Annotated in this window: 203 protein-coding genes, 1 tRNA gene and 6 pseudogenes (2 of these 210 cut by a window edge); 92 read left to right on the top strand and 118 right to left on the bottom strand. The window is 46.3% G+C overall.

The genetic code is table 11. The features are described from left to right. Both AC3FZD_RS19580 and AC3FZD_RS19575 read right to left on the bottom strand, forming a co-directional pair. Positions 1-160, bottom strand: the start of a protein-coding gene (locus AC3FZD_RS19580; protein WP_488737624.1) for a hypothetical protein. 803 nt of this gene lie to the left of the window's left edge; 160 of the gene's 963 nt are visible here — the first part of the coding sequence; it begins with the start codon at positions 158-160; its stop codon lies off the left edge, out of view. 38 nt (positions 161-198) lie between these two features. Next, positions 199-2,925: a DUF3536 domain-containing protein gene (locus AC3FZD_RS19575; RefSeq protein WP_488737623.1), complete on the bottom strand. Its 2,727-nt coding sequence runs from the start codon at positions 2,923-2,925 to the stop codon at positions 199-201. A 285-nt stretch (positions 2,926-3,210) separates the two neighbouring features. On the opposite strand from AC3FZD_RS19575, the gene AC3FZD_RS19570 reads away from it, so the two are divergent. After that, on the top strand, positions 3,211-4,584 hold the full coding sequence (locus tag AC3FZD_RS19570; RefSeq protein WP_488737622.1) for a dolichyl-phosphate-mannose--protein mannosyltransferase: 1,374 nt from the start codon (positions 3,211-3,213) through the stop codon (positions 4,582-4,584). A gap of 68 nt (positions 4,585-4,652) precedes the next feature. Further along, entirely contained in the window at positions 4,653-5,885 is a 1,233-nt protein-coding gene (gene trpB, locus AC3FZD_RS19565; RefSeq protein ID WP_488737621.1) for a tryptophan synthase subunit beta, read from the top strand. 204 nt (positions 5,886-6,089) lie between these two features. Here trpB and AC3FZD_RS19560 read toward each other — a convergent pair whose 3' ends face one another. Together AC3FZD_RS19560 and AC3FZD_RS19555 are read right to left on the bottom strand one after the other, a co-directional pair. Next, entirely contained in the window at positions 6,090-7,175 is a 1,086-nt protein-coding gene (locus AC3FZD_RS19560) for an ATP-binding protein (protein WP_488737620.1), read from the bottom strand. Between the two features lie 319 nt (positions 7,176-7,494). Next, positions 7,495-7,689 carry a hypothetical protein gene (locus tag AC3FZD_RS19555; RefSeq protein ID WP_488737619.1) on the bottom strand — a complete coding sequence of 65 codons (195 nt, stop codon included), beginning with the start codon at positions 7,687-7,689 and terminating at the stop codon, positions 7,495-7,497. Between the two features lie 358 nt (positions 7,690-8,047). Here AC3FZD_RS19555 and AC3FZD_RS19550 point away from each other — a divergent pair, with 358 nt between their 5' ends. From AC3FZD_RS19550 to AC3FZD_RS19490, 13 genes and pseudogenes are all read left to right on the top strand, one after another. Beyond that, the gene (locus tag AC3FZD_RS19550; protein WP_488737618.1) at positions 8,048-8,851 is read left to right on the top strand and encodes a VMAP-C domain-containing protein; all 804 of its coding nucleotides are present in this window, start codon (positions 8,048-8,050) and stop codon (positions 8,849-8,851) included. Between the two features lie 95 nt (positions 8,852-8,946). Next, a complete protein-coding gene (locus AC3FZD_RS19545; RefSeq protein WP_488737617.1) occupies positions 8,947-10,068 on the top strand; it encodes an AAA family ATPase in 1,122 nt (373 codons plus the stop codon). Next, positions 10,065-12,656 (top strand): SAV_2336 N-terminal domain-related protein, encoded by a 2,592-nt coding sequence (locus tag AC3FZD_RS19540; RefSeq protein WP_488737616.1) that lies wholly within the window; start codon positions 10,065-10,067, stop codon positions 12,654-12,656. The genes AC3FZD_RS19545 and AC3FZD_RS19540 overlap by 4 nt, the downstream gene beginning before the upstream one ends. 183 nt (positions 12,657-12,839) lie before the next feature. Then, a complete protein-coding gene (avd, locus tag AC3FZD_RS19535) occupies positions 12,840-13,190 on the top strand; it encodes a diversity-generating retroelement protein Avd (protein ID WP_488737615.1) in 351 nt (116 codons plus the stop codon). Between the two features lie 7 nt (positions 13,191-13,197). Beyond that, positions 13,198-14,283 carry an RNA-directed DNA polymerase gene (locus AC3FZD_RS19530; RefSeq protein ID WP_488737614.1) on the top strand — a complete coding sequence of 362 codons (1,086 nt, stop codon included), beginning with the start codon at positions 13,198-13,200 and terminating at the stop codon, positions 14,281-14,283. Positions 14,284-14,451: 168 nt separating this feature from the next. Then, positions 14,452-14,628: pseudogene (locus AC3FZD_RS19525) on the top strand (hypothetical protein); the annotation flags it as partial. Between the two features lie 267 nt (positions 14,629-14,895). Beyond that, entirely contained in the window at positions 14,896-15,141 is a 246-nt protein-coding gene (locus AC3FZD_RS19520) for a UPF0175 family protein (RefSeq protein ID WP_488737613.1), read from the top strand. Continuing rightward, on the top strand, positions 15,138-15,638 hold the full coding sequence (locus AC3FZD_RS19515) for a PIN domain-containing protein (protein WP_488737612.1): 501 nt from the start codon (positions 15,138-15,140) through the stop codon (positions 15,636-15,638). Before AC3FZD_RS19520 ends, AC3FZD_RS19515 begins: the two co-directional genes overlap by 4 nt. Positions 15,639-15,657: 19 nt before the next feature. Beyond that, positions 15,658-16,524, top strand: a complete 867-nt coding sequence (locus tag AC3FZD_RS19510) for a formylglycine-generating enzyme family protein (RefSeq protein ID WP_488737611.1) — start codon at positions 15,658-15,660, stop codon at positions 16,522-16,524. Between the two features lie 199 nt (positions 16,525-16,723). Next, entirely contained in the window at positions 16,724-17,065 is a 342-nt protein-coding gene (locus tag AC3FZD_RS19505; protein WP_488737610.1) for a hypothetical protein, read from the top strand. Between the two features lie 206 nt (positions 17,066-17,271). Further along, positions 17,272-17,589: a nucleotidyltransferase family protein gene (locus tag AC3FZD_RS19500; RefSeq protein WP_488737609.1), complete on the top strand. Its 318-nt coding sequence runs from the start codon at positions 17,272-17,274 to the stop codon at positions 17,587-17,589. Beyond that, complete coding sequence (locus AC3FZD_RS19495) at positions 17,576-17,818, top strand: HepT-like ribonuclease domain-containing protein (protein WP_488737608.1); 243 nt, start codon at positions 17,576-17,578, stop codon at positions 17,816-17,818. The genes AC3FZD_RS19500 and AC3FZD_RS19495 overlap by 14 nt, the downstream gene beginning before the upstream one ends. Positions 17,819-17,840: 22 nt before the next feature. Then, complete coding sequence (locus AC3FZD_RS19490) at positions 17,841-18,059, top strand: HepT-like ribonuclease domain-containing protein (RefSeq protein ID WP_488737607.1); 219 nt, start codon at positions 17,841-17,843, stop codon at positions 18,057-18,059. Positions 18,060-18,105: 46 nt separating this feature from the next. Here the strand turns inward: AC3FZD_RS19490 and AC3FZD_RS19485 are convergent, their stop codons facing one another. Both AC3FZD_RS19485 and AC3FZD_RS19480 read right to left on the bottom strand, forming a co-directional pair. Continuing rightward, positions 18,106-19,320 carry an alginate O-acetyltransferase AlgX-related protein gene (locus AC3FZD_RS19485; RefSeq protein ID WP_488737606.1) on the bottom strand — a complete coding sequence of 405 codons (1,215 nt, stop codon included), beginning with the start codon at positions 19,318-19,320 and terminating at the stop codon, positions 18,106-18,108. Beyond that, entirely contained in the window at positions 19,304-20,446 is a 1,143-nt protein-coding gene (locus AC3FZD_RS19480; RefSeq protein WP_488737605.1) for an alginate O-acetyltransferase AlgX-related protein, read from the bottom strand. The genes AC3FZD_RS19485 and AC3FZD_RS19480 overlap by 17 nt, the downstream gene beginning before the upstream one ends. Positions 20,447-20,656: 210 nt before the next feature. On the opposite strand from AC3FZD_RS19480, the gene AC3FZD_RS19475 reads away from it, so the two are divergent. The 3 genes from AC3FZD_RS19475 to AC3FZD_RS19465 all read left to right on the top strand — a co-directional run bounded on the left by AC3FZD_RS19475 (position 20,657) and on the right by AC3FZD_RS19465 (position 23,385). Continuing rightward, positions 20,657-22,585, top strand: a complete 1,929-nt coding sequence (locus AC3FZD_RS19475) for a carbamoyltransferase family protein (RefSeq protein ID WP_488737604.1) — start codon at positions 20,657-20,659, stop codon at positions 22,583-22,585. 210 nt (positions 22,586-22,795) lie between these two features. After that, on the top strand, positions 22,796-23,200 hold the full coding sequence (locus AC3FZD_RS19470; protein WP_488737603.1) for an SxtJ family membrane protein: 405 nt from the start codon (positions 22,796-22,798) through the stop codon (positions 23,198-23,200). A 35-nt stretch (positions 23,201-23,235) separates the two neighbouring features. Beyond that, positions 23,236-23,385 (top strand): DUF5989 family protein, encoded by a 150-nt coding sequence (locus tag AC3FZD_RS19465; RefSeq protein ID WP_271942356.1) that lies wholly within the window; start codon positions 23,236-23,238, stop codon positions 23,383-23,385. A 153-nt stretch (positions 23,386-23,538) separates the two neighbouring features. Here AC3FZD_RS19465 and proC read toward each other — a convergent pair whose 3' ends face one another. The 14 genes from proC to AC3FZD_RS19395 form a co-directional block, all read right to left on the bottom strand. Beyond that, positions 23,539-24,342: a pyrroline-5-carboxylate reductase gene (proC, locus tag AC3FZD_RS19460; protein WP_488740395.1), complete on the bottom strand. Its 804-nt coding sequence runs from the start codon at positions 24,340-24,342 to the stop codon at positions 23,539-23,541. A 119-nt stretch (positions 24,343-24,461) separates the two neighbouring features. Beyond that, positions 24,462-25,049, bottom strand: coding sequence for a cell division protein SepF (locus AC3FZD_RS19455; RefSeq protein WP_488737602.1), 588 nt, complete (start codon positions 25,047-25,049; stop codon positions 24,462-24,464). A gap of 40 nt (positions 25,050-25,089) precedes the next feature. Continuing rightward, complete coding sequence (locus tag AC3FZD_RS19450; protein ID WP_488737601.1) at positions 25,090-25,320, bottom strand: hypothetical protein; 231 nt, start codon at positions 25,318-25,320, stop codon at positions 25,090-25,092. Between the two features lie 68 nt (positions 25,321-25,388). Continuing rightward, entirely contained in the window at positions 25,389-26,069 is a 681-nt protein-coding gene (locus AC3FZD_RS19445) for a YggS family pyridoxal phosphate-dependent enzyme (RefSeq protein ID WP_488737600.1), read from the bottom strand. Further along, entirely contained in the window at positions 26,066-26,335 is a 270-nt protein-coding gene (gene pipX, locus AC3FZD_RS19440; protein ID WP_488737599.1) for a transcriptional coactivator PipX, read from the bottom strand. The genes AC3FZD_RS19445 and pipX overlap by 4 nt, the downstream gene beginning before the upstream one ends. Positions 26,336-26,692: 357 nt before the next feature. Continuing rightward, positions 26,693-27,583, bottom strand: coding sequence for an energy-coupling factor transporter transmembrane component T family protein (locus AC3FZD_RS19435; protein WP_488737598.1), 891 nt, complete (start codon positions 27,581-27,583; stop codon positions 26,693-26,695). Between the two features lie 50 nt (positions 27,584-27,633). After that, complete coding sequence (locus AC3FZD_RS19430) at positions 27,634-28,365, bottom strand: GNAT family N-acetyltransferase (RefSeq protein WP_488737597.1); 732 nt, start codon at positions 28,363-28,365, stop codon at positions 27,634-27,636. Between the two features lie 92 nt (positions 28,366-28,457). After that, on the bottom strand, positions 28,458-29,276 hold the full coding sequence (locus AC3FZD_RS19425) for a sulfotransferase (protein WP_488737596.1): 819 nt from the start codon (positions 29,274-29,276) through the stop codon (positions 28,458-28,460). An 18-nt stretch (positions 29,277-29,294) separates the two neighbouring features. Continuing rightward, positions 29,295-29,732, bottom strand: coding sequence for a DUF29 domain-containing protein (locus AC3FZD_RS19420; protein ID WP_488737595.1), 438 nt, complete (start codon positions 29,730-29,732; stop codon positions 29,295-29,297). Positions 29,733-29,750: 18 nt separating this feature from the next. Then, a complete protein-coding gene (locus tag AC3FZD_RS19415; RefSeq protein WP_488737594.1) occupies positions 29,751-30,071 on the bottom strand; it encodes a hypothetical protein in 321 nt (106 codons plus the stop codon). After that, a complete protein-coding gene (locus tag AC3FZD_RS19410; protein WP_488737593.1) occupies positions 30,064-30,291 on the bottom strand; it encodes a papain fold toxin domain-containing protein in 228 nt (75 codons plus the stop codon). The genes AC3FZD_RS19415 and AC3FZD_RS19410 overlap by 8 nt, the downstream gene beginning before the upstream one ends. A gap of 46 nt (positions 30,292-30,337) precedes the next feature. Next, on the bottom strand, positions 30,338-31,699 hold the full coding sequence (gene der, locus AC3FZD_RS19405) for a ribosome biogenesis GTPase Der (RefSeq protein ID WP_488737592.1): 1,362 nt from the start codon (positions 31,697-31,699) through the stop codon (positions 30,338-30,340). Positions 31,700-32,027: 328 nt separating this feature from the next. Next, positions 32,028-32,225, bottom strand: a complete 198-nt coding sequence (locus AC3FZD_RS19400; RefSeq protein WP_488737591.1) for a DUF2283 domain-containing protein — start codon at positions 32,223-32,225, stop codon at positions 32,028-32,030. Then, positions 32,222-32,458, bottom strand: coding sequence for a hypothetical protein (locus AC3FZD_RS19395; protein ID WP_488737590.1), 237 nt, complete (start codon positions 32,456-32,458; stop codon positions 32,222-32,224). Before AC3FZD_RS19395 ends, AC3FZD_RS19400 begins: the two co-directional genes overlap by 4 nt. Positions 32,459-32,533: 75 nt before the next feature. On the opposite strand from AC3FZD_RS19395, the gene AC3FZD_RS19390 reads away from it, so the two are divergent. Next, a complete protein-coding gene (locus AC3FZD_RS19390) occupies positions 32,534-33,751 on the top strand; it encodes a NupC/NupG family nucleoside CNT transporter (protein WP_488737589.1) in 1,218 nt (405 codons plus the stop codon). A gap of 468 nt (positions 33,752-34,219) precedes the next feature. Next, on the top strand, positions 34,220-35,257 hold the full coding sequence (gene phnD, locus AC3FZD_RS19385) for a phosphate/phosphite/phosphonate ABC transporter substrate-binding protein (protein WP_488737588.1): 1,038 nt from the start codon (positions 34,220-34,222) through the stop codon (positions 35,255-35,257). 272 nt (positions 35,258-35,529) lie between these two features. Here the strand turns inward: phnD and AC3FZD_RS19380 are convergent, their stop codons facing one another. Both AC3FZD_RS19380 and AC3FZD_RS19375 read right to left on the bottom strand, forming a co-directional pair. Then, complete coding sequence (locus tag AC3FZD_RS19380) at positions 35,530-39,213, bottom strand: Calx-beta domain-containing protein (RefSeq protein WP_488737587.1); 3,684 nt, start codon at positions 39,211-39,213, stop codon at positions 35,530-35,532. Between the two features lie 189 nt (positions 39,214-39,402). Further along, entirely contained in the window at positions 39,403-40,518 is a 1,116-nt protein-coding gene (locus AC3FZD_RS19375) for a TIGR03032 family protein (RefSeq protein WP_488737586.1), read from the bottom strand. Positions 40,519-40,622: 104 nt separating this feature from the next. Between AC3FZD_RS19375 and AC3FZD_RS19370 the strand changes: the two genes are divergently transcribed. Then, positions 40,623-42,188 carry a B12-binding domain-containing radical SAM protein gene (locus tag AC3FZD_RS19370; RefSeq protein WP_488737585.1) on the top strand — a complete coding sequence of 522 codons (1,566 nt, stop codon included), beginning with the start codon at positions 40,623-40,625 and terminating at the stop codon, positions 42,186-42,188. 571 nt (positions 42,189-42,759) lie between these two features. On the opposite strand, the pseudogene AC3FZD_RS19365 reads toward AC3FZD_RS19370, so the two are convergent. The 3 genes and pseudogenes from AC3FZD_RS19365 to AC3FZD_RS19355 form a co-directional block, all read right to left on the bottom strand. After that, a pseudogene (locus AC3FZD_RS19365) lies at positions 42,760-43,650 on the bottom strand (glycosyltransferase family 2 protein); the annotation flags it as partial. A 54-nt stretch (positions 43,651-43,704) separates the two neighbouring features. Further along, entirely contained in the window at positions 43,705-45,177 is a 1,473-nt protein-coding gene (locus AC3FZD_RS19360) for a carotenoid oxygenase family protein (protein ID WP_488737584.1), read from the bottom strand. A gap of 117 nt (positions 45,178-45,294) precedes the next feature. After that, complete coding sequence (locus AC3FZD_RS19355; protein WP_488737583.1) at positions 45,295-45,582, bottom strand: DUF2470 domain-containing protein; 288 nt, start codon at positions 45,580-45,582, stop codon at positions 45,295-45,297. 126 nt (positions 45,583-45,708) lie between these two features. On the opposite strand from AC3FZD_RS19355, the gene AC3FZD_RS19350 reads away from it, so the two are divergent. Beyond that, positions 45,709-47,631 (top strand): S9 family peptidase, encoded by a 1,923-nt coding sequence (locus AC3FZD_RS19350; RefSeq protein WP_488737582.1) that lies wholly within the window; start codon positions 45,709-45,711, stop codon positions 47,629-47,631. Positions 47,632-48,012: 381 nt separating this feature from the next. Here the strand turns inward: AC3FZD_RS19350 and AC3FZD_RS19345 are convergent, their stop codons facing one another. Further along, entirely contained in the window at positions 48,013-48,258 is a 246-nt protein-coding gene (locus tag AC3FZD_RS19345) for a type II toxin-antitoxin system Phd/YefM family antitoxin (RefSeq protein WP_488737581.1), read from the bottom strand. Between the two features lie 135 nt (positions 48,259-48,393). Here AC3FZD_RS19345 and AC3FZD_RS19340 point away from each other — a divergent pair, with 135 nt between their 5' ends. Both AC3FZD_RS19340 and AC3FZD_RS19335 read left to right on the top strand, forming a co-directional pair. Further along, on the top strand, positions 48,394-48,642 hold the full coding sequence (locus AC3FZD_RS19340; protein ID WP_488737580.1) for a hypothetical protein: 249 nt from the start codon (positions 48,394-48,396) through the stop codon (positions 48,640-48,642). Positions 48,643-48,646: 4 nt separating this feature from the next. Further along, complete coding sequence (locus AC3FZD_RS19335) at positions 48,647-48,832, top strand: hypothetical protein (protein ID WP_488737579.1); 186 nt, start codon at positions 48,647-48,649, stop codon at positions 48,830-48,832. A 32-nt stretch (positions 48,833-48,864) separates the two neighbouring features. Here the strand turns inward: AC3FZD_RS19335 and AC3FZD_RS19330 are convergent, their stop codons facing one another. From AC3FZD_RS19330 to AC3FZD_RS19300, 7 genes are all read right to left on the bottom strand, one after another. Continuing rightward, positions 48,865-49,344, bottom strand: coding sequence for a T9SS type A sorting domain-containing protein (locus tag AC3FZD_RS19330; protein WP_488737578.1), 480 nt, complete (start codon positions 49,342-49,344; stop codon positions 48,865-48,867). Between the two features lie 115 nt (positions 49,345-49,459). Further along, positions 49,460-50,017 carry an IS630 family transposase gene (locus AC3FZD_RS19325; protein ID WP_488737262.1) on the bottom strand — a complete coding sequence of 186 codons (558 nt, stop codon included), beginning with the start codon at positions 50,015-50,017 and terminating at the stop codon, positions 49,460-49,462. Then, complete coding sequence (locus tag AC3FZD_RS19320) at positions 49,902-50,327, bottom strand: IS630 transposase-related protein (protein ID WP_488740298.1); 426 nt, start codon at positions 50,325-50,327, stop codon at positions 49,902-49,904. The genes AC3FZD_RS19325 and AC3FZD_RS19320 overlap by 116 nt, the downstream gene beginning before the upstream one ends. Positions 50,328-50,364: 37 nt before the next feature. Continuing rightward, positions 50,365-51,177, bottom strand: a complete 813-nt coding sequence (locus AC3FZD_RS19315) for a ubiquitin-conjugating enzyme family protein (protein WP_488737577.1) — start codon at positions 51,175-51,177, stop codon at positions 50,365-50,367. Positions 51,178-51,259: 82 nt separating this feature from the next. Further along, entirely contained in the window at positions 51,260-51,796 is a 537-nt protein-coding gene (locus tag AC3FZD_RS19310) for a ubiquitin-conjugating enzyme E2 (RefSeq protein ID WP_488737576.1), read from the bottom strand. A 14-nt stretch (positions 51,797-51,810) separates the two neighbouring features. Next, positions 51,811-52,071 (bottom strand): hypothetical protein, encoded by a 261-nt coding sequence (locus AC3FZD_RS19305; protein WP_488737575.1) that lies wholly within the window; start codon positions 52,069-52,071, stop codon positions 51,811-51,813. A gap of 10 nt (positions 52,072-52,081) precedes the next feature. Next, positions 52,082-53,332 (bottom strand): HesA/MoeB/ThiF family protein, encoded by a 1,251-nt coding sequence (locus AC3FZD_RS19300; RefSeq protein WP_488737574.1) that lies wholly within the window; start codon positions 53,330-53,332, stop codon positions 52,082-52,084. Positions 53,333-53,850: 518 nt separating this feature from the next. On the opposite strand from AC3FZD_RS19300, the gene AC3FZD_RS19295 reads away from it, so the two are divergent. After that, positions 53,851-54,342: a DNA-binding response regulator gene (locus tag AC3FZD_RS19295; RefSeq protein WP_488737573.1), complete on the top strand. Its 492-nt coding sequence runs from the start codon at positions 53,851-53,853 to the stop codon at positions 54,340-54,342. Between the two features lie 52 nt (positions 54,343-54,394). Here the strand turns inward: AC3FZD_RS19295 and AC3FZD_RS19290 are convergent, their stop codons facing one another. Both AC3FZD_RS19290 and AC3FZD_RS19285 read right to left on the bottom strand, forming a co-directional pair. Next, a complete protein-coding gene (locus tag AC3FZD_RS19290; protein WP_488737572.1) occupies positions 54,395-54,775 on the bottom strand; it encodes a HepT-like ribonuclease domain-containing protein in 381 nt (126 codons plus the stop codon). After that, positions 54,772-55,059, bottom strand: coding sequence for a nucleotidyltransferase family protein (locus AC3FZD_RS19285; RefSeq protein ID WP_488737571.1), 288 nt, complete (start codon positions 55,057-55,059; stop codon positions 54,772-54,774). The genes AC3FZD_RS19290 and AC3FZD_RS19285 overlap by 4 nt, the downstream gene beginning before the upstream one ends. A 119-nt stretch (positions 55,060-55,178) precedes the next feature. On the opposite strand from AC3FZD_RS19285, the gene AC3FZD_RS19280 reads away from it, so the two are divergent. Next, positions 55,179-55,442, top strand: coding sequence for a hypothetical protein (locus AC3FZD_RS19280; RefSeq protein ID WP_488737570.1), 264 nt, complete (start codon positions 55,179-55,181; stop codon positions 55,440-55,442). A 183-nt stretch (positions 55,443-55,625) separates the two neighbouring features. On the opposite strand, the gene AC3FZD_RS19275 is transcribed toward AC3FZD_RS19280, so the two are convergent. After that, complete coding sequence (locus tag AC3FZD_RS19275) at positions 55,626-56,078, bottom strand: hypothetical protein (RefSeq protein ID WP_488737569.1); 453 nt, start codon at positions 56,076-56,078, stop codon at positions 55,626-55,628. Then, a complete protein-coding gene (locus tag AC3FZD_RS19270) occupies positions 56,071-57,537 on the bottom strand; it encodes a site-2 protease family protein (protein WP_488737568.1) in 1,467 nt (488 codons plus the stop codon). The genes AC3FZD_RS19275 and AC3FZD_RS19270 overlap by 8 nt, the downstream gene beginning before the upstream one ends. Between AC3FZD_RS19270 and AC3FZD_RS19265 the strand changes: the two genes are divergently transcribed. Together AC3FZD_RS19265 and ftsH are read left to right on the top strand one after the other, a co-directional pair. Then, positions 57,536-58,231, top strand: coding sequence for an MBL fold metallo-hydrolase (locus tag AC3FZD_RS19265; RefSeq protein WP_488737567.1), 696 nt, complete (start codon positions 57,536-57,538; stop codon positions 58,229-58,231). The two genes, AC3FZD_RS19270 and AC3FZD_RS19265, sit on opposite strands and share 2 nt — an antisense overlap. 73 nt (positions 58,232-58,304) lie before the next feature. Then, positions 58,305-60,182 carry an ATP-dependent zinc metalloprotease FtsH gene (gene ftsH / locus AC3FZD_RS19260; RefSeq protein WP_488737566.1) on the top strand — a complete coding sequence of 626 codons (1,878 nt, stop codon included), beginning with the start codon at positions 58,305-58,307 and terminating at the stop codon, positions 60,180-60,182. Positions 60,183-60,373: 191 nt separating this feature from the next. Here ftsH and gifA read toward each other — a convergent pair whose 3' ends face one another. Next, the gene (gene gifA, locus AC3FZD_RS19255; RefSeq protein ID WP_488737565.1) at positions 60,374-60,574 is read right to left on the bottom strand and encodes a glutamine synthetase inactivation factor IF7A; all 201 of its coding nucleotides are present in this window, start codon (positions 60,572-60,574) and stop codon (positions 60,374-60,376) included. Between the two features lie 178 nt (positions 60,575-60,752). Here gifA and AC3FZD_RS19250 point away from each other — a divergent pair, with 178 nt between their 5' ends. After that, on the top strand, positions 60,753-61,625 hold the full coding sequence (locus AC3FZD_RS19250; protein ID WP_488737564.1) for an alpha/beta fold hydrolase: 873 nt from the start codon (positions 60,753-60,755) through the stop codon (positions 61,623-61,625). Between the two features lie 136 nt (positions 61,626-61,761). Continuing rightward, a complete protein-coding gene (locus tag AC3FZD_RS19245; protein ID WP_488737563.1) occupies positions 61,762-62,169 on the top strand; it encodes an acyl-CoA thioesterase in 408 nt (135 codons plus the stop codon). A 69-nt stretch (positions 62,170-62,238) separates the two neighbouring features. Here the strand turns inward: AC3FZD_RS19245 and opcA are convergent, their stop codons facing one another. From opcA to fbp, 3 genes are all read right to left on the bottom strand, one after another. Continuing rightward, positions 62,239-63,573, bottom strand: a complete 1,335-nt coding sequence (opcA, locus tag AC3FZD_RS19240; protein WP_488737562.1) for a glucose-6-phosphate dehydrogenase assembly protein OpcA — start codon at positions 63,571-63,573, stop codon at positions 62,239-62,241. 149 nt (positions 63,574-63,722) lie between these two features. Further along, positions 63,723-65,252 carry a glucose-6-phosphate dehydrogenase gene (zwf, locus tag AC3FZD_RS19235; protein WP_488737561.1) on the bottom strand — a complete coding sequence of 510 codons (1,530 nt, stop codon included), beginning with the start codon at positions 65,250-65,252 and terminating at the stop codon, positions 63,723-63,725. Positions 65,253-65,324: 72 nt separating this feature from the next. Further along, entirely contained in the window at positions 65,325-66,353 is a 1,029-nt protein-coding gene (gene fbp / locus AC3FZD_RS19230) for a class 1 fructose-bisphosphatase (RefSeq protein ID WP_488737560.1), read from the bottom strand. A 235-nt stretch (positions 66,354-66,588) separates the two neighbouring features. Here fbp and AC3FZD_RS19225 point away from each other — a divergent pair, with 235 nt between their 5' ends. Both AC3FZD_RS19225 and hisA read left to right on the top strand, forming a co-directional pair. Further along, entirely contained in the window at positions 66,589-67,440 is an 852-nt protein-coding gene (locus tag AC3FZD_RS19225; protein WP_488737559.1) for an Npun_R2479 family HD domain-containing metalloprotein, read from the top strand. Between the two features lie 64 nt (positions 67,441-67,504). Then, a complete protein-coding gene (gene hisA / locus AC3FZD_RS19220) occupies positions 67,505-68,278 on the top strand; it encodes a 1-(5-phosphoribosyl)-5-[(5-phosphoribosylamino)methylideneamino]imidazole-4-carboxamide isomerase (protein WP_488737558.1) in 774 nt (257 codons plus the stop codon). Between the two features lie 192 nt (positions 68,279-68,470). Here the strand turns inward: hisA and AC3FZD_RS19215 are convergent, their stop codons facing one another. Both AC3FZD_RS19215 and gnd read right to left on the bottom strand, forming a co-directional pair. Continuing rightward, positions 68,471-73,939, bottom strand: a complete 5,469-nt coding sequence (locus AC3FZD_RS19215) for a trifunctional serine/threonine-protein kinase/ATP-binding protein/sensor histidine kinase (RefSeq protein WP_488737557.1) — start codon at positions 73,937-73,939, stop codon at positions 68,471-68,473. A 127-nt stretch (positions 73,940-74,066) separates the two neighbouring features. Further along, complete coding sequence (gnd, locus tag AC3FZD_RS19210; protein ID WP_488737556.1) at positions 74,067-75,485, bottom strand: decarboxylating NADP(+)-dependent phosphogluconate dehydrogenase; 1,419 nt, start codon at positions 75,483-75,485, stop codon at positions 74,067-74,069. A gap of 171 nt (positions 75,486-75,656) precedes the next feature. Here gnd and AC3FZD_RS19205 point away from each other — a divergent pair, with 171 nt between their 5' ends. After that, entirely contained in the window at positions 75,657-77,081 is a 1,425-nt protein-coding gene (locus tag AC3FZD_RS19205) for a Ycf66 family protein (RefSeq protein WP_488737555.1), read from the top strand. 112 nt (positions 77,082-77,193) lie between these two features. Next, the gene (gene ileS, locus AC3FZD_RS19200; protein ID WP_488740394.1) at positions 77,194-80,697 is read left to right on the top strand and encodes an isoleucine--tRNA ligase; all 3,504 of its coding nucleotides are present in this window, start codon (positions 77,194-77,196) and stop codon (positions 80,695-80,697) included. Between the two features lie 168 nt (positions 80,698-80,865). Here the strand turns inward: ileS and AC3FZD_RS19195 are convergent, their stop codons facing one another. Continuing rightward, positions 80,866-81,039, bottom strand: a complete 174-nt coding sequence (locus tag AC3FZD_RS19195) for a hypothetical protein (protein WP_488737554.1) — start codon at positions 81,037-81,039, stop codon at positions 80,866-80,868. Continuing rightward, on the bottom strand, positions 81,036-81,383 hold the full coding sequence (locus AC3FZD_RS19190) for a restriction endonuclease subunit S (protein WP_488737553.1): 348 nt from the start codon (positions 81,381-81,383) through the stop codon (positions 81,036-81,038). The genes AC3FZD_RS19195 and AC3FZD_RS19190 overlap by 4 nt, the downstream gene beginning before the upstream one ends. A 508-nt stretch (positions 81,384-81,891) precedes the next feature. On the opposite strand from AC3FZD_RS19190, the gene AC3FZD_RS19185 reads away from it, so the two are divergent. Beyond that, positions 81,892-82,143 carry a hypothetical protein gene (locus AC3FZD_RS19185; protein ID WP_488737552.1) on the top strand — a complete coding sequence of 84 codons (252 nt, stop codon included), beginning with the start codon at positions 81,892-81,894 and terminating at the stop codon, positions 82,141-82,143. Between the two features lie 64 nt (positions 82,144-82,207). After that, positions 82,208-83,737, top strand: a complete 1,530-nt coding sequence (locus AC3FZD_RS19180) for a YifB family Mg chelatase-like AAA ATPase (RefSeq protein ID WP_488737551.1) — start codon at positions 82,208-82,210, stop codon at positions 83,735-83,737. A gap of 104 nt (positions 83,738-83,841) precedes the next feature. On the opposite strand, the gene AC3FZD_RS19175 is transcribed toward AC3FZD_RS19180, so the two are convergent. Next, positions 83,842-84,537 (bottom strand): hypothetical protein, encoded by a 696-nt coding sequence (locus AC3FZD_RS19175; protein ID WP_488737550.1) that lies wholly within the window; start codon positions 84,535-84,537, stop codon positions 83,842-83,844. On the opposite strand from AC3FZD_RS19175, the gene AC3FZD_RS19170 reads away from it, so the two are divergent. Then, positions 84,536-84,922 (top strand): hypothetical protein, encoded by a 387-nt coding sequence (locus AC3FZD_RS19170; protein ID WP_488737549.1) that lies wholly within the window; start codon positions 84,536-84,538, stop codon positions 84,920-84,922. The two genes, AC3FZD_RS19175 and AC3FZD_RS19170, sit on opposite strands and share 2 nt — an antisense overlap. Before the next feature lie 7 nt (positions 84,923-84,929). Then, positions 84,930-85,724, top strand: a complete 795-nt coding sequence (locus tag AC3FZD_RS19165; protein WP_488737548.1) for an OmpA family protein — start codon at positions 84,930-84,932, stop codon at positions 85,722-85,724. A gap of 97 nt (positions 85,725-85,821) precedes the next feature. Here AC3FZD_RS19165 and AC3FZD_RS19160 read toward each other — a convergent pair whose 3' ends face one another. From AC3FZD_RS19160 to ebsA, 5 genes are all read right to left on the bottom strand, one after another. Then, the gene (locus tag AC3FZD_RS19160) at positions 85,822-86,313 is read right to left on the bottom strand and encodes a YajQ family cyclic di-GMP-binding protein (RefSeq protein WP_488737547.1); all 492 of its coding nucleotides are present in this window, start codon (positions 86,311-86,313) and stop codon (positions 85,822-85,824) included. 65 nt (positions 86,314-86,378) lie between these two features. Beyond that, positions 86,379-86,792, bottom strand: a complete 414-nt coding sequence (locus AC3FZD_RS19155) for an MAPEG family protein (RefSeq protein WP_488737546.1) — start codon at positions 86,790-86,792, stop codon at positions 86,379-86,381. 19 nt (positions 86,793-86,811) lie between these two features. Further along, positions 86,812-87,315, bottom strand: a complete 504-nt coding sequence (locus AC3FZD_RS19150; RefSeq protein ID WP_488737545.1) for a DNA-processing protein DprA — start codon at positions 87,313-87,315, stop codon at positions 86,812-86,814. Positions 87,316-87,453: 138 nt separating this feature from the next. Then, on the bottom strand, positions 87,454-88,554 hold the full coding sequence (locus AC3FZD_RS19145; protein WP_488737544.1) for a phosphotransacetylase family protein: 1,101 nt from the start codon (positions 88,552-88,554) through the stop codon (positions 87,454-87,456). A gap of 3 nt (positions 88,555-88,557) precedes the next feature. Then, the gene (ebsA, locus tag AC3FZD_RS19140; RefSeq protein WP_488737543.1) at positions 88,558-88,941 is read right to left on the bottom strand and encodes a type IV pilus biogenesis protein EbsA; all 384 of its coding nucleotides are present in this window, start codon (positions 88,939-88,941) and stop codon (positions 88,558-88,560) included. 207 nt (positions 88,942-89,148) lie between these two features. Between ebsA and AC3FZD_RS19135 the strand changes: the two genes are divergently transcribed. Next, positions 89,149-90,573 (top strand): glycosyltransferase family 2 protein, encoded by a 1,425-nt coding sequence (locus AC3FZD_RS19135; RefSeq protein WP_488737542.1) that lies wholly within the window; start codon positions 89,149-89,151, stop codon positions 90,571-90,573. Between the two features lie 27 nt (positions 90,574-90,600). On the opposite strand, the gene AC3FZD_RS19130 is transcribed toward AC3FZD_RS19135, so the two are convergent. Continuing rightward, positions 90,601-91,380, bottom strand: a complete 780-nt coding sequence (locus AC3FZD_RS19130) for an HAD family hydrolase (protein ID WP_488737541.1) — start codon at positions 91,378-91,380, stop codon at positions 90,601-90,603. Positions 91,381-91,681: 301 nt separating this feature from the next. Between AC3FZD_RS19130 and AC3FZD_RS19125 the strand changes: the two genes are divergently transcribed. Continuing rightward, a complete protein-coding gene (locus tag AC3FZD_RS19125; protein ID WP_488740393.1) occupies positions 91,682-92,683 on the top strand; it encodes a potassium channel family protein in 1,002 nt (333 codons plus the stop codon). A gap of 40 nt (positions 92,684-92,723) precedes the next feature. Here AC3FZD_RS19125 and ald read toward each other — a convergent pair whose 3' ends face one another. Further along, the gene (gene ald, locus AC3FZD_RS19120; RefSeq protein ID WP_488737540.1) at positions 92,724-93,812 is read right to left on the bottom strand and encodes an alanine dehydrogenase; all 1,089 of its coding nucleotides are present in this window, start codon (positions 93,810-93,812) and stop codon (positions 92,724-92,726) included. Positions 93,813-93,957: 145 nt separating this feature from the next. Between ald and AC3FZD_RS19115 the strand changes: the two genes are divergently transcribed. Continuing rightward, positions 93,958-94,128, top strand: coding sequence for a hypothetical protein (locus tag AC3FZD_RS19115; protein ID WP_488737539.1), 171 nt, complete (start codon positions 93,958-93,960; stop codon positions 94,126-94,128). A 133-nt stretch (positions 94,129-94,261) separates the two neighbouring features. On the opposite strand, the gene AC3FZD_RS19110 is transcribed toward AC3FZD_RS19115, so the two are convergent. The 5 genes from AC3FZD_RS19110 to rpsT form a co-directional block, all read right to left on the bottom strand. Continuing rightward, positions 94,262-98,470: a DNA-directed RNA polymerase subunit beta' gene (locus AC3FZD_RS19110; protein ID WP_488740392.1), complete on the bottom strand. Its 4,209-nt coding sequence runs from the start codon at positions 98,468-98,470 to the stop codon at positions 94,262-94,264. Positions 98,471-98,549: 79 nt separating this feature from the next. After that, positions 98,550-101,876 carry a DNA-directed RNA polymerase subunit beta gene (gene rpoB, locus AC3FZD_RS19105; RefSeq protein ID WP_488737538.1) on the bottom strand — a complete coding sequence of 1,109 codons (3,327 nt, stop codon included), beginning with the start codon at positions 101,874-101,876 and terminating at the stop codon, positions 98,550-98,552. Positions 101,877-101,977: 101 nt separating this feature from the next. Further along, positions 101,978-102,778: a TatD family hydrolase gene (locus AC3FZD_RS19100; protein WP_488737537.1), complete on the bottom strand. Its 801-nt coding sequence runs from the start codon at positions 102,776-102,778 to the stop codon at positions 101,978-101,980. Positions 102,779-102,792: 14 nt separating this feature from the next. Further along, entirely contained in the window at positions 102,793-103,014 is a 222-nt protein-coding gene (locus AC3FZD_RS19095) for a hypothetical protein (RefSeq protein ID WP_488737536.1), read from the bottom strand. Continuing rightward, entirely contained in the window at positions 103,011-103,310 is a 300-nt protein-coding gene (gene rpsT, locus AC3FZD_RS19090) for a 30S ribosomal protein S20 (RefSeq protein ID WP_488737535.1), read from the bottom strand. Before rpsT ends, AC3FZD_RS19095 begins: the two co-directional genes overlap by 4 nt. Before the next feature lie 237 nt (positions 103,311-103,547). Between rpsT and hisD the strand changes: the two genes are divergently transcribed. Beyond that, positions 103,548-104,855 carry a histidinol dehydrogenase gene (gene hisD, locus AC3FZD_RS19085; protein ID WP_488737534.1) on the top strand — a complete coding sequence of 436 codons (1,308 nt, stop codon included), beginning with the start codon at positions 103,548-103,550 and terminating at the stop codon, positions 104,853-104,855. Between the two features lie 14 nt (positions 104,856-104,869). After that, complete coding sequence (locus AC3FZD_RS19080; RefSeq protein ID WP_488737533.1) at positions 104,870-106,045, top strand: class I SAM-dependent methyltransferase; 1,176 nt, start codon at positions 104,870-104,872, stop codon at positions 106,043-106,045. 29 nt (positions 106,046-106,074) lie between these two features. Here the strand turns inward: AC3FZD_RS19080 and AC3FZD_RS19075 are convergent, their stop codons facing one another. The 6 genes from AC3FZD_RS19075 to AC3FZD_RS19050 all read right to left on the bottom strand — a co-directional run bounded on the left by AC3FZD_RS19075 (position 106,075) and on the right by AC3FZD_RS19050 (position 112,067). Further along, a complete protein-coding gene (locus AC3FZD_RS19075; RefSeq protein WP_488737532.1) occupies positions 106,075-106,629 on the bottom strand; it encodes a DUF924 family protein in 555 nt (184 codons plus the stop codon). Between the two features lie 134 nt (positions 106,630-106,763). Further along, positions 106,764-108,299 carry a PAS domain S-box protein gene (locus tag AC3FZD_RS19070; protein WP_488737531.1) on the bottom strand — a complete coding sequence of 512 codons (1,536 nt, stop codon included), beginning with the start codon at positions 108,297-108,299 and terminating at the stop codon, positions 106,764-106,766. Between the two features lie 82 nt (positions 108,300-108,381). Beyond that, positions 108,382-109,413 (bottom strand): glutaminase A, encoded by a 1,032-nt coding sequence (gene glsA, locus AC3FZD_RS19065; RefSeq protein ID WP_488740391.1) that lies wholly within the window; start codon positions 109,411-109,413, stop codon positions 108,382-108,384. A 37-nt stretch (positions 109,414-109,450) separates the two neighbouring features. After that, positions 109,451-110,248, bottom strand: coding sequence for a MinD/ParA family ATP-binding protein (locus tag AC3FZD_RS19060; protein ID WP_488737530.1), 798 nt, complete (start codon positions 110,246-110,248; stop codon positions 109,451-109,453). 104 nt (positions 110,249-110,352) lie between these two features. Further along, positions 110,353-111,249 carry a 2-carboxy-1,4-naphthoquinone phytyltransferase gene (menA, locus tag AC3FZD_RS19055; RefSeq protein ID WP_488737529.1) on the bottom strand — a complete coding sequence of 299 codons (897 nt, stop codon included), beginning with the start codon at positions 111,247-111,249 and terminating at the stop codon, positions 110,353-110,355. A 116-nt stretch (positions 111,250-111,365) separates the two neighbouring features. Then, complete coding sequence (locus tag AC3FZD_RS19050; protein WP_488737528.1) at positions 111,366-112,067, bottom strand: exonuclease; 702 nt, start codon at positions 112,065-112,067, stop codon at positions 111,366-111,368. 169 nt (positions 112,068-112,236) lie between these two features. On the opposite strand from AC3FZD_RS19050, the gene AC3FZD_RS19045 reads away from it, so the two are divergent. Further along, positions 112,237-113,256: a helix-turn-helix domain-containing protein gene (locus tag AC3FZD_RS19045; RefSeq protein ID WP_488737527.1), complete on the top strand. Its 1,020-nt coding sequence runs from the start codon at positions 112,237-112,239 to the stop codon at positions 113,254-113,256. 27 nt (positions 113,257-113,283) lie between these two features. Then, positions 113,284-116,010 carry an ATP-binding protein gene (locus AC3FZD_RS19040; protein WP_488737526.1) on the top strand — a complete coding sequence of 909 codons (2,727 nt, stop codon included), beginning with the start codon at positions 113,284-113,286 and terminating at the stop codon, positions 116,008-116,010. Between the two features lie 6 nt (positions 116,011-116,016). On the opposite strand, the gene AC3FZD_RS19035 is transcribed toward AC3FZD_RS19040, so the two are convergent. Together AC3FZD_RS19035 and AC3FZD_RS19030 are read right to left on the bottom strand one after the other, a co-directional pair. After that, positions 116,017-116,415, bottom strand: a complete 399-nt coding sequence (locus tag AC3FZD_RS19035) for a type II toxin-antitoxin system VapC family toxin (RefSeq protein WP_488737525.1) — start codon at positions 116,413-116,415, stop codon at positions 116,017-116,019. Between the two features lie 33 nt (positions 116,416-116,448). After that, positions 116,449-116,748 (bottom strand): hypothetical protein, encoded by a 300-nt coding sequence (locus AC3FZD_RS19030; protein ID WP_488737524.1) that lies wholly within the window; start codon positions 116,746-116,748, stop codon positions 116,449-116,451. 152 nt (positions 116,749-116,900) lie between these two features. Here AC3FZD_RS19030 and AC3FZD_RS19025 point away from each other — a divergent pair, with 152 nt between their 5' ends. From AC3FZD_RS19025 to menD, 4 genes are all read left to right on the top strand, one after another. Then, positions 116,901-117,719, top strand: a complete 819-nt coding sequence (locus AC3FZD_RS19025) for a DNA-methyltransferase (protein ID WP_488737523.1) — start codon at positions 116,901-116,903, stop codon at positions 117,717-117,719. Between the two features lie 474 nt (positions 117,720-118,193). Beyond that, positions 118,194-118,481 (top strand): type II toxin-antitoxin system TacA family antitoxin, encoded by a 288-nt coding sequence (locus AC3FZD_RS19020; RefSeq protein WP_488737522.1) that lies wholly within the window; start codon positions 118,194-118,196, stop codon positions 118,479-118,481. Continuing rightward, positions 118,481-118,999, top strand: a complete 519-nt coding sequence (locus AC3FZD_RS19015; protein ID WP_488737521.1) for a GNAT family N-acetyltransferase — start codon at positions 118,481-118,483, stop codon at positions 118,997-118,999. Before AC3FZD_RS19020 ends, AC3FZD_RS19015 begins: the two co-directional genes overlap by 1 nt. Before the next feature lie 35 nt (positions 119,000-119,034). Then, positions 119,035-120,780 (top strand): 2-succinyl-5-enolpyruvyl-6-hydroxy-3-cyclohexene-1-carboxylic-acid synthase, encoded by a 1,746-nt coding sequence (gene menD, locus AC3FZD_RS19010; protein WP_488737520.1) that lies wholly within the window; start codon positions 119,035-119,037, stop codon positions 120,778-120,780. A gap of 26 nt (positions 120,781-120,806) precedes the next feature. On the opposite strand, the gene AC3FZD_RS19005 is transcribed toward menD, so the two are convergent. The 3 genes from AC3FZD_RS19005 to AC3FZD_RS18995 all read right to left on the bottom strand — a co-directional run bounded on the left by AC3FZD_RS19005 (position 120,807) and on the right by AC3FZD_RS18995 (position 124,535). Continuing rightward, positions 120,807-122,795 carry an amylo-alpha-1,6-glucosidase gene (locus tag AC3FZD_RS19005; protein WP_488737519.1) on the bottom strand — a complete coding sequence of 663 codons (1,989 nt, stop codon included), beginning with the start codon at positions 122,793-122,795 and terminating at the stop codon, positions 120,807-120,809. Positions 122,796-122,859: 64 nt separating this feature from the next. Further along, positions 122,860-123,864 (bottom strand): pentapeptide repeat-containing protein, encoded by a 1,005-nt coding sequence (locus tag AC3FZD_RS19000; protein ID WP_488737518.1) that lies wholly within the window; start codon positions 123,862-123,864, stop codon positions 122,860-122,862. Positions 123,865-124,304: 440 nt separating this feature from the next. After that, entirely contained in the window at positions 124,305-124,535 is a 231-nt protein-coding gene (locus AC3FZD_RS18995) for a hypothetical protein (RefSeq protein WP_488740428.1), read from the bottom strand. A gap of 250 nt (positions 124,536-124,785) precedes the next feature. Here AC3FZD_RS18995 and AC3FZD_RS18990 point away from each other — a divergent pair, with 250 nt between their 5' ends. From AC3FZD_RS18990 to AC3FZD_RS18975, 4 genes are all read left to right on the top strand, one after another. Next, a complete protein-coding gene (locus AC3FZD_RS18990) occupies positions 124,786-125,508 on the top strand; it encodes a biliverdin-producing heme oxygenase (protein WP_488737517.1) in 723 nt (240 codons plus the stop codon). A 147-nt stretch (positions 125,509-125,655) separates the two neighbouring features. Then, positions 125,656-125,910, top strand: a complete 255-nt coding sequence (locus tag AC3FZD_RS18985) for a DUF4212 domain-containing protein (RefSeq protein WP_488740390.1) — start codon at positions 125,656-125,658, stop codon at positions 125,908-125,910. A gap of 45 nt (positions 125,911-125,955) precedes the next feature. Beyond that, complete coding sequence (locus AC3FZD_RS18980) at positions 125,956-127,647, top strand: sodium:solute symporter family protein (protein ID WP_488737516.1); 1,692 nt, start codon at positions 125,956-125,958, stop codon at positions 127,645-127,647. Between the two features lie 92 nt (positions 127,648-127,739). After that, positions 127,740-129,224, top strand: coding sequence for a UDP-N-acetylmuramoyl-L-alanyl-D-glutamate--2,6-diaminopimelate ligase (locus AC3FZD_RS18975; protein WP_488737515.1), 1,485 nt, complete (start codon positions 127,740-127,742; stop codon positions 129,222-129,224). A 12-nt stretch (positions 129,225-129,236) separates the two neighbouring features. Here the strand turns inward: AC3FZD_RS18975 and AC3FZD_RS18970 are convergent, their stop codons facing one another. Next, entirely contained in the window at positions 129,237-129,551 is a 315-nt protein-coding gene (locus AC3FZD_RS18970; RefSeq protein WP_488737514.1) for a hypothetical protein, read from the bottom strand. Positions 129,552-129,732: 181 nt separating this feature from the next. Here AC3FZD_RS18970 and trpS point away from each other — a divergent pair, with 181 nt between their 5' ends. Both trpS and AC3FZD_RS18960 read left to right on the top strand, forming a co-directional pair. After that, positions 129,733-130,740 (top strand): tryptophan--tRNA ligase, encoded by a 1,008-nt coding sequence (gene trpS, locus AC3FZD_RS18965; protein WP_488737513.1) that lies wholly within the window; start codon positions 129,733-129,735, stop codon positions 130,738-130,740. Between the two features lie 21 nt (positions 130,741-130,761). Further along, positions 130,762-131,652, top strand: a complete 891-nt coding sequence (locus tag AC3FZD_RS18960; RefSeq protein WP_488737512.1) for a methylenetetrahydrofolate reductase — start codon at positions 130,762-130,764, stop codon at positions 131,650-131,652. 77 nt (positions 131,653-131,729) lie between these two features. On the opposite strand, the gene moeB is transcribed toward AC3FZD_RS18960, so the two are convergent. From moeB to AC3FZD_RS18940, 4 genes are all read right to left on the bottom strand, one after another. After that, complete coding sequence (gene moeB / locus AC3FZD_RS18955) at positions 131,730-132,902, bottom strand: molybdopterin-synthase adenylyltransferase MoeB (protein ID WP_488737511.1); 1,173 nt, start codon at positions 132,900-132,902, stop codon at positions 131,730-131,732. Between the two features lie 45 nt (positions 132,903-132,947). Then, entirely contained in the window at positions 132,948-133,433 is a 486-nt protein-coding gene (locus tag AC3FZD_RS18950; protein ID WP_488737510.1) for a M67 family metallopeptidase, read from the bottom strand. A gap of 121 nt (positions 133,434-133,554) precedes the next feature. Continuing rightward, positions 133,555-133,815 carry a hypothetical protein gene (locus AC3FZD_RS18945; RefSeq protein WP_488737509.1) on the bottom strand — a complete coding sequence of 87 codons (261 nt, stop codon included), beginning with the start codon at positions 133,813-133,815 and terminating at the stop codon, positions 133,555-133,557. A gap of 216 nt (positions 133,816-134,031) precedes the next feature. Next, positions 134,032-134,460: a tetratricopeptide repeat protein gene (locus AC3FZD_RS18940; RefSeq protein ID WP_488737508.1), complete on the bottom strand. Its 429-nt coding sequence runs from the start codon at positions 134,458-134,460 to the stop codon at positions 134,032-134,034. 339 nt (positions 134,461-134,799) lie between these two features. On the opposite strand from AC3FZD_RS18940, the gene AC3FZD_RS18935 reads away from it, so the two are divergent. Next, positions 134,800-134,946, top strand: a complete 147-nt coding sequence (locus AC3FZD_RS18935; protein WP_488737507.1) for a hypothetical protein — start codon at positions 134,800-134,802, stop codon at positions 134,944-134,946. Positions 134,947-135,058: 112 nt separating this feature from the next. Here AC3FZD_RS18935 and AC3FZD_RS18930 read toward each other — a convergent pair whose 3' ends face one another. Then, the gene (locus AC3FZD_RS18930) at positions 135,059-135,541 is read right to left on the bottom strand and encodes a DUF1824 family protein (protein ID WP_488737506.1); all 483 of its coding nucleotides are present in this window, start codon (positions 135,539-135,541) and stop codon (positions 135,059-135,061) included. Between the two features lie 110 nt (positions 135,542-135,651). On the opposite strand from AC3FZD_RS18930, the gene AC3FZD_RS18925 reads away from it, so the two are divergent. Together AC3FZD_RS18925 and AC3FZD_RS18920 are read left to right on the top strand one after the other, a co-directional pair. Next, positions 135,652-136,731: a glycosyltransferase family 4 protein gene (locus AC3FZD_RS18925; RefSeq protein WP_488737505.1), complete on the top strand. Its 1,080-nt coding sequence runs from the start codon at positions 135,652-135,654 to the stop codon at positions 136,729-136,731. A gap of 105 nt (positions 136,732-136,836) precedes the next feature. Beyond that, positions 136,837-139,086, top strand: coding sequence for an amylo-alpha-1,6-glucosidase (locus AC3FZD_RS18920; protein ID WP_488737504.1), 2,250 nt, complete (start codon positions 136,837-136,839; stop codon positions 139,084-139,086). A 41-nt stretch (positions 139,087-139,127) separates the two neighbouring features. Here AC3FZD_RS18920 and AC3FZD_RS18915 read toward each other — a convergent pair whose 3' ends face one another. Then, positions 139,128-140,015: a 4-hydroxybenzoate solanesyltransferase gene (locus tag AC3FZD_RS18915; protein ID WP_488737503.1), complete on the bottom strand. Its 888-nt coding sequence runs from the start codon at positions 140,013-140,015 to the stop codon at positions 139,128-139,130. Between the two features lie 140 nt (positions 140,016-140,155). Between AC3FZD_RS18915 and AC3FZD_RS18910 the strand changes: the two genes are divergently transcribed. The 3 genes from AC3FZD_RS18910 to AC3FZD_RS18900 all read left to right on the top strand — a co-directional run bounded on the left by AC3FZD_RS18910 (position 140,156) and on the right by AC3FZD_RS18900 (position 142,871). Next, positions 140,156-141,472, top strand: coding sequence for a cytosine deaminase (locus AC3FZD_RS18910; protein ID WP_488737502.1), 1,317 nt, complete (start codon positions 140,156-140,158; stop codon positions 141,470-141,472). A gap of 113 nt (positions 141,473-141,585) precedes the next feature. Beyond that, positions 141,586-142,719 (top strand): patatin-like phospholipase family protein, encoded by a 1,134-nt coding sequence (locus tag AC3FZD_RS18905; RefSeq protein WP_488737501.1) that lies wholly within the window; start codon positions 141,586-141,588, stop codon positions 142,717-142,719. Positions 142,720-142,782: 63 nt separating this feature from the next. Further along, positions 142,783-142,871 (top strand) — tRNA-Ser (locus AC3FZD_RS18900). A gap of 197 nt (positions 142,872-143,068) precedes the next feature. Here the strand turns inward: AC3FZD_RS18900 and AC3FZD_RS18895 are convergent. Both AC3FZD_RS18895 and AC3FZD_RS18890 read right to left on the bottom strand, forming a co-directional pair. Continuing rightward, a complete protein-coding gene (locus tag AC3FZD_RS18895; protein ID WP_488737500.1) occupies positions 143,069-144,382 on the bottom strand; it encodes a Tudor-knot domain-containing protein in 1,314 nt (437 codons plus the stop codon). Positions 144,383-144,459: 77 nt separating this feature from the next. After that, positions 144,460-145,743, bottom strand: coding sequence for an ATP-binding protein (locus tag AC3FZD_RS18890; protein ID WP_488737499.1), 1,284 nt, complete (start codon positions 145,741-145,743; stop codon positions 144,460-144,462). Between the two features lie 383 nt (positions 145,744-146,126). On the opposite strand from AC3FZD_RS18890, the gene AC3FZD_RS18885 reads away from it, so the two are divergent. Beyond that, positions 146,127-147,164, top strand: a complete 1,038-nt coding sequence (locus AC3FZD_RS18885; RefSeq protein ID WP_488737498.1) for a hypothetical protein — start codon at positions 146,127-146,129, stop codon at positions 147,162-147,164. A gap of 88 nt (positions 147,165-147,252) precedes the next feature. Here AC3FZD_RS18885 and AC3FZD_RS18880 read toward each other — a convergent pair whose 3' ends face one another. Further along, positions 147,253-147,582 carry an FmdB family zinc ribbon protein gene (locus AC3FZD_RS18880; protein ID WP_488737497.1) on the bottom strand — a complete coding sequence of 110 codons (330 nt, stop codon included), beginning with the start codon at positions 147,580-147,582 and terminating at the stop codon, positions 147,253-147,255. 177 nt (positions 147,583-147,759) lie between these two features. Between AC3FZD_RS18880 and AC3FZD_RS18875 the strand changes: the two genes are divergently transcribed. After that, positions 147,760-148,824, top strand: coding sequence for a CHAD domain-containing protein (locus tag AC3FZD_RS18875; RefSeq protein WP_488737496.1), 1,065 nt, complete (start codon positions 147,760-147,762; stop codon positions 148,822-148,824). Here AC3FZD_RS18875 and AC3FZD_RS18870 read toward each other — a convergent pair. Next, entirely contained in the window at positions 148,815-149,543 is a 729-nt protein-coding gene (locus AC3FZD_RS18870; RefSeq protein WP_488737495.1) for a 16S rRNA (uracil(1498)-N(3))-methyltransferase, read from the bottom strand. The two genes, AC3FZD_RS18875 and AC3FZD_RS18870, sit on opposite strands and share 10 nt — an antisense overlap. A gap of 152 nt (positions 149,544-149,695) precedes the next feature. Here AC3FZD_RS18870 and AC3FZD_RS18865 point away from each other — a divergent pair, with 152 nt between their 5' ends. Together AC3FZD_RS18865 and AC3FZD_RS18860 are read left to right on the top strand one after the other, a co-directional pair. Further along, complete coding sequence (locus AC3FZD_RS18865; protein ID WP_488737494.1) at positions 149,696-151,030, top strand: histidine phosphatase family protein; 1,335 nt, start codon at positions 149,696-149,698, stop codon at positions 151,028-151,030. Between the two features lie 97 nt (positions 151,031-151,127). Next, entirely contained in the window at positions 151,128-152,066 is a 939-nt protein-coding gene (locus AC3FZD_RS18860; protein WP_488737493.1) for a D-hexose-6-phosphate mutarotase, read from the top strand. Between the two features lie 5 nt (positions 152,067-152,071). Here AC3FZD_RS18860 and AC3FZD_RS18855 read toward each other — a convergent pair whose 3' ends face one another. From AC3FZD_RS18855 to AC3FZD_RS18845, 3 genes and pseudogenes are all read right to left on the bottom strand, one after another. Then, positions 152,072-154,078 (bottom strand): response regulator, encoded by a 2,007-nt coding sequence (locus AC3FZD_RS18855; protein ID WP_488737492.1) that lies wholly within the window; start codon positions 154,076-154,078, stop codon positions 152,072-152,074. A gap of 11 nt (positions 154,079-154,089) precedes the next feature. Then, entirely contained in the window at positions 154,090-156,834 is a 2,745-nt protein-coding gene (locus AC3FZD_RS18850; protein ID WP_488737491.1) for an ATP-binding protein, read from the bottom strand. 489 nt (positions 156,835-157,323) lie between these two features. Beyond that, positions 157,324-157,422: pseudogene (locus tag AC3FZD_RS18845) on the bottom strand (Uma2 family endonuclease); the annotation flags it as partial. A 69-nt stretch (positions 157,423-157,491) separates the two neighbouring features. Between AC3FZD_RS18845 and AC3FZD_RS18840 the strand changes: the two are divergent. Continuing rightward, positions 157,492-158,070, top strand: a complete 579-nt coding sequence (locus tag AC3FZD_RS18840; protein ID WP_488737490.1) for a Uma2 family endonuclease — start codon at positions 157,492-157,494, stop codon at positions 158,068-158,070. 89 nt (positions 158,071-158,159) lie between these two features. On the opposite strand, the gene AC3FZD_RS18835 is transcribed toward AC3FZD_RS18840, so the two are convergent. The 3 genes from AC3FZD_RS18835 to ndhC are packed head-to-tail and all read right to left on the bottom strand — an operon-like array spanning position 158,160 to position 159,743. Next, entirely contained in the window at positions 158,160-158,669 is a 510-nt protein-coding gene (locus AC3FZD_RS18835; protein ID WP_488737489.1) for an NAD(P)H-quinone oxidoreductase subunit J, read from the bottom strand. Between the two features lies 1 nt (position 158,670). After that, positions 158,671-159,390: a photosynthetic/respiratory NAD(P)H-quinone oxidoreductase subunit K gene (ndhK, locus tag AC3FZD_RS18830; RefSeq protein ID WP_488737488.1), complete on the bottom strand. Its 720-nt coding sequence runs from the start codon at positions 159,388-159,390 to the stop codon at positions 158,671-158,673. Further along, entirely contained in the window at positions 159,381-159,743 is a 363-nt protein-coding gene (gene ndhC, locus AC3FZD_RS18825; protein ID WP_271938464.1) for a photosynthetic/respiratory NAD(P)H-quinone oxidoreductase subunit C, read from the bottom strand. The genes ndhK and ndhC overlap by 10 nt, the downstream gene beginning before the upstream one ends. Positions 159,744-160,011: 268 nt before the next feature. Here ndhC and AC3FZD_RS18820 point away from each other — a divergent pair, with 268 nt between their 5' ends. Then, on the top strand, positions 160,012-160,272 hold the full coding sequence (locus AC3FZD_RS18820; RefSeq protein WP_488737487.1) for an AAA family ATPase: 261 nt from the start codon (positions 160,012-160,014) through the stop codon (positions 160,270-160,272). 60 nt (positions 160,273-160,332) lie between these two features. Here the strand turns inward: AC3FZD_RS18820 and AC3FZD_RS18815 are convergent, their stop codons facing one another. The 12 genes from AC3FZD_RS18815 to proX form a co-directional block, all read right to left on the bottom strand. Next, entirely contained in the window at positions 160,333-161,637 is a 1,305-nt protein-coding gene (locus AC3FZD_RS18815) for an SLC5/6 family protein (protein ID WP_488737486.1), read from the bottom strand. A 62-nt stretch (positions 161,638-161,699) separates the two neighbouring features. Continuing rightward, complete coding sequence (locus tag AC3FZD_RS18810) at positions 161,700-162,395, bottom strand: hypothetical protein (RefSeq protein WP_488737485.1); 696 nt, start codon at positions 162,393-162,395, stop codon at positions 161,700-161,702. Between the two features lie 160 nt (positions 162,396-162,555). Beyond that, positions 162,556-165,723 (bottom strand): type I restriction endonuclease subunit R, encoded by a 3,168-nt coding sequence (locus AC3FZD_RS18805; protein ID WP_488740389.1) that lies wholly within the window; start codon positions 165,721-165,723, stop codon positions 162,556-162,558. Positions 165,724-165,733: 10 nt separating this feature from the next. Continuing rightward, positions 165,734-166,366, bottom strand: coding sequence for a DUF4276 family protein (locus tag AC3FZD_RS18800; RefSeq protein WP_488737484.1), 633 nt, complete (start codon positions 166,364-166,366; stop codon positions 165,734-165,736). Next, on the bottom strand, positions 166,366-167,580 hold the full coding sequence (locus tag AC3FZD_RS18795) for an AAA family ATPase (protein ID WP_488737483.1): 1,215 nt from the start codon (positions 167,578-167,580) through the stop codon (positions 166,366-166,368). Before AC3FZD_RS18795 ends, AC3FZD_RS18800 begins: the two co-directional genes overlap by 1 nt. After that, on the bottom strand, positions 167,577-167,816 hold the full coding sequence (locus AC3FZD_RS18790) for a hypothetical protein (protein ID WP_488737482.1): 240 nt from the start codon (positions 167,814-167,816) through the stop codon (positions 167,577-167,579). The genes AC3FZD_RS18795 and AC3FZD_RS18790 overlap by 4 nt, the downstream gene beginning before the upstream one ends. Next, positions 167,806-168,285 carry a type II toxin-antitoxin system VapC family toxin gene (locus AC3FZD_RS18785; protein ID WP_488737481.1) on the bottom strand — a complete coding sequence of 160 codons (480 nt, stop codon included), beginning with the start codon at positions 168,283-168,285 and terminating at the stop codon, positions 167,806-167,808. The genes AC3FZD_RS18790 and AC3FZD_RS18785 overlap by 11 nt, the downstream gene beginning before the upstream one ends. Next, on the bottom strand, positions 168,285-169,529 hold the full coding sequence (locus AC3FZD_RS18780) for a restriction endonuclease subunit S (protein WP_488737480.1): 1,245 nt from the start codon (positions 169,527-169,529) through the stop codon (positions 168,285-168,287). The genes AC3FZD_RS18785 and AC3FZD_RS18780 overlap by 1 nt, the downstream gene beginning before the upstream one ends. Positions 169,530-169,645: 116 nt before the next feature. Further along, a complete protein-coding gene (locus tag AC3FZD_RS18775) occupies positions 169,646-170,713 on the bottom strand; it encodes a PDDEXK nuclease domain-containing protein (RefSeq protein ID WP_488737479.1) in 1,068 nt (355 codons plus the stop codon). Next, positions 170,703-172,262, bottom strand: a complete 1,560-nt coding sequence (locus AC3FZD_RS18770) for a class I SAM-dependent DNA methyltransferase (protein ID WP_488740388.1) — start codon at positions 172,260-172,262, stop codon at positions 170,703-170,705. Before AC3FZD_RS18770 ends, AC3FZD_RS18775 begins: the two co-directional genes overlap by 11 nt. A gap of 114 nt (positions 172,263-172,376) precedes the next feature. After that, complete coding sequence (locus AC3FZD_RS18765) at positions 172,377-173,348, bottom strand: Npun_F2552 family protein (protein WP_488737478.1); 972 nt, start codon at positions 173,346-173,348, stop codon at positions 172,377-172,379. 127 nt (positions 173,349-173,475) lie between these two features. After that, positions 173,476-174,504 carry a glycine betaine/L-proline ABC transporter substrate-binding protein ProX gene (proX, locus tag AC3FZD_RS18760; protein ID WP_488737477.1) on the bottom strand — a complete coding sequence of 343 codons (1,029 nt, stop codon included), beginning with the start codon at positions 174,502-174,504 and terminating at the stop codon, positions 173,476-173,478. Positions 174,505-174,745: 241 nt separating this feature from the next. Here proX and AC3FZD_RS18755 point away from each other — a divergent pair, with 241 nt between their 5' ends. Then, positions 174,746-178,060 (top strand): AMIN domain-containing protein, encoded by a 3,315-nt coding sequence (locus AC3FZD_RS18755; RefSeq protein WP_488737476.1) that lies wholly within the window; start codon positions 174,746-174,748, stop codon positions 178,058-178,060. A 156-nt stretch (positions 178,061-178,216) separates the two neighbouring features. Next, the gene (locus AC3FZD_RS18750) at positions 178,217-179,113 is read left to right on the top strand and encodes an ROK family protein (protein ID WP_488737475.1); all 897 of its coding nucleotides are present in this window, start codon (positions 178,217-178,219) and stop codon (positions 179,111-179,113) included. Between the two features lie 117 nt (positions 179,114-179,230). On the opposite strand, the gene AC3FZD_RS18745 is transcribed toward AC3FZD_RS18750, so the two are convergent. Beyond that, on the bottom strand, positions 179,231-180,313 hold the full coding sequence (locus AC3FZD_RS18745) for a tetratricopeptide repeat protein (protein WP_488737474.1): 1,083 nt from the start codon (positions 180,311-180,313) through the stop codon (positions 179,231-179,233). A gap of 339 nt (positions 180,314-180,652) precedes the next feature. On the opposite strand from AC3FZD_RS18745, the gene AC3FZD_RS18740 reads away from it, so the two are divergent. From AC3FZD_RS18740 to AC3FZD_RS18730, 3 genes are all read left to right on the top strand, one after another. Next, positions 180,653-182,257 (top strand): B12-binding domain-containing radical SAM protein, encoded by a 1,605-nt coding sequence (locus AC3FZD_RS18740; protein ID WP_488737473.1) that lies wholly within the window; start codon positions 180,653-180,655, stop codon positions 182,255-182,257. A 250-nt stretch (positions 182,258-182,507) separates the two neighbouring features. Beyond that, positions 182,508-182,918 carry a hypothetical protein gene (locus AC3FZD_RS18735; protein WP_488737472.1) on the top strand — a complete coding sequence of 137 codons (411 nt, stop codon included), beginning with the start codon at positions 182,508-182,510 and terminating at the stop codon, positions 182,916-182,918. A 72-nt stretch (positions 182,919-182,990) separates the two neighbouring features. Next, a complete protein-coding gene (locus AC3FZD_RS18730) occupies positions 182,991-183,443 on the top strand; it encodes an SRPBCC family protein (protein ID WP_488737471.1) in 453 nt (150 codons plus the stop codon). An 11-nt stretch (positions 183,444-183,454) separates the two neighbouring features. Here AC3FZD_RS18730 and scpB read toward each other — a convergent pair whose 3' ends face one another. The 5 genes from scpB to AC3FZD_RS18705 form a co-directional block, all read right to left on the bottom strand. Further along, positions 183,455-184,003 (bottom strand): SMC-Scp complex subunit ScpB, encoded by a 549-nt coding sequence (gene scpB / locus AC3FZD_RS18725; protein WP_488737470.1) that lies wholly within the window; start codon positions 184,001-184,003, stop codon positions 183,455-183,457. Between the two features lie 29 nt (positions 184,004-184,032). Then, positions 184,033-184,884 (bottom strand): ABC transporter ATP-binding protein, encoded by an 852-nt coding sequence (locus AC3FZD_RS18720; RefSeq protein WP_488737469.1) that lies wholly within the window; start codon positions 184,882-184,884, stop codon positions 184,033-184,035. A 228-nt stretch (positions 184,885-185,112) separates the two neighbouring features. Then, positions 185,113-185,697, bottom strand: coding sequence for a thioredoxin family protein (locus AC3FZD_RS18715; RefSeq protein WP_488737468.1), 585 nt, complete (start codon positions 185,695-185,697; stop codon positions 185,113-185,115). A 47-nt stretch (positions 185,698-185,744) separates the two neighbouring features. Next, complete coding sequence (locus tag AC3FZD_RS18710) at positions 185,745-185,927, bottom strand: hypothetical protein (protein WP_488737467.1); 183 nt, start codon at positions 185,925-185,927, stop codon at positions 185,745-185,747. A gap of 220 nt (positions 185,928-186,147) precedes the next feature. Next, a complete protein-coding gene (locus tag AC3FZD_RS18705) occupies positions 186,148-186,363 on the bottom strand; it encodes a hypothetical protein (RefSeq protein WP_488737466.1) in 216 nt (71 codons plus the stop codon). A 51-nt stretch (positions 186,364-186,414) separates the two neighbouring features. On the opposite strand from AC3FZD_RS18705, the gene recF reads away from it, so the two are divergent. The 9 genes and pseudogenes from recF to AC3FZD_RS18660 all read left to right on the top strand — a co-directional run bounded on the left by recF (position 186,415) and on the right by AC3FZD_RS18660 (position 196,302). Further along, a complete protein-coding gene (recF, locus tag AC3FZD_RS18700; RefSeq protein ID WP_488737465.1) occupies positions 186,415-187,560 on the top strand; it encodes a DNA replication/repair protein RecF in 1,146 nt (381 codons plus the stop codon). 126 nt (positions 187,561-187,686) lie between these two features. After that, positions 187,687-188,286: a hypothetical protein gene (locus AC3FZD_RS18695; RefSeq protein ID WP_488737464.1), complete on the top strand. Its 600-nt coding sequence runs from the start codon at positions 187,687-187,689 to the stop codon at positions 188,284-188,286. 39 nt (positions 188,287-188,325) lie between these two features. Then, positions 188,326-190,710: an OmpA family protein gene (locus tag AC3FZD_RS18690; RefSeq protein ID WP_488737463.1), complete on the top strand. Its 2,385-nt coding sequence runs from the start codon at positions 188,326-188,328 to the stop codon at positions 190,708-190,710. Position 190,711: 1 nt separating this feature from the next. Beyond that, positions 190,712-191,227 carry a Rab family GTPase gene (locus AC3FZD_RS18685; protein ID WP_488737462.1) on the top strand — a complete coding sequence of 172 codons (516 nt, stop codon included), beginning with the start codon at positions 190,712-190,714 and terminating at the stop codon, positions 191,225-191,227. A gap of 405 nt (positions 191,228-191,632) precedes the next feature. Continuing rightward, a pseudogene (locus AC3FZD_RS18680) lies at positions 191,633-192,466 on the top strand (PP2C family protein-serine/threonine phosphatase); the annotation flags it as partial. Positions 192,467-192,549: 83 nt separating this feature from the next. Then, positions 192,550-193,131 (top strand): slr1658 family protein, encoded by a 582-nt coding sequence (locus tag AC3FZD_RS18675; protein WP_488737461.1) that lies wholly within the window; start codon positions 192,550-192,552, stop codon positions 193,129-193,131. A gap of 38 nt (positions 193,132-193,169) precedes the next feature. Further along, a complete protein-coding gene (locus AC3FZD_RS18670) occupies positions 193,170-193,523 on the top strand; it encodes a slr1659 superfamily regulator (RefSeq protein ID WP_488737460.1) in 354 nt (117 codons plus the stop codon). A gap of 31 nt (positions 193,524-193,554) precedes the next feature. Further along, positions 193,555-195,507, top strand: coding sequence for an adenylate/guanylate cyclase domain-containing protein (locus tag AC3FZD_RS18665; protein WP_488737459.1), 1,953 nt, complete (start codon positions 193,555-193,557; stop codon positions 195,505-195,507). A gap of 120 nt (positions 195,508-195,627) precedes the next feature. Further along, on the top strand, positions 195,628-196,302 hold the full coding sequence (locus tag AC3FZD_RS18660; protein WP_488737458.1) for a Uma2 family endonuclease: 675 nt from the start codon (positions 195,628-195,630) through the stop codon (positions 196,300-196,302). 151 nt (positions 196,303-196,453) lie between these two features. On the opposite strand, the gene AC3FZD_RS18655 is transcribed toward AC3FZD_RS18660, so the two are convergent. Further along, positions 196,454-197,452, bottom strand: a complete 999-nt coding sequence (locus AC3FZD_RS18655; protein WP_488737457.1) for a PEP-CTERM sorting domain-containing protein — start codon at positions 197,450-197,452, stop codon at positions 196,454-196,456. Positions 197,453-197,698: 246 nt separating this feature from the next. Between AC3FZD_RS18655 and AC3FZD_RS18650 the strand changes: the two are divergent. Further along, a pseudogene (locus AC3FZD_RS18650) lies at positions 197,699-197,800 on the top strand (Uma2 family endonuclease); the annotation flags it as partial. A 220-nt stretch (positions 197,801-198,020) separates the two neighbouring features. Here the strand turns inward: AC3FZD_RS18650 and AC3FZD_RS18645 are convergent. Continuing rightward, complete coding sequence (locus AC3FZD_RS18645; protein WP_488737456.1) at positions 198,021-198,992, bottom strand: integron integrase; 972 nt, start codon at positions 198,990-198,992, stop codon at positions 198,021-198,023. A gap of 58 nt (positions 198,993-199,050) precedes the next feature. On the opposite strand from AC3FZD_RS18645, the gene AC3FZD_RS18640 reads away from it, so the two are divergent. Beyond that, positions 199,051-199,224, top strand: a complete 174-nt coding sequence (locus tag AC3FZD_RS18640) for a hypothetical protein (RefSeq protein WP_488737455.1) — start codon at positions 199,051-199,053, stop codon at positions 199,222-199,224. A gap of 458 nt (positions 199,225-199,682) precedes the next feature. On the opposite strand, the gene AC3FZD_RS18635 is transcribed toward AC3FZD_RS18640, so the two are convergent. Further along, entirely contained in the window at positions 199,683-200,003 is a 321-nt protein-coding gene (locus tag AC3FZD_RS18635) for a DUF5615 family PIN-like protein (protein WP_488737454.1), read from the bottom strand. A gap of 1 nt (position 200,004) precedes the next feature. Further along, complete coding sequence (locus AC3FZD_RS18630; RefSeq protein ID WP_488737453.1) at positions 200,005-200,223, bottom strand: DUF433 domain-containing protein; 219 nt, start codon at positions 200,221-200,223, stop codon at positions 200,005-200,007. Positions 200,224-200,456: 233 nt separating this feature from the next. Between AC3FZD_RS18630 and AC3FZD_RS18625 the strand changes: the two genes are divergently transcribed. From AC3FZD_RS18625 to AC3FZD_RS18610, 4 genes are all read left to right on the top strand, one after another. Beyond that, a complete protein-coding gene (locus AC3FZD_RS18625; RefSeq protein ID WP_488737452.1) occupies positions 200,457-201,023 on the top strand; it encodes a hypothetical protein in 567 nt (188 codons plus the stop codon). Between the two features lie 91 nt (positions 201,024-201,114). After that, positions 201,115-201,405: a hypothetical protein gene (locus AC3FZD_RS18620; RefSeq protein WP_488737451.1), complete on the top strand. Its 291-nt coding sequence runs from the start codon at positions 201,115-201,117 to the stop codon at positions 201,403-201,405. Continuing rightward, positions 201,383-201,748: a clan AA aspartic protease gene (locus AC3FZD_RS18615; protein ID WP_488737450.1), complete on the top strand. Its 366-nt coding sequence runs from the start codon at positions 201,383-201,385 to the stop codon at positions 201,746-201,748. Before AC3FZD_RS18620 ends, AC3FZD_RS18615 begins: the two co-directional genes overlap by 23 nt. A 248-nt stretch (positions 201,749-201,996) precedes the next feature. After that, positions 201,997-203,646 carry a tachylectin-related carbohydrate-binding protein gene (locus AC3FZD_RS18610; RefSeq protein ID WP_488737449.1) on the top strand — a complete coding sequence of 550 codons (1,650 nt, stop codon included), beginning with the start codon at positions 201,997-201,999 and terminating at the stop codon, positions 203,644-203,646. A 96-nt stretch (positions 203,647-203,742) separates the two neighbouring features. Here AC3FZD_RS18610 and ltrA read toward each other — a convergent pair. The 3 genes and pseudogenes from ltrA to AC3FZD_RS18595 form a co-directional block, all read right to left on the bottom strand. After that, positions 203,743-204,902, bottom strand: a pseudogene (gene ltrA / locus AC3FZD_RS18605) (group II intron reverse transcriptase/maturase); the annotation flags it as partial. A 739-nt stretch (positions 204,903-205,641) separates the two neighbouring features. Beyond that, entirely contained in the window at positions 205,642-206,034 is a 393-nt protein-coding gene (locus AC3FZD_RS18600) for a DUF5615 family PIN-like protein (RefSeq protein WP_488737448.1), read from the bottom strand. Next, the gene (locus tag AC3FZD_RS18595; RefSeq protein ID WP_488737447.1) at positions 206,031-206,405 is read right to left on the bottom strand and encodes a DUF433 domain-containing protein; all 375 of its coding nucleotides are present in this window, start codon (positions 206,403-206,405) and stop codon (positions 206,031-206,033) included. Before AC3FZD_RS18595 ends, AC3FZD_RS18600 begins: the two co-directional genes overlap by 4 nt. Positions 206,406-206,925: 520 nt before the next feature. On the opposite strand from AC3FZD_RS18595, the gene dnaK reads away from it, so the two are divergent. Then, positions 206,926-209,160, top strand: a complete 2,235-nt coding sequence (gene dnaK / locus AC3FZD_RS18590) for a molecular chaperone DnaK (RefSeq protein ID WP_488737446.1) — start codon at positions 206,926-206,928, stop codon at positions 209,158-209,160. A 117-nt stretch (positions 209,161-209,277) separates the two neighbouring features. Further along, on the top strand, positions 209,278-210,273 hold the full coding sequence (locus tag AC3FZD_RS18585; protein WP_488737445.1) for a DnaJ C-terminal domain-containing protein: 996 nt from the start codon (positions 209,278-209,280) through the stop codon (positions 210,271-210,273). A gap of 95 nt (positions 210,274-210,368) precedes the next feature. Here the strand turns inward: AC3FZD_RS18585 and asnS are convergent, their stop codons facing one another. Then, positions 210,369-211,757, bottom strand: coding sequence for an asparagine--tRNA ligase (gene asnS / locus AC3FZD_RS18580; RefSeq protein WP_488737444.1), 1,389 nt, complete (start codon positions 211,755-211,757; stop codon positions 210,369-210,371). Between the two features lie 38 nt (positions 211,758-211,795). Then, positions 211,796-212,611 carry a 3D domain-containing protein gene (locus AC3FZD_RS18575; RefSeq protein ID WP_488737443.1) on the bottom strand — a complete coding sequence of 272 codons (816 nt, stop codon included), beginning with the start codon at positions 212,609-212,611 and terminating at the stop codon, positions 211,796-211,798. Positions 212,612-212,862: 251 nt separating this feature from the next. Here AC3FZD_RS18575 and AC3FZD_RS18570 point away from each other — a divergent pair, with 251 nt between their 5' ends. Continuing rightward, positions 212,863-214,287 carry a B12-binding domain-containing radical SAM protein gene (locus AC3FZD_RS18570; protein WP_488737442.1) on the top strand — a complete coding sequence of 475 codons (1,425 nt, stop codon included), beginning with the start codon at positions 212,863-212,865 and terminating at the stop codon, positions 214,285-214,287. On the opposite strand, the gene AC3FZD_RS18565 is transcribed toward AC3FZD_RS18570, so the two are convergent. The 4 genes from AC3FZD_RS18565 to AC3FZD_RS18550 form a co-directional block, all read right to left on the bottom strand. Continuing rightward, on the bottom strand, positions 214,276-215,205 hold the full coding sequence (locus AC3FZD_RS18565; protein WP_488737441.1) for a bifunctional riboflavin kinase/FAD synthetase: 930 nt from the start codon (positions 215,203-215,205) through the stop codon (positions 214,276-214,278). The genes AC3FZD_RS18570 and AC3FZD_RS18565 overlap by 12 nt on opposite strands. Positions 215,206-215,275: 70 nt before the next feature. Further along, positions 215,276-216,151: an MBL fold metallo-hydrolase gene (locus AC3FZD_RS18560; RefSeq protein ID WP_488737440.1), complete on the bottom strand. Its 876-nt coding sequence runs from the start codon at positions 216,149-216,151 to the stop codon at positions 215,276-215,278. Positions 216,152-216,284: 133 nt separating this feature from the next. Continuing rightward, positions 216,285-217,094: a 5'/3'-nucleotidase SurE gene (gene surE, locus AC3FZD_RS18555; protein WP_488737439.1), complete on the bottom strand. Its 810-nt coding sequence runs from the start codon at positions 217,092-217,094 to the stop codon at positions 216,285-216,287. After that, complete coding sequence (locus AC3FZD_RS18550) at positions 217,091-217,909, bottom strand: dienelactone hydrolase family protein (RefSeq protein ID WP_488737438.1); 819 nt, start codon at positions 217,907-217,909, stop codon at positions 217,091-217,093. Before AC3FZD_RS18550 ends, surE begins: the two co-directional genes overlap by 4 nt. 339 nt (positions 217,910-218,248) lie before the next feature. Between AC3FZD_RS18550 and AC3FZD_RS18545 the strand changes: the two genes are divergently transcribed. Continuing rightward, complete coding sequence (locus AC3FZD_RS18545; protein ID WP_488737437.1) at positions 218,249-219,289, top strand: hypothetical protein; 1,041 nt, start codon at positions 218,249-218,251, stop codon at positions 219,287-219,289. Between the two features lie 224 nt (positions 219,290-219,513). Here the strand turns inward: AC3FZD_RS18545 and AC3FZD_RS18540 are convergent, their stop codons facing one another. Further along, positions 219,514-219,735, bottom strand: a complete 222-nt coding sequence (locus tag AC3FZD_RS18540) for a hypothetical protein (RefSeq protein ID WP_488737436.1) — start codon at positions 219,733-219,735, stop codon at positions 219,514-219,516. A 36-nt stretch (positions 219,736-219,771) separates the two neighbouring features. Here AC3FZD_RS18540 and AC3FZD_RS18535 point away from each other — a divergent pair, with 36 nt between their 5' ends. Continuing rightward, positions 219,772-230,686: the 5' portion of a S8 family serine peptidase gene (locus tag AC3FZD_RS18535; RefSeq protein ID WP_488737435.1), read on the top strand. 1,037 nt of this gene lie beyond the right edge of the window; only the first 10,915 of its 11,952 coding nucleotides appear in the window; it begins with the start codon at positions 219,772-219,774; its stop codon lies beyond the right edge, outside the window.

Below are 230,686 nucleotides of genomic sequence, written 5' to 3'. Positions count from 1 at the left end.
TGAGGGTATCTGGATTCGCCATCGGTTTCCAGAAAATGGCGATCGCCCCCGATAGGGGAATAAATACCCACCATAACCCCCCACGTCTCCAGTTTATATTCGATAACAGGGCCAATTTGGGGGTAAATAAGTTCCGAGTTTGGTGATGGGAACGTTTCATGATCGACTCTCCTTTGAGTTCCTCAAGGGGTTAGGACATTACTCTAGGCGTTCTAACCATACGCTAACATCAATGGCCAGGGTTTGGCCCAGACGCAGCAGGCGACGGCTTTGAGGCAAGTCTAAAGTCATCTGAGCTAGAGTATCCTCACTCTCTAGGGTATCTGTGCCCTCTGAGTCATTTAAGGCCGAGGTTGAGATACCAAAACAGCGAGGAATAATCTTATGGTGCAGATAACTAAAGTATAGCTCTTGACAGCGAGTTAAGCATAATCCCACCTGCAAAGTACAGGCCAGATCGATCAATCGTTCTAAGCGCTCCAGATGGCAGTTTAAGCTGTTTGGGTCATTATTTTCCAGCACTTCCCAAAATCCCAGTAAGGTTAAGCGCTCTAGGAGGTCTTGGCCATCGGGAATCGTGAGACGGCAATGGAGGGATTCGGCTTCTTTAGCGATCGCCTCTAACTCTAGCAGCAAACTCAACCCTTCTTGTGAAGCAAAATTATCCGGTTTTAAAGCTTTCAACAGACTAAAACAGCGCTGGGAAAGAGCCATACTCGCCGCCACCTGTAACTCTGCTGGTGGCGGCAGATTGTCCCGGTGAAATGCCCTTAACACCCCATAATTATCCCGATAAACTTGGGTATACAACTGATCCACCCGGCTTAAAGTTTCCTGGGTCAAAAGGGTCATGATTCGCAAGCGGTCTTCGGCAAATAGATGATCCAAACTAAAGGTTCGATCGCCAAACCACTCCGCCATGTTTAAAATAACACTGGCTGCGCTGGCTTGTTGCAGAGCATTAAACAGACTTTCTTTGATCGATAAATAGGATCGGCGGTTCGAGAACGGTTGCACGCAGCAATGGAAATCCCATCCTCCTAAATGCAAGACGGCGAAGACAAAATGACCCCCTTCCCTAGTGACTTCCGAGGTCAGGTTAATTTCTCCCACAGCTAACATCAGGGAACCCATGCGCTGGAGTTGATAATCCTGTTGTTCGACTAAATAACAGTAGAGGGAAAACTCCTTGTCCGAGGGACTGGATTTTTCCTGGGTAATCGATAACCCTTTGTGAGTGGTGGGATAGCTATTAAACAGGGAACTAATGGCAAAATGGGCCACCACTTGCTCTAGATTCACTTGGGAGGTAATCACATTTTTGTCATAGACTCCTGCCCCTGTTTCAAAGATATCGACATTACTCGGAGCCTGCCTTAATCGATCCACAAACTCAGTTTCTAAATCTTTACCCGTGACTTCCCTTGCTAACTCGATCGCCCGGCTGGCATATCGGAGTATTTGCGTTCCTTCCGGGCGGGAAATTTCCTCAAAGAACCAACCGCAACTGGTGAACATCAACAGAGCATGGCGTTGCATTTCCAACAAGCGCAAAGCCTTGATCTGTTCGCTTGGTTCTAGGGGATGGGTTTGATGGCGGCTCAAAAAGCGATCGACATTATCCCAATGGCGGTTATTGATCACCGCCACATACTCATCCCTCGCCTTCCAGGGGTCTTGGAAGATCTCATAGCCCTGAGCTTCGTAAATGTTCACCAATTCATCCCGCAGATGGTTGAGAGCATCTCGCAGAGGTCTGCGCCATTTTTGATGCCATCCCCCCCCACTGCCACAACCACAGTCTTCTTGCCATCGTCCCACCCCATGGGAGCAACTCCAAGCAGTAAGGGGTTTAAGTTGCACTTCCCAGGTGGGGGGATGTTGGCTGAGATAGTGGCTAAAGTTAGTAATTTGCCAGCCTCGGTCAGGAAACTCCCGCAGGAAGGCATAGGCGAGGGTTTTTTCCGTTCCCCCTTTGTGGTGGCCGAAGGTTTCGCCATCGGTGGCCACAGAAATGATTTGGCTGGGGCGTTCATCTGTGTGGATGGCATGGGCTAGGCGTTCGCTCAGGTCATAAGAACTACTGAGGGCATCGCTAAAGCCCATATCGCTAGAGATGGGGCCATCGTAGAAGAAGATATCTAAGTAACGACCATCGGGGATAAAGCAGCGATAGGGCCGGGTGGGATCGATGCTGGAGTCGGCTACATCATACCATTGGGGATCGGGGTTGTCTTCTGTGGGAAGGGGGCGACAATTTTGGGCTTGGGAGGGGGCGAGAATGGTAAATTTAATGTTCTCGTTGATGAGGGCTTTAACGGTGGCATAATCGATCGCCGTTTCTGCTAACCACATGCCTTCAGGATCGCGTCCAAACCGGGATTTGAAGTCGGCTTTTCCCCAGCGAATTTGGGTGTATTTATCGCGCTCATTCGCCAGGGGCATGATGATATGATTGTAAACTTGGGCGATCGCATTGCCATGGCCCCCTAATCGCTTACAACTTTTGCGATCGGCTTCAATGATCCGTTGATACACTTGGCGATCGTAGCGCTCTAACCAAGCCATTAAGGTCGGGCCAATATTGAAGCTCAGATACTCAAAATTATTAATGATCCCAACGATCTCTCCTCGGTCATTCAGCACTCTGGCAAAGGCATTGGGACGATAGCATTCATGATAGATTCGTTCATTCCAATTGTGGCAAGGGGCAGCACTCGGTTGGCGCTCAATCTCGTTTAGATAGGGATTTTCGCGGGGCGGTTGGTAGAAATGTCCGTGAATGGTGACACAGACTCCTAAATTAACTTGATCCCCTAATTCTTTGCCTCGATCCCCACCTTTTTCTAGTAAAGAAACTTCGGGAATGGGTTGTGAATCAGGAAACACTGTTCCATCGGTTAGGACTTGAGAAATAGACACCATAGTTAATCAGACCTCCAGTTAGGCAATTCAGAAATATAAGCGCTAATTAAAAACTTATTTATGGCTCATTTGTTTATAAAACTTAACATTGAGTTGCCAAAACATTGATTTTTGTATGATCGTCAATGAGCCATCTATAGTGTATCTCAGAGGGACAAATTTCTGGATGAATAAATATAAAGATATGCTTAATTAATCGAGGAGCGCTAAAGGATACAGTAGGGGCGGGTTTGAAACCCGCCCCTACAATAGACTATATACTCATACTTTCTATGCCTATTCGCCATGTCCCAATCTAAGCCTACTACCCTGTGGTCAAGTCTTCCCTGGTTTAGCTGCGGTTTATTGCTGCTTTGGATCGTTGCTTTAGGACTAAGATTTTGGGGGTTAAACCGGTTTAATACCCTGGTTTTTGATGAGGTCTATTTTGCCAAATTTGCCCAAAATTATTTAGATCGAAACCCCTTATTTGATGCCCATCCTCCCCTAGGAAAATACCTGATTGCCGTGGGAATGGCCCTGGCGGATTACTTTTCTTGGGGCGATGCATCAGTGACCAATGATTTAACCGGTTCCCTGCGCTCTCCCTGGAGCTATCGCTGGTTAAATGCTTTTACCGGATCGTTGGTTCCTTTGCTGGTTGCGGCTCTCAGTTATCAGTTAACTCACCGCAAAAGTTATGCCCTGTTATCGGCGGGATTAATGACGATAGAAGGCTTGTTTTTAGTCGAATCTCGCTATGCTTTGATCAATATTTATTTAGTGTTATTTGGATTGCTCGGCCAGGTATTCGGATTATGGGCCTTGCAAACCCGACCTCAATGGCGCACTCTAGGGCTGATTTTATCTGGGATAAGCTTTGGATTATCGGCTGCGGTGAAGTGGAATGGGTTGGGGTTTTGGCTCGGATTTTGGGGGGTTATGATCGCGATTAAGGTTTGGGAAGGTTGGGGTAAGGGCGATCGCCAATTTCCCAATCTATCCTGGTATGATCGCGCCGCCGAGTTCAAGCTGTGGACAATTCTCCTCTATGGCTTGATTGTACCTTATTTAACCTACGCCCTAGTTTGGATTCCCCATCTTCAACTCAATCCTGAGTATAGCTTCTGGCAGATGCAAGGGGAAATTATCGGCTATCATCAGCGCATTGGTGGCGGTGAGGAAGTCCACGCTTATTGCTCCTCTTGGTTCAGTTGGCCGTTTTTAATCCGTCCCGTTGCCTATTATTATCAAACGGTGAATGATGGGCAAGTCATTTTTGATGTTCATGCCTTCGGAAATCCCCTATTATGGTGGGGCGCAACAATGGCGATCGCCACCTTATCCTTGTGTCTTTTACAGCGTCATCAAGCCCCAACCCTCTTCAATCTCTCCCTCTATCTCAACATCAACTATCTCGCCAACTGGCTCCCCTGGAGCTTAGTTAGTCGCTGTATATTTCTCTATCATTACATGGGCGCTCTCCTATTCTCCATTTTAGCCCTCAGTGTTATTTTGGAGAGCTGGATGTATCATGAGCAGCCAAAATTTCGGCAGTTAGCAATAATTGCTTTAGGAATAATGGCGATCGCCTTCCTCTTTTGGCTCCCCATCTACCTCGGTCTCCCCCTCTCCCCCCAAGCCTTCCGTCTACGCATGTGGTTCAACACCTGGATTTAGCCATTGATGGGACGCTCACAGGTGCTTAAAATGGGATGGTATCCCATTCGTATCATCATAGAGCCACTGTGACTACCACTCCAATCAATCCTCCTCAAACCATCACCTCCGTACCCGATCTCCTCGGCCGGTTTGGTCAATTTGGCGGCAAATATGTCCCCGAAACCCTCATGCCTGCCCTAGCCGAACTAGAGCAAGCCTATGATCGTTATCGCCACGACCCCGAATTCCAAGCCGAACTACAAGGCCTACTCCGAGATTATGTCGGTCGTCCCAGTCCCCTCTACTTCGCCGAACGACTCACCGCACACTACCGTAAACCCGATGGCACGGGGCCCCAAATCTATCTCAAACGGGAAGACCTCAACCATACCGGCGCACATAAAATCAATAATGCCCTGGCTCAAGTTCTCCTAGCCAAGCGCATGAAGAAACAGCGCATTATCGCCGAAACCGGAGCCGGACAACATGGGGTTGCGACTGCCACGGTTTGTGCCCGGTTTGGTCTGAGCTGTGTGATTTATATGGGCGTTCAGGATATGGAGCGCCAAAAGCTCAATGTATTTCGGATGCGACTGATGGGGGCTGAAGTGCGTCCCGTGGAAGCGGGAACCGGAACCCTTAAAGATGCCACCTCGGAAGCCATCCGCGACTGGGTAACGAATGTGGAAAGCACCCACTATATCCTAGGCTCCGTGGCTGGCCCCCATCCTTACCCAATGATGGTGCGGGACTTTCATACCATTATTGGTGAAGAAACTCGCGGCCAAGCTTGGGAAAAATGGGGCGGACTGCCGGATATTCTCTTGGCTTGTGTGGGCGGTGGCTCAAATGCCATGGGACTTTTCTATGAGTTTGTGAAAGAGCGTTCGGTACGCCTGATTGGTGTGGAAGCAGCCGGAGAAGGGATTGATACCCATAAGCACGCGGCTACCCTCACCCAAGGCCAGGTAGGGGTTTTGCATGGAGCCATGAGCTATCTGTTGCAAGATGATGATGGTCAGGTGATTGAAGCCCATTCCATTAGTGCTGGCTTGGATTATCCGGGAGTTGGCCCGGAACATAGCTATTTGAAGGAAACGGAACGGGCTGAATATTACAGTGTGACCGATCGCGAGGCCGTGGCGGCTTTTCAGCGCTTATCGCAATTAGAGGGCATTATTCCTGCTCTGGAAACTTCCCATGCGATCGCCTATTTAGAAACCCTCTGCCCCCAACTTGAAGGTAATCCCCGCATTATCATCAACTGTTCCGGACGGGGCGATAAAGATGTGCAAACCGTGGCGCAATACTTGGGTTAAGTCCGGGAATGGGGGACGGGGAGACACAGAAACTCCCTACTCCCTACTCTTTAAAATAAAAAAACGCCCCACGAGTGGGCGTCCATCAGGGTGCATCAAATTCAATATAGCATAGAAATGAGGGGTGTCACCCCCCACCCCTATATTTTTTCATCAGAAGTTTTTATGGAAGCAACCAGAAGCATTGTTATAAGCTGATTTGAGTTAACGAGGCAGACGAATCGTAAAGGTTGTCCCTTCGTGTTCTTGGGATTCAAAGCTAATTTCCCCTTGGTGAGCATCAACAATGGATTTGGCGATCGCCGTTCCCAACCCTGTCCCCCCCCGTTTCCCATGGGTGACAAATGCCTCAAAGAAGTGTTCTTGAATGGCTTTGGGAATTCCATGGCCATTATCCCGAATCTGGATCACCACCCATTCCGCCTGGGTTTTCGCCGTCACCTCAATGCGTCCACCCTTACCTTCAAAGGCTTCTACTGCATTAGTAATAATATTTTGTAAAACCCGCAACAGCTTATTCAAATCGGCATAAATTTCTACTGGTTCAATATCCACAATCCACTCCACATTAGCCGACTCTAAGTACACTCGATTAAGCTTTTCAAATTGCTTAAATAACTCCGACAGTTGCATCGGTTGCCGATAGAGCGTAGCATGGCCCTTAGAAAATTCTAAAACTTCTTCCGCCATGCCCAACATGCGAGTAATTTGTGCTTGAATCAGATCGCACCATTCTTGGGTCTCTTCATCGGAGTGCATCTCCTTGAGCATAGAGCTAGAGAGCTGAATGCCATTAAAAGGGCTTTTGAAATCATGGATAATGGTATTCACCATTTCCCCCACCAACACCATTTTTTGTTTATGTACAATCTGATTCACATATTGGGTGGTTGTCATGCGAATATGGTGGATAATATGCCGAAAGAGGGCTAAGACGACTTCTCCCTTGCTGCTTTGTAAAATGTCCATCAGCTTATCCTGGGGAATTTTCGCTAAGACCGTTTCTTCAGCAGCCGTTGCTCTGGCGCTCCTGGGTTTGCCATCCAAGACCCCAAACTCCCCAAAAAAGTCATTTTCCTTAGCTAAGGCGATCGTTTGATATTTTTCGGTATCGATCATCTTGCTAAATTCCACTTGACCGGCTAAAACGAGATAGAGTCCATCAGGAACTTCACCTTCCTCAAAGATCACAGTCGGCTGCTCAAACTCAGTAATAGTCGCAAGATCGCACAATTGAGCGACTTGAGCGGGTTCAAAATAGCTAATAAACGGGTGGGATTCCAAGTTCATGGCTCACCTTGAATCTTAGATGGTAATAATGTTGATGCAATCCTAATGGACTGATTTTAGTTTACCGGACTTCAGCCCTGAGCTAAATGAATAATTGTTACTGAAGTGATATCAATTAACAATTTTCAGGTCGGACGTAATCCGAAATTAAAAGTTTAGGGAGCAAGATGCTCCCACTCCAGTAAGATCGGGGGATTTGATATCAATTAAAGCTAATTTCCCTGATGACGTTTGCGAGAGCGAATTGCAGTGCATACAATCATGAGCTGTACAACAATAACCGTCCCAATCCCCAGATATAATGCTGACCACCCATCAGCTACACCTTCTTAAGATTTGTAGGCACAATGGGATCTTGTGAATCAGGCGATGTTGAAGTCGTTTCAGCCGCAAGGGATGGGGATAGGCTGGACAGGAGTAGAATTACTACACTGATCGCAGCAAGTAATAATTGTTGACGGCGACCATGACGGTGGCCATCAGCAGTGGTAGACTGAGAGTGAAGTAAAAACATGAGTTCGATCTCAATAGTTAACTTTGGCTAGGGATCGGGCTTTTCTTTTCCCTAGAGAGGCTGAAACTCTTGATTTGTCAAGGTTTTACAGACCCATGCTCTTAGTAAAGCATTCACCCTATGGTTCTCCTGTCGAGAGTCGCCAGCAAGCTAAAAGTTTTTTTGATACTGGCTGTAATGCAGATCTGGTATAGTGTTTTCAGCGATCGCCAGCAAACTCTCCCGACTTGTTGTCGATCGACAGCAACTCATTAGCGATCGACAGCAAATTGGCGAATGTCAAAGGAAACGCAAAATTCAAAGAAGGAATATGGTTGGTTGAGCGATCGCGGCCGCGAAAAGCTCAATCGTGTTCTAGATGCCTACTTTCAGGTCAAGTGCAAAGAAAATAAAGCAAAACCTGCGGGCGATCGAACAAAGCTTAGGCGAATTCTTCGACATCAACTCGCTTCTCTTCTGGCAGCAGAGTTTTGACGAAGTACCAGAGCATTTGCCAGCACGTTTGAAAGCGCTTATTGGGCTTGCAGAACAAAAATTATTGAATCGCAAAGTGTATGAAAAACTTACTCTAGAAGTGTTTTTGCCCTACAACTATCTTGATTATCGTGTTGATGAATTGCAAATTCAAGACGAATTTGGCGAAGCCACTACATTAGGACGACAGTACGCTGTTGCCGTTCGTTCTCTGGATCGCAGCCAGAATACGACGCTATCCCTCCAACTAGGAAATCGCTACAATTTTCTGCAAACAGTGATTCGTAATCAAAACATTCGAGAATATTTTTACCCAGCAGAGAACAGCAAATCGGATAGCAATATCGACTACAAAAACTTTAACCTAGAACTCGAAAAATACATTGGATTGAAATGGCCGCATCAGTTACCAGAAGATAAAAACGATCGCCTCAAGTTATTTCAGTGTATCTTAAAATCAGGGATTCCAGTGGTGACGTGGGTGTTTGTGCCCAAGGAAGAACCTCAAGAAACGCTCCAAGCCTTCGATCGCCTGCTAACCGCCGAAAATTTAAGCAATTTCTATAAGTTCGGTCTAGAAATTAGAACGGTTCGCTGTACACAGCAGCATCCTCTGGAACATATTGGTTTATTGTGGGATTGTCCCCATCGAGTCCCACCCTTACCCCCTCCTTTGAGCATTCCTTAGTAGTAACGTCTAAACTCAACCACCCATGCCCATTATTAATTGTTAATTGTTCATTATTAATTGTTAATTGTTCATTATTAATTGTTAATTGAATTATGTCTAACTGGAAACACTTTATTGGCAACAGCGACCCGCACGACATTGGGAAAATGCCCGCTCCTCCCCCTTGGCGGAAGTTTCTGCCTCAAGAGCAATTTAATTCTAAGAAAAGTAACACGCGCTGGAGAGCCTTACAAACCTTAGCCCAAAAGAACAAACGATCGCTTGAACGGGGGCGTAGTTTTCGCATACCAGAAGGGGATACCACGATCGCCAATGCAGTCAATGCGGCTTTATACTTGCGTCGTCCCCTACTGCTGACGGGAAGGCCGGGGTCAGGCAAGACTTCATTGGCGTATGCGATCGCCTACGAGTTAAACTTGGGGCCGGTGCTGTTGTGGCCCATTACTGCCCGTTCCAGCTTAACCGATGCCTTGTATCGTTATGATGCCATAGGTCGCTTGCAAGACGCGCAGTTCAAAAAAGCAGAATTGGAACTACAAATTTTGGCGGCTAAAGCTAAACAGACAGAGGTTGACTCCGAACAGATAACTGCCCTCAAAACTGAAGAAAACTTAGGGGATTATATTAGTCTTGGCTCAGTAGGAACAGCATTCCTACCGTCGCATCAACCGCGAGTCTTGCTGATTGATGAAATAGATAAAAGCGACCTCAACTTACCCAATGATTTGCTTAACCTGTTTGAAGAAGGGGAATTTGAAATTCCCGAACTGGTGAGGCAAAAAGGAGAAGGTTCTGTATCTGTGCGAACAGAAGATGAGGGCATTAAGGCAGACATTATCAATGGTAAAGTTCAATGCTATGAATTTCCCTTAGTCGTGATGACCAGTAATGGCGAGCGCGATTTTCCTCCAGCCTTTTTGCGACGATGTTTGCGCTTGCGAATGCCCGATCCGACCCAAGAATCGCTTAAGCCGATTGTTGAGGCTCATTTTCAGCAAGATCGCCCAAACAATTGGGAGGCAGCGCAAGCAGAAGTTACCGAGAGTATCCAAGAGTTTGTTAAGAAGGTTCGGGATAAGAAGGATAATCTAGCTACTGACCAACTGCTGAATGTGATTTACCTGATGACTCAAGAAGCGACGGTGGAAGAGGGCGATCGCCAAAAACTCAAAGAACTGTTATTCAAAAAACTATCGAGTGATGCGGATCGATGAGTGTTGAGCGATTAATTGCCACATTAGGACAGGAGTTTGCACTGGGCGGTAGAGACATCGCTGAGGTGTTCTGGTTGCTAACCCAGTGGCAAACAGAGGAAGAAAAAACGGGAACTCCTCAACCTGAAGTGAGAGAACTGGTATTATCAACAGTGGGAGCAGGATCGGAAACTGAAGTTAAGCCGTATCAACCCCATGAGCCGGAGATACCAACGGTACAGATCTATCCTGAGACTTCTCCAGAAATAGAACGGGGAACCCTACCGATTGAAGCCCTACCGATCGCCGTTCCTGACCCATCGACCATTGATAATACCCTGGAATTCGTGCGATCGCTGCGTCCCCTATGCAAAAAAGTCCCTGTGCGTACTGGGGGTAAACTGAAGGTCAACGAAGCAGCAACAGTAGAGAGCATTGCCCGAACCGATATCTGGCTTCCCGTCTTAGAACCAGAAGTCGAGCCTTGGTTTGAAGTCGCCCTCATCTTTGACACCAGTCCATCCATGACGTTGTGGCAGCGCACCTTAGAAGAACTAGAATTGTGTCTCAAGCGCTACGGAGCATTTCGCGACCTGAGAACCTGGCAATTAGAGGTAAACCAGTGCCAAGAAGTTCATCTAAAAGCCAACGCCACCAGTCCCCCGCGCAGCCCCAAAGAAATCCTACCTCCAGATGGTCGCTGCCTTACTCTGATTTTCAGTGATTGCGTTGCCCCTTATTGGTGGGATGATACCTTATTCACCCCATTGACTCAATGGGCAACAGTCATGCCAACCGCCATCTGGCAAATGTTCCCGGAATGGATGTGGGAGCGCACCGCTTTGGGTAAGGGATATATGGTTTCTTTGCGGGGAACCCTATCAGGAGCGACGAGCCAACAACTACAAGCAAAGGCCTTATCTTTGTGGGATGACGAGTATTTGGACGGGGGAACCCAACTGCCGATTCTTACTACCGATCCAGAAGCAGTCAGTGCTTGGAGTCGCATGGTAGCCGGGAAACGGAATATTTCTATGGCTGGTGTGGTGTTACCACCGAAAACAGATCCCCCTGAATCCCCCTTAGAAAGCAAGGGGGGTTGGGGGGATCGAGAGAGCAGCGACAACTCCTCTATCGTCCAGAGATTTCGGTTATTCTCCTCTCCACAAGCGCGACGGTTAGCGGGATTGCTCTCTGCTGCTCCAGTCATTACCTTACCGGTGATACGCTTAATTCGCGCTGCCATGATGCCAGGAACTTCAGTGTTACCGGTTGCTGAAGTGTTTTTAGGTGGCTTGCTCAAACCGTTAGGCGACAGTCAAAGTACGGTTACTGAGCGAAGTCGAAGTATCGATCTCGTTCAATATGACTTTGCACCAGGGGTACGGACTGAACTGCTTGATAGTTTACCTAAAGTAGATGCGCTAGAAGTCCTCAATGAAGTATCGGGTTATGTGGCCGAAAGATTAGGCCTATCCCAGCGCGAATTTAGGGCATTAGTTCTCGATAGTCAGTCGGCTGAAAAAGAAGGATTACAAGCCTTTGCTCAAATAACCGCAGAAATATTGGGGCGCTTGGGTCAGGAATATGCCGAAGAAGCTGCTAAGTTTGCCAGAGCGGGAGGAATACCAGACCCTGGTTCAGAACCAACGCTACAAGAAGGTTCTTTTGACATAGCAACCATTGAGGTAGAAGAAGAAGAAACAGTTATTTTTACCTCAGATGTAGGGACTTTGGAGCGAAAAAGAAATTGGGTAATTCGCAAGCGAAAACAAGAATTTCCGGGAGTGATTGAAGAACTACCAGAGGGAGTGAAACTAGAGTTAGTGGAAATTCCCCCAGGAGACTTTATCATGGGTTCGCCGAAGGGTGAACGAGAGCATCGAGACGATGAAGGGCCACAATACAAAGTGAATGTCCCTGGTTTTTTGATGGGTCGCTATCCCATCACGCAAGCGCAGTGGAAAGCAGTGGTCAACAACGTACCAACCATTCAGCGAGAACTCGATCCTGATCCTTCACGGTTCAAAGGAGATAATCGACCGGTAGAAAGGATTTCTTGGCGAGATGCTGTAGAGTTTTGCGCTCGCTTATCTCAATACACTAAGAAACAGTATGTCCTCCCCTCAGAAGCTCAATGGGAATATGCTTGTCGCGCAGGAACCATCACCCCATTCCATTTTGGAAAAACCCTGACGACAGATATCGCCAACTATAATGGCAACTTTACTTATGGTGAAGGGCCAAAAGGAAAATATCGAAAGCAAACGACTACTGTCAGTCATTTTGGGGTAACTAACGCCTTTGGTTTATACGATATGCATGGAAATGTCTGGGAATGGTGTGCAGACCCCTGGCATAGTAATTATAAAGGAGCGCCAGAAGATGGGTCTGTATGGGATGAAAAGCATAATGATAATCGTTATCATGCCTATAATGATTTTTTAGTCAACCTTTTGGGGAGCGATCACCGCAGAATCCTACGCGGTGGTTCTTGGTACCTCAATCCTAGGTACTGTCGCTCTGCGATTCGGCTCTTCAACAATCCCGTCAATCAGCTCAACGACGTTGGTCTGCGGGTTGTCCGTCTCCCCCCCAGGACAATTTAGCCCTCTGCTCTTTTGCCCTTTTGCCCTTTGCATGTTTCTCGCCAGAGGCGAGTCGAAATTTTTGGCAAATATTGACTTAAAGATCAACCTTATGGTTTTCCTTGAGGGTCGTTTATAAAATTCAGTTGTAGCCTGTATTCTACCATGGAAGATCAACCCATAGTTAGCTCCATGTAAAAATATATGAACAAATTGCCTATTATCCAGAAAACCTATGATTTGATTAAATGGTATGTTCCTATCCTGAATCGCTTACCTCGCGACCATAGGTTTACATTGGGAGAGCGATTAATCCATAACTTGTACAGTTTCTTAGAAGATTTAATTCGAGCCAGATTCACTAAAAAAGAGCGGTTGAGTCGTTTGCAAGAAATCAACATACAACTCGACATTATTCGATATCAAACTCGTTTGCTCTATGACTTTGACCTCATGGGAGAGAGTCGCTACGAATACGTCAGTCAGAAAATTAATGAGATTGGACAGGACTTAGGAGCATGGATCAAACAAAATCAGAAGTCTTTACCCTCCTAAATTCCTGATGAAACGCTATAATCACCTCTGGGCAAAAATCCTAGCCTGGGAAAACTTACTATTTGCTGCTCGCCGCGCCCAGAGAAGTAAACGATTTCGGGATAACGTATTAGAGTTCAATTATAATTTAGAACCCAACTTATTGCAACTCCAAGCCAAATTAAAAGACAAGACTTATCAATCTGGAGCCTATAGAACCTTCAACATATACGATCCCAAGCCTCGGTTAATTTCTGCTGCTCCGTATCGAGACCGAGTGGTACATCATGCCCTCTGTAATATTATTGTTCCCTTAATCGAACGCTCTTTTATCACGGATACCTATGCCAACCGTTGGGGATATGGAAGCCATCGTGCCCTGCCACGTTTTACAGACTTTGCGCGTTCAAGTCGTTATATTTTGCAATGCGATATTCGCCGATATTTTCCCAGCATTGACCACGAAATTCTCAAGACCAAGATTCGCCGAAAAATTAAATGTGAAGACACCTTGTGGTTGATTGATACGATTATTGATGGCAGCAATCCCCAAGAGTCTGTCATTGACTATTTTCCTGGAGATACATTGCTAACTCCTCTGTGCCGACGGAAAGGATTACCCATTGGCAACTTAACCAGTCAGTTTCTGGCTAACTTCTATCTCGATAGCTTTGACCACTTTGTGAAAGAAAACCTAAGATGCCACCAATACTTGCGTTACGTTGATGATTTCGCTTTGTTCAGTAATGACCGCGAGTTTTTAGTGGCAGCCAGACCCGCAATAGAAGAGTATCTAACCACCATGCGGCTCAAAATTCATCCCATTAAAAGCCAACTGTTTGAAACGCAATATGGTGCTAACTTTGTAGGATTCCGAGTCTTCCCAGATCGAATTCGGGTTCGTAGTGATAACTTGAGACGAGCAAGAACAAGACTCAAGCAAATGCAAGAAGATTACCATCAAGGAAATCTTTCATCAGAAAAACTAGAACAACGACTGCAAAGCTGGAAAGCTCATCTAGATCATGGGGACACTTATCGATTGAAAGAATCGATTTTCCAAACTTATCAATTTTTCCCTCCTGATTCTCAAGAACTGCCGATTGAACTATAGTAAGTCTAATTAAGAATGGGACATGCTTGTAGGGGCGAACGGCCGTTTCGCTTCGCGACATGAACGCCCCTACAGATACGGTCGTTGTAGATATATCGTGTTGTTCTATTCTTATTTAGATCTACTATATTGTACAGATGGGACAGGCATTGAAGCGGTGGTTCTTGGAACAACAATCCTAGGAACTGTCGCTCTGCGATTCGGAACAACAACAATCCCGACAATCAGAACAACAACATTGGTCTGCGGGTTGTCCGTCTCCCCCCCAGCACTCTTTGCGTGCCAGAGCTGGCAGATGGGAATCTGTCGGGCGTGCCGAAGAAGAGTCCAGACCTGTTCCAGTGATGTTGCCTGGCAGCATCCGAAAATCAACTGGAGTCGGGTAGCCTAGTAAGCGTTGCTGAACCGTTACTTGACTCCGCCCCAACCCAACTATAACAAGGGACAAAGGATGGTGGATAATGGGTGATGAGTACAACTGTTCGTTGGTTTCCTCTGTTATACAGTCGAGTATAATGCTCAACCCCCTCCACCACAACATTCTTCTATTCGTTGTTTCGGCTGTCGCCGACATGAAAATTGTTCATTGTTAATTGTTAATTGTTCATTGCCATGAGCGTTGTTGTCCCTGATGAAATCTTAACAGTAACCCGCATGACTGAGGCTGAAATGCGTCAAGAAATTGCGGTTATGCTTTTTGAGCGTGAGAAGCTTACACTTGCCCAAGCTAGTCGATTTGCCCGAATACACCGGGTTGCATTTCAGCACCTACTTGCTAGTCGTCGTATCCCCGTGCATTATGGGGTCGAAGATTTTGAACAGGATATTCAAAACCTACGGGAGATGGGTAGATTGTGATTATCGTTAGTGACACATCACCCATTAACAATCTCGCTGCGATCAATCAGATCAGTCTTCTTCATCAACTATACGGAATGGTTCTGATTCCTGAAGCTGTTTATCGAGAACTCACTGATCCTAATTTTCCTGTGGCAGGTGCGACCGAAGTACAAACCCTTGACTGGATTCAAACTCGTGCTGTTAGCGATTGCACACTCGTCGAAGCTCTGAGTAACGAACTTGATATCGGAGAAGCAGAGGCGATCGCCCTAGCAGTCGAAATTCAAGCCGAGCAAGTTTTGATTGATGAACGCCGAGGCCGGCTCATCGCAAGTAGGCTGAATCTCCATTACACAGGTATCCTGGGAATCTTGGTCGAAGGGAAAAATCAAGGCTTGATCGCGGAGGTCAGACCTTTATTGGATGCGTTGATCGGTGAAGCTGGATTTTGGGTTGCAGAACCTTTGTATAACAGTGTTTTGCAACTTGTTAACGAAATTGAAAAACGTTGTTAATTGTTAATTGTTAATTGTTATGGTTAGACTCACAATCCGGAAGTCAAGGGGAACAGCCCAATACTACATAGAAAACCTAGGAAATAATATCGAGCTAGAAATGGTGAAAATCCCCCCAGGAACATTTGTCATGGGGTCACCTGAAGATGAACTAGAGCGTGACAATGATGAAGGGCCACAGCATGAGGTGAGTGTAGGAGAGTTTTTTTGCGGTCGCTACCCCATTACTCAAGGTCAATGGAAACAAGTGGTAGAGAGTACGGAAAAGATTGACCGAGAGCTTAATCCAGACCCTTCAAATTTTAAGGAAGATTATGAAAACTATGACTGTTGGAGCCGTCCAGTAGAGCAAATATCCTGGCATGATGCCCAAGAGTTTTGTAGGAGGCTGAGGCAAAAGACCGGAAGAGATTACAGACTGCCGAGTGAAGCGCAATGGGAATATGCCTGTCGAGCGAATACAACAACTCCATTTCACTTTGGAGAAACGATAACAACGGATTTAGCTAATTACTGTGGAGAAGATCGAGAGATATATGGAAAGCATTACAGTGGTTCCTATGGGAGAGGGCCAAAAGGAGAATATCGTCGACAAACGACTCCCGTAGGGTATTTTCAAGTGGCAAATAGCTTTGGTTTGTACGATATGCATGGGAATATGTGGGAATGGTGTGAAGATGATTGGCACTCAAATTATGAAGGCGCACCAGGAGATGGGAGTGCGTGGCGATCGCAGGAATCATATACTACAAAAGTAGTACGCGGTGGTTCTTGGGGCAGCAATCCTAGGGACTGTCGCTCTGCGATTCGGCTCAACCTCGATCCCGACGCTCAGTTCTACAGCAGCATTGGTCTGCGGGTTGTCCGTCTCCCCCCCAGGACTTAATTGCCCTCTGCTCTTTTGCCCTTTTGCCCTTTGCATGTTTCTCGCCAGAGGCGAGTCGATTTTTTTGAGCGATTTTTAACTAGAGTAACCAACCTTACTTTTATCTAAATTGAGATCGCCCAAGATAATCTTGAATCATTGATTCTCTTCGCCGTCTGAGTATAATGGTATTTTCGATCTATGTATAGAGGCGATGGCCATGAAAGTCCAATTGAAACAGCATTTTCCTTTGTTCGTCTTTGGTTTGGTCACCTTTGCTCTGCTCTATGGTTGTGCATCATTATCCCAGCCTCAACCCTCTCAAGGAATGTTAATGGATGTTGCTACTAATCTAGTTACCCAAAAGTTCGTCAATTCCTCTTGCGAAGAGTTATCACAGATAAAGTCTGCTGATCCAAATGAGGCTTCCGGCCCAGAAGCAGCATTGCAAAAGAAAGCCATAGAAATGCTGCGGAATAATCCGCAAGTGCGCGAAGAATTTATTAATCGTGTTGCGCCACAAATTGCTAACCGGATGTTTGAATGCGAGCTGATTCCCTAGTTGGGGTAAAGCGGTTAAACTATAGTCATATCAAGGAATTGCAGGAGTGCGAGCATCTTGCCCGCTACATTAACCAAACACGCTCCCACTCCTTTGTCAAGCACATTCCCAGAAAAATTATTCATTGTTCATTGTTAATTGAAAAACATTGATCATTGGTAACATTCATGTTACCGTAACTAAGTGTTAATCCCACTCCCAAGTCTATGCCGATTCAAATTCCGATTGACGATCGCCAAATTGCCCAGTTCTGCGATCGCTGGAAGATTACGGAACTCGCATTATTTGGTTCGGTCTTGCGAGAAGATTTCGATCGCGATCGCAGTGATGTTGATGTTTTGGTTTCCTTTGCCGAAGATGCCCGTTGGACTCTGCTGCATTTGGTAGACATGGAAGATGAATTACGGGAAATATTTGCCAGAGATGTCGATTTAGTCGAACGTCAAGGTATTGAACAAAGCCGAAATTATCTGCGGCGCAAAGCAATTTTAAGTTCCATCAAAACGATTTATGCAATCTCGTGAGATCCACTACTTACTGGATATGCTAAATGCAGCCAAGTTAGCTCGGGATTTTGCTTCCGGGATCGAGTGGGAAGATTTTGAAGCGGATCTCATGCGCCAAGCAGCCATTACTCGCGAAATTGAAATTATTGGAGAAGCTGCTCGGAGAATTTCTGAAGAGTCTCAAGCGGAAGTTCCCGATACAGCGCTTCGCGCGGTAATGAGGTACAGTCGAAAAAGATCTCCCTAAATCCCCCTTAAAAAGGGGGACTTTGACTGCCCCCTTTTTTAAGGGGGGTTGGGGGGATCGAAATGTACCGCATAGCAGCGAAAACTGCTGTATTCCTTGGCATCAAATTATTGGAATGCGAAATCGGATTGTTCATGAATACGATCGCTTAAATTTAGCGACAATATGGCAAACGGTTCAGAATGCATTACCAGAATTAATTATGATTTTAGAAACTCTGATCCCTCCTGAAGAAGTGTAGGAGTTTGATGTCACTCTTTTGTCAAGCACCGTCCCAGAAAAACTGTTCATTGTTCATTATTCATTGTTAACGGTTGTAACCGGTTAAATAACAAATTCGCCGCCAATTGATTACCCTTTAAATTCCAATGGGTATCCCGCAACAGATAAAGGACTTCCTCTTTCCCCGCTTCTTGAAACGGCTCTAACATATCCAAATAGTCAATACCATGAGCTTTCAGAGTTTCAATCACCACTTTTTGAGGCAGTTCTAGATCGTAGTCTTCCGGATTGAGTTGATAAGCAGTAAAAATTTTTTCGGCTAAAGTGGAATTAACTTGATATTCTGAAGGATAAATCGCCACCAGAAAGGGTATATTTTCTGCTTTCAAAATTTCTGCCATTTCTACTACTGCTTGCAGAGAATATTCAAACTGAGGTGTAAATTTTCCCCCTTGATAGTCAGCAATATGATTGATTTCCAATTTCCAGCGTTCAATCTCTAAAAAAGTTTCTTCTGAATACATCGGTGGGGGTTCTGGACTGGGGCTAGGAGTAGGCGTTTCTTGGGCAACTGCTCCTTCTATGAGTTCAAGCTTTCCTTGATTTTGCTGTTGAGCTTCTTGCAATTTCAGTTGCTCTTGAAACACTCGATAGCGCTGTTGCAAAAACAACCAAACCCTAGATTGGCCGATCAAGGGATATCCAAAGAGTTTCACTTCCTTAGTGCGATCGACATCAATAAACGTATCGTTGAGAACAATCCGTTTTTGATTCACCGGGGTATGTAAATCATTGCCCACAAAAAAGCCCAAAACCACTAAATCGGGATTGAATTTTAGCCCATATTTTTTGAGCATCCCTAAATACATGGGTGGATCAGCCATGGGAAAACCCACATTAATTACATCCACTTTAGGCGATCCATAATGGGCTTCAAACTGTTTTTCCAGAATTGCCGTATAGTTACCGTCTAAATTTCCTGCCCAGCTATAGGAATCTCCAATCACAACAATGCGGTAGTTCCCCGGTGTTTTCTCTAAGGGATAATCGCGATCGTTAAATCCATATGCATTGGTTCCAGGAGCATCAGGATTCACTCGAAATCCCAGATCTGGATCGTACTGAAAAAAGCCCTTAAATAGATAAGGTTCCGTCACAATCATAAACAATTCTGCCGTCAACCAAGGAACCCCAATCCACAAGAAACCTAAAAGTCCCCAATGGATGAACTTACGCCCATTCAGTTTTTGCCTCTCTTTGGTTTTATTTGCTTTCAACATAATCTAACAAATTCCGATATAAAATATCTGAGGCTAATTGATTACCCGCCGGATTCCAATGGGTATCTCTGAGTAAGTATAAGGTTTCGGTTTGACCTGCTTGACGGAACCGATCGAGCATATCAATATAGGGGATTCCCTCTCGATCGAGAAACTCAATCAGCAACTTTTGCATCAATTCTAGGTCGTAGTCTTCCCGATTCAGCTTATAGGTTTCAAACAGTTGATCGACTAAGGCTTGATTCACTTGAAATTCATCGGGATAAATCGCTACCTTAAAGTCGATTTGGCGCTCCGCCAAAAATTGCTTCATTTGGGCAATACTGTCAAACAGATACTTGATTCTATCATCATATTTCCCCTCAGCGTGCGCTCTGAGGTTACAAAATTCTAATCTAGCGCGTTGGATTTTTAAAAATGTATCTTCTGTAAATGTCCCCTGCTCCTCCTCTGGAGTTAGGTTAGCCCATGCCGGTTGTTCAATAACCGCCGTTTCTCGAAATACTTTGTATTTTTGCTCGATAAACATCCAGAGGCGAGACTTGAAAATAATGGGATAGCCTAAAATCTGAATTTCCTTGCGCTTATCAATGTCAATTTGCGTATCATTGACCACAATCCGTTTGCGGTAGGGGTCAGCATCAATGAAATCATTACCTACAAAGACACCCAAAACCACTAAATCGGGCTGATATTGCAAGCCGAACTTTTGCAACATAATTAACTGTTCGCCCGCATGAGTCATGGGATAACCCGCATTAATGACTTCTACAGGAGGTAAATCTGGGGTTTGAGCGAATTGGTTCTCTAGAAGGGTTGTGTAGTTGCCCTCTAGACCCCCCGCCCAGTTGAAGGAATCCCCCACAATCATCATTCTCACCGTTCCAGGAGTGCGTTCGAGGGAATAGTCTTGGTCGTTAAACCCAAACTGGTTCGAGCCTAAAGTATTCGGTCTCACCCGAAATCCCATATCGGGATCATACTGGTAGAAACCCTTGAAGAGTAGGGGATCGAGTAGGATCATGGCCAATTCAACTGTAATCCAAGGAATGCCGATCCAGCAGAGCAAGAGGAGGGCAATTTGAGAGATTTTATTGACTTTGAGAGGTTTTGTCGGTTTAATCATTAAGAAAGTTTACAAGGTGAACTCACCTGAAGGGCCTGCCAGGCGATCGTAATCATTAAGGTAGTCCAAAATGAGAGCGAACCCAAGGTTCGTCTTTCCTAAAAACAGCGAACATAGTGTCTATAGAGTAAACCCTAAGTTACAATCTCTATTCATGATCCCAAAAAAATCCCAAAATTGGCTTAAATTAACTGGCGTAGGGGTGAACTAATGAAGATCCTAGGAATTTCAGCGTTTTATCATGATAGCGCGGCGGCGATTATCTGCGATGGCGAGATCGTTGCCGCAGCGCAGGAAGAGCGATTTTCACGCAAGAAGCACGATCCCAGGTTTCCGAAACATGCGATCGCCTATTGCCTGGAAACCGCCCAAACCACGATCCCTGACCTAGATCATATCGTCTTCTACGACAAACCCCTACTCAAATTTGAGCGGCTCCTAGAAACCTACCTCAGCTATGCCCCCAGAGGGTTTCGCTCATTCCTAGCCGCCATGCCCGTCTGGTTAAAAGAAAAGCTCTATCTGAAAACCCTACTCAGAACCGAACTCTCAGAACTGGGACAATGCAAGAAAACCGAGCTGCCCAAACTGATGTTCACCGAGCATCACCAGTCCCATGCTGCCTCTGCCTTCTTCCCCAGTCCCTTTGAACGAGCTGCCGTCCTCTGTCTGGATGGAGTCGGCGAATGGGCCACCACCACCGCTTGGCTCGGCGAAGGAAATCAGCTCATTCCCCAATGGCAAATCGACTTTCCCCACTCCTTGGGCTTACTCTATTCTGCCTTCACCTACTACACCGGCTTCAAGGTCAACTCTGGGGAATACAAACTCATGGGACTCGCCCCCTATGGGGAACCCAAATATATTGACACCATCCTCAGCAACCTGATTGATGTCAAAGAGGATGGTACATTTCGGTTAAACATGGATTACTTCAACTATGCCACCGGTCTAACCATGACCAATAGCAAGTTTGATGACCTGTTTGGCGGCCCTCCCCGGAAACCGGAAACCCCCATCAGTCAGCGCGAAATGGATATCGCCAGTTCCATTCAGTGGGTGACCGAAGATGTGGTTCTCCGTCTGGCAAATACGGTGAAAACAGAACTGCAAGTTGAAAACCTCTGTTTAGCGGGTGGGGTTGCCCTCAACTGCGTGGCCAATGGTCGGATTTTACGCGAATCTGGCTTTAAGGAAGTTTGGGTACAACCGGCTGCGGGCGATGCCGGTGGAGCATTAGGCGCTGCCCTCTCTGCTTGGTACGAGTATCACAGTATGCCCCGCACCGTGAAACCGGAGAAAGCACCGGTGATGGTCAGCAGTGCCAAGGAAACAGCCACGGCAACCGTGGGAACTCTGAGCCAAGAAAAAATAGCCACGACTGCACAAGACCAAATGCGCGGGTCATACTTGGGGCCAAAATTCTCTGATGCTGAAATTCTCGACTATCTGGACTTGGTGAAAGCCTCCTATGTGCGCCTTGATGATGCTGAACTGATGCCCCGGTTGGCCCAAATTTTGGCCGATGAGCATGTGGTGGGATGGTTCCAAGGGCGGATGGAATTCGGCCCCCGTGCATTGGGCGGACGCTCCATTATTGGCGATCCCAGGTCGCCGAAAATGCAGTCAGTAATGAACCTGAAAATTAAGTATCGGGAGTCTTTCCGTCCCTTTGCCCCTTCAGTTTTGGCCGAGCGCGTATCGGACTATTTCGAGCAATACAGCCCCAGTCCCTATATGCTGATGGTGGCTCCGGTGAAGGAATCGTTGCGTATTCCCATGACCGAGGAGCAAAAACAACTGTTTGGGATTGAGAAGCTGAATATTCCCCGCTCTGAAATTCCAGCCATTACCCATGTAGACTATTCGGCCCGTATTCAAACGGTTCACCGGGAAACGAACCCCCGCTATCACAGCTTAATCAGTCATTTTGATAAACTCACGGGTTGCGGTCTGATTGTGAATACCTCGTTTAATGTGCGCGGAGAACCGATTGTTTGTACTCCGGAAGATGCGTATCGCTGCTTCATGCGGACTGAAATGGATTATCTGGTTCTGGAAAACTTCTTGCTGGCTAAGACTGACCAACCTGCTTGGGAAAAAGATGAGTCTTGGAAGACGGAGTTTGAGTTGGATTAGGTTTTTGATTCCCCCAAGCTCCCTGAAAAATGGGGGAATGGAGGAATGGGGGAATGGGGAGAATTTGACACCACTTTCCTCGCTATCGAGGTACATTTCGATCGCCCCAACCCCCCTGAAAAATGGGGGCAGAGACAAAAGTCCCCCTTTTTAAGGGGGATTTAGGGGGATCAAAACCCCTGAGAAAATCAACCATAAATATTAATGACTATGCATCCAATCAAAAAACTCAATACAAAAGAACTGCGCCAATTTGGTCTCCTGTTTGGAGTCATGGTGGGTTTGGTTTTCGGGATTATTTGGCCGTTTCTCCTGGGTCATAATAGCGGAATTTGGCCTTGGATTGTGTTGGCGGTGTTCTGGGTTTGGGCGTTAGTTGCGCCGACAACTCTCGACCCGTTTTATCAAGGTTTTGCTCGCTTTGGGTTGGTGATGGGTTGGATTAATACCCGCTTGATTTTGGGGATTATTTTTTATGTCATCATCACGCCGATGGGTTTTTTCCGGACAAAGTTTGGAGGTGACCCCATGCGTCGTGAATGGCGCAAACCGGTTGATACCTATCGGATTCCGTCCCATCCTAGACCGGCGAAGAGTCTAGAATATCCCTTTTAGTTAAGTTTTAAGTTAAACCAATTGGAGTTTTGTATATGGAATTTTTTGAAGATCTTTGGGCTTTCTTAGGGGAGCGGAAAAAGTATTGGTTGTTGCCGTTGATTATTAGTTTGGTGATGGTGGGTGCTTTGATTATCCTTAGCCAAGCTTCTGTAATTGCGCCGTTTATTTATACTTTGTTCTAGGGGCTTGGTAAGCTTAAGGCGTTCCAATTAATGGGTTAAGAGAGGCGGGCAAGATGCTCGCACTCTTTACTCTTGATCCTGAGATTTCAGGCAGCGAGCAAGATGCTCGCACTCCTGGAATCTCTTGTGGGAGCGTCCCGCTCCCTATGATGATTAATTCCCTCGTCCTAACTCTTGGGATCGCTCGTAGGCGGCTAAAACTGCCTCGATTAAGGCCGATCGCAGGCCGCCTAATTCGAGTTGCCGGACTCCGGCGATCGTGGTTCCTCCGGGACTGGTGACCCGATCTTTGAGTTCTCCGGGATGTAAGCCGGTTTCTTGGATCATCTGGGCTGTCCCCAGAACGGTTTGCAGTGCGAGTTGGGTGGCGATCACCCTCGGTAGTCCGGCAGCCACTCCACCATCCGATAATGCCTCAATGGTCAAAGCCACAAAGGCTGGCCCGGAACCGGAAAGCCCAGTTACAGCATCCATGAGGCTTTCGGGCACTTCTACCACTTCTCCCACGGCGGATAATAGGGTCTTCGCTTGGGCTAACCGATCGGCAGTGGTATGGGAACCGGAGGCGATCGCGCTCATTCCCGCACCTACAGTAGCCGGAGCATTGGGCATGACGCGAATGATACTGCTATTCGGAAAGGCTGCTTCTAGCTTACTAATGGGCACTCCCGCTAAGATCGACACCAGTAAGGGCAATTTTACCCCAGATAACTCCGTAGCAATTTTGGCAAACACTTGGGGTTTAATCGCCAACAGCACCATCTCCGTTGCTTCTGCCACCTCCCGGTTATTGTCCGTCACTTGGACACCATAGCGATCGACCAACTCCTGACGGCGTTCTGACCGGGGTTCACTCACCCGTACCTGATTTCCGCTATACATTTTTTGGGCCAAAATGCGGGATAAAATCGCCTCTGCCATTACCCCGCCGCCAATTATACCCAGTTGCACCATAATTTTTATTCCCTGCTCCCTATTCCCTGTTCCCTTTTAAAAAAGAAAAAGAGTAGGTTTAGGTATGTTGCACGAATGCTTGCCCCCAACCTAACTCATTCATTTCTCTTTGCCTCCAACTCCTAAGCCATTTGAGCCGGGTTATCCGTCCAATTGGGAGAAGGGGAGGATGGAGAACGCACGGGACGGACTTGAGACTGGGAATTTTGACTGCCACCGATTTGAGTTTTCACACTCACACAGCTTGGTGTGAATAAGAAAATACTTTCACCAATTCGTTCTTGGTGACCATCAATGGCGTAGGTTCCTCCAGCGACAAAATCTACCGCCCGTTGGGCTTGATCGGGGTCCATCATCGTTAAATTCAAGACCACTGATTTTCTTTCCCGCAAAGCTTGGATTGCTTGGGGCATTTCTTCAAATGAGCGGGGTTCCATAACCACCACTTCGGACATAGCATTGGCTGCTCCAGGCATCCCAATTACATTGTTCATTGGCGCTGCTGCTCCTGGTGTTTGTGGATCGATACCCATTTCTGGGCGTTCCCGCAACCGTCTTCTGGGTTGAGGTACTTCCTCTATCTCCGGTTGGGGATTGTCTTCTTTGTAGATGTTCTGATACTCTTGAGCATCTAATTCATCATCATACCCGTAATCATATACAGGCTCATTCAGACCTACAAAGTCTCTGAGTTTGGAAAATAAATTCATCGTTGATAGAACCTCCTTAGCCTGGTACTGAGATCTTCAATTACCCACCATGCAGTCTAGCAAGAAAGCTTCCATTTTCTTGCATCAATTGTAAATTGATGACTCCAGGGAGCTGTTTTACACAGCATTCGGGGACTTTTCCGCCGCCTTGGCGATCGCAGGGGGAGCGCTCTCCAGAGTCGAGGGGATTGCCCATTTTAGCCAATCTCAGGCTCCTTACGTCTGGAGTCTGAGCAACTATAGGGCGCTCAAGTTTTAAGGGGCTGTTCATGAAGATGAGGGAATACTGACAATGGGTTTTAAACCGGCGAATCACTATTTTGCCGATCTTGATATCTTTTAGGGATGTCGTTGCCCAAAGAGGGTAGTTCCCAGACGGATCAGGGTTGCTCCTGCTTGGATCGCCAGGGGATAATCTGCTGACATGCCCATGGATAGGTGGCGCATTTGAAGATTTGACCAATCTTGTTGTTTAATTTTATCAGCTAATTTTGCGGTTTGTCGGAAAATCTCCAAAGTCTCCTCTGGATTTAATCCCAAGGGCGGAATACACATTAGGCCTTGAATATCCAAGCGATCGCAGCGATCCAGAATGGGTAAGTCATTGAGCAATTCGGGGACATCCCAGCCAAATTTTTGCGGATCGGGGGCTATTTTAACTTGCAGACAGATTTTCGGTTTCGTTTCTAAGCCTTGGGCTAACTCATTGAGCTGTTCGGCTAATTTTAGGGAATCCACCGAATGAATCCAGGCAAAACTGGCGATCGCCTTTTTGGCCTTGTTACTTTGTAAATGGCCGATGAAGTGCCAGGTAATATCCGTTAAGTCCTTGAGTTCTTCTTGCTTGTCGAGACTCTCTGGGATTCGACTTTCTGCAAAATCCCGAATTCCTGCGCTGTAAGCTTCCCGAATCTTTTCACTCTCGACTGTTTTACTCACAGCGATCAAACGCACCCGATCTGGAATCCTTGAGCGAATGCGATCGATCCGATCAGCTATGGAGTTCTGTAAATCACTCATTGGAACGTTCGCTTATGAACCACCATTAATTCATCATAAAGGGAAAGTTTACCTTCGCGCCGCAGCGATCGCAGACGATTTTCTAACATAATCCGAGCTTCCCCTCTTGTTACGGACTCAAATTTGAGTCCCTCTGGGCTGATAATCACAACAAAAAACAATCGTTGGGCATATAACGTAGTGAAGAGTTCTTTACGATCTTCAAGCACACAAACCCTAAACAACAAACCAAATGTAGGATGACTCAGATAAGTTTCGCCAGACATTCACATTAACACTGGGGTGAAAAAATTGGGGATAACTGCTCAAACTGTTCGCCTTGAACAAAAGGGTAGGAATTTTCTGGCATCGTGGGGACAGGATTAAGATTGAGAACCCAGACTTGACTAAGTTTATGACCCTCTAAACCTGTTCCACTTCAGCCAATCCTGCCCTTGCGAACCATTCAAGATTCCCTGGGCTAGTAAATACCTATAGAGTTTGATGGATCTTCAAATTCTATAGTCTATTCTCATGAGCAAGTCTACCTTACTCTACCAAAAGATGGTCACTTGTGTAGATGTTTTTCGCAACTCAATCTCAAAGCCATCAATTAAGCTTTTATTGAGATTTCTACCGCCACCTTAGCTCATTTGCCCCCAGATCAGACGAGCTAACCATAGCGCCCCTAAACTGAACAGAGCGACTCCATCACAGAGCTGCCACTGAAACTGATACCATTCTACCTTATGCTCATTGGGTTGGGTAAACCCTCGCACATCCATGGCGCTAGAAATTTGAGCGGCTCTCAGCAGCAAGTTTTCTAGCAGTCGCTCCACCACCAGTAACCAAACTTGTGACGATCGCTTTAAGCCCAACTTCTTCCAATTAATGGCGCGGGTATTAATGGAGCGAATTAAATTTTGCACCTCTTCCAGCACTAAGGCAATAAACCGCAAGGAGAGGGTCAAAGTGAGAGTGATTTCTGTTACTGGAACTCCCCACCGTTTCAGGGGAGACATCCAGTTATCTAGAGCTGCTGTCACCTCTTCGGGGGCAGTCGTGAGCAGGAAAAGACCCGTACTATAAATAACGGTAAAAATCAAACTGCCTAAGCGTAATCCCAGATCTAGGGATAACCGAGTGATGGTTAATTGGCTAAATCCGAGGTTCAGGGTAAGTAGGGTATAGCGATAGGATGTCGGTTGTAATAAGGAGTCTTCTACAGCAGGTAACCGGGGTTGATGGACAACGGTTAACCCATCGGGTGCAACAATGGTAATGAGGACGATCAGACTTCCGAGCATCAATAACCATCCCAGTTGTTGTTTCAGCACCCGCAAGGGGATAGATGTGGTGAGGGTAATCAAGATCAGGCAACCCACCAGGATCAGACGAAAGGGGGTATTAGCCAGGACTGGGATCGCCAGAAAACTGAGTAACCCGATCAGTTTGACTCTGGGATCGAGTTGATGTAACCAGGTTGTAGGATTTTCGAGATAGAGACCAATGGGGAGCGATCGCAGTAAATCCATGTTGACATAGAGTAGGGAGTAGGGTGCATAACCTAACTTATCCTACAACTTTATACTTTCAATGTTCCTGATTTAACGAAAAAAGAGGAATTTTGTTTAGAAGCAGCGCTTGAAAGTTCGGGGATTTTGGATAAATCCGGTGGAGGAAGAGGAGCAGTTATAGGTTGAGTAATATCGCGGCCGATTAAGCGTTTGGATAGGCAAGCTATTCGAGGATTTGCACGCATTTGAGCTTCAACTATCCCAAAAATATGCATATCCACATACTCTTGACTGACGGGATCATATAAGTGTTCTTTCATGATTCCTTCGAGGACAAATCCTCCAGAAACTAAGCAGGTATGAGCAACCTGATTATATCCATAGCTATAAGCATAAAATCGATGTAAATGGTAGGCATTAAAAATCAAATCTCCCATTAATAAACAGGCTTCTACACCATGACTAACAGAGCGATGTTGCTGGTCAAAGATCCCGATTAATAATTCTGCTTTTCGATGTAAAGGGGTATAGTCAGCCGCCGCAATAATGCCGATCGCCCCATAGGTCTTGTGAATGAGCAAACATTCCAGATAACCGGTTTGGGCAGGACTACCATGAGATCGCCGAATCAGCTTTTCTCGCACCTGCTCCACCGTTTCTGCGCGATCGTTCAGGCGAAATAAGCGCATAAAATCATAGCGCGAGTACATTTTTTCAAACAGCAAAGGCGCATCATCGGGTATCGTTCTTCTCAAGGTTAGAGACCGGCCTTGGTGTATAATCAGAGAATTAAGATCCATAATCATTTTTCTGGGTAGGGGCGGGTTCACCAAGAACTTCGATGCATAACGACAATTTAGGTAAACCCGCCCTCCATAATATTAATAAACTGTTATAACAAACCCGGATAAAATAAACGATAAAACCAACTGAAATTTTGTTGAATCGTCACTTCAAACCGGTTGGGCAGAGGATAGCGAACCAGAGGGCGATCGCCATCATAAGCTTCTTCACCATACTGACTGAATGAAGCGGGAGACCTCGGTAACAGAGCAGAACTGCTTAAATCAGCCGTAATAGGGGTAAGATCTAGCCATTTGAGTAACTCCGTCAACACCTCTTGAGGATCGCTCATTAAATGCTCGTACACCACATAAAAGAGCCGTTGTTGCAACGTTTCTTCTAAGTCTTGCACTTGCTCCAAGGTATTCAGGAAAGAACCCATCCGACTCGAAGCAGAAAAAAGTTCTTTGGCTCGTTCAGTCCGTGAGAGATCGGCGATTTTTTCTGGAAAATCTAACAACAGAGTCTTCTGATGCTGGCGTTCAATGGTGGCATACACTTGTCCTAATTCCCGCACACAGACCACCATTTTACAATTAGGATCGAGTAAATAGATTAAGTCTAAATGTTGCAGCCATTGGGGATGAAAATCAACGATCCAAGGCTCAGACACCTGGGAGTACCAACCCTGGATAAAGCCTTGGATACCGTGGTGCGATCGCCCCATTGTCCCCTGAAAATCCTGGCTTAACAAGTCCTTAACATGGGAATGAGTAGAAATAAATGACCGGAAATTCACCAGCAAATCGCACAGGGGAGAAGCGCTCAAGTCGCTATACACCTCTGGATGCTGATTCAACAGTTGGCTCAAAAACCCACCTCCAGAGCAAGGGAGTCCAGTCAGATAGAGAAAACGGAGGTTAGTCATAATCCAAGAACAATTGTTTTAGGGTAGCCAATTTTCATCCAAAGCCTCCTCTAACGTAAACTCAGGAGAATCGGGAATCAGTCCTTCATCCAACTCGCTCGCTGTCAGAAAGAGCTTTCTTCCATTTCGATACTGCTTAACAAAATTCTCCTCTAAAAATAGTTTCAGACTTGGACTACTGTCCAATTCTTCTGCAATTTCAATCCGAAAATTGGTGAGTTCCGTATTCCAGCCTCGTAAGCATCGTTCTCGCTTTGCATCCCAATACTGAATCTTGAGCAGATGTTCGCACAGTCGCATTAAATAGCTAGAAATGGCTCGTTTCTCCCGTTTCCCCAAACTTTCTAACTCCTCAATCAAATGTTCGAGATCGACGGCTTCCATATCATTACATTGCAACTGAGCCACCGTTGTCTCTAGCCAAAGGTAATAATCTTTTTCATATAAAAATGACATATGATTATTAATGCCTAACTAAGCAGCTTGTTGATTGTCTTGGGCAATGAATTCATCCAGCAGTGCAAAGAATTTATGAAATCCAGCCTTTTCATCATGGCAAGATAACATAATTAGCTTCGCCCAACTGGCAGTGCTGCGAACTCCAAATTTTTCCTGAAGCCAAGGTTGAAAATTTTGATAAAAATACTCTTCTGAGGGTTCTAATTCTATTCCCATTTGCGATCGCGCAAATTCATAACCCACTAAAAACATAAAGAGATCGCTGACTGAAGGCCGACCGAGATACATCCCTGGAGCCTCTTTTATTTTGGTTAATGTATGAAATAAATTAGCCATCGTCATCTCCTAAACGTTCTAATTCATCGATCGAGAATTGGCCACTCGGACACATAAAATCGGCAATCCACTCTTGTCTTGGCAAGCCATATTCAGACAAGTTATCAAAAACCAATCCTAACACCTCTACTCCATAGTGCGTACCATTCTCAGTAATGGACTCATTCATACTGTAGCGACGACTAATAATAAACATTTCACTTCGGCGTTTGGTTTGCAATCTACTGTATCGAGAAACCGGGTTTCTTCAAGAAACCCGGTTTCTATTAAACCCGAATAGCGCGGTTGGCTCCTGTTGCTTCGAGTTCGCGAGCTTTTTTCCCTCGCCAAAAGAGGCGAATGGGTGTACCCGTAAACCCTAATTGTTGGCGGATTTGTTTCTCAATATAGCGACGGTAATTTTCTCCTAACCGTTTGGGGTCATTAACAAAAATACTAAAACTTGGGGGTTGGGTGCTAACTTGCGTACCATAGTAAATTTTGCCCTGTTTCCCTTGGCGGCTGGTGGGGGGAGTGTGCCAACTGATGGCTTCTTGTAGCACTTCGTTAACGACCGCAGTGGAGACGCGACGCTGATGTTCGCTGACAGCATTATCGACTAACTGGAGAATTTTGGGAACCCGTTGACCGGTGAGAGCGCTTACGAAGATCATTTCTGACCAGTCGATGAAGTAGAGGCGATCGCGTACTTGTTGTTCGTAGTCTAAAATGGTATAGCTGTCTTTTTCTACCTGATCCCATTTATTGACCACAATTACGCAAGCGCGGCCCTCTTCAGCAATGCGATCGGCTAATTTTTGGTCTTGTTCGGTGACTCCATCGATCGCATCAATCACCAACAACACCACATCCGATCGCCGAATGGCTTTAAAAGCGCGATTAATGCCGAAAAATTCGGGCCCGTATTCCACATTTTTCTTCTTACGAATTCCGGCAGTATCGATCAACCGGTAGGTTTTACCCTCCTGTTCAACTACGGTATCAATCGCATCCCTAGTCGTTCCGGAAATGGGGCTAACAATCGCCCTTTTTTCCCCTAGAAAAGCATTAAGTAAACTGGATTTGCCCACATTAGGACGACCTACAATAGCGATTTTAGTTTCTGTAGATTCTTCCCAGTTTTCAACCACGGGTAAGTGAGGAATGAGCGCATCAAGTAAATCCCCCGTTCCATTGCCATGAATGCCGGAAATGGCATAGGGTTCGCCTAAGCCTAATTCCCAAAATTGGGCGGCTTGAATCAGTCCCTGGTCTGGAGATTCGCATTTATTCACCGCTAAAACTACGGGAATAGATTGTTGATGTAACCATTGGGCAATTTCCACATCTCCTGGAGTGGGGCCCATTTGACCATCGACGAGGAAAATGGCAGCGTTTGATTCAGCTAATGCGAGTAGGGCTTGTTCCCGAATTAGGGGCAAAAATTCGGTATCATCATGGAAGAGCAGGCCACCGGTATCGACGACTTGAAATTCGCGATCGCGCCAATAGCAGTGACGATAGGTGCGATCGCGGGTAATTCCCGGTTCATCAAACACAATCGATTCTTGCTTTTTGGCTAACCGATTGACTAGAGTAGATTTACCGACATTGGGACGGCCAATAATGGCAACGATAGGCAATTTCATAGGGACGTTCTTAGGGTTTAGAAATATGTTTATAGATTTCAGCCAAGCATTCTATTATAGATCATTTAGATTAATTAATTCGTAGGGGCGGGTTATACCCATATCTAGGACACGAACAAATCAATCCGGTAAACCCGCCCTCGCCAACGGTAAAATCTAAACTAATTGCGATCCCATCAATGATACGCAGGTGAGCCAGAATACCGTGAATGCGGCGATCGATGAGTAGTAAAGCGTAAATTGTAACTAAACAACGCAATGGATGGGGAGAGGATAACCAATTTTAATTTTTTTATTTTAGTCTTGCAGTGCGATCGCCTCCCTAATTCTAAGCCGCAATTCCTTCCGCAACCAGATGGGTAATATCTGTTCTTTCGCTGGCATGTTCTAAGGTGATCGCGCAAATATTGCCCTGCTCATCAAATTCCAACAAAGTTGCCTCATCAAGCTCTTGAGTATCGACAATTTTAGAGGTTTTGAATTCTAGATATAGGGTATCTGTATCTTTGAAGTATTGAATTTTCACGGCTTGAACCTCCGATCGAAAAATGCATTATGAACTGTTTCTTCATCAGCTAATAAAACGACGCGCAGGTATCTGTCTCCCGCTTCTGTAATTTTTGCCCATCGCCTAACTCTACCATCGGATTGAACCTGAGTCCGTTCAGGGTTCTCCATAACATAGAGAATCCACTCATCCTTGATGAATGAACGGTCTGGACGCTGCCTCACCGAGTCAAAGTATTGAGTGGTTTTCATGGAATGAGACTTTACCCTTCGGAATGACTTATCATAACTGATTATTCGGATTTGATATAAATAGGCTCTTCCATAATGGAACGTATTATTTCTCTACTGGGACTCGGTTTTTTCGTCGCCTTTGCCTATGGCATCTCCGTTAACCGTGGGGCGGTGCGTTGGCGAGTAGTAGCTATGGGACTGGGTTTACAGTTTATTTTGGCTCTGTTGATCTTAAAGGTTCCGTTTGGCTTGGCTCTGTTTCGCTTTTTAGGCGATCGCATCCAGACCTTTTTAGAATTCTCGGATGTGGGATCTGAGTTTGTGTTTTCATCCCAATTGGTGAACAACGAGACCTATATTTTTGCCTTTCGGGTGTTGCCAACGGTGATTTTCTTTTCGGCGTTTATTAGTGTGCTTTACTACTATGGAATTTTACCGCGCATGGTACAGGCGATCGCTCTTTTCATGCAATATACCCTGAAAACGTCGGGTTCAGAAACCCTGACGGCAGCCGCGAATATTTTTGTCGGTTCGACAGAAGCACCGTTGCTGATTAAACCCTATGTCTCGACTACTACGATGTCTGAACTTCATGCCATCATGACCAGTGGATTTGCTACGGTGGCAGGAGGGGTTTTAGTTGCCTATATTTCTTTTGGCATTGCTCCAGAACATCTGATTACTGCATCGGTGATGTCTGCTCCCGCAGCACTGGTCATCTCGAAGCTGATGTATCCAGAAACAGAGCATTCCCCAACGATGGGAACGGTGTCTATTGAGATCGAGAAAACCTCTGTTAATGCCATTGATGCTCTCTCTACTGGTGCTTCGGAGGGAATGAAATTGGCACTCAATATTGCGGCGATGCTGATTGCCTTTTTGGGTGTGTTGGCGTTTATTAATGCTCTCTTGGCTTGGATGGGGGGATTTGTGGGCTTGCCGACGTTATCCCTAGAGGGGATTTTTGGCGTAATCTTTGCTCCTGTGGCTTGGTTGATGGGCGTTCCTTGGGCTGATTGTTTGGTGGTGGGGGAACTGCTGGGGAAAAAGACGATCCTGACTGAATTTATCGCTTATGTGGATTTGAGTGAGTTGATTCGCAATCAAGAGGTTTCGGAGCGCACTGCGGCGATCGCCACTTATGCTCTCTGTGGGTTTTCTAATCTGGGGGCGATCGGTATTCAGTTGGGAGGCATTGGGGCGATCGCACCCTCTCGACAATCCGATCTCGCCCAGTTGGGCTTGCGAGCTATGATTGGGGGATTTCTCGCCTGTTGTATGACCGCTTGTATTGCCGGTGTTTTACTCTAAGTTATTATCCATTCTTTCTTTAAAATAGTCTAAGGTCTAACCGGAGGCGGCTAGACCTTGACTAAACATTCTTGAGAAACTCTAATTTTCAGGGTTTTACGAGTTAAGAAAATGGACAAGTGAGATAAACTTACTAAGGTTTTCATACTTCGCAGCTACACCTTTTCGGCTTTCCCATAACCCTGTCTTTCCGGACTTGAGGTTTGGCTTAACCGCTGACTTTGCAGGGGGTTTGCCACTGGTTTGAGGGCTATGTTCAACTGCGACCGGACTCTAGAGGGGAGACACCGGTTCTAGAACCCAAATTTAATGGTTTAATTGCTTGCTTTGGTGTCTATATTGTTTACAATAGCATAGTTTTTTCAGAGTGCCAGCATTGTTTACACAAATTTAGGACTCTTTACACAGTGCAATATTCATCGACGAGAGCTTAAGTATAATGGCTGATTTTTCCAGGATGTTTTAACTATGAACGCAAGTCAAAGAATCGGGATTAACCCAGTTTCTCTCATGCTGATCCGTGGCGCAGTTCTCCTGAGTTTGGCAGGGTGTAGCCCCTCTCAAAATCCCCCAAAGGAGACCGTACAAACCCCTCAAGGGGAATGCGATCGCCCCGAAGCAATGGATCGAAGATATTGCGATCGCAACCAAGATCTCCTTGCCGATCTCCCAGAAAATCCCGAATCCTGGGTCAATCCAGATACCCTCATCTTTGCCTATCTACCCATTCCTGATGCCGCCAAATACGAATCCGTTTGGGCAGAATTCATCACCCATTTATCGGAAACTACCGGCAAACCCGTGCAATTCCTCACCCTAGACTCAAAAGCCGATCAACTGAAAGCCTTAAAAGAAGGTCAACTTCACATTGCTGGATTTAGCACCAGCACCGTTCCCCTTGCCGTCAATCAAGCCGGTTTTATCCCCTTTGCCATGATGGCCTCCTCCGATGGCACATTTGGCTATGAAATGGAAATCATCACCCATATTTCCAGCCCTCTCGATAACCTAGAAAGCTTATCTGGCCGTCAGTTAGCCTTCACGGATGCTAACTCCTATTCAGGATATATTTTACCCCGCGCCCTCCTAGAAGCAGGCTATAACCTCAAAGCCGATCAAGACTATAAAGCTATATTTTCTGGCTCCCAGGAACAGTCTATCCTCGGCATTCAAAACCAAACCTATGAAGCAGCAGCCATTGCCAACGATGTCCTGCAACTGATGTGCAATCGTCAGGAAGTCGATTGTAGTCAATTCCGCTCCCTCTATCAGTCCCAAACCTTCCCCAATGCGGCCTATGGCTATGCCTACAATCTTGACCCAGAACTGGTGAAGGCGATCGAAAAGGCTTTTTTAACCTTTAACTGGTCGGGAACAGGCTTAGAGCGCGAATTTGCTGGCACAGGAGAGGATAAATTTATCCCCATCGACTATCAAATCGATTGGAGTCAGATCCGCACTATTCAGGAAGCGCAAGGAGTCGATTACCAATTGCCTCAAGATTAAATACTCTATGGGATAACCGAAATCGAGTTATCCCTGGATATATAGCAAACCTAAATGAGTTACAGCAGTTTCCTCTGCTATGAGGTACATTAAATAGCGGTTTTTATAGATCGCTAGAATACCTCACTCGCGCTTATTGAGTCTGTTGTTTACTCCCCCATTCCCCCATTCCCCCACAGAGGGCGCAAAGCGCTGTAATTAGACCTTGATTGCGTTGAATAGTGATTCTGTAGGGGTGCAAAAAGGTTTCAGCCCTACAGAATCTATAGGGATTAAACCACGCCAATATTAACTGCAACAAAGCTATTCGCAGAGAGAGCAGCCGGTGGAGTATTAGCAACAATGCCCAAAATTTGACCCGATGGATTCACACGAATCACCGTATTCCCAGCGACATTTTCTAGGACTAAATTCTGAGCCGTCAAACCACCGGTTAAGCCAATGCGATCAATCCCAACTTGGAAATCGGCGATAAAATCAGCTTGCTGAATTTGATTAACTGCTGTACTGGTACGCAGAACCAAGATATCTGCACCCAAACCCCCAAAAAGGATATCTGCCCCAAAATCACCGCTCAGGGTATCATTACTATCCCCACCATTGAGGGTATCATTATCCTGGCCACCAAAGAGCAGGTCGTTGCCCAAGTCTCCAAAGAGTTGATCGGCTCCCTGGTTACCATAAAGGGTATCCTCATTCTGGCCGCCCCGGACGACATCATTGCCTTGCCCCCCATAGAGCAAGTCATTGCCCGCATTACCGTTAATGGCATCGTTGCCTTCATTGCCATTAATGCCATCATTTCCCAATCCACCAGAGATAATATCATTACCCTGTAAGCCGGAAACTTGATCATTTCCAGCTCCTGCATTAATCACATCATTGCCTGCTGTACCAAAGATGCTGTTATTGCCTGAATCTCCAGGGGTGGGAGCTGGAGTTGGGGTTGGCGTAGGTGTCGGAGTCGTCGGATTGGAGGGGGGGGCAACCGGATCGGAAGGAGTGGGAGTCGGAGTTGGGGTGGGAGTCGGGGTTGGGGTGGGAGTCGGGGTGGGAGTTGGGGTGGGAGTTGGGGTGGGAGTGGTGTCGTTATCGGCGATCGCCGCCGTCACACTCGCCAGAGTAATATTATTAAAACTCGCATCCGTGCTAATGCTCGTATGACGAATTACACTACTATGATTCCCTTCCACAACCGTATCATCAACTGCTCGTACCATTGCCGTTTGTGGCGTATTCCAATTGGTCGGAGTAAAGGTAAAGCTAGAAGGAGTGATCAATGCCTGACCATCAGGAACAACAGAAATCACCACATTTGCTGAAGGTTGACGAGTCAAAACCACTGTGTAATCGTCCGTTGCTCCTCCTTCAACTAAACTGGTGCTACCCCCAGATTCTACAAAGCTAACTGAACTATTCGGAGTCGGCGTTGGAGGAGAGCCATCATCATCGGTAATCGTAGCGGTTACCGTTGGCACAGGAGAGTTGTTATAACCCGGATCGCTCGGAGCGTTAACGGTATGGCGAATGGTGCTGCTGTGGGTTCCCTCTGCCACATTATCATCTACTGCTGTGACGGTAACGGTTTGGGCAACATTCCAACTATTGGGAGTAAACACAATCGTTGAGGGTACGGCTGTAGATTGAGTATCGGCAGCAACGGAAACAATCACATTACCCGTGGTGGGACGACTCAGGCGTAGGGTATAGGTATCGGTAGCACCTCCTTCTGTAATAGCTGTAGTCCCCCCAGACTCCTCTAAAATAACCCGTCCAACTTCCGCATTGATGACGGAGACATCGCTAGGATTAATACCGTTATAGCTAGTATCAGTACTGGTAGCCGCCGCCAGCAGCACCTGATAAGCAACATCGCCATCATCAAGATTATCGGGAACTCCAGTGATAGTAACGGTCTGTACTGTATTCCAATTGCTGGGGGTAAACACCAAGCTCTGGGGCGCAACTGTGCCTTCTGTGGTATCACTACTACTGACGGGAATGGTGACATTGGCTGTTGGCTGGGTATTCAGGACGACTGAAAATTGAGCGGTTGCTCCCGCTTCCGTCGTCCTCAATCCTGATGTGGGATTAACGGTAATGCCAACGGTGTCATTATCTACATTGGTGACAGTCACTTGGCCGGGGGTGAGAGTATTATAATTCGTATCGCTACTGCTGACGCTGGCGGTAACCGTATACTCGATATTACCATCCGCAATTTGATCGTCAACCCCAGTAATGGTGACCGCTTGGGTAACATTCCAGTTTTGGGGAGTAAAGGTTAATGTGGCGGGAGAAACTGTTCCTTCACTGGTGTCATTACTGGTTAGATTTACGGTCACGTTAGCCGTAGGTTGGGTATTTAAGGAGACATCAAACGTCCTTGTTCCCCCTCCTTCACTGGTGGTTAATCCGGTTTGAGGCTCCAGTTTCAAACCGGGGATATCATCATCTAGGATTTCTAGAACTGTGGTACTTTGCTGACCGAGTTCGGCATTACTGAGGTTATCCAGGTTGAAATTAATGGTTTCTGTCGATTCTGTGGCTTGATCTTGGCGAATGGTAACGGGAACAGTTTTAGTGGTTTCATTAGGATTAAAGGTGACGGTGAGGGGGAAGTTCGTATTTTCATAATCTCCAGTGGCTCCCCCGGTGGCGGTTCCTCCGGTAATATTGACCCGTACTTGGGAGGTGACATCTAAATTACCACTGCGGTTGAGGGTAATTGCGCCATTGACAAGAGTGCCATTTTCGTTAACTTGATACTTGGCTTGTGAGAAGCTAATCAGGGTATTGGAGACGTAGCGCTGGGCGTAGATTCCGGTGGCATCGCCATCTTGCCCTTGACTTTGCCAGGCGATCGCCAATTGCCCATTATCGGAGATGGCAATTACGGGATTGTCCTGATCGTTCGTTGTAAATGTATTAACCTTAAGTTCCGCCCCTTGCGGCTGTCCTTGGGAATTATACTGCCGAACATAAACCCCGTCTCCACTCCCATCTTGACCCGCACTTTCCCAAGTAATATAAAAGCCCCCATTATTATCCATGGTGACTTCCGGTGATTTTTGCTGCCCTGTAGTAAAAGTATTTACCTGAAACTCCGCGCCTACAGCCGCCCCATTACTGTCATAGCGTTGGGCATAAACCCCTTCTTGGCTCCCATCTTGACTGGCACTCTCCCAGGTAATCACAAACTGCCCATTGTCATTCATTGCCACTGAGGGATTACGCTGATCGTCAGCCGTAAAGGAGTTTACCTTAAATTCCCCTCCCACGGGGCTACCATTACTGTCATAGCGTTGGGCATAAATTCCTTCACCGCTACCATCTTGTCCGTTGCTCTGCCAAGCGATGATAAAGTTACCATTGGCATTCATAGCTACTGCGGGGAAGGATTGGAAATTGGTAGTAAAACTATTAACTCTAAATTCACTACCCGCAGGACTACCATCGGCATTATATCGTTGGGCATAAATGCCATTACCATCACCATCTTGTCCAAAACTAGACCAACTAATCACAAAATTGCCATTACCACCCAAAGCAACAGCAGGAGCTTCCTGAAAGCTGTTCGTCTGCGTATTGACTCGGAATTCTGAACCTTGAGCCGCTCCAGTATTGCTATACCGTTGGGCATAAACCCCATTGGCACTACCATCTTGCCCATAACTTGTCCAAGTAATTACAAAGTCTCCATCTGTGTCTATTCCCACAGAAGGCTGAAACTGCCAACTGTTGGTTTGAGTGTTAACTCTAAATTCACCACCTTGAGCGGCTCCAGTATTGTTATACCGTTGGGCGTAGACTCCAGTTTGACTGCCATCTTGGTTATAACCGGCCCAAGTAATGACAAAATCACCATCAGCATCGATCGCGATCGCTGGTGACTCTTGGCGATTTGCCGTTGTACTATTAACTTTAAATTCTGAACCAACCGGGTTGATAGCCATCAGTTTTCTCTCCTAGGGGAATATAAGGTAAATGCAAGGGATAAGAGTGCGTCAGGGGTAATCTGTTTTCGAGTTAATGTTATCAAGAGATTTCTCTTTTGGAGAACACCACCATAGAGTTCAATAATTACGGGTGAGAGGATTTTAAGATTTTTTGATATCTCCCCTCCTAGAGTACCTAAACTTGTCCTATCCCGGATCGCTAGAATCTCGTATTTCTGAGGAAGGACGCAACCAATAGGCAAAGTCAGGAGCGGTAAAAGCTTGGCGAGTCGCCGGTTTTTCCAAATTTAATAGGGTGGGACGCTTAACTCCAGGGAGAACTTGGATATCATACAACTCTTGAGCTACGCTGGAAAAGCTTAAGCGGCCGATCGCCTCCCCAGTTTCCACATTAATAAGCGCTACACCACAAACTAAACTCGGAAATCGAGTTTGCAGGGGCAAACCGCCAAAAATAGCGGTTTCTCGAATTTGAGAGAGGGCGACTAGGGCCGTATTTCCCACAAAAGCTAAACCGCGACCAAAGCCAGGTAAAGCACAAACCACATCATAAGTATAGGTTTTCGGATCGATGCGCCACAGCTCCCCCGTGCCAGAGTTGAGCATCCATAAATAGCCCTGATGCCATCGTGGAGAATGGGGCATGGAAAGCCTATCTAGGATGATTTTGTTAGTCTCTACGTCCAGAAGAATGCCGCCAGTGGCTTTGTTCGATCGCCATCCCCCAACGGTATTACTTTTGCCTAGAGCCGTGACATACTTGGGTTTTCCGTTCACCATCGCCAAGCCATTTAAGTGACATCGGTCTTCGGGTGCAAGTTCAGTGATAAACGGGGGTTGCCATCGGGGAATGAAGCTAAAATCATGACTGAGGGTAGCTAAACAGGAAAATCGAGTATTGACGATCCAGATATCCTCTTGTTGGCCAAAACTGAGGTCATGGATATTGAGATCTCCCGTCCAGTAGCTGACGCGAGGCAGATAGAGGCTATCATAGCGCCCCGGTTGATGCTCTAGGTAGTGTGTGGCTAGGGTGGGTGAGTTAGCACAGAGGATAACTTGATGACGGGTGGCGATCGCCAAACGATGACTGGATACGGCTAACCCCATGGGTTTATCAAACTGACGCAAGAGTAGATTAATCTGCTGTCCATTCCATCCGATGACGGCCACACTACCGGCTTGATAGGTGCTTAAAATAAGACTATGATTAGCCACAGAGAGCCATTCAATAAATCCGGGATCGGCATCACAGGCGATCGCCATCTGGGATGGAGAAGCCAGTTGGGGGTCAAAAGTCATAGTGGTGTTTGCTCGATATTTTCCAAGGGCGATCGCATCAAACCTATTTTATTGTTATAACTAAGCTGTAAGCTGTTATCTTGGCTGTGAGGAAACCGTAAAACGTGAAGGTCTTATTAATTTATCCCCTATTTCCACAAACCTTTTGGTCTTATGATACCCTGCTGGACTTAGTAGACCTCAAAGTGTTGTTTCCCCCATTAGGACTGATCACCGTCGCGGGCATTTTACCGCAAGAGTGGGACTTTAAATTATGCGATCGCAACGTCCGTCCCGTCACCGAAGCGGAATGGCAATGGGCCGATCTCGTCATCCTCTCCGCCATGATCGTCCAAAAACAAGACCTGATCGATCAAATTCAAGAAGCCAAAAAACGAGGAAAATTAGTCGCTGTCGGGGGCCCTTATCCGACCTCAGTTCCCAGTGAACTGCAAGCTTCTGGAGCCGATTTCCTCGTCTTAGACGAAGGAGAAATTACCCTACCTTTACTGGTCGAAGCATTAGAAAAAGGGGAAACCAGCGGCATCTTTAGAGCCATAGAAAAACCGGACGTAACTATCACCCCCATTCCTCGATATGACTTGCTAGAACTAGATGCCTATGACTCCATGTCCGTACAATTTTCCCGTGGCTGCCCCTTTCAATGTGAATTCTGCGATATCATTACCCTCTATGGTCGTAAACCGCGCACGAAAGATCCCCAACAACTTCTAAAAGAACTCGACTACCTGTATGAACTGGGTTGGCGCAGAGGCGTGTTTATGGTCGATGATAACTTTATCGGCAATAAACGCAATGTTAAAAAATTCCTCAAAGAACTCAAAGTTTGGCAAGCTGAACATCACTATCCTTTCAGATTTAATACCGAAGCCTCCGTTGATTTAGCCCAAGATCCAGAACTGATGGATTTAATGTCTGAATGCTATTTTGATGCTGTATTTTTAGGTATTGAAACCCCAGATGAAGATAGTTTAACCCTAACTAAGAAATTCCAGAATACTAGAGGATCTTTGTTAGAAGCAGTCGATACTATTACTCGTCATGGTTTGCGTCCCATGGCAGGATTTATCATTGGTTTTGATGGGGAGAAAAAAGGAGCTGCCGATCGCATCATTCAGTTTGTAGAAAAAGCAGCTATTCCCACTGCCATGTTTGGCATGTTACAAGCTCTGCCCACAACTGCATTATGGGATAGATTAGAAAAAGAAGGACGGCTCTTTTATGATGGCAAACAGGATGGCAATCAACGGGCATTAATGAACTTTATTCCCACTCGTCCTATCGAAGAAATTGCCGAAGAATATATCAATGCCTTTTGGACATTGTACGATCCAGAAGTCTTTTTAGACCGTACCTATCGCTGTTTTCTCAAGTTAGGAGTGCCGAAAGCTACCCCAGCAGCAAAATTGCCCAGTTTGACAGATCTCAAAGCCTTAAGCATTATTGTTTGGCGACAAGGTTTTAAACGGAAAACACGCTGGAAATTCTGGAATTACTTATTTTCAATTCTGCGCCATAATCCAGCAATTTGGGATCATTATTTAACAATTTGTGCCCATGTCGAACACTTTATGGTGTATCGGGAAATTGTCCGCGATGATATTCAGCAGCAACTGCGAGAATTCAAGAAAAAAGAAGAGCAACTTGCAAAAATTCCCTCTACTCTATAAGGGTGAAGGCTTAGGATTTGACTAAGACAATTTTCCGGACTTTTCCAGTGCTAGAGAGTCCTAAACGGTTTTTAAGGGCATTCAACAAAATATTCCAAGCTACTGGAGATAAGGCGCTTGGAAAAATTAATAAATAGGCTTGTTTGATTTGCCCTTCTTTTAAGGCTAAAAGACCCCAGTGTAATCTTAAGTAGTCTTGAATTTCTGCCAATTCAGGAATAGATGATCGTTGATTTTTTTGTAAAAAACGATAAAACTTTTGCTTGAGATTAACTAACTTTGTATCAGAATATTGAGTAGAATTCAACGAAAATTTTAAGGGTTTCTCCAGGTCTTCGGATTGACTCAACAACGGCCAAAATTGAGGCTTCAGAAAGATGGGAACTGCTATTTTAATCGCTAAAATGATTTTCCCTTGCTGCCAAGCTAATTGGCTGGCCCTAATTTTTATTCTGGCTTGTAAGGTTTTAATGTTTTGGTTATTCTGTTGTCCTTCTGTCAAAGAAGAATTTTGAATATTTTTAACTAGCCTATTATAGATAGGATGAACACTCAAACGATCGGGATTAAGACGATACACTTGGGCCTGAATCAACAATTTCCAACTGGCAATGGATAAAAGATTAGGGAGAATCATATGAATAGCTTCTGAAAAATGCTTCTGCTTTAGGGCAGCTAATCCCCAATGAATATTGAGATAGGATTCAATTTCCGCCATTCTGGGAATTTCTTGTCTGTGTTTATCGGTAACTAATAGATAAATTTGACTCTTAATTAAAAGATTAGTTTCTAATCGTTGAGTAATTGAGATTTTTTTGTTATACGCTCCTGGCCAAACGGTTCGATAAGCTAAGGTTTCATTAATAAATAGAGCATCTCCAAATTGGGAAATTTTGAGCCAAGAGTTAATGTCATCGCAATTAGCATCTAAACTAGAATCCCAACCTTGAGACTGGATAAAAGCATCCCGTTTACAGGCTACCTGAATGGGGGTTCCAAAGGGGACTAATTCTAGTAACATTCCATAGTGAATATCTTCTTGAGGAATATAGAAAATTTTTCCAGGCCCTGGTTTTCTCGTAATACTTAATACTTTTTCGTCAAGATCGACTTGGGCTGCTTGACAGGAGCAAATGACAGCTTGAGGATGGAGGGCGATCGCCTTGCTCATCTCTTCGATACAATGGGGTGCAAGATAATCATCATCATCGATAAATTTAATCCAATCCCCAGATGCGGCTGCCACTCCAGCATTGACGGTGGCTGAATGACCGCTATTGACTGAATTGCGATGATAAACGACTTGCTCTCCTAAGCTTTCTACATAGGCTGCTGTGCCGTCTGGAGAGCAGTCATCGGCTACAATTACTTCACAGGGCAGGGTTTGATTCAATGCTGAATCGATCGCCCGTTTGAGTAAGGATAAGCGGTTGTACGTGGAAATAACGATGCTAAATTTCATCAGCAATTTTGGGTTTTAAGGACAGCAAAAAGAGCGATTGCCTTGCACCACCGATCAACCCATTCCCAGTTGTTGCTTGGATACCCAACTTCCATGCAATCCATAGGGAATATGATGTTGCAGATGGAGTTTCCCGATTGGCCCCTGTTCTAGATTTTGTGCATCTAAGATGATGATATCAGACCGATGGTTTTGGCTTTCGTAAACCACAGAAATCAGCCACCCTTGATCTTCGACTTCCGATCCGGGTTTAGAAATAAAGACGGGTTCACTGACAAAACCATGGGGGGCATTACTCCAAAATTGTGTTTCTCCAGACTGGTTATCCCGCTTGAGAATTCCTTGTAAAGGAGCGCTACCCTGATTGTGGTGAGCAGCTCCTAAATAGACATAGCGGTGGCATTTTCCTACCCATTGGGGATGAATCTGGGGAAACTCACAACACCGGGATTCTAAAAGTTGGCGATTTCCTCTTCTGTGAGTTAAGTCTAGTCGAAAACGCCATAATTGGCTAGGTGCAAGTTGATGAAAATCGGTGTAACGAAAATCACTGCCCTGCTCAATTTCTGGAAAAGAGTCATAGCCGATCGAATCTAGAATAATTTGTGTTCCTTCTTCAAAGGCATTGACATGGTGAAACACAAATCCAGAGTCAATTTCTATCATTTTCATAGATTCATGGTCTGAACGAGGAATGACCCAAACTTTGGTCAGATTTTGGCGATCGAAGTTAATGCATTCTCCAGGGCCGCGCAATCCGAATAAAAAGGGAAGGGGATTAAAGGAGACTGGATTTTGCAAAAACAGATAATATTGGGGGGTAATGGCAAAATCATGGATAAAGCAGAATCCGGGAATTTCATGGGTACTTTGGCGTAGGAGTTTACCCTTGAGGTTCAATTCCCAGACTGTAATTTTACTGTTTAAACCGGGTTGAATGGAGAAGTTGACTAAACAGGGTTTACCGCGATCGCCATGGGGGTCGATTTTGGGATGAGCTGAGAAGGCTTGACCGGGTTTTAAGAGGCCGTCAAAATGCTCTAATCCGAAGGTATCTAAGGTTTGCGGATCGAGACGGTGGGGTTCTGCTCCTTCCCATAAAGCTAAAAGGCGATCTGCCCAATAAATGATATGGGTATTGGCTAAATTTTTCAGTCGCAAGTCAAAGAGATTGGCCAACCATCCACCGGGTTTTTGAGTGCCGAATACACCACGATATAAGGGTTTCCCGGCTTTTTGTTCTTCTACATATCCTTGGGTTTGCACATAGCGATTACGATAGTGGGCCCGACCTTCTCTAAAGGCGATCGCGCTAATCATCCCGTCTCCATCAAAGGGATGGGCGATCGGATATCCACCAATATCTAATAATCCGGGGCCATTGCGTAGCAGCGTTCCGTCTAACTCTTGGGGAATTTCCCCTTCAATATCTTCAATCCAATAATCATATTCATGGGGTTGAGATTGGTATCCTTGGCTCCACTGGTGCAGATCGTAGGATAAGGATGGGTGAGATTCAAGTTGCATAATCGGAAGTGAGAGAAAAAAATGATACAAGACTTTACAAAGTTTATCATTTTGTTCTCAAAATGGGTTATCGGTTGGGTAATGGAGAGAGTTAACCCAACTCGATCGCCCCAAAACTTAAGTTGAAGAGTGTTGTCTGGCTTGTTTGACCATCGCGATTAAGGTTTGGTGAGCATCTTCAGAGTCCACCAATTGATGATCAAAGGCTATCCGTAAGGAAACCGATTGACCCTCCACCTGAGCGGTAAGATCCATACCATCAGAGTCGATCGCCTCCATTTTGGCACTATCAGTTAAAGGCATTTGCCCAAAGGTTTTGGCATATAGGGCGATCGCATCGGCATGATCTTCATTCATATGCTTACAAATGCGATCGCTCACTTGAGCTGTAATTACATCAGACATCAGACGAGAGTTCCTCTAAACTTCACTTAAATTATAAGGAACAGTGCCAACACAAAAAAGGCGCTATTCCCCATTTTCCCATTCCCGATTACCATAAACGATGCAGACTTTATTCTCCTCTCCCCTATGACTGAACCCCAAATGAGTCCCTATGGATCTTGGAAATCTCCCATTACCTCAGACTTAATTGTGGCAGGTGCGATCGCCCTCGGCGGCCCTCGCATCGATGGAGGTGACCTCTACTGGTCAGAAGGTCGCCCCAGTGAAGGAGGACGCAGTGTCATTGTCAAACGCACTCCAGACGGACAAACCCAGGACATTACCCCCACTCCCTATAATGTGCGAACCAGGGTTCATGAATATGGGGGAGGCTCCTATTTAATAGACGAACGAGTAGTCTATTTTGTGAATTTTGCCGATCAACAGCTCTATCGGCAACCCGTGGGCGAAGATCCCCAACCCTTGACGGGGGAAAGTCCATGCCGTTATGCTGACTTTCGCTTAGACTCGCGCCGCAACTGTCTGATTAGTGTGCAAGAAGACCATAGTGGGGAAGGAGAACCGGTTAATCGCATTGTCAGCATTGACCTAGAAACGGGTAGCACCACGACCTTGACTGAAGGCTATGATTTTTACGCCTGTCCTCGGTTAAGTCCGGATGGTTCCCAACTCTGCTGGATCTGCTGGAATCACCCTAATATGCCTTGGGACGGGACCCAGTTATGGGTTGCGCCAGTGAATGAGGATAGTACATTAGGCACAGCGACTTTAGTGGCAGGAAGTACCACGGAATCGATCTTTCAACCCCAATGGTCACCGGATGGGGTATTGTATTTTGTGAGCGACTCGACCAACTGGTGGAACCTCTATCGCTGGACAGGCAGTGCTGTAGACCCCCTCTTCCCCAAAAATGCAGAGTTTGGGCTTCCTCAATGGGTATTTGGCATGAGTACCTATACGTTTGCTGATGCAGAAACGATCATTTGTATCTATTCGGAAAAGGGGAATGATACGCTGGCTAAACTGAACACCCGCAGCAAAACTTTAGAGGTTATTCCCACTCCCTACAGCAGTTTGTCTGCGCCTCAAGTGCGGGGAAATCGGGTTATCCTGTTAGCAGCATCGGCAACCCAACCGAGTGCCTTAGTTGAATTGGATATATCGGGGGAAAATCTAGAGATTATTTATAAGTCTAGCCAGCTTGCGATCGATCCCGGCTATTTGTCGGTTCCAGAGTCTATTTGCTTTCCCACAGAAAACGGCTTAACGGCTTATGGGTTTTATTATCCTCCGCAAAACAAAGATTACCAAGCACCAGAAGGGGAAAAACCGCCTTTATTGGTCAAAAGTCATGGGGGGCCGACGGCTGCAACTTCGAGTAGTTTTAATCTGAAGCTGCAATATTGGACAAGTCGCGGCTTTGCTATCTTGGATGTCAACTATGGGGGAAGCACTGGATATGGTCGGGAGTATCGCCAACGGTTAAATCATGCTTGGGGTATTGTGGATGTGGATGATTGCGCCAATGGAGCCAAGTATCTGGCCGAGGAGGGTAAGGTCGATGAAAATCGGTTAGCTATCTCTGGGGGAAGCGCGGGAGGATATACGACGCTGTGCGCTCTGACGTTCCGGGATGTGTTTCAGGCGGGAGCGAGTTACTATGGAGTGAGCGATTTAGAAGCTCTAGCTATGGATACCCATAAGTTTGAATCGCGCTATTTAGATGGCTTGATTGGGCCGTATCCTGAATGTAAGGAGGTTTATGTTGAGCGATCGCCCATTCATTTTACCGCACAACTTTCCTGTCCTGTGGCCTTTTTCCAAGGACTCGAAGATAAAATTGTTCCCCCCAACCAAGCGGAAATGATGGTAAATGCTTTGAAAGAAAAGGGTTTACCTGTTGCTTATGTTGCTTTTGAAGGAGAGCAACATGGTTTCCGCAAAGCGGAAAATATTAAACGCGCTCTTGATGGCGAATTTTACTTTTATTCCCGCGTTTTTGGCTTTGAGGTGGCTGACAAGGGGGGAGAAATTGAGATTGAGGGTTGATTGGTTTTAGAATCAGACATAGCTGTAGGGGCGAAAAATTTTTCGCCCCTACATATACAGCATTTTTCGCTGCTATTCGGTACATTTTGATCCCCCCAACCCCCCTTAAAAAGGGGGGCAGTAAAAGTCCCCCTTTTTAAGGGGGATTTAGGGGGATCTTTCATGCTGTACCTCATATCAAATCCGGATAAATACTTGTCATTGCGACCGCAGGGAAGCAATCGCCGAGACTTCCGAGATTGGCGAGATTGCTTCACTCCACTGCGTTCCGTTCGCAATGACTTATTAGGGTTGATTAAGTGGACTTGATATAATATTTGTCTGCTAGTCGTTTACTATTAGTAATAAACCACAGAAAAATATGAGTATCTAAGAGAATCTTCATGGATTTGTAAATAAGTTAATAATTTCTTCAGGGAGGGGATCATTAAAATCATCAGGTACAACAAATTCCCCTTCACATAAACCAATAGGACGGCGTTCTTTTTGAGGTGGTTTTGCTGGTATTGGTTTAATTTCAGCAATAGGTTTATCTGCTTGAGTGATAATCAAACTATTACCTTCTTGAATCAGTTTGATAAATTCGGATAAGTTGTGTTGGATGTCATCTATATTTAGGGTAATCATGGCATTCTTTAGCGTCCATCTACATAGCTAATCTGAGTATCAATATAACGGTCGGGTGTGTTTTTGTAAATAATGCCATGATATTTTATGGTTATGGAAAGACAATCATGGCTAGTAGATGGGATTGCATGACTTGTGGATGATAGACACTGTACCAAAATTGAGCAAACCGATTATCCTATAGATAGGCGATCGCAGGAAACCCACCCGATGGAAACCATTACCATTCAAGTTGATGCTGAACTCGCCCAAGCTTATCGAGCAGCCGAACTCCAGCAACAACAAGATCCTAACTCTTTTCATGACCTGGTAAAACAAATTCGAGAAGAAGCGGCTGCCAATGGTTTGACTGCCGAAATTTTAGCCGAACTCTTAGAGGTTTAGTTACATGAAAGAACCTATTCAGCCTAGCGAGAAAGATATTCGTCTGGCTGCGGAAACAGTACAAAAACTGGCAGCTTATGCAGAAAATGAGTGTAAACGTAAGAGTCTTGTGGAAAGTCACCAAGCTCTTGATGAACTCGCCGCGTTGCATCAGGAAATGGGTGGATACTTTATATCATCAGCTAATTGATCCCTACCCATCTATAGATCGGTTTAAGTGGTCTATCTCCTGCGTATTCTCAAAGTAAATTGGGTAGATTTGCTTGAGCTATAGTTCCATACTTTTATACTATAAATTCCCGATTGCAAAGAAAAATTTCTTAATTGATCTGAACCTGAACTTGTGCTTCTTGAATTGTCAATAGTGTTTCCTTGTGAATCAATAATCTCAAAATCTCCATCTGCCTCCATATCTTTGAGATCAATATCAAATCTGCTTTGTTGAGGAACATAAAGCCTATATAAAATGGGATTAGTTTCCTGGTTGTTTGTACTCAGATACCCTTGGTAACTGACTTCAGAACCAGATGATAGAGAATATGGATAAGCATTAAGGGCATTTTTGTAAGTGTCCCTTTCATTTTTATAATTATCTCTCTGATTTTTGTAAGTATCTCTTTCATTTCTATAGGCATCTCTCTGATTTTTATAATTATTTTTTTCGGTTTCTAAATTTTGACGTTCTGTGACAAAGCAATCCAACTTTTCTTCTAAAGAAAAAACTTTTTCTTCAAGGTTTATAGGTGTTATTGATTGATCATAACAATCATCTAAAGTGAGGTCTATTTTGTTGCTTATATAGCAAAGAAAGGGATAGTTAGGACAGAATCTTAAAAGCTTCTATGATCGCATCATAAAGAGACTCACACTTGTGCTTAAGTTTTCCAACCTCTTTCTTCAAGCGCTCCCAAAAGTGTTCAATTTTATTCAAATCCGGGGAATAAGTGGGTAGAAATATCACCTCACATCTGGCCTGACTCACTAATTCCTTGATTTTTGCTTGAGGATGGAAACTGGCATTATCTATCACTACCATCTGCCCCGGTATTAATTCAGGTACTAAGAACTCTTTTACCCATTTACAGATCACTTGGCTGTTGCAGTAACCCTCGAACATCATTGGGGCGATAATCTCTCCTTGTCTCCACCCACTAACCACACTAATTCTCTTCTGCCGATGTCCTAATTTCTCTGCTACATATCTTTGGGATTTATGAGAGTAACCGTAAGGATAATCTATGGTATCATCTATACCCGCTTCATCCACATATACTAATCTCTCTTGGGCATACCCTTTGAGCTTCTCTATAAACTCTGCTCTGTCTTTTTCCTTCCTCTCTTGGTACAGGTATGTTTTTTTTTCGCGTAAACTCAATTTTCTTAAGTGCTTGTCCTATCAGCACTCTACTTACTCGACTTGGCCACTTCTGGGCCATTTCTTGTTGAGTTAGATGTCCATTTTCTTTGGCAAACCCTTCAAACTCTTTCAGGTCATTGATTTTCGGTTTTGGCCCTCTACGGTAGGTCACAGGAGCCACGTTCCCCCTTTCCTCCCGACGTTTAAGCCACAGGTCTAAGGTGTTGCGACTGATGTCAAATGTTTTACACACATCGCTCTTACGCTCTCCTCTATCATAGGCCCCTACGGCTTTATGTCTTAGGTCTATACTATAAGCTGATGGCATCATCTCACGATCGCTAACTTCATCTTTATATTATGTCCTAACTCTCCCTTTCACTGCTATAGCAGAGATAATCGCGAGAAGATTCTTCTCTATTTCTTCGGAAATCAGAATTAAAAGCGGTCGCAAGGGGCATATCATCCTTTTTTCTTTCAGCCGGAGAGTAAGAAGGCTTGGAGTCTTGGATCTCAAACTTGACTTTCCTTGGCAACTGGTGGCTTGATGTGACTTGAAATTTATGCTGGTTTTGAACATTGAAATGCTTGGTAGACGTTATCTGAAATGTCTTACTACTGGGAAATTGAATATGATCGGTAGGGCAAAACACTCTTTTATTTTGCTTGTACCATATTGCTGCTTCTTGATTAGCAACTCTTGGTGAGTCTGGCTGTATATAGTCCTCTTCATATTGAAGAGAGCGGGCTACCCGTAAAATATAGCTTCCCAGATCTTTTTCTGGAACAGTTCCCTCAGAATAATCTATCCACTGTCCGTTTTTACCCCAACCAAACATCCCTGGTTGACTAAAATGAGGATGAAAAATAATTGGTGAGTCTCCTATCAACTTTATTTCGGGTACAAAATTTCCAGGAAGGGTATAATCAAAAATATTCTTGATAGGTATGGTGTTTTCTGATTTTTCTTGATAAGTATTTTTCGGATAAAAAGTTAGATTAGTAGAAAACCAAAAACCTTGATGAATACGCAAAGATTTTACCAAGAGATTATCTTGTATTTGTATCCAACTTTTTATAAACATCTGAATATAAAGTTTTTGATTGTACGATATAAACTTGATAGATGGAATTTCCACACTAGGTATTTCAGGATCTCTTATTATGTTGCTTCCCATATCATGTCTCCTCTCAAAAAGATGCATAATTCAGCCATTACCCCTCTAAACTTGGAGAATTAAGAGGGGTTTTTGCAAGGGTTTATTGAATCTGAAATTTTTTCTTAATCTCAGGCTGGACTGTGAATTTCGACTTGGTTGGATCGGGAAGATTTGTAGAATCGCAAGGAAATAGATTGCTGGTTTTATTCCGCAAGAACCAATTGTTAGCATCACCATTAGCCGCACTATTAGGGTTGGTGATCTCTAAATCAAACTGCAAAGTTCGGATCATGCGAATAACGTGATTTCCTAAGCTTTCAGAAACATCCCAAGATCCATAACACCAGTTACCATTACGATACCAGTTAGGATGGTAAGGAGGCGGGCTGGTTTTCATGTTGATTAATGGAGGACTATTCGGGTAAGCCTCTGATAGCTCTAGAGAAATGATATGTTCATCGCGGTAGCTCGGCGTTGAATTAATAATGGTCTTTACTTTGACAGTGAGTTCATAGGCTTCAACGTAAGGAGGATTACCCTTGATAGGCTTCCACTGGATGATATTACCTCTAATATTGACCATTTCACTATGGTCATTTTTCAATCGAATCAATCGAGCTTCTTGAGGTGTAGCCATGTGTATCTCCTCCATTAAATTCCTGCATCAGTAGCTGGGACAACACGGATTGTATTTTTGTTGGGTTCTTCGACACCAGCATCCTGGAAAGTTTGACCAGGCTCAATCATGCTGCCACCTTTAAAGGCTAATCCGTAACCTTGAGAGTTTGGGGTTAGAAAATTAGCTGTAATTAATTCCGCAACAGCTTCTTGTGCTGTAATACTATCGTCTAGAGTCACAGTCACCATCCTGCCATCTGTAGGATGAACGAAATTAACGTTAACGTCTGCCATTTTTTTGTTCCTATGTCAATCCGACTTCAGTAAATGGATGATCCAAAGATAATTCGTAATATTTGTAGTTGTGGTCTAGGTCATATACCGCAACTACATGACGGTGAGGTACACCGAGTTGCCAAAGGCTCATATTCAACAAGTCTTTGGGGGTATGAGATAGGCTAAACTCCGATATCGTTTGTTTGGAGGATACCTGCTCACTTCTACTAACATAGCTTTCATCAACTCCTTTTTGGATACAGTTATTACAGATGGTTTCCGTATCAAATATACGAAAACTGGGTTTATTCAACGGAATTTCGACACCACATGATTTACAGGAGACAGACTGAACAAACGTGCGATCGGAGCGAAAATCAAGAGTAGCATCTGCACCTGACCAGTCGTCTTTTGATATGAACTCCAGAAATTCTCGTAATGAAACGGAATGACTTAATGGCAGTGAAAGAATTTCTGGGTAAGTTGCGTGTCCATAGCAATTTTCATTTTTATTCAAAGTTAAAATATCAAAATCATTAACTCTTCCTTGAAAATATATTCTTTTTCCATTTTCAACATTTTGATCGCACAATAACTTCACCGCTTCCTGAACTTGAATGGCAGAAACAATAGATGATGTTACTTGTACCGTAGGCATTTTGCCTTCTTTCAGAACCGTCCGTTTAAAGTCGTCACAGGAGTATCGTATTCGTGCTGCTCTTAGCTGTTCTTTGGTTACTCCACATTGATAACATGGTGGTTCTGGCGGAATATAAACGGCAACATGACCTCCTAGTTCGTATATTCCCGCATCAATCCAAGGAGTATTCGCCAACCAACACTGTTTATTGACTGCCAATCTTGTTTCTACATTATCTAAGCAACCCAGGACTAAATTCATGGATCGAAAAACTCCTGTTCCTAGTTCCCAGGCAATATCTCCATGAAAATAGTGAATGTGTACATTGTCTGCTAATGCCAATTCCTTGGTTCGTATGGCAGCAACTTCTGCTTTTAACTTCCCTTTGTCTGCTTTACGAAATAATACAGTCCGACTCAAATTAGAAGTCGATATCGTATCAAAATCAGCAATGTAGATATTTCCTACTCCTAAAAGAGCAAGGTTTTTTAGGGTTTCGTTACCAATCGCTCCCGCGCCGACAACCAAAACATGAGCATCCTTAAGTTTTTGTTGATCCCATCCAGCAATTCGTTGTTGTCGATCGAATGGGTTGTCTTCGAGATCGGTGATTTTAGTAATAGAAAATTGGGTTTTCATCTCTAACTTCTCCATGTGTGACCACAGGCTTTACATTTCCACGATCCGTTATCTAACTTGGTAATATTCCCTGCTGTAGAGGTACGACATATAGGGCATGTTTTGGGCCGAGTTTGAGTAATGTGTTTAAATTTATCTGTTCTACCCGTTGCTGTTCGTTGTATAACCGATGTTTGTTGTGTGAAGTTTACAATATCAAATTTTTTTCTTGGCGATCTCCGAGAAGGCTCTTGAGAAGGTACATTGCCACCTACTAACCGCTTTAGCCATTCATATACAACCCGGAATTTATTTGCCATATAGATTAGCTCTACTTATGAATCTTGATACACTTTACAAAAAGTTACAGAGATGGACTGACTGGCTTGTAGTTGTTATGGCGCTTTACAAAGTCCCGTTAGACTGAAGATAGACTGGTCGCCACTACCTATGTTAAGCTAGTTACTACTATTCAACGACTAACCGAGACTGTAACTTTTGGTTAGGATAACACTATCAACATACTTCAAACCCTCGCCATGTCTAGTGATGAGATGTTTTCTGAGGCAGCAGATCGTTGGGATCTCGAACGACTGTACCGAGATTTGGCAGAAGCAAAACGACTCTGTTCCCCTCGTGCTAGAAAGGGATTGACTGAACGGGAAAAGCTTTATTTGCGCGGGTTATTGTGTGGTTGTAGTCCTAGGGAAATAGCAAAGAAACTGGTTCAAAGCGAAAAGGGAATTGAAGTCTATGTCTGTAAAACGTTATATCCATACCTAAAACAACTCCCGGATGTACCGAGTCAGAAGATCGAGAACTGGAGAAATATCGATCACTTGCTGGAAGATGCGGGATATAAAAGGCAATCTCGGTCTTCTGTAACATCTAAGACGAATTCTTCTGTACCTATTGAACCATTAGTCAAGATTGTCAATATGAGTTTTGAAGATTACAATACCAACACCATCTCCATTGATATCAATATCAAGTTAGCCTTACCTTCAGATGCTGAAGATGAAAAGAGGTAGCTGACAAGGGGGGAGAAATTGAGATTGAGGGTTAGAAACCGGGTTTCTGCGTTCACTTTTGGTTGGGTGTCGAAGGCGATCGATTTTCTAACTCTTGAATACAAATTTCTACTTGATTTTTTAAGTCAGGTAATTTATCAGGATTATGGATAATATTCCAGACAGTTTCTAAATCAATTGCCCAATAATGATGAGCGAGAATATTCCTAAAGTCTGTAATATCCCGCCAAGGTACTGAAGGATACTGATTTTTTAATTCATCAGGGAGTTTATTGGCTGCTTCACCAATAATTTCTAGTTCACGAAGTACAGCCATTTTTACTGTTCGATTGGTTAAAAAACTTTCTTTCCCGTGCTGAATATGAATGGCAATCGCTTCAATAGATTCTTTAATGTGATAAAGAAAAAATAGAGGAGATTTTTGTTTATTCATAGGGGAATTGCCGAGGATAAAACTTCCTGTTTAATGGTATGATGCAATGCTGTACTATGCACAATATCAACATCACATTTCAGCAATTCTTGTAATGCTCTTCGTAAGCGAATGACATCAAATAAATCTTGTTCTGGGGTGGGATCGATCAGAAAATCAATGTCACTATTTTCGGTCGTTTCACCTTTAGCAACTGAACCAAATACTCTAATATTAGCAGAGTGATATTGTTCAGCTAATTTAATAATGTTAGAGCGGTATTGTTTTAATTGTTGTAAGTTCATGGTAAATTACCTCGATTGATTGGGTCAGTTAATCAAATTCTAGCAGATTTGCTTTTATGCTGACCTTCAAAAACCTCAATCATCGTATAAAATAACGTAAAAATTCGAGGATAACCCTAGTGAAGAAAGTCAAGGGAAAACGCCCTGTTTATTTAGATAACGCCAAAGTCGATCGGTTATTAACCCTTATTATGACCTTGGCTAGTGAAGTATCTGTATTGCACGATCGCCTGGATACCATTGAACGGTTAGCTCAAGAAAAAGGCATCCTATCTATCCAGGAGATTGAAGCCTATCAACCGGATGAGCAAACACAACAGGAACGGGAAAATTGGCGACAGAGTTATCTAGAGCGGTTATTAGAGGGGATAGACGATGAATAGTTCAGAACTTAACGCCCTCTCCCTAAATCCCTCTCCCACAGGAGAGGGACTTTCCCCCTTCTCCCGTGGGAGAAGGGGGTAGGGGGATGAGGAACAATCGTTACATAACTCATTTAGGTTTGCTATAGATGATTTGAAAATAGCAAGCAGGCTCGAAAGCATAAGATCGACCGGTGATAGCACTTACCGGTTTTTCAATTGATTCAAGCGCTCGATTGCATCTCCCAAGGCTGAAGTTAAATTCTGGCGAGTTTGCGTATGTTGCTCTTTCTCCGTTTGCAGCGCTTGGGAGAGAGCGCTAACCGTTTGCAAAAGGCGATCGCGCTCTTGTAAGATCTCCACTAACTTCGCCTTCATCTCCTCTAGGGACAGGTTCTCTACCTCCTCTTCCACTGGAGCGATATTCCCAGATAACTCAGGTCGCGGTTGCTGCAAACTCTGTAGCTGACTTCTAAGCTGCTTAATCTTTTCTCCCGTGCGCTGGGTATCATTTCGGCGCTGTTGAGCCTCCGTTTCATACAAACGCTGCCAATTGGCCGCACTTGCATAAGCCCGATCGCACTCTTGTTGCAAGTCCCTCATTTGCTCTTGCAATTGACGAATTTGATCTAACCACTGTCGGATATCTTCAGCCATAGAACCATTCAATTAAAGTGGGGGGAGCAGGTAACACAATCATCACTAAAATCACTAAAGCCAATAATCCCAAGAAATCCCGCCCATTATCCAATTCTGTCACATCATTTAACGCCGGTTCATCGGCGATCGGCATCAGCAACAAAAAGATCGCCCACCAGAGGAATTCCTGGCGCAAAAAGGCCAAAATCAGCACCAATAAGCGAGAAATTTGACCAATGGCGATCGCCGTTCGTTGACCAAACATCGCATGAACCACATGGCCCCCATCCAACTGACCCACCGGAATCAAATTCAGAGCAGTAATCACCAAGCCTAAAAATCCAGCCACGGCCACCGGATGCAGATTCAGGGCCATATCCCCCGTTAACTGATTTCCCAGGGCAATTTTACTCAGGATCGCTAATAGCACTGTAGCTTTAGGATTGAGGGAATCAAAATTAAACATGCTTGTATTTTCCGAGGCCGCAATCACATCAGAGAGGGACAACCCCCAGATCAAGATGGGAATTGTTGCCACCAAACCCGCCAAAGGCCCGGCAATTCCTACATCAAATAATGCCTTACGATTGGGCATGGGGGAGCGAATTTGAATAAACGCCCCAAAGGTTCCCAGGAAAAAGGGCACAGGGATAAAATAGGGCAATGTAGCTTTAATTTTGTAACGACGGGCCATGAGATAATGGCCCAACTCATGGATACCCAAAATGGTCATTAAGGCGATCGCATAGGGTAAACCCGGAGCCAGAAGACTGGGATTTTCCAGCAGTAAATGGGGGTTATTTTCCACTTCTGGAGAAGCCAAATCGGAAAAGGCCAAAGTGCCCATCAGTGTAGTAGTTAATACCGTTAGGGCTAACAATCCCAAAGCGGTCATCGGTCGAGTTAAGCGAGGTTGGGGAGTTTTAGCTTCAAACTGAGGATTAGGAATCAAGATAAAAAACGGCTTACCTTCAAACCCCTCTTGGAACACAATCAAAAAGCGATCGCCAAATTGAGCCTCAATTTTTTCCCGCACTGTCTGATAGGCTACTTCAGAAGAAGTCCGCAACTGACCTCGACAAATCACCACTTGCCCCTTACACTCCGTCTCATGGAGGGCATAGGCAGACCAAGGAAAACACTGTTGTAATTGTTTCTGTTGTTCTATCGTCAGGGAAGCCGGTGAAACTTTGGACGGCTCTGGAGTCTCAGCACTATCCTGAGCTGGGGGAGAAGACCGTCCCACCTGAATCAGATATAAATACAACAGAGAAGAAATGATAAACAAGGCAATCATCACCCCCAAAGGTGGGGGGCTATCTTCTCCTTGAATCAACATCCACAGCGTCCAGGCCAGAGCTGGAGCCATCATCACCAACCACAAAAGCCAAACGGGAGTGGTGGTGCTGCTGGCCACACCACGCTGCACAATGAAATAAGTAATCAGTCCAAGCAACAGTAGAAATATCAAAGTCATGGCATCTTTAAATCATGCAAATCCCAAGGAGCAAAGCCAGTCTCCAAAACAACCGAAGCCGATCCTAGAAAACCGATTCGCCTTTCCCCCCAATCGAGAGACCTTGGGAGCAACCTCCTATTTTATTGTAGGCAACTGTGCCAATATCCTCATTGACTGTCCAGCTTGGAATCAGACCAACCAAGACTTCTTACAAAACCAAGGAGGAGTACAGTTTCTATTTTTGACCCATCGGGGGGCGATCGCCAAAGTCCGTGAAATTCAACAAACGTTTAACTGTGAAGTCATCATCCAAGAACAAGAGGCTTATCTTTTGCCCAAATTGAGTGTAACCTCATTCCAGCACGAATTAACCTTTTCTGACCAACAAATCCAAGCTTTATGGACTCCGGGCCATTCTCCCGGATCATCATGTCTCTACGATCCTTCCCTAGGAGGCATCTTGTTTACCGGTCGCCACCTACTCCCCAATGCCCAAGGCCATCCTACCCCCCTACGCACCAGTAAAACCTTCCACTGGCAGCGACAACTCGCCAGTGTACAACGGTTGCGCGAGATTTTTAAGGATAAACCCTTGGAATATATCTGTCCTGGAGCCAATACTGGCTTACTACGGGGTCAAGGGGTAATTCGGGGATGGGAGGATAGGGAGATTCCCTGTTCCCCCACTGCCCACTCTCAGCGATACACTTAAATTATTCGTTAATGTATTCTTGGGCGATCGCACCACCTGATCTCACGCTATGAACAGTTCTCAATTCAAAACTATGGCTCAAACCTTCAAACGTAAAGGAATGTCCCTGGGCGCTACAGTAGCCCTGAGTAGTTCCTTGCTGTTTACCTGGGCCCTCTTAACTCGTCCAGTCCAGGCTCAGTCCCAGCCCCTCAGTTATACCCAATTGTTGGACAAAATTGAAGCGGGAGAGGTTGACCATGTGGAAATTGACCCCACGAAAAACCGCGCCCAAGTGAAGTTAGAGGGATCGGATATCGAGCAAGAAGTGGTAATTTTTGAGCGCAATCCCGAACTCATTGAAATACTCAAGGCGAATAAAGTCAGCTTTGGGGAACAAGCCAGTGCGGATAATCGGGTAGTCGTCAGTAGTGTGGCCAATTTGTTGTTAATCCTGTTGGTGGTGATTGGATTAATGATGATTATTAAGCGCTCTTCCCAGTCGGCGGGCAATGCCTTGAATTTTGGCAAATCAAAGGCTAGATTCCAGATGGAAGCCAAAACGGGGGTGGTGTTTAATGATGTGGCTGGCGTTGAGGAAGCCAAGGAAGAGCTGCAAGAGGTGGTTACCTTCTTGAAACAACCGGAGCGGTTTACCGCGATTGGGGCGAAAATTCCTAGGGGGGTGTTATTAGTGGGGCCTCCGGGAACCGGAAAAACGCTGATGGCTAAGGCGATCGCCGGTGAAGCGGGTGTTCCTTTCTTCAGCATCTCCGGTTCCGAGTTTGTGGAGATGTTCGTCGGTGTGGGGGCTTCGCGGGTTCGGGACTTGTTTAAGAAAGCTAAAGAAAATGCCCCCTGTTTAGTGTTTATCGATGAAATTGATGCCGTCGGTCGTCAACGGGGTGCGGGTATTGGCGGAGGTAATGACGAACGGGAGCAAACCCTAAACCAATTGTTAACCGAAATGGATGGGTTTGAAGGCAACAGTGGCGTGATTGTAATTGCAGCAACCAACCGCCCGGATGTCCTAGATCAGGCCCTGTTGCGTCCCGGTCGCTTTGACCGTCAGGTGATGGTGGATTTACCCACCTATAAGGGGCGGTTGGGGATTCTAGAGGTTCATGCTCGTAATAAGAAAGTGTCGGCGGATGTGTCTTTAGAGGCGATCGCCCAACGCACCCCTGGTTTTTCTGGTGCAGATTTAGCCAACTTGCTCAATGAAGCCGCCATTCTCACAGCTCGACGGCGCAAGGAAGCCATTACTCCTCTAGAAGTCGATGATGCGATCGATCGCGTCACCATTGGCCTCACTTTAAATCCCTTGCTCGATAGCAAAAAAAAGCGCCTCATTGCCTACCATGAAACCGGCCATGCTCTCTTAATGACCCTACTCAAAAAGTCTGACCCCCTGAATAAAGTCACCATCATTCCCCGTTCCGGAGGCATTGGTGGATTTGCCCAGCAAGTCTTTAATGAAGACATGATTGACAGTGGATTATATAGTCGTGCCTGGTTGCTCAATCAAATTACCATTTTGCTTGGTGGACGAGCGGCTGAAGAAGAGGTTTTTGGCTATGCAGAAGTGACCAAAGGAGCCAGTGGCGATATCGAAAATGTGGCTAAACTTGCTAGAGAAATGGTCACCCGTTATGGCATGTCCGATTTGGGCCCTCTAGCCCTCGAAAGTGGCAATAGTGAAGTCTTTTTAGGCCGAGATTTAATGACTCGTTCTGAATATTCGGAAGAAGTGGCCACCCAAATCGATCGCCAAGTTCGAGAAATTGCTGTACGCTGTCATGAACAAGCTCGTAAATTGATCCGGGAACATCGCCCCCTGATGGATAAACTGGTGGATGTTTTATTAGACCAAGAAACCATTGAGGGCGATCAATTCCGAGAAATTGTCACTGAGTACCAGAAGAGTCAATCCACCTCACCGGTTGATTTGGTGAAAGCTGGGAGCGCTTAAGTTGTTGGGATCGTTAAAAATTTAGGGAGCGAGACGTATAGTCGGACAAGATCCCCCTAAATCCCCCTTTTTAAGGGGGGTTGGGGGGATCGCAATGAAGGACGCTTCTGATTTAGAAACGTCCTCCTGTTTTTGAAGTACAAATGGTTATTATTTAATGCTTTAGATGGGGTGGCTAACCCCCTTTCCAACTAGCTCATGGATGAACCACTGCGGTCATAGGTTTCACTAACTCCACCAACGGGTTTACCTTGGATGTTATTCCAGTAGTCACCGGTTTGATCGAGTCCAACTTCGGCTGCGGAGCGGTTGAGCATGGACTGTTGACGGTTTTTTACGAGGTGATGATGGCGGTGCATTAAAGCGCGGGCTTGATCGTTAGTAGATAACATAGTTTTTCTCCAGTTGTTTTATTAAGTGGTTTTTTCCTTACAGTTTTAACTATATCAAAAAATTTTGTAGTCAAAGCTACAAAATCGCGATTTTTAACAAAATTTAACAATTGCGCTCAGACCGGATGGGCTATTCAGGGAGGCAAAAACCACGGTATGCTAACTCCGTGCCAGTAAAGTGAAACGGAGCCAAGCAACAAGAGTGTCTATAGAGGAGAAGCAAATTAAAGTCGGTTCCCTAGAGTGGTTTTATCGCCAAGGGCAACCGATGCAAGCGACGGACAAACCCCCGGTTCTATTGCTCCATGGGTTACTCTGCCAAAGTTATAGTTGGCGGGAGATTTTGCCGTCTTTAGCGGAACAAGGGTTTTGGGCGATCGCCCCCGACTGGATCGGTGCGGGGAAATCATCGCAACCAGAAAAACGGGACTTTGCCTATACTCCTGAAGCGTTTGCTCAAGCTTTAGGAGACCTCATTGATAGCCTAGAATTGGAGCAAGTTTCCCTAGTGCTGCAAGGCTACACCAGTGTTCCGGGACTCCTCTATGCTCTGCAAAATGGCGATCGCATCCATCGCCTCAGCCTGATTAACATGCCCCTGAGTCCCCAGGATAAACTCCCCTGGAAAATTCAGCAATTTACCCTACCCCTAGCCGGGGAAATGATGACCCAAGATCCCCTGATCGTCGATCGCACCCTAGAAGGGGGATCGCCCTATCAAGTTGAGGAAAAAGATCTCACGGTTTATCGTCGTCCCTTTCTTGAAAGTTCGGCCGCTGGACGCGCTCTGTTAGCAACCTTGCGAAATCTGAATCTAAAATCGAGTTTAGCTGAAATTAACAGCACTCTCCCCCAATGGTCAAAACCCCTACAAGTGATTTGGGGAAAAAGCGATCCCTGGTTATTACAGTCGAGGGCAAAAGAAGCGATTTCTAGCCTATCCCAAGCCGAATTTATTTCTTTAGAAGAAGTCGGTCATTATGCACAGGAAGATTGGCCAGAAAAAGTCTGCGAGGCGCTGATTCCGTTTCTGTGCAGACAAAGCGAGTAGAGTTGAAAAGGGCAGCATGAGGCGATCGCCACTTTAAAAGCAAGGAATGCGCCAACCCCCCCGTCCCATCGAGGATCTTGTGGTAATTATCCTGATTGAACGCTATAACAGCATTGGTCATCTTGGATCATTGCCTATGACTTTTCACTATACTCGAACCGTTCGCTTTGCAGAAACCGATGCTGCGGGTGTCGTTTATTTTGCCAATTTATTTCTGTTTTGCCATGAAGCCTATGAAGCATCTTTGGCTGCTGCTGGAATTGACTTAAAGAAGTTCTTTTGTCAGCCGAAGATAGCCTTTCCCATTATTCATAGTGAAGCCGACTTTTATCGACCGCTCACTTGTGGCGATGGTCTGGAAATTGTATTAGTACCGGTACTTTTAGATCCAGAACAATATGAAATTAATTATACGATCAAAGTGGGCGATCGCGTCGCCGCTAAAGCCATGACTCGCCATGTCTGCATTGATGCTCACCAGCGCACTAGGCAAGCTGTACCAGAATTCTTACTCAACTGGCTTCATCAAGGGTCAAATGAATGACTGTTTCTACGAGAATTTCTTGAGCCGCCCTCTCCCGTGGGAGAGGGGGTTGGGGGTGAGGGCTATACCTTATCGCAACTTCAAAATCTGGGCAGTCACCGCTAAACTTTCCTCATATAAAACATCTCGTCCCCAGCGTTGCAACTGTTGACTCATCATTTCTTCTGCCTTCTGATCCGTCACCGCAGTTACCTGTTCAGTACGACTATTACTCGCACTGCCACCGGCTTCCATCCGCATACATCCGGTCGTTTCCGAACATAAAATCGTGCAACAATTGGCATTAGGATTACTGGAATTGAGCAAAACCCCGACTAAATCTCCTGGAATTTCGCCCCAGTCAGCCGTCGGAATACCCGCTAACTCCGCATAAATTTTCTTATTTTCTGGGCCAGAAAATTCAATCCGTTTAATATCATAATCGCCGCCTTCATCGTTATAAGCTACCGGTTGCCAACCAAGGCGACTCGCTAACCATCCCAAAAACATCAAAGCTTGGGCATCATTCCCTTTCTCATAGTCAATGGTCACCTGATCGATATCTCCTAGAGAATCTCGACGCTCCGGAGGATCGAAGGCAGCAGCCGTTAATTCTTGCCAGGGATAAAACCGATGCCAATTGAGGTCAGCAATATAGGTTTCCGATTCGATTAATTCATGAATTTTCAGTAATTCTGAAGCCGGATCGCTAAAATAACAGGAATCGACCACAATACAATTGGCTTGTTCAGCTAAGTGCTGAAATAGAGGTTGTTCTGGGTTAGGGGTGGCTTTCCACCAAAGAAATTTGGGTAAATCGGGAATGAGTAGGGAAGAAATTAGGTCTTTAACGCGCTCTAACGCTTCTTTTGTCCCTCGCAGGGTAATGTATTCACAACACACTAAGGTGCTACTACTACTGCTTTTTTGAATGGGACAATAGGCAGAAACTTGGGCACTCACCCCTCGATCTTCTCCTAAAACCGGACAGAGGGTAATAATCCGACAGGGATTTTGGGAGGCGATCGCCTCACTCACACTCGATCCCCGCAAATCTACATTACTAAGCTGGGTCACTTGGGAGGGCGATCGCTTGCTATACTTCTCACGCAAACGGTGTAGCGTCTCCCCATCAATACGGCTGTTAACCCTCAAACCATAGGTCATCTGAGCCTCCCGCACCGCCTCCTTCATCATCGGGCCATTAATGCCATCAATAGAACCGCGATAGAACCCCAAACTAGCCAACAACTGTTGGAATTCCTCCGGCTCATAGATCACCATACTAAACGTTGCCGCTCTTGTAGCCACTGGGGTAGCCTTGCCTGTATTTTGGCTCAACCAAATCTTATTGAGTTCTGCCTCAATCTCACCTAGAGAAATATCTTTCGGTTTTTGTAAAGTAACAATCGGAGTAGTAGTCATGATTGGTAATGGGTAATGGGTAATTGGTAATGGGGAATGGGGGAATGGGGGAATGGGGGAATGGGGGAATGGGGGAATGGGGGAATGGGAATTTCTTCGTGTCTCCGCGTCTCCGTGTCCCCGTGTCCCCGTGTCCCTATCTCAACTCATCAAAGTCTCCGCCACCGGCGGCCATCTCGGTTCAGCAATAACTCTGCCTCCACCGGTTCCCATGTCCCCGCCTCATAGAGGGGAATCACTTCCGGAGGAGCCGGAGCATCCCAAACATCCAACACTGGCGTTAATACTCGCCAAGAAGCTTCCACCTCATCGCCACGGGTAAACAGGGTCTGGTCGCCTAACATACAATCGATCAACAAACGACTATAGGCATCGGTGTTGGCTTGACCAAAGGCGCGATCGTAGCCAAAATCCATATCAACCGATCGCGTCCGCAGAGAACTCCCCGGCGTTTTCACCTCAAAGCGCATCGAAATCCCCTCATTCGGCTGAATTCGCATCGCCAGCACATTCGGGTTTGCCTGTTTCGCCGCCGACTGGAACATCAAATAAGGCACTTCCTTAAATTGAATCGCAATCTCCGAAACCTTTTTCGGCATCCGTTTCCCCGTCCGCAAATAGAACGGAACCCCCTTCCAGCGCCAATTATCAATATTCAACTTCAGGGCTGCATAAGTCGGAGTCACCGAATCCGGACTTGCCCCTTCCTCATCTCGGTATCCCGGAACCGGCTTACCCTTCATCCAACCCGACGTATATTGACCCCGAACTGCACATTGATCCAAATTACTCAAAGAAGCCAAATGGGTCGCCTGTACCACCTTCACCTTCTCATTGCGGATACTATCAGCATCCAAAGAATTAGGCGGTTCCATAGCTGTCAGCGAAAACAACTGCATCAAATGGTTTTGCACCATATCCCGCAGCGCCCCAGAGGTTTCATAATAACCGGCCCGTCCTTCCAAGCCCACCATTTCCGCCACCGTAATTTGCACATGGTCAATAAACTGGCGATTCCAGAGGGGTTCAAAAATGGCATTGGCAAACCGAAAGACCAACAAATTTTGTACCGTTTCCTTACCCAAATAATGGTCAATGCGGTATACCTGTTTTTCATCACAGACTTGAGTCACTACCCGGTTCAATGTGCGGGCGCTGCCCAAATCATGGCCAAAGGGTTTTTCAATCACCAACCGTTGCTTCGTCGGATCATCTAACATGCCCGCATTCCCTAACTGTTGGGTGGCTTCTCCAAAGAACCGAGGGGCAACGGACAGATAAAAAACTCGGTTACCGCGAGTTCCTCGTTGAGTATCGAGTTCTTCGAGAAAGGCTTTGAGCTTTTGATAACTTTCAGGGCTGTCAATATCTCCAGAACAATAAAACAGGCCTTGGGCAAATTCATGCCATAACTGTTCTGACTGAAGACCGCCCCCAAAATCTTCCACACCTTCGCGCATATGCTGGCGAAAAAAGTCATGGCTCCACTCGCGACGAGCCACTCCCACAATGGTTAATTCTGGGGGCAGTCGTCTCTCTAATTTCATTTGATAGAGAGCCGGGACTAATTTGCGTTGGGTGAGGTCTCCAGATGCACCAAAAATAATTAAAATCTGGGGTTCGGGAATGCGGTCTTGTTGTAGTCCAACGCGCAGAGGGTTTTCTGTGAGTGTAACCATAGAGAGTTAATCAGCAATAGTTGGGTCTAAGTGTAGATTTACAGAAGGTGGGTGTGGACTTATTTTATCTGGCTAGGCAGGGTTGAGGAAGGATTCGGCTAATGCGACATCTTCTGGAGAGCCAATAATCAGAGGCGTTCTGGCGTGCAGTTCTTTGGGAATGACATCTAAGATGTCTTGAGTCCCTGTACTAGCCCGGCCTCCTGCTTGTTCTGCAAGAAAGGCTAGGGGAGCGGATTCATAGAGTAATCGTAGTTTACCTTCGGGTTTTTTCAGAGTGCCAGGATACAAAAAGACTCCTCCCTGGAAGAGAATGCGATGAAAATCACCGACTAAGGCTCCGCCATAGCGGGCGGTGTATCCTTCATGGCGATGAACATAGCGCACGTAGTCCCGGATGGGTTCGTCCCATTGCCAGAAGTTGCCTTCATTGAGGCTGTAGACGGCTCCATGGCTGGGGATTTGGACATTTTCTCGGCTGAGGATGAATTCTCCTAAACTGGGGTCTAGGTTGAAGGCATGGACTCCATTGCCGACGGAATAGACGAGCATGGTGCTGGGGCCATAGAGGATATAACCGGCGGCGATTTGTTTGCGCCCATGTTGGAGAAGGTCGGAAGCCGTAGAGTCTAAGTCTAGTCCTTCTTGTTGGCGGATGGAGAAGATGGAGCCGACGTTGAGGTTGGTATCGACATTGGATGAGCCGTCGATGGGGTCGTAAATGAGGGTATGGCGACCGATGGGGCAGTTTTCGGGGATGTAATAGGGTTTTTCCATTTCCTCGGAGGCGAGGCGACAGACGAGACCACTTTGTTTGAAGACGCTGATGAATACGTCGTTGGCGTAGACATCCATTTTTTTGACGGATTCCCCTTGGATGTTGGTTTCTCCTGTGAATCCTAGAACGTTTTCCATCAGTCCAGCTCTGGAGAGGCGACGGGAGATGAGTTTTCCGGCTAGGGCAATGCGGTTCATGATCGCACTGAGGTCTTGAGCGTCTGGGGAAAAGCTTTGGAGTTGTTGGAGGACATGGCGGGATAGGGTGGTACAATCCCGGTCTAGGGCATGTTCTTGATCGGCTTCGACATGGGTATCGGCCATGGATCGGGTTCCTCATGAGGGCAATGGACAGGGAAGACCGCGAGGGTCTGAAGCACTTTAGATTGGCTTTTTGATTATGTTAAGGAATGCTGTTGGCCAATGGCTGTAAGCTTAAGGTGAATTACAGAAATGCTCAGGAAGGATTAGCGGGATTAATTCTGAAAAAAGAGGAGTATTTCTTGTATAATTTTAAGAAGATCCCCCGCCAGATGAATGCACGTCCTCAAAGACTCTAATGTTAAATCTGACTTCTGTTGTCATTAATGAATTCTTGGTGAAAATCCGTGAGGGTTACCACCGAACTTATGGTGGCTATAAACCTGATTATGCGGATATTATCGTTTGGGCCGGGAGTATGGCCCTAGAGAATATTGCCAATAGTGATGCCCTTTACCACAATGTGGAACATACGATTTTTGTAACGTTGGTGGGGCAAGAAATTCTACGCGGAAAACATATTCGTGAAGGTGGAGTTTCGGCAGAGGATTGGCTTCATTTCATGATTTCTTTGCTCTGTCATGATATTGGCTATATTAAGGGAGTTTGTCGTCAGGATAGGCATTCAGAACGGTTGTATGATTCTGGAATTGACAACAGTATGATTGAGTTGCTGCCAGGGGCAACGGATGCGGCGCTTACGCCTTATCATGTTGACCGGGGTAAGCGGTTTATTGACGAGCGGTTTGGGGGTCATAAATTAATTGATGCAGAGGAAATTAAGCGCAATATTGAGTTGACTCGTTTTCCAGTTCCCAAGGATGAAGATCATGCGGAGACGGCCAATTATCCGGGTTTGGTTCGGGGTGCGGATTTAATTGGTCAGTTGAGCGATCCGCAGTATTTGCAGAAGATTCCAGCGCTGTTTTATGAGTTTGAGGAAAATGGGGCGAATAAACAGTTGGGGTATGAAAATCCTGGGGATTTGCGGAATAATTATCCGGCGTTTTTTTGGAATGTGGTTTCTCCTTATATTAAGCCCTCGTTGAATCATTTGAAGTTGACTCAGGAAGGAAAGCAGGTGATTGCTAATTTATATGCGAATGTTTTTCGGGTGGAACATGAGGCGCAAACGGATCGGTTTGTTTGAGGGATGCAAGGAGAGAATTAAGGTAGGATAGAGGGGATTTTGAGGTGTTAGGAGAATAAGGGTTATGGATGTGATTCCAGCGATTGATTTGCTTCAGGGAAACTGCGTGCGCTTGTATCAGGGGGATTATGAGCAAAGTCAGGTGTTTGATGAAGATCCGGTGGCGATCGCCGAAAAATGGGTGTCTCAGGGGGCAACCCGCTTGCATGTGGTGGATCTCGATGGGGCGAAGTCGGGACAGTCGGTGAATTTGGAGGTGATTGGGGCGATCGCCCAAGCGATTCCGATTCCGGTACAAGTGGGGGGTGGCTTGCGCGACTATGCAGGGGTGGCCAATTTGCTCTCTACCGGTGTCCAACAGGCGATTCTGGGCACGGTGGCGGTGGAAAATCCCGAACTTGTCCAACAGCTCTGTCAAGAGTTTCCAGGGCAAATTATGGTGGGGATTGATGCCCGTGAGGGTAAGGTGGCAACTAGAGGATGGTTGGAAACTTCTAAGATTTCGGGGATTGAATTAGCCCAACAATGCGCTCAGATGGGGGTTTACGGTATTATTTATACGGATATTCACCGAGATGGAACCCTGAAGGGGCCGAATATTCCAGCCTTGCGAGAAGTGGCGGAAGCGGTGAATGTGCCGGTGATTGCCTCTGGTGGAGTCAGTAGTGTGACGGATTTGCTCAGTTTGTTGTCCCTAGAGCGTTTGGGGGTGACTGGGGTAATTGTGGGTAAGGCGTTATACACCGGGGATGTGGTGTTGAAGGAAGCGCTTCAGGCAATCGGGCCAGGTCGTTGGCAGGATGTGCCCCCGGATTTGGATTCCTCAGCGATGGCGTAAAACCCATTCATAATCAAGTCCGGTGAATGGGAAAAGAGAAGCGAGCAAGATGCTCGCACTCCTGAAACCGCTTGATACGACTGGAGTGGGAGCGTCTCGCTCCCTGGGTTTTTAATTAGGGTATTTCCGCTTCGCAGACAGGTTCATGTTGGACTTGATATTAATTGTTAATTGTTAATTATTAATTGTTAATTATTCCTCCTCTACCGGACGTAAGGGAATTTCCACAATAAACTTAGCGCCTTCTCCGGGTTGAGAAATACAATTGAGTTGTCCGCTATGTTTTTCCACTACAATTTGATAGCTGATGGACAAGCCTAAACCGGTTCCGGAACCGACGGGTTTAGTGGTATAGAAGGGATTAAAGATTTTTTGGATCGTCTCCTCAGTCATTCCTGGGCCATTATCGGCGATAATGATTTCCACAGATTGGCGATCGGTAACCTGTGTGCAAACCGTAATCGAAGGTTGTCGATCTGAAGTTTCTGCACTGCGCTGATCTTGCATCGCATCACAGGCATTGGTTAACAAATTCATGAACACTTGATTGAGTTGGGAAGCGTAGCAGTTCACCAGGGGTAAATTGCCATACTCTTTAATGATTTTAATCTCTTTCTCATTGCCCGATTCTTTGAAGCGATTTTGCAAAATCAGCAGGGTACTATCGAGTCCATCATGAAGATTAACGGGTTTTTTATCGGCTTCATCGAGTCGGGAGAAGTTGCGAAGAGAGAGGATAATATTACGGATGCGTTCAGCTCCGACTTGCATCGAATTGAGGAGATTTTTTAAGTCTTCGCTAATAAATTCGAGATCGATATCCTCAATGAGTCCTTCTATTTCTTCAACAGGATTGGGGTAATGGGTTTGATAGAGATCGATCAGGGAGAGTAAATCTTGTACATATTCAGTAGCAGGGGCGAGGTTCCCATAAATAAAGCTGACTGGATTATTGATTTCATGAGCAACCCCGGCTACCATTTGACCTAAACCGGACATTTTTTCCGTTTGGATTAATTGAGCTTGAGTCCGTTTTAGCTCTTCTAAGGTTTGGGATAAATCTTGATTTTTCTGGTTTAATTCTTGGGTGCGCTCTTGGACTTTTTGCTCGACGGAGGCATAGAGGAGGGCGTTATCGAGGGCGATTGCCGCTTGGGAGGATAAAACTTGCAACACTTCAATGCGATCGCCAGTAAAGGCATCAGTCGTTAGGTTATTCTCTAAATAGAGGATACTAATCAGTTGCCCTTGACTCACAATAGGAATACAGAGAACAGACTTAACCTTATGTTTAATAATATACGGGTCGTTGGTAAACTGCCCATCTCGACAGGCATAACTTAACACCACATCTGAGAGCGATCGCTCCACATAGTTAATGATGCTAACTGGTAGTTCTTCACTGCTTTCTACAGCAGTAGATTGCGGGTTAATAATTGCTTGCTCATCAACAGATGCTGAGGCAGAAATCAGGAACTTACCCTCTTTGGGGAGTAATAAAAATCCCGATTGCGCTCCCGCATTTTCAATCAAGATTTCCATTAAATTAGCCAACAGCTTATCTAAAACAATCTCACTGGAAATAGCTTGGGACGCTTTGAGAACCGTATTTAAATCCAGACTACTCGAAATTGAGTTCGTCGAGGTGTGAATCGTTTTATTCACATCTAAAGCTTCCTTGGGTTGATTTAATTTAGCGGCTAATTGAGGGTATTCTAATTGCAGAGATTCAACCTTACGTTTCACTCCCCATTTCTGGTAATGATAGTGAGCCTCCCGTAAATGCACCAGAGCATAAGAAAACTTGTTTTTTTGCAGCCAAAAATCAGCCGCTCGTTCATTCCCTAAAGCTTGAACCGCAATTAACTCATGCTCTGTTGCTACGGCGATCGCGCGATCGTAAAGATCGATCGCCAATTCAAAGTCACTTTCTATACGGGCTAACTCTGCTTCTACCAGTAAATACTTAGGCAAGAAATTCGCCGCACAGTTTTCCGCCCAAATCTTTAACTGACTCTGATTCTCTCTAACCTTACTTAAGAGAGCCTCTTTTTCATCCTCCTCTACCAAGTCATAAACCGATAGATACACCAAAGAAGAATAAAAATTATACTCAGTTACCGGCACAGTCCCCAGAATCAACTGAAGTCGCTCCGAAATCTCCTTACTCAAGGCTAATGCTGCCTCTAGATTGCCATAAATATATAACGTTTGCATCTTGAAAATTTGATAAATACACAGAGCAAACAAATTCTGATTTTGTTGACAAAGAGCAACATATTCTGCTTCAGTTAAACTGGGGCCATCAAAACTGAACGGATCATCCGTTTGATCGTCTAAATTGCACAGTACCAACTGTAAACCCAGCAAAATCTCAGTAACTAATTGATTTTCTGTTTTCTGTGCAAAGGGTAAATACTTAGGAATTTCTTCTAGAATTTCATGAACCGGTTTACCTTGGACAAAGAAATTAATCGACTGATTATGCAGCACATAACCCGCATAGAGTAAATCACCAGAATCCAAAGCAGATTGATACCCTTCATTTCCTAAAGCCGTTGACTCTTTCATGGGATGAAACCAATAATTTAAAGTGCTAATTAAACAAACACCAGCTTTATAGGTCGGATGTCCCCACTTTTGATTCAGTTGATAGGCAACCCTACCCAAATCATAAGCATTGCGGTAGTCTCCAAACAAATTCACCAACAAAATGCCATAGGTGGGTAAAAAGAAACCCACTTCTGGGGTATATCCCTCCTCTAAAACCAACCTTGCACCCTTCAAAATCATCAGCGTCCACAACTGAATATTAATCATATAAGTAGGTGGCGCTAAATTATTCAATAACTTCACCTTCATTTCAGCCACTGAATTTTCCATTTTCGGTTGATCCAGCAACGCTAAAACCGAGCGATTTCCTAACGCTTGACCCACTTTTTCCAATTCCTGGGGAATCACCCCATCTAAATTTTCAGTAGGTAAATCCATTCCTAAAACTTCTAAGGCTATACGCCCCACTTCTACCGCTTTTTGGTATTGACCTCTTAAGGTATTTTGGATTAATAAAATATTATAAATCTCCGCTTTCTCAAAATCAGAATCTACATGAGACAAAACCTCATCAATCAACTCTTCTGATTCAGCAAAATTACCATTCAGGTACTCCACATCTGCCCGCTCCTTATATAAAGCAAAAGCAAAACCATGATTTAAATCCCAAATATTATCCGGTAAGCCGCTCATTGCCTCCCTTAAATATTGGGAAGCAGCCACAAAAGCAGTAGCGTCTTTAGCTCGTTTTCCAGCCTCTAAATTCAATTGAGCTAATTCCAAAATTTCCTCATGCTCAGTTATTAAAGACCGACCCACATTCATATGATCGACCAACTCAAAAATGCGCTCGCTGCGATATTCAACTGGCGTTCTTTCCAATAGCATCCGACCAATTTTCAGATGCACCGCTTTCTTATCCACATCATTAATTAAAGCATAGGCTGCCTGTTGCACGCGATCGTGAGAAAATTTATAATTCAAGATTAATAATGGCGCAGTGACTAAATCTAAATCCACCCATTCTCTACTCGAATTGGGTTGGATCATTTTTTCCTCAATTGCCGGTAATAAATCTTGAAAAGTTCCGTAGGATTCCTTTTCATAAATTAAGGACAGGGTATTTAAATCAAATTGATTGCCTAAACAGGCTGATAACTTCAAAACTTCCTGGGTTTTCCCTGGGAGTTTTCGCAACTTCCCAATCATTAAGTCCACCACATTTTCTGTAATACTCATGGACTCAATTTCTGCCAAATTCCAAGACCATCCACCCATAACATTGGGCTGAGGAGGAACAAAAGTCAGGAGGTTTTCTTGATATAAAGTCTTCAGAAATTCATTCACAAAAAATGGGTTGCCCGCAGTTTTATTTTTCACCAATTCGGCTAAAGGTCTCACTAAACCTTGATCTTGATGTAACGTCTCCGAAATCAATTGGCAAATTTGATTGAGATTGAGGTTTTTTAAATGAATTTGGTTAATCGTCACCGACTGAATCCGCAAAGAATCTAGCATCATGATCAGGGGATGACTGGAACTGACCTCATTATCTCGATAAGCTCCAATTAAGAAAAAGTTCTGAACATCTGCTTCAGTCAGCATTAGCTCAATTAATTTTAGGGTGGCTGAATCAGCCCATTGTAAGTCATCTAAGAACATCACTAAGGGATGTTCGGGAGCGCAAAAAATACGAACAAAATTTTGAAAGACTAAATTAAATCGATTTTGAGACTCTGTTGGCCCTAATTCTAGAACGGCAGGTTGGGGGCCGACAATATATTCGATTTCTGGAATGACATCAATAATAATTTGACCATTTGGGCCAAATGCTTCTAAGAGCTTCTCTTTCCATATCTTCAGTTTTTGTTCGCTTTCAGTGAGCAACAAATTCACCAATTCTGAAAAGGCTTTAACAATAGCGAAATAAGGAATACTGCGCTGAAACTGATCGAACTTACCCAAAATAAAATAGCCATTTTTGCGGGTAATTGGCTTATAAATTTCCTGAACTAATGCCGATTTTCCGATCCCAGAATATCCACTCACCAGCATAAACTCTTTTTGCCCATCAGCTACCCGCTCGAAAGCGGCTAACAGGGTATCAATTTCCTTATCCCGTCCATAGAGCTTTTCGGGAATTTTAAACTTATCTGAAATATCTTGTTCTCCTAGGGGGAAGAAATCAATACAATCATTTTCTTTCAGGTTAACTAAACAGCACTCTAAATCCGCCAGTAATCCCCAACTGCTTTGATAGCGCTCTTCTGCATTTTTGGCTAATAACTTCATCACCAAATCTGAGACGACTTGGGGAATTTCGGGATTCACCACATGGGGGGCGATGGGTTGTTTAGCAATATGACAATGGATGAGTTCCATTGTTTCACTGGCATCAAAGGGGAGCTTATGGGTTAGCAATTCATAAAATGTAGTGCCCAAAGAATAGAAATCTGTGCGATAATCTAAACTGCGATTAAGTCTGCCCGTTTGCTCCGGAGACATATAGGCTAAGGTTCCTTCAATGGTGGGAGCATGGCCGGATGATGGAGATTCTCGGTTAAAAATTGTAGAGATACTTAAATCAACCAGTTTAACTTGCCCAGTGGCAGGATTAAAAGCAATATTGGCGGGATTGATATCTTTATGAATAATATTCGCTTGATGCAAATCTCCGAGGCTTTTAACAATTCGGATGGCTAAATTGAGAAAACCTAAAAGCGTAAACTTTTGAGAAGCCAATAATTGTTTTAAGGATTCTCCCCCAAAATCCTCTAAGACCATCACTAAAGAATTTTTATAATTTTCTAGGGCATAAGCCTTAACTACACTATCCAAATTCAGGCGATTGAGAAGTTCAAATTCTTGCTGGTATCGGTTTCTCTCCTCTACCGTGGGATACTCGCCTTTAAGGAGCTTTAAGATCACCGGTAGATTACTTTTTTGTTGACAACCCCGATAGACTACTGTTTTGTCACTTTCATAGATCTTGGCAAGAATTTGGTAGCCGCTTAGATTGATCATAATCAAATACTCTAAATTGCTTTGGGGAAGTACGGATAGGATACCTTGGGTACAAAAGGAACAGGCGACCAGAGGCGATCGCATTTACCCTAGATCAAGATTACCTCACCAATTTAGCAAAATATAGCCTTGGGCGCTGATAATGCACCATTAGACACTCCTGTGGGGGCGAAAAATTTTTCGCCCCTAAACGTCACCGGTTACTAAACCTCTAGCTCATCCACTGACTATGGAAAAACTCTCCTCTCGGCTTATCAATGCGCTCATAGGTGTGAGCGCCAAATAAATCCCGTTGCGCTTGAGTCAAATTCTGGGGTAAGCTTGCCCGACGATAACTATCAAAGTAGTCTAAAGACGCACTAAAAGCCGGAACCGGAATCCCCAACTGACAAGCCAGAGCCAAAACTTCCCGCCAAGCTTGCTGACGGTCTAAAATACTCTGCTTAAACTCAGGAGCAAGCAACAAATTAGGCAAGCTGGGATTATCCTTAAACGCTACCTTGATCTTATCCAGGAAACCCGCTCGAATAATACACCCACCTTTCCAAATGCGGGCAATTTCGCTCAGATTCAACTCATAACCAAACTCCTGAGAAGCCTTACTCAGCAGCGCCATCCCCTGAGCATAGGAACAGATTTTCGAGCAATAGAGAGCATCCCGAATCTTAGGAATAAAGGCTTTTAGGTCTCCCTCATACTCGCCACTGGGCCCCGTTAACTCCCCAGAAGCCGCAACCCGCTCCTCCTTGTAGGAAGACATAATCCGAGCATTGACGGCTGCGGTAATCGTGGGAATACTCACGCCTAATTCCAGAGAAGTGACCACCGTCCACCGTCCCGTCCCTTTTTGACCGGCTGCATCTACAATCAGATCGATCGTGTGCTGGTTGGTTTCCGAGTCAATATGCTTAAAGATATCCCTAGTAATCTCAATTAAAAAAGAATTGAGTTCTTCGGTTTCATTCCATTCCTTAAACACTTCATGGAGTTCGGGATTGCTTAAACCTACGGCATTTTTCAGCAAATCATAGGCTTCAGCAATGAGCTGCATATCGCCATACTCAATGCCATTATGAACCATTTTCACATAATGACCCGCTCCCCCCTTACCGATAAAGGTCACACAGGGGCCATCATCCACTTGGGCAGCAATTTTGGTGACAATCGATTCTAATTCTTTATAGGCGGCTGGAGTTCCCCCTGGCATTAAACTGGGGCCATTCAGCGCTCCTTCTTCACCACCACTAACTCCCATGCCTACAAACCCTAGATTACAGGCTTCGAGATCTTGGGTGCGGCGTTCCGTATCTTCATAAAGGGAGTTACCCCCATCAATGATCATATCGCCTTCATCGAGTAAAGGCTTGAGTTGATCGATTACGGCATCAACGGGTTTACCCGCTTTTACCATAATCAAAATTTTGCGGGGGCGATCGAGTTTTTGTACAAACTCTTCCAGAGTTTGGGCGGCTAAGAAATTCTTGCCCTTGGCTCTGGTGGCCATAAACTCTTCAGTTTTGGCATAAGTGCGGTTATAAACCGTTACGGGAAATCCATTGCGTTCTACATTTAGGGCTAGGTTTTCACCCATAACCGCAAGGCCAATTAGACCAAAACTTGGCTGTGTCATAAGTTTATATACTCGTGTAACCAACAATTGCTTGCTGTAACAGCAAATTACCTACAAGGTTAGCCCGATCTTTAAAATAGTCCCGTAAAGAAGAGATTAAGTCTGGGCCGTCACGGTAAAATGACCCTGTAGGCTGTAAATAGAGAATTAGTAACAGAGGGTTCAGCAGACATGGCACAAATTCTGGCATTGGCCGTTGGTTTGGGAAGTTTCGCTTTTTATATGGCTTTCTTCTTTTTTCCAGAGGTTTATCGGCGCAAAAGTGATTTTATCTGGAGTGGGTTAGGTTTTCTCTATGCTCTAACCCTCTGGTTTTGTGCCGGACGGTTTACGGGTGCGGTGATGCTCGGCCAAATGGCGGCTGTACCTTTGCTGTTGTATTTGGGTTGGGAAACCTTAACGTTGCGTCGCCAATCCACTCCTTTAGACCAACAAACTCCTGTGGAAGTGGAACAGTTAAAGCAGAATGGGTTGGGCGCTCTGAATCGTTTCTTGAAAAAAACGCCAGCTCCAGGGGGGGCTGTGCCTACTGCTGAATCCCCAGAAACTAAGGCTACCGTTGCACCAGAGGAAGCGCTATCAGAAACTCCTGTTCCTGTGGGGAATGAATCGACTCCTTTAGAAACGCCCATTTCGGAGTCAGAAAGTCCAGAACCTGAGCCGGAACCTGAGCCGGAACCTGAAGAGGTGCAAGGGTTTGTAGAATGGGAGCAGGAAACAGAGCCGACAGAGGAAGTAGAGGACAAAGAGGGGGAAGAGGCGATCGCCCCAGATGCTCCTGATGAGAGTAAGATAGAAACTGCGCCTGAACCTGAAGAATTTGACGAATCGGAAGAACCCGTCATTGCTGAAAGTCCAGCAGACTCCTCTTCACCCAAAGCTCCCCAACCGAAATCTAAAACCCTATCGGGGTTATTGGGCCTGTTTAATCGTCTTAAAAGTCGATTCCAAAAGTCAAAACCGGCGGAAACTCCCTCTTTAGATGAAGAAACCTTTACGCCAGAAGAGCCGGAATTTCAGACTGCAACGCCAGAAACGCCAGCACCGGAACCGGTGGAGGAGCCAGTAGCAGAAACTCCAGAAATTCCAGCACCCGAACCGGTGGAGGAGCCAGTGGCAGAAACTCCAGAAATTCCAGAACCGGAACCTCTAGAGGAGCCAGTAGCAGAAGCTCCAGAAACTCCAGAAACTCCAGAAACTCTAGAGGAGCCAGTAGCAGAAACTCCAGAAATTCCAGAACCGGAACCTCTAGAGGAGCCAGTAGCAGAAACTCCAGAAACTCCAGAAACTCCAGAAACTCTAGAGGAGCCAGTGGCAGAAGCTCCAGAAACGCCAGAACCGGAACCTCTGGAAGAGCCGGAAAATAGCCCAGAAGAAGCTTCTGACTCTGAAAATGCTGAAATTCCCCCTCCGTCTGGTTCAGACTTACCGGAGACTGTCTCAGAGGCTCCTGAGACGACCGAAGAAGAGGAGATGGAGGATAGTGTAGACTCAGAAACAGAAGAAGAGCCAGAAAGCCAGGAAGAAACGACTGGTGAATCCCCAGAAGACAAGTCCTCTCGTTCTCGGTCTTCCAGACGTAAAAAACGCAGATAAACCTAATGTTGACTCATGAGAAGCGATCGCCTCTTAAACCCGATAAACTTCCCTGTTAAAATCTGACTACAGACTCACAACCCTTTTGTCCTTAACCCTTCCCAATAGCACCGTGACAGCAGCAAAAGACTATAAAACCACCGTCAATTTGCCCCAAACTGACTTTGATATGCGGGCAAATTCCAGCAAACGAGAGCCGGAACTGCAACAATTTTGGGCAGAGCATCAGATTTATGAAAAACTGGCCCAAGAAAATCCAGGGGATTTGTTTGTTCTCCATGATGGCCCTCCTTATGCCAATGGTTCTCTGCATATGGGCCATGCATTGAATAAAATCCTCAAGGACATTATTAATAAGTACAAGTTGCTGCAAGGCCATAAAGTCCGCTATGTGCCAGGGTGGGACTGTCATGGACTGCCCATTGAACTGAAGGTGCTTCAAGCGATGAAAGCGGAGGAGCGCAAGGAGTTAACCCCCATTAAACTGCGCCAAAAAGCAGCCGAGTTTGCCCAAAAAACGGTTGATGAACAGCGAGAAAGTTTTAAACGCTATGGAATTTGGGGAAATTGGGAGAATCCCTATTTAACCCTGACTCCAGAATATGAGGCAGCCCAAATTGAGGTATTTGGGCAAATGGTGCTGAAGGGTTATATTTATCGAGGTCTGAAACCGGTACATTGGAGTCCCAGTTCTCGCACTGCTCTGGCTGAGGCTGAGTTGGAGTACCCGGAAGGCCATACCTCCGATAGTATCTATGCGGTGTTCCGCATGGTGCATCTGAATGATGCCGTGTTTGCCCAGCTTAATCCGTTTATGGTGGATCTGGGAGTAGCCATTTGGACAACAACTCCTTGGACGATTCCAGGGAATTTGGCGGTAGCAGTGAATCCAGAGTTGACCTACGCGGTGGTGGAAACCCCTTGGGGTAAAGCGCCAGTGAAGAAAACGAGGGGTAAAGGATTTGCTAAAGGGACTGATGGTGAATCGGAAAATACGGATAAGGCGACTCTGCCTAAGTATATTTTGGTAGCAGAAGGGGCGATCGCCCGCCTCTCGGAAGAATTGGAGATTAAACTGACCCTGAAGGCGAAAGTTAAGGGCCAGGATCTGGAGCATTGCACCTATCAACATCCTCTATTTGATCGCGAATCTCCCCTTGTGATTGGTGGGGATTATGTAACCACGGAGTCCGGTACGGGATTAGTTCATACTGCCCCTGGCCATGGTCAAGACGATTTTATCGTCGGTCAGCGCTATGGACTGCCTGTGCTATCTCCGGTGAATGACGCGGGCGATCTGACCGAACTGGCGGGTAAATTTGCGGGATTAAATGTACTAAAAGATGCAAACCCAGCGATTATTGAAGCCTTGACAGAAGCGGGTGCGTTAATCAAACAATCCCCCTATGTACATAAGTATCCCTATGATTGGCGCACCAAAAAACCGACGATTTTTCGAGCAACCGAGCAATGGTTTGCATCGGTGGATAAGTTCCGGGAAACGGCTTTAGAGGCGATCGCCGAGGTAAAATGGATTCCGGCCGCGGGGGAAAATCGGATTACCAGTATGGTGCAAGAGCGATCGGACTGGTGTATTTCCAGACAACGGAGTTGGGGCGTACCCATTCCCGTCTTCTATCACCAGGAAACCAGAGAAGCGCTGTTAACCCAAGAAACCATCGACCATGTGAAAGGAATCATCCGCGAGCAAGGTTCCGATGCTTGGTGGAATCTCTCCGTGGAAGAATTGTTACCGCCCAAATACCAGAAAGAAGCGAAAAACTACCGCAAAGGTATGGATACCATGGATGTGTGGTTTGACTCTGGCTGTTCCTGGGCGGGAGTAGCAGCATCGCGCCAAGAGTTGAAGTATCCGGTAGATCTATATTTGGAAGGCTCCGATCAGCATCGAGGTTGGTTCCAGTCTAGTTTGCTCACCAGTGTGGCAACTCAGGGGATGGCTCCCTATAAGAGCGTATTAACCCATGGGTTTGCTCTGGATGAACAGGGACGAAAGATGAGTAAATCTCTGGGCAATGTGGTCGATCCCTATGAGATTATTAATGGCGGTAAAAATCAGAAGGAAGCCCCCCCCTATGGAGCAGATGTGCTGCGTTTGTGGGTGTCTTCGGTGGATTATTCTTCCGATGTGCCCATTGGTAAGACAATTCTGAGACAGTTGGCGGATGTGTATCGCAAGATCCGCAATACTTCCCGGTTCCTGTTGGGGAATTTATATGATTTCGATCCGGAGCGCGATCGCATCCCCTATGAGGAAATGCCCGAATTAGACCAGTATATGTTGCACCGGATGGGGGAAGTGTTCGCCCAAGTCACCGAAGCGTTTGAAAGTTATCAGTTTTTCCGCTTCTTCCAAACCGTGCAGAATTTCTGCGTGGTGGACTTGTCCAACTTCTATCTGGATATTGCCAAGGATCGGCTCTATATCAGTGCCGAAAATGGCAAACGTCGCCGCAGTTGTCAGACGGTGCTGGCGATCGCCTTAGAAAACCTAGCACGGGCGATCGCTCCCGTCCTCTCCCACATGGCAGAGGACATCTGGCAAAATCTGCCCTACAAAACTCCCTATGAATCCGTCTTTCAGGCGGGATGGTTGGTGACAGAACCCTATTGGCACAACCCCCCCTTAGCCCAAAAATGGACAAAGTTGCGCCAAATTCGCACAGAAGTGAATAAGGTGTTAGAAGGGGCACGGAATGCCAAGGCGATCGGCTCGGCTCTAGAAGCTAAAGTCTTACTCTATGTCACCGATGCCAAGTTCAAAGAACAGTTAGAAGCCTTTAACCCTGAACTCTCCGTCGCCCTCAAACCGCAACCGCAACCCGTGGCAGAAACGCCAGAAAGCGCGGTAGGGGCGGGTTCAGGAAAGGCTTGGTCTTCCAACCCAGATCTGGGTGAACCCGCCCCTACGGAACCAGGATCTTTAGGCGAATTCCTGCAACTTGCCACCCGATGGTGGAACCAATGGCGGCAATGGGTCAAAGATTATCCCCGCGCCTTCTTAACCCTATTCACCTTAGTTGGTGGAGCAGCAGCGCTAAATGTGGGTTGGACAGCTTCCCAAACCATGCTCAAATTACCCATCATCTCCTTGCTGTTGGAACTGGTGGGCATCATCTATACCATCTGGTTTGTACGTCAACGACTGCTCTATGCACAAGAGCGCTCTGCTCTGTTGAGTCAGGTGAATCAGGTAGTACAGGAGTTTATGGGCACAGGAAAAGCTCAAGAGAGCTTGCTGCATAGTGCCTCACCCGTTGCAGAGGAGGTGACTTCGACTCCGCTCACTTCGACTCCGCTCACTTCGACTCCGCTCAGTGAACTGGGATCGGAGACTCCAGAAGAGGTCATTGGCAATGGAGTGGATGAACTGCGCTATCTATTCATTACTTCCCAAGTGGAACTGGTGGATGATATTAAGGCGGTAGAAGGACTCGAACATAAAGCAATCACTGATACTTTGGGTATTGGGGTGGTGAAAGCAGAGGGCGAAAAATGCGATCGCTGCTGGAACTATTCCACCCATGTTGGCGAAAGTGCCGAACATCCCACCCTCTGCGAGCGGTGCGTTTCTGCTCTAGATGGGGAATTTTAAGAGGTAGGGGGGTTTTCCTCTTCCCCCCTGCTTAATAAGCAGGGGGGTTTCATTTTCCTTTGACTAAAACTAATCTGGGAATGGATAAATGATCCACGGGTTAAGATCGTTCGCTGACTGCCGGACACAAAGAATACAGAGGCGATCGCAATTTATTCTCTTTAACCTTTACTCTACACCACTCACTTGCCGGGAGTTAGCTGGAGATATTTCTCTGATTTTTCGCTGATACTTTAAAGTCATAGCTGTGGCAAATTCGCACATTTCTTTAGCCTTTTCTTCTGATTCTTTAAAAACTTCTAGCATTTCCAGCATTTTTTGCTCATCTGGTAGTTCTTTCATGGTAATTCCCTCAAAAAATTGACAATTTTTTCTACTCGCAGTTTACTTTCAATCGCTTTACCCAGTAAAATTCCTAAATCTTCTCCCGTTTCCTGAATCACATCTAATGAAAGATTTGCTTCAGAGAGAACGTTCACCATATTCTGAATTTGTTGACGAGCAGTGGTCGTGAAAAATAGCAAGGCATTTAAGTAGGCAAAGTATTGTAACAGTATAGCATTTTCCGGAAATTTTGACATGACTCGCCTGAGTATATTTAGTCCGAAGGTTGCTTCGGCTTCGATTTGCTCAACTTCTAAATAAATTCGGTCAATTATCTTTTGTATTTCTGATGGAATTTGCATCTAAATTAAATTGGTTTATGTCGAAATATCATACAGCAATTTTCGCTGCTATGCGGTACATCTAGATCCCCCTGAATCCCCCTTAAAAAGGGGGACTTTCCTATTCCCCCCTTTTTAAGGGGGGCAAGGGGGGATCTTTTTTTGCTGTACCTCATTACCCCGCAAAACGCTGTAAACATTTTAACATAAATAAGTCACCGTAGATTTATCTTGATTTAACTCAGTTCACCTAACCGATACTTCGACTTAATTTGATGCCAGAAGCGATCGCTCATTTGATTACCTCGGTTTTAGCACCCTAGGATATTGGTTTAAAATCGGCAACAAATCGTGAGAAATCGGCAATTCTCTATATTCTCCACCTTGATACGGTCTTTCTAGTGGTAGAAAATAACGATTATAGGTTTCTAAATCCATTGTAACTTCTACACCGTTAGGATAAACAGACTTCCGGCTGTTATCATGGATTTAGAACCTCCAGGATCGAGACAAAAATGGAGAAAAAATCATGAATCTCAGATTAATTGTTTTTTCCGGAGCCGTCACTGCTTTGATCGGGATTGTGTTTGGCTTATCGGTATCGAAAATGTCTCAACGACAATTTCAATGTTGTGATTTAGTCCACCGACCGGAATTTGTCCAAGGATTTAGTACATCACGAGCGCCTCGTACCTATGCCATCATTGGGGCAGCGTCTGGATTTGCGATCGGTGCTTTGATCGAAACAGTGCGACAAAATAAACCAACTGAAGTAGACTAGGGAGCATGGGGAAGATGCGGAGATTATGCATTACCCATGACGCATTACCTATTACCCATTACTTATGTTAGCTAGAGTCTGGAGTGCATCCCTAGTCGGAATCAACGCCATTAAGGTGGGAGTTGAAGTTGATGTATCTGGAGGCTTACCGGCGATCGTGGTGGTTGGCTTGCCAGATACAGCAGTACAAGAGTCGCGAGAGAGAGTAAAAGCCACCCTGAGAAATTCGGGATACGCTTTTCCCATGCGAAAAATCGTAATTAATTTGACTCCCGCAGACTTACGGAAGGAGGGGCCGAGTTTTGATTTGCCGATTAGTATTGGCATTCTAGCCGCTTCAGAACAAGTGAATCCGCAGTTACTCGGAGATTATTTATTTTTGGGGGAAGTCTCCCTAGATGGCAGTTTGCGACCAGTGGCTGGAGTGTTGCCGATCGCTGCTGCTGCGGAAAAATTAGACATCGCTGGCTTGGTGGTTCCAGAAGATAATGTGCAAGAAGCCGCCCTCGTCAGTGGCTTAAAAGTATACGGATTTAAACAGCTTTCCGAAGTCGGGGATTTCCTCAGTCAGCCCGATCGCTATGAACCGGTAAAATTTGATGGATTGCAACGCTTCGCCAATTCCTACGTTCAGGCTTTAGACCTTCAGGATGTTAAAGGGCAAGCCCATGGCCGCCGCGCCCTAGAAATCGCGGCCGCTGGCGGCCATAATTTAATCTTTATCGGCCCTCCAGGCAGTGGGAAAACCATGTTAGCCCGGCGTTTATCGGGAATTTTACCCCCATTAGACTTTGAGGAAGCCTTAGAAGTGACTCAGATTCATTCAGTAGCGGGTTTATTGAAAAATCAAGGCTCTTTAGTCTGCGATCGCCCCTTTCGCAGTCCTCACCATTCCGCCTCCGGTGCATCCCTAGTCGGAGGTGGCAGCTATCCCAGACCCGGTGAGATTTCCTTGGCTCACCAAGGTGTATTATTTCTGGATGAGTTGAGCGAATTTAAACGCAATGTTCTCGAATTCCTCCGCCAACCCCTCGAAGATGGGGAAGTCACCATTTCCCGCGCTCGTCAAACCGTTACTTTTCCCGCCCAATTTACCCTGATTGCCTCTACCAATCCCTGTCCCTGCGGCTATTATGGCGATTCCCTGCAAACTTGTACCTGTTCCCCGCGCCAACGGATTAATTACTGGGCGAAATTATCCGGGCCATTACTCGATCGCATCGATCTACAAGTCGCGGTTAACCGTCTGAAACCGGAAGAAATTACCCAACAAAGTAGCTCAGAATCTTCAGCACAGGTACGCGAACGGGTGAAAATAGCCCGCGATCGCGCTCGGTTCAGATTCCAAGACGATCCCAATGTGCATTGTAATGCCCATATGCAAACCCAGCATCTGCGCCAGTGGTGTCAACTCGATCCCACCTGTCAGCAGATACTAGAAGCAGCTATTCGCAAGTTAGGATTATCAGCTAGGGGAACCGATCGCATCCTCAAAGTTGCCCGCACAATTGCCGATTTAGGGGGTCAGGATACTTTGCAATCTAATCACATTGCTGAAGCCATTCAATACCGGATGATCGATCGGATGCAGTAAAACTATCCCCCTTCTCAAGGGTTACAGCCGTTTCCTTTGCTATGAATAAGTATATTAAAAGCACTCATAAGCTGAGGGAATTCTAGTGAATTCCCTCAGCTCTGTTAATGATGATAATGGGCTTGGGGGCCAGCCCAGGCTTCAGCAACGGAACGGCCGAAGGTCTGGGGGCGATCGCCCGTTGCCAGTAGCGTTTTACCCTCTGAACTAACTGCCCACAGGGGCCAATTCTCATCTCCCAGAATACCCGCTTTAAATAGCACATGGTTAGCATTATTTTCTGACCAGCCCAGCAGGACCGCATGGCTATAATCCACCTGTACCGGAGCTACCGTAGTAGTTTTATTGAGATTACGGTTCCAAATTACCGCATAATCCGATACCATCGAAGAGCTAAACAACCCTTCAAATTGCCGGGCTAGGAGGCGATCGCCCAACTCTGACCAAGACACCGGGACTAACATCGTAATCACCCCTGGCAGTTGGGCTTCTGGGTTACCATCGAAGGGATTATTCGCCAAGGGAGAAGCGGCCGTAATCACTTCCAGATTACCCGTTTGCAAATTCTCCAAAAACATTACACTCGTGACTCGGCTCGAATGCAGTTGCGATCGGATCTGAAACTGAATCCGACTATAGGCTGCATACTGGCCATCAGGAGAAACCAAGGAAGGAGTCCGATAATAGCGAACTGCTGAATCTTCAGTAGAAGAAACTTCTGCATGGCTATTGATGACCCAATTCCAGGGAATTGGATAGGGACTATCGAGGGGATCGCTATATTCTGAAGTTGGATTCATGGGAGATGCAGCAGCTTCAGGGGTAGAATTACCAGAGGCCGAATCTGAGATGGCCCCAGCTATTGCAGATTTAGGCAGCAGCAGCAGTAATAGTGCTAACAGTAGCACAGAGGGTTTGGCTAAGAGCGCTTTTCGGCTCCAGGGGAATTTAGGCATTGAACTTCAATCTCGCGTATGGGGAATGGGTGAGAAGCAAAGCCCCAGTGAGGAGTATGAGTCCTTCCTGATTATTCCAGATTACAAGGCATTGGCGTTTAAAAGGAAGGGGTCTTCAAGAGATTTAAAATTTCTTTGTGTTCTGGCCGCGATCGCCCCGGTTAGGTTACGATTTTTGTGGTCTCTCGATCCGGGGCCCTTAATGACGCATTCAGCTGATTGTGGATAACCTACCTGTGACTGAAGACTTTCCTTCTCCCCCTCCCCCGACTCCCTCACCCCAGAGACAAGTCCTTGTTTTTCTCTTGGTGATGATTTTCCGCCTATTGTTGCTGGGGGTGGGCAGTTCCATGGCCTTTATCATCGGCATCGTTATTGCCTTTTTTTATCCCGATCCTAATCCCCAAATGCCCTTGATTGAACGGGTATTACAGCAACCCTTCGATCCCCTCCATGGCCAATGGTGGCCATCTCGCTCCTTAGCCACCTTACCTCCGATGAGTCTAGAACAGCGTCAGCAAGCCCTAGAAGAGTTAAAGCAACTACGAGGGGACTTCAATATCTGGGAAGAGCGTCTGAGTCAATTGGAAGAACAACTGAATCAACCTTTACCCCAAAAGCCAATTAAAACCCGTCTGAGTTTACTAGAGCAGCAGTTATCGGGCCAATCCCCTCATGCTTCCCGGAAGATCTTTATGGTGACACTACCGAGTGATTTGCTCTTTGAAGGCGATCGCACAACCTTAAATCCTAAACAGTCTGACTTACTCAATAGCCTCATCGCTGATTTACGCAATTTTTCTGGTACTACTATTCAAATTAATGCCTATACTGATAATTTAGGGGATGCCCAAGAAAACCTAGAACTCTCCTGGCAACAAGCAGAATCCATTTATGAGTATCTCTATACTGGCTTAGGAGATGGTTACCATTTTCTGCGAGTCGGTTATGGAGAAACTCGCTTCTTAGCACCCAATAATTCTGAAGTAGAGCGACAACGCAATCGTCGGGTGGAAATTGTCATCGAATAGGGGAATGGGAGCAGAAGTCCCTCTCCCGTGGGAGAGGGATTTAGGGAGAGGGCCAGAAGTGTTGCACAACTCATTTAGACTAGCTATATTACCCAACCTAACGATAATTCGTAAACTGTAAAGCCACCGGTAAATCTTCCTGTTTTAACATTTGAATGACCTGTTGCAGTTCATCTTTGGACTTAGATGAAACTCGCAAAGCATCACCTTGAATTGAGGCTTGCACCTTCTTGAATTCATCACGAATGCGCTTATTAATCTTTTTGCCTAAATCCTGATCGATACCGCGCTTGAGCTTAATTTCCTGACGCACCCGGTTTCCGCTTGCGACCTCAATATCCCCAAATTGGAAAATTTTCAAGGATAGATCGCGCTTGGCGGCTTTCGTCCGTAAAATGGTAGCGACAGACTCTAAAGTTAAATTACTATCCGTATTGATGGTAATGGTATCGTCTACCAACTCTACCGTGGTTTTCGAGTCTTTTAAATCATAACGGGCTTTAATCTCCCGTTGGGTCTGGTCTAGAGCATTAACCAACTCTTGTTGGTCAAAGTCACTGACTACATCAAAAGAATAGGAGGAAGCCATAGGAAATCATGAAACATTATTTAAACAGGATTAAACGATTCCCAACCTAGGGAACAGTTCAGATCTTAGGTACTCACTTGGAGGAAGCTTAAGGCAAAAAGAGTCAAATTACATAAAGATCCTATGCCAAACATGAGCGATCGCCCCAAGGGAATATTAAGAATATAAAAGATACTATATAAACCACGAGCGATCAAGAAGACCAAGGCAGCCCCAGCAGCGACTGTAGAGTCTACCCCAGTGGTATAGGCCATCCCCGCAGCAGCCGCGAAAATCATAAAGGCTTCAATGGAATTCTGGTGGGCCCAAGTGGCTCGTTTGGCATAATCTGGCAATCGATCCACCATAGCTCTAGGAGCTTCTAAATACTCCATCCCCCCTTGAAACCGAGCATAGGCTACCCATAAAAAGGGAAAATAAATTAAAAAAGCTGCTCCGGCGATCGCATAAAGTAACAGAGCAGAGACAGAAACAGACACAACCATCACCTCATGATTCTCAATCAAAGTAAAACAAAGTCACCACTTTACGCTGATCTTCCGCATCGCGGCAAGTGTCCAGTAAAGTTGAACTATCATGAAAGGCAAAACAGATGAGTTGCTGACATCGGGTAATAATTTCCGCATTACACAACGAACTCGCTTCACCCAGAGACAAGGGATTATTCTCCGGTTTTTCCACCAAGTGAATTACTTTTTCCAGTAATTGCCGAGATTCTCTCGGTTGGCGATCTAAGCTTTGGGGCAAAATTACCGTCAGCAAGTTAGGATCGGCTCGCATAGCTCCCCGGACAGCGGCAAAATTAGTCCCTGTGGCTCCAGAGGTGATGATATGGTTTCCCGATAGAACCAGGGAATAACTCATGGTTTCAATCAGATGTTGATGAGTTATGGGAACATGGCGAGAACCGAGTAGGGCCAGCCGCTTTGATCCAGTTTGCTGGATCGTTGCCAGTTCTTGCTCTAGGGTATCAAATTTAGGAATTTCTAAGGATTGACTCAATGCCAATAACAACTAGGCGCTACAACGGAGCTATTCTAGCAGATAATTTGAATTTAAGGTGAATTCTGAGGAATAGGGAATAGGCAAAAGGCAAGAGACAAGAAGTAATTTCCCCCATTCCCCCATTCCCCATATCCCCTAGGCGAGGTAGCCTAACAGCCGATCTAGGTCAACATGGGCAGCTACCAGCTCAGAAATACACTTGGCTTTGACGGGTTCATGAATGGGAACTGTGCCAAAGGCATTGTCAATAATTTCTACGGTGGTTAAGGTATCGAGATCTACGGTGAGGATGGGAATTTCTAACTCTTCGGCTCGACTAATAATCAGTTCTGAGGGAGAGAGATGGCCGGTGAGGATCAAACATTGGGTTGAAGTTTCCAGAGCAGCCAATTGAATATCGGTGCGATCGCCTCCAGTGACGACGGCCATATTTTCACCTTTGCGGAAATATTTCAGAGCTGAATTGACATTCATGGCTCCAATGCGTAGAGTTTCGACCATCAAATCTAAGCGATCGCCGCGACAGAGGACGGTTGCCTCTAGACGGTGTACCAATTCCCGCACGCTAATACTTCGCAATAAATTACTGCGAGGCAGTTGGCCGAGGATGGGAATCCCTTGGGCTTCGAGATAGGGAACATAGTCTTGGGCAAAGGGTTCGATAAATTCCCCAGTGATATCATTAACGATAATTCCCAGGAGGCGATCGCCCAATCGTTCCTTGGCTGAAAGGGCCTGATCGATAATTTGTTGGACATCCAAGGGGATCACCAACACAATTCCAGCCGAGAGATGATCGGCCATCTGCCCTAAAGATAAGCCAAACAATCTTCCCTCATCCAGAGTTCCCGGCCCTTCCAATAGCACCAACTGACCCGGTGCAGTTGGATAATGCTGTTGAAACCCCACTTGGGGATCTCCGGGAGCTGCCTCCCTTAACTTTCCCTCAATGGTCTGTCGATCCATGGAGATTAAAGTCGGATAAAGGCGATCGCTTGGTAAATCTAGGATCTGTGCAATAAATGCCCCATCCTCATCCATCCCTTTACCCATCAGGTTTCCATTTCCTGTCGATAAGGGCTTACCATAGGCAATATCGAGGCCTCGTTCTTTCAGTTGCGCCCCAATGCCTAATAATGTTGCTGACTTACCACTGTAAGATTCGAGGGAACCTATCAGTAGATACTGACTGATATCTGTCACACACGCACTCCCAACTGTTTGATCGTCATTCATTCTTTAGTCATCTAATCGTAATAGTTTTCGGTAGAACGTTTGGGAAAAATCAATCATTTTGCTTCTTCGCCAATTTACATACAACTCAATCAAAAATTCAATAAATTCATGGTTGGGCAGTTTTACTTCATAGGTCAGTTCTGACTGACCATCAAACTGCATCCTACAGACGGTCTCATCTGCGGGCAGTTTAGACACAATAAACCAAGTGGCTAAAAAAGGAATACTTTCTCCCCGTTCAATCCGGCGTTCCCCTTCAAGGGAAGTTTTTTCATACAAACTTATGGCATAGGGTAAGGCCGCACGCTTACCACCTTGATAGTAAGGCTGGTAAACTCCGATCACTCCGCCTTGGGCAGGTTCGATGGTACTGAGGTCAGTAGTCATAAGAGCTGTATTTACACTCTAGTCTTAAGAATAAGGATTTTCCAGTTTATCTTATCATTCTCACTGATAAGGTTGAGCAGATATCAAGGGAGTGATCTCGGTTTCCCTAGGCAGCGATCCACAGTTCGTTACAATAAAGCACATGCCCTCTGGTCTCAGAGGGGATCGATCCAAATATTCAGTCAGGATAAGAGCGTCCATAACCTTATGTCGGAGAAGTCCAATCCTAGCGACGATTGCCAGAAAATCCTAAATGGCGATCCTCATATTTTTCAACCCGTATCTAAAGATGCAGTGCAGGAGGAGATCGGATCTTCCTGTTTCGATCAAGTTGTCTATGAAGGCCGCAGACGCAAAGCGGCGGTTTTATTAATTGTGATTTGGAGTGGGACGATCGCCCTGCATTTGCTCTCTTGGAGTTTTTGGCTGATCTGGGGGAGCTTTGCCCTGATGGGGATTCATTCGATCCGAGTTTTAAGTGCTAAACCTAGAGCTAACTTAAAATCCATGGATCTTGATCCGGATTCAGATGTGCCTTTTGTCTCTTTATTGGTGGCGGCTAAAAATGAGGAAAAGGTGATTGCTCCGTTGGTGCAAATGCTCTGCACTCAGGATTATCCCTTAGACCGCTATGAAGTCTGGGTGATTGATGACAATAGTACGGATCGCACGCCCCAAGTTTTGGAGGGTCTTCGGCAAGAGTATCCCCATCTACGGGTGATGCGACGCTCGGCTGGGGCGACAGGAGGTAAATCGGGAGCGCTCAATCAGGTGTTGCCTTTGACGCAAGGGGAGGTAGTCGCGGTTTTTGATGCGGATGCCCAAGTTTCCCCAGATTTATTGCGACGGGTGCTGCCAGGGTTCGATCGCCCCCAAGTGGGGGCAATTCAACTGCAAAAGGCGATCGCCAATGCTCCGGTGAATTTTTGGACTCAAAGTCAAGCCTCGGAAATGGCCCTAGATTCCTATTTCCAGCAACAACGGATTGCTCTAGGAGGAATTGGAGAGCTACGAGGTAATGGTCAATTTGTCCGACGCACGGCACTGGAACAATGCGGCGGATGGAATGAAGAGACGATTACTGATGATTTGGATTTAACCCTACGTCTGCATTTGGAACAGTGGGATGTGGACTTTATCCTCGATCCTCCCGTACAAGAGGAAGGGGTAACTACGGCTTTAGCCCTATGGCATCAACGCAATCGTTGGGCAGAGGGGGGATATCAACGGTATATGGATTATTGGCGCTTGATTTTTAGTGGGCGCATGTCATGGATGAAAACTTGGGATATGTTGACGTTTTGGATCATGCAATATTTTCTCCCCAATGCGGCAATTCCCGATCTCGTCATGGCGATCGCCAAAAATCGGCTGCCGGTTTATACTCCCATGACGACCCTAATGGTTGGTATGTCGGTGATTGCCATGATTCAAGGTATTCGGCGCGTTAATCGAGTCAATGGTCGGGTGACCCATTTACCTGCTCTCCTGTGGCAAACTTTGAGGGGAACCGTTTATATGCTCCATTGGCTGTTAATTGTGGCCAGTGCATCCGCCCGGATTGCGGTACGTCCCAAAACTTTAAAATGGGTGAAAACGAGCCATGAAGGGAAGGTTGTGGTAGATAGTTGATCGATGGGGGGATGGGGAGATGATCCATTACCCATTACCCATTACCCACTGCTTTTGTAAAAAGGCGAGGGTGTCCAGGTTGGTATAAGTAAAACTTCCCAAATTGCCCTGAATGACTTCAAAGGGAGCATCCGGTTCCCCCAGATCGCTTAAAACGGCGATCGCGCCAGAAAAGTCATGATTGTGGGTATATCCATTCTGGGTGACTAGGGTGGGTAAACCCGCTTGAGTGGCCGCTTGTACTCCAGCTTGGGAATCTTCAATCACAATACACTCTCTGGGCGATAACTTCATTTGCTCAAGAACATAGTGATAAATATCTGGAGCGGGTTTTTTCTGGAGTACAATATCACCGGCGGCAATGAGTTCAAATAGGGTCGGGTGAAAAAACTTCTCCAATAAGGCCATTACATTCGGTAAAGCGCTTGTTGTGGCGATCGCCAATCGGATTCCTTCTCTTCTCGCTTCTTCCATCAGCCGTGCAATACCGGGTCGCAGGGGAATCGAACCTTCTAACAGCAACTGCCGATAATACTTGGTTTTCTGACGATGTAATTGAGCCGCCCAGACTTCTAAATTTACTGAAGACTCAAACTGGGGATGATACTGGCGAACATAGGCTATCAGACGCTCTTTTCCGCCCGATACTTCTAAAAGTTGGCCATAAAACTCGGCAGACCATTGCCAAGGTAATCCCATCTCAGAAAAGGCTTGATTAAAGGCCAAACGATGACCATCCCGCTCTGTTTCTGCCAAGGTTCCATCCACATCAAAAATAATCCCTTGCAGTTGCCCAACTTCATCCATGAGTACCCCCACTTTATATAAAGCTTAAGTTTTAATTTAATACCACAAGTTTAAGATATTATTCTAGTGTAAAGATTACTAAGAGAAAGGAGGATAGGAAAAAATCTCCTATTCCTATCAAATTTCCTGGTAAAAACCGAGGGAGTAAGATACCTCAACTCCAGTAATCTCAAAGGATTGAGGGAGTGCGGGCATCTGGCCCGCAAGTTATACCCATTAACCGAATTTGATATCATAAGCCCCCTATTCCCCATTCCCCTATTCCCCAACCGTGTCTTCCATCGAACAACAGTATCAGCGAATGCAACGGGAACTCCTAGTTGGTGTTCTTGCCTTAGTATTTGTATGCATGTGGGGAACCATTGGTTATATGATCATTGAAAAATGGTCTTTTCCCGATGCCTTTTATATGACCATTATTACTCTGACGACTGTGGGTTTTGGGGAAGTGGAACCCATGGAAGCCAGGGGAAGAATCTTTACCATTGCTCTCATTTTTCTGGGAGTGATTAGTATTGGGTATATTGTCAATCGATTTACAGAAGCTTTTCTGCAAGGCTATTTTCAAGAAGGACTACGTTTGCGACAACAACAGAAAGTGTTAAAAAATCTAATTAACCATTATATTATTTGCGGTTTTGGTCGCACAGGGCAACAAATTGCCCTAGAATTTCATGAAGAAGGGGTTCCTTTTGTCATTGTAGATTCTAAACCGGAAGCCCTAGAAGCGGCCCAAACTTTGGGCTATCTCGTTCTCCAAGGAGATGCTACCTTAGATGATACCTTGCAAAGGGCAGGTATTTATCAAGCCAGTTGCTTAATTGCCGCTTTGCCTTCTGATGCCCAAAATTTGTATACTATTTTATCAGCAAAAACCCTTAAGAGCGAAATTAGGACGATCGCCCGCGTCAGTACCGATGAAGCAGCCGTGAAACTCTATCGAGGGGGAGCAGATGCTGTGGTTTCTCCCTATACCACGGCGGGGCGGAAAATGGCTACAGCAGCCTTACGGCCGCAAGTGATGCATTTTGTGGATGGCATGATCACGGGCAAAAATCGCTCCTTATTGATCGAAGAATTTGTGATCGATTGCGATCGCTGTCCTTATATTGGCCAATCTCTACAACAAATGCAACTGCGATCGCGCTCTGGCGTTCTCATCCTCGCCATCCGTCGCCCAGATGGAACCGTCATCGGTGCGCCTACTGGAGAAACCTTATTATTACACCAAGACTTGCTCATTTGTATGGGAACCTCCGAGCAAATTCGGCGCTTAAAACAACTGCTCTCTCCCCTCAACTAGAGGGGAATGGGGAGATGGGCTGCTCCCTGTTCCCTCTTCCCTAACTCACCAAATCGGGAAAACAGTCATGAATGGCAGGATGAACAATATGATGATCCTTGACATTGACCCCTTTAGCCAAAGCTGGATTTTGTTTGAGAGCGCCGACTCCCGCATGGGCTAATTGCAAAACATAGGGTAAAGTCGCATTATTCAACGCTTGGGTTGCTGTCCAAGGTACGGCCCCTGGCATATTGGGTACACCATAATGGACAACCCCTTCCTCCACATACACCGGTTGGGTGTGGGAAGTAGGACGCAGAGTTTCCATACATCCCCCTTGGTCAACGGAAACATCAATTAGCACTGAACCCGGTTTCATTTGCGCCACTAAATTACGAGAAACAAGTTGGGGAGCGCGACGACCGAGGACTAAGACTGCGCCAATGAGCAGATCCGCTTGGGGAACTACTCGTTCAATTTGGGCAGAATTACTATAGAGCAGTTCTACCCTTGAGCCAAAAAGGGTTTCTAGCTCGGCTAAACGCTCCACATTGATATCTAAGACTTGGACTTTAGCTCCCATACCGATAGCCATGCGAGCTGCTTCTGTCCCTACGACACCACCACCAAGAATGACTACTTGGCCGGGACTGACTCCTGGAATTCCGCCTAAGAGAACTCCGCGTCCCCCCTGTTGTCGCTCCAGGAAGCGGGCCCCAAATTGTACCGATAGGCGACCAGCAATGACGCTCATCGGGGTGAGTAGGGGTAAGCGACCATCGGGTAATTCTACGGTTTCATAGGCGATCGCCAATGTCCCCGATTTGATTAAACTTTCTGTTAAGGGGCGATCGGCCGCCAAATGCAAATAAGTAAACAATAACTTTCCAGAAGTCAAAAACTCATACTCAGAAGCCAAGGGTTCCTTCACCTTCACCACCAACTCCCGATCCCAGGCCAGTTCTGGAGAAGGCACAATCTTTGCCCCCACATCTAAATAATCTCCATCCGTAAAACCAGCCCCCTGACCTGCTTGCGTTTCCACAAAGACCTGATGACCCCGTTCAGTCAACACCCGTACACTACTAGGGGTGAGTCCAATCCGAAATTCTTGATCTTTGCGCTCTTTAGGAACTCCGATGTCCATCAATCACCTCTGTGTACTGAAAATCCCTTAATATTCAGCTTATATCAATTAAAAATTAAAAATTAAAAATTAAAAATTAAAAAATTGCACTACAATTAGAGAAATTATAAAGAATTGTAAACTTTAACCCATTTTATCCTGGATTATGGCTGAACTCAAACCTAACGTATCCCCCAAACTCCCCCAACCCAAACTCGGATTTAACGATTATGCCGAGCGTCTCAACGGTCGAGCAGCCATGGTCGGCTTTATCATCACCCTAGTCATTGAATATATCACCGGACAAGGTTTACTCACCTGGTTAGGCTTAACCTAAGTCCAACCGGGTTAACTAGCGGGAAAGATGCCCGCACTACTGAAACCTTTTTTTCCATTAGGACACCAAACCATCAATTTCATGAACCCGCCCCCACCGGTAACCGTAGATACAAGGGGCGGGTTTAACTTAACTAATCCTCATCCTCCTCCATCGGATCGTAAATTAGCTCTTCATCATCGAGTTCTAAATCCATATCCAGGATGGGATCGGGTTTTTTCGCCTTGCCTTTAGGGGTTTTGCGCTTTTTCGCCGATGACTTATCCGCACTCGATTTCGGATCTAAGCGGTAAGCCGTGCGGTCATCGACCACCAAATCCTGCAAATCATCCACATCTGAGTCAGAATTATCAAACATGGGGTAAGAAACATTGCGTCCAGTTCCTGAAGAAAACTCATCAGACATCACCCCATACTCAGCATCATCAGCAGCCCCCGAATACCCATGGCCAGACAAGAAGCTATCAGATAGACCCGATCCGACAATTTCATCATCAAGGTCAACCCCCGCATCATAATCTGGAGTCATTGGCCCCCGGCCTTCCTCATAAGCATTAAACCCAGTTCCAGCAGGGATCAGGCGACCGATAATCACATTTTCCTTCAGACCCCTTAACCAGTCTGATTTACCCTCGATCGCCGCCTCCGTCAATACCCTCGTCGTCTCCTGGAAACTGGCCGCACTAATAAAGCTATCCGTATTCAGCGAAGCCTTGGTAATTCCCAGCAGTACCGGAGTATACTTTGCAGGCGCTCCTCCCGTAATCGACATCGCCTCATTCACCTGCTCCACCTGATACAGCTCAATCAGCTCGCCCGGAAGCATGGTCGTATCCCCGCCATCATCCAGGCGCACCTTAGAGGTCATCTGGCGCACAATCACCTCAATATGTTTATCAGCAATATCAATCCCTTGGGACTGATACACCCCTTGTACTGCATCCACCAGGAACTGCTGCACCTGGGCCAAAGCACCCATCGCCGCCTCATAATGGGACATGCCCTGCTCTAAATACCAGTTAAACTTGATTTCCAGCAGTTCATGGGGATTTTGCTGGCCATCAGAAATAGGCTCTCCCGCTTCTACCCGTTCTCCTTCGACCACCATCAAGCTCTGGCCGGGCAAGAGGGTATAGGTGGTCATTGTGCCATCGACTTCCACCACGCGGATCGATCGCAAATCATCCTCCCCTTCTACCGCTTGCACTTCTCCAGGACGGCGGGCTAAAACACAAGCTTCTTTTGGTTTACGGGCTTCGAGCAACTCTTCAATCCGGGGTAAACCCTGAATAATATCCCCAGTTTTCGCCCGCTCAAACACGAGTAACACGAGCTTATCCCCCCGTTGGACTAACCCCCCATCTCCCAAGTGCAGAACTGCTCCCGGAGACACCCGATAGGGTCTAGCCAAGCGCAGAATCATAGTTTTATCCGTGCTATCAATCAATTCCACTTGGCTAGATTCCGTCAGCCGAATCCCAGGGGCGACCTCTGTACCCGCTACGAGAAGATTGCCTTGTTGAACTTGGAGCTGATCGATTTTATCTCCCAGATCCAGGGTAAAGCGATCGCGGGGACGAATCACCAGCAATCGTCTCACCTGTTCATCATCATTGCGAAGTCCAGCAATTTCCCCTGGGGAATTACACAAAATTTCCGTTGAAGCAATCACATCCCCAGGCTTAACTTCAGCCCCTTCTTGAACCAATAGTTGAGTGCGAACTTGTCCTTGAGTCAGATCAGCAATTCCTTCCCGACGGATGAGCAAGGATTCTAGGATCACCAACTGGAGGCGCATCACCTCAATTTCCTCTCCGTCTTCAGTGGTTTGGTTGAGTTCGGGAGCAGGAACCAGCTCAATATCAGCCACTAATTCCAAACCCTCTAAAGAACTTCTCCTCTCACTGGAACCTTCACCCAAATAATCTTGGTTAATCTCCAAGAGCAAATGGGTTCGCACCAAATCGACCCCTTGAACGGACTTAATCCGCTCTCCATCTTTATAGGGCAACCGTTGAGCGGTACGCAATTGGATCAAATCCTTTTCCCCCGTGGAGGTGGAGGGGCCAGGAGGGCTATCGCAAACGGGGAACTCAGTCACTGGACGCAGCAGCGCTCCCATCCCTTCTGGAGTTTGCACAATTTCCAGATAGGAGAGTGCTTCGACTTCTTCTCCCATGAAGGTTTCTGGAGGGCGTACCATTCCTTCGACAGGCATATCTTCGGGGTCAGCGATCAGATGTAATGTACCCGGTTTAACGATAATTTCGCGCAAGATATCATTTTTCTGAACTACGGTGACAATACCGGAGGTTTGGCAGAAGATATCTTTGACCACTTCGGTTCCGGCCTCGACGTACTGGCCATCTTCCACCATCAGCAAGGAGATATCTTTATTGACTTCATGGGATTCTTCCGGAATCCATAATAGGGTTCCCCCTTTGACCACTTCTTGGCCATACTTCCCGGAACCACTGCGCCGTTTGGTTTCAATGCCAGCATACTTGAGAGTTCCGCCGGTGTTGGTGCGATAGCGGTCGTCGATTAATTCAGCCACAACTTGGCCAGAGGTGACCTTACTTCCGGGAGTGGCGAGTAAGGAAAATTGCTGACCATCACGGGTAGTAATTAGGTAAATTTCCTTGCTGCCTTTTTCCTGGATGGTGACGGTTGCCTGATCGAGGACGACTTGAGCGGTGATAATCTCGACATCACGCCCTTGTTCTCCATCGGGGAACCGTACAATTCCCCCATGTTTGGTGGTGATGTTGCTCATGGCCAACACATCCATGGATTGTACTAGGTCTTGGTTGTTGACCACGGGTTTGGCATCGGAGGGCAGGTTATAGACTTCTCCGGACAATACCCAAATTAAGCCCCCAGTCCGAGCAATGACCGTGGTTGAGCCTTGGCGATCGCGTTTTTCTTCGGGAATAATCCCTTCAAACCGGACTTCACCGGAAATATCGGTGCTGACATCTTTGGTTGCTCTTTCGGTAGAGCGGGTTGCTGCTCTAGAGGGGGGCGTGTTGGCAATAATGGTTCCTGGTTTAATCATTTGTCCGTTTTGGACGAGCAGACGAGAACCTGTGTTAATGGGGATCTTGTGGATATTATGCTTTTTCTTCTGGTCGAGGGCGGAGAGGTTGAGGGGAGAGCCGTCGCTATCGATTTCTCGGATTTCTACATCTACAATTAGCTCTAGTACGCCCCCTGTTTCGACTTGAATTTCGGGGCCCTCTTCACCCTGAACTCGGCGGGTTTTGATGCCCGCATAGTTAATTTTTCCACCGGTGGGGGCGAGGATGTCACGGGCAGCACCAGAGAAGACACCCCCGGTATGGAAGGTTCTCATGGTGAGCTGTGTGCCCGGTTCCCCAATGGATTGAGCGGCAATAATCCCGACGGCTTCCCCTAAATCGACGGGGGCATGATGGGCCAAGCTCCAACCGTAGCAAGCTTGACAGACTGATCGCGCCGCTTCGCAAGTTAGAGGCGATCGCACTTTGACTCGTTTTGTATGTTGGGCTACTAATTTAGCCAGGTCTTCACTGAGCCAATCGTTGCGCCGGGCAACCACTTCACCGGTTTCAGAAAGCACATCTTCAGCCAAAGAACGACCCAACAGGCGATCGGCTAGGGGAATGAGGATGCGATCGCTTTCAGACATGGCTTCTACGGTAATCCCTCGCGCTGTTCCACAGTCGAGTTCCCGAATAATCACATCTTGGGACACATCCACCAAGCGCCGGGTCAAATAGCCACTATCTGCTGTCCGCAGAGCGGTGTCTACCAAACCTTTTCTCGCCCCATAAGAGGAAATAATATACTCGGTTACCGTTAACCCTTCCCGGAAATTGGTTTTAATGGGCAAGGAAATAATTTCTCCTTGGGGATCGGCCATCAGTCCTCGCATTCCCACCAACTGGCGCACCTGGGAAATATTCCCCCGCGCCCCAGAAAAGGCCATCATATACACACTGTTGAGGGGATTGGTGGCCTTAAAATAGCGAACGACTTCATCTTTGAGGGCTTCACTGGTGGAGTTCCAAGTATCAATTACCCTCTGGAAACGTTCTACTTCTGTAATTTCACCTTTAGAATAGCGCAATTCAATTTCGCGGATTTGTTCTTCAGCCGCTTCGAGTAATTCTTGTTTGGAGGGCGGAATCTGCAAATCATCGACACTGATACTGACTCCGGCACGAGTGGCAAAGCGAAAGCCCAAATTTTTCAGCCGGTCAGCCATTTCGGACGTGCGAGCTGTACCATATTGCCCAAATGCCGCAGCAATCAGTTTTTTGAGTTGGCCTTTATCAATAACGCGATTTTTGAAGATCATGATGGGGAATGGGGAATGGGTAATGGGTAATGGGTAATCGGTAATGGGGAACAGGGAATAGGCTGTCCCCCCATTCCGATTAGTCAGAGAAATCGGTCGAAATCGATTCATAGGTGGGTCGATTAGGCGATCGCCGGCCGGCCCCTTCTTGCATTAAGTCGATTTCCACATCACTAGAGTCTCCATCTTCACGAGTTTCAACTTTATGCACGCCAATATCTAAACAGAGGGACTGCAATTCTCGCATCAGCACTTTAAAGGATTCTGGCGTTCCCGGTCGAGGAATAGCTTTACCTTTAACAATGGCATTGAGGGCTTCATTGCGTCCTTGCATATCATCAGATTTCACCGTCAGCAACTCTTGCAAGGTATAGGCTGCGCCGAAGGCCTCTAGGGCCCAAACTTCCATTTCTCCGAAGCGCTGTCCACCCTGTTGAGCTTTGCCACCCAGAGGCTGTTGGGTCACCAGGGAGTAGGGGCCCGTTGAGCGAGCATGGATCTTATCATCCACCAGGTGAACCAATTTGAGCATATAGGCTTTACCCACGGTAATGGGGCGATCGAAGGGTTCGCCGGTACGGCCGTCAAACAACTGGATTTTGCCCGCATTTTTGGGGTCATAGAGCCAATCTTTCCCCGTGTAATGGGCAGCTTCTTGTAGTTTGTTATGTACCGTTGTCCTGGACATTTCCCGGCTGTGCATTTCATCAAAGGGTTGCAGTTTAAACCGGCGCTCTAGGTTTTCCCCCGCCCAGCCTAAGAGACATTCAAACACCTGACCTACATTCATCCGGGAGGGAACCCCTAGGGGATTTAAGACAATATCCACGGGTGTACCATCGGGCAAATAGGGCATATCTTCCAGGGGCAAAATCCGGGAAATGATCCCCTTATTCCCATGTCGTCCTGCCATTTTGTCGCCGACTTGAATCTTCCGTTTTTGGGCGACATAGACGCGGACGACCATGTTGGCTCCAGGAGGCAGTTCATCTCCTTGTTCGCGGGTAAAGATCCGCACATCAACCACGCGCCCTTTTTCCCCGTTGGGGACTCGGAGGGAATTATCCCTGACATCACGGGCTTTTTCGCCGAAGATGGCCCGCAGGAGTTTTTCTTCTGGGGGCTGGTCAGATTCCCCTTTGGGAGTGACTTTACCGACTAGGATATCCCCGGATTCTACCCAAGCCCCTTTACGGATAATGCCCCCTTCGTCTAGGTTCCGCAGGGAGTCTTCACCGACGTTGGGAATTTCGCGGGTAATTTCTTCGGGGCCGAGTTTGGTTTGCCGGGCTTCAATTTCATATTTTTCGACGTGGATGGAGGTATAGAGGTCTTCGGAAACCAGGCGCTCGGAAATCAGGATAGCATCTTCGTAGTTGTAGCCTTCCCAGGGCATGTAGGCGACTAGGATATTTTGACCCAGGGCGAGTTCTCCGCCTTCGGTGGCACTGCCATCGGCAAGAATTTGACCGACTAAAACGTGATCGCCTTCATAAACGATGGGACGCTGGGATAAACAGGTATCCTGGTTAGACCGTTGATATTTTTGCAGTTCATATTCAATGATGCGGGGAGGAAGGCTTTCACCCTCTGCCCCTTCGGGATTGGGTTCGGGATCGGAGGTTACCCGAATGCGGGTGGCATCGACATAACTGACTACCCCGTTACTTTTAGAGACGATCACCATCCCGGAGTCCCGTGCGGCTTGAGCTTCCAGCCCTGTTCCCACTAAGGGGCGCTCTGGACGCAGCAGGGGAACGGCTTGCCGTTGCATGTTCGATCCCATTAGGGCGCGGTTTGCGTCATCATGTTCCAGGAAGGGAATCAGGGAGGTGGCGACCGAGATAATTTGCACGGGAGAAACGGCTACATAGTCTACTTCCATGGGGGAGGCGGTGGTAAATTCCTGGCGATAGCGCACGGGAATGATTTCCCCTAAGATTTTGCCGTTTTCATCGGTGGAAATGTCTCCGGGAGCTACTTGCAGGTCGTCCTCCTCATCGGCGGTCATGAAGATGGGGGTGAGGTCTCGGCGCACATGGCCTTTCTCGACGGGGTAGTAGGGGGTGGCAATGAAGCCAAATTCGTTGACTTTAGCGTGGGTTGCTAAGGAGCCAATCAGTCCGGCGTTGGGGCCTTCTGGGGTTTCGATGGGGCAGATGCGACCGTAGTGGGAGGGGTGAATATCCCGCACGGCAAAGCCCGCCCGTTCGCGGGTTAGTCCTCCGGGGCCTAGGGCGCTCAATCGCCGTTTATGGGTGAGTTCGGCGAGGGGGTTGGTTTGATCCATGAATTGGGAGAGCTGGGAGGAGCCGAAGAACTCTTTGATCGCAGCCACTAGGGGCTTGGGATTGACTAGGGAGGTGGGAGTTAGGGAGTCGGAGTCAGAAACGGTCATTCGTTCGCGGATGATCCGTTCTAGCCGATTTAAGCCGACTCTGACTTGGTTTTGTAGGAGTTCGCCTACGGAGCGAATGCGCCGATTTCCCAGGTGGTCAATGTCATCAATGCTACCCATGTCAAATTCGAGGTTGATCAGGTAGTTGATGGCGGAAAGGATGTCTTTGGAGGTCAGGACGCGAGTACTGGCAGGGACGGTTAAGCCTAGTTTGCGGTTGAGTTTGTAGCGTCCGACTTTGCCGAGATCGTAGCGTTTGGGGTCGAAGAATCTGGACTCTAGGAGTTGTTGGCCGCCGTTGACGGTGGGGGGTTCTCCGGGTCGCAGTTTGCGGTAGAGTTCGAGGAGGGCTTCTTCGTCGGAGAAGTCTCCTTCTTTTTCGATGGTTTTTTGGAAGTAGTCGGGGTGACGCAAGCCTTCGAGGATTTCTCCGGTACTCATGCCGAGGGCTTTGAGGAGGACTTGGGCGGAGAGTTTGCGGGTTTTGTCGATTCTCACCCAAACCAAACCGTTTTTGTCGGTTTCAAATTTGAGCCATGCGCCTCGGTTGGGAATGAGGGAGGCGTTGTAGGTGCGACGGCCGTTTTTGTCGGTTTCGGATTTGTAGTAGACTCCTGGAGAGCGGACGATTTGGTTGACGATCACCCGTTCTGCCCCGTTGATGATAAAGGTTCCGCGATCGGTCATTAGGGGCAGTTCGCCGATGAAGACTTCTTGTTCTTTGATTTCTCCGGTTTCTTTGTTGATCAGACGGGTGGGGACGTACATTTGTACGGCGTAGGTTGCGTCCCGGCGTTTGGCTTCGTCTACTTCGTATTTGGGACGTTTGAGTTTATAGTTTTTGCCGATAAAATGAAGTTCGAGTTTTCCGGTATAGTCAGAGATGGGGGAGAAGCTGTCGAGTTCTTCGATTAATCCTTCTTCTAGAAACCAGCGAAAGCTTGAGCGTTGGATTTCAACCAGATCGGGTAGGGTAAACTGGGTGGAAGTTTCGGTAATCTGATTCATTATCAAGAGGGGTCGTGGGTTGGGTGATAGGTAATGCCCTTTTGCTTCGCTCAGGGCGAGGGGAATCGGGAATAGGTAATGGGGATTTTCTTCGCCTCCTCCTATCCCTCTATCCCCCCATCCCTGTGGGGCAGTTGAAAGAGGGTTTGGGCGTTTTGGGTGGTTTGCTGGGCTAGGGTTTCTAGGGGGATGCCTCGTAGGGAGGCGATCGCCTCAGCCACATATCGCACGTAGGCGGGTTCATTGCGTTTGCCTCGTTTGGGGACAGGAGCCAAAAAGGGGCAGTCGGTCTCGATTAGGAGGCGATCGCCGGGAACCCTTTGACAGGATTCTTGAATTTGAGTGGCTTTTTTAAAGGTGACTGTGCCACTAAAGCTAATATAAAGCCCTAGGTCTAAAAACCATTGGGTTTCTTCTGGGGTTCCTCCCCAACAATGCATGACTCCCTTCAGTTTTCCGTGGGTTTGGTAAAATTTTTGCAGGTATTCCGCTAAGGGAGCTGCCGCGTCCCGACAGTGAATAATCACGGGTAAGTCGAGTTGATGGGCAATTTTGAGTTGTGCCTCTAGGGCCTGTTGTTGTTGCTCTCGGTTCTGGGCTTTGTAAAAATCTAAGCCGGTTTCTCCGATGGCCACTACTTTGGCATCGCTTTGGGCTAAACTGAAAATTTGCTCCCCCATTTCGGGAACCCAATTCTGGCTCTCTAGGGGATGAAGTCCGACGGCAAAATAGAGTTCTTCATACTGGTGGGCTAAGGTAGAAATGCTTTCAAATTCCTGGGGAGTTACACAGGAATGGATCAATTGAACCACTTCTGCTGCACTCCATCGATTCCTTAGATCTTCTCTTTCTTGATTGTACACATCGAAGTTGATGTGGACATGGGTATCGATTAACTGCATGATTTTCCCAGCTTTCAGAGTTTAACCAGCACGCGAAAAGGTCGGCCATAGCCAAGACTGCTGATGCCTAACTCTCGATCGGTGAGGGTATCCTGGCGATCGAACCCAAGTTTCCGCAGGAGGATTTGGGGTCGAGTCTCCAGGGGTGAAGGTGTTGTTCGTGAATTGACCCTAGACAGGCGCAGTTGTGAACTTAACTTACCCCAAACTGACAGGGGAGTAGGGGGGGAGTTCAAGAGGCAGCCGGAGTTTCAATTTGTTTCAGGACTTTGGCTAGACGGGCTTTACGCCGAGCTGCGGTGTTCCGGTGAATTACGCCTTTTTTCACGGATTTATCAATTTTGCTGTACGCTTGAGACATTAGGCTTTGAATTTCCTGTGCTTTTTCGGGACTAGGGTTAGCTCCTTGCTCTTCAACGGCGGTAAAGAATTTTTTCATTAGGGTCTTTACCGAAGATTTATAGGCTTTGTTCCGGAGTCGATTGCGTTCAGCAATTTGAACGCGCTTGATAGCAGACTTGATGTTAGGCACGATGTTTAAAGTTAGGGTAACAGTAACAGCATTCGGGTTTATCCCGAAATAAATTAAGTGTCAGACATTTGAGTATAGCATTTATTCTCCTGAGTTTGATCTTACCCGACCCGTCAAATCCACGTTAAGCTATAAGGTGATGACGATAACCTGGATCGAGGGGGTTTAACCCTGGGGTTGCTTCTCCCTCTGGGTTGCGTCAATGGGGAGACTTAAACATGGCAATCGATCTAACCTATGCTGAGAATTATTAGCCAGCGATCTGAAGCAGAAGCAGAATTACGGCGAATTTGCGATCGCACCTTTGATGAGGAAATGGTTCATAAAGAGGCGACGGTTCAGCAGGTGCTGCAAACCGTGAGGCGCAACGGCGATAAGGCCCTTTTGGACTATACGGAAGAGTTTGATGGGCAACGGCTGGAGGTCAGTCAGTTGCGCGTTAGTGCCCTGGAATTAGAGGCGGCCTATCAGCAAGTGGATAAGCCTCTGCTCGATGCCATTGAGTTGGCCAGTCGCCAGATTGAAGCGTTTCACCGCCAACGTACACCTAAGTCTTGGGTGCATTTTGCCGATGATGAGGTGGTGTTGGGTAAGCATTATACGCCGGTGGATCGGGCGGGAATTTATATTCCCGGAGGACGGGCGGCTTATCCGAGTACGGTGTTAATGAATGCTATTCCGGCTAAGGTGGCGGGTGTACCCCGGATTGTGATGTGTACGCCACCAGGGAGAAATCAAGGGATTAGTCCGGCTGTGCTGGTGGCAGCTCAGTTGGCTGGGGTGGATGAGATTTATCGGGTCGGGGGCGCTCAGGCGATCGCCGGGTTAGCCTATGGTACAGCGACCATTCCCAAGGTAGATTTAATTACGGGGCCGGGAAATATTTATGTGACTCTGGCGAAGAAAATGGTCTATGGGATTGTGGGAATTGATTCCCTGGCTGGGCCCTCGGAAGTGCTGGTGATTGCCGATAGTCAGGCGAATCCGGTGCATGTGGCTACAGATTTGTTAGCGCAAGCGGAACATGACCCGATCGCAGCAGCAATTTTGATCACCCCTGACCGCACCTTAGCACGGGCGGTGGCGACTGAAGTGGAGAAACAACTGCTCAATCATCCGCGGCAAATTCTGACGGAAAAGGCGATCGCCCATTATGGCTTAATTGTGGTGGTAGACTCCCTAGATGAGGCAGTAGAATTGTCTAATTTGTTTGCCCCCGAACATCTAGAACTGGAAGTAGCCGAACCCTGGGATCTCTTGCCCCAAATTCGCCATGCTGGGGCTATTTTCTTGGGCTATTCGACTCCGGAAGCGGTGGGAGATTATTTAGCTGGGCCGAACCATACTTTACCGACTTCAGGGGCGGCTCGCTATGCTTCAGCACTAGGAGTAGAGACGTTTATGAAACATTCGAGCTTAATTCAATATTCACCCACTGCCTTGAATAAAATGGCCAGCGCTATCATCACCTTAGCTGATGCGGAAGGGTTGCCCTCCCATGCCCATTCTGTGCGGGTGAGAACCTCATCTCCAGAACAAGATTAAGGATTAAGGGAGTTATGACTCTAGCGCAAAATCATCCCCAGTTGTGTTCATGGATTAAGGAGAAAATTAGGCAGTCGCCAGAGGGCCGGATTTCCTTTGATCGGTATATGGAATGGGTGCTGTATCACCCTGAGTTTGGCTATTACAGTGCCTATCAGACAAAAATTGGCAAATCTGGCGATTACTTCACTTCGTCCAGTCTAGGGGCAGATTTTGCCCAGCTTTTAGCCCGGCAATGGGGGCAAATGTGGCAGATTTTAGGCTGTCCAGTTCACTTTTCGCTGGTGGAAATGGGTGCGGGAACGGGACAAGTGGCGGCGGATGTGTTGGGGGAATTGGAAGCGAATTATGGCGATTTTTTTCAGAGTCTCGACTATGGAATTATGGAAAAATCTCCAGGCTTAAGGGCGATACAGAAACAGAATTTAGGGCCTTGGTTAGGAGAAAAACCGCGAGTTCACTGGTATAACTGGGAAGATTTAGACTCGATTCAGGGCTGTTTTTTTTCTAATGAATTAGTCGATGCGTTTCCAGTTCATTTAGTGGTGCGTTCTGGGGAACGGCTGCAAGAGGTGTTTGTTACCTTGGATGATGAGGAGAATTTGCTGGAGGTGGTAGGGGAGTTATCTACGCCTAAATTAGCTGAATATTTCGAGCATTTGGGGATTGATTTATGTTCGGATGCCTATCCAGAGGGCTATCGGACGGAGGTGAATTTAGGGATGTTAGACTGGTTGGAGGCGATCGCCACCCGCTTAGATCGGGGTTATGTGGTTACCATTGATTACGGCTATACTGCCCAACGCTATTATCAACCAGGGCGCAGGAGGGGAACTCTACAATGTTATACCCGCCACCATCGCCATGATTGTCCCTATATCAAGATAGGCTATCAAGATATTACTGCCCATGTGGATTTTACCAGCCTAGAACAGGAGGGTAAACGCTGGGGACTAGAGCCATTAGGGTTTACAGAGCAAGGGTTATTTTTAATGGCTCTGGGATTAGGCGATCGCCTAGCCGCCTTATCACAAAGTTCCCTCTCTGTGACGCAACTGTTAAGCCGTCGAGATGCTTTACATCAGCTGATCGATCCCCTGGGTTTGGGTGGGTTTAAGGTGTTGATTCAGGGTAAGGGATTAACGGAGCAGGAGAGGGGGAAAACTTTACAAGGTTTAGCCCACCCGTAATACTGTTGAACCGGATATGATATAAGCCATTAAAATGATGAACCGGGTTGTTTGAGAAATTCAGTTTCTTCTGGTGTAGACAACCGACCTAAAAGATGATTTCTGTGGGGATAGCGTCCAAATCTCTCGATGATTTCTTTGTGCTTGTATTCAAATTTAAGATTGGACTCCAATCCCGGTTCGCTAAATAATTCTACTGCTCTTTCATGAATTTGTAGTGATTCGCTATGCATGAAGGGTAGATAGAGAAATGACTTTTGTTCGAGGGTAAGAGATTGCTGAATTTGACAGGCGATCGCCTCTTGAGCTAGGGCTAATGCTAAGGAATCGAAGGCAAATGCTAAGGCTTGATTGCGATATATGTTTCTAGAAAACTGATCGAGAATGATAATTTCGGCTAATCGCCCTAACGGTTCTGTCCGCCAAGGGTAAAGTTCGCATAACGTTGCTTGATGATGGATTGGATTAAAGCGATCGCTAATTAGGCGATCGAATGTTTCATCTTTCTGCCACCACTGTTTCGGATCGATTTCTGCAAACCAAAGTTCAATGATTTCTCGATACTCCATACAAATGCAGTTCATCTTAAGATTGGATTGTGGTTATTATAGCTTATCCTGAGTGCCTGGAGGTGGGAATAATTGCCCATTGCGAAAATCATCCCGGAACCCTGATTTCATTACCCTTAATTAGGCCAACTCAATCGGTTAGTCAAAGGCTAAAAATCATCATCGTCAAATTTCAGCATTTCTAGTTCAGATTGTAGCTCTAGAAAATAAGAGCTTTGAGTAATTTCTTGTACTTGGCGATCGCGCTTTTGCTGATCAATCTCGATGCGTAGTTCAGCCACCTGACGCTTCAAATCTTGCTCTTCCTGTTTACGTTTGGTAATGTCCTGAACAATTCCCTCATAATAGAGGACATTTCCTGCATCATCGCGCACCGCTCGTGTATGTTCAGATAGCCAGATTTTCTGACCATCCCGATGATACACTTCATATTCCCAATTTTGAATCGTTCCATCCGTTTGCATTTTCTCTTGAAACCAAGAGCGATCTTGAGGATTCACATAAATTTGTTCTTGTATTTGATTGATACTATCCATCAAGTCTTGGGGAGAATCATATCCATAAATTTGAGCCATGGCTGGATTAACACTTATATATCGGCCCCCTGGAGTCGATTGGAAAATTCCCTCTAGGGCATTTTCAAAAATACTGCGATAATTTTCCTCAGCGATGCGTAGAGCTTCTTCTGCTTCTTTGCGCTGGGTAATATCAAATCCGACCGTAACAATAGCTTGACCTTGATTATACTTTTGAGCAACGACCAAAATATGCTGCTTTTCTCCCAAAATCTCTAAGCAAAGTTCCTGAGACATCTTAGTTTCTGGACTGGCAATAAAGCAATTGATAAATTCATCAAAGTTACCCTGTTGTCCCAGAAAACCAATTTCTTGATTAATGAAGTCTTCTACTGGCAACCCAACCCGTTCAGCTAAGTAAGAATTCACCCCCAGATAATAGCCATCACAACTCACCCAAGAGACTGATCCAGGGATGGCATCTAATACGGCCTTTAATTGTTCTTTAGCAGAGTTTAAGTCAGCTTGTGCTTGTTTGAGGGTGTGAATATCGGAGAGGGCCCACAAAATGGTTTCTTCTCCTTTATACTTTAAGGAATGTAGGGAAGCGTTGACCCAAAATTCTTGGCCATCGCCAGTACAACAAAGTAACTCTGATCCCTTAATTTCACCTTCTTGGGCAAAGGTTTCTAACAGATTTAGATAATCTTGTTGATGATAACAATAGTTGCCAATGGACTGACCTACTAAGTCTTGTTCTGATGTTTGAAAGTTTTTACGGGCGGTTAAGTTGGCATATAAAATTTCACCCCTATCAATTCTAGAAATTAAAACCGAAACGGGCATCGCTTCAGTAATCGATTGAAACTGTTCTTGGGTCTCTTGCTTGGCTGCTGTTGCCTGATTCTTGAAATCATCTTCAATGTAAGAAGAATGATCGGTAATGGTTTCGATGAGCAGTTCTAGATCGGCTTTTTCTTGCTGAACTTCTTTTAGCTCCTGCTTTAAGTGAACTAACTCTTTAAACAGATTTTCTCTAGGACGGTGATTGAGGGAGTGAATATATTCGCGGACTAGATCGGTTTTTGTCAGGTGAGTTTCTTGACAATAGGCATCTAGGGTTTTCAGTTCTTCCTCTGATAAAGGAATAGTTAATACAGTTTTCGTCACCCTTTTCACTCCCCCAGTTTGCCTTCTATCCAAAGCTTGATCTTATCTTAAATAGGGGTGGAACGATCCCTATAACTGCTGATTATTCCCATTCATCAACTGAGTCTCCTCCAGCAATCCATTCTTGCAGACTTTTGTCTGCCGATCGCGCATTGAACAGGTGCAGGCCAAAATCACGGGAGAGGTCTTCACAGACTTTAATTCCCCGCACACTATTACCTTTCTTATCGAGTAAAGGAGAAAATGTACCAATGCCTAATTTGCCGGGAACTACGGCAGTTATCCCTCCACCTACGCCACTTTTAGCAGGAATGCCGACTCGATACACCCATTCTCCGGAGTAATCATACATGCCACAGGTGAGCATGACGCTGATTACATCTTGAACATATTGGCTATCGATGGCTTGTACTCCGGTAATGGGATTAATGCCGCCATTGGCAAGGGTAGCTGCCATAACTCCTAAATCATGGGCAGTAACCATAATGGAGCATTGTTGAAAATAGAGGTCTAGGGTTTCTTCGATGCGATCGCTCATCATGCCAAAGTTGAGCATTAGATACGCCATAGCCCGGTTGCGGTTGCCTGTGCTTTTTTCCGATAGAAATACGGGCATATTCACGGATAGGGCGTTGCCGGTGTAGCGCTCGAACATATCTAAAATACGCTTTAATCGTTCCGTTGCTCCCTTGCCTTTGATTAAGTCAGCAGTGGCGATCGCTCCTGCATTGACCATGGGATTATAGGGCCGGTTGGTCGCTTCATCTAGGACAATGGAATTAAAGGCTTCTCCTGTTGGTTCCACACTTACTTTGCTATTCACATATTCGCGCCCATTATCTTCTAAAGCCAAGCCATAAACAAAGGCTTTCGAGATGGATTGAATGGTAAAGGCTTGTTGGCAATCACCCACTTCAAAAACTTGTCCATCTTGGGTCACTGCACAGACTCCAAACCAGTCTGGATTAGCTAGGGCTAATTCTGGGATATAGTCGGCTACAGCCCCTTCTGAGTTGCTCTGATATTTTTCATGCAGATCGTTTAGATACTGCCGAAAGGGAGAAGCTACTGCCTGAATGGAGCTGGCTAAAGATTGTAATCCGCGATCGCTCATCATGTTTTCTGACTGCCCATTTTAATTTTTTTTAGGTTTAGCTCATAATCATTTGAGCTACGTTTTGAAATTCTCGACTAATGATGTGATCGGGATACTTCACACAAAACACCCCTTCACTAGCCAATTGCACAACATCTTCAGATAGGGGAAATACCCCAGCTACTGGCTGTCCATAGGCTTGCTCTACCTTCTGTTTAAGCGCTTCCAAATTGAGGCTACTTAAGGCTTTATTAATGGTTAGCAACATCCGACGAACTTTCAAGTGTTGGGCTACATCAACGGTAACTGCTGTCCCTTGATAATCTTGTTTATCTGGGCGTAAGATCAAGATTAAAACATGGGAAATAGCAATCGATAAAAAGGTTTCTTTAGACAAGCCCGGATGGGTATCAATAAATAGGTAATCCAGTTGCAGAGTTTTGACGAGCTTACGAAATCCATCATTGAGTAACTTGACATCATAGCCTTCACTCAAGATCCGGGATATATCGTCTGCTTTGATGCTTGAAGGGACTAAAAAAAGCTTGCCTGCTCCTGTGAGTCCAACGGAATCACTCACGTCATAGGCTGCTTCTTCAATTCCCACTTCTCCCCACAAGTAGTTATTGAGGGTGTTTCCACTTTTTCCGGGTTCTTCTATACCTAACAAGTTATGAATCCCTGGGGAAGGAACGTCTGTATCAACAATACCCACCCGCATTCCCTGTAAGGCTACTGTTGTTGCTAAATTAGCCGTGAAATTCGATTTTCCTGTTCCGCCACGATAGGAATGAACCGAGACTACTTTAGGTTTTCTTTTCGGGGTCTCACCTGCACCTGTAGATTCCGCCATATATATGTTCTCACAGTTTTAAGTCTATTTAACTTAACCCCCTATTATAGAATGCTGTATTTAAATTGTCTAGACGCAATTTAGTTAGATCAATGAGCTTATTGTCATAAAATAAACCCTAAACCTAATAAAAGTCCACTGAGAAAGTGAAAATTAACGGCGATAAACTTGCTGTTTTTCACTTGTTCGGGTTGGTCATGATAAGTCAGGACATGATGACAAAGTTGCACGGCAAGGGGGATGCTGAGGAAACTGAGGGCTGTCCATTGGGGAAAGTAGCCTAGAATGATGAAAAGGGCGATCGCCGCAAACACAGCGATACAAGCTGCCAACAGCAGTTGAGCGCCCTTTTTTGTCCCCATACGGACAATGGGAGAGCGCTTTCCAGCCGCGATATCGTCTTCTACTTGATGGAAATGGGAACAGAACAAAATGATACTGGTAGTAATGCCGATAATAATCGACGCTTTCAGGTTAGCCGTTGACCAAGCCGGGTTTTGGGAGTAATATGCGGCACAGACGGCTAAGGGGCCGAAGGTAATCCAACAGATGATTTCTCCTAAACCGAGATAGCCCAAACGAAAGGGCGGCCCTTGATAGGTATAGCCGAGAAAAACCGCTAGGGCAATCAGTTCTAGAATCAGGGCATCCTGTTGCCACCAAGCAATCAAAACCAGTTCTAGAGCAGCTATGGCTAACAGAGCATTGGCGATCCAAAAGACCAAGCTTTTATTGCCAGTTAAATTAACGACAGAATGGTGTTTGTTAACATCAATGCCGGTTTCCGAGTCAAAGACATCATTGCTTAAATTCAGCCAGGCTACAATCAGGATAGCCGCCGTAATAAACGTTGTAAAAATTGACCAGTTGAAGATTCCTGTTTCCGCGAAAGCCACGGCACTGCCCACCCAAATGGGAATAACGGCAACACTGTACATGGGGGGCTTAATGGCAGCTAACCATAGCTTTTTTCGGGGAATAGGAAGGGTAGGCGTAGTCATGGAACAGTACGGGACGTTGTAGACAGGATGGAAAAGTTTCTAATCTTTCACCATACCATGATTCGCCTATGGTTGCTTAGAACAAAAATGGATAATTTTTAATCTGTCCCTGTAGTTTAGGCTGAGATTGAAAGATTTTGTATTTGCCAAAATTGAGCGACTCGCGCTTGCCATTGATGCCAAAAGTGGCTCATTTCTTGAGGTTCAAATAAGATGATATCGACTTGATCGGGAGTTGAGCGAATGAGTAACGCATGATTAATTTTTAAGTTGTGCTTTAAGCCATATTGACGGTTCACTGCACCACAATAGGCCGCTAATTGTAAGCACTGATCAGGATAAATGGGTTTTAGGCGATCGCAGAATTTGAAATCAATTACACAAGGGATATTACCCCAACTGGCGACACAATCTACACGACCTGCATAGCCTTCATAAAAGTGAAATAGGTTTCCTTCAACTAGCCTGACCTCCTGAATCTGCTCTAAATAGGGCAATAAATGATGCCAATGCTCAGTAATGAGTGCAGGACAGACAACAGTTTGACCTTGCCAGTAGTGCTTGAGGTGTTGGTGTCCTAAAATTCCCCGTTGGCGGGAAGTAGCACAAATGCGGCTGGCTTCAGCTTGTCCAACGCGCCGCCGCCACTGAAACAGACGTGCTTTATCAGCAGCAGATTGAGTGGCTCGGACAATAGAAGTATAGCTAGGAAGCCGATTACCATAGCGATCGATCATATAACTAATGCCATTTTCGCATTGAGATTGTGCAGTATAGGCAGGAAGGGGAGCATCAGACCACAGTTCAGATTTAGTCATGGTTGTCTTTTCTTTTGAACTCAATATCCCTATCTTCTCCCTGATGCCTGGATTTGTCTGTAAGGGAATGTAGGAAGATATACTTTGAATTATGTAAGATTTTGTGGGAAAATGTAGGAAAAATGAGGATTACGCTTCATTGACTCCATGATATTGACTAACATTGGCTATGATGACTGCAAAAGACGCTTTCACTAAAATTCAAGCTCTTCTCATACAAGCAAACCGACCATTCAATGATCTTGAGCAAAATATTTTTTATGGAATATGGGAAAATTTAAAATATCAAGACATAGCTCAACAACATGGCTATTCAGCAGAGCATATTCGTGCCACAGCCAGTAAGATGTTTAAAAACATTAAGCATGTCACCCATCAAGATGTTAACAAAAGTAATCTAAAGTCCTCTCTAGATAGTTTCTTTCAATCCCGTAATTTATCCACCTTTGGAACAGATCAAGGGGGTATGAGTATCGTTCATCCATCAGGCAACCCTTTTACTCCTCTAACAGGTGTAATTAACGATCCCAGACATTTTTTCAATCGAGAGCGAGATATCAGAGATATATTTGAAAAATTACATGCTAGTGGGGGTGTAGCGTTAATTGGAGAGCGACAAATTGGCAAGTCCTCACTACTCAAGCAAATGAGTCGAGAGACGGAACAATTAGCACAACTGCAAACCCAACCCATTTACTTAAACTTACAGGGTCTAGAAAATGAAGATGAATTCTACTGCAATTTATGTGATGAATTACAAATTGAACAAGTTAGAGGCTATCAATTGAAGCGTGTGTTAAAGAAACATCGACTACTGTTACTGATTGATGAAGTTGAAAAAATGAGAAGCAATGGATTTACCCTGGAAATTCGCGATAAATTACGAGGATTTGCAGAAGGGGGATTAATCAAATTAGTTTTGGCAGCGAGTCAATCGTTAGATATCATCTTTGCCGATGAAGATTCAGAAGTAGGAACCTCTCCCTTAGCCAATATTTGTTCACCCCAAAAGCTAGAGAGATGGAATGAATCAACGTCTCATTCATTTATTGAATCGCGCTTAGAGCCAACACAAGTTAGATTTACAGAAGAGGAGATTGTGCAAATCATTGCCGAAACTGAAGGACATCCTCAGCGTTTGATGGAAAAGTGCTACGAAATATATAATCATTATCTGGACAATCAGTAATTTTGAAATTCAGTGGACTAGAAAAAAATGACTAATTCAAAACCCATTCTTCGTTTAGATTTAGAGCCAAAATTGAATCGACCTTTACAGCTTTGGAACCCTTTAGATTACTTGCGCTTGTTGTACTGGATTTTTTACTTTCCTCAAGCATTGATATGGTATGAGAAAAAATTTTGTAATGACTCTTTAAAAGCAGACATTAGACAACCAATACAGCTATTAAATGAATTCAAAAAATCGCCAATAAGGATATATTTTTATAGCCAAACAACAATTATATTTTTTTCTTTGTCATTGCTTTTATTTTGGTTTTTATATAATCCAATTTTAGATATTATTAAAATTAATTGGAAATTGGAAAATAAAATATCATATCTATTGAGTGTAATTTGCATCTATTATGTATTACGAAAAATATTTTATACTAAGCAACTTAGATTGTATTTTGAGCTTATTACATTTACAATAGCTCTTTTTCTTCCCTTATTAATAATTCACACTCATACTTATGGATTGACAAAAATAGGAGTATATTCATTCTTAATTTTTTCATTTCTTTTTTCTGTGTTGTTAGGATACAAAATCATACAAATTGAGCGATTCAATAGTCATTTAAGAAACAGTAATTTTAAGTATAAAATAAAGCTTGATAAAGAATCGGACTCGATTTTAATAGATTTTCCATCAAAAAAAATTAATTTTTATTATAGGATAAAAGGATTTGTATTCAAATCCATTAAGAATACAATTAATAAGTTTTATGGTTTTCTAGTCCTATGTCCTATTATCTTATTATGTATTTTTTTTCTTTTATCAAACAAAACAATTACAGATTATTGTGTGATTACAATAACATTTATTCTAATTAGAATCGATGATTATATCATAATTTTTATTACAGGAATTATTACAAAAAAATATCAATTTATTCCTCACATTACTCTTCAACCTATGCCCTTCTTGTTTCCTGCTTTGATCAATTCATTAAAACAAGACTGGGAACAAGGTTTGATGAATCTAAAACAACTTTCTTGTTATACGTTACAAGATAATCTGATAATATATACAATAACCAAAATATTAGAATATAAAGATCCTCATGAAATCATTTTGTACTTAACTCAACTGTCAGAAGGTCGAAAGATTTATCCATATCAATTTCTGATACCTCTTTTGACAAATGCTCGAAGACTAAGCGAAGATACTCGTATTGCTATTGCTGGTTTTTTGTACCTGGAGTTGAAAGCAGCAGATGTTGCACAATGGTTTTTTTATCACATACAACATCTTAGTTATGGCAAAGAAATGTTTATTTTAGCTCAGACTTTAGATATTGGTAATAATGTAACCGATTTCTTTAGTCTAAACGCATGTACATTATCTGCCATTCCTCCAGAACCCTTATTACGTCCTACTAGCTGGGAAGCAATTAAACATTTCCATAATACGATTGAAGATATACGCTTAGTCCAACGTAGTCCATCTAGATCAACCCGTTCTTTGGCATTAAATCGTGCTTTAGGAGAAGTAACGACCATTATCAATCAACAAGATGGCTTACCAGAAGCTGAACGAGGATTAATTGTTCAGATTAGTGAAACTTGGCAAGAGATTCTGCTTCAGGAAACCGCCAAGATAGGCGACTTTAGCATTACTGAACCGGTTCATAATCCCTATAGTATCGGTAGTCCGGTGATCGGTAAACGGTTTGTGGGACGGGAAGATATTATGCGAAAACTGGAAGAATATTGGATAACGGGAGAAAAGCTACAGTCGGTGATTCTATTTGGCCATCGACGTATGGGTAAGACTTCTATTTTACGCAATGTTTCCACTGCTCTTGGCTCAAGGGTAAAGCTGGCTTATATTAATGTACAGGGATTGGGGAATAATTTAGCAGAATTTTTGATTGGGATTAGTGATGAAATTTCTGAAGTCCTTGAAATCTCTCCTCCTAATGATGAAGAATTTTTCAAGCTTACCTATATCACATTTAAACGCTACTTACGAAAGGTTGAAAAACAGCTAGGACAGAACAGGCTGATTATTGCTTTAGATGAGTTTGAAGCTATTGAACGCTTAATTAATGATGGAAAAATTGATCCAGACTTTATGGATTCCTTGCGTAACAGTATTCAACAAAGTCAAAACATAACATTTGCTTTAGCTGGATTACATACTTTAGATGAAATGACAGCAGATTATTTTCAACCCTTTTTTGCCAGTGTGATCCCCATTCGAGTTAGCTTTATGACAAGGGGAGCAACTGCGGTTATTCTTGCTAATCCAGAAGATGAAGATTTTCCCTTAGACTACCAACCCGAAACGATTGATGAAATTTATAACTTGACTGCGGGACAACCCTATTTAGTCAACTTGATTGGGTTTCAATTAGTAGGACGCTATAACGATCGAGTATTTGAACAGGGATATCCCCGCGATCCTCAGTTTACCTTAGCAGATCTGAATGGGGTGATTGACAATGTTTTGGAACAAGGACGTTACTATTTCGATGGAGTTTGGAAGCAAGCATCTCAAGGAGAACCCGGACAAAAAGAGATTTTACGCGCTCTTGCTCCCTATCCCACTGGACTGGATCGAGAAACTCTTAGTCAAACCACAAACCTTGATGTAGAAATATTAGAAGCAGCTCTCACTTGCTTACAAAAGCATGATGTAGTTATAGAAGAAAATGGCAAAATCAAGATTATTGTTGAATTATTTTGTCGTTGGGTTGAAATTGAGAAAACCTAGGGAATTTTAAGTTGGAGTGAGCAAGCGTAGATGGGGAATATCTAAAAAATCTTTTACATTGTGAGTAACCAAGGGCAGATCGTGACGTAACGCGGTGGCTGCAACCCAGGCATCTTGCGGCGAAATAGGCTTTCCTATTCTTTGGCGACTCCCCCGAATCTTTGCCCACTGAAGACACAGGGGTTGATCGCTGGGAATGACCAAGTAATTCGATAAATACGATTCTAATTGTAGCTGTCGGCGATCTCCCCACTGACGAAGTATGGCCCATTGAAACAGTTCAGCCACGGTCATAAAAGAAAGAGCTAATTGATGACCCATCAAAAGCGGCATATAGGGTTGGGCATAATCACTACCCTTGAAGATAAAAGAACTGATATCTGTATCAATTAAAATTACCGCCATACGATACCTTTTGAACTCTTTCTATCTCTAGGGTTAACTATCCGCAATTATTCCCCGTTGTTCCCGCAGAAACTCTAAGAAATCTTCAACCGCATCTTCTTCTGGCCAAAAATCAGCTACCCATTCCTGAGCATCTTGAAATGTTCTGGGATGTTGACTCTCTATTAGTTGAGATAGAGATACCCCTTGCCAAAACTGAGTATTCTTGTTTTCTAGATCCCTTATCTCATCAGAAGACCTGTAATAAGCTTGTAACTGTCTCAGAACCTGTTCCTGTTCCTGCACTGACAACCGATGGATCGCTTGCATAACTGTTTCAATTTCTGGACTCATTTGAATTTAAAAAGTAAAATGATTTTCTTCATTATAAGTCAATCTGTGATAATGAACAACGAAGACACAAAGAAAACCCTGGAATCATGGCTTGACAGTAACTTTGAGGATCTCATACTATAAATAATATCGTCACGGAAAACTTTATCGGCATGAAACACAATAATCAAATTTTTACAGGTGATTGCCGAGAAGTCTTACGCCAATTTCCAGAACACTCTATTTCTGCATGTATTACCGATCCATCCTACAACTATGAATTTATTGGGCACAAATGGGACGATCCAGAGATTAAGCGACGACTCAATAAAGCCAAAGATAGTAGCACTCTGGTGAAAAATATTCCTTATGGAAGTGCTTTAGCTGGGGGAGTTCGGAATCCTCGATGGTACGAGCGAGTGAGGGAAAATATTCTCAATTATGAGCAATGGTGTTATGAATGGGCCATTGAAGTATTTCGAGTGTGTAAACCGGGTGCAATTGTTGCCGCTTTTAATAGCAGTCGAACCATGGCCCATGTTCAAATTGCTCTTGAAAAAGCGGGTTTTTATACACGAGATTGTCTGGTTTATCGGCGCTCTAGTGGGATTCCCAAGGGTCTTAATTTGCAATCTAAACTCAAGCAAAAAGGCGTGGATAATTATCAAGATTGGGAAGGCTGGCATAGTTGTTTAAGGAATGAATGGGAAGCAATTGTGGTGGTGCAAAAACCTCTGGTTAATAATTATGTGGAAACGCTGCTTGAATATGGAGTGGGCTTGTTTCATACGCTTAATGAAGATGATTCATTTCAATCGAATATTTTAGAAGATATTCCACGGGAAAAACATATGGATTACAATGTCCACTGTACGGTCAAACCTTTGGCGTTGATGGAAAAGTTAATCGATCTTTTTGTTCCTCCTTCCACAGAGCATATTATTTTAGATCCTTTTGCGGGTTCAGGAACCACACTGGTAGCGGCGAAGTGACTGGGACGCAGTTATTTAGGGATTGAAATTGTTCCAGAGTATGTGGAGATTATTGAAAAGCGTTTGGAAGATACGGAATTTACATCAGAAAATTCATATTCTGCTGACGTTAAACCCGATCAACCCGATCAATCTTATACGCAGATGCTTTTGCCGTTAGATATGCTTTCAGATCAAAGCCAGTGAGTTCAGTCAGGTACTCAAATGTAGATTCTCCTGTGAAAATAGTCCACCCACTCGACTGACAGGCACTGATAGCTGCGGGTAGATTATCCTCACGTACAATTAATAATGTAGGTTCATAATTTTGTTCTTTCAGGAGTATGGAAAAGTCTCTAATCTTTGACCATACCACGATGCCACGATGCCCCGATCGCCTGCTTAACCAAAACTGACGTTATGTTAGTGTTGACATACGGCAAATTGCCGTATAAGCTTGATTCATAAGGTTGTTACATTTATGGGTCTCATACTATGGCGACTAAAACTCCTAAAACATCATCAGCACGGTTAGAAGCTCGTATCAGTCAGGAAACTAAGGCTCTAGTGCAAAAGGCGGCTGACTTAGAAGGACGAACTCTTACTGATTTTGTTGTTGCAAGTGTGCAAGCAGCCGCATACAGAGTTATTGAACATCACCAAACTTTGAAGCTTAGTATTGAAGATAGTGAGGCTTTTGTTGATGCGATTCTCAATCCTCCGAAGCCTAATGAAGCTTTGAAATTGGCTGCTTTACGATACAAGCAAACGATGTCAGTTTAATGATTCTCAAAATCAATCTTCTTGATAGTCGCAAGCACATCCGTTCAAGCTTTTGCTGTGGGCAAGAGAGTTTAGATACTTATATTCGTAAGCAAGCCTCTCAAGATCTCAAAAAACGAGTCTCAACTGTATTTGTTTTAACTAATGATCCTGAGATGAATGTTTTGGCATACTATACGCTCTCTTCTTACACGGTCAACGTTATCGCTTTGGAGGAGAATTTTGCTAAACGATTACCCCGTTACCCAGTCTTACCTGCAACACTATTAGGTCGTCTTGCTGTTGAGAATGAGCAAAAAGGTAAGCGGTTCGGTGAACTGCTATTAATGAATGCTCTTAAAAAGTCTCTAGATACAACTATGCAAGTGGCATCTTTAGCTGTAATTGCAGAAGCTTTCGATGAAAGAGCCTTGAGCTTTTATACAAAATATGGATTTAGACAATTTAATCAGGAACCGATGAAACTGTATTTGCCGATGAAATCTATTGAAGAGCTTTGCCAAAATTTTGGAATTTAGCCTATCTCCCCATCTCCTCACCTTGAGTCTCAACTATGCCAATTGATTTCCGTAACCTGAATATGCTGTGGGCTTCGATTTTGGTGGAAACCTTGGAGCGTTTGGGGTTAACTACGGCGATCATTTGTCCTGGTTCTCGTTCGACTCCGTTGACTGTTGCTTTTGCTGCTCAAAGGGGGATTGAAGCGATACCGATTTTAGACGAGCGTTCGGCAGCATTTTTTGCTTTGGGACGGGCGAAAAAATCCGGGTTAGCGACGGCTTTAGTCTGTACTTCGGGAACAGCAGGGGCTAATTTTTATCCAGCCGTCATTGAAGCAGCAGAAAGTCGAGTTCCCTTGCTGGTATTAACAACGGATCGCCCCCCGGAATTACGGCAAACCCATGCCGGGCAAACCATTGACCAAGTGAAGCTGTATGGAAATTACCCCACTTGGCAAACGGAGCTAAGTTTACCGGATGTGGATCTTTTAGCCTATTTGCGCCAGGCGATCGCCTATGGATGGGAACGCACCTTAAGTCCAATTCCCGGCCCCGTCCATGTTAACATTCCCTTTCGAGACCCCTTAGCGCCCATTCTGCAACTGGATCTGGGCATTCGGGAAGAAGCGTTTGATCTCGATCGCTTCTTTGGGTTTTTAACCCCCCGTTCTGCCTCAGTATCGAGCATCGAAATAACACCTGAAGTAGTGCAAACCTGGTGCAAGGATCGGCGCTCTTCCCGTGGCATCATTATTGCGGGAGTCGCTGCACCCCATAACCCAGAAGCTTATGTAAAGGCGATCGCCCATTTAGCCAAAACCCTTAACTTTCCCGTCCTTGCCGAGGGACTCTCCCCTGTTCGCAACTATGCCCATCTCAATCCCCATCTGATCTCCACCTATGACCTAATTCTTCGCAATTCTGAAATTGCCCAAGAATTATGCCCCGATGTCGTCATTCAAATTGGGGATTTTTCCACCAGTAAAGAGTTGAGAAAATGGCTCAAAGAATGCAATCCTCGCCAATGGATTATCGATCCCAGCTATCAAAATCTTGACCCCCTGCACAATCAAACCCAATTTTGGCGCTGTTCCATTGAACAACTCTCCCGTTGCCTCCCAGAATTTCCCTCTGAACCTAACCCCTATTTAGAGCGCTGGTGTGCCTTAGAGCATTGGGGGCGATCGCACCTAGATCAACTATTAGAAAAAATAGATCGTTTATTTGAACCCAAAGCGGCTTGGTTACTCTCCCAAATTCTGCCCGAACATACGCCGATCTTCATTTCTAATAGTATGCCCGTGCGCGATATGGAATGGTTTTGGACTCCCAATAGCCTCAAAATACATCCCTATTTTAATCGCGGAGCCAATGGTATAGATGGCATTCTTTCTACGGCTTTAGGAATAGCCCACCATCATCAGCAACCGAGTGTTTTACTCACCGGAGATTTAGCCCTCTTGCATGATACCAATGGCTTTTTAATCCGTCCCTATTTCCAAGGTCATTTAACCATTATTTTAATGAATAATAATGGGGGCGGGATTTTTGAGAATTTACCTATTTCTGAATATAATCCCCCCTTTGAAGAATTCTTTGCTACGCCTCAATCCATTGATTTTTCCCACTTATGCCATACTTACAACATTGAGTATTATCTTGTGGAAAGTTGGGATCGGTTTCGGCATTATTTAGCCCAATTACCCCATCGGGGAATACGGGTTTTAGAAATTCAGTGCGATCGCCGTTTAGATGCCCAATGGCGCAAGCAAATTTTTACCAATTTACACCTTTATTAGATCTAACCTTTTTTAATTTTTAATTTTTAATTTTTAAGTGATATAACTTGCCAAGCTCGTAAAGTTTCCGACACGCTCCAAGCTTGGGCGATACAACCCCTGGGGGTAAAGGGCGGATCGCCATCAAAGATTTCACTGATACTGCCTATTCCATGAGTGTATAAATGGTGTGCCATGGGCCGGAGGAAACTGAGGGCGCGATCGGGTTGGTTGTAAACTTTGAGATGGGCGATCGCAAAGGGCCCCAATAACCATCCCCAGACTGTACCTTGATGATAGGCTCCATCTCGATGGGCGAGATTGCCACCATAACGACCGACATATTGGGGATCGTCTGGACTGAGCGATCGCAACCCATAGGAAGTCAGCAGCGATCGCCCGCACGCCTTCACCACCCCCCGTTGCTGTGCTAAAGTCAGGGGACTTTGGGGTAAGGAGACAGCAAAAATCTGATTCGGGCGCAAGCTGGGGTCACTCCCTTTAGGTGTATCAATTACATCATGACAACATCCCAATTCACAGTTCCAAAAGCGCTTAAACCCTTTCTCTGCTTCTTGTACAAGCTTTTCATACTCTCGTTCATCTTTTCCTAATTTGCGAGAAAATACGACCATTGTATGCAATGCATTATACCATAGGGCATTCACTTCTACGGGCTTACCCTGCCGGGGAGTGACCACCCAATCCCCATATTTAGCATCCATCCAAGTTAACTGGGTCATGGCTTCTCCGGCATACAAGAGACCATCTTCGGGGTCGCGATGGATATTATACCGAGTTCCGCGACAATGCCAGTCGATGATGTCGGCTAAAATGGGGAAAATTTCGGCTAAAAAGCAGCGATCGCGGGTCGCCTGGTAATATTGACGAATCGCTTCAAAATACCAGAGAGTCGCATCCACCGTATTATAAGCCGGGTCTTCTCCCCCATCGGGGAACACATTGGGCAACATCCCCCGATCCACATATTGGGCAAAGGTAGCCAATAATCTCTTGGCTACTTCCGTGCGTCCTGTGGAGAGGGTTAAACCGGGTAGGCTAATCATCGTATCCCTACCCCAGTCGGTAAACCAGGGATAGCCCGCAATCACGGTTTGCCCTTGGGGGTTATGGGAGAGGGGACGACGGACAATAAATTGATCGGCAGCAAGAATTAACTGTCGAATCCAATCTGGAGCCTTTTCGGTGTTCAGATAGGGTGTAGCTTGCCAACGATGAAGTAACTGCTGTTCGTAGTTTTTTTGCTGCTGTAGAGCTTCTTTCGAGTCCAGATTTACCTGATTCTGGGTACTAGCAACTAGGGTTAGGGAGTCTCCTGGGTTGAGGGATGCACTGAGGGTACAACAGTGGAAATGGTTGTCACGATCGCCGTCTCCCCGATAGCGCTCCATTGCCAGATCGTATCCTTGTATCCAGGTGTCCTCTAAGGTGAATTCTCCTCCAGAGCTGAATATATACCAGGGGATGGACGATCCAGAGGTTTCCAATTTTACCCCAGAGTCGATCTTCTGGGTGTGGATAATGAACTCTAGATCTTCTTGCAGCAGATTGTAGGGGCGATAATTCGCGATCGCCTTAATAGATAGAGTCACTGGGGTACTACCGCGCACCAGATCGTAGCGAATGTAGGTCGTATTTTCCCCTTGCTGCATCCAGATCCGTTTTTCCAGCAGGGCATCCCCAAGGGCAAATGTCCAGACGGGGATTGTGCCCTCTAAGCGGAAACTCTCCAGGTGGCGATCGCCATATCCCTCAATTTTACCGCCCACCCATCGATTCGTGAAGAGGGGATAGGATTTTTGGCCATAGGTAACGGTTTCATCGAGTTTAGAGAACAACAGAGTACGTTGTACCGGAGGTTTCAGAGCTGCCACTAACAACCCATGATAACGGCGACTGAGGCTAGAGGCGATCGTCCCCGATGCATAGCCCCCGATACCATTGGTGACTAACCATTCGCGGGACTGGGCGATGGCTGGATCGCCACAAATTTCCCGTCCTACCTCAATCACCATAAGCTTTTTTTTCTCCGCGATCTACTCTTTGCCAGACTCTAGAGTACACCATTGTTGAGTCCATCTAGGCATGGATATTACCATCCGGCATCATCGCCCCCTCTAAATTCGCCCCTTGCAAATCTGCACCGATCAAAGCGGCATCCCGCAGACTTGCACCGCGCAGATCCGCCCCCCGCAAACAAGCACCATCTAGGTTAGCCCCCCACAGATAAGCCCCGCGCAAATCCGCTTCACTCAGATCCGCCCCCCGCAGATCCGCTAAATTGAGATTTGCCTCCGTCAAATCCGCTTTCCGCATATCCGCTTCACACAAATTCGTCTTCATCAAATTCGCTTGAATAAACTTACCCCCTTTGAGGATCGTCTCATGCATATCCGCTTGTTTCAAATTCGCTTGATCGAAATCGGTAAAGCGCATTTGGGCATAACTCAGATCGGCTCCCACCAAATTAGAGCCTGCCATTTTTGCCCCATTTAACTTCACTGCATCCAACTCTAAGCCACTAAAATTCATCCCTTGCAGCTTCAAGCCATTCAAGAATGCACCGCTCAGTTTCACTCCATTTAAACCCGCTCCTTGCAGATTCGCTCCACTTAACCGCGCTCCCGATAAATTCGTCCAATTCAGATTAGCGCCCTCCAGATTCGCTCTTCGCAAATTAATCCCATTCAGGTTTGAACCACACAGATTCACCCCTGGCATCTTTGCCCGAAACAGCGTCACCCAGCTCAAAATCGCTCCACTCAATTTGGCTCCCGTCAAATCCACTTTCCCCAAATGAGCGCCTCGCAAATCCGCTTTTGTCAAGTCCGCTTCTATTAACACTGCCCCTTGCAACTTCACATAGCTCAAATTTGTACCATACAAAAATGCCCCATTCAGGTTGGCTTCTTGGAGAAAACACCGCTCCAAATAAGCCCTAGCTAAAGAGGCTTCTTTTAAGTTCGATCCTGACAAATTGGATTTCGCTAACTCCACACCAATTAAGTTGGCATAGGTTAAATCTGAGCCGCGAAAATCCCGTTCCCCGTGAATATAGCGTTGTAATAATTCATTAGCGTCCATGAGATTCCTCTCCTATTTTCTTACCGTTTTGTCATCAAACTTATCTTTTTGAAACATTGACCTTAACAACTGTTATTTTTTCTCCTCCCTAACCCCGGCAATCGTTATCCCGTAAAGCCTCTAGCTACCCAGGCTTACCTTTATTTTGGCTTTCTCAAAGGATTTAGCCCAGCCCTATACTTCCACTCTTGACCGTTGACGATTTTGAGGATTGCTTATTTTGCACTCCAGTTAGGAGCTTTAGTTTATACTTTCTTCAGTCTTGCACAGATCGTCAACCTATTGGTTTAACTGTAACAAACCTTTAAAAACAGCAAGAAATAGTTATATTTTGCCCTTTATCTTCCCAGTCTTGCCCTTCACCATAAGGGGGATACCGCCGATCTTTATCATCTTTAAAATCAGCAATTTTCACCCCATCATCATAGAGAATTGCTTTTTCAGCTAAGATCAGGATTGCTAGAGTTGCAGACAATATCCGAGACCGATTTCAGGTTGCGCTTGTAAAGAGTTTCTTGGCGAAATTCCATATCGCGGGGATAGAGAAATGCTAGATCTAAATCTTCTTGGGAATTAGAAGAATCTACTAATGGGTTTAAGGGGGTTTCTGACTGACGAGCTGAGGGGGTATACGGGCTATGGGGAAACTCGGATAAGTAAGGATCGGTCATCACAGTAGCGCTTCCTGGTTCACACGGGGCTACTCCAGAATAGCAGAAGGGCAGACCGGAAATCCCCTGGGAGGCGATCGCCGATGGGTATCTTCCCCTAAGTTTAAGAAACTTAATGTAAAGGTTAATCAAATCGTTCTAAGGTAACACTATAGAGGGTGAGTAACCAACCCTAAACCCTTTGTGGAGACTTGCCCAAAGGATTCTTTTGAGATCGTCTTTCATTTTCAAAATCGGGAACTGTTTTAGGATGAGTACCAATTTAGCGACTAAGCTCCGCGAGGGCACAAAAAAAGCCCACACCATGGCGGAAAACATGGGTTTTATTAAGTGTTTCTTAAAAGGAACCGTTGAGAAAGGCTCTTACCGACAACTGGCCGGTAATCTCTACTTTGTGTATTCTGCTATGGAAGAAGAGATGACTCGTCATCAAAATCATCCCGTTTTGGGGCCTCTCTATTTTCCAGAACTGAACCGTAAACAGTCCATCGAAAAGGATTTAGCTTTCTATTATGGCAACAACTGGCGGGAGGAAGTTAGCCTATCTCCAGTTGGCCAAGAGTATGTGAACCGGATCAGAGAAGTTTCCAATGAACAACCGGAATTACTGATTTCTCACCTCTACACCCGATATATGGGTGATTTATCCGGTGGGCAAATTCTCAAGAAAATTGCCCAAACTGCGATGAATTTACCAGAGGGACAGGGAACCAGCTTCTATGAGTTTGCTGATATCCCCGATGAGAAGGCATTCAAGAATAACTATCGCCAGATCATGGATGGATTACCCGTTGATGAGGCGATGGCCGATCGCATCGTAGAAGAAGCGAATGCGGCTTTTGGCATGAACATGAGAATGTTTAATGAACTCGAAGGCAGCTTAATTAAGGCGATCGGACAACTGTTGTTTAATAGCCTCACCAGACGGCGCAATCAAGGCAGTACCGAACTGGCAACGGCTGCCGACAGCTAAATAACTCTACCCCAATGGGGTGATTTTTGCTGTCACTCTGTTGCTGTTGTAAGACTCTGTAAATTGGGTTTGAACAGTAACAGATTGACAGCATTGTTATATCAATTAAAAATTAAAAATTAGAAATTAGAAATGGGGATTTGGATGATGAATGAAGAGGAAAGGCGAGCTTATTGGCGGGAAAATACCACATTAATTCGCAATTTATTAATCATTTGGGGCGTGGTTTCCCTGCTTTTGAGTATTTTACTGGTGACTCCCCTAAATGCCATTACCCTAGGCACAGTTCCCCTAGGGTTTTGGTTGGCTCAACAGGGAGTTATTTATGTGTTCGTGGTTTTAATCTTTGTCTATGCGATCCAGATGGATCGGATTGACCATAAGTATAAGCGAGACGAGTGATGATGAAAGAAATTTTTTAATATTAGAATGATTGAGGAATAAATAATGGGTGTAGAGGTTTGGACATTTTTGTTAGTTACCCTATCGCTTTTGCTTTATCTCTATATTGGTTGGAGGTCTCGCGTTAAGGATACTAAAGGGTTTTTTGTCGCCGATCAAGGGGTTCCGGCGATCGCCAATGGTGCAGCAACAGCAGCAGATTGGATGTCAGCCGCTTCCTTTATTTCCATGGCTGGGTTAATCTCATTTTTGGGCTATGATGGCTCGATTTATTTGATGGGATGGACAGGGGGCTATGTATTATTAGCGCTGTTGTTGGCTCCCTATTTACGGAAATTTGGTAAATATACGGTTCCCGATTTTGTGGGCGATCGCTATGATTCCAATATTGCCCGACTGGTCGCAGTGGTAGCAGCGATCTTTATTTCCCTCACCTATGTTGCCGGACAGATGCGCGGTGTGGGGATTGTCTTTAGTCGCTTCCTGCAAGTAGATGTCAATACCGGGGTCATCATTGGCATGGCGATTGTCGCCTTTTTTGCCGTCCTCGGTGGCATGAAAGGCATTACTTGGACGCAAGTTGCCCAATATGGCATTTTAATTGTCGCCTATTTGATTCCGGCGATCGCCATTGCCTGGTATCTCACCGGTAACCCAGTTCCCCAACTCGCCTTTACATTCAGCGATATTGTAGACAAGCTCAATCAAGTGCAAGTGGATCTGGGGTTCGCCGAATATACCCAACCCTTTGCCAACAAAACCATGCTGGATGTCCTGTTTATTACCATTGCTCTGATGGTCGGCACAGCCGGACTCCCCCATGTAATCGTTCGCTTCTATACCGTTCCCAATCCCCGCGCCGCCCGCTATTCCGCAGGGTGGGCGCTCCTGTTTATCGCCATTTTATATACCACCGCTCCCGCCCTGGCTGCCTTTGCCCGCTATAACCTAATTGATACCTTGCACAATAAAACCATTGAAGAGGTGCAACAGCTAGATTGGGTGACCAAATGGGAAAATACGGGACTGCTGGCCTTTGACGATAAAAATGGGGATGGCCGGATTGAGTTAACCCCCGATCCCCAAACCAATGAAATTACCATTGACCGCGATATCATTGTTCTTGCAACTCCAGAAGTAGCCAATTTAGCGCCCTGGGTGATCGCCTTAGTCGCTGCTGGTGGGTTAGCGGCTGCCCTGTCCACCGCTTCTGGGTTGCTGTTAGTGATTTCCAGTTCCATCGCCCATGATGTCTATTATCGCCTGATTAATCCGGGAGCCTCCGAGTCGCGCCGGGTAATGGTGGGGCGCGTTATGGTCGGATTTGCGATCGCCGTTGCCGGTTATTTTGGCGTTAATCCTCCCGGTTTTGTGGCTCAAGTCGTCGCCTTTGCCTTTGGGTTAGCCGCAGCCAGCTTTTTCCCAGTCATTATCTTGGGTATCTTTGATAAGCGTACCAACAAAGAAGGGGCGATCGCCGGTATGGTTTCCGGTCTAATCTTTACCACCTTCTACATCATCAGTACACAATTCTATGGGATGCCCCTTTGGTTCTTCGGCATTTCTGCTGAAGGCATTGGTACAGTCGGCATGATCCTGAACCTGATGATTGCTCTGACCGTTTCTCGATTAACCCCGACTCCCTCCCTTGAAATCCAGGAAATGGTCGAAAATCTTCGCACCCCCGACCATGGCCCCCCGGCTCTGGCGGATATTGGCGAAGACGAGCTAGATTAAGCCCATACCCTAGAAACCCGGTTTCTTGCCATTCTTAGCCAGTTGACGCATAGTAAGTAACAATTCCCGTTGAATTGCTAAGGTCTGTTTCTATGAAATTACGCGAGTTGCTCTCTAACGTGAGTGGATTAGGGGAAGTGCCTTCCCATCCTGCCTTAGACCTGGAGGTAACAGGATTAAGCACGAATTCCCATTCTTGTCAACCGGGAGATTTGTTTATGGGAATGCCCGGAACTCGCGTGGATGGGGGAGAGTTTTGGCCGAGTGCGGTGGCGACAGGGGCGATCGCCGCGATCGTCTCTGAGTCCGCCCTCAGTAAGCATCCTCTCGGAGAAAATTGTGTAATCTTGGGTACGGATATGGCGAAAGTATGCGCGGAAGTCGCCGCCGCCTTCTATCGCTATCCTGCCCAAACCTTATCACTGGTCGGAGTCACAGGAACCAATGGTAAAACCACAACCACTCACTTAATTGAATCTTTTTTAACTCAAGGACAAAAGCCAACGGCTCTCCTGGGAACCCTCTACGCGAAATGGCCGGGATATCATCAAACGGCAGTTAATACCACTCCCTTTGCGGTTACCCTACAAGAACAGCTCTCAGACGCTGTATCAGCAGGATGTAAATATGGAGTAATGGAAGTCAGTTCCCATTCCCTCGATCAAAAACGGGTTTGGGGCTGTCCGTTTGAAGTGTCTGTTTTTACGAACTTGACCCAGGATCATCTGGACTATCATCGGACGATGGAAGATTATTTTGCAGCCAAAGCCCTGCTGTTTAGTCCAGATTATCTCAAAGGAAAAGCGATAATTAATTTAGACGATCCCTATGGCAAACGGTTAATTGAGCGCTTATCCCCAGAACAGGTTTGGAGTTATAGCACCGAAGATCCTGCGGCCGATCTATGGACAAGTGATTTAGAATACCAGCCCAAAGGAGTGAAAGGTATTTTACATACCCCCCAAGGGGAGATGGCCTTTGAGTCCCCCTTAGTCGGTCAATTTAATGTCTCGAATCTCTTGGCGGCTGTCGGTGCTGGCTTACATCTGGGGATTCCCTTAGAAACTATGGTATCGAGTTTACCGCAATTCTTGGGCGTGCCCGGACGAATGGAGCGGGTGAGTATCAATCCCGATCAAGAGATTACGGTGATTGTGGATTATGCCCATACTCCGGATAGTTTAGAGAATTTACTTAAAGCTTCCCGTCCATTTATTCCGGGGCGGATGATTTGTGTGTTTGGCTGTGGAGGCGATCGCGATCGCACGAAACGGCCGATCATGGGTAAAATTGCTGCCGAATTAGCCGATGTACCGGTGGTGACCTCCGATAATCCCCGCACGGAAAATCCGGAGCAAATTTTACAAGATATTCTTGCCGGTATTCCCCAATCTGCCCAACCCATTGTCATTGGCGATCGCGCTCAAGCCATCCGTCAGGCGATCCTAGAGGCAAAACCCGGAGATGGGGTTTTAATTGCTGGAAAAGGCCATGAAGATTATCAGATTTTAGGGACAGAAAAAATCCACTTCGATGACCGAGAACAGGCGAGATTAGCCCTAGGCGATCGCCCCTAGGTTGGTTTGAATCTACTGCTCTTGCACTAAGCGCAGATAATTTTGCTGTAACTGGATGGTTTGCTCAGTCATGCGATCGGAAAGTTCTTTTTCCACATTGGTGAGTTCTTCCCAAAAAAGAGCAGAACGGTTAGCGCGGATGGTTTCTTCCCAGAGAAGAGCCAGCAGCGCGGCTGCTTGGGGATTTTCTTCGGCGAGGCGATCGCACCATTGCCGAAATTCTGCTTTGGCTTTTTCATGGGTTGCCAGATTCTGAGCCAGTTTAATGCATTCTTGCAGTTGTAGGCGATCGCTCTCCCCTGCTCTTGCATCCGATCTTGAATCCATATTTCAGTTCATCCTCAAAATTTAACCATTGGTTCCAGATTAGTGTATTGTAATAAAAATTAACACCCAAAAACCACCTCTCCTGGTCGTCCTTTAGGCGGGAGATTCCTTAATCCTGGTTTTTGGCTGTAGGTTGCAGCTTAACCTGCCCAACTTTGACCTCTCCCGTTCCCGAAAAAGCATGAGTAAACAGCGCATTCTTTCTGGTGTTCAACCCACTGGCAATCTTCATCTCGGTAACTATTTAGGTGCGATCCGGAACTGGGTTGAGGGACAAAGCGAATATGAAAATTATTTTTGTGTGGTCGATCTCCATGCCATCACCGTTCCCCATAACCCAGAAACCCTAGCCGCCGATACCTATACCATTGCCGCTCTCTATTTAGCCTGCGGTATCGATTTAGAGCATAGCACCATTTTTATTCAGTCCCATGTACCCGCCCATAGTGAATTAACCTGGCTTTTGAACTGTATTACTCCCCTAAATTGGTTACAAGATATGATCCAGTTTAAGGAAAAAGCGGTTAAACAAGGTGAAAATGTGGGCACAGGGTTGTTAGATTATCCAGTGCTAATGGCGGCGGATATTTTGCTCTATCAAGCCGATCGCGTGCCGGTGGGAGAGGATCAGAAACAACATTTAGAACTCACCCGTGATATTGCGGCTCGCTTTAATCATTTATATGGTAAAGGAGAAACGGTGCTGAAGTTGCCCAATCCTTTGATTAGAAAGGAAGGAGCGCGGGTGATGAGTTTGACCGATGGCACGAAAAAGATGTCAAAATCCGATCCGAGCGAACAAAGTCGGATTAGTTTACTCGATCCTCCAGAGGCGATCGCCCGCAAAATTAAGCGCTGTAAAACCGATCCGGTGCGGGGCTTAGAATTTGATAATTTAGAACGGCCAGAATGTCATAATCTCTTGAGCCTTTATATGTTGCTCTCTGGACAAACCAAGGAAGCAGTGGCAGCAGCATGTCAAGAGATGGGATGGGGACAGTTTAAGCCCTTGCTGACAGAAACGGTCATTGCAGCCCTTAAACCCATTCAAGACAAATATCAGGAAATTATAGGCGATCGCCCGTATCTAGAATCAGTCTTGCGCGAAGGTCGGCAAAAGGCAGAGGCGATCGCCGTTTCTACCCTAGCTGAAGTCAAAGCAGCCCTGGGCTATTCTACTCCTTTGTAAATAACATTACTTTTTTAAATTATGGTTAATTCTTTTCGCCAAGCCTTACATTCAGGAGAATTTTTAGTCACGGCCGAAGTCATGCCCCCCAAAGGAGGGGACACCAGCCATATGATCGAAATGGCTAATCACCTGAAAGGCCGAGTTCATGCCGTCAATATTACAGATGGAAGTCGTGCCGTTTTACGCATGTGTCCCTTGGCTGCCAGCGTGCTATTATTACAACAAGGGATTGAACCCATTTGTCAAGTCGCCTGCCGCGATCGCAACCGTATGGGCATTCAAGCCGACCTCATGGGGGCCCATGCTTTAGGCATTCACAACATCCTCGCCCTCACCGGAGACCCGATCAAAGCCGGAGATCATGCCGATGGCCGCCCCGTCTTTGAACTCGAATCAGTGCGCCTATTGAAAGTCATTGACCAGCTCAACCAAGGTTTTGATGCTCACGAGAACCCCCTCCCCGACGGCCCCCTCAACCTATTAGCAGGCGCAGCAGTAGACCCCCAACTCGACAGTTGGTCAGGCCTGCAACGCAGATTTAAACGAAAAGTAGACGCAGGCGCTCAGTTCTTCCAAAGTCAAATGGTCACTGATTTTGAGCGTTTAGATAAATTTATGACCCAAGTTGCTTCCAGCTCAAATAAACCCGTTTTAGCCGGAATTTTCCTACTCAAATCCGCTAAAAACGCCAAATTTATTAAACGCTGTGTGCCCGGTGTCCATATTCCCGATTCCCTCATTGAGCGCCTCGACCATGCAGAAAAACCCCTCTTAGAAGGAATGAAAATTGCTGCCGAGCAAATCAAACTCGCTCGCAACATTTGCCATGGAGTCCATCTCATGGCAGTCAAGCGGGAAGATTTAATTCCCCAAATTTTGGACTTAGCCGAAATTAAGCCCCTATCTTAAGGTTTTAGGTAATCAGTATAACGTTGTAGGGGCGAGCGGACGCTCGCCCCTACAGGGTACATCATCTCAAAAGGAAATTAATATTTCGGCACAGAAGGATCGACTTCTTCACTCCAAGCCATAATTCCGCCTTTAATATTAATCCCTTCAATCCCTACTTCTTTCAGAATAGCCAAAGCTTTAGCCGATCGCACTCCCACCTTACACAGAGCCAGCAGCTTATGGCCATTGTACAATTCCTTCACCTTTTCGACCCCTTTTCCTTGTTCAATCTCCGGTAAAGGAATCAACACGGAACCCGGAAGGTTGCAAATATCGTACTCATGGGGATTTCTGACATCAATGAGCAGAATATTGTCTGCACCACTATCGAGCAGGGCTTTCAATTCTGTAACCGTCATTTCTGGAACAGCTCCTTGCTCTTGTGCCTCCTGTTCCCTCGCTTGGGGAATGCCACAAAACTGCTCATAATCGATCAGTTTTTCAATGACCGGGCGCTCTGGATTCGGTCTTAATTTCAATTCCCGGAATTTCATCTCCAGGGCATTATAGAGCAGTAAACGACCGCTTAATGTAGTTTGAGAACCCAGGATAATCTTTACCGCTTCTGTAGCTTGAATCACCCCAATGATTCCCGGTAAAATGCCTAAAACGCCCCCTTCTGCACAGGAAGGAACCATTCCCGGCGGTGGAGGTTCCGGATAGAGATCGCGATAGTTAGGCCCCCCTTCATAGTTGAAAACGGTAGCTTGCCCTTCAAAGCGGAAAATTGACCCGTAAACGTTGGGTTTATTGAGTAAAACACAGGCATCATTCACCAGATAGCGGGTGGGGAAATTATCAGTTCCATCCACTACAATGTCATAGGGTTCAACGATCCCTAGGGCATTTTCTGAACTCAGGCGCGTTTCGTAGAGATCCACTTGGCAATAGGGGTTAATTTCATGAATCCGGTTTTTTGCCGATTCAATTTTGGGTTTGCCCACCCAGGATGTACCATGAATGACTTGACGTTGAAGGTTGGAATGATCGACGATATCAAAATCAACAATACCAATACGTCCGACACCGGCTGCTGCAAGGTAGAGCAACAGAGGTGAGCCGAGTCCACCTGTACCAATACACAGAACACTAGCGGCTTTGAGGCGTTTTTGCCCTTCAAGTCCAATTTCTGGCAAAATTAGATGGCGAGAGTAGCGTTCGTACTCTTCTGGGATCAGTTGAATATCGTCCAGATTAGGATTGAGCATATAAGTTTAGGGGACAAGTTGCAAGAATTTCCCTTATGGAGTCTTTTATTGTAACCCTGTCTTTCCCTCCAGTGGCTCTGTGTTAAGAATGTTTTCGAGTGGCGAGGGTTGGAATTGACCATCTGCGGCTAAAACCCAGCTTTTGATGCTGGTGGCCTGTCCTTGGATGACAGAGACGATGATATAGTGGTAATCCGGCCAAGCTAAGAGGCGATCGCATTCAGACGGTATAGCCGGATGATCGGGATGAGAATGATAGAATCCCACAATCTGGAGATGGCGAGAATGGGCATCTTTTTGCAACTTGAGCAGGGTTTGGGGGGCTATGCAATAGCGCTCCCTCTTCGTCTTTCCCCCTATCCCCATCTCCTCTAACCGCTCTGCCATCTCCTCATTCCAACCATTCTCCGTCCGCACCACCTCCACCACAACCCCCTCAACTTCACCCAACAACACCCCGCAGCACTCCTGCGGATAACACGCCTGGGCATGAGCCACAATTATCTCTAGATGTTCCGATTTGATCTTCATATCAAGTCCTCTGCAATCGCTCCTGTAGGAGCGGGTTTCATTGATGTCCCCTTGCCCAAACCTGCCCCTACAGATACGGGTGTGACAGGTTGTGCCTGTACCTAACCCTGTCTCAACCTTTCTATTTCTCATGGATTGAGGGAACTTTGGAGTCATTCTCTGGAGGCATGACAAACAAATAGGGCAATAAAAACCCAATCACTGCCGCAGCAAATGATAGCGCCGCCGTAATTTGATCCGGACTCAGATAACGACTGAGCCAACTGGAACTTAAAGATTGTACGGGATAATCTGGATCGAGTCCTACCGCTAATTTCTGACTTTTTCCCGCTACTCTCACTTGTACCCCTACAGGATCGGAACTGAGGGCAAAATAGCGCAATTTCTCAATATGGGGTTGGAGGACATGGCGGTTGGTGATAATCCAGATGGTCTCTCCTTCGCGCTTGAAGATCTAACCCGTGCTAGAGTCTGCACCAAGTGCCCCTGGTGCGGTGCTTTCGGTAATGATGCGAACCGTGGAGCGCAGTTCATAGACCAGGGGTTCGTCATCTGGGCTGGGAATATGGGCGAGGTCGCTGGGAGGAGGGGGGGTGCGCTATTGGGACAGGAGGCGCTCGGCTTCCCGGAGGTTGTTTTGGGCAGGGGTGTAGTTGGGGTCGAGTTGAATGGCTTTTCTATATTCGGCAATGGCGGCTTGTAGGTTGCCTTGTTGTTGCAGGGCATAGCCCAGGTTGTAGTGAGCGGCGGCATATTCGGGGTCAAGTTCCAGGGCGCGGCGATAGGACTGCTCCGCCTCCCTCAGTTTCCCTTGGTCGGAGAGGGCAAGGCCTAACCACACATAAGCGACACTATCGGGTTGCTGATTAATGACCCTGCGCCAAATCAATTCTGCTTGAGCATAGTTCCCAGAGTTATAAGCGGCTGCTCCCTGTTCGCGCAACTCCTCAATCGTCTGTGCCACCGTGGCTTGGGGAGTGACCACCACGGCGAGCGTTAACCAAAATGCCCAGAACTTACGAACCACGGTTCAATTAAAAATTAAAAATTAAAAATTAAAAATGGGGGTTGATACTTATTGTAGCGGATTTTTGCAGGTGGGGGGTTTTAAGACACAGATGAATTAGACTAGCTCTAACAGGATAAAAACTCCCCATCCCCCCATTCCCCCATCCCCCCATTCCCCCATCCCCCCATCCCCCCATCCCCCCATCCCCCCATCTCCCCATCTCCCACACCACCCATTATTACCAAACGCAACAGAATATAAAGAATAGTAGCGCAGCGATCCCACTGGTCAGGGAATTGCTATAATCAAAGCATCAGGAATAAATCCAATGATTTCAGTTAAAGAAAGGAGACAGATATGAATATGTTTTCTGCTATAAACGATATCGTGATGTATATGTTTGATGCCATCGGCGCAATCTTTAGCCCCAATCACGATCAATATCCCAGCGTTGGCGTACAACCCTTTAATGGTGATTCCTTGTCCGAGTGGATGGAATTCTAATCCTGTTAGAAACTTTTTGAGAGAAACGCTGAAATTTTATGAATCTGTTGACCCTTCCCAGTAGTCTGTTCCCAAACGGGCTACTGGGTTTCTGCTCCTAGGAGGCGATGAATTAAGACTTAGGAGTGATGGATTGGTCATCAAATAGATTTAATGGGAAATAGCCAAAGGTTCCATTCAGTCGATCGTAATCAGAAGACAAACAAGAAATCAAAACCCCTCGATAGTCACCCGTATAACTATCATGGTAATGGGCTAAAGTCTGGCCATTAAACTTAATATAAACCGGCTCATCGATCGCCGGGAGTTGCACCAAATTAAACGGAACCGGATAGCCCAAAGCGCTCAAATAATGGGCAAGAGCAGTAAATCCTTGGGTTCCCTCATCGGCACAAACCCCGAAATTATGATGATCGGCTAAACTAGCAATATGGATTAAGTGCGATCGCAGTTGCTGCCGTTGCTCTGGCACACTCAGATCCACAGACTCTGGTTGCAGGCTGAACACTTGTAGATACTTAAGGGCAGCTTGGACTTCAAGGCTCAAAGATAACGACACAATGGCTAAGGATAATAGAACAGCAAGCCATATCATAGCGAAACCCGGTCGATCGCAACCGCTTCATCTACACCATTTTTTATTCTGATTCCATTCTTCTGTCCACGCTTTTCTTCATTTCGCTCAAGAGTTGAGCAGGATAAATCATGAGAATTGCCCAAGTTGCATCATTATGGGAGCGTGTACCCCCTCCAGCCTATGGAGGCACAGAATTAGTGGTAAGTTTACTCACAGATGAATTGGTGCGTCGAGGGCATCAAGTCACCTTATTGGCAACCGGAGACTCACAAACCCTCGCTCAGTTAGAACCAGGGTGTGCAAAAGCCCTGCGTCCCTTGGGTGTTTTGCCCCCTGAATATGCAATTTATGAGCAAATGCAGTTAAGCAAAGTCTTTGAGCAAGCCGGTGAATTTGATGCGATCCATTCTCATATGGATTATGCCGCTCTGCCCTATGCCCAGTTTACGAAAACCCCAGTCCTTCATACCTTGCATGGCATCTTTACCCCCTTAACCGAACAAATTTTCAGCCAACATCGCCAGCAGAATTTCATTAGTGTTTCCCATTCTCAACAGCGTCCAGAATTGGGACTGAATTATCGAGCAACAGTTTATAATGCGATCGCCACGGAGCGATTCACCTTTTATCCCCAACCCGATGAACCCCCCTATCTAGCTTTCCTCGGTCGCATGTCCGAAGAAAAAGGCCCCCATTTGGCAATCGAAATTGCCAAACGCACTGGTTGGACGCTCAAAATAGCCGGAAAAGTCGATTTTGCCAGTCAGGACTTTTTCGATCGCCACATTGTCCCCCATATTGACGGTCAACAGATCCAATTTTTAGGGGAAGCCGATCACCAGATGAAAAATGAACTCATGGGACGAGCTTGGGCTACCCTCTTCCCCATAGCCTGGAAAGAACCCTTTGGCTTAGTGATGATTGAATCCATGGCTAGTGGAACCCCCGTCATTGCCCTATCCCTGGGATCGGCTCCAGAAGTCATTGCCCATGGAGAAAGCGGTTTTCTCTGCCACTCCGTAGACGAGTGTATCGAAGCGATCGCCAAAATCCCCACCCTCGATCGTCGGGCCTGCCGATCGCATGTAGAAAATCACTTCAGCGTCAAGCGGATGGTGGATGGCTACGAAGCCGTGTATAACCAACTCTTAAGCGATCGCTTTATCCAAAACGGTCATCTACCCTCTACCGTACCCATCGCCAGCTAAAAGAGGATCGATTGTCATCTACACTACCCATCCCTCAATTGCCGCACCCATCCAGAAATTCCCAACCAAAGCCGGCCCGATTACTCCCCTATCCCTCGAATAACTATGGTTAATCTCGTAGAACTCGACAGTCGTACCTTTGCCCCAGCTCAACAGGTTCCCCTCCCCGAATGGCCCTGTACCCCTGCTGAACGGCAACAACCCACCCTTACCCTCAAAGACAATGACCTATTTTTAGTCACCGATACCCTCGGTAATATTCCCGGTTGTTTAGACCGTACCAACAACACCAGCCTAGGGTTATTTTGTCAAGATACCCGCTTCCTTTCTCGTCTAGAACTGCAATTTCAGGGACAGCCCCTGATCTTACTCAGTAGTACAGCCGGGCGTGGGTTTGCCCTATCATCCCTCTGTTCTAACCCCTATGTGAATCGAATCGAGGCAGAAACTATCGGCATTCAGCGAGAGTTAGTATTACAAGGGGCATTATTTGAAGAACTCACCCTGACCAACTACAGCACAGAGCCGGTAGAGTTTGAATTAAGTCTGAGCTTTGATGCCGATTTTGCCGATCTATTCGCCATTCGCGGGATCGTGCGCTCCCCGATGGGAACCCTGATGCGGCCCATCCATCCCCCAGAAGCAGAAACGGGTGAACCCTCTTTAGTCTTTAATGGAGGTTCGGGAACCACGAAAGAGTTGGTCTTAGCTTATCAGGGACTCGATCGCCAATTAATGGAATCGAGAATCGAGTTTTATCGCACCCAACCGACCGAATTTAAGGGCTATACCGCCCTTTGGAAGGTGCGCTTAGAGTCTCATGAGTCCCAGATTTTGGGCTATCGGGTGCAACCCATGTTGGACAATCAGCCCGTTTCCTCAGTGGGTATACTGGCAAATTTAAGCCAAGCTCTGGTAGCAAAAACCATGGAGTTGCAACAGTGGGGCGATCGCTCCACGCGCATCCGTAGCGATAACCGTTCTTTGAATCAGATTATCGAACGAGCAGGCCAAGATATTGCCCTGTTGATGCAAACCTTCGGCGAGAGTCAAATTCTGTCGGCGGGAATTCCCTGGTTTTCCACCTTGTTTGGTCGAGATTCCATTATTGCCGCCATGCAAACCCTGATCCTCAATCCAGAGACTGCCCGGCAAACCCTAGCCGTTTTAGCCGAGTATCAGGGCAAAGAAACCAATGAGTGGCGCGATGAGGAACCGGGAAAAATTCTCCATGAGTTGCGTCGGGGCGAAATGGCTCGCTGTGGAGAAATTCCCCATACCCCCTATTACGGCAGTGTGGATGCTACGCCCCTATGGTTAATATTGTATGCCGATTATTATAGCTGGAGTGGCGATCGCCCCTGGATAGATCAGTATTGGGATTGTGCAATCGCGGCTATGGAATGGATTGATCGCGCCTGTAAACGCACCGGTTATCTGGGTTATGAGCGCAAGTCCTCTGCTGGACTGGTTAACCAGGGTTGGAAAGATTCCGGCGATTGTATTGTCAATAGCCAAGGAGAGTTAGCCCAGGGTGAGATTGCCTTGGCGGAGGTGCAAGCCTATGTGTATGGGGCCAAAATGCGCCTGAGTGAGTTAGCACAGATTAAGCGAGAATATGAATTAAGCGATCGCTGGCGTAAAGAAGCACAGATCTTAAAAGAAAAGTTCGAGCGCGATTTTTGGATGCCCGAACAGGGCTATTTTGCCCTCGCCCTCGACGGAGAGGGACATCAAGTCGATAGTATTACCTCAAATCCCGGCCATGGTTTGGGTCTGGGGTTCTTTTCCGAAGTCAAAGCCCACAGCGTCGCCGAACGGCTTCAGGCTCCCGATCTCTTTAATGGTTGGGGGATTCGTACCTTAAGCAGTGCTTCCCCTGCCTACAATCCCATGGGCTATCATATCGGCTCCGTCTGGCCCCACGATACCAGTATCATTGCTGCCGGATTGCGATCGCTCGGTTTTACCGCCCAATCCCTAGAACTGGCTCAAGGTCTATTCGATATGATCGCCGCCCAAGCCTACTATCGTCCTCCAGAGCTATTCTGCGGATTTGAGCGCACCCCAGAGAGTAGTCCTGTCCGCTATCCGGTAGCCTGTTCTCCCCAAGCCTGGGCAACCGGAACCGTGTTTCAACTGTTGCAAGTGATGGTGAATTTAGTCCCGGATGCTCCCAATTATTGCTTACGCATCATCAACCCCACCTTACCCGAATCCGTTAATTATTTGTCCTTGACCAACCTTAGAATTGGGCAAACCCTACTCGATCTGGAGTTTGAGCAAGCCAATGGTGCAACCGCTTGTCGAGTTGTGCGTAAACGGGGCAATCTGCGCGTGGTGATTGAAGCGTAGGGTGGGAAGGGGGAATGGGAAGATCCCGTTCCCCATTGCCCCTAACCCAAAAGCGTGCCAGAAATCATGGCTGCTAAGAGAATAAAGCCAATGATGACATTTTGCCCAAAAATTTGACCGTAGAGGCTGGAGGGAACCTCTGGTTGTAGGAGCTGATAAACCTGTTTGCCCCAGACAATAACCGCCAGGCTCCACCCTAACCAAAATGTCCAATCTAGCGCCATGATTTGGCTCTCTAGGGCTAATAAAACAGCAGTTCCGGCAAAAAAGACCCCCACGGCGATCGGGGTGTTATCCCCGAAAAATAGGGCGCTAGAATTGACCCCGATCCGTTGGTCATCTTGGCGATCGGGGAGGGCATACACGGTATCAAAACCGAGAGTCCAGAGGACAACCGCACCCCAGAGTACCCAGGTGGCGGGTTCTAGGTTGGCAGTAATGGCACTCCAGCAAATGAGTACGGCAAAACCCCAGGCAATGGAGAGGACGAGTTGGGGCAAGGGGAAGACTCGTTTGGCAGTGGGATAAAGGACGATGACGGGAACGGCAGCGACGCAAAGAAGAAAACTAAACCGGTTGAGATAGAGGGCTAAGAGGGCAGCACAGAATAGGGCTAAAAGGGCGATCGCCACTCCCACCTGAACTGAGAGAGCGCGAGAAGCTAGGGGACGGGTTTGGGTGCGTTCCACTTCTGGATCGATATTGCGATCCCAAAGGTCATTAATCACACAACCGGCAGCACTGGTAACGAATGTGCCGACAATAATTACACCGACGAGGGGCAGGGGTGGAGTCCCTTGGGCGGCAAGGAATACAGCCCATAGAGCCGGAACCATGAGAATAAAGCGACCGGCGGGTTTATGCCAGCGTAAGAGTTTAATGATACTGAGCCAGGTGGGATCGGTTTGGGATGGTGATGGACTAACCATAGTAATTTAGACTGAATGAGTTGAAAGTAGACAGCGATCGTTATACCGTTTTTCAAGTCAATATACACATTTATTGGCTTGTCAGTCACCCAGGAAAAAAACGCTGTAGATTAGGATAAATACTTGCCATCCTATCCCCCATGACTCCTCCCACCCTCTTAGAGCAAGATCGCTATTGGCTCCACAATGCCCATGTTCCTCTGTCTCTGTTTCTCCCGAAACATTGCCCTCCCACAGCCAAACCGGACTCGGAAAAATTAGTGCAGGTGGATATCCAGATTGAAGATGGCATGATTACGGGGATTTGCGCCAGTGGTAACCGCCCTGTGAGGGATCAAGATGAGGTCTACGATCTCAAAGGGGGTCAAGTTTGGCCGGCTTTTGTGGATATCCATACCCATCTGGATAAGGGTCATATTTGGGATCGTAGCCCTAATCCTGATGGTACATTTGAGGGGGCGATCGCCGCTTCCGTCCAAGATAGCCATCTTTACTGGACTGCCGAAGATCTCTATCGCCGTATGAATTTTGCCCTAAAGTGTAGTTATGCCCACGGAACCCAAGCCATCCGCACCCATCTGGATTTTAGGGGCGAAGAAATGGAAGTGACTTGGGAAGTCTTCCAAACTCTCCGTCAAGAATGGCAAGGCAAAATTGACTTGCAAGCCGTGAGCTTAAGCACCTTAGAACAACTATGTACTCCAGAAGGACAACAGTTAGCCGATCGCCTCGCAGAAATCGGCGGTATTTTAGGGGGAATGCCTCTCATGAATCCTAGTCTAGAGAGCCAACTTAATTCTGTGTTTTCTATGGCAAAACAGCGCAATTTAGACCTAGATTTCCATACCGATGAAAATCTAAATGTAGAAGCGCGTACCCTTTATCACGTAGCACAAAAAGCGCTTTACCATCAATTTCAAGGGACAATTACCTGCGGTCATTGTTGCAGTTTATCGGTACAAACTCCAGAAATCGTCCAAGGAACCCTAGAAGCAGTAAAAGCCGCTAACATTGCCCTAGTCAGCTTACCCCCGTGTAACCTCTACCTGCAAGACCGACAACCAGGCAAAACCCCCACCTATCGCGGAGTAACCTTAGTTCAGGAAATGCAAACTATGGGCATTCCCGTCATGTTCGCCTCCGATAATTGTCGCGATCCCTTCTTTGCCTTTGGCGATCATGATCTGCTAGAAGTCTTTAATCAATCGGTACGAATTGCCCATTTAGATATTCCTTATGGCAACTGGCCCCAAGCCGTGACCACAATTCCCGGTAAAATCATGAAATTACCTTATCCAGTGGCGATCGCCGTCGGTTTACCCGCTAACTTAATTCTCTTCAAAGGGCGGCATTTTACCGAACTTTTAGCCCGCTCCCAACATGACCGCATTGTATTGCGTAACGGTAAACCCATCGATACTACCTTACCCGACTATGCCGAAGTCAATCCTTATTAAACTCCAGTCCAGTGAACCCCGATCCATGAGAGGTTTTGCCCTCTGGCTGAGTTTAACCTAGTACACTACAATTCTTACAGCACCATCTCAAACCCCGATCTCTGAAGCTGAACATGGAATTTATCAAGATCAGTCCCCAACTTCTCGAAGATCAAAACCTCCGACTCACCCAAGCAGAAAAAGAATCCATTTGGAGTCGTTTTCCCGAACCCATAGAGGGTCACTGCGCCGATGCTATCTTTGAAGGGGGAGGAGTACGAGGGGTTGCCCTGCTCGGAGCCTTGCGATGCTGTGAAGATTTAGGCATTCGCTGGAAAAAACTAGCCGGAACCTCCGCCGGTTCCCTAACCGCAGCCCTCTTAGCCGCTAATTTTCCCATCCATGAACTCGAAGCCATTCTCAGCACGATTAACTACGATCGCATCCTATCCAAAAAAACCAGCCCCTTCATTTTCAACGGCGATCCCAGTAACGACCTGCAAGCCCCCTTCTGGATGATTATTTCCTTACTATTGACCCAACAACTCGGTCAATATTCCTCCGATCCCTTTCGAGACTGGATCGCCAAAACCATTAAACCCAAAGGGATTGAAACCTTTGCCGATATCAAAATTCCCGATCCTGAACGAGAGCTGAAAATCGTCGTCTCCAATATCACCCACGCGGAAATGCTCGTCCTACCCGACGACCTCAACCCCAACCTAGATCACCTCACCCCAAAACAAAAAGAAAGTCGGGAAGCCATGCTAAAACAGCATAATCTCACAGATTATCGCCAGTTTGGTATTGCAGAAGCCGTTCGCTTATCCTCTAGTATTCCCCTCTTCTTCAAACCCGAACAACTCGGAGATGCCCATATTCTCGATGGCGGTTTGCTCAGTAACTTCCCCCTGTGGATTTATGATCGTCCTGCTGGCGATCCCCTCAACCCCCCTAAATGGCCAACCTTTGGCTTTCGCTTAATCGATCAAACCCTCAGTCCACCCCAGATTAAAAATGCCCTTGACCTATTTACCGCTTCTCTGCGAGCAATGGCCAATGCTAGAGACCGCTACCATCTGCGCCACGGTGACCAAGGCCGGGTGATTAATATTGATGTCACTGAGGCTAAAGTCACCACCACCGAGTTTGGCCTCAGTTCCAGTAAAAAGGTCAAGCTCTATTGCTTGGGATATAAACAAACCAAAGACTTTTTCCTCAACCATTGGGACTGGAAGCGCCATCTGATAGAGCGCGGATTTGGTTGAAAAAGTTCTTTCATCCTCTTGCTGTTCTCAACGAAGTTTGTTATGATAGCTAATGCTTACCTTGGAGAGGTGGCTGAGTGGTCGAAAGCGGCAGATTGCTAATCTGTTGAAGGTATTAATACCTTCCGAGGGTTCAAATCCCTCTCTCTCCGTCCTTATAATCAATAAATAAGCTGAAAACTGAGTGAATTCATTCCGGGGATGAAGGCAAGCGAGCCGGTTTTAGCTTGCCCTTATGGTGCAATAGGATTAACAGGAACAGTAATCAACCTGTATAAAAACTTAAATGCCTAATGGACAAGAGACTAACCCAGCCCGCTTTTCATCCCGTTTAAACCCAGATGAGCGCCTAACAGATTTCGTCTAAATCGACCCATTCATCCTCAGACTCATCTTCATCAAGATAATGGACTCGATATTGATTACTATCTATCTTTTGAATTCTGGCAGTATACCATTCTTCCTCATCGTCATCCCAGACTTTCACTTTTTGACCCACCGCATACCCGTTATCATCGGCATTTTCAGCATTGCGGGCACGAACATTCTTTTCTTTGACCCATTCCTCCTCTGAGGAACCATAGCCGATATAGTGAACATAGTATTGAGTTTTACCTTTTTTAGCGGTAACTTTCTGGATGGTGGCTTGATACCAATCTTCGTCTTTTTTATCCCAAACTTCAACCGTATCTCCCGCAGAAAATTCGCCCTCTCCATTACTGTCTAAATTCTCTTCATCAGCATCTGCATCAGGAAGCGCTTGCCCTTCTGCTTGCAAGGATTGATAGGCATCTAAAATTAAGCGCTGGGCAACGGTTTGGATGCCGGTATGTTCATAATAGTTCGTGCTTTGATCCAAAAAAGCGGCGACAAAATCGAGATTATCATCGGCTATTTGAATAAAGTTACCCAAATGATTGAAAACATCTTTTGGTGTTAATCCTGTTTGGGCAATTAACTGACTGATCCAACCTTCAATCGCACTAAAGCATTGATTGACAAATCCTAGGCGATCATCAGTTGTCTCACCCGGTATCTCGTCTTTCATCCCGGAAAATACGGGGTTGCTGGCAAGGGTTCCTGAATTAAGTCCTTGAAGAATTACATGAATTTTGGTTAAAAAGTTTGGCCCCAAGGGCAAAATGCCATCAATACAAACTAAAGCAATCATTCGTATTAATCCCGCGTTGTGATAATTTTCAGCGAGAGAATTGGCGAAAACTTGGGGATTGGGTTGGGGAAGACCATTGAGTTTACAAAAAGCAATCACTTCTATGGCAATTTTGAGCAGTAAATCAATGGTTTGAGTGGTGTCTGCTTTGGGGGTAATATTACTCAGAAATGAGACAAAATTTAACTTTTCACCCACTTTATTAGCTAAGGCTGCTGTACCCATAGCGACATCAGCTTTATCAATGGTCTGATATAACCCAACTGCACCTTGGTAGCCTTTGGCTGGATTGAGATACAGAGAGGCAGCGCGATCGCGGATACGCTGAATGGTTTTGGGATCGGTTTCTCCAGTGAAATGGGTAATTGTGGCATCAAATCCGACGAGATTATTCCATTCTCCCGGTGCGACAAAATCGAGGGCGTTTAAGACTTTAACGGTAATGTTATCTTGGGGCAGTTCATCGACAAGCTGAATAATTGATTTTGCCATGGTTTTTTCCTGATGATTAACCTATTGACAGTTTAGCGCTATTGCTTGATTCTAATCTGGGCAAGGGGCAAGAAATTCTAGAGAGTTCGAGACTTGACAAAATCAATAAACTGTCGTGCGGTTCTGCCCGAACGCCCATTATGACGAGTTGCCCATTGTAGGGCTTGATATTCTAATTCTCCACCGGTGAGAGCAAGCTGATTTAGGCTGGCTAAATGTTGCACCATTTGCAGGTAGGTTTTTTGATCGGCGGGTTCAAAGGTGAGGGTTAAACCAAAGCGATCGCTAAAAGAAAGCTTTTCTTGTACTGTATCCCAATGATGAATCTCTTCCGCATCTTTTGGATCGGGGCGATCGCCAAAAAATTCCCGGATTAAGTGGCGACGGTTCGAGGTGGCATAAACAACCACATTATCCGGTCTTTCGGTTAAATTGCCTTCTAAGACCACTTTCAGGGACTTAAAAGCATCATCATCTTCTTCAAAGGATAAATCATCAACAAAGATAATAAATTTTTGCGGCATATGCCGCAGCCGTTCCACAATATCCGGTAAGTCTTTAAGATCGGACTTAGCGACTTCAATTAAGCATAAGCTATCATAGCGATGAATTAAGCCTTTAATTAACGAAGATTTGCCACTGCCGCGACTACCGTACAACAGGACATTTAGAGCCGAATAGCCTGCGAGTAAGGCTTCTGTATTCTGCAAAAGGGCTTGTTTTTGCTCTTCATATCCCACTAATTCCTTCAGTTGAATGCGATCGGGATAAGAAACCCCTTTTAACTCTCCCGACTGCCAGCGTAACGCTCGGTATTCCGAAAAAATGCCCGTGCCATGCTGTTGATAATAGCGGGCTAATTCCGGCAGCGCATCCGCCCAATTTTCCCGGTTGACCAACAGAGGATGTGCAGAAGATTCCATGATCCAGAAAACCGGAGGTTCTGGCAAATCGGCTACCCATTGCACCCACAAACCGATCTGTTCCACCACCGAGGGTTCCCCTTGACAGAGACTTTGTAGCGTCTGTAAATCCTGCTTTGCAGCAGCAATGAGAGGACTGGGAATTTTGGCTAGGGGAAACTGTTGCGCTTGGCTGGTAAAGGGGTTATGGTCTCGGAAAATTTGCGCCAGCAGATAATCTGACCAACTTTTTTGTACATGGGCTAGGGTTCTAAACCAATGACCGTATGCGTTGAGACAGTCGAGGGGATGGGGTTCGGGTTGGTTGAGTTGGTCTAAGAGACTGAGGAAGGCTCGGCCAACTTGATCGTCAAGGACGGTTCGATAGAGGAGTAGGGAGGCGGCTTGATGTTGCAGGGAGGCAATGTGTTGTCGGGCTGAGGGGTTTAGGGTGGTCATAAGCCTTGGATAATCGGATCGGAATTTCTATTGTATATGGAGGATTGGGGCGATCGGCTCAAGGGGGTTCTGTAGCAGTTATTCTGTAGGGGTCAACGGCCGTTGACCCCTACATCTAGAGACTATTTTAAAAATTGAGTTTCGGAATACCACCAAAACTGCCGGGGTAATATTTCCCTAGGCTAGTTCTGAACCTTTTTGGGAAGAGGACTTTTACCGGATTTGGGCGAGGGATCTAGGTGAGCAAGTGTTAGCTTTCTCTTGGCTAAATTACGGAGTGAGGCGATCGCCCATACCCGATCCCTATTTTTTGCCCAACTTTAATATTTTAGAAGAAATCCCTGAAATATAATGAGGTCTATATCTTAGGATTGGGTAAGTTTATGAGTCAAATCATTCAGAAAATCTATTTGCACTGGAGTGGGACTCACTATAATTGGGCAACTCCTGGTCATTACCATACCATCATCATGAGTGATGGCACAGTCAAACGGCACACCGGCTATGACCAAATGTTGCGGACTCATACTTATGCCCGCAACGCTAATTCCGTCAGTATTTGTTGTGCTTGTATGGGAGGAGTCGCTTGGCGAGATTATCCCCCTACCAATATCCAAATTGACAATATGTGTAAAGAAGTCGCATCCCTCGCCCTCGATTTGGGTTGGGGAGCCAACGATATTACGATCTCAACGGTGATGACTCATGCAGAAGCTGCCGCTAATCGAGATTTCTCCAAGTTGCAAGCTTGGCAAGGAACAGGAGTCTCTTTTGCCACCGCTAGAGCCTATGGACTGCCCCATGATAATTATGGCCCCATCAGTTGGCATGATGGATGGCCCGGAGGTACGGCCGAGCGCTGGGACTGGTGGCAAATCAAATCCTCCGATCGCGGCGGTGTTGGGGGTGATATCTTACGGGATAAAATCCGGGGTTTCATGCAAGCTGCTGCTGATCCCGATTTGGAAAAGATTGGAAACTATCAACAGGAAACCGAATGCCGGATTTTCTTTGGGGGAAAAGTCGTTTCTACAGGATACATCCTTTCCGATAATCGCTGTTATGTGCGGTTATTAGACTTAACCTCACCCTTCCAAATCCGAATCAGTACAGTCCAAAATGGGGATGTCCGGTTTATTAATCTGATTTCAGATAAATTCAAACCCAAATATATCGCCGATTCTCCCATTATTCCCAATTTCCCCAATGTTGACATTTACCTGAATCGCCCTCTGGATGTTAACGGTAATGCCATTGGCGATCAAGATTTCCCAGTGCAACCCTTTGTACAAGGCGTTTTATTAAAGCGTTCTACCTATGTCATCTTGGCAGACTTCTGTAAAGAATTAGGGATTGATTATGCTTATCGAGGTGCAGACAAGTCCATCCATTTAGGCACGAAAACAGCCCCTCCGATGTAAATGTTCCCTTGTCTTCGTAAGTATTGCAACAAGGAGCTTCAGCCCCTTGTTGCCGTGCTTTCCACTAAGGGAGCAGAGCCTAGGAAGCTTAGGGAGTCAAATCAGCACTGTTGGCAGAATTTTTATTGCGATAGTAAATCGGATCTTCTCCCTCTTTAGCCGTGACATTTTCGTAAACGCCGTCATCTCGCTTGACTAATTTACTAAATCCTAGATTTTTGTAATCATTATTGCTGGTAGGAACACTGAGCATGGGAGCGCTCAATAAACGGCGAACCGGTGCATCTAAGAGGGTATCTTCCGGATCGATCTGGGCTAATTCACATAGTTTGCCCCAAGTTTCGATCGTCTGATTCAGGGGATGAAAGACTTCGATCCGGCGATTATTACTAGGGCAGAAATAATCGTAGAGAGGCATAGTAATCCGTAAATTGAAAAAAGGTTGATTGATTATTTAGTGTATAGGGGTGAGGGCCAGATTTCAAGAGCGCGATCGGTAGAGCCAAAGATACCGCTTTAGTGTGTTACCCTAGAAGTCCTTAGTACCTGATGGGTAAGGGCTAGGGCAATCGTTTCATCTGAAGGTGCAGATACCATGATCCAACCGCACTCTGAAAAGCAACTTTTAAAAGATTGGGCTTATCTGGGTATAGAAAAATATTTTTCCACAACGATTTCTTATGAACAGAAGGTTTTAGCCGATCAAGATCCCGAAGATTTACACCAGATGCGTGTGGGAATGCGACGGTTACGCAGTGCAGTCACGGGTTTTGCCCCGGTTGTCATCTTACCTGACTCGGTAAGTAATCAGAAAATTGGCAAAATGGCCAGAATTTTGGGAGAGTTACGAGACTTAGATGTGCTACAAGAGAGCCTACGGGAGTATCAACCCCAATTAAAAGCGAAGGAGCAAACCCTCTTCAATAAAGCTTTGAAAAAATTAGCCAAACAGCGATCTAAGGCTTTCAAAACCGTCGAAAACTTACTAGAGGGTAAACGCTATAAATACTTTAAGGAGTCGGTACAAGACTGGTTAGAGAATCCTCAATATCAGGATTGGGGTGAATTACCCGTTAATAGTGTTTTGCCCGATCTGTTGTTACCGTATATTAATCAATTGTTGCTCCATCGGGCTTGGTGGGTGGGGGTAATGGTAGAGGGAAATCAAATTAAGCGCCAAACTCGGTTAACTCTCAAGGGAGCTGAAGTCCAAATTGCCCAACAGGGTGAAGCTTTGCACGATTTGCGTAAACAAGCTAAACGGGTGCGCTATCAAATGAGTTTGTTTAGACAGCATTATGGCCCGGTTTACCAAGAGTATGTGCAGGAGATTAAACAAATTCAGGAAGTTTTAGGGACGATTCAAGATACTTTGGTTTTGGAGTTTTTTTTGGATCAAGTGTTACCCTGCAACTGGAGAGAGGAGGGGCCAGGATTGATGAAGTTGTTGGCTAAAGAGCGTTATGAATGCTGGAAAGAGTGGTACAAGCTACAGCAAAGATATTTAAATGAGGAGGTTCGCCAAGGGCTAAGGCAGGCGGTAATTAGTCCTTTAGTTCAGGTTGCCATTACTGATGATAACAGGATTATGGCGAATTCTAGGCCAGAGGCGATCGCCTCTGGTGAAGTCACCAACCATCATCCCCATAGTCATGGGTAATGGGTTGAATGGACTTCGTAGTGTCCAGCGAGTAAAGAGAGGGCAACCATGGGAGCGGTAACTGCTCTGAGGATGCGTTGACCGAGGGAAATGGGTTGGAATCCTGCTTTTAGGCTCTGTTCGACTTCTAGAGGAGTCCAGCCACCTTCGGGCCCGGTAGCGATGAGCATGGCTTCAGTTGGGGGAGGTAGGGATAGGGTGAGGAGATGGGGAGCAGGGGTGCGGGTAACGGCGAGATAGGGATGGCTGTAGGGTGTTTCTAGAGCTTGGGTAAAGGGTAGAGGGTGACTCAGGGTGGGAATGTGTTGCCGTTCGCATTGTTCAGCCGCTTCTGTGGCAATGCGTCGCCAACGGTCGAGTTTTTGGGGACTGGGTTTAAGGAGGGTGCGATCGCTAATAATGGGGATAATCTCCATTACCCCTAATTCTGTACAACAGCGTATAATTTCTTCAAACCCATTTTTGGGTAAAGCCACCATCAGGGTAATGGCGATCGCCAGTTCAGTTTGCTGAGACATTCGTTCTAGCCGTTGAGCTGTTTCCAGATCGCGCAGTTCACTTAACCACCATTGAGGGGGCATCAGGGCAATAAAACGATCGCCTGGTTGCAGGCGCAGCACTCGATACAGATAATGCTGCTGCTCGGCAGTCAGCCGAATGATATCATCATGCAATTGTTCTGGGGCGATCGCCACCCGTTGCCATTGCGTCCCACTCATCACTCTTACTCAGCCTTGCCAAAACTCATAACTCCATTATCCGTCATCCGTCAACCGCAATAGCTAATCTCCGCATCTGCACATTACCCCATCTCCCCATTGCCCCAGATTATGGGGTAAAATGCAGACCGCAACAAATCGAGTAAAACTTCATGACAACCCGTGTTATCCTCGTCCGCCACGGTCAAAGCAGTTATAATGCCCAGCAACGCATTCAAGGCCGTCTTAATGACTCTGTACTGACCGAACAAGGCAAAGCAGATGCCAAATTAGTTGCCATTGCACTTCAAGATCTATCCCTAGATGCCATTTATTCAAGTCCCTTGCAACGCGCTCGACAAACGGCTGAAGAAATCGTCACCCATCTTGGCTCTTCCCTCACCATCGAAAGTCCAGAAACCTTATTAGAGGTCGATCTTCCCCTATGGCAAGGGATGCATAAAAAAGATGTGCAAACCCAATTTCCCCAAGACTATCAAGTTTGGAAACAGCAACCCGAAGCCTTCAAAATGGTGATTTCTACTCCAGAAGGCTCTAAAGATCATTATCCCGTTCTGGCAATGCATGAACAAGCCAAACAATTTTGGCAAGATCTTTTAGCCAAACATCAAGGACAAACGGTCTTAGTGGTCGCCCATAATGGAATTAATCGCTGTTTGTTGAGTACAGCCCTCAATATTTCCCCTACCTATTATCAGTCGATTTTGCAATCCAATTGCGGTATTAGTGTCCTTAATTTTGCTGGAGGTTGGGGAGAGAGCGTCCAATTGGAATCCATGAATTTAACCCATCACTTAGGGGTTTCTTTGCCCAAGTTTAACGAACCGGAAGGTATTCGCCTGTTATTGGTGCGTCATGGGGAAACCCAATGGAACCGGGATAAGCGCTTTCAAGGAGTGAAGGATATCCCCTTAAATGAAACGGGGAAAGAACAGGGACGTAAAACCGGTGAATTTTTGAAAGATGTGCCTATAGATTTTGCCGTCAGTAGTCCATTGTTGCGCCCCAAACAAACCGCAGAATTGATTTTAGAGAGCCATCCAGGAGTGGAGTTACAGCTTAATCCCCTGTTGGTCGAAATTAGTCATGGTTCATGGGAAGGGATGCTAGAGAGCGAGATTGAAGCCGCTTATCCGGGGATGTTAGCACAATGGCAAACATCCCCGGAAACCGTGCAAATGCCGGAAGGGGAAAATTTACAGCAGGTTTGGGCGCGGGCGATCGCCGCCTGGAGAAGTATTATAGAATCAGCTAAACCCGGAACAACCGGCATGGTGACTGCTCATGATGCAATCAATAAAGCAATTGTTTGCCATTTATTTGATTTAGATCCCCAATATTTCTGGAATTTCAAACAAGGCAACGGAGCCGTTACTGTCATTGATTATCCCTATGGCCCTCAAGGCAAACCCATGCTCAAATGCCATAATATTACCTCCCACCTGAATGCCGGTATTCTTGACCGCACCGCAGCCGGTGCATTGTAATTGAAGAGTCCCTATTGTTCTTCGATTCAAAAGTCGGGGGATCTCAGATCGATCCCCCCACTGTAAACTTGAATTTTTAAGGTTAAATTTCCAGGTTATGATTAATCGACTCAACGATCGCTATAGCATTACCAACCAACTCCAATTTATTGAAGGCAAAACCCTATTCAAATCCGATCGAATGGGATCAAATTCTCAAGAAAATACGGATTTTCCCATTATCCAAATTGAGAATAACTTCGCCAAAGCAGCCATTTCCCTTTATGGGGGTCATATCCTTTCTTTCCAACCCGTAACTGAATCCGAAGATCTGCTATTTTTAAGTGAAAAGGCTATCCTCCAATCTGGAAAAGCCATTCGCGGTGGCATTCCCGTCTGCTGGCCTTGGTTTGGCTCCCATCCCCAACAGTCCGATTTACCCAGTCATGGGTTTGTGCGAAATCGGTTTTGGTCAGTCTTATCTACTGCAACCACTCCAGAAGGAGAAACCCAGATCCAACTCGGACTAACCGATACCCCAGAAACCCGCCAATTTTGGCCCCATGCTTGGGAATTAGTTCTTGATATTATTGTAGGCGATACTCTAACTGTGGGTTTAACCACCCGCAACCGAGGCAATGAACCATTTACTATTACTCAGGCTTTACATACCTATTTCCGAGTAGGCAGTATTCAGGGGGTGAGAATTTTAGGTTTAGAAGCAACTAACTATCTTGATAAAGTAGAGGGTGGAGTAGAAAAACATCAAACTGGAGTGGTCGAAATTGCCTCAGAAGTCGATCGCATTTACACCAATGTTGCTTCTAAAGTGATCGTTGATGATTCTACTTGGAAACGCCAGATTCGCGTCCTCTCTGAGGGTAGTAATAGCGCGGTAGTTTGGAATCCTTGGTCTGAGAAAGCTGCCAAATTTGCTGATTTAGATGATGAGGACTATCTTAAGTTTGTTTGTGTGGAAACCACCAACGCAGGGCCCGATCAGATCCGAGTTTTCCCTGGAAATGAGCATCGATTGCAAGTCAAGATTAGGAATTAAAAAGTTCAACTCGCTTGTTCAAGGAATTTGAGAAGTCCTAGATCGTCAAATTCGGCGGTGAATGCCAAAATTTGTACAGAAAAGCCTTGATATTGAGGGTCTAACTCCTGAAAACGATGGGCTTCTTCTTCAATCAGCTCAATATCTCCTGTTTTCACCGCTTGAACCATGGTTTTTAATTCCTTGGCACTCGGAAATATGATTTCCCTTGCTTGTAAATCAGGCTCAGTTTCAGTTTCTTCGTAGATCCACTCTAATTCCAGATATTTCTGTAAGCGGATGAATAGTTTGTCTAACTCTATGGGTTTGAAGAGAAAATCATTACATCCGGCGGCGATCGCTAAATTTTGGTCGCTAGAGGAAACACTGGCACTGGCAGCAAGAATCGGTAAACCCTGGGAATAAGACTCCCGAACGGTTGTAACGAATTCATAACCATCCATTTCCGGCATCACAATATCGGTAATCACTAAATCAGGTTGAACCTCCTCCACTTGCTTTAATCCCTCTTGCCCATTTTCCGCTTCAGCCACAAGGAATCCTAGAGGTTGTAATATTTCCATCAACACCTCCCGGTTGACTGCTTGATCATCGACAATTAAGAGTTTGCGTCGTTCTCCGGTATAGCCGATGATTTTACCTTTTTCGGACATCATCGCTTGATTCACCCATTCATCGGAAAGCGGGAAATCCACTTCAAACCAGAAGATACTCCCTTCCCCCAAATGACTGCTGACTTGAATTTCACTGCCCATCATCTCCACAATTTGACGACAAATTGCCAGTCCTAATCCCGTTCCTTCAGCTCGTCGCGAGGTTGAACCGACTTGCTCAAAGGGGAGAAAGATTTTTTGCAGTTGTTTAGGAGTCATTCCCACCCCGGTATCTTGGATGGTAAAGCGGATTTTGGTTTGGGGGAGTTGGGAGTCGGCAGTCGGGAGTGGGGATTGATTTAAAACTTCTACCTTAAACGTCACATTGCCGCGATCGGTGAATTTAATCGCATTTCCCAATAAATTAATTAACACTTGACGCAGGCGTTTTTCATCCGCCACAACCCCATTCGGCAGCGTTTCCAATTGCAAGAAATTTAAGGCAATCCCTTTACTTTCTGCTCGAACTCGTGCGATCTCCGCCACCCCCGTTAAAAAGGAAGGAAAATGGAAATCTTTGGGAAATAAGTCCATTTTTCTTGCTTCAATCTTAGCCAAATCCAAGATATCATTAATTAGAGTCAGTAAATGAGAACCCGCTTGTTCAATCACCTCTACCCCTTTGCGTTGCGAGTTAAGATCGGTTGTCCGTTGCATGATTTGGGTATAGCCTAAAATCCCGTTGAGAGGTGTTCTTAACTCATGGCTCATATTGGCTAAAAATTCGCTTTTGGCTTGGTTGGCAGCATCGGCAGCTTCTTTGGCTTCAGCAAGTTGAGCCGTTCGCTCCGCTACTCGCTGTTCTAAGGTTGCCAAGGATTTTTTTAGTTCCAGTTGTGTCTCTTCGAGTTGCAAGTATTTTTCTTTTAGCTCTAGATTAGTCCTTTCCAGCTTTTGATTTAGAGATTTGAGTTGTTGATTTTGTTGTGCCAATTTTTGAGACTGAACAACGTTAGTTTCTTGAAGCATTTGTTTCCAGAGAAACAGTTGGAGATGAGTTTTTACACGAGCTAAAACTTCTTCAGTTTGTACCGGTTTGGTAATATAATCTACGCCTCCAACGCTAAAGGCTTTAACTTTGTCGAAGACTTCATTCAAGGCACTAATAAAAATCACTGGAATATCTCGCAATTTTTCATCTTGCTTGAGATGCTCGCACATTTCATAGCCATTCATTTCTGGCATGGTAATATCTAATAAAATTAAATCGGGCCGGAAATTGTTCATTCCTGCTAGAGCTAATTTAGCACTGGGAAACGCTCTTACTTCATACTCGCGTTCTTCTAAAATATTGGAAAGTAAATGCAAGTTAGCCGGGGTATCGTCAACCACAAAAATTCGACTGTTATGTTCAAGCATGACTTATTCTCTTAGGGTAAAATGTTCAAGATCTTTTCATACTCAAAGTTATAAAGAGATTGTTGTAAAACCTCTGCTAAGTCCTCATGATCCAGTGCAATTTTTTTGACTATATTATTCATGCTCTTGCGATCGGAACTTTCAATTGCAGCCTTTAATTCATTTTGCCATTCTTCAGGTAATACTGCTAAATTTTCTCGTGTTAATATCTTGCTGATTGGCTGGGTCATTTTTTCTTGTGTTTCTTCATAGATAAACTGCACTCCAATATGATCGTGCATGGCATCAAATAGTTCTTCCTCTCGAAATGGCTTTCTCATAAAAGCATTACACCCTGCGGACAAAACGACTGCTTTTTCTTCTTCTAACACACTGGCAGTCAGGGCAATAACTGCTGTGGCTTGCCCTTTTGTGCTGGCTTTAATTTTCTGAGTGGCTTCGTATCCGTCCATAATAGGCATCCGCATATCCATCCAAATCAGGTGGGGTTGCCATTCCTCGAATATTTCCACGGCTTCTTTGCCGTTGCTCGCCTCTTTGAGTTCAAATCCGAAGGGATTAAGTAATTTTACTAATAACTGGCGATTGAGGATTTTGTCATCGACAATGAGAATGCGATAGCGGGGTTGGTTAGGGGCGAGGGCGATAACTTTCCGTTTGGGTTTTTTACTGTCTATGGCTTCGGGTTTGACTTCTTCAGCTTGAATCTCAAAACCGAAGGTTGTTCCTTTTCCGATTTTGGAGGTGACTTTGATATCACCCCCCATCAACTGGACGAATTTGCGAGAGATGGGTAAGCCTAGTCCGGTTCCTTCTTGTGCTTGTTTTCCAGTTTCAGTTTGGGTGAAGGCTTCAAAGAGTTTATCGAGTTCTTCTGGGGCGATTCCGGCTCCAGTGTCTTGAACTTCAAAGAGTATGTTTGTTGTGGGTTGTTGCCCGTTCCCTATTGCCTGTTCCCTGTTGTTGCTTGACTGGTGACTGGTGACTGATAAAGTAACACTGCCCTCTTCAGTGAATTTGATAGCATTGTTGAGGAGATTGATGAGAACTTGGCGCAATTTCAATTCATCGGTGCGAATGTAACGGGGAATGTCTTCTTCTTTTTCTAGTAATAATTGCAACCCTTTGCCGTTGGCTTTGAGTCCGAGCATATCGTGGATGTCGTCAAGAAGGCGATGCAGGTCAAAGTTCTTTTCGTTGAGGGTCGTTTTTCCGGCTTCGATTTTCGACAGATCAAGGACATTGTTGATCAGGGTCAGGAGATGTTCACCACTGCGGGAGATGATACTGACGTTTTCTTGGTGGTCGCGGGAGAGAGTTTGCGATCTCGTCATGATTTGGGCAAAGCCGAGGATGGCGTTGAGGGGACTTCTCAACTCGTGACTCATATTGGCGAGAAATTCGCTTTTGGCTTGGTTGGCAACTTCCGCTTTTTCTTTGGCCACTTCTAGTTCAGAAGTTCGTTCTTTCACTTTTTGTTCTAGGTTATTGAAGGCATTTTTCAGTTGATTTGCCATGCGGTTGAAGGCTTGGGCGAGGGTATCGAGTTCGGTAAATCTTCCCCCTTCTACTTGTTGATCTAAATTCCCCTCGGACATGGATTCTGAGGATTCAGCCAAGTCTAAAATGGGTTTAGAAATCCAACGAGAGGTATAAATTCCTAATACTGTGGCAATGCCTAATGCAACCAGACAAAGCCCAATCGTCGTGCGAGTATTGGCGTTAATTTGTTCCATAAAGTCGGCTTCTGGCACTACCACAACAATCAACCAATCCAAGTCACGACTATTTTGCAAGGGCGTGATTTGGAGAAATTGACGTTCTCCATCAGCGGTAAAATCTAATTGAGTCGATTCCTGAATCCGATCCAGTTGAGAAAACTTTTTCTCTAAAAACTGAGTGGCTAGACGAATTTGGGGAATGGTGCTTTGATTCCCATGGAGACGAACCAATTTCTGAGTTTGGGAGTCTTTGAGATAGGGAGATTCATCGGTAGAAGAAGCAATCAATAATCCTGATGTTTCCACAATAAACACTTGACCAGATTTTCCGACGTGAATGGTGTCCAGAAACTGATTGAACACATCTAAAGGAATATCGATACCAGCCACACCAATTAATTCACCATTCCGATTAAAAATTGGCTGACTGGCCGTAATTCCCAAAATATCGTCCACAAAGGTGTAAACTTCACTCCAAATCTGTTTTTTCTCTTGGACAGCTTTTTGATACCACGGTCTTTTTGTGGCATTATATTCATCCTCATTCACCAGTTTTACTAAATTTCCGTCTTCATCTGTGTGATAACTTTTCAAAAGTCCGGCTTGAAAATCATCAGTAAATTCTTGAAAAAGCGGATCGGAGAGATTGTAATGTCCAACACCGACTAATCCTCCAGCTTGATTGCCAACAAAGATATAGATAGGAGTAGAACGACCAAATGCATAAGTTTGGTTTAAAAACTGATGAACTAAAGCGTCAATATCCTCAAAATCAAGCCACCCTTTTTGAATAGCATTAGCATTGATTGCGTTAATGGTATGGGGAGTTTCTAGGTAATTATTAACATAGTTTTCAACTCGTTCGGTTACCTCTTGACGAAGTTGGTGCGCGACATTATTGACAGCATTTCGTCCACTGCGAAGAGAAAGATAGCTAGTTATTCCAACGATTGTGAAAATTTGCAACAAAAAAGGAATGGTTAAAATCCACCGTAAAGGTAGGTTAGAATTCGCCGATTTTTGTAGGTTAGACATAGGAGAAATAAGATAGATTTCAAAACGAGTAAGCCTTCGTAGCACAAGACCACCTGTCATTGTGCCCGTGAAACTATCATCCAAGTCAAATATTACAGATTGTGTTTATATTTTCTTCAATTTTAATTAGGGTCAATTTATGGGCTATATAAGGAAAAGTTAAAACCAGGTTTTCTGGCATTGCCTTTTGCATACAGCCCTTAAAGATCTCCCTTTTATGTCCGCTTGCGGAAAATCCCCCTTTTCAAGCAGGGGGTTGTGGGGATCTTTAGCTACTGTAACTCATGCATCGCGAAGCGCTGTCATGAGGTACGTTCCTATAAATTTCTCCTTCCTTTCCGCTTCGCGGACATGAAAAGTGATCTACTGGCAAGCCTTGAAAATAGAGACTTTAAGACAGAATAGTTTAAATTCTTACTCATTACTCATTACTTAACAGCGCAAAGCGCTGTTAAATGAGATCGGTTCACTGACCAGTAAAGACTTTCTTTAAGCAAAGAATTGATTGACTCGGCAAGAAAAACCAGGAAGCAAAGGAGAGGTGAGTTCATCTTCTTCCAATAGCGTCATCACTAATTCTAACTTCGCTTATAACGTTTTCGGGCGATCGCTGCTATCCTAAACTCAGGCTACTTTTTACCCTGGTTTCTCTGTATTATGGCCTCTCTAACCCTCGACCTCAGCCCGATCGCCACTTTAAACCGCAATGAATTCCGTAAGCTCTGCGCTGCTAACCCTGATCGCCACCTTGAACGCAATCCCCAAGGAGAATTAATTATCATGGCCCCAACTGGTGGAGAAACTGGCTATTGGAATTCTGAACTGATTATAGAAGTGGGTCTTTGGAATCGTCAGCAAAAAGCTGGTATTGTTTGCGACTCCTCCACGGGGTTTGAACTGCCATCCGGGGGCGATCGCTCTCCGGATGTTTCCTGGATACCCCTAGAAAAATGGAACGCTCTCACCCCCGAAGAGCGCAAAGGCTTTTTACCCCTATGTCCCGATTTTGTCGTTGAGCTACTATCCCCTTCCGACTCCTGGACAGCAGGACAGCGCAAAATGGAAGAATATCAAGCCAATGGTTGTCGTTTAGGCTGGTTATTAGACCCCAAAGGGAAGCGAGTAGGTATCTATCGACCCAATCAACCCGTGGAAATTCTCCATCAACCGGTAACCCTTTCCGGAGAAGAGGTGCTAGTGGGATTTGAATTAGATGTACAGTTTTTATGGGTCTAGTAGTGCAAGCATCATGCTGGCTGTCTTTTCCTAAGATCATACAGCAGTAGGGGCGAAAAATTTTTCGCCCCTACCAGAAAAAACACCCATTAATACGCATCTTGCAATTCGTAGAAATCGGGAGAAATATAATCCTTCCGCAAAGGCCAACCCACCCAATCTTCTGGCATCAATAGGCGCTTAAGATTCGGATGACCTTCATAGACAATGCCGTACATATCATAAGATTCCCGTTCTTGGAAATCAGCCGCTTTCCAAATCCAATAGACCGAAGGCACTTTCGGGTTATCGCGGGGGAGATAGACCTTTAAACGCACCTCTTCCGGGTCAACCACATTATCGTCTACTTTGAGCAAATGATAGAAACTGACCAATTCTTGACCGGGGCCTTCATCATATGCGCCTTGACATTGCAGATAATTAAAGCCATAGGCATACAGAGCCGAAGCAATGGGTAGGAGAACTTGCGGATCTACCTTAATCAATTCTACCGAAGAGCGATCGCGCCCCAGAAACTCATGGGCAAAGCCATTCTCAGCCAACCAGCTCGAAACCGGCCCTGCGGTTTCCGGTGCTAACTCTTGATTTTCCTCAGCCACCCTACACTTCCTCCTGTTTTTCACCTGCTAAAGCTGCCGGAATCGGCATTCCATAAGCCTCTGCCAACGCTTTCGGGGGAGCTTGTCGCGTTTCTGACTGGAGATACTGCCCCGTCAAAATCGGTTCAACCACCTTCATCTTGTGGCTCACCTGATAATAGCGATGGGTTTGGATGATTTTTCGGCGTTCTTGAATCGTTTCATTGGCAATCTTTTTGCGTAACTTAATCACCGCATCAATAATCGCCTCCGGTCGGGGAGGGCAACCGGGAATATAGACATCTACTGGGATCAACTTATCCACACCCCGTACAGCAGAAGGGGAGTCCATACTAAACATACCGCCAGTGATGGTACAAGCGCCCATCGCAATCACATACTTGGGTTCGGGCATTTGCTCGTACAAGCGCACCAGAGCGGGCGCATACTTCATGGTGATGGTTCCGGCTGTAATCAGTAAATCGGCTTGTCTGGGACTCGACCGAGGAACCAAACCAAAGCGGTCAAAATCGAACCGGGAACCAATCAGGGCTGCAAACTCAATAAAGCAGCAGGCTGTACCATACAGAAGGGGCCACAGTGAAGAGAGTTTCGCCCAGTTATACAAGTCTTCTACCGTGGTCAGAACCACATTTTCTGACAGTTCGTTAGTGACTTGGGGGCGTTCAACGGGATTAATTAGATTTTGTGTCATATCTGTTTTACTTGAACCTACGACCATTCCAATGCTCCTTTTCTCCAAGCGTAGACCAAGCCCACCACCAGAATGGCGATGAAAATCAAGGCTTCGATAAAGGCTAACAGGCCTAACTTGCTAAAGGCTACTGCCCAAGGATAGAGAAACACGGTTTCTACATCAAAAATAACGAAGACGAGGGCGAACATATAGTAGCGAATGTTGAATTGAATCCATGCCCCCCCCACCGGTTCAACGGCAGATTCGTAAGTGGTGCGGCATTCTGGGCCAACGCCTTTGGGACGGAGGATATAGGAAGCTCCCAGTGCCAACACGGGGACTGAGCTGCATAGCAGCAGAAAGCCTAAGAAGTATTCGTAACCGCTAAGAACAAACACAATGGGTTATTTAATCAAGAAGGAGAACAAAAATACTGTGAACATTCTGACATAGTTCTGGCCCTTTCGGTGATGGATCGGGGATAGGCAATTGCCCTGAGTGGTGTCTGGTGGTGGATCGCAAGAGGTATAGGAATGGTATATGGTGATGATATGCGGTGGCGATCGGCTGAGGGAATGGGGCGATCGCCCACTAGCGCCAACTAGAATCTGGTCATCAGTGCCGATGAACTGAATCCATTACCTTTACACTCAAGGAGAAGCTCTCGTGTTGAACTCTCTTCAAGTTACTAATTTTCGACCCTTCAGAAACTTATCGATTCATCGTATTGGTAAAGTTAATCTCATTGTTGGCCGAAATAATGTCGGTAAAACCAGTCTCCTTGAAGCCGTCCATCTCTACTCATCGGAGGATGTCATCGGCGATATTGCCCTACTAGCAGCCAATGAACTCACCGGTCTCGATTTTGGCAACTTCAATGCCACGGGTAACTACACCTTTGGATTTAGCTTCGATCGCAGCTTATGACCGAAAGTCAGATGAATTGATAGGTCTTAATTCCTCAAAATAGCCATTGCTCTATCTCTCCTAAACCTCCTCTTCCACTTCTGGAAGGGAGAACCAGAGGGCGATCGCTTCCCCGAATAATAAGGCTAAACTCCCAAATCCTGCACCCATCACCAAAATGGTCAACTCGGCGCTATTCCATAGGGCGATCTGGGGAAAAAATAGGGTTAAGATCAACATCACCATAGCAGACAAACTGCCGATTCCCAAACAGAGCTGTACGGCTCTTTTTGAGAATTCATAGACCTGAAAGTGGGTTAACAAATAGGCGATAAATGGAATCCAAATGGCAGAAACATAAGCGGCATAAAAGGAAGCAATTAAGGTGACAATTTCGCCCCCTTTCAGGGCACTGGCTAGAGCTAAACTAGCGTTAAAGATTGTAATTAGCCATCGACTGAGGGGAGAAACGGGAAACCATCCTAAATCTAGGATGGTTTTGGTTTGAATGCGGAGAATACTGCTCCCAATGCCGAGGGCGGGAACCACTAAGGATAGAATAAACAAAAAGCCCAAAAATTGATCTTTGCCGCCGCCGATGGTGAGTAAAATGTAAGGAATGACTTCTTTACCGGTGATTTCTAGGGGTAAAAGATTGTTGTTTTGGGCAGCTAAAACTAAAGCGGTGGGTAAGCCAGCCAAAATGATAAATCCCAAGGCGGCTAATATACTCCCCCCATATAAGGTAGGAAGATCTTTAGCTTGGACAAGATACTGTTGATATTTCATATCAATCATGACTAAGCTGATGGTGGAGAGGGAAACGCCTAATACTTGACCCCAACCCACTTGGCTTAAGGAGGGGAAAAATTGACTGGCAATGGAGAGATAGGTGGGCAATCCCTTTAAGATGAGTAGGGCATAAATTAAGGAGCCGATATTAAAGACTAATAGAGCCTTAAAAACCATGCCTGCTTTTTCGACGGGGAGTAAGGAAATGAGCAGGAAAATTAGGGCTAAACTGACCATACTGGGTAAGACGGGCAGGGATAAAACTTTGAGGATAAATGCCCCGGCAATAATTTGGACGGCATCAATACCAATTAAGGATAACCAAGACATGAGCGCAATCAAGGTTTTGACGAAAGAGCCGTAGCGATCGCCCAAAACTGTCCAAATTTGATCCACCTGTTGCCAATAAAACCGCGCTAATCCTAAGAGGGCTAAGGTTCCCAGGGCAAGACATAAGGGATATAAACTGCCCGCAGCTCCTACAGAAAGGGCTTTTTCTGCGGTTCCCAGAATAAAACCTAATCCATAATGGGCTGAAATGAGTAAGGCAGCGAGAGAGAAAAGACTAAGATGGCGATCGGTTGATGAATTCACAATCAATATCCATTAACACTGAGAATGATTGTAAACCCCCAGGGGCGATCGCCAATTCTTCTTTACCAACGTCCAGTGCGACTGGAAATTCTCAAGTCGGATTGCAACCGTAACTCTAGATCGGTATTGGGATTGATGACAAACACATCGGTTTTTCCCCGTCCTAGAAATACCCCAGTCAGCGCTCCTAAACCTGCACCCCCTAAAATCTCCTCGGTGGCGATCGCCCGATCGCCGGTTACCCCAGCTAAAATGGTGGCTGCACCCGCACCAATGGCTGCACCTCTGAGAATTGAAGTGGCTCGCGATCGCCCCATACGCTCTGTTTTCGTAAATGTACGCGAAATCGCATCTAACGGTACACGAGAACCATTCACCAGAATCAACTCCTGCGCCACAAAGCGAGTCCCTACGGTATTTCCGGCGATCGGTTGTAAGGCTCCCCTCACCTGAGATCCCTTGGGAATCAATAACTGTCCTTGACGAGAGGTAATATTGTCAGGAATCGTTAATACTAATTCAAAGGTTTCATCGGGGGCAATTACTACTGTCTCGGCGCGATCGTAAACTACTGGCAGTAATACCCCTTCTGGAATCACAACATCGTTTGCATCTGGGAACAACTGACTGACTAAAAGGGGAGTTTGGGCAATCACAGGAAGTCCACCGGCTGAAAAACTCACCATCAAGAGACTCGCCAAACTCAGCCCTAAACCCATCCGATCCTGTAGCGATTTTTCTCTAAAATTTGTTATCATTTCCATCATCCTTTACTTAACCCTATCATCTCCATGACCTCTCACCCTTTTCTCAAGTTCCAGCAGAAAGGGCAAGGGCTGTGACTCTGGAGTGAAGAGGCGATCGCAAGTAGGATGAATTTCAGACTTACAGTCCTTCGTGCTGTATTAGAAGTTTCCCCTACCCTGGTTCCGAACTACCAGCCACCCATGCAGCCGATAGTTCCTCCGCTTGTTGCAAGACATTTTGCACAGCAGCAGCCTGGAGATCGGGAGGATAGCCATATTTTCTGAGAATGCGTTTAACGGTGCTGCGTAGTTTGGCGCGGGCACTTTCCCGGTGTGCCCAATCCACCGTAACGTTCGACTTCAGGCTCATCAGTAATTCATGGGCGATCACTTTCAGGCTGTCATTGCCCATGACTTCTACAGCGCTTTCATTTTCCGCTAGGGCATCGTAAAAGGCGATTTCATCAGCAGAAAGTCCTTGTGCTTCACCCCGTTGGCGGGCGGATTTAATCGCTTGAGCTAAGTTAATCAGTTCTTGGATCACTTCAACCGTGCTGATGGCGCTGGTGTGGTAGCGAGCGATCGCCTTTTCCAAGCGCTCAGAAAACTTTTTCTCCTCCGTAATATTGGTGCGGTTGCGCGAATGAATCTCGTCATTCAGTAAGCGTTTTAGGGCTTCTAGAGCGAGGTTTTTCTTCTCCATTTGCTGAATTTCTAGCAGAAAATCATCGGAAAGAATAGAAATGTTGGGGGAAGATAGCCCGGCGGCACTGAGAATATCGACAATTTCAGTAGAGACAACGGCGCGATCGATAATTTGCTGAACGGCAAACTCCCGGTCTGTAGCAGATTTACCGTAAGGGTGGGTTTCAAACCCACCCTTACCCAGGGCAGCGCGGATGGTTTGGAAGAAGCCGACCTCATCCCGAATTTGGCAGGCTGCATCGCTGGCGGCGGCTAGGGCAAAGGCTTTAGAGAGGGCCAGCACCGCGTCTTGATAGCGGCGGTGGGCCTGTTTTTTAGCGTTGTCGTTGGTTTCCTGTTGGGCGGCTTGATGTTGTTGGTCGAGAATCCATTCGATCGCCTCAGCCATTACGACTAGACGTTCTGGAGGTGTTCCGGCTAACCCGCGCTGATAATCAAAGCCGTGAAACATCGCCCGAACCACATCGTATTTTTCCAGCATCAGGGCGATCGCCTCTCCCTCATCAATACCAGCCTGTTGCTGATCTTGGGCGGAATAGTCCCGTAATGCTTCTTTAAGGCGTTGGCCAATGCCGATGTAGTCCACCACCAAGCCAGCCGGTTTATCGCGAAAGACGCGGTTTACACGGGCGATCGCCTGCATCAAGCCGTGTCCTTTCATCGGTTTATCGATATACATCGTGTGCATTGAGGGGGCATCAAACCCCGTGAGCCACATATCCCGCACGATCACCAGTTGCAGGGAATCGTGAGAATTTTTAACCCGTTTAGCCAAGAGATCGCGGCGCGATCTGGAGCCGATGTGAGGTTGCCAGTCCAGGGGATCGGTGGCGGAACCCGTCATCACGATTTTGATCCTGCCTTCGTTATCGTCGGGGGAATGCCAATCGGGACGGAGGGCGACAATCTGATTGTAAAGTTTGACGCAGACTGCCCGACTGACACAGACGATCATCGCTTTACCGCTTAGGGCTGAGACGCGGTTTTCAAAGTGATTGACAAGATCGGCAGCAACGAGTTTTAACCTGGCTTCTGCTCCAACTAAGGCTTGCACCGTGGCCCATTTTTGATTAAGCCTCACCCGTTCTGATTGTTCTTCATCTTCACAGAGTTCTTCAATTTCTGCGTCAATCTGGGGCTTTTGGTCTTCGGGTAGGTCGATGCGGGCGAGGCGGCTTTCGTAGTAGATGGGGACGGTTGCGCCATCTTCGACGGCGCGGCTGATGTCGTAGATGTCGATATACTCACCGAATACGGCGGGGGTGTTCACGTCGGTGGCTTCGATGGGGGTTCCGGTGAAGCCAATAAAGGAGGCGTTGGGGAGGGCATCCCGTAAATATTTGGCGAAGCCATAGCCGATTTCTCCCGTTTTTTGATCGACTTTGGCTTTAAACCCGTATTGGCTGCGGTGGGCCTCATCGGCAATGATGATGATGTTGCGGCGATCGCTGTAGGGGCGGGTTTGAAACCCGCCCCTACCGTCGGCGGGGGCGAATTTTTGGATGGTGGTGAAGACTACACCGCCAGAGGCACGGTTGAGGATGGCTTGCAGATCTTCGCGGCTGTCAGCCTGTTGGGGGGTTTGGCGAATCAGATCGCGGCACATCGCAAAGGTGCTAAAGAGTTGATCGTCGAGGTCGTTGCGATCGGTGATCACAACGATTGTCGGGTTTTCCAGTTCGGGACGGCGCACCAGTTGCCCCGCATAAAAGGCCATGAGTAGGCTTTTGCCGGAGCCTTGGGTATGCCAGATGACTCCGGCTTTGCGATCGTCGCCTTGAATGGCGGTAATGGTTCTAGCAACGGCTTTTTGGACGGCGTGGAATTGGTGATATCCAGCGATGATTTTACGGAGGCCGGAGCCGGTGTCACCAAAGACGGTAAAGTTTTGGATCAGGTTGAGTAAGCGCGGTTTGGCAAACACGCCCTCGATTAGCACTTGCATTTCGGGGGAAGTTTTGGGGATTGCCTCGCCATCGATGGTGCGCCAGGGCATGAACCGTTCGAGGTCGGCGGTGAGGGAGCCGATGCGGGCAGTGAGTCCATCAGTAGTCACAAGGATGGCGTTGGTGCGAAAAAGAGAGGGAATTTGAGTTTTGTAGGTTTGCAGTTGGTTGTGGGCGGCGGCGAGGGTGGCGGTTTCGGAGCCGGGATTTTTAATTTCGATGACGGCAATGGGTAGTCCGTTGATGAAGACGACGACATCGGGGCGGCGGTTGTGGCGGTTCTCGATGACGGTAAATTGGTTCAGCACGAGCCAATCGTTAGCGTCAGGATTGGCAAAGTCGATCGCATAGACTTTATCGCCCCGTATCGTGCCGTCTTCTGCGTAAAATTCTACATCGATTCCTTCCACCAAGGCTTGGTGGAGGCGGCGGTTTTCTTCGATGAGGTTGGGTTTTTCGGTGGCGATGATTTTCTTAAAGGCATCGTCGCGGGCGGCGGGGGGAATGGCGGGGTTGAGGCGATCGATCGCTTTCCGGAGCCGTTGGGTGAGGATGGTGTCAGCGTAGGATTCTCGTTCGGGCTGCTCACCGTCGGGATTGGCGATCGCATCAATCCAGTGGGTGTAGCCGAGGGTTTGGAGTTGCTCTAGGAGGATTTGTTCGATCTGGGCTTCGGTGAGGTAGGACATCATGTAAACTCTATTGAGATAACAAGGCTTCTAGCCCCGCTCTAAAGCAGTTAAAACTGGGGGAGCAATTTTGATCTGGGTTCATGTGGGGAGCAATACGGCGGGCTGCTTCTATTTTAGGGTAGCTGTTTTTATAGATGCCATGTTTTTTGAGGAAACGGTGGAGAGCTTCCCAACTGCCGCCATTATCGGGACTGCGAAAGATGCCTGATTTAGATGATATATTCGGCAAGCTGGAGAAAGCTTTACGCAAAGCTTCTGGATCGCCAATAAACCAAGATTCCAGTTCTTCGATGACAATCCGATTCAGAACTAAAAATTTTCCTTCAGAGTTGGGTTTAGATTTTGTGGATAATCCTTTCTGTTGGGCAATTGTTTCTAATTGATTCTTTAATTTTTTACAATCGTCATCATCTCGATCGACTAATACAATAATCCGTAAGTTTTCCCCTTTGTTGATGCGATCGCCATAGGCGGCTAAACGCTGGCTCAGTACCTTGAGGAGCTTGGATTTACTCCCAAAGTTAATGATTTTATAGCGCGATCGCCCCTTGATGAGTTTTGGCAAAAGGGACTTGAGGGCTTCCTCAGCAGATGGTTCTTCCACTAAAACCTCGATACAAGGGCTGTGGGTTTCTGGCATTAAATACCCTCCTGATTCAATGGATCGCCAACACCAAAATGTCCCTCCATCCACAAGTCCCCTAGGCTGGCTCCATGTTGGATGAATTCATGGATGCCTGGGATGTCGGCAATCCGTTGGGTTTGGGTGTAGCCATCGGTTCCTCGATAGATAACTCGGACTTGTTTAGGGTCTAGGGGGTTGATGAAGAAGGGAGAATGGGTGGTGACGAGCATTTGGGTGCGGGTGGTTGCCTGCTGGCATTCTTCGGCAAGTTCGGGGAGCAATTTGGGATGGAGGTAGTTTTCGGGTTCTTCGATGCCAATAAAGGAAGGGGGAATGGGATCTTGCAGGAGTACCAAATAGGCCAACATTTTTAGGGTGCCATCGGAGGCGAAGCGGGCGAGTACGGGATGGGCGAAGGGGGCATCTTTGATTTGGAGGAGTAGGCGACCATCGGGCATAGATTCGGTTAAAACCCTTTCAATGCGGGGAACTCGTCGGCGCAGGGTTTGAAAGATGGCTTCGAGACGATCGGGGTGTTGTTCGTCGAGGTATTGGATGACGTTGGCGAGGTTGTCTCCGGTGCGGTTCAGGCGATCTTGGGGGCCAGCTTCAGGTTGGCTGCGGGTGCTGTCGGCGGAGAGGTAGGAGACGTGCCAACCAGTGATGAAGTCGCGCAGGGCGGCGACGCGGGGATGTTCGGCAAATTGTCCGAGGGCGTTAACGGCGAGGAGATCGGCAGATTTGAGGGGAATTTCGATGCGTTGGTCTTCATCGTCTGGATATTCGCCACTGATGGCGCGTCCGATGCCTTCTTTGTAGTCTAGAAAGCTGAAGGGTGCGCCATATTGTTTACCTCGTCGCCATTTAAGCCATTCTTCTTTAACGAAGGGTGCGCCGTTGCGTTCATCAACGGCTAGATGATAGGTAATGATGGGATAGTTGGCTTCTTTGTATTTGATTTCAATGACGATCGCCCCTTCACTGCCTCTGGTTTTGAGTTCTTTAGCTCTGCCGCGTTTATCCCAGGCGCGACGCAATCCCAGTTCAAAGCATTCGGCAAGGAAGGCAAAGACATCAAAGAGGGTAGATTTGCCGCTACCGTTGGGGCCAAGGAGGACAGTGAGGGGGGTAATGTCTTTGAGTTCAACTTCGCGTAATGCTCGGAAGTTTTGAACTTTGAGGTATTCAATCCGAGGGGGGGTAACTGTACGCGGGATGTTTTGATTCATAGGGTTTCCTCGATCGCTTTCTCAGCGTCTTTGACCCGAATTTCGCCGGACATGAGCTTGGGTAAGAGACGATTTGATCCGCAAGGCAAGCTAACGCGCAGTTCAGGAAACCTGGATAACCATTCCTGCTCTAAGGCTTTGAGGGAATCAGCCATTAATCGCAGATCGTTGTTGAAGTGAGCGGCGCGAGCTTCTCGGATACGGTGTAGCTCATCAATAATTGGGTCATTCCACATCGTGATCTCCTAATAGTTCTTCGGGGGTACAGATAATGGAGGGCTGGCAGCCTGCCTCTCTACAAATATTTTCTATTACAGGGCGTTTGTTGGCATTGGCGATATGTTTGCAGTTCCAGGTGAGCAGGTAGTTAATTTCATAAATAGCTGCGATCGCAATATGCAGTGCGTCATCTTTGGCTTTAAGGGGAAGTGCTGCACCATTGAGAAGTTTTTCGGCTAAGTTGACAACTTCATCACTGAGTCTGAGGATCGGTAAACCCTGAATATAACTGAGACGGCGTTTTGATGCCTCGACATCCCCTGCTTGACTTTCAGAAATTACAAGGGCAGAAATCACCAAGTCCCACTCATGGCGAGTTTCCCACCAATCTTGGGTGATTTGTTGATGGGCGGCAACGATGAGATCGCGGCTGGGTCGTGAAGCCAAGTAGCTGATGATAGATGTCTCAAGATAAACAGTGGGCACTACGTCACCTCCTCGACTATTTTCTCAGCGTCTTTAACCCGAATTTCGCCGGACATGAGTTTGGGTAAGAGGCGATCGCGCAGTTCAGCCAGCGTGCGAGATTCTTGTAGATTTATTCCTCGTTGTGCCCAAATAGGAGAGGTGATTGATTCGTAGGCATTTAATAAGTCAACACCTGGATATGGGAACTCTAACCGATAAGCATTATTTCGATTCAACCCAGGAACAGCAGCATCAGTATTCATGGTAGATAATGGCTGATTTATCAATAGCTGATAACAAAAAAATAAAGATGTTCTTTTTGGGATAACATAGAATACAGTGTCAATTGGAAAGACCGGGCGATCTTCCCAATAAACGCTACCGACAGTTCCTTTTCTACCCACAATTACAGCAGGACTACTTATAAGTGCCTCATTGTGAAATCCAGTTTCTCCCCCTGAACCATAAACTACGACATCACCAGGCAAGCGATTTTTAGCTGTTAAAGATTTACCGTAAGCTAACTCCATAAACTCTTCTATTTTCGACATTTTCCACCCCATCGGCAAGCCCGTCTCAAGGTCGATCGCTTCTGGAAATAGCGGCCACAAATGCTCTGGCAGATAGGCGGCGCGTCCCTCTTGCTTGGCGCGGGTGGGGCCAAAGTCCACAAACCAATCCTTGAAAATCGCCCTGGCCATTGCCTCCAGGGTTTCGTTCATCCGCCGATTCAGTTCGATCTTGTCATCAAGGGAAGAGAGGATGCGGGCGATCGTTTTTTGTTCGGGGAGTGGGGGAGCATGAACTTTAAAATCTTCGATCATTCCCTTTGTGAGGGCATTTCGAGTCGCACCTGAAGAAGCTATTTGTAGCATAAAGGCTTGCATTGAAGGTGCAACAAGATAATATCTAAGAAAGCGTGGACATAGAGTGTCTGGATCGGTTCTGACTATAGCAACGTGCTGATTTACACGAGCAGGTAAAACTTCTATGGGGACTTGGCAAACACGAGCAACACTATCTCCAGTGATATTAAGAAGTATATCTTCTAGTTGAACTTCAACATTTGATAGAGCATCTGCATGAAATGGGCTAATAAAAGCCAACCCGCCTTTATCAAATCGATTATTGTAGACATTTTGGCTACGAATTAATGCAATATCTCCATTCTCTAGGTAAACATCTTTTCCTCCTTTAGGCGTTGCGCCGCTTCCGATTTTTAATGAGACATCGCCAAGACGATATTCCTTCCACTCACTCATCGATCGCCTCCTTTAATCAATCAGAAAATACAATTACAGCGAGAGAACCCGCCACCTTAGACCCGCAAGCCGAGCGATAGTCACGTCAAGATACAGACTTTGTGCTTTCCATTCATTCAGCGATCGCCACCTCCCCCAACGTCTCCTGGCTCAGTGCTATTAACCATTACCTCTATTTCATCCAAAGCCGCCTCCAACTGCGCCACACTCGGCAAAACCTCCCGCAACTCCTCCGGTAGCTCTTGCTGATACCGGGCAATAGCGATGGGTTTGTTCACATCCCGCAACGCATACTCAGCAATGGTTTGATTGCGAGACTTGCACAAAATTAGCCCAATGGTTGGACGATCCTCTGGGTGGCGTAGGAGATCATCGATCACCGACACATAAAAACGCACCTTGCCCGAATACTCCGGCTTGAATTCATTTATTTTCAGCTCGATCGCCACAAAACAGCGCAACCGCAAGTGATAGAACAGCAGATCGATGTAGAAATCTTGACCCCCTATCTCCAGATGGTACTGACTGCCCACAAAGGCAAACCCCACCCCAAGCTCCAGCAAAAAATCACGGATGCGCTCAACCAGTGCCCGTTCTAAATCTCGCTCCTGGGCTTCCGCTCCCAAGCTTAAAAAATCAAATGTGTAGGGGTCTTTGAGGAGTTGATTGGCTAAATTCGATTGGGGCTTGGGTAACGTTGCCTCAAAATTAGTAATAGCCTTACCTTGACGTTGGTAAAGCTGCGTCTCGATCTGATGCTCCAGAACAGCCCGACTCCAGCCATAAGCAATCGTTTGTTGGGCATACCAAAGCCTTACGGCTGGATCGCTTACCTTGTCCAAGAGGCGGACATTATGACCCCACGGAATTTGTGCAACAACCTGTTGCACTATTGACTCACCCTCCCAAGCCTCCGCAAAAGCCCTCATATACTTGAGGTTGCGAGGTGAAAATCCAGTCATTTCCGGGAACTCCTGCTTTAGGTCTTTGGCGAGGCGACTAACCACCTTGGCTCCCCAGCCCTCCTGCCCCTGCCGCACTAAAATTTCGCGCCCAATTTGCCAATACAGCAACACCAACTCGCGGTTAACTGCCAGAGCCGCCCGCACCTGAGCCGAGCAAATCCGTTCCTTCAGCTCCGCCAGCAACACCTCATAGCCTTCTGGCACGATCTCAAAAGTCATAGCCCAACCCTCCCAAATTCTCCCGAATTGCCGCCTCCAGCCGCGCCGATTCCTTGAACTGTTCCCCCAGTTTAGCCGTCAGTTCCGCCATCCGCTCCTCAAAGGGTACATCATCTTCCTCAGCCGCCGCCGCCCCCACATAGCGCCCCGGTGTCAGCACGTAGTTATGCCCCCGAATTTCCTCCAAGGTTGCAGACTTACAAAATCCCGGCACATCCTCATAACCACTCCCTTCTCGCCAGTGGTGGTAAGTATCGGCAATCTGCGCCACATCCTCATCGCTAAATTCCCGCCGCGTCCTGTCCACCATGTAGCCCAACTTGCGGGCATCAATAAACAGGATCTCCCCCCGACGATCTCTCAGCTTCTTATCCCGTGCGATGCCGTTGGACTTATCCTTGGCCAAAAACCACAGACAAGCGGGGATCTGCGTTGAATAAAACAACTGCCCCGGTAAAGCGATCATGCAATCGATCGCGTCCCCCTCAATCATCGCCCGCCGAATTTCCCCCTCGCCGCTCTGTTGCGATGACATCGACCCATTGGCCAACACCACCCCAGCAGTGCCCGTCGGCGCGAGATGATGCCAGATATGCTGCAACCAGGCATAGTTAGCATTGCCCGTCGGCGGAATGCCAAACTTCCAGCGCCCATCTTCCCGCAGCCTGTCCCCGCCCCAATCGGAAATATTAAACGGCGGATTCGCCAGAATGAAGTCAGCCCGCAAATCTGGCAACTCATTCTTGTGAAATGACCCCTCCGAATTCCAGCGAATATCCGAATCAATCCCCCGCACCGCCAAATTCATCTTGCACAAGCGCCAGGTGGTGTAATTGCTTTCCTGCCCATAGATGGCAATATCGCCAATCCGCCCCCCGTGAGTTTCGATAAATTGCTCCGACTGTACAAACATTCCCCCCGAACCGCAGCAAGGGTCATACACGCGCCCCTGGTAGGGTTGCAGCATTTCCACCAACACCCGCACCACCGATCGCGGCGTGTAAAATTCGCCCCCCCGCTTGCCCTCTGACCCGGCAAACTGACCCAGAAAATACTCATACACCCGCCCCAACACATCCCTGGCGCTATCCCGCGCCTCTCCCAGGGCAATGTTAGAGATCAGATCGATCAACTCCCCCAGCATCACCGCATTCAAGGCTGGACGGGCGTATTCCTTGGGCAATACCCCCTTGAGGGAGGCATTCTCCTTTTCAATCGCCAACATCGACTCATCAATCAACTTACCGATTGTGGGCTGCTTGGCGTTGGCTTGCAGATGCGACCACCGCGCCGTCTGGGGAACCCAGAACACATTCTCGGCCGCGTACTCATCGGGATCTTCTACCCCTTCCGGGTATTCCTCCTCTAGTTCTCGCTGCCGGGTCTCGAAGCGATCCGAAATGTGTTTTAAAAAGATCAAGCCCAGGGCAACATGCTTGTAGTCCGACGGCTCCATATTGCCCCGTAACTTGTCTGCCGCCTTGAAGAGTTCGGCTTCATAGCCAAGATTGGCTCCGTGGTTCGCTGGAGATGGAGAGGGTTTAGACATGGGGGTGTAGGGCGATCGTTTACCAAGAAACCATTGTAGGGTCTCTAGGGGTAGGTTTATATCTACCAGCGATACACACTCCCCATAATGCATCAAACTAGCTGAAACAATCCACTAGGATATCTTTTGTTTGGGTGTTTGATAATAGCTCATCGGCTCCTTAATTAAGCGAATATATAAATGTTTAAACGTGGACTTAATCACCCTTGGCATTCCAAAATCAATGGGTTGCATTGTCTCTGGTAACTTCCAATCTGAAATCCCGAACTCCTGCGGATTCAATAAGGGAAAGTTGACCTGTTCCTGAGCATAACAGCCTGCCGCCAGAGCTGCTACATGGGTGGGAACCTGCATCGGATCAACGCCTAGCAGTTCCAATAGGCTTAAGTCTAGAGCAAACACATCTTCAGAAGCGGCTAAAACGCCTAGGAACCGGGGTGTACCATTCATCGGCCCATTCCCCTCATGGGCAATAATACCATCAATGATAGTTAAATTAGGCGCAATGGTGCGAGCTGTTTCTACTAGCATCGCCCCAAATTCTTGGGGACTTTTGCCCGCTTGCATGTGCCACCATGCCTTCATTTTGCCGGGCACACAGCCAAATAAGTTCTTTACTCCCAGCGTCATTGTCAACTGTTGATGAGCCTTAATTTTCGGTAAATTAATCACTACATCTGCGTCCATTGCTTCCTTCGACAGCAACAAATGGCCAAAACTATCTCCTTCTATTTGATACCGTTTACCTCGAAATTCTACGATCGGTAAATCCACTTCCTGCAAAAAGGGTAAATAGCCATTTGCTTCAGCCACCCCTTGGGCACTACCAAAGGCTGGACTATCGCCCAAAAACGGTACACCTCCTGCTTCTTGCACCAACCGAGCCACCTCAACCACCACTTCCGGACGAGTCACGCATTCATTTTGCGGCCGAGCGCCGGTTAATAGGTTAGGCTTAAGTAAGACGCGATCGCCCCTTTTCACCAGTGACTTCATTCCTCCCAAAGGAGCCAGAACCTCCACTAGAGAAGCTCTCAGCGCCTCTCGCTCATAGGATTTTGCTCGCACCAAACTGACTTGACTCATGACAATCCAATTAAAAATTAAAAATGAGGCTTTTGCTCATTTTCCGTCATTATAAGAGATCTCCCCATCCCCCCATCCCCCCACTCCCCCATCTCCCCACTCCCCCACTCCCCCATTCCCCTATTCCCTACTCCCCTTTCGCTTCGGCTAACCAAGTGTCAAACTGGGCTTGATTCTCGCTCACCCATTCCTGTGCCAAACGCTCAATATCATCCGGAGTATTTGCACCCTCCTGAATTGCCAAGCTCACCTTATTCATATCTGCTACCGGAATAGTAACCATTTCAAACCAGCGTTGAGCTGTGGGATTTTTGGCAAGAAACTCTCGATTAACGACAAATCTTTGTCCCACACCTGGCCAACCTAAATTTTTGCCCTCAAATGTGGTATCCTCTGCTGTCAGATCGCCCATTTCTTCACTCTCAGGTAAAGAAGTAAAGGGAACCTGCAAAGAAATTACATCTTCATTGGGCTTTAATACTGCAAATGCCCAATGGGGATTATAGCCATAATATAAAATCGCTTTTCCTTCCTTATAGCGAGTCATCGTATCCGCCAACAGCGCCGCATAATTCCCCTGATTTTGTTCTACAGTATTAGCCAGCCCATACACTTCAATGTGATGATCGATTACTGCTCCACAAGCCCAACCGGGATTACATCCCGTTAAATCCGCCTTACCATTTCCATCACTATCAAAAAGGGCAGCAATTTTTGGATCTTTTAACTGTTCAATATTCGTGATTCCATGCTCCTCAGCCGTCTTCTTGTCAATTTGATACCCTTGAGTTCCTGGAGGGACAAGCTGGCCAATTCCCTCCAATTGATTATTGCGGTTAGCTGCTTCAAAAAAGGCTTCATAGCCGACATCATAATAAACTACACTGTAATCAATATCTTGATTGGCTACAGAGAGATAAATGGCTGCATAATCTAATTCTTTAGGAGTATCAATGGGGTAACCCAGTTGTTGTAAGCCAATATTGACTACTGCTGTTTGAAAACTCTCCTCAACCCAACTTCCATGGGCAGAACGCACCGGTAGCTGATTGGTACTCTCTGGAGAGGTTTCTGAATTGGGTTGACAGGCAATTAAGCCTAACATCGCTGATAGCAAACTCAAGGAAAACAACGGACGGGAAAGGATTCTAGGCATAAGTGAAGGTAATTCAATCCTATAGGCTGGTTATCATAGTAGTTGAGGATAGTCACAATAGGGAATAAAAAAAGCTCTATCTCTCCATCTGACCAATTTGCCCTAAACTATTGACGATTGAGGGTCACTTAAGGAAAAATATGTAACCATAATCTATGCTTAAGTAGGCAAACCCTAATTTTACTGGGCTTTGCATTAGATATATTAATTCAGTGTCTAAGGCGATCGCGTGAGGAGAGCAATGAATAAGTATTATTTTGGACTAAGTGGGGCACTGGTGAGTAGCACCGCCGTTATCCTGGCAAACTCAGCAGCATGGGCAGCTCCGACCCGGATTAACAATGTCTCCCTCAACCCCACTAATGGGGGAATTGAAGTCATTTTAGGCACAATAGAAGGCGATCGCCCCCAAGTCTTTGCCGTGCCCAATGGCAACCAATGGGTCGCCAACATCTCCAACATGCAGCTCAACCTCCCTAGCGGCGAATTCATGCAAGCCAACCCTGCACCGGGCATTGCCTCCGTTAGCGTCAACTCCGTAGACAACAATAGCATCCGCGTCACCGTCACCGGCAACCAAGGCAGCCTCAGCGGCCGCATCAGCATTCAAGACGGCTCTAACTTCATTCTCTCCCTCAAGCAAGACACCCCCCAACCCAGCGCCAATACTGCCCCCAACCCCCCCGCCCCCCGACCCATCGCCCAAAGCCCCCCTCAACAGATGGCCCAGGGCGCTCCCTACAACGATGTCCCCCTGCCCAGTCTGCAAAACGGCATCCCCAGCCTACCCCCCGGAACCGGTGTTGCGCCTCCCTTCCGGCAAAGAGCCATCGCCCCACCCCTCGGCGACATCTCCGTATCCACCATCGACGCATCCGGGCGCACCATCAACCTCGGCTCCTCGGAAAACGTCCCCCGTCTCGTTCTCCGCGATGCCCCCGTGCGCGATGTTCTCGCTCTCCTCGCACGGGTAGCAGGTATGAACCTCGCCTTCACCGACAACGCCGCAGCCGCTCCTGAAGGTCAAGCGGGAGCAGCCACTGCTGTTGCTGGCTCCACAATTTCTCTGGACATCGAAAATGAACCCGTGCAAAACGTCTTTAATAGCGTCTTGCAACTAAGCGGACTGCAAGCCAACCGCGTCGGGCGCACCATCTTTGTTGGCACTAGCCTGCCCCTAGAATCAAGTCCGGTCATTACCCGTACCCTCCGCCTCAACCAAGCCGAAGTAGAAGCCTCCGCCACCCTGCTCGCCTCCCAAGGAGCCGACTATCAACGAGTCGTTACCAACACCACCCGCACCGTTGAAGGGGAAGGGGTAGACCGAAGGGAAACCGAAGAAACCACCACTGCAATTGAAAACTTCACCGTTCAAGAAGCCAATGGCCCCCTCCTCCTGCGCGGTCTCTCCATCATTGCCGATGAGCGTCTCAACTCTATTACTCTTGTCGGTGACCCCCGCAAAGTAGAAATTGCGACAGGTCTGCTCTCTCAACAAGACCTGCGCCGTCGCCAAGTCTCGGTTAATGTCAAAGTCGTTGATATTAACCTCAACGCAAGCGAGTTTTCTAACAGTAGTTTTTCCTTTGGTTCTGGGGATTCCTTCTTCGTCGTGGATGGCGGTCAAGGTATCGCTAACTTCGGCCGTTTAGCCCCACCTTCAGCCACTCAAACCCTTAATAACCAATTTGGTCGTCCTGTTGTGGGTAACCCCTTAGCAGGAGTTCAGCCTTTTGTCAACCCCAATGGAACCCAACTGGTGCGCGACCCCGCTACTGGCCAACTGGTTCCCGCAGGGCAAAACCAACCGGGTTCTGTATTCTCCCCCGGTGGCTTACCCACCACTCCCGGAGTGGCTGGCTTTGACGTAACTTCCCCCGGTATTCCCGGTGCTGGGAGTCGTCAGGTTTCCCCCTCTTCGGGAACACCTCCTCTATACTATGACCGCAATGGTATTCCCCGCAGTCTAAACGAACTCACCGTTGGGGGTGGCGCATTCCAACCCTTGGTTGACCAAACCAATAATTTGGTGACTGCTCCTACTACTGGCACTCAAGCCCCCCTGTATTTTGATGCCAATGGACAACCTAGACTGTTAAGTGAGTTGCAACTGGGTGGGGGCCAAATTCCAGCCCTGACGACCCCTAATGGTTCTCTCGTCGAGGCAGGAGCGCAAGCGCCACAATTCTTTGATGTTAACGGTCAACCTCGGAGACTGAGCGAGCTGACTCTTGGGGGGGGGAATATCCAACCGTTGCTCAATCCTAGTGGAAATGTTGTGACTGCGGGAACTGGGCCCCAATATTTCCTTGATTCTACAGGAACCCCTCGTTTACTTAGTGAACTCAATATTCCTGGACAAATCTATTCTCAGGGGCCATTTGATCCCTTGCCTGGAGAAGGCTCAACTCCTTTTGACCCCAATAATCCGGATGCAGTTCTTACCATTGAACTCATTCCTGCGGGAGCAGATACACCGGTTTATTATGATGTTAATGGGGTTCCTCGCAACTTTAATGAGTTAACTATTGGTGGTGGGACATTCCAGCCTCTCATTGACCCTGTTAATGGCCCAGTTCGTGTAACTACCCAGGCTCCCCGATTTTTGGATACCACAGGAACTCCTCGTTTATTCAGTGAGTTAACCCCTGGCGGTGGCGACTTCCAACCCCTAATTAATGGCCGCGATTTAGTCTCCGCAGCTAGAACTATTGCTCCTCAATTCTTTGATAACCAAGGTATCCCCCGGTTGCTGAGTCAACTGGTTCCAGGAGGCGGAAGCATTCCCGCCCTAACTAACCCTACCGGTGAGCTGATTTCTGCGGCTACAGGTGCTGCTCTCAATGGCTTACCTGCCATCATTGGTCAAGCGGCACAACTCGCCTACCAACTGCCCCAAGTCTTCCAATATCCCAACCAGTTCCTAGCGCGACTGCAAGCCAATGTGGTTGAAGGAAACGCTAAAATCCTCACTGACCCCACCCTCACCATTCAAGAGGGCGAAACCTCAACCATTAACCTCACAGACCGCATCCCCGTTAACGTAGAACAAGAAAGTACCGTTAATGCCAATACTACAACCACTACCATTACCACGGAATTTGAGGATGTGGGCTTATTAATGCCCATCACTGTAGATCGGATTGACGATAATGGGTTTATTACCTTGACTATCAATCCCCGTATCTCCACCCCCACCGATACTTACAGCGTCATTGTAGATGGGTTAGAACAACAAGTCGCCCTAGTTTCCAAACGGGAGTTAAGTTCCGGTAAAATCCGCCTGCGCGATGGTCAAACTCTGTTAATTGCTGGGGTTATCCAAGACGAAGAACGGGAAATTGTGTCTAAACTACCCATTCTTGGAGACCTACCCATCATCGGCCGCATGTTCCGGCGCACTGATAAACAGTCTGACCGGGCAGAAGTGGTGATTGTGGTTACCCCCAACATCATCCAAGATGTGGAGGATGCCAACTGGGGCTATGGCTACGCTCCCAGTCCCAATGTGCAGCAACAACTCCAGAACCGAGGCTTCCGCTATCCCAACCGATGACAATGAACAATTAACAATGAACAATTAACAATTAACAATTGGGGAATGGGTAATAACAAATCTCCCCATTCCCCCATCCCCCCATCCCCCCCATCCCCCCATCCCCCCATTCCCCCATCCCCCCATCCCCCCATCCCCCCATCCCCCCATCCCCCCATGGACGAATCAACAGTTATCGGTATTGACATCGGCGGAACTGGCATCAAACTGGGCCGGTTTCGTAAGGATGGCAGTTGCCAAAATACCCTCACCCTCCCGACTCCCCAACCAGCAACCCCGGAAGCGGTTATCAGCGCCCTACTGCCTGCCCTGGCGGAACTTGACCCCGACGAGAGCGCCCTTGCCCTGGGAGTCGGTGTCCCCGGCCCCGTAGACCAAACGGGTAAAATTTCGCGCCTTGCCATCAACCTCACCAACTGGCAAGATGTGCCCCTAGCTGCCTGGTTAGAAGCAAAAACCGGCAAGCCTGTCACCCTGGCAAACGACGCAAACTGCGCTGGACTGGGGGAATCTTGGATCGGAGCCGGCCGCCATTTCCAAGATCTGATCTTGCTCACCCTAGGAACGGGAGTCGGTGGAGCTATCATTATTAATAGTAAATTATTTACCGGTCGCCAGGGCACTGCCGGAGAACTGGGTCTGATCACGATTGACCTCTACGGCCATCCCTGCAACAGTGGGAATGCGGGTTCTTTAGAGCAACAGGTTTCTATTCCTGCTGTTCGCCGTCTGGGCCATCTTGACCCGCAAGACTTGGGCCACTTAGCGGAAAGTGGTAACCGACAAGCGCTGGAATTTTGGCAAAACTATGGTCATCGTCTTGGTGCAGGTTTGGCGAATTTAATCTATGTCTTGACTCCAGAAGCGATTATTCTGGGTGGGGGTATTAGTCAAAGTGCCCCCTATTTTCTCCCGGCTACTCTGAGTGAAATTGAACGCCGTGTATTGCCGACTTCCCGCGAAGGACTCCAGGTTTTGGTGGCCGAGTTGGGCAATCAAGCGGGAATGGTGGGGGCGGCTAAGTTGGCTTGGGAGTGTGTGAGTAATGAATAATGAGTAATGAACAATTAACAAATAGTATGTCATTGCCAATGGAACGCAGTGCAATGAAGCAATCTCCATAATCTCGGTAGTTTTGGCGATTGCTTCCCTGTTAATTGTTAATTGTTCCTAAGCTAAAGCTTGCCGTTGTTCTCGGTATTGTTCGACTTTGAGTAAGTCACCCAGAGCGCTGCACGCAACGATCAGGTTACCTAAAGTTTGCCCGGTTAAGCGTTTATCTTTGAGGTGTAGGGCAATTTGTAGGCGCTGTTCATAATAGTGGGTGGCTTCTTGATAGTTTCCTAGGGCATCATGAGCTACGCCTAGACTGCCTAGGATTTGTTCTTTCATGCGTTGGTCTTGTAATTGTTCGGCAAGCTGTAGCCGTTCTTCATAGTAGGTAATGGCTTGGCTATAGTTGCCCAAGGTATGGAAAGTGTTGCCAAGATTTCTTAAGACTTTGGCGATTAACCGTTGATTTTGGGTTGTACGAGCTAGTTCTAAGAGTTGCTGATAATAGTTGATAGTTTGTTCCGTATTGCCGAGAGCATGGTAGGCATTGGCCAGGTTGCGGAGAATTTGGCTCTCCATGAGGGGGTTGTCCTGTTCCCGAATTAGGGTTAGGCTTTGAGTTTGATAGGCGATCGCTTTGGGTAGGTCGTTCATCGCTTTGTAGACTAAGCCCAAGTTGTTTAAACCTACAGCTAATAGGCGATCGTCTGGGATCTGTTGTGCTATTTCAATACTGCGACTTTCAGCGCTAATGGCTTCTGTATACGATCCTTGGTGGCGGTAGGCGTTACCTAAGTTACCCCAGGTTTGGGCTTCGAGGCGTAAATTGCCCAGTTGTTGCGCTAATTTTAGTCGGTTTTGTTGATATTCCAGGGCGCGATTGTAGTTTCCTTGGGCGTAATAACTATGACTTAAATAGCCTAAGATTTGACTAATTCGTTGATGGTTTTCCAGACTTTCATATAGGGGTAAAGATTGTTGCCAATAGGCTTGGGCGGCGGGCAGGTTTCCCTGTTGCTGATAGGTGTTGGCTTGTTCAAATAGGAGATCGGCTCGATCGGCTAGGGCGATCGCAGAGAGATTTTCGACGCTCAATGCTCCATCTTCATGGGGCACTAAGGTATCTCGATGTACTCCTTCTCGATGAAGGCTAACCACGGTTTTTGCTTTTCCCTGTACATGGGTTGCTCTGGATTTCATCGTTGTTGACCCCTCGTGCCTAACAGCTTCAACCGGCTTACCCCCTTAGCATGTCCCTGATTAAAATCTTAAGAAGGGTATAGTTTCATCGTAGCCGACCGAGGGAGGAAAATGACTCCGTGGTTTTGCGGATTTTTGATTAAATCTTTAAAAAGAATTAGTGAAAAAATGGCAAGCTATAAATTCTTTTGCCAGCAAAAAAAAGAGGAATGAAGAGTTAGCCTTTTAGCTCTTTTTTTGGCTAATTTCTATCAATTTGACAAAAGTCCGCTTTTTTTGTACAATGATAGTCTAAAATAGGCCAATTTATGGCCAAAACTCAAATGAAGGCATTTTTCCTTGTCTATCCCCCTGGATGAAGAGCAACTTCTATTCTCCCCGGTATCCCCTGAAAGTAATGGAATACCGGTTATTTTCGCCTTTCCGAATAGCTACAGTATCGGTATCACCAGTTTAGGCTATCAAGTGATTTGGTCGCAGTTGTGTGGGCGATCGGATGTGGCCGTGAGTCGCTTATTTACCGATGGTGGAGAAAAACCACCCCGACAGGCTGAACTCGTTGGTTTCTCTTTATCCTGGGAATTAGACTATGGCAATATTTTGACTCTGCTCGACCAATTAGGTATACCGAGAAGGAGCCAGGAGCGCCAGCAGCATCATCCGTTAATTTTCGGAGGTGGCCCGGTTTTAACGGCTAATCCTGAACCCTTTGCCGACTTTTTTGATGTGATTTTATTGGGGGATGGGGAAGAGTTATTAGGCGAGTTTATCGACCGCTATCAAGGGGTGCGGAGTGCATCTAGGGCGGAGCAATTGAGAGAGTTAGCCCAGGTAAAAGGCATTTATGTGCCGAGTTTATATGAAGTAACCTACGAAAGTCCTATGGGGGCGATCGCCGCCATTACCCCCATTGAAGATCATATTCCTGAACGGCCCGCAAAACAAACCTATCGCGGTAAAACCCTATTGGCTTCTAGAGTGGTTACCCCAAAAGCCGCCTGGGAAAACATTTACATGGTGGAAGTCGTCAGGTCTTGTCCAGAACTCTGTCGATTTTGTCTTGCCAGCTATCTGACGTTACCCTTTCGGACAGCAAATTTACAAGAAGGATTAATTCCGGCGATCGAACAAGGACTAAAATTCACCAACCGCCTGGGATTATTAGGCGCTTCAGTTACCCAACATCCTGAATTTAATGCCCTACTCGATTATCTGAGTCAACCCAAACACGACCAAGTGCGTCTCAGTCTAGCGTCTGTCCGCACCAATACCGTCACCGAAAAACTCGCCCGTATTCTCAGTCAACGGGATAGCCGCTCGATTACGATCGCCATTGAAAGTGGATCGGAAAAATTGCGGGAAATTGTCAACAAGAAACTGCAACAAGAGGAAATTATTCAAGCAGCAATTAACGCCAAAGCTGGAGGACTCAAAGGGATTAAATTTTATGGCATGGTGGGCATTCCCGGAGAAGAAATTGAAGATTTAGAACCCACCTTAGACTTAATGCAAGACTTAAAAAAAGCAGCTCCTGGATTGCGTTTAACCTTGGGATGTAGCACCTTTGTTCCTAAAGCCCATACCCCCTTTCAATGGTATGGAGTAAACCCAGAAGCCAAGAAACGCTTAAAGCTCTTGCAAAAAGGTTTAGGAAAAATGGGCGTAGAGTTCCGCCCAGAGAGTTACAACTGGTCAGTGATTCAAGCCCTAATTTCTAGGGGCGATCGCCGCTTATCCCATATTCTAGAATTCACGCAAAACTCCGGGGATTCTCTAGGGAGTTATCGGCAAGCCTTTAAGCATTTTCAAGGACAACTCCCCCCTTTAGAAGATTATGTACATGAAAATTGGTCAACCCAGAGAATTTTACCCTGGCAACATATCCAAGGAACTCTATCGGCAGAAACTCTAAAACAGCATTTAGCCATCAGTCAGAAGATATAGCGTTTCGCGCCCTCTGTGGGGGAATGGGGGAATGGGGGAGTAAACAACAGACTCAATCTAGCTTTGAGCAAGGGGACATGAATGAGCTATTCTGGCTATCGTTAAAAACCGCCATTTATGTACCGCATAGAGCCAGGAAACTGTTGTATAACTTATGCTGTATAGCTGGCGAAAAGAGAGGATGACATCTCAGGAATCGGCTTGCTATGATGAGGTGATTTGAATTGATGCAGAGTTTTCTCCACACAACATGAAAAATCTATTCCTAACCCGCAAGGGTCTAAGTTTAAGTGCCTCTATTCTCCTGGGTTTACTCGCCAGTCTGATGCCCTTACGTCAAGTCTTTGGCCAAACTCGTATGGCTCAACTTCGGAATTATTGCAATGAGGGTGAAAGCACCTATTTATTGGCAGAAACTGAGAATTTTTGGGTAAGCATTTGTGGCGGTGATGCTCCTTACACTTATGTGGGTGTCGATAAGCAGACAGGGGATGATATTCGCCTGGACTTGACTGATTATGATTCTAGCGGAGAGTATTTTGAAGCACGCAATGGTAACTATCTATATTATGTGATTTTCAACACGGCTAAAGGATCTTTTTTGACGGTTGAAGAGAACGGTAAACAAATTTTGCAAGAATCGATTCAAGATTGGGAGTAGGGTTAAGTAGGGGTGAAAAATTTTTCGCCCCTAGAACTCTGTCTCAGGGTTATTTTAAATCACGGTAAAATTATGCTCAACTTTGAAAAATCGACTGTAATTGATGCACCCGTATCAAGAGTGTGGACATTCCATGAACGCCCCGATATTTTAAATCGGTTAACTCCTCCTTGGCAACCGGTAAAAGTGTTGCGTCGGGAAGGAGGTTTAGGCGTGGGAGCCATTACAGAATTTGAGATTCAATTGGGCTTGATTCCGATTAAGTGGTTAGCTTGCCATACCGATTGTGTACCCTATGAATATTTTGTCGATCGCCAAGTTGAAGGCCCTTGTCAGAGTTGGGTACATCGCCATCAATTCACCCCAGAAGGCGATCGCACTCGCTTAACGGATACGATTCGGTTAGAATTATTTGGGGGAGAGATAGCAGAATGGGTCTTAGGGAGCTTTATAATTGACCGGCTCGAAGATATGTTTACTTATCGTCACCAAGTCACTCAACGGTATTGCCAAGAGAATCCTTAATTGTTCATTGTTCATTGTTCATTGCTCATTACTTCCGGCTCTGGTTCTTCCATGGCTTCGGAAGCGACTAAACTTTCTTTCAGGGAACTGAAGGGTTGGGGAAGGTCTTCGAGTTGGAAATATTGATGAAATTTAGGGGTGACTTGTAAGCGAAAGGTGCGATCGCCCATTTTTTTGCGTTTACGCACTAATCCTAATTCTACCAGTTCTCCTACATGCTGATAAGCTCCACTGCCGCGCAAGTCTACTAACTCCGTTTGTAAGATAGAACCGCTTAAGGCAATAGCGGCTAAGGTTCGCAATGCCCCGACTCCTAGCTCGGCCGGAAGTAGATTATGGGTTAAGTCTTGAAAGGATTCTCGCAATTGCAGACTATAGCCAGATGGGGTTTCTAAAACCTCTAGGGCACTATCTCGATGAGCATAATCAGAGATTAGCTCAATTAGGGCTTCTTGGGTATCTTCTTTGCTCGATTGGGCCAATTCAGCAAGATCATTTAAACTAACGGGTTGACCTTTTAAGTAGAGAATGGCTTCAATTGTAGTGGCTAAACGGGGCATAATTGGGGATAAAATAACCTAGTAACCCTTTAGTCTAACTGTCTTCCGGTTAATTCGACAAAGATATCTTCTAAGTTGGAAGGGCGAACCATTAAACCGGTTTTATCGGGTTGCTGTTCGAGATAGTGGTTGGCTGCGCCTAAGTCGGGGAAAAAGAGGTAGTCCCAGCGATCGCCTTTTTGTTTGACGACTAAGCCTTCTCCATGTTTTTGTCGCAATTCGGCTAAGGTTCCCAGTTCAATTAAATGTCCCCCATCCATAATACCGATGCGATCGCATAAATATTCCACTTCTTCCATATAATGGGTGGTTAGTAACATGGTCATTCCTTGTTCATTTAAGCCGCGAATAATTTCCCACAACCGCCGACGGGTTTGGGGATCTAAACCCACAGTTGGTTCATCTAGAAATAAGATTTCCGGTTCATGGAGCAGCGCTCTAGCAATTTGTAGACGACGTTTCATCCCCCCAGAGAGCGTTTTTACCCGATCTTGACGGCGATCGACTAATTCGACATACTCTAACCATTGATTAATTTTTTCCTGGCGCACTCCGTTAGGAATGTGATGTAAGCGACCGTGAAACTCCATATTTTCCCATACGGTTAAATCCACATCAACGCTGGTTTGTTGCAATACCACGCCAATTTTCCGTTTAACTTGCTGTCCTTGTCGCACTACATTATACCCAGCTACCTCGATCTGTCCGTCTGTGGGTCGGGTGAGGGTGGTCAACATGCGAATGGTGGTTGATTTTCCCGCTCCATTGGGCCCCAATAAACCAAACATTTCCCCCGGTTGAATCGTAAAGGAGAGACGATCGACTACAGGGACTTGGTTATAAACTTTACAGACATTTTCCAGAGAGACCGCAGCACCCATAGGGTTTAGAGAGAGGTTGAAAGGTTACTTAACAGATCTTAACGGTTTATGGATAATGGCACAAGGGGCGCTGTAGTGGGGGAATGGGGGAATGGGGGAATGGGGGGAGTAAACAACAGACTCAATCTAGCTTTGAGGTATTCTAGCGATCTATAAAAACGGCCATTAATATATATACCTCATAACAGAGAAAACTGCTGTATCAACAATGCTCACCGATCGCTCCCTCTACTGTACCACCTGAGAGCCATGACTGCGGGGATCAGAAATTAGGGGAACTTCTCGATCTGAACCCGATTCTAAACTCGATACTTTGCCCCTAGATCCAGCATCAGGAATGGGAACACCCGCAACGAGGGCTTCTAATTTATCTTGCAAAATCGGTTTAGGTAGTTCGCCAATACTTTCGGCGATTGCCTCCCCTTGGGGATTCAAAAACACAAAATGGGGAATCCCATCCACCCGATAAGTATCCATTTCTGGCAACCACTTCGTATTATCCACATTCAACATCACAAAATTGACCTGTTCCCCATAGCTCTCTCGCAAGGCCACCATATCGGGAACCATCGCCTGACAACTCAAACACCAATTAGCATAAAATTCCATTAACGTCGGCTTCTCATTCCCTAGGGCTACTTCTAGGGGTGTAGCCGTTTCGGCCAACTCAGACAAAGAGGTAGAAGGATTTTGGGTTTGAAAACCTAAAAACAAAGCCACACTTAAGGCGATCGCCGTTAACACCACCACCAGATTACGGATGCGTGCCGCCATCGATACTTGGCTATTCAAATCAGCAGAAGGTTCAGTCATGGGTGGATAATCAGTAATCGATCATCCTAGCCTACCATTAGCCGCGCTCAGGAGTGACTAGAGAAGGCAGTTTGCTGTTCTAAGGATTGGGGAACAGAAAAGGTCGATTGAGGGACAGCATCTTGGACTTGCAGAAGATGCAGCCCTATAAATAGAAGGACAGGAAAGCTAAACCAGTTAATCCAATTCCAAATGGGGTGAATATTGGAGGCGTGTTTTTTGGCGTTCATGAATATTTCCTCTGTACGTTCAAGGGGACGAACCCGTGGGAAAGGGGTGATAGGGATTAGAATGCCATGGGTAGGATTAGATCTGGGTGGGGGCTGATGCCAATTTTAAAGGGGGTTGGGATCGATTGTGAGAGTATGGAGCTGTTTCAGTGGCGATTGAGTCCGGGTTGGTGTGCAGTGAAGAAACTGGAATTGGGGCACTTGATGGGAGATGTGGGCGTTAACTGGCGATCCAATAGAGGATAATTTGGGGTAAGTTAAGGATTTGTTGCCAAAGTTGGTTGGGATTGACTCCAAAGAGCAGTTGCAGGATGAGGACGATACCGGCAATGATTAGGGCTGTACCAACGGTTAGTTTAACAATTTTCACTAGCCAGGTAAAGACGAGCCAGGAAACGATCAGGGCAGCGATCAGGAGAATGAGGTCTATGGGCATGGGTTTACGGCTTGGCGCTGTTCGGTAATAAGCAATAAGTAATCAGTAATCATGTATTTGAAGTCCCTCTATCTTAAGCAATTTCGCAACTATGTGGAGCAAGCGGTGAATTTTCTAGCTCCCAAGGTGATTTTGGTGGGGGATAATGCCCAGGGAAAGTCCAATTTATTGGAGGCGGTGGAGCTATTATCTACACTACGATCCCATCGGGCTAAAAGCGATCGCGATTTGGTGTTTCAGTCCCCCGATTTTTCGCCCTCTATGGGTCAAGTGAGTGCTATTTTGGAGCGACAAACGGGAGAAATTGACCTGAAATTGGTGCTGCGAGCGAGTGGGAACCGGACTTTAGTTTTAAATCAGGAAGTGCAGCGACAACGGCGAGATTTTTTAGGGGTGCTGAATGTGGTGCAGTTCTCCAGTTTGGATTTAGATTTGGTGCGCGGAGCGCCCGAAAACCGGCGTTTGTGGTTAGATACGCTCTTGACGCAGTTGGAACCGGTTTACGATCCGATGTTGCGCCAATATCAGCAGGTTTTACGGCAACGCAATGCTCTACTGCGGCAATTTCAAGAGGTGGAAGGTCGGCAAAATCTCCAAGAATTAGCCCTCTGGGATGCCCAATTGGTATCTATCGGGGTGCGTCTCATTCGCCGACGCTCTAGGGTGTTAGAGCGCCTTGCACCCATTGCCAAAGCGTGGCATGATAGGATCAGTGGATCGATGGAAAAATTATCCATTTGCTATAATCCCAGTGTGTTTTGGGATGGGGATTCTCGATCGCCGGTAGAAGCCATAGAGAATGCATTTTTCCAGAAACTCCAAGACCGGGCGATCGCCGAACTCGCTCAAGGAACCACCCTAGTTGGGCCTCACCGAGATGAGGTAGACTTCTGTATTAACGAGACTCCCGCCCGTCAGTATGGCTCCCAAGGGCAACAGCGCACCTTAGTTTTAGCCTTGAAGTTAGCCGAATTAAAATTAATTTCTGAAGTCGTAGGAGAATCTCCCTTATTATTATTGGATGATGTCCTAGCTGAATTAGACTTAACCCGCCAAAATCAGCTTTTAGAAGCGATCGCTGACCGATTCCAAACTCTAATTACCACCACCCACTTAAGTGCATTTGAGAAAAGTTGGTTACACTCCTCCCAGATTCTGCGGGTTCAATCCGGTCACATTTGCTCTCAGGGAGATTAAAATTTGTAGGTGAAGCTTGTATTAGCTGAAAATTCCAGTAAAATCAAGGGGATTTATGCAAGTACCAAGTTATGAGTTGTCAGCACTCATAAGGCATCTATTTCACGCGAGTGTGAGAGGAAAACGATGATGAACGATCCAGGACAAAGTAAAGATATGCGCGATCGCCTGGGAAATGTAGAGCAAATCCGGGACTTACTCTTTGGAGAGCAGCAACGGGAACTTGATACCCGACTCGAAGCCTTGGAGAGCATGATCAAAGATCTCAAACAAGAGATGGGCGATCGCCTCAATCAGCTCAACGAGCAATTTTCCACAGAACTGCGCTCTAATTCTTATGCTCTAGAGAAAAAAATTCAGTATGTGACCGTCACTCATACGGAAGACTTCACTGAATTAAAACAAGACCTCGATCGCACCCAGAAAAACTTTAATGAACAAATCAAAGGTTTGGATAAAACCTTACATAACCAAACGGAAAGCTTAGAGCAAAATATTCGTCATACCAAAGAATCTTTGCAAAAAGAACTGCACACCATCACCGGGAAAATTCAAACGGAACTCGACAAATATATCAGCGGACTGCAAGAGAATAAAATTTCCCGCGATGAATTCGCTGAAGTGCTATTCGATCTCTGTATGAAAGTGAAGAAAACAGATTTTATTCGGGAAATCGAGGGCACGGAAGTAAAGGCGGATTTGTTGTTACCAGAACAACACTCTTAAGAGAAAGGAGCTAAGAGAAAGGAGCGATCGGGGAGTGCCATGGTTTTATCAGATCGACAGTCACCAGGAAAACGGCCTCAATCTTCTTCTGAGCAGAAATTAGAATCGGCTCTGGAGCAGGAGAACTTCTTTAATTGGTTGAATCGCGATCGGCCCGTCACAGAAGAAGAACACCGAAGACCAAAGACTTCCGTTACATCTGAAACTCCAGACTCCCCCCAGGGCTTGGAGCATACCCTGGATTTACTGTCCGATCTACTCCTCGATCCGCAATCTGAATCTCGATCGCCATCTGAATTTTCTGGAGAACATTTACCCCCTTTAGTCTTAAAAGCAGAATTGGAGGAAGAGACAACTTCCCCCAATTCTGGCATTTCTGCGGCTCTGCCATCTACCCCAATCACCGAACCGAGCCATCAACCGCAGCCAAAAATTACTCCAGAAGTCGATCGGTCTCTCGATGCCCTTCAAAACTTATTATTGCCCTCAGAAGCCACTAAATCTCGCTCCTCTTTAGCCCAATCTCGCCCCTCAGATCGAGTCTCTAATCTTTATACTTTAAATCGTTCATCAAATCTGAGTCTAGAAGAGCGCTTAAGTCAACTCGAACAACAAACAGCCTTGATTAATCCCCTCATGCCTTTAATCTCGGAACTCCTAGGATTTGATTTAACCGTTTCCCACGAGCAAAGTATTCGCGTCTTAACCCCAATCATTGACAAAATTATCCAAAATCGCGCCCAAGAGGATTCCGAAGCCATGAGTGGGGTATTAGCCGATTTAATTCCGGCTGCCATTGCCGAAGAAATCCGGCGATCGCCCCGTCAAGTCGCCAAAGCCTTAGCCCCAGAAGTCAGTCTAGCCATTGAAGAACAAATTAGGCTCGATCGCCATGCGATCGCCAGAGCTATCGGCCCAGAAATGGGCCCCGCCATCAAAGCGCAAATCGAACACGAGCGAGATTCCATGGTTGATGCCCTCTATCCCGTCATTGGCAACACCATTGCCAAATACATGAATGATGTCATTCAATCCATCAACCAAAAAGTAGAAAGTGCCCTCACCTTAAAAGGCATTCAACGCAAAATCAAAGCCAGAGTCCAGGGCGTTTCCGAAGCCGAATTGATCTTTCAAGAATCCATGCTCTTCAGTGTGCGAGCGATTTTCCTCATTCATAAAGCCTCCGGTCTCGTCATCAGTGAATATCAACCCTCAGAAGAAAACCGCCTAGAATCAGACATGCTTGCCGGAATGCTCACCGCCATTCGTAGCTTTGTGAATGACTGTATTTCCTCCGATCAATTTGCTTCAGAACTCAACGAAATTGAATATGACGATTGTAAAATCATGCTAGAGGTAGCCGGTTATTCCTATCTAGCCGTCATCATTAAAGGGGAACCGTCCAAAGCCTTTATTCAAGACATCAAAGACACCTACTCTTTCCTCCTACAAAAATTTGGCGAACCCATTAGCGAATTTGATGGCGACCCCAGCACTATCCCGGATAAAGTGTCAGGAGAGCTAGAAAAACTCTTTGCTCAGAGCGAGAAAAAAGAGGAGGATGAGTTTCCCTGGGCATTAATGATCCTGATCCTAGGAATAATTGGAGCCATTTCTATTCCTTGGATATGGACTTCTCACCAATGGCATAACCAGCACCGTCTAGAAGTGGAAACTCGCCAAGCCCTACTCTCCTCTCCCGAACTCTCCGTTTACGCCATTACCCCCAATGTCAATCGGGAAACCCTTCAATTAAAAGGGCGCGTACCCAATGAGTATCTACGCTTAAAAGCCGGGGAAATTGTCTCAGAAATTGTCCCAGATTTAACCCTAGATAACGACATTGTAGCGGTCAACTTACCTCCCGATCTAGACGCAGCCGCCACAGAAGTCAATCGGATTATTCAAGTGCTAAATCAACTCGATGGAGTCAAGATTAACGCCATCTATAACCAAGGTAATGTGACCGTTTCCGGGACTGTAATTGAAGTTGAAGATCTCCAAAAAATTCTCGATTCCTTAGAGGAGATTACGGGAGTAAGCAGCGTCTTTAGTCGCATTCAACTGCAATCTTCACCCTTAGAAATGAAATTCTACTTTGAATCTGGCTCAGACAAACTGCATCCAGCCGATCTCGCTGAAGGAATTCCTAAAATTGCCCAATTTTTAAACCAGTATCCAGAATTTGATTTAATGATTACAGGACATAGCGATAAGATTGGAGGATGGGGAGAAAATCAAAAACTCTCTTGGCAACGGGCAGAAGCGGTCAAACTCGCCTTACAACAGCAAGGCATTCCACCCCAGCGCCTGAAAATCCAAGGAACCACCGAACCCCCACCAGGGATCGCTTCTACGGATGCTCTTGCTTTAAGTCGCTGCGTCCGGTTTGAGTTATTTCGTCCGATTAAAGTAGGAAACTAAGATGGCTAAGATTTCTAAGAAAATTTGCATGGTTGGGGATTTCAGTGTGGGTAAAACCAGTTTGATCCGTCGGTTTGTCGATGGTCAATTTGATGATAAATATTTATCTACAGTGGGGGTAAAAATTTCTCGTAAAGATGTATCGCTTCCTGACGGCTCAGAGCTACAATTACTGGTTTGGGATATTGAAGGGCAGACGAAATTTAAGGCGATCGCCCCCAGTTATCTCCAAGGAGCCAAAGGAGCGATCATTGTTGCTGATGTCAGCCGGGAAGAAACTTTGGGTAATATCATTAATCATCTGGAGTTATTCAGTAAGGTCAATCCCAAGGGTAAAATGGCGATCGCCCTGAATAAAGCCGACTTAGTAGACGATCAAAAACTAAAAGCCCTCTTAAAACACCATCAATACCCAGAGCAACCGGTGATTAAAACCTATGGCACTTCAGCCAAAAGTGGAGATAATGTTAATCAACTCTTCCAAGATCTAGCTCAGGAAATTATGAGCATCAAATAGTTCATGTGTCAACTGATTGTTCCTCATCACATTGAATATTTGATTTTAGACCAGGATTTAACGATCCAGGACTATTCCACCGATGCAGAGCGACTCGTTGGCGAAGAGATGACCTTAAGGAAGGGGGAACTGTTAGATCAGTATTTCCCCGAAACTGTAGGTCTAGAAGATATCTTAGCATCCGTTTTAACGGGAGAACTGGATAACTTTGATATCAAGGCGATCGCCCGCTCCCCAAATCCAGATACTCAGTTGTACATCGACCTCTATTTTATTCCCGATCCCAACCCTAGGGAGCATCAACGTCTAATTTTATTCCTGGAAGACGTGACAGCACAGATGGAACTAGAGCAGAGGTTAGTACAAGCAACCAATGAAAACGCGATCGTCATCCATCGACTACAAGAGAGAAGCAAAGAATTAGCGGCTGCTAACCAAGAAATCGATCACCTCAATCAACAACTTAAATCAGAAAATATACGGCTTTCCGCAGAATTAGAAATTCTCCGGGAAATGCAGCAATTAATTCTGCCCAAACCCGAAGATTTAGCCAGTATCCAGGAACTAGATATTTCTGGATATATGCAACCTGCTGATGAAGTGGGAGGCGACTATTATGATGTCATCTGTATGGATGGAGTCATAACAATTGCCATTGGCGACGTTACGGGCCATGGTCTAGAAAGTGGTATCCTCATGCTCATGACTCAAACTGCGGTAGTCACCTTAAAAGAGATCAAAGAACATGACCCCATTCGTTTTTTAGACCTGCTCAACCGCACAATTTACAACAATGTGCAACGCATGAAAATAGATAAAAATTTAACATTGTCTATTTTAAATTATGCAGAAGGTCAAGTAACCGTAAGTGGTCAACATGAAGAAGTCATTGTTGTACGTCAAGGAGGCAAGATTGAACGAATTGATACCATGGATTTAGGCTTACCGATTGGTTTAGATCACAACATTTCTGACTTTATTAGTTATACTAGAGTGGAATTAAATTCAGGGGATGGGGTTGTCCTCTACACGGATGGGATTACTGAAGCTAGAAATGGGAGCAATCAGCGCTATGGTATAGAACGGTTATGTCAAATCATTAGCCAAAACTGGCATTATAACTCCCATAAAATTCAAGAAGCCGTTATTGAAGATTTACAGCAGTTTATTGGAGAAGAAAAAATATGGGATGATATTACCTTAGTCGTTTTGAAACAAAAAGTCGGGTATAATTTCTGAGATTAAAATGAAGTTCGCTTTTTGGTATGTTTATTGATTAAAACTGTCCCCCTATTTACAACTCAGTATATTTAGATCGAGATATGGAAAAAATTTTAGGCGATTTTATTAAAGAATTTCCACCAGAACATGATTCTTTAGAATTAACCTTTACCCCCAGTTCACAACCTCTACAAAAAAGATGGAAAAATAATCGCTTATCTGCCTACTTTTTAGCGGAATATTTTTCTAGTTTTTTACCTTTAGATGACGATCAACGTCGAATTCAAGAAAGTAAGGCTTCTGTCAGTTATATTGCCAATGAACTTCTAGAAAATGCCATTAAATTTCATGACCCATCTGTGAAAAGCAAAGTCATTTTTGGAATTCATTTTATTCAACAGCAAGATAGTGGTATTGTGGCCGCTATTTTTGCAACTAACACCATCGAATCTCAGAAAATAATCTCTTTTGAAGCATTTATCGATCAGTTGTTAACTGAGGATTTAGAAGATCTTTATGTTGAACAAGTTGAGAAAAGTCTTGAAGATGACAGTAATGCATCAGGATTGGGATTGATTAGTATGATCAAGGATTATGGAGCAACTCTGGGATGGAAATTTACGGATTCTCGTGCTGGCGATAAGTTTGTAAATATTACCACCATGGCTAAAGTTAAAGTGTGATCCTTTGTTAATATATATCAAACTTGAATGAGGTGAACATGAATTATCAGAGTATAAATACTAAAGAATATAAAATTAATTACGATCCAGAGTCAACTACCATTCAGTTTATGGGCGAACTTAATCTTAATGGAGCATCGGAATACGATCCAATTAAGGATTTTCTGGATCAGATTGCTGATTCAGAACCTCCTCATTTAACTTTAAACTTAAAAGAGTTAATTTTTTTGAATAGTTCGGGAATTAGCTTAATTACTAAATTTGTAATTGGACTAAGAAAAAAGCCACAGATTAAGTTAACAGTTGAGGGTTCTGTGGATGTGCCTTGGCAAAGCAAATCTCTCAAGAACTTACAAAAATTTTTGCCCAACTTGGAGTTAATTGTGGAATGATAAAAATTTTGATTAAGTTTCCAATAAAAATATGTCAAAAACCATTGTCCCTAAACATCTTGAATATGTGATCTTAGATCCAGAATTGATCATTTTGGAGTTCTCAGATCGAGCAGATCGATTAGTAGGGGGTGAAGAGGCATTAAGAGCTGGTGAATCCTTTCAGTTCTATTTTCCGGAAACCTATGGAATCGAAGAAATATTAGAGTTGATTCTCTTGGGTGAAGAAGAAAGTTTTGATATTAAGGCAATTTCTCGCTCATCTGATATAGAGTCTCCTTTATATGTCGATCTATATTTTATTGCTCATTCCCAAAATATTGATAATCAGCAATTAATTGTGTTTCTAGAAGATGTGACAGAACGGATGAATCTAGAACAACGTTTGGTACAAGCAACCAATGAAAATAGTATTGCTATTAATGCTTTAGCCAAATCAGAGAAATATATCCAGCAGTTAATTCATTCGATGGCAGAGGCTTTAATTGTCACTAATCATTTGGGAGAAATTACAACGATAAATTCGGCGGTTTACGGTTTACTAGAATATAGTAAAGAGGAGCTAATTGGTCAACCCATTCGCAATTTATTAGGAGACCATCCCTTAAGTCATGAGTGGGTTTCGGATCGAGAGTTTCTGCAAGGAAAAGTCTTAACAGATATTGAAGTATTGATTTTTAACAAACGAGGAGAAAAACTTTCGATCGCCTTTTCTTGTGCTGCTTTAGATACAGATGTACCGAGCTTAAAAGATGTATTGTATGTGGGTCGAGATATTACCAAAACCAAACAGGCCCAAAAGCGGCTGTATATTCAGTATAGTGTGGCACGGGTGTTGTCGCGATCGCTGATGCTCGATGAAGCCTTACCGAATATCTTGCGCGTGTTGGTGGAAAATTTAGAGTGGGATCTGGGAATGTATTGGATTCCCAAGCAAACTAAGGATTGTAATGATAACTTAATCCCGACTAACAAACTATTGCGCCAAACCATCTGGAAAATGCCTGAAGCTCAATTTCCTAGGTTATCTAAAGTTAGAGAAATTAATCTCACACCAAGTGAGGGATGGTTTGGCAAAATATGCGAGGATAATCAACCCCAATGGATTACTGATATAGAATTGCACAAAGATCTGCTGCGGAAGGAATTAGGAGCAATTGATCGAGTGAAGGCAGTAGTAGGTTTTCCGGTATCTAGTGATGAAGATCGCTTGGGGATGATTACCTTATTTAGCCAAGCGACTCAACCGATGGATGAAGAGTTGGTGCAAATGCTGGCAGGTATTGGGAGCCAACTGTGCCAATTTATTAAACGTAAAAAAATCGAGATTTCTCTATTTTACCAGAAGAAACAAACGGAAAAATTATTGCATAATATTTTACCAGCGAGAATTGCTGAGTTATTGAAGAAAACATCGGGGGCGATCGCCGAATATTTTGAAGAAGTGACGGTTCTGTTCGCTGATATTGTCGGCTTTACCAAGCTCTCAGAAGAAAAATCAGCCTCTGAATTAGTCTCCTTGCTGAACCTGATTTTCTCCAAGTTCGACCAGTTAACCGAAGACTATCGCCTAGAGAAAATCAAAACCATTGGGGATGCTTACATGGTGGTGGGGGGACTACCAACACCGCGCCACGATCATGCGGAGGCGATCGCCAATATGGCCCTGAAAATGCAAGAAGTGATGACTGAACTCAACCAAGAAATGAACACGGACTTCCAGATCCGTATTGGTGTCAATACCGGCCCCGTGGTTGCTGGAGTAATCGGTAAAAAGAAATTCAGCTATGATTTATGGGGCGATACCGTCAACACCGCCAGCCGCATGGAATCTCATGGCATCCCCGGACAAATTCAGGTTAGCCAAACCACTTATGAAAAACTCAAGTTAAACTACTATTTGCAACATCGGGGCAAGATTGCTATTAAAGGCAAAGGCGAAATGGACACCTATATGCTCACCGGGAAGCGATCCAATCCTTAAGAGCAATGCGCTTAACGCGGCGAACCACTGCATCAATCCCAGATGGGTTGGTTAACATGGATTTACTCTCCTCAAAAAGGAGAAGTAGTTAAATTATTCATGATCAATAGTTAATTGCTGATGACCCTATCCCCACCCCTAAGCCTTCCACCTCTGGAAAACGGCGATCGCCTAACGCGCAGCGAATTTGAGCGCCGCTACGCCACCATGCCCCATGTCAAAAAAGCCGAACTCATCGAAGGAACCGTTTATATGGCATCTCCCCTACGTGCTAAATCCCACGGCGAACCCCATGCACGAGTTATGGCTTGGCTGGGAGCTTACTGGGCTGCGACTCCAGGTATCCAACTCCTAGATAACGCAACGGTTCGTTTAGACGCTGATGACGAAACCCAACCCGACGCTCTCCTTCGCATCGAAACCGAAGGCCAAAGTACCATTAGCGAGGATGACTATGTGGAAGGCCCCCCAGAACTCATTGTGGAAATTGCCGCTAGTAGCGCTTCCATTGACCTCAACCAAAAACGCGACATCTACTGTCGCAACCAAGTCCAAGAATATTTAGTCTGGCGAACCTACGATGGCGCTTTCGACTGGTTCTGCTGGCAAAATGGGGAGTATGTGCTATTAAATGCCGATGCTGATGGGATCTGCCGTTCCCTGGTCTTTCCTGGCTTGTGGTTAGCCAAAGATGCACTCCTGGCAGGAGATTTAGCCCAGGTATTGGCAGTTTTGCAACAGGGAGTAGCCACTTCAGAGCATCAGGCAATTATAGCCCTGCGCGCTAGGGAATAGAGAATCAGTTTCCGTTTGCATTCCCAGAAGCAAGATAGAATAAACTGATCTAATGTATAGGATTGGTCTATTGTCGAGGCAGGTTTTACCCAAATCTACAATACCCACCAATAACTTCTGTAAACCCGCCCCCACCCCTACGGTATCAACGTTAACGCCGCTTCAGCCGGGAACCAACCGCACCAACAGCTAACAGCGCCAAAAGTGCAGAAGGTTCGGGCACTTTTTGATGACAGGCAGAACTTGTACTGGTAACATTAGTTTCACATTCATCGGGTTTCCAACTGGTGGAAATATAGGAATACTTTTGCCCACCACCCGGTTTATCGGCAACATCCACTTGACTGTAAAGGGTGACAGGGTTGCCCAAGAAGTCGATAAAATCACCCGTGGGAGCAACGCCTTGACTGGGAGCAGAACTCCAATGGGTAAAAATATCATTAGGTGCAACAGCTACTGCACTATTGAGCAAATCTGCACCATAGAATACCCCATCAGTAGAAGGATTCGTTATCCCACTAAACTTAGCTGGTTGCCCTGGGAAGAGACCATCAAGCATATAATTACCATCATCTTGAAAATCGTAATGATCGGTACCGATCAAAATCCCTCCTCCCCTTGTCGCTAGTGCGTACACCTGATTTGCGGTAAAGTTACCCAAAGCATTATTGGGGCCAGGAAAATCCGTTTCTGGCTTATATGCAAAACTACGGATAAGTAGGCTGCCATCCAGCATCAAATTAGGGTTTTGGGTATAATGCTCTTTCAACGCGTCCTGATCTGCTGAATTAAATGGAAAACTAGCTCCTTCAGTAGGGGTATATCCACTATCTAAAACCACCACATCATAGCTGTTAGAGGCCAAATGGGCTGAGAGTCCTCCATCTGTTTTGTGGGAAATATACGTAGTATTAAAGACATCTCCACCGTCAAAAGCATCTAGAAACGTGGGCATTTCTTGACGAATTTCATCTCGGAGCATACCACTATGCCAAGCTGTTGTGTCCCACCACAAGACGGAAAACCGAGCAGCATTGGCTTTCGAGTTCAGGTTCAAACTGCTCCAACAGAGAACCACAGACGTTACCCCAAGAGCAACGCGCTTAACGGTGCGAGTAACTGCATTAATCCCCGATTTGTTCGGTAACATGGATGCATTCTCCTAATCGTTTTCAGTTCCAGAGCAGGGGGTTAATTCAGTAGAATCCCTCTCTGGATGGACATAGGAGGCTGGTCAAGTTCGGTTTCTGGGTAATTTCCCGTCCGGGTTTTCCCGGAAACTGATTATCCCTCCTATATTGCTCTCAGGTTTTGGGAGTCTTTTTTATGCAAAATTGCGGATATTGTAATATTTCTTGACAAAAATGAGAGGCGATCGCCCCAAAAACGCAACGTCCAAAAACGCAACGTCTACTGTCGTAACCAAGTCCAAGAATACTTAGTCTGGCGAACCTACGACGGAGCCTTTGACTGGTTCTGCTGGCAAGATGGCGAGTACCCCTTCTGTCACTTTCCGAAAAGCTAAAGCTTTTCGGAATCGTAAAGTCTAGACAAGGCAGGCGATCCGCGTAGCGCACCGATCGCGCCAGCGATGGGTCGCATAATCGCCCAACTCTACATCACCTATGATACCTTGGCTCCAGAAATTTCTAATCATAGAAGAAACCGGAAAGTGACAGAAGAGGGATAGTTAATAATTATCAAATCAAGAGCGATCGTTAAAGGTCGAGAGGACTCCGCACCCCCAACCCGCCCTTGTTGAGAACATGGGTATAAATCATCGTGGTCTTCACATCTTTGTGTCCCAGCAATTCCTGCACCGTGCGGATGTCGTAGCCATTTTGCAGCAGATGGGTGGCAAAACTATGGCGCAGGGTGTGACAGCTTGCTTTCTTGGAAATACCGACCTGTTGAAGAGCGGTTTTAACTGCTTTTTGGATCACACTTGGATCGAGATGGTGACGGCGAATAATGCCACTACGGGGATCCTGAGAGCGAATACTTGCAGGAAACACATATTGCCAAATCCAATCTCGATCGGCCTTGCGATACTTGCGCTCTAGAGCGTAGGGCAAATAAACCTGACCGTAGCCTTCCTGCAAATCCTTCTCATGGAGATATTTAACCTCTCTTAAATGGGCTTTGAGCGCATCCACCACGCTGGTTGGCAAAAGCGTTACCCGATCCTGGTATCCCTTCGCATCCCTGATCATAATCTGCTGCTGTTCAAAATCCACATCCTTAACCCGCAACCTCAACCCTTCCATCAGCCGCAATCCACTGCCATACAACAACTGAGCGACCAACAGCGGGATCCCATTCATTTTTTGCAAAACCGATCGAACCTCTGCCACCGTCAGCACCACCGGTAAATGCTTAGGACGTTTGGCTCGAACCGCCTCAATGGAGTCACTCAAGGGCTGTTTGAGCAAATACCGATAGGTAAAAACCAGCGCACACAACGCTTGATTTTGGGTCGAAGCAGAAACATTCTCGTTCACCGCTAGATGGGTTAAAAACGCTTCCACCTCCGGTTCTCCCATCTCCTGAGGGTGTCTTTTGTTGTGAAAGAGAATATACCGCCTAACCCACCCCACATAAGTTTGTTCTGTGCTGTAGCTGTAATGCTTTGCCCGCAAGATGTCCCGCAGTTGATCCAGAAATTTTCGCTTGGGTTCCGAATCATTCATAACCCGCTCCTGAGCCGCCTAACAAAATGGGTATAAGTGTTACTACACCTTTTCCACAGTGGATTACGCAAAAGTTGTCAGCGTGTTATGCGGTCGTAATATTTTGTTACAACTCCCAAAACCCATTTATATCAAGGAAACGCCTGGTGTGTTATGCCGCCAAACCTTCAATTTTGCCTATGCCGCCTTTGCTTCCCCGCTAACCTGGGGTAAGTTAGACTATAGTCGTTAAATCTTCGTGACTTCGGCGTACTTTTTGTCCGGTGTGTTATACGGCGACCCGCCGCATAACACCTAGTTAGACCGCTAGGTAATCGACAATCATGAAAGCATCTTCAAAGTTTTTTGCAGTTTCTGCATTCTCCGTATCTCTGATTCTTCTCAATTCATCCGCTGCTAGTGCAGAAACCTTTATAGATCCAACACTTGACGGAAGATATATCGATGCTTGCCTTGAGTCCTACAGGTTTCAAGATGGCTGCAATAGGTCTGCCAGAGGCGAGATTGCTCAACAGTTTTGTCGTTGGCAAGGATATTCAAGTTGGGAGCAGTACCAGAGTCGAGACTTTGGATGGGATAATCGAACGACAAATTGGAAATGGAAAGAGATATATGTTGATGGACGATTACAATCTAATTTCTACTCCAATGTAGGGGGTAATCGCTTTACTGTAATTGAATGTAGATAAGCTATGCGCTAACACTCGTAGCCTGTCCCATTACAACTGTCGGTAAGATGGCTATGACTTTAGATACTAAAGGCTTCAAGTCCGCTAGTCGATTAGAAGGTGCTTGCAAAACAACTACCGCAATATCGAACTGTGGCAGATTTTGCTGAAACGACAAGTTACGATCGACTGTTATGAAAACATCAAACTCCGCTTCTGCAAGAGTGAGAAGTTGACCATTCTTTACTCCTGCCCATCCCATCTGGGGAACCGTTTTCACCTCATAGCCAGCAAACTCTCTCGCAAGTTTGCGATCAATGCATTCATCCAATAGGAGCCTCATACTATGCCACCATGCCTATTAGCTGTTTCCCAGCTTCTTCCAGCAAAGCGATGACCTGTTCTCTACTCACAGTTGGAAATCCATCTAAAAAGTCGTCGATCGATTCTCCCGACTTTAAATAGTCCAGAAGCGTCTCAATGGGAACTCTAGTGCCAGCAAAAACTGGAGTACCGCCCATGATTTCGGGAGAGATGCTAATGATGGAGGAATCTTCGAGCATAGATCTTTACTCTCCAAGTTCTGTACCTACCAGTTTATCAACTCTAGTGGGCTATAGCCTGTTGAAGTAGCTTTAGGTCAAGCAAGCAGCGCGGTCTAACAATTCAAATGCAGCGGACGGTTGAAAGTCGCTGGTGTTGAGTTCGAGGTTAACTGCCGCCGCTGATTTGATCCGTTAGCCTGCTAGGTTATCTATGAGGGTGCAATCAGAAGACTAATCGTTAAAGGAATTTTATGTTGAAGAAAACAGCAATTCTTGGTTTGGCAGTAATCAGCTTCTCGACAGCTCCTGCATACGCTGATGGGGTGTTTTCAAGATCGAGCTTAAAGATTGGCAATACGAACCTCTCAATCAACAATTCAGGGACGGTACTGACTAAAACCGATGCATCGACTGGCAAATGGTTAGGAGAACAAAAGTTTCGTAGATTTAACGGGATGATGTGGGTGCCTGAACATAATGTTCTTTTTGTATCAGGACAGTTAGAAGGTGGTCGTACACAAGTGCTTGTTAAAGTTAGAGGTACTGGTGGTGGTGGTCAAAATATGTTTGCATTGCAACCAGATGGGCGTTCATTCCAAGGTTACAACTACCGTCTAGGTTCACAAGTCATGCAAGTTACATCGATGGCATACAACGGTAACTTAACACTTTTCAACGGTGTAAACACTACATACCGAATCAGAGGTGTAGGCGGCACTGGCGACAATATGTTTGCACTGAACCGCGAGGGGATGTTTGAACAGGGCTGTAGTAGCATGAGCGGTTACAATTACTTCATAGAGTGTATTGTCAAATGAAACAGCATTAGGGTGGGCAATGCCCACCCTACTAATTTGTAGGGTAGTATGGAAGTATTCAGAGAGTGGTGTAGGGATCGGGAGTCAACCTATGCAAGCAATTCTGTTAAGCAGTGAAGAAGTTGCGAAACGTGCCTACCAACTCTACGAGAGCGGAATTCGGCAAAAAGTTGAGACGGAGGAAAATATCGGCAAAATGGTCATCATCAACATTGAGACAGGTGACTATGAAGTCGATGATACAGGACTACAAGCAGCTAAAAATCTCCAAGCAAAGTCTCCGTATGCAAGACTCTTTGGTATCCGCGTCGGCTACAATGTAGCAGCTTCTTTCGGCGGTGTGATGGAGCGGGTGAGCAGTGATTTCCGGTATGGTGACTGATAGACATGCGATCGTCTCGTTGACATTTCTCTTGGTGAATGGTGCAACTTTCCCGATTGAGTTTGTCATTGATACAGGCTTTACTGATCACCTTTGCTTACCGCCAGAGGCAGTAAATTTGTTGAGGCTTCCGTTTTTATACAATTTGCCCGCAAACCTGGCAGATAACAGTTCCGTTTTCTTGCCCGTTCATCAAGCGACGATCTTTTGGGATGGGGCTGAACGAGATGTTCGTGTATTTGCCACAGGGCGACGACCTTTGATTGGGACTGCCTTGCTTGATGAGCAAGAACTGGTGATTCAGTTTACAGAGGGTGGGTTGGTAACGATCGATGAGTTGTAACCGCCAACTTGACGCAATGCCACGCAGGCTAACACTGCGTGGCAGCGGACGGTCGAAAGCTGTTGGTGCTGAGTTCAAGGGTATCTACTGCCGCTGCACTTCACCGTTAGACCGCTAGATCTCAGTTGAGACAGTGACCACAAGTCCACCTTTTGGCATTTATCCGGGAATCATCTATATCTAGATGAAATCTCTTACAGGGTGCTTATCTTTGGACGAAGAAATTACAGCCCTACAATCTCACTCTCATGAAAATTTGCCGTAACGCTCTATTCTCTCTTAGTGCATTTCTACTAAGTTTGCTTCTAATCATCAATCCACTAGGAATAGGTAAATTATCTGTAGATCAGGTTCAGGCTCAATCAGCGCCTCGTCCTTATGTCATTCTTGTTAACGGCAATGCAGACTGCTGTGTTTGGGCAACAACCAGTAGTTTGAATATGGGTCAGCTCTGGAATATACCAAATGCTAATCCAAATACTGATTTTAGAATGACTGCCTGGGATCACTTTCAACATGGAGGAAAGCAAAGACAGAATATCAATATTGGCGTTTTGGGAAGTTATTCCACATCTAACGACAGAGATTTCATTAATCAAGCCTCTGACTTTATTAATAACCAGCTTGACCAGAGTCGCCCTCTGATTATCATTGGTCATAGCTATGGCGGTGATTCAGTCCTAAAACTAGCTCATCGGGTTAACCGGAGGATTCAGTTTTTAGGAGTAATTGATCCAGTTGGGACTGGAGGATTTCGTACTCCGATTCGAGATCATGGTGTACCTTCTAATGTTGATTATTTCTTTAATCGATGGCAAGAAAATGCTTTTGCTACAGATAATATAGTTCCTTTTGACAGCCGAGGCAGTGGATCGATTAATGGTTGCCAAGCTAGAACTTGCGATCAACAGGCACAGAATCTTGCCAGGAATGCAGATGGTTCAGAAATCAGGGTTTCTTGTGGCGCGGAGGAGTTTACTTGCGAGGGATGGAGATTACCTGGCTGTAATTTAAGCGGTTGTTGGTCTGGCTCCAATGGTACTAAGGCAAAACGCTTAACCCATAACCCGATGCCTAGCGATGCTTATATTCAGCGTCAAATCATGGATCGCATCAATAGCCTGCTTTCTAACTCATCTACCCCTAGTCCTCAACTGTCATCTGCTGATTTATGCTGGTATCAACACAGAGGTTGGCAAGATGGTTCTGCTAGCTGGGCGATCAATAATTGTACAAAGGTTGGAAGTGGGTGGAGTTTCAGAACCGTTTTTGCAAGCAGCGATGGCGTAATCTATGGGATTAACGCTAACAGTGAATTGCTATGGTATAAGCACAATGGCTGGCAAAATGGTTCTGCTAGTTGGGCAAGCGGCACGGGCACAAGGGTTGGCAGTGGCTGGAGCTTTGGAACTGTTTTTGCAAGTAGTGATGGTGTAATTTACGGAATTAATGCCAATAAAGAATTATGTTGGTATAAACACAATGGCTGGCAAAATGGTTCTGCTAGTTGGGCAAGCAACAACTGCACAAAAGTGGGAAGTGGCTGGAACTTCAAAACAGTCTTTGCCAGCAATAACGGCATTATTTACGCGATTAGGGATAACGGCGATTTGCTGTGGTACAAGCACAATGGCTGGCAAGATGGTTCCACTAGCTTTGCAAGAGGTTCTGGCACGAAGGTGGGAAGCGGCTGGAATTTCAAAACAGTTTTTGCGAGTAGCGATGGTGTAATCTACGGTATTAAAGACAATGGTGATCTTCACTGGTACAAGCATAATGGCTGGCAGGATGGCTCTACTAGCTTTGCGCGAGGCTCTGGAACAAAAGTTGGAAGTGGTTGGAATTTCCGGTCTGCTTTTGCTACTAGTAACGGTAGTATCTATGGCATCGTGAGATAAACCCAACAACAGCGCACGGTCTAATTAAACTCAGTGGAAGAGTCACCCCTCCCACTGGTCTACAAAACCGGACGTGAGACTTTCACCTCATCCGGCAGCATAATAATTTGCCCAGCCGATAATCTTTGGATTTAAGCGTTCAATCAGTTGTAGCTCTGAGTGGCTGCGGTGTGCAGTTTAATCTCTTGCTTCAGCTTATGACAATGCCTTCTGATAGATTCCTTACTAGGTTTTATTAAGGTTTTGAATCCTTGAGGAACACCGTGGGGAGTTTTGCCTGTTTTATATTTTCCCACTGGATATTGCCGCACATTAAACCCTAAAAAGTCAAACCCCACTTTTTCTTCATGAGGATGAAGAGTATGGGTAATTTGTGTCTTTTCGGGATGAAGGGTAAGACCCATTTCGGCTAACCAATCTATAATCGTTTGCTGACACTTTTCAATCACCTCTAGGTCTTCATGAACTACCACAAAATCATCCGCATATCGCACCAGGGCTGGGCATTTTCTTTGCAGACTGTGTTTTGTGATAACCGTTTCTAAACCATGTAAGGCGATATTTGCCAACAACGGGGACAGGACTCCTCCTTGGGGGGTTCCTTCGTTACTGGGGAACCATTGCCCATCATCAAATACCCCGGATTTTAACCAACTTTTTATCGTTCGGTTTAGGCTTGGAAAGGTATTGATTTTATTGAGCAATGCCTCATGATTGATACGATCGAAGCATTTACTAATGTCTGCATCTAGCACATATTTGGCTTTTCGACTGACATTGTTGAAAATTGCTTCGATTGCATCGTGGGTGCTTCGTCCAGGTCTAAAACCATAACTGTTGCCCTCAAATTGGGCTTCCCATTCTGGTTCCATCCCTAGCTTGACTAATGCTTGCCTAGCACGATCGCTCATGGTAAGAATACCGAGGGGTCGTTTTTCTGTCTTTCCGGGTTTAGGTATCCAAATCCGACGAGAGGGTTTGGCTTGACCTCTATAATCCAGTTTATTAACGAGTTGTAGGCGTTGTTTTGGACTCAGGTTTTTCACCCCATCCACTCCTGCCGTCTTTTTCCCTCGGTTATCCTGAGTCACTTTTCGCACGGCTAAACATCGGGCTGACCAGGAACGCATTAAAAGTTTCTGAAGCCATCGAACCACGGCATAGTCACCCCGTTGGCTGGCTTTGAAGATGCGATTTTGTAGCTTGAAAACTTTACGTTCTAGCTTGCGCCAGGGTATTGTTTTCCATTCTTTCATCAGATTTATATTCCGGGCTTTAGACTTATATACCACTACTTTTACCCCTTCAGTCCAAAACATCGGGTCTACGTCTGCCTATCCCAATAATTACTTTGGGCGTTTGCTTCTTAGACCATCTTTCCTATCAGATTGCTTGTAGTTGATACCCACTCAGATTTCGACCTTTTCTGAGAGCAATCCGTAGGTTACTTCGTTCCGAATAACCGTTGTTTGAATGCTTAGGATGATGCTTTCGACCGGGTTTTATGGGTTGTGCTGTAGGTCGAAATTGTAACCGCCTACTCCCTATCCTTAACTTTTTTAGTCCCAGTGTTTCAGCCTGATTTCACTGGTGTCCAGTCACGATCGTTCTGACACATCTTCGCTTGCGCTATCCTTACATTCATGCTCGATGGGATTCCGGGTTAGGCTCCTAGTTACCACCTTTTTACCCCGCTTTACGGATTGATGATCAGTCGCTACCGTAGGGGTAATGCTGTCACCCCAGCACCAGGGGGAAGGGACTTTCACCCTTACGGTTATTCAGTTATCAAGGTACAATGTCCTTGTCACCCGTCCCTGAGCTAGGTTTAGCCCATTTAGGATGAACGAATCGCACACAAGTCGATGAAGCGGACGGTAGATAAATCTTGGTTCAGTTGCTGAGGTTATCTGCCGCCGCTTATCTTGGTCGTTATGCTGCGTTTCTACTGAGTTAATTACAATCAAATTACACTTATTGGCTGCGATCGGCATCTTATGGAATAAACAAACGGCTGACTCCCAGGTAATTCTCAATAGAGAACACAATATCTGCAAGACGCGCACTACACCGCTCTCGATATTCTCGCTCAACCAACCGATCCAAATTCCCGATTGTAACAACAGGGAAAGATTTAGAAGTGCCTTCTTCACGGATAGTTTGTTCCAATGAATCTTCACCTTTTGCGTTTCGATTTGCAGTCAACAAAATCATTTGATTAGATTGCGCGAATCGCCAAATGATCCGATCGTTAGTATCAGCAGCTAAACCAGCCTCCTGCAAGGTCAAAAACCGAATTAAGAGAAGATCCAACCAACCATCAGCCGCTAGAGTCCCCTGAAATAAAACAACATAACCTGTCAAATTGTAATCAACCAGAACAATCATGCAATCAATCCAAGCTTTGCTTTCCAGGCTTGGAGTTTAGCATAGACTTCTTCTTGCCCTGGCTTTGGAGGTAATTTAGCGATTTGAGTTAAACGTTCCCGATTTTTGTCTTCCCAATACTTCCGTCTTTCCCGAGTTTCCTGTAGAACAGCTTGATACTCTGCTTTTACCGCAGACTGGTTAGCATCAATGTAGGAAAGGGCTACATTAAGCTGCTCTTCTGTTAAAGGAAGCCAGTTCAGAATTAGCTTGGGTGACCAACCTGCTTCGAGATGATCCATGACATCGTAGAGGGTGATGCGTGTACCTGCGATCGTCAGGCCACGCTCTGTACGGATAATTGCTGTTTGTCTATCGGATGCTGGAGTCATCTCATTAGCTTTATGGAAAGTGCCTCTATAATAACTTATAAAAAACAAGGTGAGCATTGCCCACCTTGCTATCTACTGAAGCTGTCGCTCACAAGCCCAAGTGGTATAGGTTCTAGATATACCAATAAGCCGTGAGCCACCGCTACAAGTACCAAAATCAGAAACTGGTGTGAGAGCAGCAACTCCATCAGGTGCTACTGAATAGTATGGATTGTTGCCGCTCACAGTTGACCCATTGGGATTGCCTACAAAAAATTGACGACCTCCCCCATATCCCTTTCTTACGCACGTCCAGAAACCATATCTTTCTCTACCTCTCAGGGTTCCAGCTAAGGAAAAGTTTGGTGGACACCAAAGAATCCCTCTCTGGATGGACATAGGAAGGAGTTAAGGGTCAGTTTCTGGGGAATTTCCCGATAGAGAATCAGTTTCCTCTTGCACTTCCAGAAGCACGATAGAATAAACTGAGCAAATAAAGCCATCATTTCGGACAAGTATAGACGAGGAAGAGACAGAATCCATGGGTAGAGTAGTCGGCATTGACTTGGGGACAACGAACTCAGTGGTTGCCATCATGGAAGGCGGTAAGCCAATGGTGATCGCCAATGCAGAAGGGATGCGGACTACACCTTCAGTGGTTGGCTTCAGTAAAGATGGCGAACTTGTGGTTGGCCAAATGGCCCGTCGCCAAGCCGTCCTGAACCCGCAAAATACCTTTTATGCCGTAAAACGCTATATGGGGCGCAGATATGGCGAACTCAACGCCGACTCCAAACGAGTCCCCTATACCATCCGCAGAGATGAAGTAGACAATATTAAAATTAAATGTCCTCGACTGAAAAAAGACTTTGCTCCTGAAGAAATCTCGGCGATGATCTTGCGGAAATTGGCTGAGGATGCCAGTCGCTACCTGGGGGAACCAGTAACTGGGGCAGTGATTACCGTTCCGGCCTATTTTAATGATGCCCAACGGCAAGCGACTAAAGATGCAGGGAAAATTGCCGGATTAGAGGTAAAACGGATTCTCAATGAACCTACGGCAGCATCCCTAGCTTATGGGTTAGAGCGGGGAGCAGCGCAAACTATCTTAGTTTTTGATCTGGGGGGAGGAACGTTTGATGTTTCGATCCTAGAAGTGGGGGATGGGGTATTTGAAGTCCGCTCGACCAGTGGGGATACCCAATTGGGAGGCAATGACTTTGACCAAAAAATTGTAGACTGGTTAGCGGAAAAGTTTCTAGAGACGGAAGGGGTAGATTTACGGCGCGATCGCCAAGCCCTACAACGACTCACCGAAGCCGCCGAAAAAGCTAAAATTGAACTGTCGGGAGTGACAGTAACGGAGATTAACCTGCCGTTTATTACCGCTACCGAAGACGGGCCCAAACATTTAGAAACTCGGCTGACGCGATCGCAATTTGAAGAACTTTGTGGCGACCTCCTCTCCCGTCTGCGCCGTCCCATCAAACGGGCCATGTACGATGCCGGACTTAGCCCCGTCCAAATCGATGAAGTCGTTCTCGTAGGCGGTTCTACCCGTATTCCCATCGTCCAACAACTGGTTCGTAGCTTCATCGACAAAGAACCCAACCAAAACGTTAACCCCGATGAAGTCGTTGCCGTTGGCGCTGCCATTCAAGCAGGCATTCTCTCCGGCATCGTCAAAGACGTACTGCTGCTCGATGTCACCCCCCTCTCCCTCGGTATCGAAACCGCCAGTGGGGTAATGAAAAAACTGATTCCCCGCAATACTACCATACCCGTGCGGCGATCGGACATTTTCTCCACCTCCCAAGACAACCAAACCTTCGTCGAAGTCCACATCCTCCAAGGAGAGCGAGAAATGTCCAGGGACAACAAATCCCTCGGTCGCTTCCGACTTTCCGGCATTCCCCCCGCTCCTAGAGGCATTCCCCAAATTCAGGTTTCCCTCGACATTGATGCCAACGGCATTCTCCAAGTCACCGCCCTAGACCGCACCACCGGCCGAGAACAAAGCATCACCATACAAGGAGCCTCTACCCTCTCCTCCGACGAAATCAACCAAATGATCCAAGATGCCGAACGCTATGCCCAAGTAGACCGGGAGCGTCGGGAAAGAGTAGAAAAACTCAACCGTGCTGAAGCCCTCATTACCCAAGCCGAGCGCCAACTGCGAGAAGCCACCTTAGATTTTGGGATGCAATTTGCTAACCAATACCGCCGAGATATCGATCCCATTGTCCAGGAACTGCGGGAGTATTTGCGCCGAGGGGATGACCGAGGAATTGACCAAGCAGGAGCTGATTTACAAGACATTCTTTACGATCTCAATCGCGAGGTGCGCTTGCGGATGAGCGAAGAAGAAGATGACGGCTTTTTGGGAACCCTGCGGCGCACTTTCTTGGGCGATGATGACGATCAATTCGATCGCCGCGAAAGTTACGATTATGATAATCCAGCCTATAAAACTCGACGGGAGTATACCCCCCCAGTTCGGAACGCTCCACCCGCAAGAAATTATCCACCCGCCCAGGATTATCCCCCAGTTCGGAACGCTCCGCGAGGACGAGACTATCCTCCTGCACAGGACTATCAACCGCCAGCAAGAGACTATCCCCCAACACGGGACTATCCGCCCCCCCGGTCAAGGGAAGCGAATCGCCCGCCAATTCGCGATTCTCGCCGGCCTTCAGAACCACCCAGCCGAGCCAGGTATAATCAACATAATGCCTATGAGGATGAAGATTGGGGAGATGATGATGAATGGCTGTAGGATCAATTAAAAATTAAAAATTAAAAATGGGTAAGGATCTCCCTATCCCCCATTCCCCCATTCCCCCATTCCCCCATTCCCCCATTCCCTCTCCCAGAACCCTAAGTGAACAAAACTATGCAAAACTTTCGGAACTATTATGAGATTCTGGGAGTTAGTCCTGAGACCCCCACCGACGAAATCAAGCGAGTTTACCGTCGTTTGGCTCGCCAATATCACCCCGATCTCAATCCTGGCAATAAGCAAGCAGAAGAACAATTTAAGGACATTTTAGAAGCCTATGAAGTCCTCTGCGATCCAGGGAAACGGACGGAGTATGACCAACTGAGCTTCTTTTTAAGAGCGCGTCAAAATAACCGCAAACGCAATAGTGGCTCCAAGTTTTCTTCGGCAGAAATTGAATATTTTAGTCAGTTTCCCACCTTCGATAGTTTTCTCGATAGCTTACTCAACCGTCGCCGAGAAGTGAATCAGGGAGAACCGATGGGCAAAAGATCGCGTCCCATTGAACCCAATGCCCAAGCCTATAGTCCCGGACGCTCTAAAGTTTATAGCACCGTCACCAGCGAATCCCGACCCATGAAACGGGATATCGAAGCCTTATTAACCTTGCCCCTAGAAAAAGCCTATCGCGGGGGAAAAGAGCGTATCCGCTTAGAAGACGGTCGTTCTTTGGAAGTAGACATGCCCCCCGGTATGGTGAGCGGTGAAAAAATGCGCCTGCGGAAGTTAGGCATGAATGGCGGCGATTTATACCTGAAAATCACTGTTGCACCCCATCCCTTCCTGCAAATTGAAGGGAATGAAATCTATTGTAAACTGCCCATTACCCCAGTAGAAGCCATTTTAGCCGGACAAGTTGAAGTCCTCACCCTGGATGGGTTAGTGAAAATGAATTTACCCCCAGGAGTGAAAAGCGGTCAAAAATTACGATTAGCCAATAAAGGATATCCCGATAACCGGGGCAGACGGGGCGATCAGGTGGTAGAAATTGAGATTCAATTTCCCACCGAATTAACCCCAGAACAACAGGAACTGTACGAAAAACTGCGAGATTTAGAAGATAATTTGCGCGAAGCCCTGTGGAAATCAGACCCTAAATCTTCCACTTAAACTTAATCTTTAAGCAGATTTTCGGGAGTGCAACCATCTTACTCCCTAGAGAAAAGGAGAAATCCCTTTCAGAGAGGGAGAGGGATAGAGCAATCTTAAAACTCCAAACTTAGAGGAGCGCGGGGAAAGGGAATCACATCGCGAATATTGCCCATTCCGGTCATAAATTGTATTAACCGTTCAAAGCCTAAACCAAAACCGGCATGGGGAACTGTGCCAAAACGCCGCAAATCCAAATACCACCATAACTCCTCTGGATTGATGCCATGGGATCGCATCCGATTTTCCAGGATATCTAGGCGCTCTTCCCGTTGCGAACCGCCGATAATTTCGCCAATATTGGGCGCAAGGACATCCATCGCGCGAACGGTTTTACCATCATCTCCCACTCGCATATAAAACGCCTTAATCTCAATAGGATAATCGGTAACGATCACCGGTTTTTTGAATAATTTTTCAGCCAAATAGCGCTCGTGTTCCGATTGCAAGTCTAAGCCCCACTCTACGGGAAATTCAAACTTATCCGGCGCTTTTTGCAAAAGGGCGATCGCCTCCGTATACGTGACCCGCTCAAACTGATTGTTAATAATATTATCGGCTGTTGCCAACACCGTATGATCGACCCGTTGGTTAAAAAACTCCATATCCTCCGGGCACTTCTCCAACACTGACTTAAACACAAACTGCAAAAACTGCTCCGCTAAATCCATATTGCCCTCTAGATCGCAAAACGCCATTTCTGGCTCAATCATCCAAAACTCAGCCAAATGGCGGGAGGTATTCGAGTTTTCCGCTCGAAACGTGGGGCCAAAGGTATAAACATTGCCAAAAGCCATGGCCATCACTTCCGCTTCCAGTTGTCCACTCACGGTAAGATAGGCCGGTTTACCAAAAAAGTCTTGGGAATAGTCCACCCCTTGCCCTTCAGTACGCGGCACATTGTTGAGATCCAAGCTCGTCACCGCTAACAACTCCCCTGCACCTTCACAATCATTCCCCGTGATAATCGGCGTGTGAACCCACAAAAAGCCCCGTTGTTGAAAAAATTCATGAACGGCAGCAGCACAGGCATTGCGGACGCGGAAAACCGCCCCTAATGTATTGGTGCGCGATCGCCATTGGGCGATCGTTCTTAAAAACTCAAACGAATGGCGCTTTTTCTGCAACGGATAATTCTCATCCGCTTCCCCATACACCACCACTTTTTCCGCCTTCAACTCCACCCGTTGTCCCTTCGCTGGAGAAGCCACCAAAACCCCTTCTACCTCCACCGATGCACCGGTACTCAAAGACTTTAGCACCTGCTCATACCCAGGTATTTCCTGCTCCAGAACCACTTGTAAATTGGCTAAACAGGAACCATCATTCACTTCAATAAACGAAAACGCTTTTAGTTCCCGTTTGGTTCTCACCCATCCTTGAACAATCAGGCGATCGTCTGGGTTGCCTTGGCGCAGAATTTCCGCGATGCGTTTTGCGGTCATAAATTTCATTTTCCTTACACTCTTGAATATCTTACCTATCAGTATGGGGGAAGATGCATACGAGTTAACACTTCGGCAATTGCAGGATCTCGTATCACAAACGCCTCAAATGTGCCCCTAGGACTACTGGTGATGAAGGGAAAAGGACTACGTTGATCCGATCCGACAAAGACATCAATATGATTACCCTTAATGGCACTGCCCACATCTGCGGCGAAGAAATAACCATCATGAATAATCCTCTCTCCATGGGTAAGCTGAATCTGTTGTCCTCTCGCCGCAGGAATATAAACCACAGAGCCTAAAGGGATTTGTTGGCGATCAACGGCTATGGTGCGATAAGGGACTAAACCATATCCACCCGCCCCATCCCCATGGGGGCCAAGGGCCACACCAAAACGGACTCGCCCTGTTTTTTGTAGGGTTTCAGGGGAAAGACTCTTAAAATAAGCCGAACAATCTAGCTGTAAACTCGACCCTCGACCAGCAAAATTATAGGTCGTTAAATTTCCCGCAAGATCTTGAACTTGAACTGTACCTTGTAGGGCAGCATAGCACCAATCTTGATGGGAAAGATAGGCTAGAGCGCGACCGGATGGATCGAGTAAGGGATAACCGTTAGTCGTTTCTTGTGCTTGATAAATATGGTAATAGGTAGACCACAAAGACAGAGTGGGGCCACTAGTGGGATCAACGGAAGGGGTAAGGGTCACCCAAGTTGAGCTAGGGGGAGGAGTTTGGGCGGTGTATTTCTCAGATGAATGGGTAAATGCTTCACTCCAGGCTGGATGTATAAAGTGAGAGGTACAAGCTAAGGTTAGGACTAAAGTCAGAGGGGTCAGTTTACGAATCATATTCAAAGGGATAGTCTGGGACGGCTGATCTGACGATCCTACTGGGGAAAAAAGTTCTCTTCCGGGCGACTGACAACCCGGCGACGCAACTGAAAATACTTTATTACAATCTCTTAATTTTTTATACAAAAAACCTCTAAAAATAAATAAATCGCAATTTTTACACAACTGATTTGGTTTGGGTTTATACTAAAAAAGAATTCAATCTCATCAGTAACTTCATTACCCATTCATTTTCTAGGCTTAAACTCATGAAAGTTAAAATGATTTTACCGGCTTTAACTGAAGCCCTTAGTCCCCATTGGCGGCCGATTAAATATTCCCTCTTTCCCCCTTTGGGTTTAGCGACGATCGCCTCGTTTTTTAGCCCAGAAGACGAAATTGATTTACAAGATGAGCATGTGGAAGCCCTGAATTTAGACGATCATCCCGATTTAGTCGTGATTCAAGTCTATATTACTTCGGCTTATCGAGCCTATGAATTAGCGGATCATTATCGTCCAAAAGGCGCTTATATTGTTTTAGGGGGATTGCACGTAACAGCTTTACCCGAAGAGGCACAACAGTATGCAGATACCATCTTTTTAGGGCCAGGAGAGGATACTTGGCCTCGTTTTTTAGTGGATTTTCGGGCTGGTCATCCCCAAAAGCGATATGTTTCTCAGGAACGCGATTTATTGAGCGCTCCGCCCATTCGCCGAGATTTAATTAAGCGCCATTTATATCTGATGCCTAATTCAATTGTGGTGTCTAGAGGCTGTCCCCATCATTGTGATTTTTGTTATAAAGATGCCTTTTTCAAAGGAGGAAAATCTTTTTATACCCAATCCGTCGATCGGGCATTAGCGGAGATTGAACGCTTACCCGGACACTATGTATTTTTTCTCGACGATCATTTGTTTGGTAATGCCCAATTTGCGCGGGAACTCTTTACCGGGATGCTGGGTATGAATCGCATTTGGCAAGCCGCAGGAACGATTCAGGCAGTTTTACAACCTGATTTGTTAGAATTGGCGGTTAAAAGTGGTCTGAGAAGTTTGTTTATTGGCTTTGAAACTTTAAATGCTAATAATTTACGCCAACAGCACAAATATCATAACTTAAATCGGGATTATACGGCGGCTATTCGCCGCTTACAGGATTTGGGGGTGATGATTAATGGTAGTTTTGTGTTTGGCATGGATGAGGATGATGAGAGTGTTTTTGAGACAACGGTAGAGTGGGCAATTTCCCAGGGAATTGAAACAGCAACCTTTCATATTCTTACCCCCTATCCTGGTACGCCACTCTATGAACGGATGGTGAAAGAAGGACGAATTTTAACCCAAAACTGGGATTTATATGATACTCGTCATGTGGTATTTCAACCGGCAAAAATGAGTGCCGAAATGTTGGAAAGGGGGTATTGGCAAGCCTATAAAGACTTTTATCGGTGGAGTGCCATTTGGCAAGGAGCAGCGACTAAAACCAGTCTAAATCATCGCTTACGTCATTTGGTTTATGCGGGCAGTTGGAAAAAACTGGAACCCGGCTGGAATTTGCTGATTCGCGGTCAGCAACTGGCGAAAATGATGCCGCTTTTAGAGTCGGTTTTACAGGGTTTTAAGCGCTTTCCTACACCTGAGAATGCACCCCATCCCCAGAGAGGGGAGAAACCATTGGAGTTAATGAATTAGGGTTGCTCTAGCGGTTTCACAGTCCGCTTTGATTTGGGCTTTGAGGGCATCGAGGGAGGCAAATTTTTGTTCGGGACGCAGGAAGGATTCAAGTTCAACGCATAGGACTTGATCGTATAAGTCTCCTGACCAATTAAAGAGGTGAACTTCAATCGTTTGCTGGACTCCATTAACGGTGGGCCGGTTGCCGAGGTTCATGACTCCCATTACGGATTGAGGCTCTCTCCAGAGGGGGTTGCAGACGCGAACGCTGTAAACTCCGGGGCGAGGTAAGAATTTTTGTCCAGGCAATTCTAGGTTAGCGGTGGGAAAGCCGAGGGTACGGCCGAGTTGTTGCCCTTGGATTACTTTACCTTGGAGTTTGTAGGGCCGACCGAGAAGGCGTTTGGCTTGTAGGAGGTCTCCATCGGTTAAGGCTAACCGGATTTGGGAGCTGCTGATGCGTCCTTCCTGGCAGCTTTCCAGAGGGGTAATGATGACTTTGATACCCCATTGAGCGGCGATCGCCTGGAGGTCTTTTACGGTTCCTTGGCGTTGATGGCCAAAGCGAAAGTCTTCCCCAACGCTGATGATTTTGGCTTGCAGAGATTCAACTAAAATTTGCCTGACAAAGGCTTGGGGACTCAGACGAGCGGTCTGTTGATTAAAGGGTACAATCACCAATTGATCGACCCCCAGATGATGGAGATAGGCGGCTTTTTCTTCTGGAGGGGTGAGCAGTAGCTTTTTCTGGCCGGTTAATACTTCTTGGGGATGGGGGAAAAAGGTGACCACACTGGAATAGAGGTCACCGCTAAAGGGCCCGGAATGGGTAATGGGTTGAATGACTCGTTGGTGTCCCCGGTGAACTCCGTCAAAGTTGCCGAGGGCGATCGCCGTTGGCTTTAAAGCCGTTATCGGGGAAGCAATAGACCACACGCTTTACATTTCGCAATATAAACATCCCTATCATCGTAACAGGGAAAGCCCATAAAAACGAATCCGATTTTTAGGTTTCCGGGGGATCGGACGGGGGGGCAACCAGGGTTAAAGATAAACCTTCCCTAGCCATCAAGCTATCGGGGAAGCTTTGGGCTACATCTTCACCTACCTTATCCAAAAATTCATCATTATGGAGGGGATCGTGATGAAAAATAACCAATTTCTTCACATTGGCTGCTTTCGCCACTTTCACCGCTTCTTGCCAGGTGGAATGGCCCCAACCCACTTTACTGGCTTTGGGATGATTATATTCAGCCTCCGTATAAGTGGCATCATAAATCATCACATCGGCATCTTGGGCTAAGAACAGCACATTCTCATCCATGCGATCGGGAAAATGCTCTGTATCACTCACATAGGCAGCCGTATGGCCGCCCCAACTGACGCGATAGCCCACCGCTTCCCCTGGATGATTGAGGGGAGCATTTTCTACAAGTACATCACCAAATTTAATCGGTTTCCTTACTTCTATGTCATTAAACAGTAATTTCGATCCCATCACTTTCAGGGGGACGGGGAAATTGGGATGTAGCATTTGGTTATTTAGACGATTTTCTATGGTTTCTCCATTGGGAGCAATGCACCCATATATATTAAATGTATTACCAGGAATAAATGCTGGGGTAAAAAAAGGAAAACCTTGAATATGATCCCAATGGGAGTGGGTAAAGAATAAATGGCCTTCAACGGGCATATGCTTTAAAAGATATTGGCCTAATACCCGTAATCCTGTACCCCCATCAAAGATCAAACGATGACCCCCTACGCGCATTTCAATACAAGAGGTATTGCCTCCATAGCGAACGGTTTCGGGCCCGGGGCAGGGAATTGAACCGCGAACGCCCCAAAAATGAACGGTGAATTGTTGTTGTGTAAGAGACATAAGAGTTTACCGGATTCCACAACCTTTGAGCTAATGTGCCACCTGCATGTTTTTCACTAGCGTAACCTGAGACGTGACGTTTCGGCTCTGACGAGATCCTGAATCGATCGCAGAGTCCATCTTGATAGTTCGATCAACCTAAGATTGGATAGGGTAAATGCAACCCGTTCAGATATTGGCAGCCTGAAGAGCATGTCAAATTATAGTGTAAGGGAGTGAGGGTGATATAGTTTTGGCGGATTGCTTGTACATCTGTGAGTATGGGGGAGTCTGAGGGATTTTGAGAAGGGGGGTCAAGGACATCTTCGGTTAATTCTCCGGCCAGCCAATAGTAGGTTTTTCCTCTGGGATCGATGCGTTTTTCAAAGATTTCTTCATAGCGACGAGTCCCTTGACGGGTAAGGGCGACTCCGGCGATCGCCTCTGCTTTGAGAGCAGGGATGTTGACATTGAGCAACAGGGGGGGGAAGGGTTGGATAGCTTCTAGGGCGGTGACTAGGGAGACGGCAAAGTTAGCCGCGACGCTGAAGTTTTGCGAGGTATAACTGGTTAAACTGAGGGCGATCGCCGGAATTTTTTCAATTAACCCTTCCATGGCAGCAGAAACCGTTCCTGAATAAAGAATATCGGTTCCCAAGTTCGCCCCATGATTAATTCCAGAGAGGACGTAATCAGGTTTTTCTGGCAGTAGGGCAGCTAGAGCCAGTTTTACACAATCCGAGGGTGTGCCGGAACAGGCCCAGGCTTTCACCCTTGGATCGAAGACGGCATCTATTTCTTCAGCGCGGATGGGTTTATGTAAGGTGAGACCATGGCCAGTAGCAGACCGTTCCCGGTCTGGACAGACCACGCTCACTTCATGGCCAGCTTGTGCCAAGGTATTGGCTAAGGCGCGAATGCCTTGGGCAAAGATGCCATCATCATTACTGACTAGGAGTTTCATTGAAAGAGTTCGTCAAAGAAAAGTTCCATGGCGGCAAAGGAACGGCGGGCACTATCTGGGTTATAGGCCGATCCTTTGGAGGGATCGTTGCCAGCTTTAGGATTCGTAAAGCTGTGAACCGTACCGCCGTAGGCAATCAGTTGCCAGTCTACCCCAGCTTGACGCATTTCTTCTTGGAAGGCGGCGACTTCTTGGGGAGGAACAGCGGGATCGTCTGCTCCATGAAGGGCGAGAACTTTGGCTTTGATTTGTTTAGCATCTTCTGGGTTGGGGGTGTCGAGTCCGCCATGGAAGCTGGCCACTCCGGAGACTTCTGCACCACTGCGAGCGAGTTCAAGAACGGTTGTACCGCCAAAACAGTAGCCGATGGCGGCGGTTTGTTTGGAGTTCGTGAGGCGATGTTGTTTGAGGTAGTCTAAACCGGCTTGGGCGCGATCGCGCAATAATTCACGATTAGAGCGATAATAAGTTGCCTGCTCCTTGGCTTCATCGGTGGTTTCTGGACGAATGCCTTTACCGTAAATATCAGCAGCAAACGCTACATATCCCATCTGCGCCAGTTTGTCCGCTTGCTCTTTTTCAAATTCTCCTAAGCCTTTCCAAGCGTGAATAATGAGAACTCCAGGCCGTTGTTGGTCACTGGAGGGGTCGTAGGCGAGGTATCCTTCTAGAATGGCATCCCCTTGTTGATATTCCACCACTTCTGTATGGATGGGGGTTTGGGCTTGTCCTAGTGTAATTCCTCCTAAAAGTAGGACGCTGGTACAGACTAAGGCGAGGAGGAGAGTGTAGATTGGTTTTCTCAGTTTATTCATAGAACCATTTAATCTCAATAATTCGGCAGAGTTGCTTAGACAATCGCTGTTTTTTAACACATTAAGTTGATTTTGTCAACCGCAGTGATGCGTATTTTTGCAAAAGGACAAGTCATCCGTAAAATTACATATTTTTTCTCCAGGACACCAATATCAGTAAATCTAACGATTGATAAGATTTGATTTAGGGGTAGAGTAATAAGAACAGAGCATTAATCGAATAAAAACGAAGCTTGCAAGGCATTTTTCGGGTCTCCACTGCATTAATCACAACGATTATGTAACATTTTTTCATGTCTTGCAAGGAACAGGTGGAAAAAGAGAACCCGAATAACCCTCATGCTTAACTCAACTGAAAATACAGAATATACTTGCCGTTGTGCAACCCTCGAAGATGCCGATCCATTGGGACTTTTATGGTCTAAATTTGCCCAAGAGCGAGAAATAGCCGATCCATCTTTATCCATCAAGTCTGGTTTTGATTTTCAGGCTTATATGGTGCAGCAGTTAAACCGTCCCCTTAGCTGTGGGTGGGTGTTAGAAAAGAATATTGAGAACGATCCGTTAATTGTTGGTTGTGTGTTCGTCTATTTTTATGATGAAGCGCCTCCCCCTGATTTACCCCTGGAATGGCAATCTAACCATGAACTCAATAACCCCTTCAAGTCCCGGCGTGTGGGTTCAGTTTTGGGTATGTATATTGAGCCAGAAGATCGTAATCCCAACACCATTCACTTGCTGGCTGATGCAGCTATTGCCAAGGCTTATGAAATGAAAGTGAGCGATGTAGATATCTTGGTGTCGGCCGAGCAGACGGGTATCCACGCATTTCTAAGTCGGTTGGGATTTACCAAAGCTGCGGTGCAGTATACCAAACAATTGGCGATTGCCAATCCAGAGAATTTGCCCAGTTTACATCCCCCACATCCCGATTTAAAAGGTACAGAAAGTAGGGGCAATTATGCCATTCCACTCTACGATCCTCAGACCCGCGAATTGGCGAGAAATGCTGATGGAGAACCCCTATTTTTAACGGCTCTTTGTGATGAAAATGGAATCCCCTTGAAAACTTCCGAGGGATTGCCCATTTATCCTAATCCGGTTCGCCATCCTCACACTCAAGAATTGGTGTTTGATGCTAAAGGAGATGTACTGGTTTGTCCTGTCATCAAAGATGATAAAGGTCAAGTGCTGGAAGTACAAGGGATGCCCCAGTTTTACCCTCCTGATTATGAAATGGCCAATGGGAAATTACAGTTGAGAAAAGATGACAAGGGTAACTATCTCTTCTGTGATGTTGAAAGAGATCGTCAGGGTAACATCCTGCTTTCTCCTGATGGTTTTCCTGTATTTAAGCCAGTGAAACTCACTTCGCGTTGACCATTGAGTAAAAAGTGGCTGGCATTGCTACCCAGACAAAATATGAAGTTTTATGACAAAATCTCGGATTTTGCATAAAAATACTTCCCAAAACCTGAGTACCTTACAGAGGCTCTCACCGCTTCTGCTCAATCATCTGTTGTGCATATACCGAGGCTTAACCCCATGTCGTTCTTAAACTGGTTGAGAAAAAAATCCCCCAAAACCTCCAACTCCCAAGACTCTCAAACCTTCATTCTCGAACCCCTAGCGGTATCGTCGATGGATTTGAAGAAACCCCGGATAACCTTGATGTAGACAGCATTGACCTTCCTGACCTCGACCCTGGCTTCGTTGAAGAAGTCGATGCAGAAGAAACCCAAGAAGCAGAACCCGATAATACGGGTGAGGGGCCCCTCGCCCCTACAGATGAAGGCGAGGAAATAGACACTGCCGAAGTCGCCCATCTCATTCCCGACGAAGACATCGAAGAGATTGAGTTTATGACCGACTCCCCCACAGAAGAGGGTACAGAACCCAGCGAAGTGATTGATGCTGAGTCTGAAACCGACGGTTCCCCAGAGCAGGTTGCACAAGCTGCCACCCCGGATGCAACCTCTGAAGAAGAAATTTCCTTCATCACCGCAGATGAGACAGAAGCAGATGAACCTCTCGAAAACTCCCATGAACCAGAGCAAGTCATTGAGCAACTCGCTCAAGCCAAACCGGATTTTAAATTTGATTCTGGGGTTTTCACCGTTGGCGAAACCGGAGAAATTGAAGTCGAGTACCTCTTTGACGGCGGAAAATATCAGGGAGAAGTCGCCTTTTTTAGCTTAGAAGGCATGGAAGATTTCGACTCAGATCAGTTTATCCAAACTGCCGCAGAGCGTGCCCTGAGTGACTCTGAGATGGGTCATGTCGTGATTTCTGACAAAACAGAAGGCGCGAAATTCGAGGGCGCTCTAGGCGAAAAAAATTGGAATCAAGGGGAATTTTCTGGCGTGAAAACCGTGCAGATGCGTCCTGGGGATACCTTTGGGGTGATGCTTGTTCCCAATAAGAGCATACAGCAGGTGTTTGATAATCCCAGTATTGGCGGTTCCGGTCGTCCCTTATTCTCTCTGTCTACCGCTAATCCTGATGATGGCTTCCATGTAGGCCAAATTGCCGATGTTACCGGCGATGGCAATACGTTTGTGATGGAAGATATCCGTGTCGATGGCAAGAGTGACTATGATTACAATGACATTATTTTCCGCATCAAGGGCGCGACGGGTAAAGCGGTTAACCTGGATGACGTGATTGATGCTGAGAATGACTGGCGCGAAACGGAGTTAGGGCAAGAGATTCTCGATTATGTTACTGACAAGGGTAGGGGCGAACGGCCGTTCGCCCCTACATCAGTGGTTTTAGACCCAGAAGAGCCTAAGCCAGTGATTGAATTATCCGAGATTTTCGCCGTCGCAGAAGATGAAGAGGTGACTTATGAGCTGGTAGCAGGGGGCGATGTAACCAAACCCTTACCCGATGATGTGCCGGTAATTCCGGGGATTGAGGATACGGAGGCCAGAGAAATAGAAGCTTTTGCTAGTTTAGAGGGCGATCGCCTCCAAATCAACCCCCAAGACAAAACCGAAATCACCGAAATCGCCGTCCGCGCCGTCTCCGAAACCGGAGAAAGCGCCATCCACACCATCGAAATTGTCAACAACAACGTCTCCGCAGAATCCGTAGAAGCGCTGAACGCTGGCTTACAGAAAGTTCAAGCAGCACTCAAGGAAAATCCCGATAACCTCATCGAAATCCTCGAAAATCCTGACCTTTTGCCCGTTGTCGAAGAAGTCTTCATCGAACTTGAAAACAACTTTGGCACAATTTACAACGTCCTAGAGCGCCCCGACATCCTCGAAAAAGTCGGCATTGCTCCCGAAGCCGCACAAACCTTTAACGCCATTATCAAAAACCCCGAAATTGGAGAACTCTTTGGCTTACCCAGTTCTCTCCAAGAAGCCTTTACCAACGAAGACTTTACGCAATGGGACAACTATCTTATTAACGCCCAAGACGCAGCCTCCCTAATTTTACCTGATGCGCCTGACATTCCCGTTGCCTTTCTTGACTTTGCCGGAGACCATGGAGAAGACGTTACCGAAGTCTTCGAGTCCGTTAATCCCAACAACGAATACGAGACATTAGGCATAGAAGGCAATAATTGGGCACAACAACTCATCGCCTATATCGATAGTCTCCGCGATGATGCCGGATTACCCACCACCATATCCCAATACACCGATAACCCCATTCTATCTTCGGCGGTTGATACTGGGGCAGGTTCTCAAATTGACTTGTCTAGTGGCCAAAATCTGGGTGAACCTGCCCCTACAAACAATACCAATAACCCGGTAGGGGCGGGTTTTTCAACCATCCCCAACACCAACCCAAATCTCCCTGAACCCGCCCTTTCCCCCACCATCAACGCGGGAAATGTGCGCGGTATCGTCAACCTCAGTTTCGACTTAACCCAAATTGACGACCAAGGGCAAATCACCACCCGCTACCAACTCACCCCAGAAGAACAACTCGCCCTGCAATACGCTCGCGATAACAACATCCTCCTCGTGGTTGCCTCCGGAAATACCGGCGATGCCATGTCCGCCTTGGGACAAGCTGCCGATGAATTCGACAACATCATCACCGTCGGTGCAGTCAACTCCACTCAAGAAGTTGCCGACTACTCCAGTCGCGGCGAAACCCTCACCCTGGTTGCTCCTGGGGGAGAACATAAAAATAACCCCGATGCCTTCGTGGGCACATCGCGGGCAACCTCCTATGTTACCGGAGCTGCGTCTTTAGTTTGGCAGGCGAATCCAGACTTAAGTTACCAGCAAGTCAAAGAAATTCTCGTACAAACCGCCCAAGACTTAGGCGAAGAAGGCTGGGATAGCGAGAGCGGCGCGGGCTTACTCAACGTCACCGAAGCCGTGCTGATGGCGGGTTTAATTGCCCCAGAAGAGGTGGTTAAGAGCGAAGATATCGAAATCACATCCTTTACCGGTGAAGGGCGGGTTGAAGTGCTTCCTCGTGCGGCTGGAGAAGCCACCGAGCAGGCGATACAGAGCCTGACAGCTACCCAGAATCAGTTATTGCAGCAGTGGCAAACCTTATCCAATTTGGGCAACCCTGATTTAACCTTAGAGGACTTGCAAAAAGCGCTGGCAGAGCAGAAAACCCAGGCATTAGAGCGCTATCAGCAGGTAGACACCAATGCCGCCATTTCCCTTGCCGAGTCAGAGCAGTTAGCCGACGCTTTGGCACTGGCAACTCGCCATCATCAACTGGAGTTAGGGCGCTTGCAAACCTTGCAGACTCGCCAACAGGAGTTAAACGAACAGTTGGCAGCGTTGAAGGAAGAGCGCGAGAAAGCAGTTGAAGGGAATGCCGAGCAAATTGAGCTACTCGAAGAAGCCATTGCTCAGAGCAAAGAAGCAGTGAAAGACGCGCTGGCGAAACTGCAATACCAATTAGTTGACCCCGATACTTTACTGGCTGACCCCGATGCAGTGCAAGCTGAGATTGATAAGTTGAAAGGGAAAATTTCCCAGTATCAACAACAATCTGCGGCTTTGAGAGCGACTGCTTCAAGTTTCTATCAGCAAGGAGCGCAGCACCGGCAAACACAGCAACATCATACTCATCTTGCTCATAACTCTTGGGCAACAACTCGTGGTTTTTGTGGGCGTATTCTTCGCAAGCGAGATACAGCTAAATACAATCACCACATGGCTATAGCCAATCAAGCTGGCAAAAATGCCTATAGTGCTGATTCACAAGGTCATATCTTGTCAACAAATGCCGCGAAAGTCGAGCAACTAACTGCTCAGATGAATCATCAAACTGATGTTTTGAGCAGTTATCAGCAACTGGTGCAGAATAATAATCAACTCCTGTCTCAACTTACCGGTGAGTCTCAAGATGCCCATCAAATCTTAAAAGCGCTGCAAGAACAGGCAGAACAAAAGACTCAACTGGCAGAAAAATATTGGCACAAAGCAGCCTTAGCCGAACAACGGCGCAAGCAAAATCAAGATACAGCTAACCATCATAATAATTTGTCTCGGAGCTGGGAAGTCGTTGCTAATAATACAAGTAGTCGTTTCTTTGGCTTGAAACGTAGGACTCGACCTATTTATGGTTGGCGACATTATCCCGAACATATTGCACCTCGCGACCAAGCGCAACATCAAGCCAATATTTCTGAAAATGAACGGCGCGTTTTTGAACAATGGGCGCGACAAGCTCAAACGGAGGCAGATAACCTCAATCAACAAGCGCAAGCATTAGCAGAACGGGTGGCAGATTGGCCGGAATTGAAGCAGGGAATTCAATATGAAATCAATGCTAAAGAGCAAAAATTGCAAGCAGAAGAAGATTTACTCGCTTTGCAAACTCCGGTGCAACGGCAACAACTGGAAACCCTGGATTTACAGATTCAACAAGCTCAGGAAGAGTTGGCGAAACTCGAAGGGGAGCAGTTACCCAGTCAGGAAGATAAAGCTAGTGCCACAGAAACTCGGTTAACGGATTTGCAAGAGCAATCTAAAGTGAATCGCGAGGAACGGAAAACTACTCAGAAGGATTTACAAACCTTCCTGGAAACCTATGGTTATCTCTTGCCCTATCCAGAGCGCTTGCAAGCAATTAAAAAGCAAATCCAGCAACTGGAAAATGAGAAGATTCGCGCTCAAGAGTTGTTGATACAGTTGGGCAACGCAGTAGCGACGAATCCGGATTTAGTGGAGCAATTTGAAGCGGTGCAAGCCTATTTAGCCGATATTGCTGAACAATTGGATTGGGCGAAATTACAGGAAGACCAGATTAATTGGTCGGCTCCCCAATCTCCGCAACGGTTAGCGCTTGCGAAGTTGATTGAAGAGTTGGAAAATCGGCGCGATAATTTACCAGAAACCAATTCTTTGCCGTTGCAAGAGTATATCGATTTCTTGCGGGAAATGGAAAACCGCAGCACCAGTTTCTTGAATGGCTTTGACGACTTGCAGGAACGTCTGGAAGTCGCGCAAGTAGAACAAACGGAAGCTAACAAAACCCTGGAGCTATTGCAGGGAGAATATCGCCAGTTGGGATTGGAAAAAGCGGCGATTGAGGAAGAGAAGTTAATTGAGAAGCAAGTTGATTTAGCTAATCTACCAGAAAATAAAGCTCGTTTTACAGCGATTCAAGCGATGAATGCTGAGGCTGATTTAGAGGATGCCATTGCACTCAAGCAACAGCAGATTGCTGAGACTAATGCAGCTATTCTGAAAACTCAAGAAGAGATTAAAGGGCTTGAGGATGATTTGGCGCAGTCTGAACAAGACAAAGTTGGGCAAGAAGGCTCAATTTCGGATAAGGAAGCTCAGATTGAGAACATTGAATCTGAAATTGCGGATACTGCGAGCAAGATTGCTGATAAAGATGCGGAAATTGGCGAAAAACAGGCTGTTTTGCAAGGGTATCATCAGCAGATTCAAGATGCGAACGCGGTAACTCAGAATTGGGAAAATAAACGGCAGCAGCATCAAAATAATGCTAATTATTGGAATGGGCAAATTCATACTCAAGGAATTGTCGGTTATCGTCGTTTGTGGATTCTGACAATTCCTGTTTATGGTACAGTCTACAATCCTCAAGCTGAGGCTAACCGGAATGCAGAACTGGCTGCGGCTCAAAATGCGGCTCAACAACGGGATATTGCGGCTCAAGATGCCCAAAATCTGGCGACTCAGTTACAACCGAAAATTGCGGTAACTGAAACTAAGATTGCTGATTTGGAAACGGAGAAACAAGGGTTAAAGACTCAAAAAGCGGCCCAAGAGACTCAATTGGCGAATCAGCAGCAAGCCTTGGAACTGTTGAAAACTGAGTTATCCGAAATTGAGGATAAAATCACCAATATTAACTCTGATATTGCGGCGAATGAAGTCAAGATTGAAGACTTGCAGGCACAACGGCAAACTCATGAGGAAGAGCGCGACTATTTCCAAGCGACTCTGGATGAAATCAATCAACGCATTGCCGATAAAGAAGTGGAAATTGCCGACAAATATCGGGAAATTGAGTTAACCGATAGCTATCTCCGGCAGATGAATACGGAAGTGGAGCGTCTGGAAAATCGGTTGACGGTGCTGAATGAAGCGGATGCGTTGGAATCGGATTATCAAAATGCGGCTGATGCTTGGAAAGAGGCGCTGGAAAATCAAGTTAAAGCCACTGAAGAGTTGGTGGAAATTCGCCAGCAAGGAGAACAAGACCGGCAAGCGTTGTTAGGGTTACAATCAGATTTAGCCCAGACTCAAACTCATCTGGCAGAAGTGACGGCAGAGCAGGAAGAATTGCAAGCTGAAGTTGCGGATGCTCAGAAAGATTTAGCCTTTACTCAACATCAATTGCGGACGCAAGAGTTGCAGTTGTACAGCTTGAGAGCGCAGGATGCCCCCCTACGCAGTGCGGAAGCTTATTATTACGGACAAGCGCAATACCATCGTCAGAATATCTGGTATTGGAATGGGCATACTTATGCTTATCATGCCGGACATGCTGCGGCTTATCGCCAGAATTTGCAAAAAGCATCCCGGTTAGCGGAACAGCGCAATAATAATTGGCCGAAAATCCAGGAAACTGAGGCCAAAATTGCCCAATTGCAAGGAGAAATTCCACCGAAAACGGCTGTTGTGAATACGAAGCAAGCGGCCTTGGCTGAAGTGACTCCGAAAGTGACTCAGTTGACGGCAGAAGTGGCTCGAATTGAAGGGGATATGGCCCCGATTGTTGAGCGGCTTAAACCTCTGCAAGAGGTGGAAAAGGCTAAATTAGCGGCATTCCAAAGGGCGGTGAATGAGGCGACTGATGCGGCGGATGCGTTGGCGGAAACGACCTCCGAACAAGCCGAAGCGCTGCAACGGATGATTAGTTTCGGGGTATTGGGAACAGAGTCGGATGTGGATTTCTTTGCCACGGAAGTAGAACCCAAGGTTAATGAGTTTATCGAGCAGTTGAAAGCCCGAAATACCCAATTAACCGTAGGGGCGGGTTCAGGAAGCGGCTCGTCTAGCGGCCAAAATCTGGGTGAACCCGCCCCTACATTAACTGCGATGATTGCTGATTGGGAAGATGAGTTAAATCGCACTACGGATGGGGTGAGTCGGGAAGTGTTGAGCGAGTTAATTGCAGAAACGACGGAGCAGCGCGATCGCCTCTTAACCCGCCAAAATGATAATAATGATATCATCGCCGCTCTCACTACCCGCCTCGAAGAAGCCACCAACGCCATTCAACCCTTGCGTCAACAGCAAGAACTGGAAATTCGCCAACAACTGGAAACCAATGATGAGCGGTTAGCGGCGCTGGAGCGTCAATTAGAGACGGAAGAAGCCACAGAGACAGCATTGAGCGAGGATACTATCTTAGCTTACGCGCAATTGGGCGATCGCATCCGGCAAGACCTGAGCGATGCAGCCAAAGTCTGGACAGAACAACTGCTGGAAGGACACGCACAAACCAAGGAAATTGGCGCAAGTCAGCAGGAATTATCCCAATCTGTGGATGATTTGGTGGCGTATATTGAGGAGAACTTGGGAGAAATTGATGGAGAGCGCGATCGCACCTTAGCCAATTTGCGCGATGCTATTACTACCCTGGAAGTTGCTGCTCCCCTCTATGACGAACTCGAACAAGGGCAAACCACCTTAACCCAAGAAATCGACAAGCTCAAACAGTGGATAGAACAAGATGCCAAACTCTGGGAAGAAATTGCCCCCATTGCCGAGCGCTATGGTGCAGAGTCCGAAGAGTTGGAAGCTTATCAGAAGCAGTACGCAATCTACAAGCAACAGGATGAAGCGCGGGCACAACAATACGAAGCTCAACGGCATCAGCATCAAATGAATGCCAATCATTGGAATAGCCAGATTTGGACTTGGGGTATTACGGGTTATAACAACTCACGCTATTTCTTTAATTGGATCAAGAGAAGGCGTACCCCGGTTTATGGATGGATTCACAACCCCCATGCCGAAGCTCAACGCAATGCCTCTCAACATGCTGCCAATGTTGCCGCTCAACAACGGGATGCCGCCTTACAACTACCCACCGCTAAAGCCTACCGCACCCAGTTTGTAAACAATTCTCCCGATAATGGTACAGCCATCGACCTCCTGCAAACCGAAGCAGAAATCAACAGCCAAAAATACAACAACCAACTCGCTCAAGTCAGCGCCGAACTCGCGCAAACCAACGCCCAAGCCTCAGCCGCTCTTGCCCAAGCCGACTGGTACGAAAAACAAGCCGCCCACCACTGGCAACTCAGTCGCAAAAACGGCCCCACTTGGACAGAACAACGGAAAACCTGGAAGCGCGGTAAATCCGGTAAGAAAAAAGAGCATTGGGTTACCCTCACCCATGTCGATCATCACTGGATTCTCTGGGATACTTATACCAAATATGCCCAACAACTGCGCGAACAAGCCGTTCGTCAACTTGTTGCCACCGATAACCAGTCCCAGCAACAAGAGCGCTTAAAACCCCTGGCGGAACAATGGGCAAGCACCGTCAACGCTGTCAATGCAGCCGAGCCTTCCATTACCGCCAGTCGCAATTTAGTCGAACAGTTAGAAGCGAGTCGCGAACAAATTCCTGCTGCCCAGGAAGCATTGCAGCAACTCGAAGAAATCTTACCGGAAGTCGAACAACAGTTAGCCCAAGCTAAAAAAGAAGCGGATGAGTATAACGCCAAAGTTCTCGCCGAGTGGAAAGAACTCGAAGACAACGACAGCGAATATCTGCCCATTGTCGAAGATATTCTCAAAAAACGCGGCGAACTCAACCGCAAGTCCCAGGAATTGCAGCATCAACTCGCCGATGTCGAGCAATGGGTAGAGCGGCAAACTGTTGCCCTGACGACGGAAACCGACGAAGTGAACCGACTGCGCGAAGACTTAATTGCCCAACGGGAAACCCTGTCCGAACAAATTGCCCAATCTCCCACGGATGTTGACCTGCAAACCAAACAGGCGCAACTGCAAAATGCTCTGGGACTGCTGGACAATAAAGCGACCGTATTGCAGCAACAGCAACGGGCATTCAGTCAAAAACGCACCCTCTTGACTGCCGAACATGAAGTCATTCTCGCCGAGCAACGGCTGCTCGATGCCTATCTCACCTCTCCCGGCGACTTGGAGCAGTTGCAAAAACAGTTAACTGATGCTCGTGCAGCCCTAGCCGAAGCCCAAAGGTTAGCCGAGCAAGCGGAAGCCAGCAGCAAGGCGCTCACGGCTCCGTTGCAAGAGGTGCAAGCCGACTTATTGGCGCAAAATGACGAGCATTTACGCGCCGCCAAAGCACATCAGCAAATTCTGCGCGACTTGTTGGAAGCCACGGAATTGAACGCCAACTATACCTTGCAAGCGGCCCAGAAACAACGGGAAGTCAATGACCTGGAATTCCAGATTCAGCAACGGTTACAGCAGATGATTGACGCAGGCAATAAGGAGGCAAAACACCTGCTAGATGTAGCCCAGCACAATGATATGGCAACGGCAGCCGAAATCTACTATCGAGATTACAGCGATATTGCCAGCGATACCGGGGGCAGTTGCGCCGGAGGTATTGCCCGCCCAGAAGACCGCGCCCTAGCCAACCGCTACTATCACGAAATGCTGACCCACCGGCAACTGCAACAACGCGCCCAAGCGCAAGCCAACCACTTCGGCCACCTGAAGCGCACGGCGGAAGATCAGAAGAATGCGTTGCAAGCGCGACAAGATACAGCAGCGAAAATGCTGAAAGACATTAATGACCGCATTGCCGAAACTCAGGAAGAGCGGGAGCAGAAACAGCAAGAGTTAGCCGTTGCCCAAGCCCGTCTCGATGGCATTACCCGCATCCGGGAACAAACGGAGCAAACATTTATCACCCTGGTAAATTTAGAACAACTGAACCTCGCCCAAGCGCAGTTAGAGCAAACCATTGCTACCGAGCGGCAAAAGGACATCGAGAAAGCGGTAGAGGAGCGCTTGGAGCGAGAAGCCATTGAGCTAGAGCGTCAACGCTTAGAAGCGCGAGCCAAGTTGGAGCAACTGGAGCAGTTGCAAGCCGAAGATGCCCTGTTGCAAGGGGTGAATGCGGTGCGCTCTGAAGTGGGTTTAGATGGGGTTGAGGGCGACTTTAACCCGGTGCAGGTGCAGTCGCAAATGGCGACACTGTTAACCCAGTTGCAAGACTTGGAACAGCAACAACCGGATTTACCGGATGATCTGAAGGCGCTGTTGGCTGAGGTTGAGGGCGATATTCATGAGGCGTTGCAAGGGAAAGAAGCAGCAACTATTCAGGACAATCTGTTTAAGGTGATGGGCGGTTTAATTGGCCAAGTCCAACACTATAAAACCGAGATTCATCGCATTGAGCTAGAGGAACAGTGGGATATTGCCCTGCTACAAACTGCCGAGAAAGATGTCCAGAAAGCCTCTAAAGATTTCCTAAAAGAATTGCAGCGAATGGAAGAGTTGGACGGTGAAAAACAAATTATCGACCCGCTCTATTTGGAGACATTAAATAAAGTCGCTCTAGCCGAGCAAGCGGTGGATATTTCCAACGAACTCGCCCAACAATCGAAAGAGATGTTGGAGCAAATTATCAAACAACGGGTTGCCGAACGGAAGGCGCGGAAAAAATACTTCTGGAACAGTACATTGGGACTGATTTCGCAAGTCATGACTGTCCTTAGTACCATTGTCTCTATACTCAGTGTGTCCTTCCCTGTATTGATTCCATTTGCCATTGGTTTAAGCCTGGCGACTGCCGGAATTACTGCGATTCAAGCGGCGATGAATGGAGATTGGTTAGGCGGTATTTTCAATGTAGTAATGGCTGCACTGAGTGCGGTAACCGCAGGCATGAGTAATACGCTGACAGCAGGCGCTAAATTTGCCCTGCAAGCTTTACAGTCAGTTGCTGCTAGTGCCTTTACTCGCGTTCGGGCGCTGATGTCTGGTCAGAACATTTTTAACTTCTTTGAAATTCTCAGCACTATTGCGAGCGTTGCTGCTTCGACCATGGGCGGCTTTATGGGCAATTTGAGCGAAACGACTCAAAAAATTATGCTCTCAGTGATGCAAAGCTTGCAAAAAGCGCCAGAGATGATTTATGGAGGGATTAAGGCAATTAAAGATGGCGATTGGTTGAGTGCAATTGGTAATATTTTCAATGCTGTGGTTTCAGTTGGTCAAAGTTTCGCGGGCAATTTCAATAGCACTTTGGCTAAAGTTTTGGAACTGACGGGTAACGTGGGTAATACGGGTCTGGTAGTAGCTGGCGTGATTAAGGATGGTGGTATTGAAGGGTTGCTTTCTGGTCTCAACAGTA

The sequence above is a fragment of the Roseofilum sp. KMC-1 genome, from assembly GCF_057802075.1.
Note: the sequence above shows the minus strand (reverse complement) of the source record. Positions and strands in the feature narration are given on the sequence as shown.

Coding starts and splice junctions, on each gene's coding strand:
- AC3FZD_RS19575 (WP_488737623.1), bottom strand. CDS start 2,925: ATGGTGTCTATTTCTCAAGTCCTAACCGATGGAACAGTGTTTCCTGAT.
- AC3FZD_RS19570 (WP_488737622.1), top strand. CDS start 3,211: ATGTCCCAATCTAAGCCTACTACCCTGTGGTCAAGTCTTCCCTGGTTT.
- AC3FZD_RS19560 (WP_488737620.1), bottom strand. CDS start 7,175: ATGAACTTGGAATCCCACCCGTTTATTAGCTATTTTGAACCCGCTCAA.
- AC3FZD_RS19555 (WP_488737619.1), bottom strand. CDS start 7,689: ATGTTTTTACTTCACTCTCAGTCTACCACTGCTGATGGCCACCGTCAT.
- AC3FZD_RS19550 (WP_488737618.1), top strand. CDS start 8,048: ATGCCTACTTTCAGGTCAAGTGCAAAGAAAATAAAGCAAAACCTGCGG.
- AC3FZD_RS19545 (WP_488737617.1), top strand. CDS start 8,947: ATGTCTAACTGGAAACACTTTATTGGCAACAGCGACCCGCACGACATT.
- AC3FZD_RS19540 (WP_488737616.1), top strand. CDS start 10,065: ATGAGTGTTGAGCGATTAATTGCCACATTAGGACAGGAGTTTGCACTG.
- avd (WP_488737615.1), top strand. CDS start 12,840: ATGAACAAATTGCCTATTATCCAGAAAACCTATGATTTGATTAAATGG.
- AC3FZD_RS19530 (WP_488737614.1), top strand. CDS start 13,198: ATGAAACGCTATAATCACCTCTGGGCAAAAATCCTAGCCTGGGAAAAC.
- AC3FZD_RS19520 (WP_488737613.1), top strand. CDS start 14,896: ATGAGCGTTGTTGTCCCTGATGAAATCTTAACAGTAACCCGCATGACT.
- AC3FZD_RS19510 (WP_488737611.1), top strand. CDS start 15,658: ATGGTTAGACTCACAATCCGGAAGTCAAGGGGAACAGCCCAATACTAC.
- AC3FZD_RS19505 (WP_488737610.1), top strand. CDS start 16,724: ATGAAAGTCCAATTGAAACAGCATTTTCCTTTGTTCGTCTTTGGTTTG.
- AC3FZD_RS19500 (WP_488737609.1), top strand. CDS start 17,272: ATGCCGATTCAAATTCCGATTGACGATCGCCAAATTGCCCAGTTCTGC.
- AC3FZD_RS19495 (WP_488737608.1), top strand. CDS start 17,576: ATGCAATCTCGTGAGATCCACTACTTACTGGATATGCTAAATGCAGCC.
- AC3FZD_RS19485 (WP_488737606.1), bottom strand. CDS start 19,320: ATGTTGAAAGCAAATAAAACCAAAGAGAGGCAAAAACTGAATGGGCGT.
- AC3FZD_RS19480 (WP_488737605.1), bottom strand. CDS start 20,446: ATGATTAAACCGACAAAACCTCTCAAAGTCAATAAAATCTCTCAAATT.
- AC3FZD_RS19475 (WP_488737604.1), top strand. CDS start 20,657: ATGAAGATCCTAGGAATTTCAGCGTTTTATCATGATAGCGCGGCGGCG.
- AC3FZD_RS19470 (WP_488737603.1), top strand. CDS start 22,796: ATGCATCCAATCAAAAAACTCAATACAAAAGAACTGCGCCAATTTGGT.
- AC3FZD_RS19465 (WP_271942356.1), top strand. CDS start 23,236: ATGGAATTTTTTGAAGATCTTTGGGCTTTCTTAGGGGAGCGGAAAAAG.
- AC3FZD_RS19455 (WP_488737602.1), bottom strand. CDS start 25,049: ATGAATTTATTTTCCAAACTCAGAGACTTTGTAGGTCTGAATGAGCCT.
- AC3FZD_RS19450 (WP_488737601.1), bottom strand. CDS start 25,320: ATGAACAGCCCCTTAAAACTTGAGCGCCCTATAGTTGCTCAGACTCCA.
- AC3FZD_RS19445 (WP_488737600.1), bottom strand. CDS start 26,069: ATGAGTGATTTACAGAACTCCATAGCTGATCGGATCGATCGCATTCGC.
- pipX (WP_488737599.1), bottom strand. CDS start 26,335: ATGTCTGGCGAAACTTATCTGAGTCATCCTACATTTGGTTTGTTGTTT.
- AC3FZD_RS19435 (WP_488737598.1), bottom strand. CDS start 27,583: ATGGATTTACTGCGATCGCTCCCCATTGGTCTCTATCTCGAAAATCCT.
- AC3FZD_RS19430 (WP_488737597.1), bottom strand. CDS start 28,365: ATGGATCTTAATTCTCTGATTATACACCAAGGCCGGTCTCTAACCTTG.
- AC3FZD_RS19425 (WP_488737596.1), bottom strand. CDS start 29,276: ATGACTAACCTCCGTTTTCTCTATCTGACTGGACTCCCTTGCTCTGGA.
- AC3FZD_RS19420 (WP_488737595.1), bottom strand. CDS start 29,732: ATGTCATTTTTATATGAAAAAGATTATTACCTTTGGCTAGAGACAACG.
- AC3FZD_RS19415 (WP_488737594.1), bottom strand. CDS start 30,071: ATGGCTAATTTATTTCATACATTAACCAAAATAAAAGAGGCTCCAGGG.
- der (WP_488737592.1), bottom strand. CDS start 31,699: ATGAAATTGCCTATCGTTGCCATTATTGGCCGTCCCAATGTCGGTAAA.
- AC3FZD_RS19395 (WP_488737590.1), bottom strand. CDS start 32,458: ATGAAAACCACTCAATACTTTGACTCGGTGAGGCAGCGTCCAGACCGT.
- AC3FZD_RS19390 (WP_488737589.1), top strand. CDS start 32,534: ATGGAACGTATTATTTCTCTACTGGGACTCGGTTTTTTCGTCGCCTTT.
- phnD (WP_488737588.1), top strand. CDS start 34,220: ATGAACGCAAGTCAAAGAATCGGGATTAACCCAGTTTCTCTCATGCTG.
- AC3FZD_RS19380 (WP_488737587.1), bottom strand. CDS start 39,213: ATGGCTATCAACCCGGTTGGTTCAGAATTTAAAGTTAATAGTACAACG.
- AC3FZD_RS19375 (WP_488737586.1), bottom strand. CDS start 40,518: ATGACTTTTGACCCCCAACTGGCTTCTCCATCCCAGATGGCGATCGCC.
- AC3FZD_RS19360 (WP_488737584.1), bottom strand. CDS start 45,177: ATGCAACTTGAATCTCACCCATCCTTATCCTACGATCTGCACCAGTGG.
- AC3FZD_RS19355 (WP_488737583.1), bottom strand. CDS start 45,582: ATGTCTGATGTAATTACAGCTCAAGTGAGCGATCGCATTTGTAAGCAT.
- AC3FZD_RS19350 (WP_488737582.1), top strand. CDS start 45,709: ATGACTGAACCCCAAATGAGTCCCTATGGATCTTGGAAATCTCCCATT.
- AC3FZD_RS19345 (WP_488737581.1), bottom strand. CDS start 48,258: ATGATTACCCTAAATATAGATGACATCCAACACAACTTATCCGAATTT.
- AC3FZD_RS19335 (WP_488737579.1), top strand. CDS start 48,647: ATGAAAGAACCTATTCAGCCTAGCGAGAAAGATATTCGTCTGGCTGCG.
- AC3FZD_RS19320 (WP_488740298.1), bottom strand. CDS start 50,327: ATGCCATCAGCTTATAGTATAGACCTAAGACATAAAGCCGTAGGGGCC.
- AC3FZD_RS19315 (WP_488737577.1), bottom strand. CDS start 51,177: ATGGGAAGCAACATAATAAGAGATCCTGAAATACCTAGTGTGGAAATT.
- AC3FZD_RS19310 (WP_488737576.1), bottom strand. CDS start 51,796: ATGGCTACACCTCAAGAAGCTCGATTGATTCGATTGAAAAATGACCAT.
- AC3FZD_RS19305 (WP_488737575.1), bottom strand. CDS start 52,071: ATGGCAGACGTTAACGTTAATTTCGTTCATCCTACAGATGGCAGGATG.
- AC3FZD_RS19300 (WP_488737574.1), bottom strand. CDS start 53,332: ATGAAAACCCAATTTTCTATTACTAAAATCACCGATCTCGAAGACAAC.
- AC3FZD_RS19295 (WP_488737573.1), top strand. CDS start 53,851: ATGTCTAGTGATGAGATGTTTTCTGAGGCAGCAGATCGTTGGGATCTC.
- AC3FZD_RS19290 (WP_488737572.1), bottom strand. CDS start 54,775: ATGAATAAACAAAAATCTCCTCTATTTTTTCTTTATCACATTAAAGAA.
- AC3FZD_RS19285 (WP_488737571.1), bottom strand. CDS start 55,059: ATGAACTTACAACAATTAAAACAATACCGCTCTAACATTATTAAATTA.
- AC3FZD_RS19275 (WP_488737569.1), bottom strand. CDS start 56,078: ATGGCTGAAGATATCCGACAGTGGTTAGATCAAATTCGTCAATTGCAA.
- AC3FZD_RS19265 (WP_488737567.1), top strand. CDS start 57,536: ATGGCATCTTTAAATCATGCAAATCCCAAGGAGCAAAGCCAGTCTCCA.
- AC3FZD_RS19270 (WP_488737568.1), bottom strand. CDS start 57,537: ATGACTTTGATATTTCTACTGTTGCTTGGACTGATTACTTATTTCATT.
- ftsH (WP_488737566.1), top strand. CDS start 58,305: ATGGCTCAAACCTTCAAACGTAAAGGAATGTCCCTGGGCGCTACAGTA.
- gifA (WP_488737565.1), bottom strand. CDS start 60,574: ATGTTATCTACTAACGATCAAGCCCGCGCTTTAATGCACCGCCATCAT.
- AC3FZD_RS19245 (WP_488737563.1), top strand. CDS start 61,762: ATGACTTTTCACTATACTCGAACCGTTCGCTTTGCAGAAACCGATGCT.
- opcA (WP_488737562.1), bottom strand. CDS start 63,573: ATGACTACTACTCCGATTGTTACTTTACAAAAACCGAAAGATATTTCT.
- zwf (WP_488737561.1), bottom strand. CDS start 65,252: ATGGTTACACTCACAGAAAACCCTCTGCGCGTTGGACTACAACAAGAC.
- fbp (WP_488737560.1), bottom strand. CDS start 66,353: ATGGCCGATACCCATGTCGAAGCCGATCAAGAACATGCCCTAGACCGG.
- AC3FZD_RS19225 (WP_488737559.1), top strand. CDS start 66,589: ATGTTAAATCTGACTTCTGTTGTCATTAATGAATTCTTGGTGAAAATC.
- hisA (WP_488737558.1), top strand. CDS start 67,505: ATGGATGTGATTCCAGCGATTGATTTGCTTCAGGGAAACTGCGTGCGC.
- AC3FZD_RS19215 (WP_488737557.1), bottom strand. CDS start 73,939: ATGCGATCGCCTCTGGTCGCCTGTTCCTTTTGTACCCAAGGTATCCTA.
- gnd (WP_488737556.1), bottom strand. CDS start 75,485: ATGACACAGCCAAGTTTTGGTCTAATTGGCCTTGCGGTTATGGGTGAA.
- AC3FZD_RS19205 (WP_488737555.1), top strand. CDS start 75,657: ATGGCACAAATTCTGGCATTGGCCGTTGGTTTGGGAAGTTTCGCTTTT.
- AC3FZD_RS19195 (WP_488737554.1), bottom strand. CDS start 81,039: ATGAAAGAACTACCAGATGAGCAAAAAATGCTGGAAATGCTAGAAGTT.
- AC3FZD_RS19190 (WP_488737553.1), bottom strand. CDS start 81,383: ATGCAAATTCCATCAGAAATACAAAAGATAATTGACCGAATTTATTTA.
- AC3FZD_RS19185 (WP_488737552.1), top strand. CDS start 81,892: ATGAATCTCAGATTAATTGTTTTTTCCGGAGCCGTCACTGCTTTGATC.
- AC3FZD_RS19180 (WP_488737551.1), top strand. CDS start 82,208: ATGTTAGCTAGAGTCTGGAGTGCATCCCTAGTCGGAATCAACGCCATT.
- AC3FZD_RS19170 (WP_488737549.1), top strand. CDS start 84,536: ATGGGAGATGCAGCAGCTTCAGGGGTAGAATTACCAGAGGCCGAATCT.
- AC3FZD_RS19175 (WP_488737550.1), bottom strand. CDS start 84,537: ATGAATCCAACTTCAGAATATAGCGATCCCCTCGATAGTCCCTATCCA.
- AC3FZD_RS19160 (WP_488737547.1), bottom strand. CDS start 86,313: ATGGCTTCCTCCTATTCTTTTGATGTAGTCAGTGACTTTGACCAACAA.
- AC3FZD_RS19145 (WP_488737544.1), bottom strand. CDS start 88,554: ATGAATGACGATCAAACAGTTGGGAGTGCGTGTGTGACAGATATCAGT.
- ebsA (WP_488737543.1), bottom strand. CDS start 88,941: ATGACTACTGACCTCAGTACCATCGAACCTGCCCAAGGCGGAGTGATC.
- AC3FZD_RS19135 (WP_488737542.1), top strand. CDS start 89,149: ATGTCGGAGAAGTCCAATCCTAGCGACGATTGCCAGAAAATCCTAAAT.
- AC3FZD_RS19130 (WP_488737541.1), bottom strand. CDS start 91,380: ATGGATGAAGTTGGGCAACTGCAAGGGATTATTTTTGATGTGGATGGA.
- AC3FZD_RS19125 (WP_488740393.1), top strand. CDS start 91,682: ATGCAACGGGAACTCCTAGTTGGTGTTCTTGCCTTAGTATTTGTATGC.
- ald (WP_488737540.1), bottom strand. CDS start 93,812: ATGGACATCGGAGTTCCTAAAGAGCGCAAAGATCAAGAATTTCGGATT.
- AC3FZD_RS19115 (WP_488737539.1), top strand. CDS start 93,958: ATGGCTGAACTCAAACCTAACGTATCCCCCAAACTCCCCCAACCCAAA.
- AC3FZD_RS19110 (WP_488740392.1), bottom strand. CDS start 98,470: ATGATCTTCAAAAATCGCGTTATTGATAAAGGCCAACTCAAAAAACTG.
- rpoB (WP_488737538.1), bottom strand. CDS start 101,876: ATGAATCAGATTACCGAAACTTCCACCCAGTTTACCCTACCCGATCTG.
- AC3FZD_RS19100 (WP_488737537.1), bottom strand. CDS start 102,778: ATGCAGTTAATCGATACCCATGTCCACATCAACTTCGATGTGTACAAT.
- hisD (WP_488737534.1), top strand. CDS start 103,548: ATGCTGAGAATTATTAGCCAGCGATCTGAAGCAGAAGCAGAATTACGG.
- AC3FZD_RS19080 (WP_488737533.1), top strand. CDS start 104,870: ATGACTCTAGCGCAAAATCATCCCCAGTTGTGTTCATGGATTAAGGAG.
- AC3FZD_RS19075 (WP_488737532.1), bottom strand. CDS start 106,629: ATGAACTGCATTTGTATGGAGTATCGAGAAATCATTGAACTTTGGTTT.
- glsA (WP_488740391.1), bottom strand. CDS start 109,413: ATGAGCGATCGCGGATTACAATCTTTAGCCAGCTCCATTCAGGCAGTA.
- AC3FZD_RS19060 (WP_488737530.1), bottom strand. CDS start 110,248: ATGGCGGAATCTACAGGTGCAGGTGAGACCCCGAAAAGAAAACCTAAA.
- menA (WP_488737529.1), bottom strand. CDS start 111,249: ATGACTACGCCTACCCTTCCTATTCCCCGAAAAAAGCTATGGTTAGCT.
- AC3FZD_RS19050 (WP_488737528.1), bottom strand. CDS start 112,067: ATGACTAAATCTGAACTGTGGTCTGATGCTCCCCTTCCTGCCTATACT.
- AC3FZD_RS19045 (WP_488737527.1), top strand. CDS start 112,237: ATGATGACTGCAAAAGACGCTTTCACTAAAATTCAAGCTCTTCTCATA.
- AC3FZD_RS19040 (WP_488737526.1), top strand. CDS start 113,284: ATGACTAATTCAAAACCCATTCTTCGTTTAGATTTAGAGCCAAAATTG.
- AC3FZD_RS19035 (WP_488737525.1), bottom strand. CDS start 116,415: ATGGCGGTAATTTTAATTGATACAGATATCAGTTCTTTTATCTTCAAG.
- AC3FZD_RS19030 (WP_488737524.1), bottom strand. CDS start 116,748: ATGAGTCCAGAAATTGAAACAGTTATGCAAGCGATCCATCGGTTGTCA.
- AC3FZD_RS19025 (WP_488737523.1), top strand. CDS start 116,901: ATGAAACACAATAATCAAATTTTTACAGGTGATTGCCGAGAAGTCTTA.
- AC3FZD_RS19020 (WP_488737522.1), top strand. CDS start 118,194: ATGGCGACTAAAACTCCTAAAACATCATCAGCACGGTTAGAAGCTCGT.
- AC3FZD_RS19015 (WP_488737521.1), top strand. CDS start 118,481: ATGATTCTCAAAATCAATCTTCTTGATAGTCGCAAGCACATCCGTTCA.
- menD (WP_488737520.1), top strand. CDS start 119,035: ATGCCAATTGATTTCCGTAACCTGAATATGCTGTGGGCTTCGATTTTG.
- AC3FZD_RS19005 (WP_488737519.1), bottom strand. CDS start 122,795: ATGGTGATTGAGGTAGGACGGGAAATTTGTGGCGATCCAGCCATCGCC.
- AC3FZD_RS19000 (WP_488737518.1), bottom strand. CDS start 123,864: ATGGACGCTAATGAATTATTACAACGCTATATTCACGGGGAACGGGAT.
- AC3FZD_RS18995 (WP_488740428.1), bottom strand. CDS start 124,535: ATGACCGATCCTTACTTATCCGAGTTTCCCCATAGCCCGTATACCCCC.
- AC3FZD_RS18990 (WP_488737517.1), top strand. CDS start 124,786: ATGAGTACCAATTTAGCGACTAAGCTCCGCGAGGGCACAAAAAAAGCC.
- AC3FZD_RS18985 (WP_488740390.1), top strand. CDS start 125,656: ATGAATGAAGAGGAAAGGCGAGCTTATTGGCGGGAAAATACCACATTA.
- AC3FZD_RS18980 (WP_488737516.1), top strand. CDS start 125,956: ATGGGTGTAGAGGTTTGGACATTTTTGTTAGTTACCCTATCGCTTTTG.
- AC3FZD_RS18975 (WP_488737515.1), top strand. CDS start 127,740: ATGAAATTACGCGAGTTGCTCTCTAACGTGAGTGGATTAGGGGAAGTG.
- AC3FZD_RS18970 (WP_488737514.1), bottom strand. CDS start 129,551: ATGGATTCAAGATCGGATGCAAGAGCAGGGGAGAGCGATCGCCTACAA.
- trpS (WP_488737513.1), top strand. CDS start 129,733: ATGAGTAAACAGCGCATTCTTTCTGGTGTTCAACCCACTGGCAATCTT.
- AC3FZD_RS18960 (WP_488737512.1), top strand. CDS start 130,762: ATGGTTAATTCTTTTCGCCAAGCCTTACATTCAGGAGAATTTTTAGTC.
- moeB (WP_488737511.1), bottom strand. CDS start 132,902: ATGCTCAATCCTAATCTGGACGATATTCAACTGATCCCAGAAGAGTAC.
- AC3FZD_RS18950 (WP_488737510.1), bottom strand. CDS start 133,433: ATGAAGATCAAATCGGAACATCTAGAGATAATTGTGGCTCATGCCCAG.
- AC3FZD_RS18935 (WP_488737507.1), top strand. CDS start 134,800: ATGAATATGTTTTCTGCTATAAACGATATCGTGATGTATATGTTTGAT.
- AC3FZD_RS18930 (WP_488737506.1), bottom strand. CDS start 135,541: ATGATATGGCTTGCTGTTCTATTATCCTTAGCCATTGTGTCGTTATCT.
- AC3FZD_RS18925 (WP_488737505.1), top strand. CDS start 135,652: ATGAGAATTGCCCAAGTTGCATCATTATGGGAGCGTGTACCCCCTCCA.
- AC3FZD_RS18920 (WP_488737504.1), top strand. CDS start 136,837: ATGGTTAATCTCGTAGAACTCGACAGTCGTACCTTTGCCCCAGCTCAA.
- AC3FZD_RS18915 (WP_488737503.1), bottom strand. CDS start 140,015: ATGGTTAGTCCATCACCATCCCAAACCGATCCCACCTGGCTCAGTATC.
- AC3FZD_RS18910 (WP_488737502.1), top strand. CDS start 140,156: ATGACTCCTCCCACCCTCTTAGAGCAAGATCGCTATTGGCTCCACAAT.
- AC3FZD_RS18905 (WP_488737501.1), top strand. CDS start 141,586: ATGGAATTTATCAAGATCAGTCCCCAACTTCTCGAAGATCAAAACCTC.
- AC3FZD_RS18895 (WP_488737500.1), bottom strand. CDS start 144,382: ATGGCAAAATCAATTATTCAGCTTGTCGATGAACTGCCCCAAGATAAC.
- AC3FZD_RS18890 (WP_488737499.1), bottom strand. CDS start 145,743: ATGACCACCCTAAACCCCTCAGCCCGACAACACATTGCCTCCCTGCAA.
- AC3FZD_RS18885 (WP_488737498.1), top strand. CDS start 146,127: ATGAGTCAAATCATTCAGAAAATCTATTTGCACTGGAGTGGGACTCAC.
- AC3FZD_RS18880 (WP_488737497.1), bottom strand. CDS start 147,582: ATGCCTCTCTACGATTATTTCTGCCCTAGTAATAATCGCCGGATCGAA.
- AC3FZD_RS18875 (WP_488737496.1), top strand. CDS start 147,760: ATGATCCAACCGCACTCTGAAAAGCAACTTTTAAAAGATTGGGCTTAT.
- AC3FZD_RS18870 (WP_488737495.1), bottom strand. CDS start 149,543: ATGAGTGGGACGCAATGGCAACGGGTGGCGATCGCCCCAGAACAATTG.
- AC3FZD_RS18865 (WP_488737494.1), top strand. CDS start 149,696: ATGACAACCCGTGTTATCCTCGTCCGCCACGGTCAAAGCAGTTATAAT.
- AC3FZD_RS18860 (WP_488737493.1), top strand. CDS start 151,128: ATGATTAATCGACTCAACGATCGCTATAGCATTACCAACCAACTCCAA.
- AC3FZD_RS18855 (WP_488737492.1), bottom strand. CDS start 154,078: ATGCTTGAACATAACAGTCGAATTTTTGTGGTTGACGATACCCCGGCT.
- AC3FZD_RS18850 (WP_488737491.1), bottom strand. CDS start 156,834: ATGTCTAACCTACAAAAATCGGCGAATTCTAACCTACCTTTACGGTGG.
- AC3FZD_RS18840 (WP_488737490.1), top strand. CDS start 157,492: ATGGCCTCTCTAACCCTCGACCTCAGCCCGATCGCCACTTTAAACCGC.
- ndhK (WP_488737488.1), bottom strand. CDS start 159,390: ATGGTCGTAGGTTCAAGTAAAACAGATATGACACAAAATCTAATTAAT.
- AC3FZD_RS18810 (WP_488737485.1), bottom strand. CDS start 162,395: ATGATAACAAATTTTAGAGAAAAATCGCTACAGGATCGGATGGGTTTA.
- AC3FZD_RS18805 (WP_488740389.1), bottom strand. CDS start 165,723: ATGTCCTACCTCACCGAAGCCCAGATCGAACAAATCCTCCTAGAGCAA.
- AC3FZD_RS18800 (WP_488737484.1), bottom strand. CDS start 166,366: ATGCCAGAAACCCACAGCCCTTGTATCGAGGTTTTAGTGGAAGAACCA.
- AC3FZD_RS18795 (WP_488737483.1), bottom strand. CDS start 167,580: ATGAATCAAAACATCCCGCGTACAGTTACCCCCCCTCGGATTGAATAC.
- AC3FZD_RS18790 (WP_488737482.1), bottom strand. CDS start 167,816: ATGTGGAATGACCCAATTATTGATGAGCTACACCGTATCCGAGAAGCT.
- AC3FZD_RS18780 (WP_488737480.1), bottom strand. CDS start 169,529: ATGAGTGAGTGGAAGGAATATCGTCTTGGCGATGTCTCATTAAAAATC.
- AC3FZD_RS18775 (WP_488737479.1), bottom strand. CDS start 170,713: ATGACTTTTGAGATCGTGCCAGAAGGCTATGAGGTGTTGCTGGCGGAG.
- AC3FZD_RS18770 (WP_488740388.1), bottom strand. CDS start 172,262: ATGTCTAAACCCTCTCCATCTCCAGCGAACCACGGAGCCAATCTTGGC.
- AC3FZD_RS18765 (WP_488737478.1), bottom strand. CDS start 173,348: ATGAGTCAAGTCAGTTTGGTGCGAGCAAAATCCTATGAGCGAGAGGCG.
- proX (WP_488737477.1), bottom strand. CDS start 174,504: ATGCCTAGAATCCTTTCCCGTCCGTTGTTTTCCTTGAGTTTGCTATCA.
- AC3FZD_RS18755 (WP_488737476.1), top strand. CDS start 174,746: ATGAATAAGTATTATTTTGGACTAAGTGGGGCACTGGTGAGTAGCACC.
- AC3FZD_RS18750 (WP_488737475.1), top strand. CDS start 178,217: ATGGACGAATCAACAGTTATCGGTATTGACATCGGCGGAACTGGCATC.
- AC3FZD_RS18745 (WP_488737474.1), bottom strand. CDS start 180,313: ATGAAATCCAGAGCAACCCATGTACAGGGAAAAGCAAAAACCGTGGTT.
- AC3FZD_RS18735 (WP_488737472.1), top strand. CDS start 182,508: ATGAAAAATCTATTCCTAACCCGCAAGGGTCTAAGTTTAAGTGCCTCT.
- AC3FZD_RS18730 (WP_488737471.1), top strand. CDS start 182,991: ATGCTCAACTTTGAAAAATCGACTGTAATTGATGCACCCGTATCAAGA.
- scpB (WP_488737470.1), bottom strand. CDS start 184,003: ATGCCCCGTTTAGCCACTACAATTGAAGCCATTCTCTACTTAAAAGGT.
- AC3FZD_RS18720 (WP_488737469.1), bottom strand. CDS start 184,884: ATGGGTGCTGCGGTCTCTCTGGAAAATGTCTGTAAAGTTTATAACCAA.
- AC3FZD_RS18715 (WP_488737468.1), bottom strand. CDS start 185,697: ATGACTGAACCTTCTGCTGATTTGAATAGCCAAGTATCGATGGCGGCA.
- AC3FZD_RS18710 (WP_488737467.1), bottom strand. CDS start 185,927: ATGAACGCCAAAAAACACGCCTCCAATATTCACCCCATTTGGAATTGG.
- AC3FZD_RS18705 (WP_488737466.1), bottom strand. CDS start 186,363: ATGCCCATAGACCTCATTCTCCTGATCGCTGCCCTGATCGTTTCCTGG.
- recF (WP_488737465.1), top strand. CDS start 186,415: ATGTATTTGAAGTCCCTCTATCTTAAGCAATTTCGCAACTATGTGGAG.
- AC3FZD_RS18695 (WP_488737464.1), top strand. CDS start 187,687: ATGATGAACGATCCAGGACAAAGTAAAGATATGCGCGATCGCCTGGGA.
- AC3FZD_RS18690 (WP_488737463.1), top strand. CDS start 188,326: ATGGTTTTATCAGATCGACAGTCACCAGGAAAACGGCCTCAATCTTCT.
- AC3FZD_RS18685 (WP_488737462.1), top strand. CDS start 190,712: ATGGCTAAGATTTCTAAGAAAATTTGCATGGTTGGGGATTTCAGTGTG.
- AC3FZD_RS18675 (WP_488737461.1), top strand. CDS start 192,550: ATGGAAAAAATTTTAGGCGATTTTATTAAAGAATTTCCACCAGAACAT.
- AC3FZD_RS18670 (WP_488737460.1), top strand. CDS start 193,170: ATGAATTATCAGAGTATAAATACTAAAGAATATAAAATTAATTACGAT.
- AC3FZD_RS18665 (WP_488737459.1), top strand. CDS start 193,555: ATGTCAAAAACCATTGTCCCTAAACATCTTGAATATGTGATCTTAGAT.
- AC3FZD_RS18660 (WP_488737458.1), top strand. CDS start 195,628: ATGACCCTATCCCCACCCCTAAGCCTTCCACCTCTGGAAAACGGCGAT.
- AC3FZD_RS18655 (WP_488737457.1), bottom strand. CDS start 197,452: ATGTTACCGAACAAATCGGGGATTAATGCAGTTACTCGCACCGTTAAG.
- AC3FZD_RS18645 (WP_488737456.1), bottom strand. CDS start 198,992: ATGAATGATTCGGAACCCAAGCGAAAATTTCTGGATCAACTGCGGGAC.
- AC3FZD_RS18635 (WP_488737454.1), bottom strand. CDS start 200,003: ATGAGGCTCCTATTGGATGAATGCATTGATCGCAAACTTGCGAGAGAG.
- AC3FZD_RS18630 (WP_488737453.1), bottom strand. CDS start 200,223: ATGCTCGAAGATTCCTCCATCATTAGCATCTCTCCCGAAATCATGGGC.
- AC3FZD_RS18625 (WP_488737452.1), top strand. CDS start 200,457: ATGTTGAAGAAAACAGCAATTCTTGGTTTGGCAGTAATCAGCTTCTCG.
- AC3FZD_RS18620 (WP_488737451.1), top strand. CDS start 201,115: ATGCAAGCAATTCTGTTAAGCAGTGAAGAAGTTGCGAAACGTGCCTAC.
- AC3FZD_RS18610 (WP_488737449.1), top strand. CDS start 201,997: ATGAAAATTTGCCGTAACGCTCTATTCTCTCTTAGTGCATTTCTACTA.
- AC3FZD_RS18600 (WP_488737448.1), bottom strand. CDS start 206,034: ATGATTGTTCTGGTTGATTACAATTTGACAGGTTATGTTGTTTTATTT.
- AC3FZD_RS18595 (WP_488737447.1), bottom strand. CDS start 206,405: ATGACTCCAGCATCCGATAGACAAACAGCAATTATCCGTACAGAGCGT.
- dnaK (WP_488737446.1), top strand. CDS start 206,926: ATGGGTAGAGTAGTCGGCATTGACTTGGGGACAACGAACTCAGTGGTT.
- AC3FZD_RS18585 (WP_488737445.1), top strand. CDS start 209,278: ATGCAAAACTTTCGGAACTATTATGAGATTCTGGGAGTTAGTCCTGAG.
- asnS (WP_488737444.1), bottom strand. CDS start 211,757: ATGACCGCAAAACGCATCGCGGAAATTCTGCGCCAAGGCAACCCAGAC.
- AC3FZD_RS18575 (WP_488737443.1), bottom strand. CDS start 212,611: ATGATTCGTAAACTGACCCCTCTGACTTTAGTCCTAACCTTAGCTTGT.
- AC3FZD_RS18570 (WP_488737442.1), top strand. CDS start 212,863: ATGAAAGTTAAAATGATTTTACCGGCTTTAACTGAAGCCCTTAGTCCC.
- AC3FZD_RS18560 (WP_488737440.1), bottom strand. CDS start 216,151: ATGTCTCTTACACAACAACAATTCACCGTTCATTTTTGGGGCGTTCGC.
- surE (WP_488737439.1), bottom strand. CDS start 217,094: ATGAAACTCCTAGTCAGTAATGATGATGGCATCTTTGCCCAAGGCATT.
- AC3FZD_RS18550 (WP_488737438.1), bottom strand. CDS start 217,909: ATGAATAAACTGAGAAAACCAATCTACACTCTCCTCCTCGCCTTAGTC.
- AC3FZD_RS18545 (WP_488737437.1), top strand. CDS start 218,249: ATGCTTAACTCAACTGAAAATACAGAATATACTTGCCGTTGTGCAACC.
- AC3FZD_RS18540 (WP_488737436.1), bottom strand. CDS start 219,735: ATGGGCGACTTCGGCAGTGTCTATTTCCTCGCCTTCATCTGTAGGGGC.